Genomic DNA, 194,248 nt, shown 5'->3' on the forward strand with positions numbered 1-194,248 from the left:
GCGTTCGACGGCGGCGCGGGCGCCGGGGAGCGGGGCGATGCGGCCGCCGTCGACGAGTTCCCCGTACGCCTCCTCGAAGGCGGTGTTGGCGCACTGCGCGCGCTCCTCGACACCGAAGAGGTACCGGAAGACGGAGATCTTGGACTCGCCCATGGTGGCTCGTACGTAGGCGAGTTGACGGGCGTGCTCGTCCGATCCGGGTCGTACGCCGAGGCGTTGGGCGGCGGTGGAGAAGGCCTGCTCGACGAGGCCGCCGTCGGCGACGGTGGTGCCGGCCATGTCGAGGACGACGAGGTTGTAGGGGTCGCGCGAGATGTCGGTGTTGTCGGTCGGGGAAGTCATGTGGTTCACCAGCCCAGTTGGTCGGCGGTCGTTTCGGCGATGGCGGGCGAGCACGTCATGCCGCGCCCGCCGGGTCCGGTGACGAGCCAGACCCCGTCGCGCACCTGCTGCCGGTGGACGACGCGTGCGGTGTCGGTGCACTGGGCGTAGACGCCCGCCCAGCGGTGGCGGATACGCGGCAGCGGGCGGCCGAGGAAGGCCTCGACGACCCGGGTGAGGTGCTCGTACGGCTCCTCGACGGTGTCGAAGGCGAAGGGGTGCTCGTACTCGTGGGTGTCGCCGATGGTCAGCCCGCCGTCGCGGCGCTGGACCATGAGGAGCTGCATGCGGTGCTCGGCGGCGACGGGGTCCTGGGCCTGTCCGGCGTTGAGGGCGTCGAGCGCCTCGCCCCGGTAGGCGGGGTAGTAGCGGAAGCTGTCGGCGTCGGCGACGGAGGTGGTGAGGGGCTCACCGAGGGGGTCGGTCTGCATCATCTGGAGGCGGACGCGGCGTACGGGCAGCTCGGGCCCGGCGAGTTCGCGGACGAGCCCGCCGAGCCAGGCGCCGGTGGCGAGGATGACGGCGTCGCCGGTGTGGACGTCGCCGTGGTCGTCGCGCACCGATGCGGTCCCGACGACCTCGCGGACCTCGCGGCCGCCGAGGTAGGTGTACCGTCCGGAGGCCAGCAGCTCCTGCTTCAGGGCGAGTTGGGCGGTGCGGGGCTCGACGGCCGCGTCCCGCTCGCACCACAGGGCGGCGGTGAACGCGCCGCGCAGGGCCGGGTTGACCGCCCGGGCCTCGTCGGCGGTGAGCAGCTTGTAGCCGCGTGCCGCCGCGTCGGGCCGGGCGACGGCCGCCTCGGCGACGGCGACCTCGCGTGCGGTCCGCAGCGGGGTGAGCGAGCCACAGGCCCGGAAGCCGAGCCCGGGCACCCGCTCACCGATGCCTTCCCACAACTCACGGGCGCGCAGGGCGGTTTCCAGCTCCTCGCCACCGGCCCGCCCGCTGATCCATATCTGTCCGAAATTGCGGAGCGATGCCCCGCGCGCCTCGCTCTCGCGCTCGATCTGTACGACCTCGTGGCCGCGGCTGACTGCGTGCCAGGCGTGCATGGTTCCCACCACGCCGGCTCCTACGACGATGACTCTCACGTCGGCCACGCTCCTGGGGGCGGGTGTCCCGGACGCGTCCGGTCGTCGACGGGACGGTGAACGACCCCGCAAGTTTGGACCAGACCCGTTATGTTTTCGTGATCAGAGAAGGGTGCGCGGCGGGCGGTGATCCGGCCCCCTCAGCCCTGCCCCTCCCCCCGCAGATGCGCGGAGAAGGAGAACCGGTCCCCCCGGAACAGCGTCCGCACGCGCTCCAGCGGCCGGCCGTCGGTGTCGCGGGAGAGGCGGTGGATGAGGAGCATCGGCAGGGCGGGCGGGGTCCCGATGAGGAGGGCCTCGCGGGGGGTCGCGAGTACGGTCTCGATCCGCTCGTCGGCGTCGCCGAAGGCGATCCCGAGGGCGTCGCGGAGGTAGGCGTAGAAGGAGGAGTCCGGGTCGAACTCCGTGTCCAGGCCGGGGACGCGGGCGACGCCGACGTACGTGCTCTCCAGGCCGACGCGTTCGTCGTCGGCGAGCAGCACCCGCTCCAGGTGCCAGACCGGCTCGCCCCGCTCGACGCCGACCTCGGCGGCGAGCGCCTCGGGGCAGGGGAAGCGGTCCAGGCCGATGAGGTTGCGCCCGGGCCTCAGCCCCTGGCGGCGGACGCCCTCGGTGTAGCTGGCCAGCGAGAGCGGCTGCTCCAGCTTGGGCCCGGCGACGACGGTGCCGCGCCCCTGCCGGCGCAGCCGCCCCTCCAGGAGGAGTTCGCGCAGGGCCTGGCGGACGGTCTCGCGCGAGACTTCGTGCGACTGGGCGAGTTCCCGCTCGGTGGGCAGGAGTCCGCCCTCGCCCAACTCGTCCAGCAGGACCGCGATGCGGGCCTTGACGGCGTAGTACTTCGGGATACGGCCGTGCTCGGGGATGCCGGAGCGGATCGGTGCGCCAGGGGCCTGGTCGTTCGGGTAGTCCACCGCCCGATGGTGGCAGACGTACGTGAACGCCTCGACGGGAGGACGGATTCGGGCTCGCGGTACGCGGGTCCGGGCACCGGCGGGCGGGGATTCGGGCCCGATCGCTCCCGAACCGGGCCGGCGCCCGCTCCGCCGGCCCTGCGGCTCAGTCCCCCGTGCGGCGGGCCCGGCGGGCGTACCGCAGCAGGGCGGCCCCGGACAGCAGGAGCGCCCCGGCGGCGGCCCCGGTCCAGGCCGTCGACGCCGGTCCGGTGCGGGCGAGTTCGGGGAGCGGGCGGCCGAGTCCGTCGCGGGCCGGCAGCCCGGGGCTCTCCTCGCTGGGGTCGTCCCCGTCCCCCTCCCCCGGGTCCGGGCGGGTCGACGGGTGAGGGCTGGAGGTGCCGTCCGGGGACGGGTCCCGGCCCGTGCCCGGGTCGGTACGTGAGTCCTTACGTGGGCCGTCGGGATCGCCTGGCCGCTCGGTGCGGGTGCCGGGGTCGGTGCGCTCCGGATCGGGTCGCTCGGTCCGGGGGCCGTCCGGCTCGCGGATGCCGCCCGTGGCCCCGTCGACGATCACGAACGGGTAGTCCTCCGACTCCCCCACCCACTCGCCGTCCTCGCGTCCGCCGCCCTTGCCCTTGTCCCGGTGGTGGCGCTGGACGACGGCCGCGTGGGCGGTGACCGGCCCGGGGGCGGTGTCGGAGGTGAAGGCCATCCGGACGCGTACGGAGACGGTCTCCCCGGCGGGGACGGTGACCCCGGGGAACGGGTCGCCGAAGACGCCGATCTGCTCGTCGCGGTCGGTGCTCTCCCAGGTGACCCGGTGCTCCTTCTCGGGGCTGCCGGGTTCGGAGAACTCCAGCTGGATCTGGTCAGAAGTCAGCCTCCGGTCGCGGTCGGCGAGCACGAGGACCGGGTGCAGGGCCTGGCAGGAGGTGTCGGTGGTGTTGGTGAGGTCGAGGAACCAGGTGCCGTATCCGCCGCCGGAGGCGTACCGGTCCGGGGCGTCCTGGATCCGGGTCTCGATGGGGAAGTCCTTGGCCTTCGGGTCACCGCACACGGGCTGTTCGTCGTCCGCGTTCGCGGCGCGTACGGCTGTGCCTGAGGCGCGTCCGTCTGCGGCTGCGGCTAAGGCGGCGGAGACCGCCGGGGCGGGCAGGGCGGTCGCCTGTGGTCCGCCCAGGAGCGTGGCGGGCACCGCGATCCCGGCGGCCAGCCCGAGGGCGGCGAGCGTACGGCCGTCACGTGGCCGTGCGCCGGAGGTGGGGGGCATGGGGTCACCCTTCGCTGCTCGCGGGACGACCGGGGCTCCCTGGAGGGGCGGGCGGGGCACCGGTGATGGCCTCCGACGGAATCACGCGCGCGCGGACTCAGAGAGTCGACATGCCGACTTGATTAATAGGATCACCCGACCGCACTCCCTCTCGGGCTCGCCGGCCGCGGGCCCCTCGGGCTCCCGGGCCAACGAAGCCCGCCCAGCAACGGACAGGCCCAGGAACGGGGACAGGTCCTACCCCCGCTCCCCCACCCGCCCGAACACCGGCGCGAGCACCAGCTGCGCCGCGCCCTCCGCGACCGGCCGGTCGCCACCCCCGGCGACCGTGACGGTCACGCCCGCGCCCGCCCCGCCCCGGGCGGCCCGCTCCTCGATCACGGCCCGGACGCCCCGGACGTACGCGTCCTCGTCGGCGGCCACCGTCCGGCCGCCCAGGACCACCCGGTCGATGTCGAGCAGGCCGACCAGGTTCGCCGCGCCCGTGCCCAGCACCCGGGCCGCCTCGCCCCGGTCGCCGCGCGCCTCGGCGGCCAGGCACAGGGCCTCGATGCAGCCGCGCCCGCCGCAGCCGCACAGGGGGCCGTCCAGCTGGAGGGTCTGGTGCCCGAACTCACCGGCACCCGTCCGCGCCCCCCGGTGCACCTCGCCGCCGAGGACCAGGCCCGCGCCGAGACCCGTACCGAGGTGGAGGTAGGCGAAGTCGCCACCGCCCGCACCGCCCAGGGCGAGGGCGAGAGCGGCGGCATTGGTGTCCTTGTCCAGGACCACCGGCAGCCCGGTCCGCTCGGCGAGCGCGGCGCGCAGCGGGTAGCCGTCCCACTGCGGGAATCCGGTGACCCGGTGGAGCACGCCGTCCCGGTGGTCGAGCGGTCCGGGCACCGCGACGCCCACCCCGAGGACCGGCTTGTGCGGTTCGGCCGCGCTCAGGTCCCGTACGGCGTCGGCCGCGTCCCCGAGGACCTGCTCCGCCGGAGCGCCGAGGTCGAGCGGGGCGGTGGTGACCGCGACCGGCCGGCCCGCGAGGTCGACGAGGACGGCGGTGAGCCCGTCGCGGTCGAGGTGCAGGCCGACGGCGAACTGGGCGTCGGGGACCAGCCGCAGCACCGTGCGCGGCTTGCCGCCGGTGGAGGGGCGCAGGCCCGCGCCGACGGCGAGCCCGTCCTCCCGCAACCGGGCGGTGATCTTGCTGACGGCCTGCGGGGTGAGGCCGGTGCCCTCGGCGAGCTCCAGCCGGCTGATGCCGTCAGCTCCCGCCGCCCGCAGCAGGTCGAGCACCAGCGTCGCGTTGTGGTGGCGCAGGGCAGGCAGGTTGACCCCGGCCTGGGTCCTCGTCCGGCTCCCGTTCACGGCTCACTCCTCTTCACCGCCCCATTGTGCCGGTCGCTTGCACTTTGGCAACAGCGTTGCTTAAGTGGATCGCATGACCCCCAACGCCTCCGGCGCCCCTCTCCGCGTCGCTCTCGTCGGCTACGGCCTGGCCGGCTCCGTCTTCCACGCCCCGCTGGTCTCCGCGACCGACGGCCTGGTCCTCGACACGGTCGTCACGTCGAACGAGGAGCGCCGGGCGGAGGCCCGTGCCGCATATCCGGAGGTCCGGTTCGCCGCATCGCCGGACGAACTGTGGGAGCGCGCGGACGAGCTGGACCTGGTCGTGATCGCCTCCCCGAACAAGACGCACGTCCCGCTGGCGACGGCCGCGCTGAAGGCCGGTCTCCCCGTCGTCGTGGACAAGCCGATCGCCGGGACCGCCGCCGAGGCGCGCGAGCTGGCGGCCCTCGCCGAGGAGCGCGGGCTGCTGCTCTCGGTCTTCCAGAACCGCCGCTGGGACAACGACTTCCGCACCCTGGCCTCGCTGATCGCCGACGGCGAGCTGGGCGAGGTGCAGCGCTTCGAGTCCCGGTTCGAGCGCTGGCGGCCGCAGCTGAAGGGCGGCTGGCGCGAGTCGGGCGACCCGGACGAGATCGGCGGCCTGCTGTACGACCTGGGCAGCCATGTCGTCGATCAGGCGCTGGTGCTGTTCGGAGCAGCGGTGCAGGTGTACGCCGAGTCCGACGTACGGCGTCCCGGCGCGGCGGCGGACGACGACACGTTCATCGCGATCACGCACGAGAACGGGGTCCGCTCCCATCTGTACGTCAGCGCCACCACGGCCCAGCTCGGCCCGCGCTTTCGCGTGCTCGGCTCGGCGGCGGGCTATGTGAAGTACGGCCTGGACCCGCAGGAGGCGGCCCTGCGCGAGGGGCTGCGCCCGGCGGCCGGCGAGCCGTGGGGCGAGGAGGTGGAGGAGCTGTGGGGCCGCATCGGCTCCGGCGAGTCCCCGCTGACCGGCGGCGGCACCCCCGTCCGTACGCTGCCCGGCGACTACCCCGCCTACTACGCCGCCGTCGCCGCGGCCGTCCGTGGCACCGGCGACAACCCGGTCACCGCACTCCAGGCGGCCGCGGCCCTGGACGTCCTGGAGGCCGCCCGCCGCTCGGCGCGCGAGGGCGTCTCGGTCACCCTTCTCCCCCACCACGACGACCCCCGCCACGACGAACCGCACCACGACGCAGAGGAGCGGCGCGCATGACCACCACCTCCCCCACCATCTCCGAGCTGATCGCCCAGGAGCGCCGGCTCACCCTCCCGCACTTCTCCTACGACGACGCGTTCGCGCTGGGCAGCCTGCTGGTCAAACTGGCCCGGGAGCGGCACGCACCGGTCGCGATCGACATCCGGCGCGGGGCGCAGCAGCTGTTTCACGCGGCGCTGCCCGGTTCGAGTGCGGACAACGACGCGTGGATCGACCGCAAGCGCAAGGTGGTCGAGCGGTACGGCGAGAGCTCGTACCTGGTCGGCACCCGGTTCCGCGCGAAGGGCACGACGTTCGAGGAGTCGTCCCGCCTGGACCCGGGCACGTACGCCGCGCACGGCGGTTCGTTCCCGATCGCGGTGGAGGGCGCGGGCGTGATCGGCACGGTCACGGTGTCCGGCCTGCCGCAGGCCGAGGACCACGCGATGGTGGTCGAGGCGCTGGAGCAGTTCGCGGCGACGCCGGGGGCCTGAACCCGCCGTACGCGAAGGGCGGGCCGGGCGGCTGAGCAGCCCGTAAGGGGAGGGGGCGTCGTCACGTACGCGTACAGCGACGACACCCCCTCCCCCTGCTACGCGTCCTTGAGCTCCTGCCGCTGCCGGCCGAGCCCCTCCACCTCCAGCTCCACCACGTCGCCCGCCTTCAGGTACGGCTTGGGCTCGGGCTGCCCCATGGCGACCCCGGCGGGCGTACCGGTGTTGATGATGTCGCCCGGGTAGAGGGTCATGAAGTGGCTGAGGTAGCGGACGACCTCGCCGACCGGGAAGATCTGCTCGGCCGTGGTGCCGTTCTGCTTCAGCTCGCCGTTGACCCAGAGGCGCAGCGGCAGGGCCTGCGGGTCGGCCACCTCGTCGGCGGTGACGAGCCAGGGGCCCAGCGGGTTGAACGTCTCGCAGTTCTTGCCCTTGTCCCAGGTGCCGCCGCGCTCGATCTGGAACTCGCGCTCGGAGACGTCGTGGGCGGTGGCGTACCCGGCGACATGGGCGAGCCCCTCCTCGGCGGAGCCGAGGTAGCGGGCGGTGCGCCCGATGACGACGGCGAGCTCGACCTCCCAGTCGGTCTTGCGGCTGCCGCGCGGTACGAGGACGGTGTCGTCGGGCCCGACGACGGTGTCGGGGGCCTTGAAGAACAGGATCGGCTCGGTCGGGATCTCCGCACCCGTCTCGGCGGCGTGGTCGTGGTAGTTCAGCCCGATGCACACGATCTTGCCGATGCGCCCCAGCGGCGGACCGATCCGCAGCCCTGTCGCGTCCAGGGCGGGCAGCACACCGGGGTTCTCGGCGGCCGCCCGTACGCGGGCGAGCGCGGAGGCGTCGGCGAGCAGATCGCCGTCGATGTCAGGGACGATTCCCGACAGATCACGCAGAGTCCCGTCGCGGTCGAGAAGTGCGGGACGCTCGGCGCCCGCCGTACCGACTCGAAGCAGCTTCAACGGTCCAACTCCTCTTGATCGAGGTGGAGAGCCCGCCGGCGGGTTGCGGCCGCCGAGGGGCTTGGCTGATCGTCCAAGAGATCGGATCACTCCGCAAGACCTCGTTCACACACTGGACCGGCGCATCGGCCGCGCCGATTACGCCGCAGTGGCCATGGCGCCACCGGCGACGGGCATGTCGCGGTAGAGCCAGGCCCGCTCGACCGCGGTCCAGGTGGTCGTGGTGACGACGTAGAGCGCGGCGGCCAGCGGCACGACGGCCACGGTGATCAGGGTGAAGAAGGACAGCAGCGGCATCAGCTTGGTCATCGCGCCCATCCCGGGCACGGGCTGTCCGTCCGGGCCGGCGGCGGGCGTCATCGGGTTGGCGGCCATCTGCCGCTTGGTGCGTCCGTAGTTGAACGTGGCGACGGCGGCGACGATCACGAAGAGCCCCAGGTAGACCAGCCCCTGCCCGCCGAACAGGCCGCCGTGCGCGAGCGCGTCGTGCCAGCGCCCGCCGAGCGGTGCGCCGAGCAGGTCGTGGCTGAGCAGCGCGTTGGGCTCGCCGCCGATCGAACTGCTGGAGAACAGGTGGTAGAGCAGGAAGAACGCGGGCATCTGGAGCAGGCTCGGCAGGCAGCCGGAGAGCGGCGACACCTTCTCGGCCGCGTGCAGCTCCATGATCGCCTTCTGCATCCGCTCGGGATTCTTGCCGTGCTTCTTACGGAGCTCGGCGATCTGCGGCTGGAGCCGGCTGCGGGCCTTCTGGCCGCGCGCGGCGGCCCGGGAGAGCGGGTGGACGGCGAGCCGGACGAGCGCCGTGAACAGGATGATCGCCGCGGCGGTCGACGCGGTCTGGAAGAGCGGCTGCAGCAGATCGGCGAGGGAGCCGACCAGGCTCGCGAAAGCGGACATGAAGGCGGACATGGGTGAGCCCTCCGGGGGTCTCGTCGTGCCGGGAGGTACCTGCGCAGAAGGCGACGAGGTACGGGGTGGTCACTCGGCATGACGACCGGCGCGGGGCGCACCCGTCCCGGGTGCGGCGCACGTACGCGAGGTACGGGCGGGACGTGCGGGGTTGCCCTACGCGGCGGCCGTCAGGAGGGCGTGCCCGGGTGCCCGGGGCCTGGTGCGCCCCCGTGCATCGGGGTCGCGTTGCGGGAGGAACGCGGTGCGCCGCTCCCGGTCCCTGATGGCGGTACGGACCCGGGTGCGGGGCACCGGGGACGCGCAGCGGGCGCTGATGACGGCGCAGGCGAGGAGGGCGGAACCGGCCGCGGCGGTGGCGGCGAGCGCGACGGCGGCGGAGAGGCTGCCGCCCTCGGCGAGGAGGACCTCGGTAAGGAAGAGGAGGACGAGTCCGGCGGGCCGGAGCAGCCGGGCGAAGGCGCGGCGCAGGGCGTTGGCGTCCCGCACGATGTGCACCTCCCGTTCCTGGTTCCGTCCTCGTACCGTTGCTGCGGAGTGCCGCCCATCGGAGTGAACGGCACTCTTTCGTTATACACGATGATCGGGGCGGCCCCAGGGTTTCTCGCCACCGTTCAGCGGGGGCGCATCGCGGTGAGCTGCCCCCAGACGACGAGCCGGTAACGCGAGCTGAACTCGGGGGTGCAGGTGGTGAGGGTGAGGTAGTAGCCGGGCTCGCTGTAGCCGGCGGAGGTGGTGACGTTGCTGCGCGGCACGGGCGCGATGACGCCGCTGTCGGAGGGCGCGGTCCGGGCGAGGCGTTTACCGACGGTGTACGTGTAGACGGCGTCGCGGGTCTCGACGGTGATCCGGTCACCGCTGCGGAGCCGGTCGATGCGGCGGAAGGGTTCGCCGTGGGTGTTGCGGTGCCCGGCGAGCGCGAAGTTCCCGGCCTGCCCGGCCTGCGCGGTACGGGTGTAGTGCCCGACGTACCCCCGGTCGAGCACCCCGCCCTTGCTGGTGCCCTCGGCGACGGGGGCGGTGAGCCCGATCCGGGGGATGCGCAGGACGGCGTACGCCTGGTCCCAGCGGGGGGCGGCACGGGGCCGGGCGGCCGGGGCGGGAGGCGGATCGCCGTCCGCTTCCGGACCGGGGCTCGCGGAGGGCCGGGGACTCTCTTGTCGCTCACCACGGCCACCGCCACCGCTGTCTTCCCGGCTCGGCCGGTCCCACTCCCGCTGGAGGCTCTGGACGGTACGCCCGGCGTCGGCGCGGGCCTCGCGGTTGGTCCACCAGAGCTGGTGGGCGACGAGGAGGAGCAGGACGACACCGAGGGTGACGACGACTTCGGCGGAGACCCAGAGCCCGCGGGCGAGGAGATGCGAACCGCCACCGCCACGGCCTCGCGCCCCGGACAACACCCCGCGCCCTCGCCCGGCTCCCCGCCTCCGCATCGACGCCACCCTCCCGCACCGCAAGCCTCGGGGCGCACGACCGCACACCGTTGAAGACTCGGAGCGCACGGTAGGGGCAAACCTCACAACTCTCCAGACTTCTCCCGCTTCTCCTCCTCCGCCCCCTTCTCCCCGACGTCACCGTCCGGCAGTACCGTGTGGTCCATGCGCCCCGACACGCCTGCCGACCACACCACCGAAGCCGAGCGTCTGCTCCGCACCGCGGCGCAGTACCCCGAGGACCACGAACCGCTGATCCTCCAGGCCGCGGCCCACCTGGAACTCGCGGGCGACCGCGCCCGCGCAAGCACGCTCTACGACGACCTGCTCGCCGCCCCCGAGGCGACCGTCGACAACCCGCACCTGATCAAGGCCCTGAAAGCGGCCAACCTCTGGGAGTACGGTCACGAGGCCGAGGCCCGGGCGATCATCGACGGCATCCGAGCCGCGGGCCCGCTGAACGCCGCGCCGTGGCAGGTGGCCGCGGAGACCCTGGAGGCGCACGACGAGCTGGAGAAGGCGCACGACTTCCTCTCCACCGCCCTGACCCTGCTGCTGGCCCCCGGCGAGGAGGTCCCGTACGCCACGCAGTCCCTGCTGACCGGCCGCCACCGGGTGCGCCGGCTGATGGGCCTGGAGCACGACGCCTGGGACGAGCTGGCGGGCGAGCTGCACACGGCCGCGGTGCCCCTGGACGAACTGCACGACCCGAAGCGCCTGTGGTCGCTGGGGTCATCGGACCCGGTGGAGCTGAAGGCCGAGATCGCCCGCCTGCGCGCGGAGCTGGGCACGTACCGGACGGCGCTGTCCCGCCCGTTCCCGGTGGCGGTACTGCACTGGCCGGAACAGGAGCTCCGCGAACTGCTCACGGCGTACCCGGCGTTGACCGAGGAGTACGTTGACCGCGCGACCCACCTGGACCGCCTGGAGGCGTCCCTGCGCGACCTCCACGCGACGGGCACCCCGAACCTGGGCATCGTGACGGGCACGGTCCCCTCGTACGAGGCGTTCGCCGCCTCGGAGGCCGCGTCCCCGTCCGACCCGGGCCTCCTCCCCCAGTACGCCACCACCCTCGCCGCCCGGGGCCGCGCGATCCCGTGGCCTCCGTCGCGCACGGCTGCCTGCTGGTGCGGGTCGGGGGAGGCTTATGGGGGGTGCCACGGGGGCGAGTGACGTCTCAACACGGCATGAGGCCAGGCCTGCCGGTCTGCCCCCATGCCTCGCTGGTCTCTCCCGGCTGCTCTTCCCCTGCCGACTTCCTCGCCAGCAATTGCCGCGACATTTGGTCAGATTTCACTGGATTCCTTCACATGCTTCGCTCCGATGGCATCCACACCGCAAGCAACTGCCGGAACGACTGACGCTCGCGCCCTGGAACTACACGTGAGCGTCAGGAGTCTGATCAGGTGCACACCTCACATCAATCCTTTCGCGGAAGCGTGTCAGCGTGACCCTTTTCGAACCTCCCGGCCCCGCAGCCGGCGTTTGTGATGACCCGGAACTGATGGTCGCATACCAGCACCTGATCGGGCTCGATCCTGACGGAACCCGATTCGCCAAAGTACTGCGGGACACCATCGATCAACTCCTCAACGGCGAGGCCACTGGGCGCTACGATTGGGCAGACCTCTTTAAAACCGAAAAGACTCACGCCGGAACGCTTGTTGAAATCAACCTGCAACGTGAGTTTGAGTTTGCCGATGGCGTCGAAATGGACTATCGCATAGAAGGAATCGACGTCGACTGCAAGTACTCACAGAGGTTCGGATCATGGATGATTCCCCCCGAAGCGGAGGGCCACCTATGCCTGCTCGTCTGGGCCGACGACTCCCAGAGCAAGTGGAGTGCGGGCTTGTTGCGCATCAAGCGCGAATGGCTCAATGGCGGAACCAATCGGGACATGAAGTTCACGGTCAAGGCGGAACACCGCAACAAGATCACGTGGCTCTGGAAGGAATTTGAACTTCCAGAAAACGTACTACTTCACCTTCCCCCTGCAACACGGGCACGCATTCTGATCCCGGGCAGGAACAAGGGGCAGGCTCGCGTTCGCGAACTGTTCCGTTCCGTACACGGCAAGCGCATCGGCCGAGGAGTGGTACGCACGGCCGCCCAACAGCTCGACTACATGGCGCGTGTACGCGAAGGCAGTAGCGGACGCGCACGCCCAGCCCTACGCCCTGAGGGGATCATCATCTTGGGCGACTACCAGTCCCACCAAGCCGTAGCAAGGGATCTGGGCGGTCCAGTACCAGCGGAAGGAGAGTTCGTCGCGCATCGCGTCGTGCGTGCGCGACAAAAACACGAGGGACTCCCACAAGCCGAGATCAACGGGGAGCGCTGGGTCATCGCACAGCCTGGCGACGACGTGGAAACTGCCCCACAGTTGCCCGAAGCCCAAGAGGGCAGCACGAGAGCAGCCCAGCAACGCCGCCTTCTCCCGCCGAAAGACAGCGGCGCCAGCCTGACCACACCCCGGCAAGAGGAGCTGGGTAGCGACGGACCTTGGGGATGAGTTTCCAGTAGCCAAACGGGCGGAAACTAGGCCTCGACGTTCATCGATATAACATTGAAGAGGATAGCACCCATGAACTCCTACCGCTCGGCATTGACTTCGAAATGATTCCTACCATCACGAGGAACAATGCACGGACGAGTAAGTTCATGCCCAAGGATCAGAAGCAGCAAATCCTCCAGAACGCCGGAATCGCTGGAGAATGATGAGCAACGACACCTGGGAACCGCCCGACGGCTCGTGGGCTTCATCCGCCGCTCGACGCCGAAACATGCAGGCGATCCGAAGCCGCGACACCAAGCCTGAACTGCTGGTGCGGAGAATCCTGCACGCTCAGGGGCTTCGATACCGCGTTGCGGCCAAGCCGTTGCCAGGGCTCCGCCGGACGGCAGACATTGTCTTCCGTCCGGCGAAGTTGGCTGTCTTTATTGACGGCTGTTACTGGCATGGCTGCCCGATGCATTACGTTCCGCCAAAGACCAACTCCGGCTATTGGTCAGAGAAGGTTCTTCGAAATGTCAGCCGCGACAGGGACACTGACCGTCATCTCCAAGCCGCTGGCTGGACGGTGCTGCGCTTCTGGGAGCACGAGTCAGCCGACGACTGCGCGCTCGCGATCGCTGCCGCGGTTAGCCGCCTTCGGAGCAGCCGGGGCTGAGAGCTCAGTCAGCCTGAACAGCAGCTCGCTGCCAGTTTCGCTTCCTTCGGAACGCGGCTGGCGTACCGCGGCAACAACGCCAGCCTCCTTGCCTGCCTTCAGTGCTGCGATGATCTGTTCACCTACAGCCTGGGCAACCGGCGGCGGGAATGCGTTCCCCACCTGCCGGTAGGCAGCCGTCTTCCTGCCCTTGAACTTCCAGCTCGGCGGGAAACCCTGGATAATCGCCGCCTGCTCGACAGTCAGCTTCGGTCCTGCCGCAGAAAATAGGTCGCGCTCGTAGCTTTCCTGCTTCTTCATCTCTTCGGAGTCATTTGCAACTCCGAGTCCGCAAACGCCGAGAGCTGCCCATGCTTTTTTAGCCCGGGTCGGCCCCAGGTCAGCGCCTCCATGTTTCTTGGAACCGCCAACTAGCGTGGGGGCTACACCCTTAGATGCCTTGCCTTGCCATTCCTTCAGCGCTTCCGCAGCGCGCGGATCATCAATCTCGGCAAATCGCTTAGCCATCGTCACTTTCAAGGCTTCCCCCACTGTGCGCACAGGAAGCTTCTTTGGCTTAGTTTGAGCAAAGAAGGGCAGGTAGGGTTCTTTCAGCGCAACCAAGATGGCACGCGGCCGGAGCTGAGGAACACCGTAGTTCTTAGCTTCCAGCACTTCCCAGTAGCACTTTTTGTACCCCATGGACTCAAGGCGCTCCAGCAGGTGCTCACGGTAGTCCTGGAACTTCTCCCTCGGCTCCAGCAGCCCACGGACGTTCTCGATCATCACAGCCTTGGGCTCAAGCTCGTCCACAAGATTGAGCATGGTCGGGAACAGGTCACGCTCATCGTCTGGCCCCAACTGCTTGCCGGCCACCGAGAAGGGCGGGCAGGGCACACCACCCGCCAGGAGATCAAGATCCCCTGGCTCCAGCCCAAGTTCTAGGCGCAGGCCCTTCGGGTCAAGCGTCGTCAGGTCGGCCTGCTTGACCGTGCAGCCTTCCCAGTCGTCATTTCCTTCCACGTTCGCCCGGAGCGTTTCCACGGCATGGGGATCGATCTCGATGAGCGCCAAGTGCCTGAACAGCGCATCGTGGAGCCCCAGCGCCTGCCCACCCGCCCCAGCGCAGATCTCAACTGAGGTGAACGTCCTCTCAGTGCTGGTCATACACCCTCCTTCCTAACGTGCCCGACTGGCACCGGCTCTCGCCAGCCATCACAGAGGGTGACAGACCCCACTGACAACGCGATCGCCTTCAAGTGTGCGTCACGCACCACAACACTCCGACCGCCCCACACGTGACAGCGAACACTCATACGATATGGCCCATGCCGAGAAGCCCTGCATGGACCCAAGACGAGTTGCTGCTTGCCTGCGCTCTCGTAGTCGAGAACGGCTGGAACGAGCTCCGTGAGGGCGACCTCCGAGTTGCGGATCTGTCTGACCTCCTCCGGTCCTTGCCGATCCACGAGGGCGCTGCACGCGCCATCTCGAAGTTCCGGTCCATCGGCAGCGTCAGCCGCAAGACCTCCGACCTGGCTTCTAACCACCCCGCGTACGTCGGCACACCGACGAAGGGGGGACGCCTGGACAGGGAGATGATCAGCGCCTTCATCGCCCGGCCGACAGAGATGCTCCTTGCCGCAGCCGCGCTCCGCCAAGGAATCGGCACAGGGGAGCTTTACTCCATTCCTCAGGATCCGGACGAGTTGGACGAAGAGGGAAATTCGGCGGTCGAAGGCCGCCTTCTCACGCGCTGGGCACTGTATCGCGAACGTAACAGAGGGCTGCGTGCTCGCAAGATCGCTCAAGCGACGAAGCTCGGACAGCCCCTGCAGTGCGAAGTATGCGATTTTGATTTTGGCAGCATCTACGGTGCCCTGGGCACCGGGTACATCGAGGTGCACCATCGTCTGCCTCTCCACGTGTCCGGGCCTCGCGAGACCAGGCTGGACGATCTGGCCTTCCTGTGCGCCAACTGCCACCGGATGTGCCACAGGAGCCGCGCCGGAGAATCGTGGCGCACGCCAAGTGCCCTGCGGGCGGAAATAGTGAAATCTGCACCGTGACCAGCGCCAGGCACACAGGGGCAACCCGTAGGCTCCTCCGACCACACGCCTGGCTGATGAGGACCACGTCATAGCCCGCGCCTCCTCTGGCCCTCAAAGCTCGCCTGCGCTCGGTCCAGGGCTCCGTCCGGATCGCACCCGTGGGCCCGCAGCCAGTGGAGGAGGTCGGCGATCACATCGATGGCCGATTCCTCCGCGTGCGCCACGGTCACCGGTCCCCTCTCAACGCCCATGTCCCGCCCGGACACTCGGAGCAGCCCGAGCAGGGCTTCGGCCCTCGCGACCTGGGGCCCGTCCAGGTGGTCGACCGACGACCGTAACCCGGTGACCAGCTCGCACCAGGTGGCCTTCGAATCGGCCCGGAGGACGACTCCCCAGCGGTCGGCGAGAGCGTCCACGAGAACCAGTCCGCGCCCATGCTCCTCCCCGTCCTCCCGCGTGGTGAGAACCGGGACGCCCCGCGGGTCCGGGTCGCTCACCTCAATACGCAGGCGACCGCCGTTCATGGAGACGGCGAGACGTGCGCACGTGCCCGGCCCCACGTGCTTTATCACGTTCGCCGCCAGCTCCGAAGCACAGAGCTGGGCGTCGGGGGCGATGTCGGCCAGGCCCCAGAGGTCCAGCCGAAACCTGACCGCGTTTCTCAGCCCTGCCAACCCCGCCGGCTCCGCCAGGAAAGGCATCTCCCAGGCCTTGCGCACCACACCGAAACGACAGCCGTCCATGTCGATCACCGCTCCCCGCAGACTCGCCATCACCATGCGTGACGAAACGTAAGAGAAGAGTGTCATTGCAACTCTCATTTTGGAACTCTCATCAAGGACTCTCGGGAGCACGCCCCCGTGCTGCACGCCCCCGGCGCACGCCCACTTGCCCGTACAACGATCAGCCGTGCACGCTCTGAAGCGTCGACGTGAGGAACCACAGCCATGACAGTCGGACCCACCACCCGCAGGCGCCAACTCGGTGCCGACCTGCGTCGCCTGCGTGAGCGCAAGGGCCTCACCCTGGAGGAGGCGGGGGCGCTGGTCGGCATCTCCAAAGCGACCCTGAGCCGCTACGAGCGGAAGGAGGGCGCCGTCAAGTGGCCAGCCGTGGACGCCCTGTGCCGCGAGTACGGCACCACGGACGACGAACGCTCCTCACTCGTCGAGCTGGCCAAGGGCGCACGCATCCAGGGCTGGTGGCGTTCGCTCGCGGATCCCGTCCCCGAGTCCATGAACCTCATGCTGACCCTGGAGGACGAGGTGGTCAGCGAGGACCACTACGCCTGCATGTACGTCCCCGGGCTGCTCCAGACACGCGCCTACGCCGAAGCCGTGCACCGTGCCTCCGAGATGCGGTGCCCGGACCAGGAGATCGACCACATGGTAGACATCCGCATGAAGCGGCAGGAGCTGCTCGAACGACCCGAGCCGCCCCACATCTGGGCGGTCGTCGACGAGGCGGTGATCCGTCGCGTCGTGGGCGGACACGAGACCATGCGGGCACAACTGCACCACCTGCTCGAACAGGCCCGACGCCCCCATGTCACGGTACAGATTCTGCCGTTCGAGACCGGCGCCCACGCGGCTGCCGTGGGCAGCTTCGTCGTCCTGGGCGGACCGGCGCCCGAGCTCGATGTTGTGTACGTGGACATCATCGGAGGCGGCCTCTTCATGGAGAAGCCCCAAGAACTGTCACGCTATAAGTTGGCGTTCAACTATCTGCGTGCGCAGGCTCTGGACATCGAGCGGTCTGCCGCGCTCCTGGATCAAGTGGGCAGGGCGTTGTGATGGTTCACCGTGTCGGTCATTGGTTCAAGTCGTCGTACAGCGGCGGCACCGGAACGGAGTGCGTAGAAGTCGCGGACCTGTTCGCGACCGTGGGAGTACGCGACTCGACGAGACCCAAGGGTCCACGCATAACGGTCGGCCATGCGGCCTGGGCCGGTTTCGTCGCCAGCGTGCGGGGGGAGGAAGTAGCGGCCACCGAAGCGCCGGTTCCGTGAGGCACGGCTGCCTCAGGCGGGGCCGCCGTCACCGTACGTGCGGCTGGTCCTACCTCCGTCGGCTGCCCCTCCCCCAGGCCGAGTTCACGCAAGTGGCCACAGCTCTACGCAACCATCGCCTGGCGGACCCGAGCGATGACGTGTTGGGCCTCAGCACCGAACACGGCTGAATCACATAGGGATTCCCAGACCCGTCGGTACAGGGCGACCGTGTCTGAGCCATCCAGCCAGAGTTCCGCATGCCAGTCCTCCGTGATCACCAATCGCTCACCGACGATCCAGAACGCGTTGGCAGGAGGGAGACGCAGAGCGGCGTTCATCGGCACGATCCCCAGCCGGACGGTGTCCATGCCGACGACTCCCAGCAGGCGGTCCAGCTGCCCGGCCAGAACCTCCGGAGGACACACCCTCGCCCGTAGCGCGCCTTCCCACATGAGGAGGTTGAGACGCCGGCCAGGCTGGTATAGCCATCGCTGGCGGTCCATGCGGGCCCGTACCGCGTCCTCGGTGTCACGGGGTGAGTTCTGGAGCGTCGCGTAGCTCTCGAACACGTGCCGGGCGTAGTCCGGGGTCTGCAGCAGACCGTTGACGGCGAAGGAGTCCCACACGTGCAGTACGCGGGCGGCCGCCGTCACCTCATTCCACGTCTCCTGCACCGGGCGGTGTCCCAACGACAGCTGCCGCCGCCATGACCGGATGTGCGACTCGAAGCCCTTCAGCCGTCCGTGCAGCTCGTCGTACGCTCCGGGGTGCCCGGTGGCGTCGGCCCACGCCCGGAGGTCTTCCGCGGTAGGGGTCTGGCGGCCGTTTTCCAGCTTGCTCACTTTGCTCTGCGCCCAGCCGAGGGTGGAACTCAGGGCGGTACCGGTGAGAGGGCCGTGAGGGCTCTCCGTTCGGAGGGTCCTCAGCCGTCGCCCCAGGTCCTCACGAGCCTTCTGAAAGTCTGTGCTCACCGGTACGTTTCTGTTCCTTCTGCTCTTACTCGCTGCTGCCCAGCTTCGCCGCGAGCTCTTCGTGCGGTACGGCGTGATGCCATGCCGCGTCACGGATGACGGAGTACCGGACGATTTCGGCCGGCTCTGTGATCAACTCGACGTCTTCGAGGCGATCGCCGTCGTCGAATCTCAGCCTTGCGGCAAGTCGGCTGTCGAACAACCAGAAGTCCTCAGACGGCAGTTGGAGACGATCGGCGTCCGCGCGCCATAGGCCCCGAATGTTCTCGCCCAGGCGGCTGTTCCGCTTGGCGTTGTTCAGAAGGTAGAGCTGCCCCGTGGTCGGAGGCTGATCGACGATTCGTACTCGTTCGACGCGCTTGCCCTGCGCGGTCTGGGACCGGATCAGCTCGCAGTACGGATCGCTCTCGCCCCAGTCGACTCTGCCGGTCTCTACGAACTGGCTGTATGTGTCCGAGACTTCGTCGCTGGCATAGCGCCGCCGGGTCTCCAGCCGCCAGGCTGAGTGGCTGAACGTACGAAACAAGCCCTCGAACTCGTCCAGGTCAATGATCCGGGCCTGCCGAGTCGCATCCTTCGGCGTCCAGTCCACCAACAGCTCACGTGGTACGACCACCGCCACCTCACCTTCGGACAGGTGGCGCAGCTGGGCGAGGTCGTCGGCATCGGTCAACGGCTGTCCGTGAACGATGACCTCGCCGCTCTCCGCGTCCTCATGGACCGAGGGGCACCCCGTACCGCCACTCCCCGTGCCGTTGAAACGTAACTGACGTGCCATAACAAGCCGCCTCTCACCTCAATGCGTTTCCGTCCGCTGCTCCAAGGTTGTCCGCTGCTCCGCGTGCATGTCGAGGGATCACCGGGCCGCGCACGAGAATATTCGCGAATAGCGGCCATCGCCGTCGAATTGGTCCCCCGACCATGAACGGCATGACCGAACCGACCATGCACAGCGCCCCTCCCGTGGAGCTTTCGCTACCCACGGAAGCCGAGCTCTCCGATCCCGCCCCCGTGGAGGACTGTGCGGGTTGCGCCGAACTCGCGGCGGTGCGGGGCCGGGCCAGAGCAGGCGGTGACATGACCACGGTGTCCGACTGCAACGTGCTGATGCGACGGCACCCTCAAGGGCACTGAGGCGGATAAGGCACGAACCACCGGCCGCTACCTCCGCACCCCCGCCGCGCCACAGACCCCCGCCCGGCTGTCTCCATGGACGGTCGGCAGCCGGGCGGGCGCAGGAGCACGACGGTGCGGAGACCGAATCTCCGCGACATCAGCACCCGAAGGGACTTTCCCATGAACGGGAACATCTACGCCCTGTCGGCCCCCACGGCCGACGCCTTCTCCGACTTCTGCGGGGGCAACGCCGGCGGCCCCCACGAGACCTGCGTGAGCCTTGCCGCGATCCCCGGTTCGGAGGCCTCCTTCGTCATCCGTGACAGCAAGCCCGAGGGCGCGGGCAAGGAGCTGCGCTTCACCGGGAGCGAGCTCGACGACTTCGCCGCGGGGTGGGTCAGGACCCGGGGTCTGACGCTCTAGTCTGGCTCCCTTCCTGGGCACGAAGCACCATGTAAAGGGCCGGACCGGACATGCTCCGGGCCGGCCCGTCTCCCCTAATGAAGGGCGCAGATGACCTGGTCAGGACACTGGCACGGATACGGTCCGTGGACCGGCAGCAGGGACGCGTACGGCCAGGAGGCCCTACGCCGTCCGGGTGCGGAACGGAACTCCGAACAGACCCGCACGTTCGTCGCCTCCACGCTGCCGCCCCTCATGACCGGGCACTGGCTCCTGCGGCGGGACCAGACCGCGGTGGAGCGCACCTGGACGCGGGCGGTGGGCGCCGTCACGTGGCTGAAGAGCACGTACGAGGCGAATCCTCCCGCCGAGAGGGACGACGGCGGCCGCGCTCACATCGCCCTGGAAGACAAGATCGCGTACGCGATGGACGCTCTTCCCCGAGGCGTCGACGTCTGCTGGGTGCACTACACGAAGTCCCAGAGCCTGATCTCCTTCTCGGTTGTCTGCTGCCTCAACCACCACCATCCCGGGCTTCCTTGCCCCCTTCCGCCCGCCTGGTCCCTGAAGAGCACTCTCAATCCCACCAGAACCGCCACCCCCGAAGCCGCATGAGCTCCTCGTGGTACGTGGACCAGTCCAGGTCCGGGTCCTCGTGGAAAACGTCCGGGCAGACGAGGTAGTGCTCCGCGGCGAGGACACGGGCCTGGTGGGCGTCCGTCGGCGGAGCGGCAACCGAGAGATACAGGCTTCCGTGGCCCACGCCCACGACACGGACGCCGAACCGGTGCTCCCAGGAGCGCAGCACTGCCGACAGCTCCTGGGCGGTCATGTGATGCGCCGCGCCCCGCCAACTGAGGGCAGCGGGCGCATCAGCGCCCCGCGCGACCTGGACGAGGGCGAGGCACCGGGCTCGGCCTTCACGGGCGACAGCAGTCGCCACTTCCTCCGCGCACGCGTCAGCGTCCGCCACGACCGCGGCAGGCGTCGCGAGACCGGGCCACTTCTCGAAAGGCGGCCACGAGTCGTCCGTCCACTCGCTCCGGAAGTACGCGCCGGCATCGGCGTCAGCCCCGTAGCCACCACCCACAGGATCGAGCGAGTCGTCGGGGTATTCGAGCAACAGCGGGTACAGGCCGGTCTCACAACGACGCGCGTACAACCGCTTCCACCGGTAAGCCGCGTCCGTGACCGGGCCGGCGCTCATCCACACCACCGGATGCGGAGGATGACACGGCCCTATCAGCCTGCCTGGCGGCAAGTCGTCCAGCAGCTGTCTGAGAGCTCCGCTCAAAGGCTCGGGCATGACCGGAATCTACTCGGCACCTCAGGACGGCACAGCACCGGAAACGATCTACTCGCCGACCAGGTGCACAGCACCTGGTCGGCGAGTTCGGTTCATTCGCCCGGGGCGCCCACGGTCTCGCCGGCGCCCGCCGCGTCCTCGGCGTCCGCCACGTCCTCGGCGCCCGCCGCGACCTCGGCCTCCTCCGCCTCCCAGCGGAGCAAGTCGCCCGGCTGACACGTGAGTACCTCGCAGAGGGCGGCCAGCGTCGAGAAGCGCACCGCCTTCGCGCGGCCGTTCTTGAGTACCGCCAGGTTGGCGGGGGTGATCCCCACGCGGTCCGCGAGTTCGCCCACGGACATCTTCCGCCGGGCCAGCATCACGTCGATGTCGACGACGATCGGCATCAGATCACCTCGTCCAACTCGGCCTGCATCTCCGCCGCTTCGACGTCGCGGGCGACGGCCTGGGCGAGCAGCATCCGCAGCACGAGGACGATGAGCGCGACACCCAGGATCGCCAGGCCCACCCCGCCCATGATGACGGTGACGCCCGGGTCGTCCCGCTGGCCGGGGGCGTTCAGGGCCGTGACCGCGAACCATACGAGAGCGGCCGCGACGATCGCGCCGATGATGGCGTTCACGTACCGGAAGGCGGCGTGGGAGAACACAGTGCCGCGCCGCACCATCGTCACCAGTCGCCAGACGCAGACCATGGCGACCTGGGCCGTCCCGATGCCCAGGATCGTGATCACGCGCAGCGGGGTCAGCGGGAGCGAACCGTCCTCCGGGTCGTTCCCGCTGATCAGCGCCCACAGCATCAACGCCTGTACGAACACGGTGCCGGTGAGCACCACCACGAGCACGGCGCGCAGCGCCCGCACGGTCAGTTTTCCCATGATCCAGCCCTCTTCCATCGACCCACGATGGGAATCTATCGAATTTCGATAGTCCAGGCAACGGTGGGCCGGAGAGCAGGGGCGGGATCTTCTTCTACTCCGGCGGCCCCGCCTGCCGCCCGCCCGTCCGGAGGAGTCGGTGGATCACGTCGGGGGGAAGTGCCGCGTTCGCCGCCGCGTGGTGGGCCAGCTCCTCGTCGTCGAGGAGTGCCGCCAGCCGGGGCTGCGGAAGATTCGGGTGGCGCGCCGCCGCGGCCCTCACGGCAGGGTCCGGGTCCCGGGTGAGCCGAGCCACGGTTGCCGGCCCGGTTTCGGGGGCGCGGGCGGCCAGGGCCCGGACTTCGGGGTCTTCGTGGTCGGCGAAAGCGGCCAGTCCGTCGGTGGGGAAGTTCGGCCGGGTGGTGAGGTGGCTGCGCTCGGGACCGGTGTACTCGAGGAAACTGCGCAGCAGAAGTGATGCGGGGGCGTCCGGGTGGTTCTGTGCCAGCAGGACGCGTACGCCGAGGTCGTCGTCCGAGGCCAGGCGTGCGACGAGGTCCGGTGGCAGCAGGTGGTCGCAGGCCGCCCGCCGGCGCAGCAGCGGGTGGCGGGAGAGTGCGTCGCGCCGGACGGCACCGGGGTCCCGGGGCGCCTCCGGCGCAGGGAGGTAAACGAAGAAGTGGTCCATGGGGACCTGGTAGTCGATCCGGGCCCGTTCCTCCTCGCTCAGCGCGGGGTGGAGGGACACGGCCAGCCGGACGTCAGGGTCGGGGTCCGACATGAGCGTGCGGCGCTCGGCGGGTCCGAGGTCTGTGCGTTGCGCGATCCGGGCCCGTACCTCCGGGTCCGGATCGGCAGCGAGGAGGACCACCGTGTCGGGAGGGAGCGTGGGGTTGACGGCGATCATCGCCTTGTCCTCCTCGCCCGCGGGCCGCGCGAGGACGCCCTCCACCACAGCCCGGGTGAGGGGGCGGTGGAGCAGTAGGTCGGTACGGGCGTGGCACGGCCGGTCAGGAAGCGTGCTCTCCACCCACGTCGGGTCCTCGCAGCGGACATGCCGCTCAGCCGCTTCCCGGACCCCGGCGTCGGGGTCGGCGAGAAGAGCGGCTCGGGTGTCCGGGGCCAGTGACCTCCACTCGCCGACCCCCCAGTGCCGAACGTTCGCCACGGGATGGGTGGCCATCGACCGACGCAGCCCGGCGGAGATCTGCTGGTAGAAGGGGCCGCCCAGGAGCTCGTCCTCGTAGGTGCTGATCATGTGGACGACAGCCTCGTCGGGCAGCGGCCTGGGCCGGGCCGGGGCGGCAACCCGCGGCCCATCGGCCAAGTGGGCGCGGACGAACCATGCGGGATCATCCACGAGCCGAACTCGCTGGGCCGGATCGGCATGGGGGTTGCGGGCGAAGAAGCTGCGGGTACGGGTGTCAGGGTGCTGGATCACGGCGTCGACGACGGCGTCGGGCAGGGCCCTGTCCCGGCACAGGACCATCCGTGCGGCGGGCGGAGCTTCCGCGAGCAGCCGCAGCAGCACGCTCTCCGGCACGGACGGGTTGAGCGCCAGCCCGGCGAGCCGGCGGGTGGAGAGATCGGCGTCGGCCCAGATCTGCTCAGGCGTAGCCATGCCTGCCACCCCCAAGGTGTCGCCCCGCCCGTCGTGAGGACATGATCCACGACTCTGTCGGCCTGGCACAGCCGCGAGGCCGACCACCCCGGACTGTCCGGCAACTGATCCTTCCGTCCACTCGTCCTACGGGGCAGGCCGAGTGGACGGAAAGACATGGTGGAACGGGCGGGCAGCGGTGCGGTGGCGGCGGAGACGTCGGTGGTGCCTGGTGTGGGGAAGCGGCGGCGGGGGTGGGTGATCGCCGGGGTCGCGGTCGTTCTGGGCGGGGTGCTGGGGTTCCATCGGCTTGTTCCCAACTGGCCCGGGCGGGTGGGGAGTCTGATCGAGTCCTTTCTGCCCTGGGGCGGCGTCCTCGTCGTCGTACTGCTGGTCGTCGCCCTCGTGCGGCGGTCCGCCGTCGCCCTCGTCGCTCTGCTCCTGCCGGTGGGCGTGTGGGTGGACACCTTCGGCGGGCTGCTCCTGCCGAGTGAGGAGGGCGGCGGGCGGGAGCTCGTCGTCGTGCAGCACAACGTCAGCGACGAGAACCGGGATCCCGCCGGAACCGCCCGGGCGCTGGCCGAGTCCGGGGCCGATCTCGTTGCGCTGGAGGAGCTCGTGGATCCACAGCTGGCCGCGTACGAGAAGGCTCTCGCCGCCGACTATCCCCATCACGTCGTCCGGGGCACCGTCGGGCTCTGGTCCAAGCATCCGCTCAGCGGCGAGCAGGTGGTGGACATCAGGCCCCGGAGTATCGAGGAGGGGTGGAGTCGCGGCGTGCGTGCCGTGGTCCGCTCTCCGTACGGGGATGTCGCCGCGTACGTCGCCCATCTGCCCTCCGTCCGGGTGGGGGTGGGCGGGCTGGCCTCTCAGCGGCGGGACGAGAGCGCCGCGTTGCTGGGACGCGCCATCGCGGGTGAGAGCGTCGAGCCGGTGATTCTGCTCGGGGATCTCAACGGTGCCGTGGAAGATCGGGGGTTGAGGCCTCTCACCTCACAACTTGCCTTCGCTGAGAGCGGGTTTGCCTTCAGCTTCCCCGCCGCCTTCCCGTTGGCCCGGATCGATCAGGTCATGGCCCGCTCCGCCACCGTGGGTCACATCCGCACCCTGGCCGCCACCGGCAGCGACCATCTGCCCGTCGTCGCCCGCGTCGCCCTGGAGTAAGTCGCCCTGGAGTGAGTCGCCCCGGGGTGCGGGGCCCGCCCGCAGCGCGTCCGCCTTCCGTACGGCCGCCACGCGCTGCCGCCAGGTCATGTCCTCGGGAAACTCGTACGTGTCCGTGTCGACCATCCAGCTCGCGTACGCCGTCGCCCTGCGGCAGTCCGCGCACTCCGGCTCGTCGCCCAGCGGGCGGAAGACATGCTCCTCCCCCGGGCCCGCGCACGCGATCAGCTCCCTGGTCGGGGGCGGCGGCGGGGGAACCGGCAGCGGGTTCACCGGGATCACCGGGCTTTTCTGGATCAGGCGATGGCGTAGGAAGCCGACCGCCGAGCGCACCCCGCCTTCCGGCGGGTCGGCCAGGAGCGCCTGGCGCAGGTCCCCTTCCGGCAGGCCGCCCTCCAGCCACTTCACGGCCTCCACCGCCAGCACGCGGGCCTCCCGGACGCCCAGCAGCAGGTCGCGGCGCGTGTGGCGCAGGGACAGCAGCAGGCGTTCTGCCTTGGCCAGTTGGCTGGTGGGGTGTGGGGGCGGGGCCGGTGCCGACCCTGTCGCCTGTTCGGGGCTCGGCGCTGCCTCGGCCGGGGCTCCCGCCGTTTCGGGGTCCGGGGCCGCCCCCACCACCTCCGGGTCCGAGTCCGCGCCCAGGTTCGCTACCCGCCCGCGCTCCCGCCCCCGCCCCGCTTCGGCGGGTGGGTGGGGAGTGGTCTTATCACTGTGGTCTTCCTCGGGTTGATAGCCACCGACCGACCGAGGAGTCGGTTCACCGACGGTCGGATACCGCACACCCGGAGAGCGCCCCGCGTCCGGCTCCAGCCTCGCCCAGACCGTCCTGGCCTCCGCGCCTGTCAGCGGTGTGTTCGTGAACAGCTGGGCTGTCTTCCAGAGCCCGTCCTCGCGCTGGGTTCGCCACTCATGGACGTAACCGTGTTCCACCAACTGCTTCTTGGCCTGCTGGTACGGGCGGCCCTTCATGTCCAGCTTTCGCGCCAGTTCGCCGAGCGGGCGGTCCGTGGCGGAGTCGGGGAGGCCCTGGACGTACAGGATGAGGATCTTGGCGTTGCTGTTGATCCGCCGGTCGCGTACGACCGTGTGCGGGGCTTTCGTCCAGCCCGAGGAGGGCGCGATAACATGGCGCAGCATTTCTGGTGGGTCCGATCCACTGGGGGTGTAGGCCCTCGGGTGGTGTTCGCGCACCTCCGGGGGCCGCCCTTTGCGCGCGAGCGCGCACTGAGCGTGATGACCCCGTCACCGTATCTCATCGTTCTGACGCATCACCAGATCGAAGATCCGTTCGCCGAACCACCCCCGCGTCGGCGTCCGTAGCATTCCCCCATGATTGCTCTGGTCGTCACCATCGCCCTGGCCTTCGTCGGGTACGTCGCGGCCTACCTCAACGGGCTGCGGCTCGCCCAGCGCAGCGAGCGGCTCGCGCGGGTGAACCGGCAACTCAGCGACTTCTACGGGCCGTTGTTCGCCATCACCGCCGCCAACAGCCGCGCCTTCGAAGCCTTCGCCCAGCGCAACGTCCGGCCCGACGGACGCTCACCCTTCGAACACGAGGATCCACCCACCGAGGAGGAACTCGCCGAGTGGCGGCTGTGGGTGACGACCGTCTTCCTGCCGAATATCCGCACCATGCGCGACCTCGTGGTCACGCACGCCGATCTGCTGCGCGAATCCGCGATGCCGCCGATCCTGCTCAAGTTGTGCGCCCACGTGTCCGGTTACGAGATCACGGCCGCCCGATGGGCGCAGGGGCGGTTCGACCAGCACCTGTCCGTCGTGCCGTTCCCGAGCCAGGAACTCGCCGACTACGCGCGGGAGGGGTTCACCGCACTCAAGGCGGCGCAGGGCCGGTTGTTGGGGCGGTGGCCTGCGCCCTGAGGCCCTCCACGGCTTGTACACGCTCTCATCACAATTCCGCTTCGCTTCCCGTATGCCTCTGATGTGCACCCGTACGCACTGCGAGCATCGGCTGCTCCACCGCACCTAGTTCGGCCTTGGGGGCAACACATGGAGATGAGGAAGCGGTCACGGCGGTCAATGCGCGGAGCCCTCCGGATGCGCGTATCGGTGGGGGCGGGCGCGCTGGCTCTCATCCTGACGGGCTGCGGGGGTGACGGCGACGCTGCGGACGGCCAGGGCGGGAAGGGCACCGTCGAACGGACGCTGGCGCTCATGGACGACCAGCAGAGCGTGGACGCGGGCGACAGCATGGACGTGGACGTCCTCGACAACGACTCCATCACCCTGGAGAGCAACGACCGGGCGGGGCTGCTCGACGCCTACGACCCCGCCGAACTGACCCTGACCATCGAGGCCGAACCCGGCCACGGTTCCGCGTCGGTGTCCGGGGCCACGGTGACGTACACCGCCAGGGACGGGTACGCCGGCGAGGACGAGCTGACCTACGAGGTCCGCGTGAAGGGCACCGAGGTTCCCGCCGCCACGGCCGTCGTACGGATCACTGTCACCGCGCCCGCATCCTGACCGGGAGACGCGACGCCGTACGGGGCGGGCCGGCCGTCGGGGCCCGTCACGCCGACTTCTCCGGCTCCCGTCGGCCGCCGCGCCGGCGCCGGGCGGTCAGCGCCAGGTGCGTCACCAGGCCCAGGACCAGGCCCCAGCACGCGGAGCCGACGCCGCCGAGGGTGACGCCCGAGGCCGTGGTGAGGAAGGTGGCCACCGCCGCGTCGCGGCCCTGTTCGTCCGCCACCGCCTGGGCGAGGCTCGTGGAGAACGTGGCGAGCAGGGCCACCCCCGCGACCACGGCGATGAGTTCGGGAGGCAGTGCCGTGAACAGCCCCACGAGCGCGGCCCCGCAGACGCCCGCCAGCAGATAGAAGACGCCGCACGCCACACCGGCCACATAGCGGCGTCGCGGGTCGCGGTGAGCCTCTTCGCCGGTGCTGATGGCGGCGGTGATCGCCGCCAGGTTGACGGCGTGGCCGCCCAGCGGCGCGAGCGCCGTGGAGGCGAGCCCGGTGGCCGTGATCAGCACCCGGTCGTCCGGGCGGTAGCCGCAGGCCGCCAGTACGGCGAGGCCGGGGGCGTTCTGCGAGGCCATCGTCACCACGGCGAGCGGCACGGCCAGGCCCACCAGTGCCGAACCGGTGAACTCCGGTGCCGTGAGGACGGGAAGGGTCAGCCCGATGTCCACGGACGAGGCGTCGATGCCCGGGACGACGGCGGTGACGAGCACGGCCGCGAGCAGGGCCCAGGCCACCGCGTATCTCGGTGACCGCTGTTTGACGGCCAGGTACGTGGCGAGCGAGACCAGCACCGCGACCGGCGCGCCGTCCAGCGCCGAGAACAGGCCGACGCCGAAGGAGAACAGCACACCCGCCAGCATGGCCGCCACGATGCCGGGCGGTACGCGGCGCATGACCTTCCCGAAGACGCCCGTCAGGCCGACCAGCGCCATGAGGAGACCGCTGACCAGGAAGGCGCCGACCGCCTCGGGGTACGAGTAGTCCCCGAGGCTGCCGACGAGGACCGCGGCGCCCGGTGTCGAGAACGCGGTGATCACCGGGATCCGGGCCCACCAGCTGAGCACGGCACACGTGACGCCGCTGCCCACGCACGCCGCCCACACCCATGACGCGGTCTGCTCATCGGTGAGGTGACCGGCGGACGCTGCCGCCAGGACCACGAGGAGGGGGCCGGAGCACGAGACCACGACGGTGATCAGGCCCGCGAGGACGGCGGAGAGCGAGGCGTCCGCCAGGAGCCCGCGCCGCTCGGAGGGCCCTCGTGGATCGGAGGGCGCGCGCCGAGCCGAGGACCCGGGCTGCTCGGAGGGCGTGCGCCGTCCGGAAGACCCAGGCTGCCCGGAGGGCGTGCGCTGCCCGGAGGGACCGGGCTCCCCGGAAAGCCCGTGCCGCTCGAAAGGCGTGCGCCCTTCGTCCGTCGGCCCGGGCGCCTCGTCCGCGTCGTTCTCGGCGCCCTGTTCGGCCGTGGCCATCGTGTCCCTTCCCCCTCGCCCGTAACTCCCGCTGCTGCTCCGCTACTCCCCTACTCCGCCCGCTGTGCCACCGAGGCCAGCCGCGTCACCCCCTCGGCGAACTCCTCGTCGCTCAGGGCCTGGAACGGCAGCCGGAGGAACACCGTTCCGGACGGTGGCGCCGAGTCCGTCGGGTAGAACGCCGAGCCGCGGGTGAGGGCGACGCCCTCGGCGGCCGCCGCCGCGAGGAACTTCTCCTCCGTGGTCCCTACCGGAAGGTGCACGCTGATGTAGTAGCCGCCCTCGGGCACGCACAGTGCGGCCTCGCCGAGCGCCTTCCGCACCGCCTCGACCGCCGTGTCGTGCCGCGGCCGCAGCAGTTTCCTGACCTCGTCGATGTTGCGCCGGACCAGACCGCTCGCGAAGGCCCGGGCGGCGACCACCTGGAGCAGGGGGGCCGGCGAGAGGTACGTGCTCTCCGCGAGCGCCGCCAGGGCGCCCGGCGTACCGGGCGGGCCGATCACATAGCCGACGCGCAGTCCCGGGCTGAGGATCTTGCTCAGCGAGCCGATGGTCAGCACCCGGGCGCCCTCGACGGATGCCGCGAGCTCGCCGAGAAGCGTGGGGGCCGTGCCCGCGAAGCGGAGTTCCCGGTACGGAATGTCCTCCAGGATCGTGAAGCCGAACTCGGCCGACAGGCGGACGAGTTCGCGCCGCTTCTCCTCGCTCGTCGTGACCCCGCCGGGGTTCTGGAAGTCCGGGATCAGATAGACGAACGCGGGTACCTCCGTACGCAGGCGCTCCCGCAGGACGTCAAGGTCGAGGCCGTCCCCCCGCAGGGGTATCCCGGAGACCTGCGCCCCGTGCCGCTCGAAGATCTGGACGGCACGGTCGTACGTCGGCGCCTCCGCGAGCACCTTCTTGCGGGGCGCGTCCTTGAGGAGATGCGCGGCGAGCAGGTCGAGGGCCTGGAGGGAGCCGTTGGTGACGAAGATCCGGTCGGGATCGACCGAGTGGAACGCACCGAGCTGGTCCCGGAGTTCGCGGTCTCCGGTGTGGCGGCCGATGGGCGCGTACTGGAAGACGCGGTCCGGTTCGGCGGAGAGGACCGACCCGGTCAGCTCGGCGATGTCGGCGGACGGGATCGCTTCGAGCGGAGGGATCCCCCGCGAGAAGTGGACGGTCGGAGAGGTCACAGCGTCCTTGGGGTTCGGGGAAGTCACAGAGGTCTCCTGAAGAAGGAACCGAGGGGAGGGAACGGGAGCGCGGAGAGCGAGGGCGAGGGAAGCGGGCAGGGCTTCCGGTGGCTCAGGAGGCGCCCAGACGCGTGGCCCGGTGCGCGCTGACGGCGAAGTCGGGGCCGATGTCGGCGACGGAGTCCGCGCCGAGCTGGAGCAGCGTGTCCTCGATCTCGCTCCGGAGGAGGTCGAGGACCGCCTCGACACCCTGCTGTCCGGCCAGGCCGAGGCCCCAGAGGTAGGGGCGGCCGACGCACACCGCGTCCGCGCCGTACGCGAGGGCCTTCACTACGTGGACGCCGGATCGGATGCCGCCGTCCATGAGGACCAGGGCGCGGCCGGCGACCGCGGCCGCCACCTGCTCCAGGGCGACCAGGCTGGGCACCGCGCCGTCGAGCTGGCGGCCGCCGTGGTTGGAGACGATGACACCGTCCGCGCCCAGGGCCACGCAGTGTTCGGCGTCCTCGGCGCGCAGGACGCCCTTGATCACGATCGGCAGCCGGGTACGGGACCGTATCCATTCCAGGTCGTCCCAGGTCAGCGGCAGGCGTTCGATGCGGGCACCGTCCGGAATGTCACCGGTGAGCACGCCCAGCGCGCGCAGGTTGCCGAAGTCGACGTGCCCCGGGGTGCGGAAGCCCGCCCGGCGGGTGCCGATACGGCGGGCCGCGTAGCTGGCGTCGACCGTGACCACGAGCGCGGTCGCGCCGGCGTCCTCCGCCAGGGCGATCGTCGCGTCGACGTCGTCGCGGGAGCGGTAGGCGTAGAGCTGGAACCAGCTGTCGCTGCCGACCGCACCGGTCACGTCGGAGAAGGCGTAGTGGCTGTCGGTGCTGACGATCGACACGGTGCCCGCGGCCTCGGCCGCGCGGGCGGTCGCGATCTCGGCGCCTTCGTGGAGGAGACGCTGGGGGCTGGTCGGGGCGAGGAGGACGGGCAGGGCGAGCCGCTGCCCGAGCACGGTCACGGACGTATCGGGTTTCACGCCCGTGCCGCCGAGGGCCCGGGGGCGCAGCCAGACCTGGTCGAAGGCCTCCGTGTTGGCACGGACCGTGAGCTGTGTGTCGGCGCCGCCCGCCACGTACGCCCAGCAGGCGGCGTCGAGCAGGGACTCCGCCGCCTGCTCGTAATCGGTCAGCGTCAGCAGCCCGGATAATTCCCTGGCCATGGAACCTCTTCCGTCGTCGGATGAATTCCTTGGGTGCCTGTCGCCCCGTCAAGTGAACAGGGCCGTCAGGCGAACTGGTCGAATGCCATCTTGGCCACCATTCCGGTGACCACGAGCACGAGGACGATGCGGACGAATCCGGATCCCCTTTTCATGGCGGTGCGCGACCCGATCATCGCGCCCGCGATGTTCCCCACGGCCATTCCGAGACCGAGGGCCCACAGGACGTTTCCCTGCCAGGCGAAGACCGCGAGGGCCCCGAGGTTGGAGGAGGCGTTGATCACCTTCGCCATGGCCGCGCTTTCCAGGAACTGGGTCGCCAGGAGTGTGGTGAAGGAAATGATGAGGAAGGTGCCGACACCGGGGCCGAAGACCCCGTCGTAGAAACCGATGCCGACACCCGCGATGAGGATCGCCGTATTGCGGCGGCGCGGGGTGACGACGATGTTCCGCTGCTGGACCCCGAAACTGGGCCGGAAGGCCACGAAGAGCGCCACGGTGATGAGCAGGCCCATGATGACGGGCCGGAAGTAGGTCGTGGGAACGCTCGACGCGGACAGCGCGCCGAGCGCGCCGAAGGGGACCGCGAGTCCGGCGGCCGGCAGCAGGACCGAGCGGTCCAGCTTGGTGCGCCGCTGGTACATGTACGCGGCGGTCGCGGTTCCCATGACCGCCGCGATCTTGTTCGTGCCCAGCGCCACCGCCGGCGAATACTGGGGGAAGGCCAACAGGAGTACCGGGATGAGCAGCACCCCGCCACCGCCGACGACCGCATCCACCCAGCCGGCCGCCGTCGCGGCCGCGAGCAGGCCGAACACTTCGTACAGTTCCACTCTTCCTCATTCACGTGACGTGGCCCCGGCTCCCGGGGCCGGGTGCTGCCGCCCGCCGGGTCAGACGACCCCGCGGATCTCCGTCATCGCCGGCAGCACGCGCGGGTGCCGCATCATGCGCTGGGCCCACAGCGGGGCGGATCGCAGGGAGTAGAAGCGGCGCAGCCAGCGGTCCTGGCCGTCGTAGCGGGGGGTGAACGCGGTGCGGCCGTGGACGACGACGTGGTTGTCGAGGACGACGAGGTCGCCCGGCGCGAGCACCAGGTCTCGGCAGACCCGCTCCAGGGCCGTGGCCAGGGAGCGCAGTGCGGCCCGCGCCTGCGGGTGGTCGCCCTGCGTGTTGTGCGAGTTGAAGCGCATGAACGGGCGGTCCGCCGGGCCGAAGATCACCGGATGCGGGCCGGCCGAGGGGCGGGGACCGGTGGTGTTCCGGGTGAAGGAGGTCGGATACAGGCTGTGGAACTGCGGCTTCCGCAGCTCCGCCACCTCGTCGTCGGTCAGCAGCGGCAGCGCGTCGCGCACGGAGGAGACGCGGGTCGCGGCGATCTGGTCGTGGTCCTGGCGCAGGCAGAGCAGACCGAGGTAGTCGGGGCGGAGCGGATGGTGCACGTTCTCGGTGTGGAAGTCGAAGGCGACCGATCCGCTGTTCTCGATCCTGGCCTCCTCGCCGCGTACGGGATGTACGTCGTGGAAGAGCGCGCCGGACTTCTCGTCCTGATAGCCGGTCAGCGAGCCGAGGAGGTCCGCGATGAGCATGAGGGTTCCATTGGTGGGGTGGCCGTCGAGGATATGGGCCTCGTGCGCCTGGGGAGTCTTCGGCAATTCACCGACCGAAACTCCCCGCAGCATGCAGTATCCACTGGATTCCGTGTCCGAACCGAAATCGAGGACCATTTTGCGCATCCCGTCCGGGAGATCCATGAGGAGCCCCGAGACGACGATGGGTACCGAGTCCGACAAGCGCGCGGCGAGCGCGGACAGCTCGCTCACCTTCTCCGCCTCGGACTCGCTTAATCGGTACTGATTCAGAGCCTGGGCAAGCATTCTCATAATCCTTCACCGATTCCCGAATGCAGGGTTGATCATGACGGTGAAAAACGTATCCCGCCCCGATTCTTTCCGTCAACAATCGCTTTCGGACAGTGACATCCCAGGTTAACAGGTCGGGCATTTGCGAGATAACGTAGGAATGGCTTTATCCTGCATGAAACACTCCGAAGTGGCCCACGCGGTAAGGAGTGCGGGCCCGGTCGCTCCTTCCTGTTCACCGGGTTGAGCTGCCTCTACGGCGCAGGATGACGGGGAGATGAACAGCCCAAATCGCCCCGTCAGGCGCTTTCGGCACCCGCTTCCCGGCGCCCACAGGAGGCACGCGGAGCCGGTTTCGCGCCATCCGGATCGCGGGAGGCGGGGATGGTGAATCGTGTGAAGGGGGTCACATGTCGCTGTGCCGCCGCCCACGCCGGGCCGTCTCGCGGTGGCCTCGGCCACCACCCCCGCGGAGGGGACCGTTCTACTGGAAGCTCAGCCGGTGCGGATGGAGCGGATCGGCCGGGCAGGTGTGTACGCGCATCAGGCCTCGGCCGAGGTAGACACCGACCGGGTCGAGCACACGCGGGTCGTTCTCGCTATCCCGGTCCTCGACAGGCAGCCAGCTGCGCGAGGCGCCGTCGCACTCCCACTTGTCCACGGTGAGCAGGGGCGGCATCGCTGTCCCGCACACCTGGCAGTCGACCGGAGCGGGGTCCGTCAGATGCCAGGAGGCGAAGCCTCCGACCTTCCAGCCGGGGGCGATCGACAGGTCGCTCATGTAGTCGATCTCTTCCGGTTCCTCCGCGCGCGCCGCGGCCATCGCGGCCTCGTACTCCTCGTACGTCGCATAGCTCGCCGCCGAGGAGGGACCGTCCTCGTAGTCATCGTCGTCGTCCTCGTCGAGGAGTCCCTCCTCCCATGCGGAGACCTCCTCCTGAAGTCCTTCGTCCAGCAGGCCGAGATACTCGTGCTCCACCACCTGCTCCGGATGCACGACACACGTGGTGGGGACGCACTCCTCACGGCCGGCGACCGGGGGTTCGGGCTGTGGCGCGAGGACGGTGCCGACATCGGCCGAGCGCCGCCACTTCAGTACGACGTCGATCGTGCGGTCGGGCCCATGGGCCTCGAACGGACACCAGAAGACCTGGAGCAGGTCCTGGCCCTCGGGCCCCACCAGGTCCGGGACGTCCCGCGTGGACAACTGCGCGACGGCCAGCATCGGCAGGGCGTCGTCGTCGCGGAGGTCCGGGACGTGGTCGGCCGCCTTCATGGCGTCCAGCCGCCGCTGTTCGTCCTCGGTGAAGTCCCGCCCCCGTGCGCCGTCCTGGATCCGGCGGCGCAACCGCACGTCGGAGAGGAGATGGCCGGTGCCCTTCGGGTGCGCGACGGTGCACACCGGCCACGGTTCGCCGGCCGGCCAGAGCAGCGGTCCCGCCACCGAGCTGTCCCCCGCGCCGGGCACACCGTGCCGGGGGTGCAGCCGGGTGGCCGTGCGCCGGTGAGCTGCCAGGGCGGGGAAGACTCCTTCGACATCGACGGGACGCGGCGGGGTGGTGCGGGTCATGAAGAACCTTCCCCGTGCGAACCGGTGGCGCCTGCTGTACGCCGGTCCGGATACCGGCCACTGCCCGGGATCGCGGCGAGGTAGCCCGCCATCTCCCCGTACACCGCCCCCGAGTTGTCCAGATGGGCGTCATGGCCCGCCCCCGGGATCACGGCGATCCGGGTCGCGGGGTGCCGGTCCCGCATCCGGTCCGCCTCGTCCGGCTTCATCGTGCCGTTCTCGCCGCGCAGCACCAGCACCGGGCAGCGCACCCGGTCCCAGGCGTCCCAGTAGTCGCGGTGCGCGCTCTCCTGGACCGTGGCCACCATGACGTCCCGGTCGACGCGGGGGTGCAGTCCGTCGGGGCCCGGGGCGAGTCCTGCCGCCCAGGCCCGGCCCGCCGGGCCGCCGCCGAAGAACGCCTCGGCCGCCGCCCTGTCCGGGAACGGCACCGGCCAGGAGTCCAGCCAGCGCCCGATCTGCTCCGGCAGCCCCGGGCTCGGACCCGCCGGGCCCGCCTCGATCAGGACCAGCGCACGGCACAGCTCCGGGTGGGCCGCCGCCGTCAGCAGGGCGGTGAGGCCGCCCATCGACTGGCCGACCAGCACCGTGTCCTCACCGGCCAGACCGAACCGGCGCGCCACGGCCCGTACGTCACTCACGTGCGCCGCCCTTGTCACGTCCCCGGGGCGGCGCGTGCTCGCCCCGCTGCCGCGTGCGTCGAAGGCGATCACCCGGTGCGTGGCCGCGAACCGGGCCGCCAGCGCCTCCCACTCGCCGCAGTGCCCGGCCAGCCCGTGCAGCAGGAGCAGGGGCGGGCCGTCTCCGCCGTGGTCGGTGCAGAAGAGGCGTACGGGATCGGCACCGGCACCGGTCGCTCCTCCGTCGTCATCGCCCGGGTCCGTCACCGTCACCGTGGTCGTTCCCCTGGCCGCTTCCATTTCCATCCGGAACCCCCGCCTCCCCGTACCGCCCTCCGGCCGCGTCGCCCCGAACGCTAGCCTCGGGCTCAGTACCGAACCAAAGAAATACCGACGGTTCACAGGACGGCTCACAGGAAAGTGATGGTGGCGGCGATGGCGAAGGTTCCGGCAGCGGCGGTGGCGGCGAGCGGGCTCGTCGGGGGGTACGGCGTCGCCCGGTGGACCAGGAAGCGGCCGCTCGGCGGTGTCGCGCTCGCCGCCGCCGGGTCGCTGGCCGCGTACGAGTGGAACCGGCAGGCCGGGCCGCGTGCCGCCGCCGGGCTGAGCGTCGCCTATGTCGCCGCCTTCGCCGGATCGCACCCGCTCGCCAAGAAGGTCGGCGCCTGGCCCGCCGTGTTCGCCGTCGCGGGCGGCGTGGCCGCCGCCTCCTGGGCCGTCACCCGGCGGGCCGCCCACCGCTGAGCACCGTCGCTGGGGGCGCCCGAGGGAATCCGGCGCCGAAAAGAATCCCGTGCCCACCTGAACGCCCGTCGCCCCGCCCCCGTACTCCCCGGCAACTCCCCCGCGTAGGCCGGGTGCGTACCCGTACGGACTCGACAGGACCGTACGGGTACGCACCCGGAGCGGCGGGACCCAGGCCCCCCGCTCAACCCCCCAGCGCGTGCGACACCGTGTAGATCGCCAGGCCCGCCAGCGCGCCCACCACCGTGCCGTTGATCCGGATGAACTGGAGGTCGCGGCCGATGTGCGCCTCGATCTTCTTCGAGGTCTGGTCCGCGTCCCAGCCCGCGACCGTCTCGCTGATCAGCGAGGTGATCTCCGCCCGGTACGTCGTCACCACGTACACCGCCGCGTCCTCCAGCCAGCCGTCCAGCTTGCCCTGGAGGCGTTCGTCGCTCGCCAGCCTCGCTCCCAGCGACATCAGCGAGGCGCGCGCCCGCAGCCGCAGTTCGCTGCGCTCGTCCTCCGCCGCCGAGAGGATCATCGTGCGGACGGAGGACCAGGCCGAGGCGATGACGTCCTGGACCTCGCTCCGGCCCAGGATCTCCGACTTCAGGCGCTCCACCCGGGCCCGCGTGTCGGCGTCGGTCTGGAGGTCGGCCGCGAAGTCGGTCAGGAACGTGTCGATCGAGCCGCGCGCCGGGTGCTCCGGCATGTCCCGCATCTCCGTGACGAATCGCAGCAGTTCCTTGTAGACCCGCTCCCCCACCCGCTTGTCCACGAACCTCGGCGTCCAGCCGGGGGCCCCGCCCTGCACCGCGTTCATCACCGAATCGCCGTGCTCCACCAGCCAGTCGTGCGCCCGTACGCAGATGAGGTCGACGACCTTGCGGTGGCCGCCGTCCGTGACGACCTTCTCCAGCATCTTGCCGAGTCCCGGGCCGACCTCCACCGCGTCCGCCCGCCGGGTGATCGCCTCGCCGACCACCGCCTGGACGTCGGAATCCCGAAGGACCGTCAGCGCACCGCGCAGCGCCGTCGCCAGCTCGGCGGTGACCCGGTCGGCGTGGGCCGGCTCCGCGAGCCACGTACCGAGCCGCCGGCCGACCCCGAGAGCGTGAATTCGGTCACGAATGACGTCTCCGGAGAGAAAGTTCTCGCCAACGAAGGAACCGAGGGACTGTCCTAGCTGATCCTTCTTGGTGGGGATGATGGCTGTGTGCGGGATGGGCAGGCCGAGCGGGCGCCGGAAGAGCGCCGTGACGGCGAACCAGTCCGCGAGCGCGCCCACCATCCCCGCCTCGGCAGCCGCTGCGACGTAGCCCGGCCAGCCCCCCACACCTGAGTTCTTCGCCCAGGTGGCCAGGACGTAGACGAGCGCGACGAGCAGAAGGAGGCCGGTCGCCGTGAGCTTCATGCGCCGTACGCCGCGCTGCTTCTCCTCGTCGGCGGCGGTGTACGCGAACGAGGCCAGCGGGCCCGCGCCCGCCCCCGGCTCCCGTGCCCGCCCCGGCGGCAGCGCCGATCGCACCGACGCCGGGGCCTTCGACGGCTCCGCCCGTGCCGGGACCTCCGGCGCCCGCGCTCCGTCCTTCTGCACCGCGTCCCCGTCCTGCCCCTGCTCGCCGGATCCGGTCCGTTCCATCCGCTCCACCCGTCCGCGTACGCCTCGCCCCCGTGACGTACGCATTGTCCCTACCTCCCCTACTCCTGGGCCGCATGTGGAGTTCCCGACGGCCTGTCGCATCATGGGACCAGCACGATCATCACAAGGAGAACCACCGCACATGCCAAGGCGCCAGGGGTATGCCCTGCTCATCGCCCTAGTGGCGGGCACCGCCGCGCTCGCCGCCGCCGTCGCCTTCGCAACGACGCTGCTCTCCGGCCCCGGGGCGACGCCGCTGCCGCCCGCCGAGACCCAGGCGGCCGCCCGTAACCCGGTCGCCCCCGCCACCTCGGGCGGCTCCTGGGTCGCCACCTGGACCGCCGCGCCCGTCGGCGCCGAGAAGGGCACGGAGGGCGGGCTCCCCGGGCGCACCGTCCGTAACGTCGTGCACACCAGCATCGGCGGGAACGTCGCCCGGATCACGCTGTCCAACCTCTTCGGCACGACCCCCCTGGTCGTCGACCAGGCCACCGTCAACACCCGGCCGGTGACCTTCAAGGGCGCCGGGACCGTCACCGTCGCCGCGGGCGGACGGGTCGTCAGCGACCCGGTCGTCGTGCCGGTGGCCCCCGACTCCGACCTCCAGGTCAGCTTCCGCACCCCCCGGGGCGGCGGGCCGGTCACCTACCACGGTTACACCCACCAGACCTCGTTCCTGATCGACGAGCGCGGCACCTTCAGCACCAGCAACTGGCGCTATCTGACCGCCGTGGACGTCCGCAGCGAGCAGGCGCTCGGCGCGGTCGTCGCCCTCGGGGACTCCCTGACCGCGGGCAGCGGCTCCAGCACCGACGCCAACGCCCGCTGGCCCGACGTCCTCGCCGACCGGCTGGGCGGCCGGTACGGGGTCGCCAACGCGGGCATCGCGGGCAACCGGGTCGTGGGCATCGGCCGCGGCACCGGCGGCCAGTCGGGCACCGACCGGCTCGACCGGGACGTCCTGGGGGTCGCCGGGGCCCGGACCGTCGTCGTGGCGCTCGGCATCAACGACGTACAGCAGTACCCGCAGGAGACCGACCCCCAGCGCATCGTGGACAGTCTGCGCGCCCTCACCGACCGGGCGCACGCCCGCGGGCTGCGGGTCGTCGGCGCGACGCTGACCCCGTTCGAGGGCTTCGCCACCTGGACGCCCCAGCGCGATGCCGTCCGCCACGCGGTCAACCAGCAGATCCGGTCGGGCACGGTCTTCGACGCGTACGTCGACTTCGACGCGGCGGTACGCGACCCCGCCGCGCCGAACCGGCTCCTCGCCTCGTACGACTCCGGCGACCACCTGCACCTCAACGACGACGGGTACCGCGCGCTCGGCGACCGGGTGGACCTGAAGTCCCTGGACCGGGACCGCGCGCCCCGTTCCGACGCGCTGTGACCCGCTGAGGAGAGGCGAAGGCCTCGGCGCCGTGAACCGCTGGGGTGAGGCGAAGGTCCTCAGCGCCGTGAACCGTCCGGGCGCCGAGGGCCCGGTCAAGATCCGCCGGACACGCCCCAGGGCCCTCAGAGCTTCTTGCGTCCTTCGCCGGAACCGCCGTCGTCCGGGCCCTCCAGCTCGTGGCGGCGGCGCGCCTCCAGCTCCGCCTCCTTCGCCTCCTTCAAGCGGCGGCGCTCCGCCTTCGTCCGCTTGCGGTCCACTCCGACGCCGCCCATCAGGGCGAATCCGGTGATCCGCACCCGCGGGGAGTCGGGGGAGATCTCCCCGTCCTCGTTGGAGCCCTCGCCGAAGCCGCCCATGATGCCGATGCCCCGGACCTCGACGTTCAGCTCCGGCGGCGCGGTCACGTGGATGCCGCCCATGATCGTGAAGCAGCGGATCACGACCTCGCGGTCCTCGAAGTGCGCCTCGCGCAGGTCGATCTCGCCGCCGCCCCACATCGCGAACGCGGTGAACTTCCGGGCCACCGTCCAGCGGCCCTTCCGGTTGAAGCCGCCCCAGAGGGCGAACCCGCCCGTGGAGGTCGCGGGACCGCCGATCCGCGCGGGCCAGTTCGCCGCGGAACCCCCCAGCGGGGCGGGCACGGACGAACCGACCGGAGCGACCGCCGAGCCCGGTGCCGGCAGGTCCTGGACCAGCGGCTCCAACTCCCCGTGCGTACGGGCCTTGTAGGCCCTCTCCAGGCGCTGGTCGAACTCGTCCATATCCAGTCGGCCCTCGGCCACGGCCTCGCGCAGCAGTTCCGCGATCCGCTCGCGCTCGGCATCGGAGGCGCGCATGTCCGGACGTTCACTTGTCATACCGCGCAGCCTATTGAACGCACCCGTTCCCGGCACAGACCCGCAGGCCCATGGCCTGCGCGCGTCGCGCCACAGCAGCCGTCACGGCGTCGACTCGTACATCCTCGCGATCACGGCCTCGATGTCCGGCTCCCGTACCGACAGGTCGACCAGCGGGTAGTCCGCGGCGATCCGCGCCACCAGCGGGGCCGCCGACGCGGCGGCGGGGAACGCCAGCCACTGGCGCGGGCCCTCCACCTTGACCGCACGCAGGGCGGGTTGATCTCCACCGTCCGCCGACTCCAGCCGGATCGGGGGGAGTTCGCTCTCCAGGTCCACCACCAGCATGCGTTCGCTCTCCCCCACCTCGTGGAGGCCCGCCAGCGAACCGTCGTACATCAGACGGCCGTGGTCGATCACCATCACCCGGCCGCACAGCTGCTCGATGTCGGTGAGGTCGTGCGTCGTCAGCAGGACCGTCGTCCCGCGCTCGGCGTTCAACTCCTTGAGGAACTGCCGCACCTTGACCTTGGAGATCACGTCCAGACCGATCGTCGGTTCGTCCAGGTACAGCACCTCCGGGTCGTGCAGCAGCGCCGCCGCGATGTCGCCGCGCATCCGCTGGCCGAGCGAGAGCTGCCGGACGGGGACCTCCAACAGCTTGCCCAGGTCGAGGAGTTCGACGCAGCGTTCCAGGTTCTCCCGGTAACGCCGGTCGGGGATGCGGTACATGCGGTGCATCAGCCGGTACGAGTCGCGCAGCGGCAGGTCCCACCAGAGGGTCGTCCGCTGACCGAAGACGACACCGATGCGCTGCGCCAGGCGCGTACGTTCGCGGGAGGGGTCGATGCCCGCGACGCGCAGCCGGCCGCCGCTCGGGGTGAGGATGCCCGTCAGCATCTTGATCGTGGTCGACTTCCCGGCGCCGTTCGGGCCGATGTAGCCGACCATCTCGCCGCGCGCGACCCGGAAGCTGATCCCGTCCACGGCCCGCACCTCGTGGCGCTCCCGGCGCAGCAGGCCCGCCCGGCGGCGGACCTCGAAGACCTTCTCGACTCCGTCGAGGCTGATGAACCCGTCGTCCGCCATGTCCGTGCTCTCCCGCGTAGTCCCGTGGTTTCTCAACTGCCCGTGCTCCGGTAGGACCGCAGGCCCGCCCGCCACGCCAGGCCCGCGAGGGCGCAGGCACCCGCCGCGACCAGCGGCGGCAGGAACGCCACCCACTGCGGCAGGTCCACCGGGTACTCCCGCCCCAGCACGTACAGCGCGGGCAGCCAGCTCGCGAAGGCCAGCGGCACCACGAACGTCACCCCGCGCACCAGGTCCTTCGCGAAGATGGTGGGCGGGTACTGGAGCAGCGTCGTCCCGCCGTACGTGAAGGAGTTCTGCACCTCCGAGGCGTCCTGCGCGACGAACTGGAACGCCGCTCCCGCGATGAAGACCGCCCCGAAGATCGCCGCCCCGCTGAGGACCGTCATCGGCAGCATCAGCATCTTCAGCGGCGTCCAGGCGATGTCGAGGGTGACGATCGCGTAGCCGAGCACCAGCAGTCCCTGGGTGATCCGGCCCAGCCGGCGCAGCGCGAACCGGTCCGCCGCCACCTGTGCCAGCACCGGCACCGGGCGCACCAGCAGGGTGTCGAACGTTCCGTCCCGTACCCGCCCGCCGACCCGGTCCATCGATCCCAGCAGCAGGTCGCACACCCCGAACGCCGTCGACGACAGGCCGTACAGCAGCGCGATCTCCGGCAGCGCGTAGCCGCCGAGCGCGTCGACGTGCGTGAACATCAGCAGGATCGTCACGAAGTCGAAGGCCGTCACCGCGAGGTTCCCGAACAGGGTCATGGCGAACGAGGCCCGGTACGCCATCGTCGAGCGCACCCACATGGCCATGATCAGCCCGTACGCCCGGACGCCTTCCAGCGGCCGGGGCCGGTCCTCGAAGGCGAAGCCGACCGGCTCGTGTTCCTCGCCGTCGGCCCGTACCGCCACCGACTCAGCCACCCTGCACCACCACTCTCCTGGTCGCCGCGGTCTGCAGCAGCCGGCCCGCGCCGAGCAGCACGACCGCCCACCCGGCCTGGAAGACGTACGCCTGCACCAGCCCCCACCCGGTGTGCTTCCCGAGGAACACATCGGCCGGCACCTGGAGGAGCGAGGACCACGGCAGCGCCCGCGCCACCTCGCCCAGCAGCCCCGGGAACAGGTTCAGCGGCAGCAGCATCCCGGAGAAGAACAGCCCCGCCAGCATCGCCATCTGCATCGCCCCCGCACCGTCGAGCAGCCAGAACGCCGACATCGCGACCAGATAGCGGATCGCGAAGCTGACGACGACCCCCAGGAACACCGACAGCAGGAACGCCGGCCAGGTCCAGAGCGACCCGGGGAACGCCAGGTCGAAGGCGAGCGCCCCCAGGAACATCGGCACCACCCCGCGCCCCAGCAGGTGGAACGCCGCCCGGCCCAGATCCGCCGCCAGCCACCACAGCTGGAGGTCGACGGGCCGGTACAGGTCGACGGCGATGTCCCCCGTACGGATCCGCTCGACCAGCTCGCTCTCGAACCCGCCGCCCATCAGGGCGCTGCTCATCAACAGGGCCTGGCCGAGCCAGACGTACGTCAGCGCCTGGGAGGTGTCGTAGCCGCCGAGCTGCGGACGTACGTCCCACAGGGCGATGTAGGTGTACGCCATGATGAAGCCGAAGACGGTGTTGGTGAACACCCCCGCCGCCGTCGCCGTCCGGTAGGTGGCGTAGCGCCGGAACCCGCCCGCCGCCACCACTGCGTACAGCCGCACGCCGCCCCCTCTCCCCCGCCGCCACCGGCTCCCGGCACCAAAGCGCACGACCCTAGTCCACGCGCGAGGGCCGGGGCGACTGCTTTTCCACGACCGGAGGAGGGAACGAGACAGTAATAAACGCAGATTTCCTGACGAACCGGGCACTATGGGAGAACTGACCACGTCTCAGGAGCCCCCACCGACATGAGCGACGAGCCACAGAGCTGGGCCCCCCGCGACTCCTCGGGCGCGGGGGCCTCCTCCACCGGAAACCAACCACCGACGGCGTCCGGGGAGCAGCCCGGGCGGAAGCCGGGGAAGCCCGGAAAGCCCGGGAAGAAGGCCCGGCCCCGGCGCACCGGCTGGCGGCGCGCCGTCCCCACCTGGCGGATGACCCTCGGCACCCTCCTCGGCCTCGTCGTCCTCCTCGGCGCCGGGATCTTCGCCGCCTACCGGCTCGTCGACATCCCGGCCGCCAACGCCTCGGCCACCGCCCAGTCCAACGTCTACCTCTACAGCGACGGCAGCGTCATCGCCCGGGACGGCGACGTGAACCGGGAGAAGGTCAAGCTCTCCCAGGTCCCCCCGACCGTCCAGCACGCGGTCCTGGCCGCCGAGGACCGGGACTTCTACTCCGACGACCGCGCCGTGGACGTGAAGGCGATGCTCCGGGCCGGCTGGAACACCGTCACCGGCAAGGGCAAACAGGGCGGCTCCACGATCACCCAGCAGTACGTGAAGAACTACTACCTCGGCCAGGAACGCACCGTCCTGCGCAAGGCCAAGGAAGCGATCATCGCGGTCAAGCTCAACCGCGAGGAGACCAAGGACCAGATCTTCGAGGGCTACCTCAACACCAGCTACTTCGGACGCAACGCGTACGGCATCCAGGCCGCCGCCCAGGCGTACTACGGCAAGAACGTCGAGGAGCTCACCACCGCCGAAGGCGCGTACCTCGCCTCCCTGCTGAACGCCCCCAGCGCCTACGACGTCATCGCCCACCCCGGCAACAAGCCCGCGGCCCAGCGCCGCTGGAACTACGTCCTGGGCGGCATGGTCAAGGAACGCTGGCTCACCGCCGCCGAACGGGCGACGACGCGGTTCCCCACCCCCGGCGAGGCCAAACCGTCGAACGGGCTCTCCGGGCAGCGCGGCTACATCGTGCAGGCCGTCGAGGACTACCTGAACCGGCGCGGCATCCTCGACGCGAAGACCCTCGCCACCGGCGGCTACCGCATCACCACCACCCTCGACAAGGCCAAGCAGGACGCCTTCGTCGAAGCCGTCGCCGACAACGTGACGGCCAAGACCAGCGCCGACCGCGCCGCCGACCGCAACGTCCGCGTCGGCGGTGCCTCGATCGTCCCGAAGACCGGGGAGGTCGTCGCCCTGTACGGCGGCATCGACTACACGAAGCAGTACGTCAGCAACGCGACCCGCCGCGACTACCAGGTCGGCTCCGTCTTCAAGCCGTTCGTCCTCACCTCCGCCGTCGTCAACGACTCCACCACCCAGGACGGCCGGCGCATCACGCCCAACACCGTCTACGACGGCACCAACAAGCGCACCGTCGTCGGCGTGCAGGGGTCCACCGACTACGCCCCCGCCAACGAGGACGACGTCGACTACGGCGACATCACCGTACGCATCGCCACCGACAAGTCCGTCAACTCCGTCTACGCCCAGATGGCGCAGGACGTCGGCCCCGCGAAGGTCCGGGACACCGCGATCGCCCTCGGTATCCCCGCCGACACCCCCGACCTCACCGCCGCCCCCTCCATCGCGCTCGGCACCGCCAACGCCAGCGTCCTCGACATGGCCGAGGCGTACGCCACCCTCGCCGACCACGGCCGGCACGGCAGATACGTCCTCGTCGAGAAGGTCACCAAGGACGGCGCGGAGATCGAACTCCCCGAACGCGCCACCGAACAGGCCGTCAGCCGCGAGGCCGCCGACACCACCACCGCCGTCCTGCGCAGCGTCGTGGAGGGCGGCACCGGCACCGCGGCCCAAGCGGTGGGCCGCCCGGCCGTCGGCAAGACCGGCACCGCGGAGGAGGACCGGGCCGCCTGGTTCGCCGGATACACCCCGGACCTCGCGAGCGTCGTCGCCGTGATGGGCCAGAACCCGGACACGGGCGCCCAGACCCCGCTGTACGGAGCGCTCGGCCTGGCCCGCGTCAACGGCGGCGGCGTCCCGGCCGAGACCTGGGCCGCCTATACGGAAGCGGCGCTGCGCTCGTCCCCGGCCCAGGAGTTCGACCTGCGGCCGGCCCCGGGCTCGGACGAGGGGGACGAGCTCCTGATCGACGAGAACGCCGACGGGGGCACGGACCCGTCCTCCTCACCGGACCCCGACGCCAGCCCGGACAGCACATCCGACACCACCCCCGACAGCACTGCCGACGGCAGCGCCCCGCCCGCGACCGGCACGAGCGCCGGCGGGAACACCAGTGGCGACACGACGGGCGGGGCCGACGAGGGTGCGGTGTCCGTTCCGGACGGAAACGGCTAGGGCCTGTCCGGAACGGACAGGCCCTGGGGTCTCAGTGCCCCGAGGTCGCCTTCAGGCCGACCACGGCCACCAGCAGCAGACAGACGAAGAAGATCCGGGCGGCGGTCACCGGCTCGTTCAGCACGACCATGCCCAGGATCGCCGCACCGGCCGCGCCGATCCCGACCCACACGCCGTACGCCGTACCGATCGGCAGCGTCTTCGCCGCATGCGACAGCAGCACCATGCTCGCCACGATCCCGAGACCGGTGAACACACTCGGCCAAAGCCGGGTGAACCCCTCGGTGTACTTCATCCCGATCGACCAGCCCACTTCGAGCAGGCCGGCGACGATCAGCAGAACCCACGCCATGACAGAACCTCCGACGACGAACACACGGACAACTTCACGGGTGCGTCGTCTTTGCCAACCCGGTACGGCGCGTCTCGTCGGGGTGGTTCCACCGTAGCAAAAAACGGGGAAAGGGCCTGGTGACACCGGTCACCAGGCCCTGAACAGCGCGGTTCTACAGATACAGCCCGGTCGAATCCACCGACCCCTCGAACCGGTCGGCGGCCACCGCATGCAGATCGCGCTCCCGCATCAGGACGTACGCCACGCCCCGCACCTCGACCTCGGCCCGGTCCTCGGGGTCGTACAGCACCCGGTCGCCTGGCTCCACCGTCCGCACGTTCTGCCCGACCGCCACGACGACGGCCCAGGCCAGCCGACGGCCCACCGCGGCCGTCGCCGGGATCAGGATGCCGCCGCCGGAACGCCGCTCGCCCTCGGACGCGTCGTTCCGCACGAGCACGCGGTCGTGCAGCATCCGGATGGGCAGCTTGTCGTCGTGCGGGGCGCCGGGGGCGGTGGTGCCGGGGGTGGTGTTCTCGCTCACGCCCGCAACCTACCTGCCGGGGCCCGGACCGTACGCCTCCGGGTTCGGATCACGCGCGGCGGCGCTTCGACACGGTGAGCAGCCCCACCACGCCGACCACCAGCAGCGCCGCCGGGATCACCCGCTCCAGCCGCGGCGAGCCGTCCTCCGCGACGAACCGGGCCTTCACCTCCGACACCGAGCGGTTCACCGCGACGAAGGCACGGCCGGCCGTCCGGTCCACGGTCTGGGCCGCCTTCGCCTTGGCATCGCCGATGATCGTCTTCGGGTGTACGCGCACCCCGATCTCGTCGAGCACCACAGCGAGCTGCTCACGCCTGCTGATGATGTCCGCCTCGATCTGCGCAGGGGTCCTGGCATCCGACACTGCGCCGCCTCCGTGGTCGTCGTCCGTTGAACCTTCGTCTGAAACCTTCGTCGACAGTCTGTCAGCTCGAACCTCCGCACACCCGGCGGCACCCCTATTACCCTCGGTCCCGTCCGACCAGCGCACCACCCGAGGAGAACCACATGAGCGAGCGACTGAAGCCCGGCGACACCGCTCCCGCCTTCACCCTTCCCGACGCCGACGGCAACGAGGTGTCGCTCGCCGACCACAAGGGCCGCAAGGTCATCGTGTACTTCTACCCGGCCGCTCTTACCCCCGGATGCACCAAGCAGGCCTGCGACTTCACGGACAACCTCGACCTCCTGGCGAACGCCGGGTACGACGTCATCGGCGTCTCCCCCGACAAGCCGGAGAAGCTCGCTAAGTTCCGCGACACGGAAAACCTCAAGGTCACCCTGGTGGGCGACCCGGCAAAGGAAACTTTGGCGGCGTACGGGGCCTTCGGCGAGAAGAAGCTCTACGGCAAAGTGGTGACGGGCGTGATCCGTTCCACCGTCGTCGTCGACGAGGACGGCAAGGTCGAGCACGCGTTCTACAACGTGAAGGCGACCGGACACGTGGCGAAGATCATCAGGGACCTGGGCATCTGACGGTCCCCTGGGACACCCCCCGAGACACCCTCCGGGACACCCCCGCCCCTCACACGATCCCGACCCCTCGGTGTGTCGAGATCGTGTGAGGGAGATCGCATCGACCCATGAAGTCGGTTTGCGGCCGTCAACTCTGCGCAGAAGCCTTTCCTGGAACACCCTTCGAGGAAAGGACCCCGGCCATGGCGGCCTCCGACCCCCAGCAGGCGGCCGACCCAGCAGCGGTCAAGCGCCACCCCGCGCTCTTCCGGGCCATCCGGAAGCGCCAGAACCCGCGGCTGCGCCGGACGGACATCACGGTCACGGACGACGCCGCGGTGAAGCGGGCCGTGAAGGCGGCCTCCCTGGGTAACGCCATGGAGTGGTTCGACTTCGGGATCTACTCCTACCTGGCCGTGACCATCGGCCACGTCTTCTTCCCGTCCGGGAACGACACCACCCAGCTGCTCTCCTCCTTCGCGACCTTCGCGGTGGCCTTCCTGGTGCGGCCGCTCGGCGGGATGTTCTTCGGCCCGATGGGAGACAAGGTCGGCCGCAAGAAGGTCCTCGCGCTGACGATGATCCTGATGGCGGTCAGCACCTTCGCCATCGGTCTGATCCCGTCGCACGAGACGATCGGCATCGGGGCGGCCGCCCTGCTGATCTTCTTCCGGATGCTCCAGGGCTTCTCGACGGGCGGTGAGTACGGCGGCGCGTCGACGTTCATCGCGGAGTACGCCCCCGACAAGCGGCGCGGCTTCTTCGGCAGCTTCCTGGAGTTCGGCACCCTGGCCGGTTACGTCGGCGCGGCGGGCCTGGTGACAGCCCTGTACGCGCTCCTCAACGACGCCCAGATGGAGGCCTGGGGGTGGAGGATCCCGTTCCTCGTCGCGGGCCCGCTGGGCCTGGTCGGCCTCTACCTGCGGCTGAAGCTGGACGAGACCCCGGCCTTCCAGAAGCTGGAGGGCGGCACCGCGCACGCGAGCGAGGCGGCGGACGGCATCGAGGCCACGGCCAAGGGCGATCTGGCGAAGATCTTCCGGAACTACTGGCCGACGCTGATCCTCTGCATCTGCCTGGTCGGCGCGTACAACATCACCGACTACATGCTGCTGTCGTACATGCCGACGTACCTCTCCGACGAGCTGGGCTACAGCGAGACGCACGGGCTGCTGATCCTGCTGGCGGTGATGGTGTTCCTGATGCTGATCATCAGCCAGGTCGGCAAGCTCTCCGACCGCTTCGGCCGCAAGCCCCTGCTGATGACCGGAATGCTCGGCTTCCTCTTCCTCTCCCTGCCCGCCTTCCTCCTGATCCGGGTCGACGGCATCCTCCCGATCACGATCGGCATGCTGATGCTCGGCCTCTCGCTGGTCTGCATGCTCGGCACGATGTCGGCCGCCCTCCCGGCCCTGTTCCCGACGAACGTCCGCTACGGCTCCCTCTCGGTCGGCTACAACCTCTCCGCGTCGATCTTCGGCGGCACGACCCCGCTGGTGATCACGGCCCTGATCAGCTGGACCGGCTCCAACCTGATGCCGGCGTACTACGCGATGGCGGCGGCCCTGATCGGCGTGATCGCGGTGGCCTGCATGAAGGAGACCGCCCAGCAGCCCCTGATCGGCTCCCCGCCGTCGGTGGAGACGGACGAGGAGGCGGCGGAGCTGGTCCAGGCGCAGGCGCCCGAGCCGAAGTTCTGACCTGGCCCCGTCCGGCCCCTTGCTCGGAGGAACGGCCCGTACCGCTCACGTCGAGCGGTACGGGCCGTTCGCCTTCCCTGTCAGCTGGTCGCCGGATTTCGGGCGTGACTGTCCGATAAACGGTTCGTTACTCCGTACGAGGCTGCGAACGTCCTCGCGGCCAACGGAGGGGGACATGGGGGACAGCCCATACACGCGTGAGCGGCTGGCGGAGGCGGTGGCCGTATCGACGAACTGGACAGACCTGATGCGCCGCCTGGGGCTGCCGGAGAACGGCGGCAGGCGGCGCACGCTCCAGCAGCGGGTCGCCGAGTTCGGCCTGGACACTTCGCACTTCAAGCAACGCAGCCCGTGGAAGAAGTACCCGGACTCGGCGATCGCGGCAGCTGTGAAGACCTCGGGCTCGCTGCGCGAGGTCGTCACCGCACTCGGTGCTCCACCGGCCAGCGGCACGCTCTCGCACATCGGCCGTCGCATCGCCGCCGCCGGAATCGACGTCAGCCACTTCCCGGGCTTCAACCGCACCCAGGCGGATCTTCCCTTCACCACCGACGAATTACGGGAGGCAGCAGCTTCCGCCGACAGTATCCGTGGCACTGCTCGCGTTCTGGGAATGCCCGACGACGGTCGGTCCCGCTCCGCGCTGGCGAGCCTGCTGCGAAGGCGTGGTGTCGACACCGCGCATTTCCGGAACGCGCGCCTGGCAATACCCGAAGAGGCCCTGAGGCGCGCGGTCCCCCGGTGCACGAGCTACGCGGACGTCATGCGGGCTCTGGGGCTGGAAGTCAACGACACCAACCATCGCCGTGTGCGACGCAAGGCCGTTCAGCTGAAGCTGGACACGAGCCATTTCGCCCGCCGTTCCTGGACGGCAGAGCGAGTACCCCCACCCCGGACGGTCGCGCCGACCACCCTCATCGTCAGACCGCCCGGATCCACCCGCGTCCACCGAGAACGGCTTCACCGCGCACTGCAGGAGGTCGGCGTCGCGTACCGCTGCGTCTCCTGCGGCAACCCGGGCGAATGGCTGGGACAGCCCTTCACGCTCCAGATCGACCACTTCAACGGTGACTGGCTGGACAACCGAGCGGAAAACCTGCGCTATCTGTGCCCGAATTGCCACGCATTGACAGAAACGTGGTGCCGCAAGGGCCGGAGTCCGAAGGCAAGCACCGTATAACCCAAAGGACTGACGCCTCGTCCCTTGTAGACTGCCGAGGACGCGCGAGTGCTGGAATTGGTTAGACAGGCTGGTTTTAGGTACCAGTGTCCTAGTGGCGTGAGGGTTCGAGTCCCTCCTCGCGCACCCTGACAGGCCCGGCCCTTCCCAGGGCCGGGCCGCACTGCGTCAGCCCACCAACTCCCGCACCACCGGCACCAACGCCCGGAACGCCTTCCCCCGGTGGCTGATCGCGTTCTTCTCCGCCGGGGTCAGCTCCGCGCAGGTGCGGGTCTCGCCCTCCGGCTGGAGGATCGGGTCGTAGCCGAAGCCGTTGGTGCCCGACGGGGTGGGGCGGAGGATGCCGTTCAGGCGGCCCTCGACCACGCGTTCCGTGCCGTCGGGGAGGGCCAGGGCTGCGGCGCAGGCGAAGTAGGCGCCGCGGTGCGGGGTGTCGATGTCGCCGAGCTGGGCCAGGAGCAGGTTGAGGTTGGCCTCGTCGTCGCCGTGGGTGCCGGACCAGCGGGCCGAGAAGATGCCGGGGGCGCCGCCGAGGACGTCCACGCAGAGGCCGGAGTCGTCGGCGACGGCCGGGTGGCCTGTGGCCCGGGCCAGGGCGTGGGCCTTGAGGAGCGCGTTCTCGGCGAAGGTGACGCCGGTCTCCTTGACGTCGGGGATGTCGGGGTACGCGTCCGCGCCGACGAGGTCGAGGTCGAGTCCCGCGTCGGCGAGGATGGCGTGGAGTTCGGTGATTTTCCCGGCGTTGCGGGTGGCGAGGATCAGGCGCTTCATGGGGCGATTATCGCCGGGCCGGTGCTGTGGATGCTTCGGCCGGCCCGGTCCCCTCTCCCTCTCCCGCGCGCCTGTGGTCTTACGGGCTGCAGACCTTGCCGATCTCCGTCGCCGCGTCCGTCACCGGAGTGATGTCGGGGGTGGCGTCGCCCGCCTCGATGGACTTGCGGACGTCTGTGACGCCTGTCTGGAGGTCGTCGACGGCCTTGGAGAGGTCGGCGTTGTCCGTGGTGTCGTCGAGCTTCTTCAGCTCGCGGTCGATCTCGTCCAGGGACTCGGAGGCCTGGGTGATGTCCTCGGAGGCGTTGGAGACGGCCTGCTGGAGCTTGCTGACGCTGGTGGCGATGGCGTCGGCGGTGCGGACGCAGTCGAGCGCCTTGTCGAGGCCGGCGCAGCCCACTGCCGTGGTCAGTGTCAGCAGGGTGGCGGCGGTGGCGAGTGCGATACGTCGGTGGCGGCGCGAAGCCATGGTGCGGGTCCCTCCCCGGGGGTCGGTACGTGGACGGACGCACGGTTCGACCCGTGCGCCCGTATCCGTAACGACGCTCTGTGGTGCGTATTTGGTTGCTTCTTTACCCGAGGCGGGCGAGTCGCTACGCGTTCCGCGTGGTTGCGAGTGCGTCACGCTGGAGCGCGGCGAGGTCGACGCAGCCCGCGGTGGCCAGGTCCAGGAGGGAGCCCAGCTCCTTGCGGTCGAAGGGGGCGCCCTCGGCGGTGCCCTGGACCTCGACGAAGCGGCCGTCGCCCGTGCAGACGACGTTCATGTCGGTCTCGGCGCGGACGTCCTCCTCGTAGCAGAGGTCGAGGAGCGGGGTGCCGTCGACGATGCCGACGCTGATGGCGGCGACGGTGTCGGTGAGCGGCTTGCGGCCGGCCTTGACGATCTTCTTGCCCTGGGCCCAGGTGACGGCGTCGGCGAGGGCGACGTACGCCCCGGTGATGGCGGCGGTGCGGGTGCCTCCGTCGGCCTGGAGGACGTCGCAGTCCAGGACGATGGTGTTCTCGCCGAGGGCCTTGTAGTCGATGACGGCGCGCAGGGAGCGGCCGATCAGGCGGCTGATCTCGTGCGTGCGGCCGCCGATCTTGCCGCGTACGGCTTCGCGGTCGCCGCGGGTGTTGGTGGAGCGGGGCAGCATGGAGTATTCGGCGGTGACCCAGCCTTCGCCGCTGCCCTTGCGCCAGCGCGGGACGCCTTCGGTGACGGAGGCGGTGCAGAAGACTTTGGTGTCGCCGAAGGAGATGAGGACGGAGCCTTCGGCGTGCTTGCTCCAGCCGCGTTCGATGGTGACGGGGCGGAGCTGTTCGGGGGTGCGGCCGTCGATGCGAGACATGGGGCCGACTGTATCCGTTGGCGGGGGTGGCTCCGTTCGGGTGCGGTGGACCCGATGAAGGATGCGGTGGGCGTGGCGGTCGCGGTCCGGGTGCGCGGCAGGCCCCGTCCCCTGCGGTGGGGGTACGGGGCCTGCGGGTGCGGGTGCCCGGCGGAGGCGGGGCCGCGTGGTCCGGCGTGGGGTCAGCCGGTCACATCATGTCTTCGATGTCGGCGGCGATGGGGTCCGCGTCGGTGCCGATGACGACCTGGATCGCGGTGCCCATCTTGACGACGCCGTGGGCGCCGGCGGCCTTGAGGGCGGCTTCGTCGACCTTGCTGGGGTCGTGGACCTCGGTGCGGAGGCGGGTGATGCAGCCTTCGATCTCGTCGATGTTGTCGATGCCGCCGAGCCCGGCGACGATCTTCTCAGCCTTGGTGGCCATGTCCTTCTCCCTGTTTCGCGCGCAGACGGCCGCCCGCTGCGGGTCCGTTTCGTCACGGTAACGCACGGTTGGCCCAACTTCGCGGGCGGGTAACCGGACAATCCCGAAAGATGACGATCACCGGTCCCCTGCCTTCTGGGGCTGGGCTCGGGCCGTGACGCAACTGGTCTACACCAGTTTGCAACGACCGCCAAACGCGAAGTGTTCCGGGAGGACGCCCATGAGTGCGAGCGACGCTGCGGCATCGCAGCAGAAATGGTGGAACGGACCGGTCCAGGGCCTCCAGAAGGTCGGGCGCAGCCTGCAGCTCCCGGTGGCCGTCCTCCCCGCCGCCGGTCTCCTCGTCAGCCTCGGCAACCTGTTCAGCTCCTACCTGGACGGCGCGTTCTGGGACAAGACCTCCAAGGTCCTGCTCAACGGCGGCGGCGCGATCCTCGACGGCGAGCTCGGCCTGCCCCTGCTGTTCTGCATCGGCGTCGCCATCGGCTTCGCGAAGAAGGCGGACGGGTCCACCGCGCTGGCGGCGGTCGTCGGCTTCCTCGTCTACCGGGGGGTGCTGACCGCCTTCCCCATCGACGGCACCGTGACCGACGAGCTGCCCGACGGGGAGCCGCAGAACCCGGGCGTGCTCGGCGGCATCCTGATCGGCCTGCTGACCGCCGTCGTCTGGCAGCGCTACCACCGGACCAAGCTGGTCGACTGGCTGGGCTTCTTCAACGGGCGCCGCCTGGTGCCGATCCTGATGGCGTTCCTCTGCGTGATCCTCGGCGTCCTGTTCGGACTGCTGTGGCAGCCGGTGGGCGACGGGCTGACCTGGTTCTCCAAGCAGCTGATCGACCTCGGCTCCTGGGGTGCGGCGATCTTCGGCTTCGCGAACCGGCTGCTGATCCCGATCGGCATGCACCAGTTCCTGAACACGTTCTTCTGGTTCCAGGCGGGCGAGTACACCGGAACGGACGGCCAGACCGTGCAGGGCGACATCTCCCGGTTCTTCGCCGGGGACCCGTCGGCCGGCCAGTTCACCTCGGGCTTCTTCCCGATCATGATGTTCGGCCTGCCCGCCGCCGCCCTGGCTATCACCCACTGCGCGCGGCCCGAGCGCCGCAAGGAGGTCGGGGGCCTGATGGTCTCGGTGGCGCTGACGTCGTTCGTCACGGGCGTGACCGAGCCGATCGAGTTCTCGTTCATGTTCGTCGCGCCGCTGCTGTACGGCGTGCACGCGGTGCTGACGGGCGCCTCGATGGGCATCACCTGGCTGCTGGGGGTGCATGCGGGGTTCAGCTTCTCGGCCGGGTTGATCGACTACGTCGTCAACTGGCATCTGGATACGAAACCCTGGCTGATCATCCCGATCGGCGCGTGCTTCGCCGTGATCTACTACGTGATCTTCCGCTTCGCGATCACCAAGTTCGACCTCAAGACACCGGGGCGTGAACCCGAGGAGATCGAGAAGGAGATCGAGAAGGATCTGACGAAGTAGCAGCACACCGGGGCTTCGGCCCCGGCCCCGCAAGGCCCTCGGACCGCCCGGTCCGGGGGCCTTCGACATGTCACCGAACGTGCCGAGTCTGCTACTGCGAATGAGATGGGAATTGAAGGTTCCTTATCTATCCCTCACCGTGCTAAAACTGGTCTACACCACTGAGTGGTCCAGACCACGGCGCTCTGCCGCAGGGTCTGTCGAGTCGCCGCCTCCCCGCATCAACGACCTGGGCGGCACCGTGTCCCATGGAGGAAGTTGATGACCACGGCTGAGACCGCACCCGCGGCCGAGAAGAAGAAGGGCGCCGGCGCGATGGCCGTCATGCAGCGCATCGGCCGCAGCCTCATGCTGCCGGTCGCCGTGCTGCCGGCCGCCGCACTCCTGGTCCGCCTCGGCAACGGGGACATGCTGGGACGCGACTCGTTCCCGACCGTCGTCACCAAGCTGGCCGGTTACATGGCCGCGGGCGGTGGCGCGATCCTCGACAACATGGCGCTGCTGTTCGCCGTCGGCATCGCGATCGGCTTCGCGAAGAAGTCGGACGGCTCCACCGCGCTGGCCGCCGTCACCGGCTACCTGGTCTTCCAGAAGGTGCTCGCCACCTTCACCGACAGCAACCTGCCGCAGGTCGCCAGCGTCGTCGACGGCAAGATCGTCATGAGCGACGCCCCGGTCAACGCCGGTGTCCTCGGCGGTGTCGTGATGGGCATCATCGTCGCCCTGCTCTACCAGAAGTTTTACCGGACCAAGCTGCCCGACTGGGCGGGCTTCTTCAGCGGCCGCCGCCTCGTCCCGATCCTCTCCGCCTTCGCGGGACTCGTCGTCGGTATCGTCTTCGGTCTGATCTGGCCCGTCCTCGGTGCCGGTCTGCACAACTTCGGTGAGTGGCTGGTCGGCTCCGGCGCGGTCGGCGCGGGCATCTTCGGTGTCGCCAACCGTGCGCTGATCCCGGTCGGCATGCACCACCTGCTGAACTCCTTCCCGTGGTTCCAGGCGGGCGAGTACAACGGCGCCCACGGCGACATCGCCCGCTTCCTCGCCGGTGACCCGGACGCCGGACAGTTCATGACCGGCTTCTTCCCGATCATGATGTTCGCCCTCCCGGCGGCCTGCCTCGCGATCGTCCACTGCGCCCGCCCCGAGCGCCGCAAGGTCGTCGGCGGCATGATGTTCTCCCTCGCCCTGACCTCGTTCGTCACCGGTGTGACCGAGCCGATCGAGTTCACGTTCATGTTCATCGCCCCGGTGCTGTACGCGATCCACGCAGTGCTGACCGGTGTGTCGATGGCTCTGACCTGGGCGCTCGGCATGAAGGACGGCTTCGGCTTCTCGGCCGGTCTGGTCGACTTCCTGCTGAACCTCGGCATCGCGTCGAAGCCCTGGATGCTGGTCCTGGTCGGCCTCTGCTTCGCGGTGATCTACTACGTGGTCTTCCGCTTCGCGATCATCAAGTTCAACCTCCCGACCCCGGGCCGGGAGTCGGACGAGGAGCTCGCCGAGCTCCAGAAGGCCGAGGCGAAGTAGCCTCCGGCACAAACGTCGTACGCCGAAGCCCCCGCCACCCGAGATGTTCTTCGGGGGGCGGGGGCTTCGGTCTGTCTGCCGCTTGGTCGCCTCACACCTGGCGTACGGGAGCGGGCACGTCCAGCCGGTAGATCTGGCGGGAGCCGCCCTCCGGGCCCGGGTCGGTGGGCTCGCCGGGCGCGAAGCCGAGCTTCTCGTAGAAGGCCCGGGCCCCGCTCTCCACCGCCCCCGGGTGGTCGGGCCCGAACGTGACCACCTCGACGGTGCCGGGCCCGCTGACGTACCGGAACATCGCCTCCGCCATCAGCCGTCGGCCCACGCCCGCGCCCCGGCAGTGCGCGGCGGTGACCAGCCAGTGCACGTGGTACGTGGGCGGGTCGGCGCCGAACAGCAGGCCGCCGACCGGGCCGGAGACCCCGGCGGAGGGGGCGGCGGGCTCCGTGGCCTCGGCGATCAGTGCCGCCCCGGTACGGATGTGGGCTTCCACCGCCCGGTGGAAGCCCGGCTCCTCGACCATCGGGCCGAACCAGTGCTCGACCTGGGCGGCCAGGGTCAGGAAGCCGTCGAGGTCGCCGTCCCGGGCGGGTCTGATCGTGATCATCCGGGCAGTCTCGCAGAGCCGCCCGGCCCCGGGAAGCGGCCGCCGATCAGAGCTCGTACACCGCTCCCGGGACCGCCAGCTCCACCGGGCCCGAGTAGGCCGCGCGGGCGTCGGCGGCGTTGCGGTCGGCGTCGGTCCACGGCGGGATGTGGGTGAGGACCAGTCGGCGCGCTCCGGCGCGGGCGGCCGCCTCGCCGGCCTCACGGCCGTTGAGGTGCAGGTCGGGGATGTCCTCCTTGCCGTCGACGAACGACGCCTCGCAGAGGAAGAGGTCCACGTCCCGGGCCAGGTCCTCCAGCGCCTCGCAGGTCCCCGTGTCGCCGGAGTAGGCGAGGGAGGAGCCGCCGTGCTCGATGCGGATGCCGAAGGTGTCGACGGGGTGGCAGAGCTTCTCCGTACGGACCGAGAACGGGCCGATCTCGAAGGAACCCGACTTGAGGGTGTGGAAGTCGAAGACCTCGCCCATCGCGCGGTCGGAGGGGGTGTCGCCGTGGGCGGCGGTCAGCCGCTGCTCGGTGCCCTCGGGGCCGTAGACCGGGAGAGGGCGAGGGCGGTCGCCGCCGTGCGGGTAGTAGCGCACGACGAAGTACGCGCACATGTCGATGCAGTGGTCGGCGTGCAGATGGCTGAGGAAGATCGCGTCGAGGTCGTAGAGACCGACGTGGCGCTGCAGCTCGCCGAGGGCGCCGTTGCCCATGTCGAGGAGCAGCCGGAAGCCGTCGGCCTCTACGAGGTAGCTCGAGCATGCCGAACCCTTGGACGGGAACGAGCCGGAGCAGCCGACGACGGTGAGCTTCATGGAGCGTGAACCTCCGGGGCGCGGGAACGGGGAGGGTTCGTGCGAGTCGGCCGGAGCCGGGGGGCGGTTCCTGCGGGATCGGTTTTGCGGTTCGTCGAGCGTAAGGCGCGAAACTCCACGTCGCTCCTCCGCTGCCCTCCGTTGTGGGGGAACTCACCTGCTCTGTCACCGGTTCGATGGAAGCGCGCCCACGGTCCGGGCCTCGGGGGCGCTCTTCGCCCCGCCGGTACGGTCGGGGGATGAACACGTTCTGGTGGGTGGCGCTGGTCGCCGTGGTTCTGCTCGCGCTCGTCGCCGCGGTGGTGGACGGGCGGGGGCGGTCGGACCGGGGGCCGCGGTCCCGGCGACCGGGTCGGCCTGCGGGGTCGGCCCGGCCGCCGTCCCGGCCTTCGCGGCCGTCTTCGTCGTCGCGGCCTTCGACGTCGGATGCGCGGGTGCCGCGGGCGGGCGAGGTGTGGTGGGCCGATGTGCCGTACGAGGACGGGCCCGGGTCGAAGGACCGGCCGTGTCTGGTGATCTCGGTACGGGGGCGGGGGCGTACGGCGCTGGTCGCGAAGATCACCAGCAAGCATCACGAGGAGCGGCCCGGGGTGATCGCGTTGCCGGCCGGGGCGGTCGGGGACCGGCGGGGGCGGCAGAGCTTTCTGGAGACGGATGAGCTGCGGGAGGTGCGGGTCGACGCGTTCCGGCGGAGGGTGGGGGCGGTGGATCCGGGGGTGTGGGAGCGCGTGCGGAAGCTGGGGGCGAGGTGAGGGGCGGGGCCCTGGTTTCGGGGCTCCGCCCCGGACCCCGCTCCTCAATCGCCGGAGGGGCTGAAATGGTGCCCCGGACCCGCTGGAGGGCAAGCGCTGACGGGCGAAAAGACGTCCTCAAGCGCCGGACGGGCTGGGATTGCCCGGACGGGCCGACATTGCCCCCGGTCCGGGGTGGAGAGTGCGCCCGGACCGGGCTTGAAAGACGTCCTCAAACGCGCTGGACGGGCTGAAACTACGGCCTACGCCCAGAGCTGGCCCTGCAGCGTTTCGATCGCCGCTTCCGTCGTTTCCGCCGTGTAGACGCCCGTCGACAGGTACTTCCAGCCTCCGTCCGCCACCACGAAGACGATGTCCGCGCTCTCCCCCGCCTTGACCGCCTTCTTTCCCACGCCGATCGCCGCGTGGAGCGCGGCGCCCGTGGAGACGCCCGCGAAGATGCCCTCCTGCTGGAGGAGTTCGCGGGTGCGGGTGACCGCGTCGGCGGAGCCGACCGAGAAGCGGGTGGTGAGGACCGAGGCGTCGTACAGCTCGGGGACGAAGCCCTCGTCGAGGTTGCGGAGGCCGTAGACAAGGTCGTCGTAGCGCGGTTCGGCGGCGACGACCTGGATGCCGGGGCGGTTCTCGCGGAGGTAGCGGCCGACGCCCATCAAGGTGCCCGTGGTGCCGAGGCCCGCCACGAAGTGGGTGATGGACGGGAGGTCGGTGAGGATCTCCGGGCCGGTGGTCGCGTAGTGGGCGCCCGCGTTGTCCGGGTTGCCGTACTGGTAGAGCATCACCCAGTCCGGGTGCTCCGCCGACAGTTCCTTCGCGACGCGGACCGCGGTGTTGGAGCCGCCCGCGGCCGGGGAGGAGATGATCTCCGCCCCCCACATGGCGAGCAGATCGCGCCGTTCCTGGGAGGTGTTCTCCGGCATGACGCACACGATGCGGTAGCCCTTGAGCTTGGCCGCCATGGCGAGCGAGATGCCGGTGTTGCCGCTGGTGGGCTCCAGGATGGTGCAGCCGGGGGTGAGCCGGCCGTCCTTCTCGGCCTGTTCGACCATGTGGAGCGCCGGGCGGTCCTTGATCGAGCCCGTGGGGTTGCGGTCCTCCAGCTTGGCCCAGATACGGACGTCCTCGGACGGGGACAGCCGCGGGAGGCGGACGAGGGGCGTGTTCCCCACGGCCGCCAGCGGGGAGTCGTACCGCATCAGCGCATGCCGCCGGCGACGGCCGGAAGGATCGTGACGTTGTCGCCGTCGCTGAGCTTGGTGGAGATGCCGTCGAGGAAGCGGACGTCCTCGTCGTTGAGGTAGACGTTCACGAAGCGGCGCAGCTGCTCACCGTCGACGATGCGCTCACGGATGCCGGTGTGGCGGCTCTCCAGGTCGGCGAAGAGGTCGGCGAGGGTGTCCCCGTTGCCTTCGACGGCCTTCGCGCCGTCGGTGTAGGTGCGGAGGATGGTCGGGATGCGGACCTCGATGGCCATGGCGTGGGCTCCTGTCGAAAGCGGAGAGGTGGCGTGGGGCGCGCGTTTCTGCCCCCGCGCGGGGGGTGGTGCGTGTGGGTGGGCGCGCGGACCGCGGCTCAGGCCGGGCGGCTCACGGGCAGGCTGCGGCTGGGACAGATCGCGCTCGCCAGCCTGCACAGGTCGACGTGCAGCCGCGCGACGAGCAGCGTGCCCGGCGTCTTGTTGCTCACGTCATGGGGAACCATGCGGGCATCGTATCGATTCCCTGTGCGGAAACCCGAGTGTGATCCCACATGATGGATGGTGAGCGTTCGCTATGTGGACAGAGTTCGGCTGCCCTGCCCCTCCGGGAGGTAGACGACCGTGGGTGCGCCGGTCTTCGGGTGGGCGCTGACCTCGGCGGCGACGCCGTACACCTCGCTCAGCAGTTCGGCCGTGAGGACCTCTTCCGGGGTGCCGGAGGCGACGACCCGGCCGTCCTTGAGGACGTAGAGGCGGTCGCAGTAGTAGGCGGCGAGGTTGAGGTCGTGCAGGGCGAGGAGGTTGGTGGTGCCCAGGTCGCGGACCAGGGAGAGGATCTCCAGCTGGTAGCGGATGTCCAGGTGGTTGGTCGGCTCGTCCAGGACGACGAGCGAGGGCTGCTGGACCAGGGCGCGGGCGACCAGGGCCCGCTGGCGTTCGCCGCCGGAGAGGGAGGCGAACGTACGGGGTTCGAGCGCGGCGATCCCGACCCGGTCGAGGGCCCCGGTGACCAGGGCGGTGTCGGCCGCCGTGTCCGCCTCCCAGAACCGCTTGTGCGGGGCGCGGCCCATCGCGACGACCTGGCCGACGGTGAGCTCGAATCCGGCGTGGCCGTCCTGCGGGACGGTGGCGATGCGCTGAGCGCGGGCCTTCACGGGGAGGGTGGCGAGGTCGTCGCCGTCGAGGAGGACCCGGCCGTGGGTGGGGCGCAGGGTGCCGTAGACGCAGCGCAGGAGCGTGGTCTTGCCGCTGCCGTTGGGGCCGACGAGTCCGACGGTCTCGCCGTCGGCGGCGGTGAGGTCGACGGCGTCGACGAGATGGCGGCCCTCGCCGGTCCCGTACGAGAGTGCCTCGGTGCGCAGGGTCGTCACGTGCGGGCTCCTTCGAGCGGTGTGGTCACGCGGGTGCTCCTTCCGGCCTGCGTCGCAGCATCCAGAGGAAGAACGGTCCGCCGGTCAGCGCGGTGAGCACCCCGACCGGGATGTCCTGCGGGGCCGCGAGCGTCCGGGCGGCCAGGTCCGCGAGGACCAGGAACACCGCGCCGCCGAGCGCGACGACCGGGAGGAGGGCGCGGTGTGCGGCGCCGACCGCCATCCGGGCCATGTGCGGGACCATCAGGCCGACGAAGCCGATCGCCCCGCTGTACGCGACGAGCACCCCGGTCATCAGGGAGACGAGGACGAAGACGGCGGCCCGGAAGCGGGCGGTGTCGAGGCCGAGGACGGTCGCACCCTCCTCCCCCACCAGGAGCAGGTCGAGCGGGCGGGCCAGGGTGAGGAGGACGGCGGTGCCCGCGACCAGGGTGACCGCGGGGAGCGCGAGCATGTCCCAGCGGGCCGAGCCGAGGCCGCCGAGGGTCCAGTAGAGGACTTCCTGGAGGTGGTCGGCACGGGCGGAGGTGACGAGGATCAGGCTGGTCAGGGCGGAGAGGACGTAGGAGACGGCGACCCCGGCGAGGACGAGCCGGTTGGTGGTGAGGCCGCCCCCGCCGCGCGCCAGGGTGTAGACGAGCAGCAGCGAGAGCAGGGCGCCGGCGAAGGCGGCGGCGGGGATCGTGACGGTGGTGGCGAGGGACGCGCCGATACCGAGGACGATGACCAGGACCGCGCCGGTGGAGGCCCCTGAGGAGACGCCGAGGAGGAACGGGTCGGCGAGCTGGTTGCGGACGAGGGCCTGGAGGACGGTGCCGATGACGGCGAGTCCGGCGCCGACGACGATGCCGAGCAGGACCCGGGGCAGCCGCACGTCCAGGACGATCGTGCGGAACGGGCTCGCCTCCGCCCGCCCGGTCAGGATGTCGAGCACCTGGCCGGGCGGGATACGGACGGAGCCGAGCGCGAGGGCGGCGAGGACGGCGACGGCCAGGAGCGCGGCGAGGACGCCGAGCACCAGGACGTAACCGAGCGGCCGCCGAGGAGCTGAGGCGCGGCAGGTCACGGGGTGGTGGCCGCCTTGACCGCCTCCGGGTGGAGCTGGGCCGCGAGCTTGTCGACGGCGGCGGGGACGCGGACGCCGAGGACCGCGTCGGACAGCGGCATGACGGCGAAGCGCTTGTTCTTGATGGCGGGGACGTCGGCGAGGGCCGGGTCGTCGAGGAGGCGCTTCTTCTTCTGTTCGACGGTGGTGGCGCCGTAGTCGTAGATCACGATGACGTCGGGCTTGCGGTCGACGACGTTCTCCCAGGAGGCGTCGCCGAAGGGCTTGTCGAGGTCGGCGAAGACGTTGGTGCCGCCGGCCCGCTCGATCAGCTCGTTGCCGATGCCCTCGCCGCCCGCGGTGAAGGCGGTCTTGTCGCCGCTGTCGTAGACGAAGACGGAGACCGGCTTGAGGTCGGCCAGCTTCTTGGCGGTGGCGGCGTTGTCGGCCTTGGCCTGCTCGATCCAGGCCTCGGCGCGGTCGCTGATGCCGAAGGTGCGGCCGACCTCGCGGATCTCCTCGTAGAGGGTGTCCATGGGCTGGTCGCCCTTGGTGCAGCTCTCGGTGTTGAGGCGGGTCTCGATGCCGGACTTCTTGAACGCCTCGCGGCCGCGGCCGTCGCCCGCGGTGAACGCGCTGGCGTAGCCGCCGTAGACGAAGTCGGGGTTGGCGGCGAGGACCTGCTCGTAGGAGGGGTACTCCTTGGCGAGGACGGGGACGGAGGCGTAGTCCTCGGCGTACTTCGGCAGGACCTTGTCGTCGAGGTAGGCAGTGCCGACGAGGGACTTCTTCAGGCCCAGTTCCAGCATGATCTCGGTGACGTGCTGGTTCATGGTGACCACGCGCTTCGGCGGGGCCTTGTACGTGGTGGTGACACCGCAGTTCTTGACGGTGTACGGGAAGCCTTCGCTCGTCGCCGACGCCTTGTCCCCGGTGGCGGCGTCGCCGTCGGAGGAGGCGGAGCAGGCGGTGAGGGCGAGCGGGAGCAGCACGGCGGCGGCTATGAGCGCAGGGGTGCGCCGGAACATGGCGGGGCCTCTCCGGGGGATTTCCGCGTCCCCTGGTCGATGCGAGAAGGCGGCGGGCCAGTTCCTGGCTTCCGGGCCGCCCTCCGGCACGGAGTCGGAGTCCGTACGGGAGGGGGCCCGGTCACAGTGGCGGGACCGTGCCGGATTCGCACCGGCTTCCTGGTTCCTGCCGCCTTGATGGGTTCGGGGTGCAGTGTGCCAGACCCGTCCGGCGGCTCCGCGCGGTACCCGGGGGCTCAGTACGCCTCGACGACCTGCACGTCTTCCTCGGTGATCTCGCCGTCCACGATGCGGTACGAGCGGAACTGGAAGGGGCCCGAGTCGTCGGTGTCGGCGGTGGAGACCAGGACGTAGTGGGCGCCGGGCTCGTTGGCGTACGTGACGTCGGTGCGGGAGGGGTAGGCCTCGGTCGCCGTGTGCGAGTGGTAGACGATCACGGGTTCCTCGTCGCGGTCGTCCATCTCGCGGTAGAGCTTGAGGAGGTCGGCGGAGTCGAACTCGTAGAACGTGGGCGAGCGGGCGGCGTTGAGCATCGGGATGAAGCGCTCGGGGCGGTCCGTCCCGGCCGGGCCCGCGACCACTCCGCACGCCTCGTCGGGGTGGTCGGCGCGGGAGTGGGCGACGATCTGGTCGTAGAGCGTCTGGGTGATGGTCAGCATGGCGCCAGGATAAGACCGACCGGGAATCGGGGGGTGGGAGAAGGAGCGGGGCTGGGTGCGTGCAGCTGCAAGGCGGAGGATTGAGTCAACGCGGAGCGTTGGTGATTGACGACAACGCCGCAGATGCGCGTGCCCAGCCCCGCGACGCCGCCCCCCGATTCCCGGTCGGTCTGCGGCAGGCGGGCCCCCCGCGTACCGGTGGGTGGTACGCGGGGGCCCGCATGGTGGACACGTCGGCCGTTGGGGCGGCCGGGACGGTCCGGGAGGAGGGTGGTCGTGGGGCCCGCCCTCGGGGTCGCCGGGGATCCGGGGGCCGGTGGTGCGGCTCCCGGGTCAGCGGGTCTCGGTGGAGGTCTTCTCCGGGGCCGACGGGTTGCGCGACTGGAGCACCCGGTAGGAGACGAACAGGATGAGCGCCCACAGCGGTGCGCAGTAGAGCGAGATCCGGGCGTCCTTGTCGATCGCCATCATCACGATGACCATGCCGATGAAGCAGAGCGCGAACCAGCTGGTGTACGGGGCGCCCGGGGCCTTGAACGAGGACTGCGGCAGGAGACCGGCGTCGGCCTTGCGGCGGTAGCGGATCTGGCTGATCAGGATCATGATCCAGGCCCACATGCCGGAGATGGTCGCGAAGGAGACGACGTAGTTGAACGCCTCGCCCGGCCACTGGTAGTTGATCCACACGCCGACGAGCATCAGGGCGGCGGAGAACGTGGTGCCCACCAGCGGCAGGCCGTTCTTCGTCAGCTTGGTGAAGGCGCGGGGACCCTGGCCGTTGAGGGCGAGGTCGCGGAGCATGCGGCCGGTGGAGTACATGCCGGAGTTGCAGGAGGAGAGCGCCGCGGTGAGGACGACGAAGTTGACGATGGCGGCGCCGACGCCGAGCCCCATCTCCTCGAAGGCCTTCACGAACGGGGAGACGCCGGGCTTGAAGGTGGACCACGGCACGACCGAGAGGATCATGATCAGTGCGCCGACGTAGAAGACGGCGATGCGCCACGGCACGGTGTTGATGGCCTTGGGCAGCACGGTCTTGGGGTCCTTGGACTCCCCGGCGGTGACGCCGACGAGCTCCACGGCGAGGAAGGCGAACATGACGATCTGGAGCGTCATGAGGGTGCCGGTGATGCCGTTGGGGAAGAATCCGCCGTCGTTCCAGAGGTTGGAGACGGTCGCGGTGTCCCCGGCGTCGGAGAAGCCGATGGTGAGCACGCCCGCGCAGATCAGGATCATGCCGATGATGGCGGTGACCTTGACCATGGAGAACCAGAACTCCAGCTCACCGAAGAGCTTCACGGAGATCAGGTTGGCGGCGTAGAGAATGACGGTGAACACCAGGGCGGACAGCCACTGCGGAATGTTCCACCAGTACGTCATATAGGTGGCTGCGGCGGTGACTTCGGTGATTCCGGTGACGACCCAGAACAGCCAGTAGGTCCAGCCGGTGACGAATCCGAAGAACGGGCTGATGAATTCGCGGGCGTACTCCGAGAAGGAGCCCGAGACGGGGCGGTACATGAGCAGCTCGCCCAGGGCCCGCATGATGAAGAAGATGACCAGACCTGCGATGACGTAGGCCAGGATGAGGCTCGGCCCGGCCCGGTCGATGGCTTTGCCCGCGCCGAGGAAGAGCCCGGTGCCGATGGCTCCGCCGATGGCGATCATCTGAATCTGGCGAGCTCCCAGACCGCGCTGGTATCCCTCACCGCCGGCTCCGGCGTCCCCGGCATTGCCGCCGGGCTGACCCTTGTCGACCTGTCCCTCGTCGACGTGCGCCGATGTCATGGTGGTGCGCCTTTCTCCACGCCGATCCGCGCCGTACAAGGCTGCGGATCAGGTCCTGATCCCCCCGGATATGGATGGAGTGCGACCGGCGTTCGGCCGGTGTGTAGCGCCCCCGGGAAACAGGGGTGGCGTCCCCGGGCGGTCGTGAAGATTTATCACGGCTGTCACAGGACACCGTGGGACATTCTGTGGTGCACACCACAGGCAGAAGGGGACATAAAGCCCCACCCGGAACGAATGACCCGAATGACTTGGCGGGATCGTTACTCGGATCTGAGCGTCCGTTGAGCGAACGACGGGCCCCCGCCACGGCTTGGCGAGGGCCCGTCGTTCTCCGGAGGCTGCCTACGGCATGAGCGTCTCGACCAGGGATTCCTGGAGGGCGCCGAGCCAGAGGTAGGCCATCACCATGGGCTTGCGCGGATCGCTGTCGGGGAGCCGGTAGAGCGAGCCCTCCTCGCCCTGGTCCTCGTCGGAGACCTCCAGCCGGGTGCCGATGGTCAGGCGCAGGTCGTTGAGCGAGCGGAGCCAGCTGAGGCACTCCTCGCCGGTGAGGGTGAGGACGGCTCCGCCGTCCGGGGCGGGCGAGAGCGCGTCCAGGGTGCGGACGACGGCGAGGGCGTCGTCGCGCTTGCCGGTGCGCAGGTCCATCTCCGTGAACCGGCGGAACTCGGCGGACCGCTCGCGCAGCTCCTGCTCCTCCTCCGGCTTTCCGGCCCCGGCGGACCCCTCGGACCCCCCTGGCCCTCCGTAGGCGTCGGGGAAGAGCCGGGCGAGCGCCGGGTCGGTCGGCGGCTTGCTGGGGCCCTCGGCGAAGAGGGCGGCGAGCGGGTCCTCGCCGTCGGCGGGCTGGTCGCCGGGGCCGATCAGCTCCAGCAGCTGGACGGCGAGGGAGCGCAGGATGGAGATCTCGACCTCGTCGAGCGCGACGGCCGCGCCGCCGCCTGGGGTGGCCTCGAAATGGCCGGCCATGGATTCTCCGATGGTGGATCGAACGGGGCGGGTGGCGGGGCGGGTGAAGCCCTAGTTGCGGTCCTGGGTGAGGGTGGCCCACAGCCCGTAACCGTGCATGGCCTGGACGTCGCGTTCCATCTCCTCGCGGCTGCCGCTGGAGACGACGGCGCGGCCCTTCTGGTGCACGTCCAGCATGAGCTTGTGGGCCTTGTCCTTCGGATAGCCGAAGTAGGCCTGGAAGACATAGGTCACATAGCTCATCAGGTTGACCGGGTCGTTGTGGACGAGCGTCACCCACGGGACGTCCGGCTCGGGGACCGCGAAGGTCTCCTCGGCCGAATCGGGACGTTCGATCTCTAGCGGGGTAGCAACGCTCACTTGTCCCATGCTGCCACCCGGGCGGGCCCGGCGCACAAACGGACCCCACATCTCGTCACTTTGACGAATAGGGGGTAGCATCCCAGCCATGAACACAGCGGACCTCGGTCGGCGGGTCGGCGTTCCGTCGACCGCGCTCTTCACCGACCAGTACGAACTGACCATGGTGCAGGCCGCCCTCAAGGCCGGCACCGCCGACCGGCACTCGGTCTTCGAGGCGTTCACCCGCCGGCTCCCCGAGGGGCGGCGGTACGGCGTCGTCGCGGGCACCGGCCGGGTGCTGGACGCGGTGGAGAACTTCCACTTCGACGACGAGATGATCGGCTTCCTGCGCCAGCAGGGCATCGTGGACGAGCCGACCCTCGAATGGCTGGCGGGCTACCGCTTCAGCGGCGACATCTGGGGCTACCCGGAGGGCGAGGTCTACTTCCCCGGCTCCCCGATCCTGCGGGTCGAGGGGTCCTTCGCCGAGTGCGTGCTGCTGGAGACGGTGATCCTCTCCATCCTCAACCACGACTCCGCCATCGCCGCCGCCGCCTCGCGGATGTCGGCCGCCGCCGGGGGCCGCCGGCTGATCGAGATGGGCGCCCGCCGCACCCACGAGCTCTCCGCGGTCGCCTCCGCCCGTGCCGCGTACGTCGGCGGCTTCGACGCCACCTCCGACCTGGCGGCGGGCTTCCGCTGGGCGATCCCGACGGTCGGCACCAGCGCGCACGCCTTCACCCTGCTGCACGACAGCGAGCGCGACGCGTTCCGGGCCCAGGTGGACTCGCTCGGCCGGGGCACGACGCTGCTGGTCGACACGTACGACGTGACCGAGGCGGTCCGGGCGGCCGTGGAGATCGCCGGGCCCGAGCTCGGCGCCGTACGGATCGACTCCGGGGACCTGCTGCTGGTCGCGCACCGGGTGCGGCAGCAGCTGGACGAGCTGGGGGCGACGGGCACGAAGATCGTGGTGACCTCTGACCTGGACGAGTACGCCATCGCCTCGCTGGCCGCCGCGCCGGTGGACGCGTACGGGGTCGGCACCCAGCTCGTCACCGGGAGCGGGCACCCCACCTGCTCGATGGTCTACAAGCTGGTGGCCCGCGCCGGCTCGGCGGAGCCGGACGCCCCGCTGGTGCCGGTGGCCAAGAAGTCGCTCGGCGCGAAGTCGTCGGTCGGCGGCCGCAAGTGGGCCGCGCGCCGGACCGACGAGCACGGCGTCGCCGAGGCCGAGGTGATCGGCACCGGCCCGGTCCCCGCCGAGCTGGCCGACAGGCAGCTGCTGGTGGAGCTGGTACGGGACGGCGAGGTGGTCGCCCGCGAGCCGCTGGACGCGGTCCGGGAGCGGCACGTGGCCGCGCGCGCCGGGCTGCCGATGTCGGCGATCCAGCTGTCGCGGGGCGAGCCGGTGATCCCGACCGAGTACGCCTGAGCCGGTCCGGGTGCGCCCGGGGCCGCCCCGGGCGCACCCGGACCGGGTCGGTCCAAACCGGGGGTTTCGCGGACGGGGCTTGATTGTGACGTTCCAGTGCCTAGGCTCGAACCCCCGGCCCCCGGGGCCGCCGCTCGATCCCCGCCCCGCTCACTCCGCTCCCGCCCCCACCGAAGGACACCCGCCATGCACCGCGCATTGATCGTCGTGGACGTTCAGAACGACTTCTGCGAGGGCGGCAGCCTCGCGGTGGCGGGCGGTGCCGACGTCGCCGCCGCCATCACCGACCTGATCGGTGACGCCCAGCCCGCCTACCGCCATGTGGTCGCCACCCGCGACCACCACATCGACCCGGGCGGCCACTTCTCGCCGAACCCGGACTACGTCGACTCCTGGCCGGTGCACTGCGTCGCCGGTACGGAGGGCGTCGGCTTCCACCCGAACTTCGCGCCCGCCGTCGCCTCCGGTGCCATCGACACGGTGTTCGACAAGGGGGCGTATTCGGCCGCGTACAGCGGGTTCGAGGGCTCCGACGAGAACGGGACCGGCCTCGCCCAGTGGCTGCGCGACCGCGAGGTCACCGAGGTCGACGTGGTCGGCATCGCCACCGACCACTGCGTCCGGGCCACCGCGCTGGACGCGGCCCGTGAGGGCTTCGTCACCCATGTGCTGCTCGACCTGACCGCGGGCGTCTCCGGCGCCACCACGGAACGGGCCCTGGCGGAGCTGCGTACGGCGGGCGTGAAGCTCTCCGGCACGCCCGTCGTCGCGTCGTAGCCCAGCGTCTCAGCCCGGGCCCGCCCGGGCCCTACGCGGCCGGGCGGGCCGGTCCGGCGTACCCGCCGGGACCCAGCAGCGCCCGGATCGGGTGCCACAGCTCCTGGCACGACGAGCCCGGCGCCGACGCCTGACGCCCCAGGCCGCCGGGCAGGGCGACCGGGTCCGCCTGCGGGGCGGCCCGCCACAGCAGGCCGTCCGGATGGTGCAGCACCGCCGTGATCTCGTCCGGTGTCGGCGGCTGGTCGTTGCCGCGCAGATAGACCGCCCGCAGCCCCTGATTGCGCAGCCTGGTCAGGGCGCGCGCCCGGTTCACCGCGTGCACCAGCACCCGTACAGGGGCCCCTGGCCCCGCTCCCGTACCGCTGCCGGGACCTGTGCCGTCGGCCGGTCTGGTGAGGGTCAGGGCGACCACCACCGTGCCGTTCGGCAACCTGCAGAAACCTCCGCCTGCCATGCTCCACGCTCCCCCGTGAGACGTCGTGTCAATAAGGATGTGAACAAGACGCACCTAAACACGATCGGCCGCCGCCCGCTAGAGGGCGACGGCCGATCATGCTTTGACCTGGGGTTTTACTTGATCAGCGGCCCGAGGGGCTGACCAGGACGGTCATCGTCTGTCCATCGCGGGGCTCGTGGACGATGGAGATGCGGGTGTTCGTGTCAGAAACCTTGACACTGCCCGTCGGGTTCTCCTTGTACCAGTAGGTGCCCTTCCGGTCGTCGAAGACCGGGTTGCCCAGGCTGGGCTTGATGTACAGCGGCACGTCCGCGTTGTGGAGCGTGAAGCCCTTGTTCGGGTACCAGCTGAACGGGGCGTCGAACGGCTGGATCTTGTTGCGCAGGAGCGAGCCGTCCTTCCACTTGAGCGGCTTGGCGTGCGCGTCGATCGGCAGGATCAGACCCTGGCCCGGGTGGACGGAGGTGTTGTTGTCCTTCTGGGAGGTGTCCCAGAGCCAGACCAGCAGACCGTTCTGGTACGCGTAGTGCTCGACCCAGTCCGGACGGGTGCCGGAGAAGCCGAAGTTGTACGGGCCGACCTTCAACGTCTCGTCGTAGGAGACGTACTGGCGGTTCTCCGCGATGTAGTACTGCGGGTAGTCCTGGGTGAAGGACTCACCGATCCGCGAGAAGCCCTTGGCGGTCCAGCCGTTGTCGTCGCCCTCGGCGTTGTCCGAGAAGAGCGCCGCACCGTCGGCGGTGATGGTGATGGCGTCGGCCGCGAAGCCCTTGCCGCCCGCGCCGCCGTCCGTCTGGTAGCGGAAGCGGAGGTCGACCTTCTTGCCCGCGTAGGCGTCCAGCGGGAAGGAGAGCTTCTTGTACGCGCCCGAGACGTCGGTCAGGGCCGGCTTGTCACTGGCGTCGCGCGGGATGGCCTTGCCGTCGGCGGTGCCGTCGAGCGCGGTCCAGCTGGTGCCGCCGTTGTCGGACACCTCGGTGTAGAGGTAGTCGTAGTCGGCCTCGATGTCGTACCAGCCCGAAAGGTCCAGCGTGGCCTTGGACTTGCCGGTCAGGTCGACCGAGCGGGTCAGGGTGTTCGACAGGTCGTCGCCCATGTCGCTCCACCACTGCTTCGCGCCCTCGGCGGGCTTGACGACGGTGGTGGTGACGGCCTTCTTCGGCAGCTCGACGACGAGCGCCTGCGGGTTCTTGGTGTTGTACTCCGAGACGCCCAGCTTGTGCAGCGAGGTCTTGCCGGCCTTGGCCTTGTCGTAGTCGAGCCAGCCGAGCTGGAGCTTGTCCCACGAGGTCATGTCGCCGGGCAGGTTGCCGATCTCGCCCTTGCCGGTGCCGAGCCAGGAGCCCGCCGACATGAGGGACCAGAAGCCGACCGAGTTCTCGCCGCCGCCCGAGGTGTCGTACAGGTCCGGCAGACCGAGGTCGTGGGCGTACTCGTGGGCGAAGACGCCCAGGCCGCCGTTCTCGGGCTGGACGGTGTAGTCGCCGACCCAGATGCCCGTGTCGCCGATCTGGGCGCCACCGGCCTTGTTGTCCGCGGGGCCGGTCGCACCGGCGTTGGTGCCGTACGCGTACCAGCGGTGCGCCCAGATGGCGTTGGTGCCCTCGGCGCCGCCGCCGGCCGACTCGTCCTCACCGGCGTGGACCAGCTGGAAGTGGTCGATGTAGCCGTCGGGCTCGTTGAAGTTGCCGTCGCCGTCGAAGTCGTAGCGGTCCCACTCGTCGTACTCGGCGAGGTTCGCCTTGATCTCGGCGTCGGTGCGGCCCTTGGCCTTCTGGTCGGCGACCCAGGCGTTCACACCGTCGCGGACCGCGTCCCACACGTTGGCGCAGTTGGACTGGCCGCAGTAGTTGGAGCCGTAACGGGCCTCGTTGTAGGGGACCTTGACCCAGTCGGAGACCTCGCCCTCGACCGAGTAACGGCCCGAGGAGGTCTTCTCGTAGTAGGTCTTGAGCGAGTGGACGCCCTTGCCCTCGCCGAAGTAGAGCTCCTGGAAGTGCTTCTGGTTGTAGTCGGACTTCCAGGCGGTGCTGTTGTCCTTCTTCGGGTCCGGCTTGGCGATCTTGTTGTGCGCCGGTCCGGGGGTGCCGCCGAACTTCTTGACGGGCGGCTTGGGGCCGTCGCCGTCCGGGTCGAACATCGTGGTGTCGTCGACCTGGTCGCCGAACTCCAGCAGGATGGTGAAGATCTTGTCGGTCTTCTCCCGGCCGAGCTCCACGTACTTCTTGTCGCCGAGCTTGACGACCTTGGAGCCGCTCCGGTTCGCGACCTTCTTGTCCCCGGCCAGCACCTGCTCCAGCGCGGCCTCGCGCTGCTCGGCCTGCTGCTCGCTGAAGGGGCCCTCCAGGTTGTGCTCCACATGCCCCTTGGCCGGCGCCGGGTCACGGCGGTCGACGGTGGAGACACCGGAACCTGATGAGCTGTCATGCGCCTGGGCGGTGGCGAAGGTCGACGCCGTCGCGGCGGTCGCGGCCATGGCCACGACAACGGCGGCGGCGCGAAGCGCCCGTCTCTGATTGGTCACTTGAAGCAGTCCTCCCCGGGCGTCCGCGCTGCGGCCAGGGGGGTATGGAGAGGGCCGCGCGCGTAAACGCGTCACAAGTGACGACATTCGATCGGAGTTATGAGAGAAAAGACAGACCTTGACTTGAACAGACCAAGTGCACTATGCGGAGCGCTCTTCCGGTATACGGACGGTATGAGAAGGGCATGGGAACGGCAAAGGAACGCCGACCGGCCCGGATCCGTCCGGTCGAACGCTCCAACAGGCGCGCTCGGCTGTCCGGTTGGTGAGAGCCGTGACTCCGTGCGCCCCCTGTGCACCGGTACCGTGCGTTAGGTCACGCTTACTACCGGTCCCTCTCGGGCATCCACCGTCGTAGGGTCGTTCGGCGTGCACGACCGCACCGAACGCCGCCCGCCCATCCGACGTCCCGAGGACGGAATCCGTCATGCCGCGTCCGACTGCCGCACAGTTCGCCTACGGTTCGGCCACCGTCGTCGCCACGACGCTCGCCCTGCTGCTGCTGTTCCGCACGGAGTCCGGCGTGGGGGTGGCCGTCGTCGGCGCGACCGCGCTGGCCCTCGGCCTCCTGGTCGCCCTGCGCCTGCCGCACCCCGGCCACCGGACGACGGAAGGGGCCGGGCGGACCGCGACCGACCGGGCCTCCGCCGCCGCCCGGACGCACCACGCCCTGGAAGGCATCGGGGCCCGGGAGCGGGTCCCGGCGGCCCGTTCGTCCGCGCGTCCGTCGGACCGTTCGTCCGCGCGGACCGACGAGCACTCGCTGCGCCGCTAGCCGGCTCGGGCTCGCTAACGGGCCACGACGACGACCGTCTTGGCGGCCTTGTCCTGGAGCCCCTGCCGGTAGGGCTTGTCGGTGAACATCAGCACGATGTTGATCAGCCACCACAGGCACGGGCAGCACAGCAGCGCCGGGGCCCACAGCACGACCGCCCGCATCAGCGCGGCCCCGGTGTCGGGCACCCGCCCGTCGTTGAGCATCGCGACGCGCAGCTTCAGCAGCCGCTTGCCCAGCGTGCGGCCGTCCTTGTGGGTGAAGTAGGTGTCGTAGGCGACGTAGACCACCAGGCCGATGATCGACCAGAGCAGCTGGTGCCCGCTGTACCCGCTGGCGACCGCGTCGCCGAACCCGTCGTCGCCGTCCCCGTTGACGTCGACCGCGCCGCCCCAGGGCAGCGAGATCAGATACAGCGGGATCGAGATGATGAGGAAGTCGATGAGCCGCGCCAGGATCCGCTTCCCCGGCTCGGCGAGCGGCGGCATCCCGGCGAGCGGGTCGGGCGCCCCGAACCCGCGGCCGCTGCCGTACGGATCGTTCGGCGGGGGCGGAGGCGGCGGGGGCGGCGGAGCACTGCCGTACGGCTGACCGTCGGACGGCGGCGGGGGCTCCTGCGGCTTCTTGAGGAACGGATCGTCGTCCTCGGGCGGCTGGCCGGGCGTCGGCTGGTCGTTGCTCATGGGGGCAGTGCATCCCGCACCACAGGGGCCCGCAACGGCTCAGGTGCGTTCGGGGGACGCGGGGCGGCATACGAGTCTAGACCGGCATGTCGCCACCCGCCCGGCCAGCTTTTCCGATAAGCGGGCAGGTGGCTCCGGGTCAGCCGCTCCCACTCAGCCCGCTCAGCCCGCCACGAACGTCCGGGCCGCCTTGTCGTGCCAGCACTGGCGCCACGGGCGGTCGAACAGGCACCACAGGACGTTGACCACACCGAGGACGAGCAGCCCCAGCACGCCGTAGACGAGCCAGCGGCGCAGGGCTGCTCCCAGGGACGGGGTGTCATGGGACTCGATGTCCCGTACGTCGAGCCCGAAGAGCTTCTTGCCCAGCGTCCGGCCCCACTTGGCCGTCGGCAGGGCCTCCAGCAGGAAGCCGAGGAGCAGGAACGCGGCGAGCAGCGCCCCCAGCAGGAGCCCGGTGGTGGAGTCCAGCAGCCAGACGGTGACGGTCTCCCCCGTCTCCTTCGCGGCGGTGATCTTCCGGTCGATGTGGTCGAGCGCCCGCGCCGACAGCGGGACGGCGACCGCCCCGACGACCGCGCCGAGCAGGAGGTTGTCGACAAGCCGGGCGGCGAACCGTTTGCCGAGCCCGGCGGGGCGGGCCGAGGCCTGGTTGCGGGCGAGTTGCTGGAAGGGGTCGTCGACCGGCGGCTTCCACGGCACGACGGGCTGGTCCGCACCGGCCGCCGGTCCCGCAGTCTGCTGGTGCTGGTGGGGCAGCTGTTGTTGCTGCTGCGGTTCGGGCTGGGCCAGTTGGTGGACCTGCTGGGCCCAGGAGGCCGAGCCGCCGCCGGGGCCGGGCGTCAGGGGCGTGTGCAGGGCCGCCGAAGGACCGGGGTCGGGGGACGGCGTGGGTACGGGGGCGGGTGCGGGAGCCGGGGCGGGTGCGGGAGCCGACGGCTGGGGCTGCTGAGCCTGCGGTGCGTGCTGCGCCTGCTGGGACGGGGCCGACGCCTGCTGGGCGTGTGCCTGCTGCGGGCGCGCCGACGCTTGCTGCGCCGGTACCTGGTGGGCCGGTGCCTGCGGAGCCTGGGCCTGCGCCGGGAGGGCCCGGGGTGTCGGAGCCGGGGCGAGGCTGTTCGGGGCCGCGCTCACGTTCTGCGGCCCCTGCGGCGTACCGGCGTTCGACGGCGCCGGACCGGGCGGTACGTCACCGGCCGCCGGGGCGCCGCCCCGTACCGCGTTCGGCCGGGGCCCCACCGCGCGGATCGTGACCGTCCCGTCCACCGGCGGGCGCACCCCGGCCTCCTCGGCGGGCCGGCCGCCGCTCTCCCGCATCCCCGGCAGCGCGCCGCCGGTCGGGTCCTGGGCCACCGGCGCCCTCGGGTCGGCCGACGGCGCAGGGTGGCCGGGGCTCGCGGGCTCCTGCGCAGGTCCGCCCCACTCGACCCGGCGGTCCCGTTCGCCGCCGAACCCGTTCTGGCGTGCGGCGTCCGCCTGCCAGACCGACGCGCCGTCAGCGGGCCCCGCCGCCCGGTCCGCGCCGGGTGCGCCGGAGCCGGGCGAGGCCCCCGCGTCGTCCCGGCCGTCCTCCTCGTCGAAGAAGATCGGCCCGGTCTCCTCCACCGGCGCGGTCTGCACACCGGCCGCCGGGGCGGGGGCGGTTGCGGCCGGACCCGTCTGCCGGGGCGCGGGCCGGCTCGTACCGGGGACCCAGGAAGCGCCGTTCCAGTACCGGACGTAGCCGGGGATGGAGGGGTCGGGGTAGTAGCCCTCGCGGGGGCTTTCGTCACCGGGTGCCGGAGTTGGCGCGCTCATCAGCGGGTCCCGTATCTCTTCGAGGCCTCAGGCCGTCCCCGCCGGGCGGGCGGACGGCCTCAATACAAGGGTCCACATCTATCAGACAGCCGCCCGCCCCCGGGCCGGTCCACCTGTTTGGGCCCTCTTTCGAGACGGGTTCGGGAAGGGTTTCGGGACGGCTTCCGCAACCGCCCGAAGTTTTTCCCGAAGTCGCGTAATAGGTGGCGGGGAGGGCGCTCTCTCCTTGTGCGGGACGGTCACGGGACCGGCCCATGAGCACCGGAAGGTCGTGCATGTCGATGATGAGCATCGTGGAACGTGAGCTGGAGCTGAAGCTGGTCCTGTCCCCCGAGCGGTCCATCCCGGTGCCCGCCCGGCTGACGTACCGCACGAACGACCCGTACGCCGTGCACATCGCCTTCCACATCGGCTCCGAGTCGCCGGTGCACTGGACGTTCGCCCGGGAACTGCTGGTGGAGGGCGTGTTCCGGCCGTGCGGGCACGGGGACGTGCGGATCTGGCCGACGAAGGTCGCGGGCCGCAGCGTCATCTGCGTGGCCCTCACCTCCCCCGACGGCAACGCCCTGCTGGAGGTGCCCTCCGTCGCCGTGGCCGCCTGGGTGGAGCGGACCCTGCGCGTGGTGCCGCCGGGCACCGAGAGCGACCGGCTGGGGATGGACGAGGCGCTGGCGGAGCTGCTGGCCCCGCTGCCGGCCGACGACCTGTGGCTGAGCGACCCGTGGACGGCGGAGGAGTCGCCGTCCCAGGACGGTGAGGCGTGAAAACCCCTGGCGGAAGCGGGGATCAGAAGAGCTTGCCGGGGTTGAGGAGACCGAGCGGGTCGAAGGCCGCCTTGATGGAGCGCTGCAGTTCGACGCCGGTCTCCCCCAGTTCGCGGGCGAGCCACTCCTTCTTGAGGACGCCGACACCGTGTTCGCCGGTGATGGTTCCGCCGAGTTCGAGACCGAGCGCCATGATGGCGTCGAAGGACTCGCGGGCCCGGCGGGACTCGTCGGGGTCCTGGTGGTCGAAGCAGACGACGGGGTGGGTGTTGCCGTCGCCCGCGTGGGCGCAGACGCCGATGGTGAGGTCGTACTCCTCGGCGATGGCCGCCGTACCCGCGAGCATCGCGCCGAGCCGGGAGCGCGGTACGCACACGTCGTCGATCATCGTGGCGGGCTTGACGGTCTCCAGTGCGGTGAGGGACATGCGGCGCGCCTGGAGGAGGAGTTCGGACTCGGCGGGGTTATCGGCGGGGACCACCTCGGTGGCCCCGGCGGCGGTGCACAGCTCGCCGACGGCGGCGAGGTCGGCCAGCGGGTCCGGGGTGTCGAAGGCGCAGAGGAGGAGAGCCTCGGTGGTCTCGGGCAGGCCCATGGAGGCCATCGCGTTGACGGCACGCACGGTCGTACGGTCCATCAGTTCGAGGAGTGACGGGGTGTGACCGCGCTCCATGATCCGGCACACAGCGTCACAGGCGGTGGCCGCCGAGGGGAACTCGGCGGCGAGGACGAGCTGCTGCGGCGGCTGCGGTTTGAGCGCGAGAACGGCCTTGACGACGATCCCGAGGCTGCCCTCGGAGCCGACGAAGAGCCGGGTCAGGTCGTATCCGGCGACGCCCTTGGCGGTGCGGCGGCCGGTGGTCAGGAGCCGCCCGTCGGCGAGGACGACCTCCAGACCCAGGACGTATTCGGCGGTGACCCCGTACTTCACGCAGCACAGGCCGCCGGACGCGGTGCCGATGTTGCCGCCGATGGTGCACGTCTCCCAGCTGGAGGGGTCCGGCGGGTAGTACAGACCGTGTTCGTTCACCGCGCGTGAGAGCACCGCGTTGACGACGCCCGGTTCGACGACGGCGATCCGGTCGACCGGGCTGATCTCCAGGATCCGGTCCATCTTCACCAGGGAGAGCACGATGCAGCCGTCCGAGGCGTTGGCCGCGCCGGACAGGCCGGTACGGGCGCCCTGCGGGACGACGGGGACACGCAGCGCGGTCGCGGTGCGCATGACGTGCTGGACCTGCTCGACCGTGCGCGGGAGCACGACGACGGCCGGGGTGCCGGCCTCGCAGAAGCTCGCCATGTCGTGGGCGTAGGACGCGGTGACGTCCGGATCGGTGATCAGCGCCTCGGGAGGCAGTCCCGCGCGCAGCCGTTCGAGGAGATCGCTCATGATCCAAGCGTGTCACCCGGGGCCAATGGTGTGAACCCGTGGGCGGGGGCCGATCCCAAGGCGCGGTGTGCTCGTATGACTGACGCAGAGTGATGGCCATGGATGTCATGCCGCAGCAGGGCCCGGACTCCGGCCGGCCGCCCGAGCCGTCCCCGCAGGACCCCTACGTGCTGCCCGCCGAAGGCGCCACCGCCGTACCCCCGCCGCCGCCCACGCTGCGGACGACGCTGCGCCGGGCCGCGTTCGGCGCGGTGGCCGCCGGGGTGCTGCTGGCCGGGGCGCTGGTGGCGGTGGACGACGGTGACGGGCGGCCGAAGGAGCCGGGGCCGGTCGAGCGGGCCGAGGCGGCGGCGACCGCGGGCTCCCCGGCCTCGCTCTCGGACCTCACCGCGCTGATCGGGGACCGCCAGCAGTGGGTGGAGTCCCACCCGAAGGACGCCCCGTCCCTGGCGACGCTCGGTACGGCGTACGTGGAGTGGGCGCGGCGCTCGGCGGACACGGCGTACTACGCCCGCGCCGAGCAGGCCCTGAAGCGTTCGCTGGAGGCCCAGCCGGGCGAGCGCGGGAACGGGGCCGCGTGGCTGGGGCTCGCGGCCCTGGCCAACGCCCGGCACGACTTCCTCGCGGCGAAACGGTGGGGCGAGACGGTCAAGGAGCAGCAGCCGAAGGCCTGGAACGTATACCCGGTCCTCATCGACGCCTACACCGGGCTCGGCGACCGGAAGGCGGCGACCGCGGCGACGGAGACGTTCGGCGAGCTGCGCAAGGGCGTTCCCGCGCTGGCCCGGACCGCCGACCTCTACCGGGGCAACGGCTGGCGCGAGGACGCGCTGGCCACCGCCCGGGAGGCGGCGGACCGGGCGACGCAGCCCGCCGAGAAGGCGGAGGCGCTGCACCGGCTCGGCGAGCTGGCGTGGGAGCGGGGCGAGCCGGAGGAGGCGGTGGCGCAGTTCGACGCGGCGCTGCGCACGGATTCCGGTCAGCTCACCTCGGTGGCGGGCCGGGCCCGGGCCCTGGCGGCGCTGGACCGCACCGACGAGGCGCTGGCCGCGTACCAGAGCGCGCTGGAGAAGCTGCCGCGCCCGCAGTACGCGCTGGAGCTGGGCGAGCTGTACGAGTCGCTGGGGCTGGACGGGGACGCCCGCACCCAGTACGCGAAGCTGCGGGAGATGGTGGCCGCGGCGAAGAAGGACGGGGTCGACGAGTCCCTGGTGCTGGCCCGGTTCGAGGCCGACCACGGGGACCCGGAGGCGGCGGTGGAGCTGCTGCGGGCCCAGTGGCGGGGGCAGCACCGCAGTGCGGCGGTGGCGGACGCGCTGGGCTGGGCGCTGCACCGGGCGGGCGAGTCCGAGGAGGGCCTGGAGTACGCGCAGCTGGCCGCCGACACGGGCGTGCGGAACGCCTCGTACGCGTACCACCTCGGCGTGATCCAGCGGGAGCTGGCGGACTACGGTCCGGCGCGCCGGAATCTGGAGCAGGCCGTGCGGACCAACCCGGCCTTCTCGCCGCTCGCCGCGCCGCTGGCCCAGGAGGCGCTGGACGCGCTGGGCGAGCCGCCGCCGGGGGGACCGGGCGAGATCCAGCAGCCTCCGCCGCCGGCCCCCGAGCCCGAGCCGGAGCCGGCGAAGAAGCCGGAGCAGGAGAGGAAGCCCGAGGCCCCGGCCCCGGCGCCGTCCCGTACGGCCGCCGTGAAGTCCCCGTCGCCCACCGCGTCACCCTCCGCTCCGTCCTCCACATCGCCCTCGGTGTCGAAGAGTCCCTGAAGGGGAGGCCGGGAACGGCGAACGCCGCCGCGGTCCGGGGTACTGCCCCGGGCCGCGGCGGCGTTCTGCACCGTCCGCGCGGATCAGAGGTTGCCGCGCTTCTCCTGCTCGCGCTCGATCGCCTCGAACAGGGCCTTGAAGTTGCCCTTGCCGAAGCCCATGGAGCCGTGGCGCTCGATCATCTCGAAGAAGACGGTCGGCCGGTCCTGGACCGGCTTGGTGAAGATCTGCAGCAGGTAGCCGTCCTCGTCGCGGTCGACGAGGATCTTCAGCTCGCGCAGGGTCTCGACCGGAACCCGGGTCTCGCCGGCCCACTCGCCGAGGGTGTCGTAGTACGAGTCGGGGGTGTCCAGGAACTGCACACCGGCGGCGCGCATCGAGCGGACCGTGGAGACGATGTCGTTGGTGGCGAGCGCGATGTGCTGGACGCCCGCGCCGCCGTAGAACTCCAGGTACTCGTCGATCTGCGACTTCTTCTTCGCGATCGCCGGCTCGTTGATCGGGAACTTGACCTTGAGCGTGCCGTCGGCGACGACCTTCGACATGAGGGCGGAGTACTCGGTGGCGATGTCGTCGCCCACGAACTCCTTCATGTTGGTGAAGCCCATGACCTCGTTGTAGAAGCCGACCCACTCGTTCATCCGGCCCAGCTCGACGTTGCCGACGCAGTGGTCGATGGCCTGGAAGGTCCGCTTGGCGGGCGGCTCGACGATCGGCTTGGCCGCGGCGAAGCCGGGGAGGTAGGGGCCGTCGTAGCCGGAGCGCTCCACCAGGGTGTGGCGGGTCTTGCCGTAGGTGGCGATGGCGGCGAGGACGACCGTGCCGTGCTCGTCCTTGACCTCGTGCGGCTCGGTGATGCCGCGCGCGCCGTGCTCGACTGCGTACGCGTACGCGGCCCGGGCGTCCGGGACCTCGATGGCGAGGTCGACGACCCCGTCGCCGTGCGCGGCGACGTGGTCGGAGAGGAAGGTGCCCCACTCGGTGGACGCCTTGATCACGGAGGTGAAGACGAAGCGGGCTGCGCCGTTGGTCAGGACGTAACTCGCGGTCTCGCGGCTGCCGTTCTCCGGTCCGGAGTAGGCCACGAGTTTCATGCCGAAGGCGGTCGAGTAGTAGTGCGCGGCCTGCTTGGCGTTGCCCACGGCGAAGACGACCGCGTCCATTCCCTTGACCGGGAAGCGGTCGGCCTGCGCTGCGGTGTCGGGGCTGGTGTGCAGAGTCTCAGTCATGTTCGAAGGCTCTCCCCGCATCGCAAGGTGCGCAATAGTTCGCGCAATCACTGGTCAATATGTGCAGTGGATCGCCATGATGGCCGGACTATCTGTACAGGCTGACCACCGGAGGCGGGCCCATGGCGATCGATCATCTGGACGGCCGGCTCATCGTGCTGCTCGCGCGTGAGCCGCGCATAGGCGTCCTCGAAGCATCCCGGCGGCTGGGGGTGGCGCGCGGGACCGTGCAGGCGCGGCTGGACCGCCTTCAGTCGAATGGCGTCATCCGGGGGTTCGGCCCCGACGTGGATCCGGCGGCGCTCGGCTATCCGGTCACCGCGTTCGCCACGCTGGAGATCAAACAGGGCCAAGGCGCCGACGTACGGGCGCATTTGGGTGGCGTACCGGAGGTGCTGGAGCTGCACACCACGACGGGGCACGGCGACATGCTGTGCCGGCTCGTCGCCCGTTCCAACGCCGATCTCCAGCGGGTGATCGACCGGGTTGTCGGATTTGATGGCATTGTCCGGGCCTCCACAGCGATCGTCATGGAGAACCCGGTTCCGCTGCGGATCATCCCGCTGGTGGAGCAGGCGGCCGAGGACACCGGCTGAGCCGGAGGGCTCGGCGACACCGACGGAGCCGAGGGAGTGCCGTGTGAGCTTCTGGGAGTATCTGATCACCCGCCACCAGCAGCTCCTCACGGACGCGTTCCAGCACGTCAGCGCGGTCTTCCAGTGCATGGTCATCGCCACCCTGCTGGGTGTGGTGATCGGGGTGGTGAGCTATCGCAGCGGCTGGGGCGGCTCGCTGGCGATCACCTCCACGGCGACGATCCTGACCATCCCCTCCCTCGCCGCGATCGGTCTGCTGATCCCGCTGGTCGGGCTCGGGGTCGCCCCCACCGTGATCACCCTGACGCTGTACGGGCTGCTGCCGATCGTCCGGAACTCCATCGTCGGGCTGCGGGGCGTCGATCCGTCGCTGGTCGACGCGGCGACGGGCATCGGGATGTCGCGCACGGCGCGGCTGCTCCGGGTGGAGCTGCCGCTCGCCTGGCCGCCGATCCTGACCGGGATCCGGGTCTCCACGCAGATGCTGATGGGCATCGCCGCCATCGCCGCGTACGCCTCCGGGCCCGGTCTCGGCAACGAGATCTTCCGGGGCATCGCCTCGCTGGGCAGCGCCAACGCGATCAACCAGGTGCTCGCGGGCACGCTCGGCATCGTCATCCTCGCCCTGCTCTTCGACGCCGCATACGTCCTGCTGGGACGGCTGACCATCCCGAGGGGGATCCGTGCCTGAGACCGAGACCGACACCGCGGCCGTCGCGCGGGAGGAGTCCGCGGCCACGTCCGGGGCCACCATCCAGCTGGAGAACCTCACCAAGAGCTATCCGGGGAATCCGAACCCGGCCGTCGAGAACGTCTCGATGGAGATCAAGGCGGGCGAGACCGTGATCTTCGTGGGCCCGTCCGGCTGCGGGAAGTCCACCACGCTGAAGATGATCAACCGGCTGATCGAGCCGACCTCGGGCCGGATCCGGATCGACGACGAGGACGTCACGGACATCGACCCGGTGAAGCTGCGCCGCAAGATCGGGTACGCCATCCAGTCCTCCGGGCTCTTCCCGCACATGACGGTCGCGGACAACATCGCCCTGGTCCCGAAGATGGTCGGCTGGTCCAAGTCCCGGGTGAAGGACCGGGTCGAGGAGATGCTCGACCTGGTGGGCCTGGACCCGCGCGAGTTCCACGGCCGCTATCCGCGCCAGCTTTCCGGCGGGCAGCAGCAGCGGGTGGGCGTGGCGCGGGCGCTGGCCGCCGACCCTCCCGTCCTGCTGATGGACGAGCCGTTCGGGGCGGTCGACCCGATCACCCGGGACCACCTCCAGGACGAGCTGATCCGGCTCCAGCACGAGCTGCACAAGACGATCGTGTTCGTCACCCACGACTTCGACGAGGCGATCAAGCTGGGCGACCGGATCGCGGTGCTGCGGGAGCGGTCGCACATCGCGCAGTTCGACACCCCCGAGGCGATCCTGACCAACCCGACGGACGACTTCGTCTCGGGTTTCGTCGGGGCGGGCGCGGCCCTGAAGCGCCTCAACCTCACCCGCGTACGGGATGTGGGCATCGCGGACTTCCCGACGGTGACGGTCGAGGACCCGCTCCAGACGATCTTCAACAAGCTCCGCAACGGCCCGCACAACGAACTGCTGATGCTGGACCGCCGGAACCGCCCGTACAAGTGGCTGCGGCGCGGCGATCTGATGCGGGCGCGCGGTTCGCTGGCGCGGGCCGGGCAGCTGGTGCACGACACGGTGACCCGGGACGCGACGCTGCACGACGCGCTGGAGGCGGTGCTCACCGACAGCGGGGGCCGGGTCGCGGTGACCGGGCGGCGCGGCGAGTTCATCGGGGTCGTCGACATGAAGACGCTGATGGACAACGTGCAGGAGCTGCTGGAGGCGGACCGGCTGACCGCGATGGAGCACCAGCACGAGCTGGAGGAGCAGCGCGTCCACCAGACGGAGCAGGAGCTGGAGGGGGGTGGCGGCGGAGTATGAGCCCCAGCCATCAGTCAGGCTCCGGCAAGGGCCCGGCCGCCCCGGCCCGGCCGCCGGGCGAACACGACGTCAAGGGCCACGCGTTCCACGACGAGGAGAGCGACCCCTCCCCCGCCCCGGCCGCGCCGCAGCGCCGGATCACCTGGCGGAAACTGGTACTGCTGCCGGCGGTGCTGGCCGTCATCCTGGTCATCACGTACGTCTGGATCACCAACATCCATCTGGACTCGATCGCGGAGAACTCCCTCTCCGGCGGCAACGTCCAACTGCGCTGGTGGCAGCACGTGCGGCTGACGGCGATCTCGACGTTCTGGGTGCTGATCATCGCGATCCCGCTCGGTATCGCGCTGACCCGGCGGCGGCTGCGGAAGGCGGCCCCGGCGTTCACGGCGCTGGCCAACATCGGGCAGGCGACCCCGGCGATCGGTCTGCTGGCGCTGCTGGTGATCTGGCTGGGCATCGGCCCGCGGACCGCGATCATCGGCATCGTGATCTACGCGGTGCTGCCGGTGCTCTCCAACACGGTGGCGGGCCTGCGGGCGATCGAGCCGAACATGATCGAGGCGGCGCGCGGGATGGGGATGTCCGGGCGGGGCGTCCTGCTGAAGGTGGAGCTGCCGCTCGCGGTGCCGCTGATCCTGGCGGGCGTCCGTACGGCCCTGGTCCTGAACGTGGGCACGGCGACGCTGGCCACGTTCGGCGGGGGCGGCGGGCTCGGCGACCTGATCACCTCGGGGATCCAGACCCAGCGGATGCCGGTGCTGATCATCGGCTCGGTGCTGACGGTGGTGCTGGCGCTGCTGGTGGACTGGCTGGCCTCGCTGGCTGAACTGGCGCTGACGCCGCGCGGGCTGGAGGAGCGGTGAGGAGGAAACTGCTGCTGATGGTCGTGGTGCCGGTGCTGCTGCTGGGCGGCTGCGGGCTGAAGAGCGGTTCGCCGATGGTGGACGAGGTGTCGCCGGGGTCGGTCGGGCAGGGCGAGCCGCTGAAGGGCGCGACGCTGACGGTGACGTCGAAGAACTTCAGCGAGAACATCATCCTGGGCCAGATGACCGGCCTGGTCCTCAAGGCGGCCGGAGCGGAGGTCCTGGACCGGACGAACCTGCCGGGTTCGATCAGCGCGCGCGAGGCCATCATCAACGGCGACGCCGACGTCCAGTGGGACTACACCGGCACGGGCTGGATCACCTTCCTGGGCCACGCGGAGCCGATCGTCGACCCGAAGAAGCAGTACGAGGCGGTACGGGACGAGGACAAGGGCAACGGCGTGATCTGGCTGCCGCCGGCCCCGCTCGACAACACGTACGCGCTGGCGATCAGCAAGAAGAACAACGCGAAGTACCAGCTCAAGACCCTCTCGGACGTGGCCGCCCTCGCGAAGAGGGACCCGGGCGCGGTGACGATCTGCGTGGAGAACGAGTTCGCCTCGCGCGACGACGGACTGCCGGGCATGGAGAAGAAGTACGGGATGAAGATCCCGGCGGGCAACATCCAGAAGATGGACGCCGGGATCATCTACACCCAGGTGTCCGAGTCCACCTCCTGCCTGCTCGGCGAGGTGTACACCACCGACGGCCGGATCAAGGCGATGAACCTGGACCTCCTGGAGGACGACAAGCACTTCTTCCCCAACTACAACGCCTCCCCGGTCGTCCACGAGGCCACCTTCGAGAAGTACCCGGTGATCGCGGAGCTGCTGGACCCGCTGGCCCGGAAGCTGACGACGGAGGTCGCGCAGACGCTGAACGCCAAGGTGGACGTGGACGGCGAGGATCCGCACGAGGTGGCGCAGGAGTGGCTGGTGGAGGAGGGGTTCATCGAGGAGGGGTGAGCCGGGGCGAGTCGCAAAGGATGCGTTGCAAAGGATACGTTGCAAAAAAGTCTTGCAAAGCGTTCTTTGCAACTCTACGGTTGGGGCATGCCGGAGAACGAGAACGCCCCCGGGGGCGAGAAGGCCCCCCGCCCCTACCACCCGGGCGGCGAGGGCCGAAAGCTGCACACGGTCGACGCCCGCACCCTGCGCGCCATCGCCCACCCGCTGCGGATCCGCCTGCTGAACGCGCTGCGCGAGTTCGGCCCGGCGACCGCCTCGAAGCTGGGTGAGCGGCTGGGCGAGTCGAGCGGCGCGACCAGCTACCACCTGCGGCAACTGGCGGATTCCGGCCTGGTCGAGGACGCCCCGGAGCTGGGCAAGGGGCGCGAGCGCTGGTGGCGGGCGATGCACGAGGGGGCGATCTTCGAGAGCGCGGACTTCCTCGCGCACACCGATCCGGAGGTGCGCGGCGCCATCGGCGTGGTCATGCACGAGGTGGCCACCACCCACGCCCAGGAGCTGAACACCTGGCTCGGCACGATGAACGAATGGCCGCAGGAGTGGCGGCAGAGCTCGGACATGAGCGACTTCAAGGTGCGCCTCACCCCCGAGCTGGCACGGGAGCTCTCGGCGAAGCTCCACGCGGTGGTGGAGAGCTACCGCGATGTGGTCCCCGAGGACACCGAGGGCTCGGCCGTCGTCCGCACCCACCTGCACACCTTCCCGCGCCCTTCCGAATGACGGCACCGCACACCGCATCTCGCACCGCCGCCTTCCGTCCGGCGTAACCACCGGCCCGGGGAACCATCGATCCGGGGCATCGATCGACTCGGGGGAGAAAGAACCATGGGGAACCGCATCCCGCTCGCCGCCACGCTCGCGGCCAACTCCATTTCCACCGCAGGCACTTCACTGACGCTGATCGGCGTCCCCTGGTTCGTCCTGGAGACCACCGGGAGCGCGGGCCGGGCCGGGGTGGTCGCCTTCTGCGCCACCCTCCCGATCGTCGTCGCCGCGCTGATCGGCGGACCGGTCATCGACCGGTTCGGCCGCCGCCGGACGGCCATCGTGTCCGACGCCGTGTGCGCGGCCGCCATCGCCGCTATCCCGCTGCTGCACTTCGCCGGCGCCCTCGACTTCTGGATGCTGTGCGCGCTCATGGCGCTCAACGGGTTCTCCCACACCCCGGGCAACACCGCGCGCTACGTCCTCGTCCCGGACCTGGCCGAGCACGCCGGGACCACGCTCCCCCGGGCCGCCAGCCTCTTCGACGCGGTGTCGCGCGGGGCCCGGATGGTCGGCGCGGCCCTCGCCGGGGTCCTCATCGCCTTCGTCGGCGCGGAGACGGTCCTGCTGCTGGACGCGGCGACCTTCGGGCTGTCGGCCCTGCTGATCGCGGCGGGGGTACGGGGCGTGCGTGCGGCCGAACCGCGGAAGGCGGAGGCCCCGGTCTCGCTGCGCGCCTACGGCACCGAACTCCGCGAGGGTTACGCCCACGTGCTCGGCAACCGGCTGCTGCTGGCGGTCGTGGTCATGGTGATGTTCATGAACGGCACCGACCAGGGCTGGAACGCGGTCCTGCTCCCGGTGCACGCCGAGGGCGAGCTGAGCGGCGCGCCGGCCATCGGACTGCTCACCGCGCTGTTCGGCGCCGGCGGCCTGACCGGAGCGCTGCTGTACGGGGCGGTGGGGCACCGGTTCTCGCGCCGGGCGGTGTTCACGGTGTGCGTGATCCTGTGCGGCGCGCCGAGGTTCCTGGTCGCCGCGGTGACCGGGACGACGCTGCCGCTCGCGGTGACGATGCTGCTCGGCGGGATCGCGGGCGGCGTGCTGAACCCGATCCTGACGACGGTGATCTACGAGCGCGTACCGGACCGGCTGCGCAGCCGGGTGTCGGGGGCGCTGACGGCGGGCTGCGAGTTCGCGATGCCGGTGGGCGGGCTGGCGGCCGGGCTGCTGGTGGAGGGCGCGGGGGCGACGGGGGCGCTGCTGGCGATGGGCGGGGTCTACTTCCTGGCGACGCTGAGCCCGCTGGTGTTCCCGTCCTGGCGGACGCTGGACGACGTGCCGGATGCGGAGCCCGTACAGGAGGCACCAAGGCCGGAGCCCGTACCGTCGGCACAGGCACCGGCACCGGCACCGGCACCGGTCAGCAGCTCGGCACCTTCCCGCCCGACTCCAGGGCCTTGAGCGAGCCGACTGCGTCCTTCAGCGTGGAGACGGGCACGATCCGCAGCCCGTCGGGTCGCTCGGCCTCCGCCTGACGGCACTCGGCCTTCGGCACGAGGAAGACGCTCGCCCCGTCGCGGTGGGCGCCCTGGACCTTCATCGACACGCCGCCGACCGCGCCGACCTTGCCGTCCGCGGTGATCGTCCCCGTACCGGCGATGGTGCGGCCGCCGGTGAGATCGCCGCCGGAGCCGTTGCCGTCGAGCTTGTCGATGATGCCGAGGGAGAGGAAGAGCCCGGCGCTCGGGCCGCCGATGTCGCCGAGGTCCACGTCCACCCGCATCGAGCCGGGGTCGCGGTCCAGGTAGTTCAGGGCGGCGTCGACGGCGACGTTCTGCGACTCCCTCATGTCGTCGAGGTTGTGCTTCTCGATCTCCTTCTCGGAGCCGCCGGTGGGGTAGACGGCGTCGCGCGGCATGACCGCCCGGTCGGTCCGGAACCAGCTGTCGAACACCTCACCGATGCGGACGTCCGCCTTCGGCCCGGTGGCGAGGATCGTCGTCATCCGCAGCTGCCCGTCGGTGGTCCGGGTCTCGGCACCGGTGATGGTGATCACCGGCTGCCCGTCGTCCTTGCCGAGCACGTCCGCGGTCACCCCGGGCCGCGCCAGGGTGAACGGCAGCGGCGCGAGGGCCGCCGTACCGAACAGAGCGAGGACGGGGAGTGCGCAGAGGGCGAGGACGCGGGGGCGCGAGAGACGAGAGAGCACGCACCCAATCTAACCGCCGCGCCGGAACGGGAACGCGCCAGGCGTACGCCGCCCCGCGCGCGCTCCGACGCGTACGTATCCACGTACCGGGGGCGTACGGTCACCCCGCCTACCGCAGCGCGTCCGCCACTTCCCGGGCGGCGTCGAGCACGCGGGGCCCGACCCGTTCCGGTACGGCGTCGGCGAGCATGACGACACCGACGCTGCCCTCGACGCCCGAGACCCCGACCAGGGGTGCGGCCGCCCCGCTGGCACCGGCTTCGAGTTCGCCGTGGGTGAGGGTGTAGCCGGGGTGGCCGGCCTCGGTGGCCTGCCGGGCGGACAGGATGGCCCGGCCCGCGGCGCCCCGGTCCAGGGGATGGCGGAAGCCGGCCCGGTAGGCGACGTGGTAGTCGGTCCAGGTGGGCTCGACCACGGCGACCGCGAGGGCGTCGCTGCCGTCGACGAGCGTGAGGTGGGCGGTGGCCCCTATGTCCTCGGCCAGGGAGCGCAGCGCGGGCAGCGCCGCTTCCCGGACGAGCGGGTGCACCTGTCGGCCGAGCCGCAGCACACCGAGGCCGACCCGGGCGCGGCCGCCCAGGTCGCGGCGTACCAGGGCGTGCTGCTCCAGGGTGGCGAGCAGCCGGTAGACGACGGTCCGGTTGACACCGAGCTTGTTGGACAGCTCGGTGACGGTCAGGCCGTGGTCGGTGTCGGCGAGCAGTTTGAGGACGCGCAGTCCTCGGTCGAGCGTCTGGGAGGTCTCCGCTGTCACGACGCCCTCTCCTCTTCGGGGTGAGCGACGACGGCCCTGCTCCGACGGTAGCGACGCCGGTCCCAGCGGCGACGCACGGAGAGGCCGCCGGTCTGGCAAGGCACCGGCTGCGCTCCGCGGCGGCGTTGCCACGGGGCGTTCATATGGCGGGGACAGTAGCGAGCCAGTCCGCTCAGCGGAAGTCCTCGTCCAGAATCCGGTCCCCGGACGCGGGCACCGGAACGGCGCGCGCATAAGGGCCGGTCAGCGGGACGACGTCCGGAAAGCGAACATCTACGCGCGTTCACGTGTCACGACTCCGCGGGGCCGGTGCGTCCACGGATGTGAACCGACGTTAACTCCGTGTGAACGGACACCGGAGAAATTTCCCGGGCACGAGGCCCGGAAACACGGCCGGACCGCCGGGGAGGGCCGGTAACGCCGTCGGCCCGTACGGAGGTTGGGACCTCCGTACGGGCCGACGGGAACAACAGGAACAGCGGGCCGACGGGAACGAACCGCTGCGGGTCACGTCATGCGCGTCGCCCACTCCTGGACCTTCGCGATGCGCGTCTGGATCTGGTGGGCCGTGGCCTCGGCGCTCGGCGGGCCGCCGCAGACGCGGCGCAGTTCGTTGTGGATCACGCCGTGCGGCTTGCCGCTCTGGTGGGTGTAGGCGGAGACCATCGTGTTGAGCTGCTTGCGCAGGCTCAGCAGCTGCTTGTGCGTGACCACGGGCCGGGCCTCGGCGGGCTTCTCCAGGAGGTCGGCCTCCTCGGCCGGCTTCTGGCGGCTGTGCGCGATCTGCCGGCTCTGCCGCTTCTGGAGGAGGAGCTGCACCTGGTCGGGCTCCAGGAGGCCCGGGATGCCGAGGTAGTCCTGCTCCTCCTCACTGCCCGGGTGGGCCTGCATGCCGAACTCGGCGCCGTCGTACAACACCCGGTCGAAGACGGCGTCGGACTCCAGGGCCTCGAAGGGCAGCTGGTCCTCGGTCTCCTCGTCCTCCAGCCTCTCGGCGTCGGCGAGGAGCTTGTCCTCCTCCGAGAAGGGGTTCTCCTCGTCGCTGCCCTTCTTCGGCTTGTCGAGGACGTGGTCGCGCTCGACCTCCATCTCGTTGGCGAAGTCGAGGAGCATCGGGATCGTCGGTACGAAGACGGAGGCCGTCTCGCCGCGCCTGCGGGAGCGCACGAAGCGGCCGACGGCCTGGGCGAAGAAGAGGGGCGTCGAGATGGTGGTCGCGTACACGCCGACGGCGAGCCGTGGCACGTCGACGCCCTCGGACACCATCCGCACCGCCACCATCCAGCGCGACTCGTCCGCGCTGAACTGGTCGATCTTCTTCGACGCGGCCTTCTCGTCGGAGAGGACCACGGTCGCCGACTCCCCGGTGACCTTCTTGAGGATCTTGGCGTACGCGCGGGCGGAGTCCTGGTCGGTCGCGATGACGAGGCCGCCCGCGTCGGGGATGCCCTTGCGGACCTCGGTGAGCCGCTTGTCGGCGGCGGCGAGGACGTTGGGGATCCACTCACCGGTGGGCGCGAGCGCGGTGCGCCAGGCCTGGCCGATGGCGTCCTTGGTCATCGGCTCGCCGAGCCGGGCGGCGATCTCGTCCCCCGCCTTCGTACGCCAGCGCATGTTGCCGCTGTAGCTGAGGAAGATGACCGGGCGGACGACGCCGTCGGCGAGCGCGTTGCCGTAGCCGTAGGTGTAGTCGGCCGAGGACCGGCGGATGCCGTCGTTGCCCTCCTCGTACTGGACGAAGGGGATCGGGTTGGTGTCCGACCGGAACGGCGTACCGGTCAGGGCCAGCCGCCTGGTCGCCGGGTCGAACGCCTCCTGGCAGGCCTCGCCCCAGGACTTGGAGTCACCGGCGTGGTGGATCTCATCGAGGATGACGAGCGTCTTGCGCTGCTCGCAGCGGTTGCGGTGCAGCATCGGGCGGACGCCGACACCGGCGTACGTCACGGCGACCCCGTGGTACTCCTTGCTCAGCGGACCGGCGCTGTAGTCGGGGTCGAGCTTGATCCCTATCCGGGCGGCCGCCTCCGCCCACTGCTTCTTGAGGTGCTCGGTCGGGGCGACGACGGTGACCTGCTGCACGACATGGTGGTGCAGCAGCCACGACGCGAGGGTCAGCGCGAACGTGGTCTTGCCGGCGCCGGGCGTCGCGACGGCGAGAAAGTCGCGCGGCTGCTCCTGGACGTACCTCTCCATGGCGCCTTGCTGCCAGGCTCGCAGCTTGTTGGCGGTGCCCCAGGGGGCACGGCCGGGGAAGGCGGGTGAGAGGTGGTGGGAGGCGGTGGTAGTAGTCACGGTCTCCGGTTCGGGGCTCTCGGGTACGTGGGGCGCTGCCGTCACCGGGCCTGACCTGATCGGCCCGGCCCGCGATACGACAACCGGGCCACCCTACCGGGGGCCCGGTTGAAACCCGGTACGAACGAACCGCGCCGACGGCCGACGAGACCGTGCTCACATCGCGTCGACGAACACGTCCCGCAGCCCTGCGGGGGTCACTTCCCTCGCGCCCCCACGACGACCCGGGTCGCCACCCACACCCCCACCAGCGCCACCCCCGCCATCGGCAGGAACACCGCCGCGAACGCGCCCGGGTGCGAGCCCGCGGACCCCGCCTGCACCGCCCCGTGCGCGGCCGCGCCCACCGCCCCGCCGCCCAGCGCCGCGAAGGCAGCGCCGCCGGAGGCCAGGAGCAGCACGTTGGAGAGGCCGTCGGAGATCTGGAGGGCTGCGGAGTTGGAGCCCGCCTCCTCGGGGGCCGACAGCTTCAGGAGCAGGACACTGGTGGAGGCGATCACCATGCCCATCCCGAAGCAGCCGAAGGCCCAGGCGACGGCGACGATCCAGACGGGGACCCCCTCGATCAGCACGGAGGGCGCGAGGGCGATCGAGGCGGCGACGAGGAGCATGCCGGTCACCATCAGCCGCTCGCGGTGCGCCTCCATACGCGGCCGGGACTGGACGAACGAACCGAGCGCCCAGGTCGCCCCGCCCACGGCCAGCGACAGCCCGGCCATCGTCGGGGAAAGTCCGCGCTGGGTGACCAGCATCAGCGGTACGAAGGACTCGGCGGCGATGAACGACCCGGCGGCGATCCCGCGCAGCAGGACCACCGAGGGCAGCCCGCGCGCGGCCCGTACGGTCCCGGTGGGCAGCAGTCCGCGGACGGCGGGCACGAGCAGGGCGACACCGACGGCGGCGGGCAGGAGCGCGAGCCAGTTCAGCTCCTGCCCCGCGTACTGGAGCAGCCCCGCCCCGGCCGAGATCCCGAGGGCCAGCCGGATGCGGCGGCGGTCGTACGGCTCGGTGGCGGCGGCCGGGTCGGCGGGCCCGGAGGCCGTGCGCCGGATCGCCGGGAGGGCCAGGGCGAGCGGGATCACGATGAGGACGGGGATGCCGACGAAGACCCAGCGCCACCCGAGCTGTTCGGTCACCGTCCCGGAGGCGAGCGGTCCGACGACGGAGGGGATCACCCAGCTCGCGGCGAAGGCGGCCAGGATCGCGGGCCGGATGTGCTCGGGGTAGGCCCGCCCGATGACGACGTACAGCGCGACGATCACCAGCCCGCCGCCGAGCCCCTGGACGGCCCGGCCCGCGATGAAGACCCACATGCTCGTGGCCGCCCCGGAGAGCAGCAGCCCGACGCCGAACGCGGTGATCCCGGTGGCGAGCGGCTGGAGCGGCCCGCGCCGGTCGGCCCACTGCCCGGAGAGGACCATGGCGAAGAGGCTGGTGGTGAAGTACGCGGAGAAGGCGAACGCGTAGAGCGGGATCCCGTTCAGCTCGCGGGCGGCGACCGGCATCGCCGTACCGACCGCCGTCGCCTCGAACGCGATGAGGAACACCACGGACACGATGCCGATGCTCAGCGCCCGGTAGGTGCGCCCGAGGACCCCTTCGACGGCCGCGGCGGGAAGGTCGGACAGCGGGTCCGGGGAGAGGGCGTCGGCCGCGGGCGGCGCGAGGTGTGCGGCATCGGTGCCGTCACGGGGTTCGAGGGCGGTCATGAGGTCAGCGTAAGGGGCATGGGCCGGTTTGAACCCTGTCGATATACGGTCCCGGGCTCGGCCCTTGGTCGTAGGTCCAGAGCCCGGCTGTGAACGGCGTATGGCAGTCGCGTTGCACGGCGGCCGGATTCCTTGAGGCGGGGGACGGGGACCCGTACTGTCGAGGACAGAAGAAGACAGAACAGCGGAACAGCACCCACCCCCGACCGTGTGCCCGAGAGGCTCAGGGGCTCGACTGCAACTCGAGTTACACCGGTTCGAATCCGGTCACGGTCTCCAGAAAGCGGAAGGGGCCGCCCCACGACAGGGGCGGCCCCTTCCGCTTCCGCGTGCACGGCGGCCCGCCCGGTCGGTCAGCCGGTCTTGAGCGCCTTCATGACATCCCGCATGTCATTGATCAGATGCCCCTGGTACGCGAGGGTCTCGGGCTCCTCCGGCGCGTCCGGCATCTCCTCCACGCTTCCGCCTTCGCTCTCGTTGTAGGACAGCGAGGCGGAGAGAGCCAGCGTCACGACGGCACCGCCTTCCACCACGTTCAGACGCAGGGTGTTGTCGCCCATGATCAGCAGATACGCCTGATCCCCGAGGTCCGGCACCCTCTCCACCCGATCCACGGACGTACCGTCCATGTCCGTCACGGTGCTGCTCGCCTCGAACTCGGGCCGGGGATCGGTCTCCTTGTGCAGCTCGGCCGTGAGGGAGGCCTGATAGCCCTTGTACCAGCCCGCCCCTTCCCCGCCGTCCCGCTCCCCCAGTTCCGACTCCGGGAAGTCGACGGTGCATCGGATGCGGTGGAGGGCGGGATGCTCGATTCCGTCCAGTTCGGTGGTCGTCTCGGACTCCGGCTTGCCCAGCGCCCTGGCGAGCTCCTTGAGCTCCATCGCCGCGCAGGAACCGGACTCCACGCGGTAGCCCCGCGCGTCCGGCTTCCCGTCGCCGCCGATCCCGTAACCGAAGACGGCCGCCGCCCACACGGCCGACGCCGTCAGCGCCCCGGCGACACCCCAGAGCGCCCCGTGCCACCGCCGCCGGCCGGAGGGAGCCCCTTGCTCCGCATCGAACCCGCTCACCACGTCCGCGGACGAGCCCGGCTCGTCCTCCCCCACCAACTCCGGCTCGGATATCACGCCGGCACCTCCCCCTGGTCAACGGCCACGGTACCGGCCGGACTTCTCCCCGCGGCCCCGCACGTCACACGGGGTCGAGTGCCGGCCGGGGCTCCAGCCCTCCGTCGTTCTCGCAGCGCAGTTCCTTGGCCAGGGCCAGGGCGAAGGAATGAGCCATGGTCGCGTAGGCGTCCTTCAGCTCCTCCGGGTCCTTGGGCGACCAGCGCTCCACGTCAATGTCGATATGAACCGGCGCGGAGCCGGGCAACCAGAGCCGCGATGGCCGTCAACGGGTCCCTCCTGTGCTGCATCGCCATCAGGAGTCGCTCTCTGCAGGGCGGCCGAGCGGTGGGAGCTCTTGCAAACCCTGGTCCAGATTTTCGGGGAGACCGGCACTGTCCTCGCATTCGAGCTTTTCGGCCAACGCCAAGGACGCGGAGTGAACAACGCGAAGGTTGTCCATCAAGTTGTCTTGAGCGTCGCCCCGGTCATGGGCTTTGCCCAGCCCTCCATAGATCCGTGCCGGGCGGTTCTTCGAGCCGTCGAGCTGCGGGCTGACGCATTCGAAATAGATGCCGGCCGAGCGAACGTTAGCTACCGCCTCCTTACCCAACGAATACCGCTTCGCCCCTTCTGGATTACCTGGGTAATTGACGTCCTGTGGAGCGTATATGTGGAAAGCCAGGGTCGTCTCTTCACCACTGCGACTCCCCTTCGCAGCCATCTCGCAGAGTTCTTCTCTTGGCGACCAGCTACGACCGGAGGCGTACCCCTTCTCGATCTCTTCGACCAGCTCGCCCATGCCACCACCTGCTCGCCGCTCGAAGGACGTCGCGCCCGTCACGGTCTCCACCGTCTTCTCCAGATCACCCGCGAACACCCCATCGCACACCTCCGCCGCGTTTACGTATGGCGACTGGGGCTCCGGGTCCGACGAGCATGCGGTGGCACAGACGGCCAGGAGCAGGCCGGCGATCAGTGTCTTTCCGTTCCGGTTCACACCCATACCTTTCATTGCAGGCCGGGGCGGTCTCAGCCCGTCTCCGGATCCGCACCCTGCTGATTCTCTCGTTCGTTACCGACCCCGTAGCCCAAGAGCATCGATTCCTTCAGATCCTCTCGGAACTTCGAATCTTCCTGGGTCGTGTGAAGAGCGAGGAAATCCTCCATCGGAGCCTCCGCCATCGACTCACCAGAGCGATAGATGCTGTTCCACTCCTCTCTGGTGAGTTGCTCTGCCTTCTCCTTGCTCTTGTCGACCGAGTTGTCCGAGACATCTCCGACGACCTGGCCGATGACCTGCTCCGCGGCGCCGCCGGCCGTGTCGGTCGCCAGGGGGATCAGCACGGCGGCCGCACCCACCGCAGCCGTCGCCGGCAGGAACGCGACGCCGGCGGCGATCCCCACCCCCGCGCCGAACTCCACCCAGCCCGCACGTTTGGCCACCGCCTTCTCGTAGTCCTCGTGCTTCTTCATGTTGTCCGCCTGGACCTGGTCGGCCCTGGACTGGTCGAGCATGCCCTGAACCTCTGCACCGACCCGGACGGTCGTGCGTGCGGCGCCCGTGTCGATGGTTCCGTCGGGGCCCACGTGTGTTTCCAAAGCGCTTCTGGTGTACGCCTGCTCCGCCGCGGAAAGGGTGGCGTAGGCATCAGGGTGCTGGCCTAGGGCACTGAGGAATTGGCGAGCGTTCGAACGGGCCTCGTCACCGTCATCACCGAAGGGTATATGCCCTTCGATATTTTTGGTGGGGGCGAAGACACTATTCGCGTCACCCTTGTCCAGAGCCCAGTTGATGTCATCGATATATCCCGCGCCCATGACGCCCATGCTGTCCGCCAAGCCCTCCTGGTGCTTGAGCAAGCCAGCGTCCGACCCATACTTCTCCATGACCTTCTGCATGATCGCGGCATTGTCGGCGTCCCGCTGTACACGCGCGTCCGGCTCGCCCGCCGGGTAGCCCAGGGTCGCCGCCTCCAGGGCATGGCCCAGCGCGTCCGGCATGTACTGGAGAGTGGGTCCCAGCTTGTCCGGGTCGGTGGAGTTGGAGTCCGGGAACGACTCCCACTTCTCGTTTCCGAAGAAATCGAGGTAGTTGTCGATGGCCTCGCCATCCTGCTTGCCGAGGTCGGCCGTGGCGCCCTGGTTGACCGTGCCGTCCTCGTTGTAGGCCGTCGGGTCATCGGTGAAGAACTTCTTCGCCGCTTCCGGACTGTTCCCCAGCGCCTCCAGCATGGCGGTGGTCGGGTCATAGCCGGACCCGTTCTTCCCCGAGGGGTTGTACGGGTTGTCCAGGAATCCGTTCACCTGCTTGTTGCCGGCGAACCGGTAGGGATCCTGCTGGTGCAACTGCGCCACGTGCTCGGCGATCGGGTTGAGGAACTTCGCGTCATAGTTCCCGTACCGCATGATGCCGCCGAGCAGTTGGTAGCCGTACGGGCCGCCACCGTTGTCGTACTTGGACAACGGGATCTGCTGGGTGCCCATCTTGCGGAGCTCCGGCCCCCACTCCGCGGTGAACGCCTTGTCGTGCGAGGCGGTGGCCAGGTTGAGGCCGAGGTTGCGCTGGAGCGCCTGGACGTCCGCCAGGCGCTCCTTGTCGACCTTGCTGTAGTCGTTCGTGTCCGTGGCAAGCTGACCGAAGAAGGCGAGCGCCTTCTCCGGGCCGAGCTTCTCGTAGAAGTTCTTCGCGAACTCCTCCGATTTGCCGTTGTCGCGCAGCAGCTCGTTCAGCGCCTGGAGTTCCGCGTGCGTGAGGTCGCGGCCCTTGTTTGCCAGGGCGACGGCTCGGGCCGCCTCTTCCTGGTCGAACTTGGTGTACTTCGGAGCGCTGAAGTCCTTGCGGTCGGTGACGTTGGCCTCGAGAGAGTTCTTGAAGGTCACATCGGTGTCGTTGCAGGTTTCGACGATGGCGTCGATCTTCTTCTGCCACGACGCGATGTTCTCCCTCTCCTGCTGGAGGTACTTGCTGAAGTCGGGGTCGTGACGCGCCGCGTTGTTCTCGGAGATCGGGGAACGCGCCGTGACCTTTCCTCTGCCGTCCACCGAGATCCCGGCGGCCGGCCCCTCGTGGTCCCGGATGTTGACGAGGTCGTCCTTGGCCTTCTTGAAGGCCGCGTACCCCTCTTCGAGCAGCGTCTTCACACCCTTGGCCTCGGCTGCGGCGTCCGCGAACTCCTTGACGGTCTTGCCGACGAACGCCTTGGTGACCCCCGCGTTGAGGCCTTCCCAGCTCGCCTTGTTCGCCTTCGCCTTCATTCCGTCCGATGCGTGATCGGCGAGCCTGTCCAGCTTCGTCGCCATTTCCGACCAGTCGTCGGCCGCCGCCTTCAGCTTCCCCAACGGGGCTTCGACGATGTCCTCGTAACTCAGCATGTGCGCGCTCCCCCGAGCCCTACTTCATGTATTCCGACAGCTTGGAGATCGACGTCAGATCTCCACCGATCTTCACGTCGTCCTTGGCGTGCTGCGCCTTGGTGTAATCCAGGTGGTTCGAAATGTGCGCACAGGAATCCAGCAGCGTCTTGAGGTGCTTCTGCCAGAAGTCGTGCACCTTCAGAACCGCCGAGCCGCTCGCGAAGTTGCCGTTGGTGAGCGCGATCGCCGCCGCGAAGGTGGCCGGACGGGCGTGGTCACCGTCCTTCGACAGTCTCGTCCTGAGCTCGTAGGCGTCATTCCCGATAGCTCCGAGATCGTCCCGGTTCACCACCAGGTCCGGCGCACCGCCACCCTCAGCCGGAGCACTGTTGATCTGCATGGCGCTTCGCTGAGCCGCAGCCGAACGCAGTTCGGCCCATTCCTTCTCGAATGTCACGAATTCCCTCAGGTCTCATCCGTGCGGATTGCCTTCGCGGCAACGATACCGTTGAGGGAACAACGCGGACGAGCAAGGTCCACGCCTCTTGCCGGTCATGAATTCAACGAAGAGGCGCTGGGCAGGGAAATGTCCTTTGTCGCCCCCCTCTTACCGATTACCGCACATTTCTGGGCTCACGTACGAGGTCTCGGCCGGGCGCAGGCTCCAGCGGCGACGCCCCCTGCTGAGCGCCGAACGCCGAGCGGGACCGTCGCCGGACCCGCCCGGTGCGTCTCACCCCTTCAGTGCCGTCGCCCGGACAACACCTCAGCCCCTCGGCGCCGTCGCCACCGCCGCCTGCGGCCTGATCGGGAGGCGGTTCACCGGGCGGCCCGTTGCCGAGCGGACCGCTGAGGCCACCGCGGCCGGGGCCGTGACGACCGGGACTGCCGACGCGGGCTTCGCGCCGAAGGGGGCCACCACGTCGCGTTCCTCGACCAGTTTGACGATGCGGATGTCGGGGGCGTCCAGGGCCGTCGGGAGCGCGTAGCCCGTCAGGTCGGGGTGGCGGATCAGGCCCTTCGCGGTGCGGAGGTTCTCCGTGAGGGCCGCGCCGATGCCCTGGGTGATGCCCGCCTCGATGCGGATCACCAGCTGAGCCGGGTTCAGGACGCGGCCGACGTCCTGGGCGACCGCCATCTCGACCACGCGGATCGAGCCGAGTTCGATGTCGACGTCGACCACCGCCCGTACCGCGCAGAACGCGAGGCCGACGAACGCGTCGCCCTGGCCCGCCTCGTCCAGCGGTTCCGTGGGATGGGGGCGGCACTGGGCGGTGGCCCAGAGTTCCTTGCCGTCCATCGCCTCCATGACGGTGGTGGAGAGCACCCCGTCGTACGAGGTGATCTTGCCGTCGGCGATCTGGAGCAGCTCCGTGGACATGCCGAACTTGTGGGCCAGCGGCTGGAGGAGCTGGGTGCGGACCATCTTCGCCGCGCGTTCCACCGCCCCGCCGGAGACCCAGGTGTGGCGGCCGTGCGTCGCCGGGCCCGCGGGGGGTTGGTCGGTGTCCACCGCCGCTACGTGGACCTCTTCGACGCCCAGGGTCTCCTGGACGATCTGGCGGGCGAGGGTGGTGAAGCCCTGGCCCGTTTCGACCGCCGCGCAGATGACGGTGGCCACGCCGTCGTGGACCCGGACCGTGGCCGTCGAGACCTCGTCCGTGCCTTCGGCGCCCAGCATGTGCACCATGCCCAGCCCGTAGCCCACCCCCCGGCGCACCGCCCCCGGCTCCCCCGCGCCCTCGGGGCCGCCCGGCAGCAGCCAGTCGTCCTCCGGGGCGTCCTTGGGGAGGGCGGGGAGCGGGAAGTCGCGTACGGCCTGGAGCAGTTCGGCGACCGGGGCCGGGCACGTCACCGTCTGGCCCGTGGGCAGGATGTCGCCCGTGGAGAGCGTGTTGCGCAGGCGCAGTTCGGCCGGGTCGATGCCCAGCTTCGCGGCCAGCTTGTCCATCTGGCCCTCGTACGCCGCGCAGACCTGCATCGCGCCCTCGCCGCGCACATGGCCCGAGGGCGGGTTGTTCGTCCGGACCGCCCAGCCCTCGATGAAGGCGTGCGGGACGACGTACGGGCCGCAGGCGAACGCCACGGCGGCGGCCAGGGATTCGGAGGAGGCGTCGGCGTACGCGCCCGCGTCCAGGAGGATCTGGGCCTCCACCTTGACCAGCCGGCCCTCCGCGTCCGCGTGGTGGCGGTAGCGCAGGAGGGTGGGGTGGCGGTGGGTGTGGCCGAGGAAGGACTCCTCGCGGCTCGCTGCCAGCTTCACCGGGCAGCCCGTGCGCAGCGCCAGCAGGCCCAGCGGGATCTGGAATCCCGGGTCCTCGCGGTCGCCGGTCGCCCCGGGCACCCCGGTCACGACGACCTTGACCCGGTCCGGCTCCAGGCCGAAGCAGGCCGCGATCAGGTCGCGGTCGGTGTGCGGGTCGGTGGAAGCGGTGTAGATCTCGACGCCGCCGTCGGGCCTCGGCACGGCGAGGCCGGCCTCCGCGCCGATCGGGGCGGGGTCCTGGCGGCCGATGCGGTACAGGCCCTCGACGACGACCTCGCCGGCCGCCTCGGCGTCGCCGTAGCGCAGCGGGATGTGGCGGATCAGGTTGCCGTCGGGGTGCAGGGGCTCCGCCGCGAACGCCTTCTCCGGGTCCGTGACCGGCTCCAGCACCTCGTACCGTACGGCGATGGCGGCGGCGGCCAGCCGAGCCGTGTCCGGGTGGTCCGCGGCGACCGCGGCGATCGCCTCGCCGTGGTGGCGGACCAGGTCGGAGGCGAACACCGGGCGGTCCACCACGTGGCGGCCGTAGTTGCTCTCCCCCGGCACGTCCTCGTGCGTGACGACCGCCCGCACCCCGGGCATCTCCTCGGCGCCCGAGGTGTCGATGGACAGGATCCGCGCGTGCGGGTGCGGGGAGCGCAGCACGGCCGCCCACAGCAGGCCCTCGGCCCAGAGATCGGCGGCGTACGGGAAGGTGCCCTCGGTCTTCGCCCGGGCGTCGGCGGCCGGGAGCGATGAACCGAGGCCCATCCGGGGCTGCTCCAGGTCCTGGTCCGGGCCGCCGCCGGGTCCGCCGCTCAGCGCGTCGATCCTGGGCAGGCTGGTGCTGGTCGCGTTGGCCGCGGTGGCCGCGTCGCTGCTCACGCCGCCTCCTTGTCGATCACGTGGTGCTGCTGGTGATGCGTGTGCCGCTGCTGTACGGCGGGGCCGCGGGCGTGCCTCACAGCGCCTCTCCCTCGTGCGGGTGGGGGCCCTGCTGCACGCCGCCGGCGCCCGGCTCGGCCTGGTGCGGGATGCGCGCCTCGTCCGGGGCCGCCGTGGCCGCCGCCTCGGCGTTCGCCTCGCGGGCCGCGACGACGTCCGCCACCGCGTCGAGCACGCCCCGGTAGCCGGAACAGCGGCAGAGGTTGCCGCAGAGCGCCGCCCGGGTCTCCAGCTCGGTGGGGGCGTGGTTGCCCTCCAGCAGGTCGTGGACGGTCATCGCCATGCCGGGGATGCAGAAGCCGCACTGGACGGCTCCGCAGGCGGACAGGGCGCGCTGGACGTCGGACGGTTCGCCGTCGACCGCCAGGCCCTCGACCGTCCGCACCTCGCTGCCCGCCGCCGTGGCCGCGGGGACCAGGCAGGAGGCGACCAGTCGGCCGTCGACCTGGACGTTGCACGCGCCGCACTCGCCCTGCGAGCAGCCGTCCTTGGCCCCGGCCAGACCGAGGCGCTCGCGGAGCACGTAGAGCAGGGACTCGCCGATCCAGGCGTCGCTGACCGGGCGGTCCACACCGTTCACATGGAGCAGGTAGGACGCGGCGGGGTGCTCGCTCGGCACGTCGGGGAGGGCGGGGGCCTCGTCGGCCGGAGCGGGGAGGTCGGGGGCGGTGGGGGCGGTGGGGGCGGTTGCGGTGGGGGCGGTGTCCGCTACAGCCTCCGTCGCTGCCTCCGCCTCCGCGTTCGGTTCCGCTTCCTCCTCCGGGAGCGCTTCCGCTTCGCCCTCCGCGGACGCGTTGCCTTCGGCTTCCGGCTCGGCTTCGGGTGCCGCCGCCGGTTCCGGTTCCGGGGCCTCCTCCGGCGCCGGTACGGGAGCGGCCTCCGGTTCCGGTGTGGCCCAGGGGGCGGGCGCGCCGCCGGGCAGCGTGGCCGGGCGGGCGCTGTCCGTGTACCACTGCGGAGTGTGCGCCGACGCCAGGAACTCGCCCGATTCGTCCGGGAGATCCCCGTCCGCGACCGGGATGGTCCACTGGCCCGTGTGGCCGGAGTGACCCGTGTGGGCCGAGGCATCGGGCTCCCCCGCCGCCTCCGGGGCCGGCGCCGTCTCCCCCAGGGTCTCGGTGAAGTTCCACTGGGCCGTGGCGTGCGAGGTGTCCTGGTACGGGCCCTGGTAGCCGCTGTCCACGCCGCCCTGCTGGTTCGGGTCCGGCCACTGGATCGCCCCGGTCTCCTGCGCGGCGGCCTCGTACGCGGCGGCGGCCTCCTCGGCGCGCTGCTCGGCCTGCGCCTGCTGGGTCTGCGTCTGGATCACCCAGCTGCCCGTCGCCGCCGGGTCCAGACCGGCGGCCGGGGTCAGCGGAACGATCATCGGCGGGACATACCCGTGGCCGGGCGCGGCCAGCGGGATGTTCGCCAGGTCCTCCGGCGGCAGGTGGACGAACGCGGTGGCGTCGGCCGCGGTGGCGTCGGCGTCGAAGCCGTCGCCCTGCGGGGTCGGCTCCCAGCCGCCGTACCGGGGGTCCGGGCCCTCGGAGTGCCCCTGTCCCTGCTGCCCGTACCGCTGGTGGGGGTTTTCCTCATTGCTCACGACAGTGCCCTCCCCAGCGCGCGTCGGGCGAGCGCGGCGACGGTGCGCCGCAGATGCAGGACGGCCGGGGACAGCGGCGGGGCCTCTGATCCGTCGGCCGGTGGTGCGTGGTCCGGGATGCAGGCGGCGGCGACGTACTCGCCGAAGGCGGCCAGCGCGTCGGGGGCCAGGCCCCGCTCGCCGTCCCAGTCGATCAGCGAGGCGATCCACCGCTCCGCCTCCAGCGGGCGCAGCGGCATCGGGGCGATGGCGCCGACCGCGCAGCGCACGCCCCGGCGGGCCGGGTCCAGGACGATGGCGACCGAGGCGGTGGCGCGGCCGGGGCCGGTGCGCCCGGTGGCCTTCAGGAAGACCTGCGGGGCGTGCAGCAGCGGTACGCGGACGAAGCCGATGAGCTCCGCGGGCTCCAGCAGTTCGCGGCCGGCCAGCAGATGGGAGACGGGGATCTCGCGGCGGGCGCCCTCGGGGCCCGCGATGACGAGCTCGGCCTCCAGCGCGGCCAGCACCGGCAGGGAGTCGCCGGTGGGCGCGGAGGTGACGATGTTGCCGCCGAGCGTTCCGGCGTTACGGATCTGGGGCGGGCCCGCGGCGCGGGCGGAGGCGGCGAGGGCGGGGATGAGGGCGGCGAAGTCCGGGCGTCCCATCCGGGCGTGGGTGAGTCCGGCGCCCAGGAGGGCGTGGCCGTCCTGGTAGTGCCAGCCGCGCAGCTCGCTGATCCGGCCGAGGCCGACCAGTCCCGAGGGGCGCAGCAGCCCCTTGTTGACGGCTGCCATCAGGTCCGTGCCCCCGGCAACCGGAACGGCTGCGGGCATGGCGCCGAGAGCCGCCACGGCCTCGTCCAACGAGGTCGGCAGCGTCACCGACTGCATCGCCTGCGGTGCGTGCGTGGTCAACCCAGCTGCCCCTTCCCGGTGTCCCGGCGCTCTGGCCTGTTCCGCCGTACGGTACGTGTTCACAGCCCGGACGTGGCAACTCTGGCACATCTTCCGATCGGACCGGAGCGAGGGTCCGCGAAGGACGGTTCCGTCCCTGACCTGCGGGATGTTCCGGTTTCGCATGTCTTCGGCGGGGAAGGTGAATTGCCACTCTTCAGCGAGGCTTGTACGACTTATGCCCTTCGTTCCCTCGCGCTGTCCCGCGCCGGCGGGCGGGCCGTCCCGGACGCGCGTCGGCCGCAGCGGTCCCGGAGGACGGCTGCGGCCGACGGAGGCCCTGAGGGGTCACACCACCGGAGGCTCCCCCTCCAGCGGGCGGCCGAGGATGCCGGGGCGCTGCTGGCGGGGGTACGGGCCGCCCGGCGGGCGGTAGTCGACGCCGAGGGCGTCGAGGCGGGCGTAGTGGGCTGCCCGCATCCGGGCGTCGAAGGCGGCGAAGTCCCGGTCGGCCGGGGCGGGCAGGGCGGACCAGGCGACCTCGGCGAAGGCGGCGAGGCGCGGGAAGACCTGGTAGTCGACGCGGGCCCGGTTCTGCATGACCTCGGTCCACACGTTGGCCTGGGTGCCCAGGATGTGACGGGCCGCCTCCTCGCTCAGGCCCGGCGGGACGGGCTCGAAGCGGTAGACGTTCTCCAGGGTCCGTACGTACCCGATGGGCATCGGCTCGTCGGGGCCGCCGTCCTGACGGTGGTCCAGATACACCTGCTGCTCGGGGCACATGACGACGTCGTGCCCGGCCTCGGCGGCCGCGATGCCGCCGCCGTAACCGCGCCAGGAGGAGACTGCGGCCCCTTCGGCGAGGCCGCCCTCCAGGATCTCGTCCCAGCCGATGAGGCGGCGGCCCCGGGCGGTGAGCCAGGCGTCGAAGTGGCGGATGAACCAGGACTGGAGGCCGTCCTCGTCCTTCACGCCGAGTTCGGCGATCCGGGCCTGGGCGAGCGGGGACTCCTTCCACTGGTCCTTGGGGCACTCGTCGCCGCCCATGTGGACGAAGGGCGAGGTCTCGGCGGGGAAGAGCTCCAGCACCTCCTCCAGGACGCCTTCGAAGAAGCGGAGGGTGTCGTCGGTGGGGGCGAGGACGTTCGGGTTGACGCCCCAGGTGTCCCAGACGGAGAGGGCGGTGGTGTCGATGACGTCGGTGTTGCCCAGCTCGGGGTAGGCGCTGATCGCTGCCTGCGAGTGGCCCGGGATGTCGATCTCGGGGACGACCCGGATGTGCCGCTTGGCGGCGTAGGCGACGATCTCGCGGATGTCGTCCTGGGTGTAGAAGCCGCCGTAGGGGGTCTCGTCCCACAGCTCGGAGGCGCGGTGGCCGTATTTGGTGCGCGAGCGCCAGGAGCCGACCTCGGTGAGGCGCGGGTAGCGCTTGATCTCGATGCGCCAGCCCTGGTCGTCGGTGAGGTGGAAGTGGAAGACGTTCAGCTTGTGGGCGGCGAGCAGGTCCAGGTAGCGCAGGACGTCGTCCTTGGGCAGGAAGTGCCGGCAGACGTCGAGCATCATGCCGCGCCAGCCGAAGCGGGGTTCGTCCTCGACGACGACCGGCGGGACCTCCCAGGTGCGGCCGGGGGCGAGGGGGGCGCGGCGGAAGGCGTCCGGGCCGAGGAGCTGACGGAGGGTCTGGGCGCCCCGGAAGACGCCTGCCGCCGTGCCGCCCGTGATGCGTACGGCGTTCGCCTCGACGGCCAGGCGGTAGCCCTCGGGGGCGAGCGCATCGTCGAGCTCCAGCACGATGCCCTGCCCGGTGGAGCCCCGCCCGGAGCCGTCGCCCGCGCTCGTGCCGGTGCCGTCGCCCTCGGGCAGGGGCAGTCCGGTGGGCGGGCCGAGCGTGGCGCGCAGCCAGCGGGCGACTCCTTCGGTGCCCGGTCCGGCGGTCAGCGGGGTCCGGTAGCCGAGCGGGTAGGGCCCGGCGGCGGCCGCGGTCAGGGTGCGGGGGGCCGGGATCAGACCGAGGGCCGCGGTGTCCACGGTGCCCGTGACGACGGAGTTCTCGGGTGTCATGACGTCAGTCCTTTACCGCTCCGCCCAGTCCGGAGACGAGGCGTCGCTGTACGAGTACGAAGAAGACCAGTACGGGGATGGTCATCACCGTCGAGGCTGCCATGATCCCTCCCCAGTCGTTCTCGTCCGGCTTGAAGAAGACCAGCAGCGCCATCGGCAGCGTCGACTGGGAGGTGTCGCTGATGATGAACGACTTCGCGAACAGGAAGTCGTTCCAGGTGGTGATGAAGGAGAAGACGCTGGTGGCGACCAAACCCGGGAAGACCAGTGGGAAGAGGATCTGCCACAGGAACCGCGTACGGCTGGCCCCGTCGATGTAGGCGGCCTCCTCCAGCGCCTCGGGGACGGCCTTGACGAAGCCGCGCAGCATCCAGATGGCGAACGGCAGCGAGAAGGCGAGGTGGGGCAGGATCAGCGAGCCGAGCGTGTTCAGCTGGCCGAAGTCCCGCATCAGGAAGAACAGCGGGATGGTCAGCGCCTCCACCGGCACCATCTGCGCGACCAGGAACATGATCAGCAGGGTGGTGCGGAACTTGAAGCGGAAGCGGGTCACGGCGGTGGCGGCCAGGAAGGCGACCAGCGCGGAGAGGATGACGACGGTGCCCGCCACCAGCAGGCTGTTGAGGAAGTAGCGGCCGAAGTCCTGCTGTTCGAAGACCCGGCGGAACGAGTCGAGCGAGGGGGCCAGCGTCCACGGGCGGGCGTCGGTGGACTGGATCTCCCCGGCCGGTTTGAAGGCGGAGAGCACCATCCAGTACAGCGGGAAGGCGACCGCGACGGCGATGAGCAGGGCCGCGGCCTCGGCCATCAGCCTGCCGGGCCGCTTGACGCGCAGAAGCGTGCGTGCGCTCACAGTTCCTCCCCCTGGCGGCGTACGAGACGCAGATAGACGAGCGTGACGGCGAGCAGGATCACCAGCATCACGACGCCGATCGCCGATCCGAGGCTGTACTGCGAGGACGCGAACGCCTTCTGGTACGCGTACACGTTGAGCACCAGGTTCTGGCCGGCGATGCCGCCGCCGTTGGTCATGACGTAGATCTGGGTGAAGACCTTGAAGTCCCAGATGATCGACTGGATGGTGACGACGATCAGGATGGGCTTGAGCATCGGCGCCATGATGGTGCGCCAGATCCGCCACTGGGACGCGCCGTCCAGCGAGGCGGCCTCCAGCACCTCGGTGGGGATGGCCCGGATGCCCGCGTAGACGGTGACCATCACGAACGGGAACGAGCACCACAGGACTTCGAGCAGGACGAGCGCGAAGGCGCTGTAGCGGCCGTACGTCCAGGAGAAGTCGCCGAGTCCGAGCACCTTGTTGACCGGTCCGAAGTCGGGGTCGAAGAGGAAGACCCAGACGGTGGAGCCGGTGATCGCGGGGGTCGCCCAGGCGCCGAGCGCGGCCATCATCAGCGCGAGCCGGGGCAGGGCGCGGATGCGGGTGAGCAGGACGGCCAGCGCGCAGCCGACGGCCAGGGTGGAGACCACGCAGGCCGCGGCGAAGAGCACGGTGGCGAGGAGGACCTGCCAGAACTGGCTGTCGTTGAAGAGGGTCGTGTAGTTGCCGAAGCCCTGGAAGGTGGTGGGTTCGCCGCCGCTGACCTGGGCCTGGGTGTACTCCAGGAACGAGATCAGGCCGAGCTGGTAGATCGGGTAGACCAGCAGTCCGGCGAGCAGGACGAGGGCGGGCAGCAGGTAGAGCCAGGGGGTCCAGCCGGAGTGCCCCTTGGGGGACACGGACCGGCCGCGCCGGGGCGGGCGGGCGGCCGGGGTGGCGCCGCCCGCCCCGGCCGCGCCCGCGGGCGGGGCCTTGAGCGGTGAGGTGTGCGTGGTCATCGTCAGCCGGCTTCGGTGAAGGCCGCGTCCATCTTCTTCGCCGCGTCGTCCGAGGCCTTCGCCACGTCCTTACGGCCGGAGACGATCTCCTGGAACATCGTCGGCAGGATCAGCGAGGCGTCGATCTGGCCCCAGGCGGGCGAGGCGGGGACGAACTTGGCACCCGAGCCGAGGGTCTCGACGAACGGGGCGACGAAGGGCTCCTTCTTCGCGGCGTTGTCCAGGACGTCGGTGTAGGTGGGCAGGAAGCCCATCGCGTCGAACATCTGGGCCTGGGTCTTCTTGCCGGACAGCGACTTCATCAGGTCGACGGCGAGGGTGCGGTGCGAACTGCTCTTGAGGACACCGAGGTTGTTGCCGCCCGCGAAGGCCGGGGCGATGGAGTTCTCCGCGACGCCGGGCAGCGGGACGACGGCGTACTTGCCCTTGACGGCACCCGCCTCGACGGCCGCGTGGCTGAAGTCGCCGCCGATGGCCATGGCGGCCTTGCCGGAGGCGAAGGCGGTCACGGTGGCGTTGCCGCCCATGGAGGCGCACTTGGCGGCCGGACAGTTGTCGTCGCCGAAGAGGGAGGTGTACGCCTCGATACCCTTGCGGGACTTCTCGCTGTTGATGCCGGAGGTGAACTTCCCGTCGGTCCCGCCCGCGAGTTCGCCGCCGTTGGCCCAGATGAAGGGCATCGCGCCGTAGGTGTACGCGCCGCCGACCGCGAGGCCGTAGAGGTCGGGCTTCGCCTTGCGGATCTTCTTGGCGGTGGAGATCAGTTCGGCCTGGGACTTGGGGGGATCGATGCCGAGGTCCTTGAAGACGTCGGTGCGGTAGTAGAGGGCCCGGACGCCGACGAAGAAGGGCGCGCCGTAGACCTTGCCGTCCACGGTGACGGACTGCTTGGCGATCGGGTCGGTGTCCTTGGTCTCGTCCCAGGCGCCGAACTCCTCGGTGACGTCGGCGAGTCCGCCGTCCTTGACGTATCCGGCGGTGTCGCTGTTGCCGTACTCGATGAGGTCCGGGGCGCTCTTGGGGTCGTTGAAGGCCGCCTTGATGCGCTGCGCCCGGGTGTCGACGGGTATGTACTCGACCTCGACCTTCGCGCCCTTGTGGGTCTTCTCGAAGTCGGCGACGGCCGCGTCGATGACCTTCTCCTTGGGCTTGTTGCCGACCTCCTGGAAGAGCCAGACACGGAGCGTGCCGCTCTTGTCGTCACCCTTCGCACTGGTGTCGGAGGTCTGCGGCGCACAGGCGGTGGCGGTGAGGCCGGCCAGCACAAGCGCCGCGACTGGGGCGGCAATTCGGGCAGAAAGCTTCATCCGGAACCCCTACCGGTCAATCGTTGCACCATGTGCAACGTGCGTTTCGTTCTGCACAACTGGCAGGAGAGTAGATCCGCGTTCCGGAGACGACAAGTGGTCTCGACCACTCTGTGACCAGCGGATGCAGCCCGTGCAACGCGACCGCACCGTCACCTTCCGTGAGCAGGCACGGAGAAGGCCCCCGGGGCGTGCGGTGTCGCACGCCCCGGGGGCCTTTCAGCGGGAGTCGGGGGCCGGACCTACTTCTTGTCCTTGCCGCCGCCCTTGCCCTTGTCCTTGTCGCCGCCGGCGCCCATGGACTCGTAGATCTCCTTGCACATGGGACAGACCGGGTACTTCTTGGGGTCGCGCCCCGGCACCCAGACCTTCCCGCACAGCGCGACCACGGGAGTGCCCTCCAGGGCGCTCGCCATGATCTTGTCCTTCTGGACGTAATGGGCGTAGCGCTCGTGGTCGCCGTCGCCCCTCGACACCTGCGGCGTCGGCTCGACGAGGGTCCCCGTACCTGCCCCGCGATCGGGCTCAAGAGTGCTCATAACCGCCAAGGGTACTGAAAGAGACGGGGTTCAGTTGAGCGAAGGGTCGTCCGGATACGTGGCGATCATCGCGAGCTCGCTGCGCTGGCGGCGGAGCACCGCGCGCCAGAGCTGTTCGGGGCGCGGGGAGGAGACGTCGCCGGGCTCGGACTCGACCACGTACCACGCACCCTCGGCCAGCTCGCCCTCCAGCTGACCGGGGCCCCAGCCCGCGTACCCGGCGAAGATCCGCAGCGAGCCGAGGGCGGGGCCGAGCAGCTCCGGCGGGGTCTCCAGATCGACCAGCCCGATCGCCCCGTGCACCCGCCGCCAGCCGAGCGGGCCCTCGTCACCGGGGATCACCGCCACGCCGAGCGCGGAGTCGAGCGAGACCGGGCCGCCCTGGAAGACGACGTCCGGCTCGCCGGTCAGGGCGGCCCAGGACGCGAGGATGTCGCCGACGCCCACCGGGGTCGGGCGGTTGAGGACCACGCCGAGGGAGCCCTCCTCGTCGTGGTCGAGGAGCAGCACCACCGCGCGGTCGAAATTCGGGTCCGTGAGGGCGGGTGCGGCCACGAGCAGTCGCCCTGTGAGCGAGGACACCTCGGTCATGGCACGAATGATCCCGCATCTTCGCCCTCCACGGGGGGCGAGTGCCCGTGACGCCGCCCTCAGGAGAGCGAGCGCAGCTCAGGGCGCACGGAGGCACGGGGAGCGCACCGTCCGGCGGGGACGCTGTGGGCCATCCGGACGGTAACCCTCCGCAAGATCGGGTGCGCGGAGGGTGTTGTGGCGGATTCATGACGTTCGCACACCCCCCTTCGCCTTACGGAACGGGGGTAGGAGGCCATTACCCTTTTCGTTGGCCCCCTGCCCGACCACTCCGGAACGCGAGATACATGACCGGCACAGACGATGTCCTGCTTGTCCACGGCGGCACCCCGCTGGAGGGCGAGATCCGCGTCCGAGGCGCCAAGAACCTGGTGCCGAAGGCCATGGTCGCCGCGCTGCTCGGCAGCGGGCCCAGCCGCCTCCGCAACGTTCCCGACATCCGTGACGTACGGGTGGTCCGGGGACTCCTCCAGCTGCACGGCGTCACCGTCCGCCCCGGCGACGAGCCGGGCGAACTGATCCTCGACCCCTCGCACGTCGAGTCGGCGAACGTCGCCGACATCGATGCCCACGCGGGTTCGTCGCGCATCCCGATCCTGTTCTGCGGCCCCCTGCTGCACCGCCTCGGCCACGCCTTCATCCCGGGCCTGGGCGGCTGCGACATCGGCGGCCGGCCGATCGACTTCCACTTCGAGGTGCTGCGCCAGTTCGGCGCGACCATCGAGAAGCGGGCCGACGGCCAGTACCTGGAGGCCCCGCAGCGGCTGCGCGGCACCAAGATCCGGCTGCCGTACCCCTCGGTGGGCTCCACCGAGCAGGTGCTGCTCACCGCCGTCCTCGCCGAGGGCGTCACCGAGCTGTCCAACGCGGCCGTCGAGCCGGAGATCGAGGACCTCATCTGCGTACTGCAGAAGATGGGCGCGATCATCTCCATGGACACCGACCGGACCATCCGGATCACCGGTGTCGACAAGCTCGACGGTTACACCCACCGGGCGATCCCGGACCGCCTGGAGGCGGCCTCCTGGGCGTCGGCGGCGCTGGCGACCGAGGGCAACATCTACGTGCGCGGCGCCCAGCAGCGCTCGATGATGACCTTCCTCAACACCTTCCGCAGGGTCGGCGGCGCCTTCGAGATCGACGACGAGGGCATCCGCTTCTGGCACCCGGGCGGCGCGCTCAACGCCATCGCGCTGGAGACGGACGTGCACCCCGGCTTCCAGACCGACTGGCAGCAGCCGCTGGTGGTGGCGCTGACGCAGGCCGCGGGCCTGTCGATCGTCCACGAGACGGTGTACGAGTCGCGGCTCGGCTTCACCTCCGCGCTCAACCAGATGGGCGCGCACATCCAGCTGTACCGCGAGTGCCTGGGCGGTTCGGACTGCCGCTTCGGCCAGCGCAACTTCCTGCACTCGGCGGTCGTCTCGGGACCGACGAAGCTGCAGGGCGCGGACCTGGTCATCCCGGACCTCCGGGGCGGCTTCTCGTACCTGATCGCGGCGCTGGCGGCGCAGGGCACCTCCCGGGTGCACGGCATCGACCTGATCAACCGCGGTTACGAGAACTTCATGGAGAAGCTGGAGAAGCTCGGCGCGAAGGTGGAGCTGCCGGGCGGTTCCCTGGTCTGACCCCGCTCAGTGCTGCCGCACACAGCACTGCGCACCCGGCGCCCCGGTCCCCTCCCTGAGGGGGCCGGGGCGCCGGCTTTTCCCGCTCACGAGGCCCTGGGAATCCCTCCCGAGCGGGCGAACCGGCCCGGGGTCGTGCCCGCGATCCGCTTGAAGTGCCGGGTGAGGTGGGACTGGTCGTGGAAGCCGACCGCGACGGCCGCCTCCCCCGGCGGTACGCCCTCCAGCAGCAGGCGGCGGGCGGCGTCGACCCGGCGGGCCGTCACGTACTGGTGCGGCGCGATGGCGTAGGCCGCGCTGAAGGCCCGTACGAGGTGGGTCGGGTGCGCGTGGACCAGCCGGGCCGCCTCGGCGAGCGTGACGCCCTCCCGCAGCCGCTCGTCCAGCAGCTCACGCAGGTCCCGGGCGACACCCGGACCGGGCCGAGGGGGCTCCGGGGCCGCCACGGGCCGCAGATGGCCGCGCAGCCGCTCCCCGACGAACGCCAGGCGGCTCTCGGCCTCCAGCGCGTCGCCCGGGTCCGCGAGGGCGGTGTGCAGCCGGGCGACACGGGCGCGCAGCAGCGGGTCGGCCAGGTCCGGAGTGTCCACGGCGGGCCCGATGAGGCTCGCGTCGAGCTGGCTCATGTCCAGATAGAGCACCCGTTTGCGGAACCCGTCCGGGGTGGCGGGCGAACCGTTGTGCGGTACCTGCGGCGGCAGCAGGCTGACGGTGCCGTCCGGGGTGCCGTGCTGATGGCGGTCCAGGTCGTAGCGGACGGCCCCGTCGTCGACGATCAGGAGCGTCCAGGCGTCGTGGACGTGCATGGGGTAGGCGTGCTCGGTGAAGCGGGCGTGGAAGACCTCCACGACCCCGGCGACGGACGGTCGCCAGGCCGAGATCTCCTGCGGGCGGCTCACGCGGGTCACGCCAAGAACGTACAAGACGCTCCGGCGGGGCGGCGGCCAGTCTCGACCCATGGGAAACACGCACGAGAACGCGAGCGGCGACGGGACCGCGCCCGTCCGTTTCGACACGAAGATCGCGGTGCTGCTCCGCGACGACCTGGAGACCTGGCAGCGGCTGAACGTGACCGCCTTCCTGGTGAGCGGCCTGGGGACGGCGGCGCCGGAGGTGATCGGCGAGCCGTACGAGGACGCCGACGCGACCGCGTATCTGCCGATGCTGCGGCAGCCGGTGCTGGTCTTCGAGGGGGCGAAGGAGACGCTGACCGCGGCACACACGAAGGCGCTCTCCCGGTCCCTGAAGGTGGCCCTGTTCACCTCGGACCTGTTCGGCACGGGCAACGACCGGGACAACCGCGCGGCGGTACGGGCCGTGGGGCGGGACGCGCTGGATCTGGTGGGTCTGGCCGTGTACGGGCCGCGGAACGCCGTGGACAAGGTCCTGAAGGGCGCGCGGATGCATCCGTGAGGTCCGGGCCCCGAGGCGTACCGGCGGGGCTGTACGGAGCGCATGTGCCCCCGGCATGCGTGAGGGCGGCCCCTCCTGGTCGGGAGGGGCCGCCCTCTTTGCGCCTTTGGGGTTACTTGCCCTTGGCGGCTTCCTTGAGCTTCGAGCCCGCGGAGACCTTCACGCTGTAGCCGGCGGGGATGTTGATCGGGTCGCCGGTCTGCGGGTTCCGAGCGGTGCGAGCGGCACGGTGGGTGCGCTCGAAGGTCAGGAAGCCGGGGATGGTGACCTTCTCGTCGCCCTTGGCGACGATCTCACCGACGGTCTCGGCGAGCGCGGCCAGCACGGCGTCGGCGTCCTTGCGAGTCACCTCGGCGCGGTCGGCCAGGGCGGCCACCAGCTCACTGCGGTTCATGTTGTTACTCCCGTGTTCTTCTTGCCTGTGAGGCGTGAGATCGAAGCCGATGCTGCCAGGGCCCTCTGACAGTCCCCGGACCCGGGTCTGATGTCAGACCCTCTCGCCCGATTACGCATCCTGCCCCCACCAGCGGCGGGAAAGCCAATCCGGAACCCTTCGGGGTCGATGAAAAGCGCCACGGTTTGCTCGTGGTGACGCTCCGTCGACTTGGCCGAGCGGTCCGCAGCGGATGCCGGGCCCCGCAGGGCCCACTGCCCGCCCACCCTAAAGGGGCGTTTGGGGCGCCGCGACCCGCGACGCGCCGTACGGCACGGGCGGGTGCGGCCCGGGGTACTTCGCGCGTACCCCTCGAAAGGACCCCGAAACGGCTGGGTCAGACCGTCGTGGAGGGGTCGGTCGCGGAGGCACCGGCGGCCTTCGCGGCGGCCCGGACGGCTCCGGCGACCGCGCCCGCGACCTTGTCGTTGAAGACCGAGGGGATGATGTAGTTCGCGTTGACCTCGTCCTCGGCGACCACGTCGGCCAGGGCGCCGGCGGCGGCGAGCATCATCTCCGTGTTGACGGTGCGGGACTGAGCGTCCAGCAGGCCGCGGAAGACACCCGGGAAGACCAGCACGTTGTTGATCTGGTTGGGGAAGTCCGAGCGGCCGGTGGCGACGACGGCGGCCGTCTCCCGGGCGATCGCGGGGTCGACCTCGGGGTCCGGGTTCGCGAGCGCGAACACGATCGCGTCGTCCGCCATCGCGGCGACGTCGTCGCCGTTCAGCACGTTCGGGGCGGAGACGCCGATGAAGACGTCGGCGCCGACGACGGCCTCCTTGAGGGTGCCGGTGACGCCCTCGGGGTTGGTGTTGTCGGCGATCCAGCGCAGCGGCGAGTCGGGGTCGGCGGCGACCAGGTCCTCACGTCCGGCGTGCACCACTCCGTGGATGTCGGCGACCACCGCGTGCTTGACGCCCGCCGCGATGAGCAGCTTCAGGATGGCCGTACCGGCCGCGCCCGCGCCGGACATGACGACCCGTACGTCGCCGATGCTCTTGCCCACCACGCGCAGGGCGTTGGTGAGGGCGGCGAGCACGACGATGGCGGTGCCGTGCTGGTCGTCGTGGAAGACGGGGATGTCGAGGGCCTCGCGCAGCCGGGCCTCGATCTCGAAGCAGCGGGGCGCGGAGATGTCCTCCAGGTTGATGCCCGCGAAGCCGGGGGCGATGGCCTTGACGATCTCGACGATGGCGTCGGTGTCCTGGGTGTCCAGGCAGATCGGCCAGGCGTCGATGCCGGCGAAGCGCTTGAAGAGGGCCGCCTTGCCCTCCATGACGGGCAGCGCGGCCTTCGGGCCGATGTTGCCGAGGCCGAGCACCGCGGAGCCGTCCGTCACAACTGCGACGGAGTTGCGCTTGATGGTGAGGCGGCGCGCGTCCTCGGGGTTCTCGGCGATGGCCATGCAGACCCGGGCGACGCCGGGGGTGTAGATCATCGAGAGGTCGTCACGGTTGCGGATGGGGTGCTTGGACGCCATCTCGATCTTGCCGCCGAGGTGCATGAGGAACGTACGGTCGGAGACCTTGCCCAGCACGACGCCCTCGATGTCGCGCAGACCTTCGACGATCTCGTCCGCGTGCGAGGTGGAGGTGGCGGCGATGGTGACGTCGATCCGCAGCTTCTCGTGGCCGGACGCGGTCACGTCGAGGCCGGTGACCGAGCCCCCGGAGGACTCGACGGCCGTGGTGAGCTGGGAGACCGCGGTGCCGCTCGCGGGCACCTCCAGCCGGACCGTCATCGAGTACGAGACGCTGGGCGCCGTTGCCATGGCCGAGTCCTTCGCTTTCCTTAGCTTCATTGCCGCACATCCGGAGGGTGGGTTCCGGATGTGCTTCCCGATCGTCGCACCTACCGGCTGGTAGCCGGTAATGACTGCCGTCTTTCGGAAAGTAGTTTCCACCATACGAGAGATCACCCGTTCGGCGGAACCCCCAACGGGCCGGAAACCCGCCGACGGGACCCCTGCAACGAGAACAGACCCGCGCCACCAGGAGGTGACGCGGGTCTGTCTTTTTCGCTTAGGTGGCACCGACCCGCCATGCTCGCCTCGCGGCAAGTGGTCGCTCGAAGCGACGAAGGTTGGGCCCGGGGGCTTGGATCGAGCCGGTGCCAGTACCACGGTAACAAAGACCCCGGAAAAGTGATTCCCATGCGCCGGGTTGACTCGCGGAACCCTGCCGCGTCAGTCCCTGAGCAGGTCCGGCACCCCGTCCTCGTCCGGCATGTCCCGCTCCCCCGAGACCACCGTGAGCTGCTGCGTCGCCCGGGTGAGCGCCACGTACAGCACCCGCAGTCCGGCCGGGGACTCGTCCGCGATCTCCGCGGGCGAGACGACCACCGTGGCGTCGTACTCCAGCCCCTTGGCCTCCAGGCTGCCCAGCGCCACCACCCGCTCCCCCAGCTCCGCGAGCCACTCGCGGGCCTGGGCGCGCCGGTTCATCGCGACGACCACGCCGACCGTGCCGTCCACCTGCTCCAGCAGCCGCGCGGCCTCCTCGCGGACCGTGGCGGCCAGGTCCCCGTCGCGTACCGGCTCGAAGCGCGGCACCACCCCGGTCGAGCGGACCGCCGCCGGGGACTCCATGCCCGGCATGGCCAGCGCCAGCACCTTGGCGGCCAGCTCCGCGATCTCCGCCGGGTTGCGGTAGTTGACGGTGAGGGTGAAGCGGCGGCGCGGCCGGGAGCCGAGCGCCTCGTCCCGGGCCGCGGCGGCCTCGTCCGGGTCGGACCAGGAGGACTGGGCCGGGTCGCCGACGATCGTCCAGGTGGCGTGCCGGCCGCGGCGGCCGACCATGCGCCACTGCATCGGGGTGAGGTCCTGCGCCTCGTCGACGATGACGTGCGCGTACTCCGTGCGCTCCGCCGCGAGCCGCTCGGCCCGCTCCCACTGGGTCTCCTCGCGCTGCGGCATCAGCTCGTCGAGCCCGGTGAGCTGGTCCAGCGGATCGGCCTCGCGCTTCCGCTTGGGCCGGTTCGGGGTGCCCAGCAGCGCCTGGAGCTCGTCCAGGAGCGCCACGTCGTGGACGGAGAGCGGACCGTTACCCTCCGCGTCCAGGCGCTTGAGGGAGCGGGCCAGGCGGCGCGTCTCGCCCTGGTTGAGGATGCGCCGGGACCAGCGGCCGAGCCGTCGCTCGTCGGCCATCGCGGCCAGCACCCGGCGGGGCGTCAGCTCCGGCCACCAGGCGTCGAGGAACTCCAGGAACGGGGTCTCGGTGGAGACGTCCTCGTCGAACGAGGAGCGTAGCTCCGCGACCAGTTCCGGGTCGGTGTAGCGGCCACGGCCGGAGGACTTGTTCCACAGGGCGTCCAGCAGCAGCTTGCGGGCGCGCGGGCGCAGCAGGTTGACCGGGGCGGTGCCGCCCAGGGCGTTGTGCCGGATCCGCCGCAGTTCCTCGGCCTCCAGCTCGATCCGGGCGCCGAAGGCGACGACGCGCAGCCGGGTGGGGGTGGCCGGGGCGGCCGCCCGCGCGGGCTCCTCCCCGAAGGCGAGCTGGCCGCCCTCGTCCACCGGCCGCGGGACTTCCAGGGCGCCCCGGGCCGCCTTGCGCAGCACATGGAGCATCCGGGAGGAGCCCTTGACCCGGGCGACGGCCGGTTCGTCGTAGGCGGTGGCCCCTTCGAGACCCGCCGCGTCGTCCGAGAGCGAGCCGATCGCGCGGATCGCGACCTGGCCCTCCTCGCCGAGCGAGGGCAGCACCCCTTCGGTGTACGCGACCAGGAGCGGGGTGGGCGAGACGATCAGGATGCCGCCCGCGTACCGCCGCCGGTCCTGGTAGAGCAGATACGCCGCCCGGTGCAGGGCTACCGCCGTCTTGCCGGTGCCGGGGCCGCCGGTGACCTCGGTGACCGAGGCGGCGGGGGCCCGGATGACCAGGTCCTGTTCGGCCTGAATGGAGGAGACGATGTCCCGCATGGTGTGGCTGCGGGCCTGGCCGAGCGCCGCCATCAGCGCGCCGTCCCCGATCACCGGCAGCTTCTCGCCGCCCAGGAACGCCGTCAGCTCCGGGCGCATCAGGTCGTCCTCGACCCCGAGGACCTTGCGGCCCTTGGAGCGGATGACCCGGCGGCGTACGACACGGCCCGGGTCCTTCGGGGTGGAGCGGTAGAACGGGGCGGCGGCCGGGGCCCGCCAGTCGATCACCAGCGGCGCGTAGTCGGAGTCCAGGACCCCGATCCGGCCGATGTGGAGCGTCTCCGCGATATCGGCGGTGGCGTCGTCGCGTACGGAGTCGTCGGCCGGCTCCACGGAGGTGTACGCGCCGTCCGGGCCGCGCTCCCCGTCCTTGCCGAGCAGCAGATCGATCCGCCCGAAGAGGAAGTCCTCGAACTCGCTGTTCAGCCGGTTGAGGTGGATCCCCGCCCGGAACACCTGGGCGTCCCGCTCCGCGAGCGCGCCGGGGGTACCGACCTGGCCGCGCTTGACGGCGTCGTTCATGAGGAATTCCGCCTCGTGGATCTTCTCTTCGAGGCGGTGATAAACACGGTCGAGATGCTCTTGCTCGACACCGATTTCCCGGTCCCGCAGCGATTCGACAGCGGCATCCTGCGCGGCCACCGAGGCCCCCTTCTTAACGGCACTGGGCAGCCGTCAACCCTATAGCGAAGGGGGCCCGCGCGCACCTGCCGACCAGGGAGAGGATCGCGCGTCGCGCGCTAGGGCCTGTCGTCACATTCCCGTCGTCGCCCGAAGGGCGGCCGGGCGGCGCATGGTGCGTGCGATCGCAAGGCGCCGGAATGGTCTCGTAGCGGAGCTACTAGGGTATTTCGGCAACGCCGCGAGCGTGCGTGCCAGGCGTCGCCCGGCAGGCGGGAATGTGACGACAGGCCCTAGGCTCCGATCTCCACCAGCCGCTCCCCGTCGAAGGTCCGCACCTCGAAGCGGGCGATGTCCTCGCGGTCCATCGCCGCCCCGCCGTGCACGTACAGCGGGGCCTTCGCCGCCGGGTTCGTCGCGCCCTCGATGCCGTACCCCCACTGCGGGACGGACCAGGAGGTGACGATCTCCTCCTCACCGGTCTTGGAGACGGCGACCAGCGTGCACTTCTGCGGTCCCTTGACGTTCTTCAGCTCCAGGACCGTGTGGGTGCCCCAGGCCTTCTCCTCCATGCCGACGGTCGCGCCGACCCGGGTGGTGGGGTCGGTCGCCGAGACCTTCTCCGTCATGTGCTCGAAGAAGGAGTCCTCGGCCGGACTGGTGGGGTGCGGCTCGCCCACGGCCACCGATCCGCCGCCGCGGTCGTCGCCCGCCGTGACCGCGAACGCGGCGACCGGGCCGCCGACGATCAGGGCGGCGGCCGCGGCGACCCAGTACCGGCTGCGCCGGGAACGGCGGTGCCGTTTGCGGGCGACCTCGTCCATCAGTCCGCCGAGCAGCCGGGGCGCGGGCTTCTCGGGCACATGCGGTACGGGGCGGGCGCCGGGCACGGCGGACGGGGCCTCGGCGAGCATCGCGAGCATCGGCTCCATCCCCGCGAACTCGTCGAGATGCGCGGCGCACCGGGCGCAGCCCGCGAGATGGGCCTCGAAGTCGCTCGCCTGGGCGTCGTCGAGGATGCCGAGGACGTACGCGGCGGCCGCGTCGTGCTCGGACCCTTCGGAGCCCGTGGGTCCCGGGCCGGGGCCGGGTCCGGCGCCGAAGGGTCCGGGCGGACCGGGCGGGGCGGGGACGCCGGCGCGGTGAGCGGGCCCTGAGGGGTGTGCAGGACCCGCCGCATACGGGGGACTTGAGGGACCGGACGGCGTACGGTGACCGGGAGGCCGGGGCCCGAACGGCTGCCACTGCTGGTCGCTCATGCCGTGATCCCCCTCTCTTCGAGTGCGAGCTTCATCGAACGCAGGGCGTAGAAAACCCGGGACCGCACGGTCCCGCTGGGGACACCGAGCACTTCGGCGGCCTCGTTGACCGTACGCCCCTTGAAGTAGGTCTCGACCAATGCTTCCCGGTGCGCGGGGGTCAAATCTTCGAGCGCGTCCGAGAGCGTCATCAGCCACAGCGCCTTGTCGATCTCGTCCTCCGCGGGAATGACCTCCAGCGGCGACGGATCGACCTCGCGCGGCCGGGCCTGCCGGCTGCGGTGGTTGTCGATGACGATGCGCCGGGCGACCGTCACCAGCCAGGGTCGGACGGAGCCGGTGGCCCGGTTGAGCCGGCCGGCGTTCTTCCAGGCACGGATGAGCGTCTCCTGCACCACGTCCTCGGCCCGCTGGCGGTCGCCCGCGACGAGTCGGAGGACGTACGCGAGCAGCGGCCCGGCGTGTTCGCGGTACAGCGCCCGCATCAGCTCCTCGTCCGGTATCCCGGAAGGGGGCGGGGGCGGCTCACTGCGATGTCGAGCCCTGTGCGGACGGTCATCGGCCACGGCCGCATCCTTGCGCACCCGAACCTCCCGGTCGAGACCTCTGAAACGAGCTCCTGGACCATCGATACGGGGGCGGGTGCCGGTTCATTCAACGCCGGGCGGAATTTCTTTCTCCGGACCGAACGCGCCAGGTTCACCGGGGTCGTTCGTGGCGGTCGTTCCGGAGGTTCTGCGCCGGTGGCGGGCGACCCGTTCGCGGTTGCCGCAGACCTCCCCGGAGCACCAGCGCCGCCGTCCGCCGCGCGAGGTGTCCAGGTAGAGCCGGTGGCAGTCCTCGCCCTGGCAGCGGCGCAGGGCCGCCCGCGCGACCGGGTCGGTGAGCAGGTCCACCGCGTCCCGGGCGACGACGGCGAGGAGACCCGCACAGTCGGGTGCGGCGCTCAGGGCCCGTACCAGGTCGCCGTCCGCCCCGCGCACCGCCCGGGGGCCCGGAGGCGCGCCGGACGCCAGGGAGTTGACCCGCTCCAGCGCGCCGTCGGCCGGGGGCCCGCCGAGCTGGGCGGCCATCAAGCGGGAGACGGCGGAGCGCAGTTCGTGGAAGCGGACCACCCAGGTGTCGTCCAGCGCGTCCAGCTCGGTGCCCGGCGGGACGAGCCGGGCATCGGTCAGCCATTGGGCCAAGTGACCCGTCCCGTCGAGCTGTTCGCAGGTGCCGGGCACTCCGCCCGCACGTTCCGTGGCCACCAGATCGAGGCAGATCCGGCCCGCGTCGAAGCGCCACATCCGCGCCCCCCTGCCCACTGCCATGATCCCGCTCACCGCCCTGGGTCACCCGGTGGAACGACCACCCCCAGAGTGCTCCTGTCGGGGCCCCGCCGGAACCCCCGCCGCCGCCCCCGTACCGTGACGGCCATGGAGCACGAGGGGGAGATACGCATGGACCCGTACGGCGACAGCACCGTGATCGGCCCCGGGGGGCTGCGGCTGCGCCGGTGGCGCGAGGAGGATCTTCCCGCGGTGCTGCGGGCGTACGAGGATCCGGCGATGCGCCGGTGGCTGGCCGTCCAGGTATCCGGTCCGGACGGGGCCGCCGACTGGCTGGAGGCGCAGCGTACGGGGTGGGCGGCGGGCACCCGCTTCGCCTTCGCCGTCACGGAGGGCGGGCGGGAGGACGAACTGCTCGGCAACGTCGTGATGAAGCAGCTGGATCTGGTGAGCGGCCGGGCGGAGATGGGCTATTGGACGACGGCTCCGGCGCGCGGCCGGGGTGTGGCGTCCCGGGCGCTGGCGGCCCTGACCGACTGGGCGTTCGCGACCTTCGCCGAACAGGGCCTGATCCGGCTGGAGTTGCTGCACCAGGTGGACAACGTGGCCTCCTGCCGGGTGGCGGAGAAGTGCGGATTCCCGTTGGCGCGGGTGATCCCGGCGCTGCCGCCCGACTATCCGCTGGACGGCCATGTGCATGCGCGGGAGGCTCCGGCGGCCGTGGCGGTCAGCCGGCCGGCGGGTCGTCGTGGAGAAGCCGCTGGAACAGGTGGTGGTCGCGCCAGCGGGCGTTGATGTGCAGATAGCCGGGTGCGGTGCCGATCCGCTCGAACCCGGCCTTGGCGAGCACCTGTTGGGACGGGGCGTTGTCGGTGACGGTCGCCGCCTCGACGCGGTGCAGGCCCAGCCGGTCGCGGGCCGCGTCGCAGACCGCGCGGACAGCCGCGGTGGCCAGGCCGCGTCCGGCGTGGCCCTCGTCGACCCAGTAGCCGAGGCGGCCGTTGCGGAACGGGCCCCGCTCGACGCCGGAGAGGGTGAAGCCGCCGATCACCCGGTCGTCGGCGTCCGCGAGCACCCAGGGCATGGCCCGCCCGGCGTCCCGGTCGGCCAGCAGGGCGGTGAGCCGGGCGGCCTGGCCCTCGACGGTGTAGAAGGTGTCGGGGCGTACGGGTTCCCAGCGGCGCATGTACGCGCGGTTGCGGGTGAGGGCCGTGGCGAAGGCGGGCGCGTCGGTGAGTTCGGCGGGCCGGAAGGCCACGTCCGGGGCGAGGAGATGGGTGCGGTCGGTCATCCGGTCACGCTAGCCGGGACGGCCGGGCTCCGGCTCGCGGGCCCCGGCTCGCGGGCCCCGGCTCGCGGGCCCCGGCTCCCGTGGAAGGGCCTCTCAGCGCCCGTACTTCGTGTCCGCCGACGGGTCCAGCGCCAGCCGGTAGCCGCGCTTGACGACCGTCTGGATCAGCCGGGGCACGCCCAGCGCCGAGCGCAGCCGGGCCATCGCCGTCTCCACCGCGTGTTCGTCGGAGCCGCTGCCGGGCAGGGCCCGCAGCAGGTCGGCGCGGGCCACCACCCAGCCGGGGCGGCGGGCCAGCGCGTGCAGGAGGGCCATGCCGGCGGGCGGCACCGCGCGCAGTTCGTCGTCGACGAGGACCGCGTGGCCCCGGATCTCGACGCGGTGGCCGGCGACGGGCAGGATGCGGGCGGCGGCCGGGAGGTGGGCGCACATCAGCTGGACGAGGGGGCCGAGCCGGAAGCGTTCCGGCTGGAGGGTGTCGATGCCCCGGGCCTGGAGCGGGAGGGCGGTGACCGGCCCGACGCAGGCGACCAGCACGTCGTCGCGCAGGGCGCCGAGGATCTCCGGGAGCAGCCCGCGGGTCTCCGCCCGGCCCAGGAACGAGGCGGCGGCGGGCGCGCTGGTGAAGGTGATCGCGTCCAGGCCCCGGGCGGCCGTGACGTCGAGCATCCGGTCGAGCGGGGCGAGGTCCTGCGGCGGCATCCAGCGGTAGACGGGGACGACGACGACTTCGGCGCCCGCGGCCGTCAGGGACTCGACGAAACCGGGCAGGGGTTCGCCGTGCAGCTGGAGGGCGACCCGGCGGCCGTCGACGCCCTCGGCGAGGAGCCGGTCGAGGACCTCGGCCATCGATTCGGACCCGGGCGACCAGGTCTCGGTGAGCCCGGCGGCCCGGATGGCGCCCTTGACCTTGGGGCCCCGGGCGAGGAGTTCGACCCCGCGCAGGGTCTGAAGGAGCGCGTCGCCGATGCCCCAGCCGTCGGCCGCCTCGATCCAGCCGCGGAAGCCGATCGCGGTGGTGGCGACCGCCACGTCGGGGGCGTGGCCGATCAGCTCCTTGGTGGCGGCGAGGAGTTCGCTGTCGTCGGCGAGCTGCACGATCCGCAGGGCGGGGGCGTGCAGGACGGCGGCCCCGCGGCGTTTGAGGAGGGTGCCCAGCTCCTCGGCCCGGCGGGCGGCGGTCACCCCGACGGTGAAGCCCGCGAGGGGGCCGTGCGTTGTGTCGTCGTCCTGCATGGCGTGTTCCCCGGCTCCTGTGTTCCCGCTGGTGCGCGATGGTTCCCCGCTGATACGCGATGGTTCCCGCTGGTGACGCGGGGTGCGGAGGCCCGAGACTGCCAACGGTGCGTGACAGGCTCGGTTCCCCCGTATTTCCCGGCCGTTACGTCGCACGACGCCGGACCGCGCCGTTTCTACACCTCCGCGTAACCGAGCTGGGCCCGGGCGGGCACCGGTGCCGCGCGGCGAAGGTATACCGCCCAGGTGAGCGTGATGCACACCCCGTAGAAGGCGAGGAAGGACCAGAAGGCCGCGGTTCCGGCGCCGGAGGCCTGGAAGGACTGGCGGAAGGCGAGGTTGATCGCCAGCCCGCCGAGGGCGCCGACGGCCCCGATGAGACCCATGGCCGCGCCGGAGAGCCGCCGTCCGTGGGCGGCGGCCGCCTCGCCGTCCAGGCCCCGGGCCAGCGCCTTGGTGTGGAAGATGCCGGGGATCATCTTGTACGTCGATCCGTTACCGAGGCCCGTCAGGACGAACAGGGCGGTGAAGCCGGTGAGGAAGACCGGCAGCGAGGCGGTCCCCGAGGCGTGGATGACGACGCCGGTGGCGGCGGCCATCGCGACGAAGGTGGCCAGGGTGATGCGCGCGCCGCCGTACCGGTCGGCGAGGCGGCCCCCGACGGGCCGGATCAGGGAGCCCAGCAGCGGGCCGACGAAGGTGAGCGAGGCGGCCTGGAGCGGGGTCCGGCCGAACTGGGTCTGGAGCACCAGGCCGAAGGCGAAGCTGTAGCCGATGAACGAGCCGAAGGTGCCGATGTAGAGGACCGACATGATCCAGGTGTGCGGGTCGCGGACGGCCTCCAGCGCGGCCCCGGTGTCGTTCTTCACGGGACGCAGGTTGTCCATGTACAGGGCGGCGCAGACGGCGGCCAGGACGATCAGCGGGATGTAGACGCCGAGGACGATCCGGGGGTGCGAGGCCCCCAGGGTGCCGATGACGAGCAGGCCGACGAGCTGGACGACGGGGACGCCGATGTTGCCGCCGCCCGCGTTGAGGCCGAGCGCCCAGCCCTTGTGGCGCAGCGGGAAGAAGGCGTTGATGTTGGTCATCGACGAGGCGAAGTTGCCGCCGCCGATGCCGGTGAGCGCCGCGACCGCGACGAACGTGCCGTACGAGGTCCCGGGCTCCATCACCCAGAACGCGGCCAGGGTCGGGACGAGCAGGCTCACCGCGCTGAAGATCGTCCAGTTGCGGCCGCCGAAGCGGGCGACGGCGAAGGTGTACGGCACCCGCACCAGCGCGCCGACGAGGGTGGCCGTCGAGATGAGGAAGAACTTCCCGGCCGGGTCGATGCCGTACTCCGGTCCCATGAACAGGACCATCACCGACCACAGGGTCCAGATGGAGAATCCGATGTGCTCGGAGAGCACGGAGAACCAGAGGTTGCGGCGGGCGACCCGTTCGCCCTTCTCCCGCCAGAACGTCTCGTCCTCCGGGTCCCAGGTCTCGATCCAACGGCCTGCCATCACGCGCCTCCACAGGGGGTCGGGGTGTTGTTCCCGACGCTAGGGAGCCCGCGTTTCGGCGTGGTGCCGCGAGGTGACCGGTGCGCAACCTTGCTCTCACCGGGCCGTTCCCGGCCCGGTGAGATGCAGGTCTACCTTCTGCCGTCCGGCCAGAGCCGGGGCCGGCGTCCGGCGGCGACGTCCTCCACCCAGCCCACGGCGACGATCATGACTGCGAGCAGCGGCCAGATGAGCAGGGTCATCAGCAGGGTGTACCCGGCCTCGACCGCCGATCCCAGGTGCGCGTCCACGTACGGGATCTCCCGTAGGAGGTCGATCAGCGGGATCGTCGCCAGGATCAGCAGGTTGTGCCAGAGGTAGATCGTCATGGCCCGGTTGTTGGCGAGCGTGACCAGGCGGTCGAAGCGGGCCGGCCGGCCGGGCAGCTCCTGCCAGGACGGGGCGTACTGGAGCAGGATCACGCAGAAGCCGAGCGACCAGGTCGCCTGGGCCAGCGGGATGTCGTTGAGGTCCCAGCCGTCCGCAGTGAGGTGTCCCGAGGCCCACCACAGCCCGAAGCCCATGACGATCGACGCCAGCGAGACGGTGAGGTAGCGCGGGACGTCCTTGAACAGGCCGTCGTGGTGGGCGAAGCCGAGGACCCAGCAGGAGCCGAAGACCGCGAAGTCGCTCAGCGCGTCGCCGGTCTCGCCCGGGATCGTCACCAGGCCGGTGCCCATCACGGCGGTCAGGCCGAGCGGCGCGAGCAGCGTCGCCCAGGGCAGCTTCCGGAACGCCCGGAGCAGCAGGGGCGAGGCGAGGACGAACCAGAGGTAGGCGCGGATGTACCAGAGCGGTCCGGCCGCCTGGACCGCCCAGGTGTCCTCCAGCAGACCGGCCTGGTCACCGCTGGACCGGGGGAAGGGGGGTGCGCCGACCGGGAAGACGTACCAGGCCAGCTTGACGAACCACCACAGGCTGTCCTCCTTCACCGGCTGCCGGCTCAGCGCGAACATCATCGGTACGACGACGAGCGCGAACACCCACAGGGGCGGCAGCAGGCGGCGGATCCGGCCCCGGACGACTGCTGCGGCGGGGCGGGCCAGCGAACGGGCCATCAGCGAGCCGGCCAGGGCGAACATCACGCCCATGGAGGGGAACAGGATGGTCAGCCAGGCCCAGCCGAAGATGTGGTAGATCACCACGCGGACCAGGGCGATCGTCCGGAGCAGGTCGAGATACCGGTCCCGGCCGGGCTTGCCCGTAGCGGCGGGCGGCGCCACCGGGGTTCCGGCGGGCACGGTGGCGGCGCTCATCCGACGGGCCTCCTCTCGGGGACGGATTCGGTGCCGCGCCGCTGGGCGGAGACCCCGCCGGGGGCCTCCACCGCGCCGGTGCGGCGCAGCTTCTGCCAGCGCAGCCGGCCGCCGGTGAGCGCGGTGATCCAGGACTGGAGCAGTACGACGTACATGAGCTGGCGGTAGAGGATCTGCTGGAGCGGCAGCGAGAGCAGGTGGGTCATGCGTTCCTTGTCCAGCCGGAAGGCGTACGCGGCGCAGACGGCCTGGACGACCAGGACGCCGAACCACGCGGCCACCGTCCTGCCGGTCGGGCCGAAGACGAGTCCGTACAGCAGGAACACGTCGATGAGCGGCGCGAGCAGCGGGGCGACGACCATGAACAGGGAGACGAACGGCAGGCCGACCCGCCCGAAGCGGCCCGAGGGCCCCCGTTCGATGACCGCGCGGCGGTGCTTCCAGATCGCCTGCATGGTGCCGTAACTCCACCGGTAGCGCTGCGACCAGAGCTGCTGCACGGACTCCGGGGCCTCGGTCCAGGCGCGGGCGTTCTCGGCGTAGACGACGCGCCAGCCGTCCCGGTGCAGGGCCATGGTGATGTCGGTGTCCTCGGCGAGGGTGTCCTCGCTCATCCCGCCGACCCGCTCCAGGGCCTGGCGGCGGAACGCCCCGACCGCGCCGGGGATGGTGGGCATGCAGCCGAGCACGTCGTACATCCGGCGGTCCAGGTTGAAGCCCATCACGTACTCGATGTGCTGCCAGGCGCCGATGAGGGAGTCGCGGTTGCCGACCTTGGCGTTGCCCGCGACGGCTCCGACCCGGGGGTCGGCGAAGGGCTGGACCAGCTCGCGGACCGTGGCCGGTTCGAAGACGGTGTCGCCGTCCATCATCACGACGATGTCGTAACGGGCTTTCCGGATGCCGTTGTTGAGGGCGGCGGGCTTGCCCGCGTTCTGCTGGCGGACGACCCGTACGCGGGGCAGCCCCATGGCCTCGACGAGGTCGGCGGTGCCGTCGGTGGAGCCGTCGTCGATGACGATGATCTCGATGGGGTGCTCGCCGGCGGTCAGGGAGCGCACGGTCGCCTCGATGCACTCGCGTTCGTTATACGCGGGGACCAGGACGGAGACCGGGCGGCCGAGGGGTTCGCCCCAACGGAAGTCCTGGCGGCGGACCTTGCGGGCGTGCAGGAAGGAGAGCAGCAGCATGAGGCCGAAGCGGGCCAGCACCAGGGTGCCGATGACGGCGAGTCCGACGACCAGGACGCCGGTGATCCGCTCGGACACGGCGACGGCGGAGACGAACACCTTGCCCTTCCACAGGGCGAACCCGGTGACCGGGGTGTGCGCGCTGGGGGCGTCGAGGGCGGTGGTGAGGCGGGTGAAGGTGTAGCCCCGCTCCTTGAGGTCGGGCAGCAGGGTGTCGAGCGCGGCCACGGTCTGCGAGCGGTCGCCGCCGGAGTCGTGCATGAGGATGATCGCGCCCTTGCCGTCCTTCGGCGTGGCCCGCTCGACGATGGCGCGGACCCCGGGGCGCTTCCAGTCCTGGCTGTCGGTGTCGGTGACGACGGTGAGGTAGCCGCGGCTTCCGATGTACTCCGTGACCGGCCAGGACGTGTTGTCCATGGCGTGCGAGAAGGAGGAGTACGGCGGCCGGAAGATCGAGGTGCGGATGCCGGCCGCGCCCGCCAGCGCCAGCTGGTTCTGCGACAGCTCCCAGTCGATGCGCGCGGTGGACTGGTGGGAGAGGTCGGGGTGGTTGAAGGTGTGTAGCCCGAGTTCGTGGCCCTCCTCCACCATCCGCCGGACCAGGTCCGGGTGGCGGGCGGCCATGGTGCCGGTGACGAAGAAGACGCCGTGGGCGTCGTACTCCTTCAGCTTGTCGAGCACCTTCGGCGTCCACACCGGGTCGGGCCCGTCGTCGAAGGTCAGGACGATCCGGCGGTCGGGTATGCGCAGGGTCTTCGCGTCACCGGAACGGGCGTCGATGACGGGGCCGCCGGTGAGGACGTCCTTCGGCACCTCGGTGGAGCGGTCGGCGCCGCGGACCCGGTGGTCGGCGAGGATCTCGCTGTGCACGTATCCGCGCAGCATCAGCATCGCGAGCAGGGCGGCCAGGACCCGGACGGTCGGACCATCCACCCCTCGGCAAGGGCCAACTGGTCAGCGCGACGAAGAGCCGGGCGGCGGCCCGGGTGAAGTGCAGTTCGTCGGCGACGGCGAGGAAGGCGCCCGGGCGGGTGTGCCGGGCGGGCCGGGGTACGGCCACCGGACGGGCGCGCGGACCGGGCGGGGTCGGGACGGCGGGGCGGGCGGCAGGAGCGGTCTCCGGGCGGGCGGCAGGGGATGTCCCATTCGGCGAACAGCGATGCGGCGAGGTCGGTCCACTCCCGCGTCCGCTCGTTGCCGGGTATCCGGCGGGCAGTTGGTCGCCGCCCCGCGCTCCGCGCCGACGAGCGCAGCGCACCGTCGGGGGCGGCCGTCGTCGAATCCGTACCTCCGGCTGCTGGCGACGCCCGGGGCCCGCGCCTTCACGGCGGGCAATCTGATCGCCCGGCTGCCGATGGGGATGCTCAGCGTCAGCGCGGTCATCATGATCGCCGGGTCCCGGGGCTCGTACGCCCTCGCCGGGGCCGTCACCGCGACCGGCCTGGCGGCGACGGCGGTCGTCGCGCCCTTCACCGCCCGGCTGGTGGACCGCTTCGGGCAGGCGCGCGTCGCCGTGCCCGCCACCGCGCTCGCCGTGCTGGGGTCGCTGGCCCTGGTGCTGTGCGTGCACCACGACGCCCCGGCCTGGACGCTGTTCGCCGCATACGCCGCGACCGCGACGACCCCGAACACCGGCGGGATGTCGCGGGCCCGCTGGGCGCATCTGCACCGGGGCGATCCGGCGGCCCTGCACACCGCGAACTCCTTCGAGCAGGCCGCCGACGAGCTGTGCTTCATGCTGGGCCCGGTGCTGGCCGCGACGCTCTGCGGGGCGCTGTTCCCGGAGGCGGGCACGCTGGTGGGGGCGGTGCTCCTGATGACCGGCGTCCTGATCTTCGCGGCCCAGCGCGCCACGGAACCGCCGGTCACCCCGCGTACGAAGACGGTGGCCTCGCCCCTGCGCACGCCGGGGATGCCCGCACTGCTCGCGGTCTTCCTTGCCACGGGGGCGGTGTTCGGAGCCATGGAGGTGGTCTCCATCGCGCATGCCGGGGGCGCGATCCTGGCGCTCCAGGCGGCCGGTTCGTGCGCGGCGGGCCTGCTCTACGGTTCGCTGCGCCCGGCCCGGAACGCCCGTCTCCGGCTGCTGCTGTGCCTGGCCGCGATGACGGCCCTGATGTCCCTGCCGCTGCTGGCCGCCGCCGCGTCGGCCGCCCTGCCGGTTCTGGCGCTCTGCCTGCTGCTGGCGGGGGCGGCGACCGCGCCGACCATGGTCACGGGCATGACGCTGGTCCAGCGGGCCACGCGCCCGGAGCAGTTGAACGAGGGCATGACGCTCGCGGTGACCGCCTTGCTGGGCGGGGTCGCGGCCGGGGCGGCGGCGGGCGGCTGGCTGGTCGAACACGCGGGCACGGCCTCCGGCTACGCGGCCCCGATGTCGGCGGCGGCCCTCGCTCTGGTCGTCGCGGCTGCGGGCGGCGGGTACGGCCGGGAGCGGCGGAAGTGAAAAGGGCGCCTGGCGGCGGGCGTGAAAAAGCCGCTGCCCCGCGAGCGAACTCACGGGGCAGCGGCCTACATGGGAATTGTGGAGATGGCGGGAATCGAACCCGCGTCCAACGGTGCGGAACCAGGGCTTCTCCGAGTGCAGTTCGCTGCGCTTTTCTCGGCCCCGGAGGTCACGCGAACAAGCCTCCGACAGGCCCAGCCACTGTTTGATTTCCTTCTCGGCCCCGTGGCCGGGCCGAGAAGTTTAGATCCCTAGTTGATGCCAGGATCCGGGTCGGGATCACCCCCGGGCTGACACTCCGCAGAGTCTTCGCTAGCTGCTAATTAGGCAGCGAGGGCGAAGGCGGAGGAATCGCGCTTGGAATTGGCGATTATTGTTTGCGACATATGGTTTACGAGATCATTGCCGCTTCCTCGACTCGCTTCCCCTGCTTCGACATCCGCTGTCGAAACCGATCATCCCCATGTGGTGTTTTCAAAACGCGCACCTTCGCTGAGGTGCACGGCCCATCGTACGTGACCAACGCCGGACGATGCCAGCGTATTCCCCCTGCGGGGGTCCTCAGGCGCTGCGCTGCCGCCGGCGGGCCGCCGCGATGGCGCGGTTCGTCTCCCGCGTGTCCTGCTTCTCGCGGAGCGTCTGCCGCTTGTCGTACTCCTTCTTGCCCTTCGCGAGCGCGATCTCGACCTTGACCCGGCCGTCCTTGAAGTACAGCGCGAGCGGCACGATCGTGTGGCCCGTCTCCTGCGACTTCGACTCCAGCTTGTCGATCTCGGCCCGGTGCAGCAGCAGCTTCCGCTTCCGCTTGGCCGCGTGGTTGGTCCAGGTGCCCTGGACGTACTCGGGGACGTGGATGTTGTGGAGCCACGCCTCGTGGTCGTCGATCTGCACGAAGCCGTCGACCAGGGAGGCCCGCCCCATGCGCAGGGACTTGACCTCCGTACCCATGAGGACGAGGCCGCACTCGTAGGTGTCGAGGATCGTGTAGTCGTGCCGCGCCTTCTTGTTCTGCGCGATCATCTTGCGCCCGGTGTCTTTTTCCTTCGCCATAGTGCGGTCATTTTCGCACTACGACCCACCCCCGAGGCCACTCAATACCGTCTCGGCCCGCTGCTGGGCCCTCTCCCCCACCACGAGGTCGGGGGTGATGCCCCTGCCGTCGACGTTGCGGCCGCCCGGGGTGCGGTAGTGGCCGACGGTCAGCTCGGCCACCGAGCCGCCCGGGAGCCTGCTGGGCATCTGCACGGAGCCCTTGCCGAAGGTGGGCGAGCCGACGGTGACCGCGCGGCCCCGGTCCTGGAGGGCGCCGGTCAGCAGCTCGGCGGCGCTCATCGTGCCGCCGTCGACCAGGACGACGACCGGCCGGTCCGTGTCACCGCCCGGATCGGCGTACAAGGCGTGCTGATCCCCGCGTACGTCGTACGTGGCGACCAGGCCGCCGTCCAGGAAGGCGGAGGCGGCGACGACGGCCTCGGCGACGAGTCCGCCGGAGTTGGCGCGCAGATCGAGGAGTATCCCCGCCCCGTCGGGGGCGTCCCGGACCGCGTCCCGGACGTCGGCCCCCGCGCCCTTGGTGAAGGCGGCGACCTTGACCAGGACCGCCGACGAGGGCGCGTCGCCCAGCTGCCGCACGGTGACCGCCTCGGTGGTCAGCCGAGCCCGCTCCAGGGTCTCGGTCCAGCTCCGGCCCTCCCGGACGAGCCCCAGCTCCACCCGGCTGCCCTCGGCCGCTCCCGTCCCGTCGCCGCGCAGTAACGCGACGACCTCCGCGACGGGGCGTTTGCCGATCGCGCGGCCGTCCAGGGTGCGCAGCAGGTCGCCGGCGCGGATGCCGGCCCGGTCGGCGGGGCCGCCGGGCTGGACGCGGGAGACGGTGACGTCGCCGCGGCCGGTGCGCCGGGCGGAGAGCCCGACCCCGGTGTAGGTGCCGTCCAGCGCCTGCTCGAACTCCTCGTACTCCCGCTGGTCGTACACCGCGCCCCAGCGGTCCCCGCTGCGGCTGACGACCTCCTCGGCGGCGTCCTTCACGGACTTCCCGTCGGCCTCGGCCTCGGCGGCGGCGTCCTCGATCTCGTCGCGGTCGACCGGGGCGACGGTGGAGGAGACGGCGCGGGTCTGCGGACCGGGCCCGGGCTCGGGGTCCTGCGGCAGCGAACCGGTCGCGGCGGCGGTGGCGAGAGCGCACCCGAAGACCAAGGTCAGGGCCGCCCCGCGGCGAAGACCGCGGGGCCCGAAGCGTTGAGCGGAGCCCGACATGGCGACGAGTCTAGGACAAACCCCCTGGGGCGCACGGGCGATCGCCTGTGCGCCCCAGGGGGCACATGTCACACCTTCAGGTACTTGCGCAACGCGAAGAGAGCGGCGACGGCGGGCATCAGCAGACCGATCGCGAGCACCAGCGGAAGCTTGGTCAGGACCGCGTCCCAGCCGATGAAGTTGATCAGGTTCAGCTTCTCCTGGAGGGCGAGACCGCCGTCGATCAGGAAGTACCGGCCGCCGAGCAGCATGGCGCAGGCCAGCACACCGCCGATCAGACCGGCGACGGCCGCCTCCATGATGAAGGGGGCCTGGATGTAGAAGCCGGAGGCCCCGACGAGGCGCATGATGCCCGTTTCACGTCTCCGGCTGAACGCGGAGACGCGCACGGTGTTGACGATCAGGATCAGCGCGATGACGAGCATGAGGATCATCACGTAGATCGCGACGACGTTCATGCCGTTCATCAGCTCGAAGAGGTTGTCCAGGATGGACCGTTGGTCCTGGACGGACTGCACCCCGTCCCGCCCGGCGAACGCCGTCGCGACGACCTTGTACTTCTGCGGGTCGTCCAGCTTCACGCGGAACGACTCCTGCATCTGGTCGGGCGTGATGTTGCCCGCCATCGGGGAGTCCCCGAACTGCTCCTGGTAGTGCTTGTACGCCTCGTCGACCGTCTCGAAGTGGACCGTCTCGACGGCGTCCATCTTCTCCAGATCGGCTTTGATCTCCGCCTTCTGCTCCTTGGTGACAGCCCCCTTGGCGCACTTGGGCATGTCCTTGGCGTCGTTCTTGTTGCAGAGGAAGATCGAGACGTTGACCTTGTCGTACCAGTAGTCCTTCATCGTGCTGACCTGCTCGCGCATCAGCAGCGCACCGCCGAACAGGGCGAGCGAGAGGGCGACGGAGACCACGACCGCGAAGGTCATCGTGAGGTTGCGGCGGAGACCGACGCCGATCTCCGACAGGACGAACTGGGCGCGCATGGCGTCCTTTCAGTACTCGATGCTCGAAATGCACGAGGGGCCGGGGCCCCTCGGTCAGTGCTGGTAGCCGTAGACGCCGCGTGCCTGGTCGCGTACGAGACGGCCCTGCTCGAGCTCGATGACGCGCTTGCGCATCTGGTCGACGATGTTCTGGTCGTGGGTCGCCATGATCACGGTGGTGCCGGTCCGGTTGATCCGGTCCAGCAGCTTCATGATGCCCACCGAGGTCTGCGGGTCGAGGTTGCCGGTCGGCTCGTCCGCGATCAGCAGCATGGGGCGGTTGACGAAGGCGCGGGCGATGGCCACACGCTGCTGCTCACCACCGGAGAGCTCACCGGGCATCCGCTCCTCCTTGCCGCCGAGGCCGACGAGGTCGAGCACCTGCGGCACGGCCTTGCGGATCTCGCCGCGCGGCTTGCCGATGACCTCCTGCGCGAAGGCCACGTTCTCCGCGACCGTCTTGTTGGGCAGCAGGCGGAAGTCCTGGAAGACCGTCCCCAGCTGGCGGCGCATCTGCGGCACCTTCCAGTTGGACAGCCGCGCGAGGTCCTTGCCGAGCACATGGACCATGCCCGTGCTGGCCCGCTCCTCGCGCAGGATCAGTCGCATGAAGGTCGACTTGCCGGAGCCGGAGGACCCCACCAGGAAGACGAACTCACCCTTCTCGATGTCCAGCGAGACATCGCGCAGAGCCGGTCGGGTCTGCTTCGGGTAGGTCTTGGAGACGTTGTCGAATCGGATCACGGATGCACCACGGTCGGCCGGGAGTAGGTGAGCGTGACCATACGCGAACCGGGCTCACGCGTGCAGGCGGCGTCCGGCAATGGGTGGTATGTGGCGAATCGCCCCACGGTACGAAACGGGTCGTGCCGGACCTTGTCCGGCGGGCCGCGCCGAAATCGCCGCGAGCTGGCACAGTGGTGGGGGGAACGGTTGCGTTTCCGTGAGCGTTGTGCGGAGAGACAGCAGGCAAGCGGCTCCGCCGCGCGGGAGGAGGAATGCGCATGACCTATGACCGACTGGTGTGCGCGAACTGTGCGGCGCCCGTGAGCGAGGGCCGTTGCCGTGTCTGCCGTGCCGTGCGGCAGCAGATGCTGGAGGAGCAGGGCCAGGGCCCGCTGGCCGGGATGAGCCCGGCGATGCTGATCGCCCTGATGGTGGTGTTGCTGGCGGCGCTCGCGCTGCTGGCGCAGGCGGCCTGATCAGGGCCCGTGCGGCCCTCGGGGCCGCCCCTAACCGCCCCGTCGGGGCTCACAGACGTATGCGTACGGCCGCCTGAGCGGTCCGGGCGCACAGAAGGGCCCGGGAGGCGTCGTACGCCCTCCCGGGCCCTTCGTCATGCCGTGCTGCGCCGCGTACGGGCCTGATCCGCGCCCGCTACGCGCCGGTAGGGTCCGTCACGGTCCGCGGCGGACGTCGCCGCGGACCCGACTGCCGGACCTAGGCGGCCGTGCGACCGCCGCCGACCAGACGCGGCAGGATGCGGAAGCCGATGCCGCCCGCGATCATCGTCGCGGCGCCGATGACCAGGAAGGTCGTCTCGGCCGCACCGGTCTCGGCGAGCTCTTCCTTGCCCTTGCTCTGCTCGACCGGCTTGTTGCCGACACTGTCGGTGTCGGTGTTGTCGGTGCACTCGGCACCGTCGAGGTCGACGGTGCAGCCGGCGTCGTCGCCACCGGTGGTGGAACCTCCGGTCGCGCTGCTGCCGCCCTGGTCGCCGCCACCGGAGGTGCCGGAACCGCCGGTGTTGCCGGAACCGCCGCTGTTACCGGAAGCGCCGTTGTTACCGGAGCCGCCGTTGTTACCGGAACCGCCGTTGTTACCGGAACCGCCCTGGTCGCCACCCTCGACAGCGCCTTCGACGCCGCCCTGGTCGCCACCCTCAACGGCGCCCTCGACGCCGCCCTGGTCGCCACCCTCAACGGCGCCCTCGACGCCGCCCTGGTCGCCACCCTCGACAGCACCCTCGACCGCGCCTTCGACGCCGCCCTGGTCGGCACCCTCGATCGCGCCCTCGACGCCGCCCTGGTCGCCACCCTCGACAGCACCCTCAACGGCGCCCTCGACGCCGCCCTGGTCGCCACCCTCGACAGCACCCTCGACCGCGCCCTCGACGCCGCCCTGGTCGCCACCCTCGACGTCGCCCGGGTCGGCGCCGCCGATCGGGTCGTCGCCGTCGAGCGGGCCCGTCTGGACCTGGACGTCCGCGACGCCGGTGTCGACGCCGATCTCCAGCGCCTGCGCCGCACCGGCCGCAGTCAGCGAGGCACCCGCGGCAATGACCGCACCAGCGGCTATCCGCGCGACGCGCACACGCGTCTTCTTCGTCATCTGTTGCTACCCCCAGTAGCCGATCTCGTCAGTGGAGCAGCCATATGCGGACAGCGGGCCCTGGGGGTATCGCTCCGGCAAGGCCACGTCGTGTCGTGGTCACCCCGCCCCGCCCCCCGGTACACACCCGCCCCAGACATACGCATGCTGCTCTAGCACCCTGGCCAGAGTTAAGGATTACGTCAAGGCCGTTCCGTGCACTAGGCACCGATATGAGGGGTGTTGACGGCTATTCGGAAGCGTGACTGTGACGCATCGGGCACAGATCCTCCCCAACGCAGGAGGGCCCGGACAGACACTGTCCGGGCCCAACCTCCGTACCGCTGAAGCTACTTCTCCCGCTGCTTGCGCCAGCGGATGCCCGCCTCGACGAACCCGTCGATCTCGCCGTTGAAGACCGCTTCGGGGTTGCCCATCTCGAACTCCGTACGCAGGTCCTTGACCATCTGGTACGGGTGGAGGACGTACGAACGCATCTGGTTGCCCCAGGAGTTGCCGCCGTCGCCCTTGAGCGCGTTCATCTTGGCCTGCTCCTCCTGGCGGCGGCGCTCGAGGAGCTTCGCCTGGAGGACGTTCATCGCGGACGCCTTGTTCTGGATCTGCGAGCGCTCGTTCTGGCAGGAGACGACGATGCCGGTGGGCAGGTGGGTCAGACGGACCGCGGAGTCCGTGGTGTTGACGCCCTGTCCGCCGGGGCCCGAGGAGCGGTACACGTCCACGCGCAGCTCGGACTCGTCGATCTCGATGTGGTCGGTCTGCTCGACGACCGGGAGCACCTCGACACCAGCGAAGGACGTCTGGCGGCGGCCCTGGTTGTCGAAGGGCGAGATGCGGACCAGCCGGTGGGTGCCCTGCTCGACGGAGAGCGTGCCGTAGGCGTACGGGACCTGGACGGCGAAAGTGGTCGACTTGATGCCGGCCTCTTCGGCGTACGCGGTCTCGTAGACCTCGGTCTTGTAGTTGTGCTGCTCGGCCCAGCGGAGGTACATGCGCTGGAGCTTCTCCGCGAAGTCGGCGGCGTCGACGCCGCCGGCCTCGGCGCGGATGGTCACCAGGGCCTCGCGCGCGTCGTACTCGCCGGAGAGGAGCGTGCGGACCTCCATCTCGTCCAGCGCCTTCTTCACCGACTCCAGCTCGGCCTCGGCCTCCGCCTGCGCGTCGGCGTCGCCCTCGGCCTCGGCGAGCTCGAAGAGGACTTCGAGGTCGTCGATCCGGCCGCGCAGGGCCTCGGCCTTGCGGACCTCGGCCTGGAGGTGCGAAAGCTTGCTGGTGATCTTCTGGGCCGCGTCGGGGTCGTCCCAGAGGGACGGCGCCGCTGCCTGCTCCTCGAGCGCGGCGATGTCCGCCCTCAGCGCATCCAGGTCCAGGACGGCCTCGATCGACCCCATGGTCGAGGAGAGGGACTTCAGCTCTTCGGAAATATCGACGACTGCCACGGGTCCAGCGTAACGGCTGGGCGGATGAAGCTTGCCCTCACCCGGGAACCGGCCCGGAATCGGACCCGGACAAGGGACTCCCTCACGGGGTCGGGGACTCGCTCACGGGGACGCCGGGGCCGAGTTCTCGCTGTCCTGGGGCGTCCCGCCCCCGTCGCCGCCGCCGGTGGCCAGCCAGCCGCCGACCGCGACGGCCGCGCAGAGCAGCACGGCCGCGGCACCCAGGGTGATGCGGCGCTTGCGGACGGACGCCGCCTTGTTACGGGCGGAGCCGGGGCGGGGCCTGCCCGGGGCGCGGGGGGCGCGGGCCGTGCCGAGGGGGCCGCCCGCCAGCTCGTCCGGGGCCGGGACGCGCATGCTCGTGTGGGTGTCCCGGTTGGAGTCGGGGGCGGAGCCGGGCACCAGCGGGACCGCGCCGCGGCGGCGGGGTTCGTCGGCGGCCGGGGTGTACTGCTGCTCGTCGTAGCCCGGGGCCTGCTCGCTCTCCTCCGGACCCGGCTCGTCCACCTCCAGCGGCGGTATCCCCGCCAGCAGGGGCAGCAGATCGCGCAGCCGTACGGCCAGCTCCGATGCGCGCAGCCGGGAGGCGGGGGCCTTGGCCAGGCACTGGACCAGGAGCTGCCACAGCTCCTCGGGGATGCCGGGGAGCGGGACGACGGTCTCGGTGACGTGGCGGCGCAGGACCGCGCCGGGGTGGCCGCCGCCGAAGGGCGTGAACCCGGCGAGCAGCTCGTACAGCACGGTCGCCAGCGCGTAGATGTCGACGGCGGCGCGCGGCGGGAGGCCCTCGACGATCTCGGGCGCCAGATAGTCCGGTGTGCCGATGATCTTCGTGGCCTTGGTGCGGCGCGGGGTGTCGATCAGCTTGGCGACGCCGAAGTCGGTGAGGAGGGCGGGGTGGGCGCCGCCGGGGCCGAGCGGGCCCTCCATGTCGAGCAGGATGTTCTCCGGCTTGACGTCCCGGTGGACGATCTGGGCCTTGTGCGCGGCGGCCAGCCCGTCGGCGACGTCCGCGATGATCGCCACGGCGGCCTCGGGGGCGAGGCGGCGCTCGCGGTCCAGACGGGTGCGCAGGTCGGTGCCGCGTACGAGGGTCATGACCAGCGCCAGGTCGTTGCCGTCCACGACGAGGTCCCGGACGGCGACCACGTGCGGGTGGTCGAGTCCGAGCAGGGCGGTGCGCTCCTGTACGAAGCGGCCCACGAGCTCCTGGTCGGACGCGAGGTCCTCACGGAGCAGCTTGATGGCGACCGGGCCCTCGGGCCCCTCGCCGAGCCATACCGTGCCGGCGCTGCCGCGCCCCAGGATCTGGTGGGCCGTGTACCGGCTGCCGATATTCCGTGCCAAGACTGCTCCCTCAGCGGCTGGCGGTGGACCCCCGGTCGACAAAGTTACGCGGCGTTCGGGGTGTCACGCGCCCAGGATGGCACCGACCTCGGCTTCTCCGGGCGGAATGGGCCCGGAGAAGTCGACAAAGAGACAGCATTGCGGGTCAGGACCCGGTTGTGAGTCGGGCCGCGGCCGGGCCTTCGGCGTACGGGTCGGACCGCGGCCGGCCCTTCGGCGTACGGGTCAGGCCCCGCCCGAGCCTCCGGCGCTGTCGCCGAGCTTGGAGAACCAGTCGGTGACCGTGCCGATCGCGTCACCGATCGCTTCCCAGTAGCCCTTGCCCTGGGCGACCCAGTCCTGGAGCGGGGTCAGCTCCCAGATCAGCCAGCCGGCGACGACGAGGAGCACCAGGGTGAACAGGCAGCCCTTGAGGCAGCCGAGTCCGGGGATGCGCATCGGGTTGGCGCTGCGCTGCCGCGGCGGACGCGGCTCGCGCGGCGGCCGGGCGGCCGGCTGCTGGGGCTGCTGCGGCTGCGGGGGCGCGTACTGCTGCCGCTGGGGCTGCTGCGGCTGCTGGTAGCGCTGCGGCTGCTGTTGCTGCTGTTGCTGCTGTTGGTACGGGTACTGCTGCTGGAGCGGCTGCTGCCTGCGCTGTGCGGGCTGCTGCCGCTGGGGAGGCTGCTGCGGCGGCTGCTGGCGCTGGGGGCGGCGGCGCAGCGGGTCCTGGCTCGGGTCCAGGTACTGCACCTGGGTCTGCTCGTTGCGGTCGCGGGCCGCCTGGAGCTGCGACTGCCAGGGGTGCGGGCCGTCCGGCTGCGGCGGCCCGTCGGGGCGCTGCGGCACGGGCGGCATGACGGCGGTGGGGTCGGCGTGCCCCTGGTTGCCGCCCTGGCCCTGTCCTCCGGGGCCGGTCTGCGGGAGCACGCTGGTGGCCGCGGCGGGGTCGTAGGAGCCCGCGTTGCTCGGCAGCACCTGCGTGGGGTCGGCCGCGCCCGGGGTGTCCGGGACGGCCGTGGGCGCCGGGTCGGGGGCGAGCAGGGCGCCCACCCCTTCGGCGGCGGCGATCTGGGCGGAGTTCGCGTGGATGCCGACGCCGGAGGCGACCGTACGCAGACCACGGGCCAGGTTCTCGGCGCTGGGCCGCTGGTCCGGGTCCTTGCGCAGGCAGCGCTCGATGACCGTCCACAGCGGGTCGGGCACGGTGGAGGGCCGGCGGGGCTCCTCGCTGAGGTGCCGGTGCAGGACTTCGAGCGCGGTGCCGCCGGCGAACGGCGGCCGGCCGGTGACCAGCTCGTACAGCAGGATGCCCGCGCCGTAGATGTCCACGGCGGAGGTCTGCGGGCGGCCCTCGGCGGACTCCGGCGCCACATAGGCGGGTGTGCCGACGAACTCGTGCGTCCGGGTCAGCCCCGGGGAGTCGGCGAGCCGCGCGATGCCGAAGTCGGTGAGCATCGGAGTCATGCCGCCGTCACGCTCGTCGAGGAGCACGTTGGCGGGCTTGAGGTCGCGGTGGACGACGCCGTCGGCGTGGCTGGCCGCGAGCGCGTCCGCGATCTGCGCGGTGAGCAGGGCGGCGGCGACCGGGGTGAGCGGGCCGTTCTCGCGGAGGTAGCGGTGCAGATCGGGGCCGTCGATCAGGTCCATGACCAGGGCGAGGAGATCACCCTCGACCACGAGGTCCCGGGTGCGCACGATGTTCGGGTGCGTGAGCCGCAGCAGGACCGAGCGCTCCCGCAGGAACCGCATCACCACGTCGGCGTCGTTGGCCAGCTCCTCCTTGAGGACCTTGATGGCCACGGTCTCGCCGGGCTGACCCGCGACGGCCGCCTCGGCGCCCGCGGTCTCCCGCTGCCGGGCTCGCCAGACGGTGCCCGTGGCACCGCGCCCGAGCGGCTCCTCGAGCAGGTACTTGCTGCCTACAGGCCGCACGTCATGCGCTCCCTGCTGATCGTGGTGCTTGCGGACCCCGGGGGGTGTCGTACCGCTGGGCCCGCCCGAATGTTCCGGCCCACTGTAATGCCGCCGAACGGGGCACCGGGGGCTCGCGTTTCGAGGGAAGACGCGAAGACCCGGCGGAAGGTTGCCGCACAGCTGATCACAGGCCGGTCAGGCGTTCGGCGATCCGGTGCGGGTTTCCGCCCGGCGTACGGCAGATAACCCCTGGCAAACCCTCCGAGCGGCGGGATTCGGACGCAAGCAGGCACTTTTGCGCCCACAGCCGACCATTCAAGATCATTTAAAGGTGACCGCCGGGCGTGTTGTCAGTGGCAGGTGCGAGGATGCCTCCAGCACGGATCTGCGGGCTCGGAGTCCCACGGTCCGTGACGACCTGTACGGACGACGTGTCCGTGCCGGGTGGGGGGAATCACAGGGCGTTTCCCCTGCCGGGCACCCCCGCGCAGAAGGGACCGCCGACGGCGATGCAGATCCGGCTGACCGTCCTCGCGCCGCGCAGCGGCCAGACCCCGGCGCGCTCCTGCGACGTGCTCGTGACCGCCCCCGCCGGGACGGCGCTGGCCGCCGTGACCTCCCAGCTGGCCGCCGCCGTGTCGGGGCCCGAGAGCTCCCAGGGCGGCGGGGCGGTCGTGCTCTTCGCCGGGCGGGACCGGCTGGACGGGCACCGCATCGCGCTGGGTGAGCCGCCCCTGGTGGACGGCGCGGTCCTCTCCCTCCAGGTCCCCGGCGACGACGAGGCGACGGACGACGCCGTTCCGGCCCAGCTCCATGTGGTCGCCGGCCCCGACGCGGGCGGCGTCCATCTGCTGCACGGCGGGCAGATCCGGATCGGCCGCTCCGCCGACGCGGACGTCCCGCTCGACGACCCCGACGTCTCCCGGCTGCACTGCGCGGTGACGGTCTCGGACGACGGCCGGGTCTCGGTCGCCGACCTCGGCTCGACGAACGGCACCTCGCTGGACGGCGTCGAGGTGCGCGAGCGCCCGGTCCGCCTCGCCCCCGGCGCGCTGCTGCGGCTCGGCGAATCCACGCTCCGCCTCACCTCGGGCTCCCGTCCGGCGACGCTGCCGACGGCCCCGGACGGCGAGGGGCACCTGCGGGTGACCCGCGCCGAGACGGGGGCCGCCGCCCCGGGGCAGGGCACCGGTGCGCCGTTCGCCGCGCGCACCCCCGACCACGGCGGCCAGGGCCCCGCCCAGGCGTACGGCGCGCCCGCCGCCGCCTCGTCCGCCTCCTCCGGGACGTACGGAGACCTGGATTCGTCCCCGGCCGAAGCCTCCTGGCCGGAGCACGCCGAGGCCGGCCCCGGTGTGTATGAGGGCGGTGGCGCCCACGCCCGCGGCGAGGAGGCCGCGGCGACCGCGGCTCCCCGGCGCGGCATAGGAGCCTGGGCGCGGCGGCTCAAAGGCGGCGCGAAGACCGAGCCGGCGGCGGGCCCGGAGGCCGGGTCCGGGGAGCGTGCTGATGCGTACGGGTCCACCCGCACCCCTGCCGGTCCGGGCGCCCAGGCGGCGTACGGCACCGGTGCGTACGACTCCGGGGCGCAGGGGTCCTCTCCGTATGAATCCGAGGCATACGGCTCCGACGCATACGGAACCGGTACGTACGGCTCCGGGGCACGCGGTTCCGGCGGGTCCGGCGATCTGGCTGGCGGCCCGTCGGGGGCCGGGCATCTCGCCTCACCGGCCTCCCCCGGCTCCCCCTTCTCCGCGCTGCCCTCCGCCCCCGAGGGCACCTGGCCGGACCCCGCGGCCGTGCTGCTGACCGCGCTCGGCCCGGGGCCACGGCTCTGGGAGCGCCACCCGGCCCACCCGGAGGCCCTGGTGGTGCGGCTCGGCACGACCGACCGGGCCGAGGTGCCCGCCGTGCCGGTGACCGTGGGGCTGCGGGAGGCCGGTTCGCTCGGGCTCGCCGGTCCACGCGCCCGGCTGGCGGGTCTGGCCCGGGCGACGGTGGCGCAGCTCGCCGCGCTGCACTCCCCGTTCGACCTGGAGATCGTCCTGATCTCCACGGACCGTTCCCGCACGCTGGAGGAGCGGCGGCGCGAGTGGTCATGGCTGGGGTGGCTGCCGCATCTGCGCCCGACGCACGGGCAGGACTGCCGGCTGCTCCTCGCGTACGACCGTGAGCAGGCGGAGGTCCGGGCGGCCGAGCTGGTGCGCCGGCTCGACGAGGGTCCCCTCGGTCCCGGCTGGCCGCATCTGGACCGGGCCGCCGTGGCCGAGGCCGCCCGCGCCCATACGGGCCCGCACACGGTGGTCGTCCTGGACGGCGACCCGGGTACGGCGTTCCTGCGCGAGACCACGGCACGGCTGGCCGGGGCGGGCGCGGCCGCCGGGATCCATCTGATCTGCCTGGCCGAGACTCCCGCCGCCTCCCCCACCTCGCCGGTGGCCGCGACGTACGAGGCAGCCTGCCGCGGCTCCATCGCCTTCCGGGAGTGCGGGGCCGTCGCGATGCTGAGCGGGGACGTGGCCACGGCGTTGCGCCTGCTGCGTACGGCGGGCGGGCAGGCCGCGGGGCACGGGACGGTGGCCGCGGTGGACGCGGTGTCGGCGGCCTGGGCCGAGCGGTTCGGGCGGGCGCTCGCGCCGCTGCGCGAGGAGGGCTCGGCCGCGCTGGCGGGCCGCCCGACGACCGCGGCCCTGCCGCCGTCCGCCCGGCTGCTGGACGAGCTGGGTCTTGCCCGCGCCACTCCGGCGTCGCTGATGGCTCGCTGGGCGTCCACGGCGGAGGCCCAGCCGGGCGCTTCGGTGCCCCGGGCGGCCGCCGCGCCCCAACCCCGCGCCGACCTGGACAGCCCCAACTCCGGGCGCACCCTCAGCGCGGGACCGCGCGTCGGCCCCCAGCGCACGGCGGCCTCCCCCCACCACGACTCCGGCCGCACGCCGTACCCGGCCGCGGGCGCCCCCGACCCGGACCGCACCCCGTACCCCCCGCTGGAGGCCCGCGACTCGGGCCGCACGCCGTATCCCCCGCTCGACACCCGCGATTCCGGCCGTACGCCCTACCCGCCCCTCGACTCCCGCGACTCCGAACGCACGCCCTACCTGGGCACCCAGCGCTCCGGGTCGGAGTCCGGCGCCGAAACCCGGGAGCGAGGGGACACCACCGCGTCCACGGCCACCCCCGTCCACACCGGCCGCCCCGTCCTCGTGCTCGGGGCCGGACCCCGCGGCCCCCTCAGCGTCGATCTCGCCGACGAGGGCCCGCACCTGCTGATCGAGGGGCCCCCGGGCAGCGGCCGCACCGAGCTGCTCCGGGCCGTCGCCGCCTCGCTCGCCTCCGCGGCCCGGCCCGACCGGCTCGGCATCCTCCTCGTCGACGGCTCCGGCGGCGAACAGGGCGAGCGCGGCGAGGGCCTGCTCCCCTGTACGGAGCTGCCGCATGTCTTCGCCCATCTCGTGGCGTCCGACCCGGTCCGGATGCGGGAGTTCGCGCAGGCCCTAGGCGGCGAGCTGAAGCGGCGCGCCGAGCTGCTCGGCGAGCTGGACTTCGCGACCTGGCACGAGCGGTACGGGCAGCAGCAGGCTCAGCAGGAGGCCGCCCCCCGCATCGTGGGCCAGCGGCCACCGAGCGGTGCCGAGCGCCGGGGCGATCTGGACTCCCCGGCCAGCGGCACCCTGCGGCTGCGCCCGGCCGCCGCCCGGTCCGCGGACCCGGGGCCGTCCCCGCTGCCCCGACTCGTCGTCCTCGCCGACGACTTCGACGCGCTGGTCGCCCCGGCGCTCGGCTCCCCCGGCCGGCCCGCCGCCGGTTCGGTGGTGCGGGCGCTGGAGGCCGTGGCCCGGGACGGCGGACGGCTCGGGGTGCATCTGGTCGCCACCTCCGCGCGCCCCGACCGTACCGAGGACACCGAGCTGGCCCGGGGCGCCCGGCTGCGCATCGTGCTGGACGCGCCGGTGCTGCCGCCGTCCCCGGACGAACCGGCCCCGGGCCGGGGCAGGCTGGGGCACCCGGACGGCCGGGTGACGCCGTTCCAGGGCGGCAGGGTCACCGGCCGCATCCCGCGTACGGCGACGCTCCGGCCGACGGTCGTCCCGCTGGAGTGGGAGCGGATGGGCGATCCGCCGACCCGACGCCCGGTCCGGGAGCTGGGCAACGGGCCGACCGACCTCGCGCTGCTCGCCAGTGCCCTGGAGCGCGCGGCCCGCTCGGTGAACGCCGAACGGCTGCCCGCCCTGGTGCCGTTCACCACCTGACACCGACTCCGGGAGAGCCGCTCCTACCCCTGCCCGGCCCCGCTTCCGACATGCCCTGACATGACGTCACGAGGCCATCACGATCAGCGCTTCGAGGCCACCGGCGGTATTGCGGGGCCCGTGCGCCGGGCGTAGGACTGTGCGCACGGACGACGTGGTCCGGGCATGCGACGTGGCCGGGCGCGCAGAGAAGAAACGGGGCAGGAATGCGCACAACCTTCTCGATACGCAGGACCGCGGTCGTGTTCGCGGCGGTCGGCGCCCTGGCGCTCACCGGATGCGGGGGCGACGGCGACGGCAAGAAGAAGTCGGGCGACGACTCCGGCAAGGGCACGGACAGCGCGTCCACGGTGAAGCTGCCGAAGCTGGACGGGGAGAAGGTCTCCGTCGCCGCGGTCTGGACCGGGCCCGAGCAGGCCAACTTCACCAAGGTGCTGGACGAGTTCGAGAAGCGCACGGGCGCGGACGTCACGTTCGTCCCGGCGCAGGACCCGATCATCAACTTCCTGGGCACCAAGATCGCGGGCAAGCAGCCGCCGGACGTGGCGATGATCCCGCAGGTCGGCGCGATCCAGCAGGCGGCCGCGAAGAAGTGGGCCAAGCCGGTAGGACCCGAGGCGCGGGCCCAGCTCGGCCAGAACTACGCCCAGGTCTGGCAGGACCTCGGCGCGGTCGACGGCACCCAGTACGGGGTGTACTTCAAGGCCGCCAACAAGTCCCTGATCTGGTACAACGCCGCGGCCTTCGACAACGCGGGGGCGAGCGAGCCGAAGACCTGGAAGGACTTCCTGACCACCGCCGAGACGGTGGGCGCCTCCGGCGTCACCCCGGTCTCGGTGGGCGGCGCGGACGGCTGGACGCTGACCGACTGGTTCGAGAACGTCTACCTCTCGCAGGCCGGCCCGGAAAAGTACGACCAGCTGGCGAAGCACGAGATCCCGTGGACCGACCCGTCCGTGAAGGACGCGCTGACCACGCTGGCCGAGTTGTTCGGCAAGCCGGAGCTGATCGCGGGCGGCGCGGACGGGGCGCTCCAGACGGAGTTCCCGGCCTCGGTGACACAGACCTTCACCGGGGGCGACCAGCCCAAGGGCGCGATGGTCTTCGAGGGTGACTTCGTCGCCATCAACATCGCGCAGACCGAGGCGAAGATCGGTACGGACGCCAAGGTGTTCCCGTTCCCGGCGGTCGGCGCGGACTCGCCCGTGGTGACCGGCGGCGACGCGGCGGTGGCGCTGAAGGACAGCAAGGGCGCGCAGGCGCTGCTGACCTGGCTGGCATCGGCGGACGCGGCGAAGATCTGGGCCGAGGCGGGCGGGTTCATCTCCCCGAACAAGGGCCTGGACCTGAAGGCGTACCCGAACGAGGTGCAGCGCACCATGGCGCAGGCGCTGATCGACGCGGGTGACGACGTCCGGTTCGACATGTCCGACCAGGCCCCGCAGTCGTTCGGCGGGACGCCGGGGGCGGGCGAGTGGAAGATCCTCCAGGACTTCCTGAAGAACCCGAAGGACATCGCGGGGACCCAGAAGAAACTGGAGTCCGAAGCGGTCAAGGCGTACAAGAGCTGACGGCGTGACGACAGCGACCGCGGGGGGCGCCGGTGCGGCGCCCCCCGCCGACGACACGAGTCCGAGCCCGTCCCCCGACCCGAAGAAGCCCGCCCGGAGCGTGACCGGCACCCGCAGGGTCGTCGCGGCGGTGTTCCTGCTGCCCGCGCTGGTGCTGCTCGGTGCGCTGGTGCTCTACCCGATCGGGTATTCGGTCTACCGGTCGTTCTTCGACCAGGCCGGTACGGGCTTCGCCGGGTTCGACAACTACACCGCTCTGTTCACCGACGACACGATCCTCACGGCGGTGAAGAACAACGCGATCTGGGTGGTCTTCGCCCCGACGGTCGCCACCGCGCTGGGGCTGATCTTCGCGGTGCTGACCGAACGGATCCGCTGGGGCACCGCGTTCAAGCTGATCGTCTTCATGCCGATGGCGATCTCGATGCTGGCGGCGGGCATCATCTTCCGGCTGGTGTACGACCAGGCTCCCGAGCGCGGGGTCGCCAACGCGGTGGCGGTGAGCGTGCACGACACGTTCAACGAGTCCGCGGGCTACCCGAAGGCCCGCCCGCTGCCCGTCCACCCCCTGGAGAAGGCGGCCGGCGGGACGTTCGTGTCCAAGGAGCCGATCCGGGCGGGCGAGCCGCTGCGGGTGCCGCTGGTCGGTGTGGCCCCGGCGAAGATGCCGGGCGACGCACGGCCGGCCGAGGGTGCGCCTGCGGCCTCCGGGGACAAGATCTCCGGTACCGCGTGGCTCGACTTCACCCGGGGCGGCGGCGGGAAGCCGAACGTCGTCGACCCGAAGGAACTGGGGCTCAAGGGCCTGAAGATCGAGGCGGTGAAGGACGGCAAGGTCGTCGCCACCGCCACCGCGGGAGCGGACGGGGTGTTCACCCTGCCCGCCTCCGCCGACGGGGCCCAACTGCGGCTGCCCGCCGACAACTTCCGCGAGCCGTACAACGGCGTCGACTGGCTCGGCCCGTCCCTCGTGACGCCCGGGATCATCGGCAGCTACGTGTGGATGTGGGCCGGGTTCGCGATGGTCCTGATCGCCGCCGGTCTCGCCGGTCTGCCGCGCGAACTGCTGGAGGCGGCCCGGGTGGACGGGGCCAACGAGTGGCAGGTGTTCCGCCGGATCACGGTGCCGATGCTGGCACCGGTGCTCGCGGTGGTCCTGGTGACGCTGATGATCAACGTACTGAAGGTCTTCGACCTGGTGTTCATCATCGCGCCGGGCTCCTCCCAGGACGACGCGAACGTCCTGGCGCTCCAGTTGTACCGGTCCTCGTTCGGCACGGACGCGGACCTCGGGATCGGCAGCGCCATCGCGGTGCTTCTGCTGCTGCTGGTGATCCCGGTGATGCTGGTCAACATCCGCCGGATCCGGAAGGAGGGACGGCGATGAGCAGCGCACCGGAGAGGAACAGCGCACCGGACGTGAACACCGCCCGCATCGGCCGCCAGAAGGCGGTCACCCGGCAGCCGGGCGGCGCCCCCGAAGCGCCCAAGTCCAGACAGTCTCTCGGAGCCAGGGTCGCCGCCCGGGCGGGCGGCGGGGTGATGCGGGTCTTCCTGGTCCTGGTCGCCCTGTTCTGGCTGATGCCCACGATCGGTCTGCTGCTGTCCTCGCTGCGCGGTCCGCAGGACATCGCGGCGACCGGCTGGTGGAAGATCTTCACCGCCCCGTCCGAGCTGACCTTCGAGAACTACCAGCGGCTGCTGGACAATGCGACGATCACCGGCTCGCTCGGCAGCACCATCATGATCACCGTGCCGTCCACGGTGCTGGTCGTCCTGATCGGGTCGTTCGCCGGATACGCCTTCGCCTGGATGGAGTTCCCCGGCCGGGACTGGCTGTTCCTGCTGGTCGTCGGGTTGCTCGTGGTGCCGGTGCAGGTCGCGCTGATCCCGGTCTCCGAACTGTTCGGCACCATCGGGATCTTCGAGACGACGCTCGGGGTGGTGCTGTTCCACACGGCGTTCGGCCTGCCGTTCGCGATCTTCCTGCTGCGGAACTTCTTCGCGGAGATCCCCCGCGAACTGCTGGAGGCCGCCCGGCTCGACGGGGCGGGCGAGATCCGGCTCTTCACCCGGGTCGTGATGCCGCTGGGCGGCCCGGCGATCGCCTCGCTCGGGATCTTCCAGTTCCTGTGGGTGTGGAACGACATGCTGGTCGCGCTGATCTTCGCGGACTCCGAGTCGCCGCCGATCACCGTGGCGCTCCAGCAGCAGGTACGCCAGTTCGGCAACAACATCGATGTACTCGCGCCCGGCGCGTTCGTGTCGATGGTGATCCCGCTGGCGGTGTTCTTCGCCTTCCAGCGGCAGTTCGCCTCCGGTGTGATGGCGGGCGCGGTCAAGTAGCCCGCACCGCACGGCCGTACGCCCTCGAAGGCGCACCGCCGAAAACGTACGGCTGTACGTCAACACGGAGCGGCCCGGTTCCCCGGAACCGGGCCGCTTCGGCGTCCGGGTCCCCCGATTGCCACGTCCGGCGTAACCCTGTCATTCCATCCGACGTTTGCGCTCTGCCTGGATTTCCGCGAACGATCGACCCATGGATGTGTAGTGCCCCGGTTCTCCGTCATCGTGCCCGCATTCCGGGTCCAGGCGTATCTGCACGCGTGTCTGGATTCCGTGCTGGCCCAGTCCTTCAAGGACTACGAGATCATCGTGATCGACGACTGCTCCCCCGACGCCTGCGGACCGATCGCCGACGAGTACGCCCGCCGGGACCACCGCGTCACCGCACTGCACCTGCCCCGCAACATCGGCCTCGGCCCGGCCCGCAACGCCGGGATGGGCCGGGCGGCCGGCGACTACCTGATCTTCCTCGACGGCGACGACACCCTGTTGCCGGACGCCCTCCAGACCATCGCCGACCGCATCGACACGACCGGCGAGCCCGACGTCCTGATGTACGACTACGCCCGTACGTACTGGACGGGCCGCAGCGTCCGCAACGTCCTGGCCGCCCATCTCGACGAGAGCGGCCCCGAGCGCTTCCGGCTCACCGACCGCCCCGAGCTGCTGCAACTCCTCATGGTCGTCTGGAACAAGGCGTACCGCCGCGCGTTCGTCGAGGCCGAGGGGTTCACCTTCCCGCCCGGCTACTACGAGGACACCCCCTGGACCTACCCGGTCCTGATGGCGGCCGATTCGATCGCGGTCCTCGACGCGGTCTGCGTCTCCTACCGGCAGCGGCGGCGCGGCAACATCCTCTCCACCACCAGCGAGAAGCACTTCGACGTCTTCGACCAGTACGACCGGGTCTTCGCGTTCATCGACTCCCGCCCCGAACTCGCCCTGTGGCGGCCGGTGATGTTCCGCCGCATGCTGGACCACTTCTCGGCGCTGTTCGCCTCCCGGGACCGGCTGCCGCTGCACAGCCGCGCCGCGTTCTTCCGCCGGGCGACCGCCTCCTGCCGCCGCTACCACGCCCCCGGCGCCCCGGCCCCCCGCCGCGCGCTGCTGCGGCACGGCCTGATGCACCTCGGCGCGCGGCGCACCTACCGGGCCCTGTCGGAGGCCCAGCGCCTCGGCGGCCGGCTGCGGAAAGGAGCGGCAGCCCTGCGCCGGGCGGTGCGGGGCGCGGCCCTGCGGGCGCACTACCGCATCCAGGTGCGGCTGCCGCTGCGCACCCGGGACGCGGTGTTCACGACGCGGGGCGGCGGCGGGTACGCGGGCAGCCCGGCGGCGATCGAGGCGAAGGTCCGCGAGCTGGTGCCGGGGCTGCGGACGGCCTGGATCTGCCGCCCCGTCGACGCCCACACCGTGCCGACCGGCACCCGGCATCTGGCGCCCGGCTCCTTCGCCCACCGGACCGCGCTGGCCCGCTCGGCGTATCTGGTGAACGACGGCTCCTTCGACCGGGGGCTGGTCAAGCGGCGGGGCCAGATCCTGCTGCAGACCCACGAGGGCACGCCGCTGCGGACCGTGGGCACCGATCTGCTGGACCGGCCCGCCGCCGCCCGGGGCACGGACTTCGACGAGCTGCTGCGCCAGGTCGACACCTGGGACTTCTCCCTCTCGGCCAACCCGCACTCCACCCTCGTACGGGAGCGGGCCTATCCGTCCGCGTACACGACGCTGGAGTACGGCTCACCGCGCAACGACGTCTACCACCGCACCGGTCCGGCCGATGTGGCGCGGCTGCGCGAGACCCTGGGCATCCCCGAGGGCAGCACGGCCCTGCTGTACGCCCCCGTCCCCCGCGACTACCGGCGGGTCCAGCGGCCCTCCCTCGATCTGGAGCGGCTGGTCCGGGTCCTGGGCCCGCAGTTCGTGATCCTGGCCCGGGCGCCGCGCCCCGCCGGTCCGGGGGGCAGGGGCCGGGCGCCGCATCCCCGGATCATCGACGTGAGCGCCCACCGGTCCGCGGAGACGCTGGCACTCGCCTCGGACGCCCTGCTCACCGACTACGCCTCGCTGATGTTCGACTACGTCAACCTGGACCGCCCGGTGGTGCTGCACCTGGACGACATCGAGGCGTACGAGGCGGCCCGGGGCACGTACTTCGACATCACGGCGTTCCCGCCCGGCGTCGTCGCCCGGAGCCAGGACGAGCTGTTCGACATCTTCGCCACGGACCACTGGCGGGGCTCCCGCTCGGCGCAGCTGCGGACCGCGTTCCGGGCCCGGTTCTGTCCGTACGACGACGGGTACGCCGCCGAGCGGGTGGTGCGGCGGGTCTTCCTCGGGGAGACGGACGGGCTGCCCCGGCCGGTGCCGTTCTCCGCCCGCCGGACGCCCGCGGCCCTGCCGGCGCAGGACGGGGCCGGGGCGGCCGTCGGGGGCTGACCCGGCCCGTACGACCGGGGTCGGCTCGGCGGCGTTTCAGGAACTCCGCTCAGCGCTCCAGGAACGCGAACAGCTCCTCCCAGCGGCGCAGGGTCTCCGGCTCGGAGAACCGCTGGACGCCGGAGCGGGCGCGTGCGCCCATCGCGTCGCGCAGCCGGGGGTTGCCGGTGAGCCGCAGCAGCCGGTCGGCGAGGGCGGCGACGTCCCCGGCGGGGGCGAGGAGCCCGTCCTCGCCGTCCCGGACGATCTCCCGCACCCCGGGCGCGCAGTCGAAGGCGGCGCACGGCACCCCGCCGGCCATCGCCTCCAGCAGCGCCAGCGGGAAGCCCTCGCCCCGGGAGGACTGGACGAAGACGGAGGCGTCCGCGAGGGCCCGCTCCACGTCGTCGGTGCGGCCCATCCACTCCACGGAGCCGTCGAGGCCGAGGCCCGTGCACTGTGCCTTCAGCGCGGCCTCGTCCTCACCCGCCCCGTACACGCGCAGCGTCCAGTCGGGGCGGGCTGGGGCGACCAGGGCCCAGGTGTCCAGCAGCAGGTCGATGCCCTTCTGGTCGCTGAGCCGGCCGATGCTGGCGACGGTCTTCGCGGTGCGCGGGGAGGGCACGAGGGGGAGCCGGGAGAGGGCGTTGGGCAGGAAGCCGACGTTGTTCATGCCGTCCCCGGCCCACCGGTCGGCGTCCTCCTCGGTGAGGACGAGCCAGTGGTCGAGGTCCTTGTAGTGGTTCTTGATCCAGCGGTAGCGGTGGCTCGCGCGGGAGTAGTCGTAGGACTCGTGGCTCATCCCGATGACGCGCAGCCCGGTGGTGTCGGCCTCCCCGACCCACTCCATCGCCCAGACCTGGGTCACGATGACGACCGCGCCGGGCCGGGCGGTGGCGAAGAGCTCCGAGAGCCGCCCGACGGCCTGCTTCTTGGCGGCGACCCGTGCGGCCTCCTTGCGCCGGGTGGGGATGCGGAAGCGGTCGCGGACGCCGTGGGGGGTCCAGGGGGTCGGGGGGTGGGCGGTGTAGAGGGCGGTGACGGGGTGCTCGGGCCGGCGCGGCAGCGTCATCTTGAGGTCGGAGGCGTGGATGCCGACGGTGTGGACCCGGTGGCCCTGCTCCGTGAAGAGGCGGGCGGTCTGGTGCATCCAGGCGGTGACGCCGCCGAGTTCGTCGGTGCTGTTGGAGACGATGAAGATGTCGCGGCTCATCGGCCGGCCCCCCGGTCGTGGTCGGTGGTGTGGCGGACGCCCCGGGAGGCTGCGGGCCCGAAGACGGCGGCGACGGCGGCGCGGGCCGCGTCGCCCTGGTCGTAGGCGCCGAACCGCTCGGCGAAGGACCGGCGTTGACCGGCGTACCGGGTGTCGGACTTCTTCAGTTCCGCGAGGGCGGCGAACAGCTCGTCCTGGGTCGCGGCCACCGGCCCCGGGGCCTGCTCCCGCAGGTCGAAGTAGCTGCCGCGCTCGGACGCGTACGCCTCCAGGTCGGGGGCGAACAGTACGACGGGCCGGTCGAGGAGGGCGAAGTCGAACATGATGGAGGAGTAGTCGGTCACCAACACATCGGTGAGGGCGAGCAGTTCGCTGACGTCGTGGTGGCGGGAGACGTCGACGACGGTGCCGGGCGGGCAGACCGGCAGCCGGGCCGACTCCAGGTAGTGGGCGCGGACGAGCAGGGTGTGGGTGTCACCGAATCGCTCCGCGAACTCCCGTACGTCCAGCAGGAGTCGGCTCCTGCGCTGCTTTCCGGGACCGCCCCGGAACGTCGGGGCGTACAGCACGGTCTTCTTGTGGTCGTCGAGCCCGAGCGCCCCGGCGAGCGGCGGGCGCGGCAGCCTTCCCTCGGTCTCGGCCCGGGTGCGCTCCGCGATCAGGGCGTCGTTGCGCGGATAGCCGGTGCGCAGGAGCCTCTCCTCGGGCAGCCGGTAGGCGCGGGCGAGGGTGGTCACGTCGTGCTCGGAGCGGACGAGGAAGTGGTCGAAGCGGTCGACGGCCTGCTGGAGCCGTTCGCGCTGCGGGGCGTTCTGGAGCCGTACGCGGGTCTCGTCGAAGCCCATCCGTTTGTACGCGGAGCCGTGCCAGGTCTGGAGGTACGTGGTGTGGCCGGGCTTGCGCAGATGCTGTGGGAAGCCCTGGTTGTCGACCCAGTACTCGGCGCGGGCCAGCGCCCACAGGTAGCGCCAGGACCAGCGGCGTACGAGGCGGGCGTCGTCCGGGAATCCGGCCGGGGACGGGTCGTAGGACCAGGTGGCGTGGAGCTTCAGGCCCTGGCGGCGGATCTCCTCGTACAGGGCGCGCGGGCTGTCGCCGTAGCAGGTGCCCATGTGGCTCTCGAAGACGACGGAGCCCCGGCGCACGGGGAGGCGGGTGAGCCAGGTGTTGTAGGCGGGGGCCTTGAACCCGCGGGAGCGGTAGCGGTCGAGGCGCTTGCGCAGGGCGCGGACGAGGAGCTTGGCCTTGCGGGCGGGCCGGAAGCGGGTGGCGTAGCGGATCAGGCGGTGGGCGGTGCGGGCCGGGCGGCGGCGGGCGGTCAGCCGGAGCGCGAAGTGGTCCTTGAGCGTGATGTAGGGCTCCCAGGTGTCCCCGGCGAGCCGCCCGAGCCGGGGCCGCGCGGCGAAGCGGACCGCCCCGGCCACCTGGTCCTGCGGGGCGAACAGGTCGCTGACGCACCGGACCCCGCCGGCCTCCACGATCAGCCGGGCATCCCACGCCGTGTCGCGGACGCCGACGGGGCGCAGGCGGCGCGAGACGTCGGACCGCGCGCGCCAGGTGATCCCGTTCGCGTCGTGCCGGACCACCTCCGCCGGGAACGCGACGGCGCGCGCCCCGCCCCGGGCCCGGAACTCCAGGGTGGCGGTGAGGGGGGCGCCGGGGCCGGGTCCGGTGGGCCCGGGCAGCACGAGACGGCCTTCGAGGAGCAGGCGTCCCCCGTCGGCGGCGGCGCAGCGGGTGAGCCGGTTCATCAGCCGCATCTCGCCGAACCTGCGGTACTGGTGGCCGAGTTCGGTGATGTCGGCGACGGGCTCCTCCGCCTCCCCGCCCCAGCCGACCCGGCCGTCCGCGCCCGTCGTCAGCGGCGCGCACACGGTGGCGGGCCGGCTCAGCGCGTAGGCCGCGGCCAGGATCCCTTCGGCGTCGCCCCGGCCCAGCAGGGTCACGGCGACCCGCTCCAGCGGCGGCAGGTCCGGCGGGACGGGCCCGGTCAAGGTGCGGGCGGCAGCGGCGGCGACCCGGTCGCGGCGGACGGCGGGCAGGGCGGGGAAGGACCGGACCAGCGGCACCAGATGGTCCCGGTGGAACGCCGTCTCCCGCTCCTCGCGCAGCTCGGGCAGCCCGCGCGCGAGGAGGGTGTTGGCGACCCGGCGGTGGGCCTCGACCAGGGCGACGAGGTCGCGGGCCCGGTCGGGGACGGCCCGGCCGGTCACGACGAGCCGGCGGACCAGGGCGATCCGGCCGACCGACGCGGCGGCGAGCGGGCCGAACAGGATCTCGCCGTGCGCCAGGTCCTCCTCGTAGCGCAGCCCGTGCCGTCGGGCGGCCTCGCGGCGCAGACAGAATCCGGTCACCAGGGCGTCTCTGACGACGAGCTGGGGGGCTTCTGTGAAGCGGGAGAGGGTGCGGGAGCGGGCGAACAGCTCGCCCTGCCAGGACGGCTCCCGCTCCTTGCCGCTGTCGTCGGTGATCCGGCTCCAGCGGCCGGCGACGAGGTCGGCGCGGCTGGTCTCGCCCGCCTGCCAGAGGTTGCGGCAGGCGTGCTTCTGGAGCCGTTCGCCGCTGCCGAGGACCAGGACGTACCGGCCGGTCGCCGCGTCGAGGCCCGCGTTGCGCAGGGCCCCGGTGGTGCGGGCGGCCGGGTCGGCGTGGACGAGGCGGACCCGCTCGGGCGCGCGGGCGGCGAGAGCGCGGGCGGCGGTGCGGACGACCGGGCCGGCGGCGGAGGCGAGGACGACGAGGGCCTCGGAGCCGCGCATCGACTGGCCGAGGACGGACTCCACGGAGGCGCGCAGGGCGTCGGCCCCGCCCGGGCCCTCGCCGTCCCCGCCGCCGGTGATCACACAGCTGAAGTCGCTCATGCCCGCTCCCCCTCGACAGCCCCATCGCTCTTGAGCATCCGGTCCACGACCCGGGCGGCGGCGGTCCCGTCGTCGAGGTCGCAGAACGCCTCCCGGAACTGCTCGTACGCCTCCCGGTGCCCGGCCGTGGCCGCCTCCGGGTCGCGCAGGGCGGCCACGATCCCGGCGGATTCGGGGATCAGGGGTCCGGGGGCGCGGTGCTCGAAGTCGAAGCAGAAGCCGCGCAGGGTGTCCCGGTAGTGGGCCAGGTCGTAGGTGTGGAAGAGCATCGGGCGGCCGGTCTGCGCGAAGTCGAACATGATCGAGGAGTAGTCGGTCACCAACACATCGCTGATCAGGAGGAGTTCGGCGACGTCCGGATGGCGGGAGACGTCCCGGACGAAGTCGGTGTCGGGCACGCTGCCGCCGACGAGGTAGTGCCGCCGGACCAGGAGGACATGGTCGTCGCCGAGGGTCTCGCGGGCCTGCTCCAGATCGAGGTGGAGGTCGGGGGCGTACTTCCCGCCCTTCCGGGGCTGGTCCTCGCGCCAGGTCGGGGCGTACAGGACCACGCGCCGCCCCTCGGGGATCGCGAGCCGTTCCCGTACGGCGGCGGCGACCTTGGCCCGGTCGGAGGCGTACAGCAGGTCGTTGCGCGGGTAGCCGCACTCCAGGACCTCGCCGCCGTAGCCGAAGGCGCGGCGCAGGACGGGGGTGGAGAAGCTGTTGGGGGAGACGAGCACGCTCCACTGGGCGGACCGGCGTTCCATGGAGGCCATGTACGCGGCGTCGGCGTGCGGGCTGCCCGCGAGGTCGCGGCCGATGCGCTTGAGGGGGGTGCCGTGCCAGGTCTGGACGACGCACTGGCCCTCCGCCCGCTCGAACCATTCGGGGAGGTGGGTGTTGGTGACGATCCAGCGGCTGCGGGCCAGCGCCTGGTACCACTCGGCGCTGTGCAGGGCCACGGGCCGGACCCCGTCGGGCACGGCCGCCTGCTGGTCGCGGACGACCCACAGGTGCTCGATGTCCTTTTCCCTGGCGGCGAGTTCGCGCTGGACGGCACGGGGCGAGTCGGAGAACTGGCGGCCGTCGTAGCTGGAGTAGAGGACGGCGGGGCGCGTCGCGGCCGGGGCGACGGTACGGACCACGGCGTACCGCTCGCGTCGGACGCGCTGCCCGTACGGCCCTCGGTCGGCGGCCGGCAGGGCACTGCCGGATTCCAGGACGAGCCGGTCATGGTAGCGCCGCTGGAGGGTGAAGTCTCTGTGATTTTGCCTCTGTTGCTGCGGCAGGGTGCTGTGCAGGGGGGTGCTCAGCCGGAGCGGCCGGTACGCCTCCGGGTCCCGCTCCCCCGGCGTGCGCAGGAAGAGGTACCAGCGCCCCTCGCCGAGCGGCAGCGCTCCGCCGGGCCCTTCGACGGTGGCGGGTGCGATGACGGCCCGGAAGCCGTCGCCCTCGCCCCGCTCCGCCTCCACGGCGGCTTCCTCGTGGTGGCCGCTGTGGCGCAGGACGAGTTCGTGGGCGGTGCCCGTGGGCTCGGGGAAGGCCCCTTCGAGAACCAGTTCGCCCGATCCCTCCCAGACGGCGGAGGTGACGACGGGCTGGACGGCCCGGTCGGTGAGGACGAGGTCGCCGGAGGGGTTGGGCGCCGCGTACACCTCGCGTCCGCCGGGCAGGGCGTAGCGCCCGTCCTGGCCGTCGGACGGGGAGGCGACGGTCAACGGCTGTCCCTCTCCGATGAGTTGAACGCCCCAGATGTCGTCCTGCCCTCGGAAGGCGCTGAGCGGGATGTCCGCCGACCGGGACCCGAGCGAGCCGCGCAGGGCGAACTCCCGGGTCTCCTTGGTGCGCCACTCGGTGAGCCGGAGGGCGACAGGACCGGAGTCGCCGAGGACCTTCACCTCCAGGCGGACGGCGTCCTCGACCGCCGACTGCCCGGTGAGGACGGCGGCGACGCGTTCGGTGCGCAGCTCCAGCTTGTTGCCGGACAGGACGGGGACGATCCGGGTCCGCTCGTCGGTGTACGTCACGGCGGGCGGGGCCGGGGTGCCGACGAGCCGCATGGGGCCGCGGCGCGGCCGGCCCGCGCCGACGACGACGGCCTCCAGCTTCCACGTCGTACGGCCGCCGCTTGCTTTCCCAGCGAGCCTGCGCGGGTCGACGGTGGCGGTGAACCCGGCACGTTCGTACCGGTGCAGGGAGCGGCCGGACCGGGCGGTGGCCTCGTCGCCGCCGACAGGGCGCAGCCGCAACGGGATCAGCCGCTTCCCGGACCGCAGCCAGCCCAGGCGCGGGGTTCCGCCGGGGGCGTTGCGCACATAGGCGTACCCGGTCAGGCGCAGCAGCCCGTCCCGCCAGACGGCCTCGGTGAGGTGGGCGTGAACGGGCAGGTCGGCGGGGGTGAGGGCGGTGGCGGCGGGCGGCAGCGGGTCGCGGACGGCGGGGTGGTGAGCACGGGGGCGGAGCAGTCCGCGGACGTGGAAGGTGTCCTGGTCCTTCTTCTCGTCGGCGAGGAGGGTGAGAAGTTCAGGGAGGCGGCGTTCGCGGATGAGCTGCCACTTGACCCGCAGATGCAGGGGCAGCGAGGCGAGGACGCCGGGTTCGACGGTGGAGGCGAACGCGCCGGCGTGCTCAAGAAAGGCTTCGTGGAATTCCGCGTCGCCGTCCGGCAGGGCCTCGATGAACAGCCACAGGTCACCGGAGAGCGCATGGGCGTCGTAGCGGCGCTTGGCCTCGGCCGCCCCTCCGCCTTCGGCCGCCCCTCCTTCGGATGCCCGCTCGGCGAGGAAGTTGCTGACGGTGGTCACGGCGGCGACCCGGTCGCGGATGCCCCGGGGGACGGCCCGCCGGGTGGTGATCGAACCATCGCGGTCGCGCCAGTGGTACACGGGCTCCTCGACGACGTCGACCGAGCGGGCCAGGAAGTGGGCGGGGAGGACGACGGCGATGTCCTCGTACAGCACGCCCGTCGGGAAGGCGAAGGCGTGCTCGTCCCAGAAGGTGCGGCGGAAGACCTTGTTGCAGGCGATGCGGTCGCCGAGCAGGATCCAGTCCCGGGTGACATGGGTGGCCGGGCGGGCCTTCTCCATCGGTTTGCGGAACATCGGGGACTGTTCGAGATCCCCGTTGGCCCGCAGCCGCAGGACGTTCCCCGTGGCGAAGTCGGAGCCGGACCGGTCGAGTTCGGCGAGCATCCGGGCGTACGCGCCGGGCGGGACGACGTCGTCGCTGTCGACGAACGTCAGGAACTCCGCGTCGGGATGGGCTTCCCGAACCCCGGCGTTGCGGGCCGCGCCGAGCCCGGCGTTCTCCTGCCGGAGCAGCCGGAAGCGGGGATCGCGTTCGGTGAACTCCTGCGCAAGCGCCGGGCCGTTGTCCGTGGAGCCGTCGTCGACGAGGACGACCTCCAGGTCCGGCATGGTCTGCTCGGCGAGCGAGGACAGGCAGGCACCGAGGTACTCCTCGACGTTGTAGAGGGGGACGACGACGGTGAGACGGGGTGCCATCGCGGCGCACGATCCTTCCGGGGACTGGGGCTTCGGGGGGCGTGGAGGGGCCCGCCGGGGGCCATGGGGTACAACCCGCGCCGTGGTGACCGGTCACCCGAGGGGGTCCGTTCGGGTGACGGGAGGGGCGGAGTCGGGCGCCCGGGGGCGCGCCGGTGACGCGTTCGAGCCCCGCACCGGGAGGGCACGGGGCTCGGCACGACTGCGAAGGGCCGGGTCAGGGCTTGACGGCGATCCGGCCCTCGTCCATGCGGAGCAGGAGGAGCCGCTCACCGGTCTTCTCCAGGAACTCGTCCACCGCCTGGCGGGATCCCTGCCAGTAGCCGTAGTCGTCGATCAGGAGGACCCCGCCCGGGACCAACCGGTCGTACAGGTGCTCCAGTTCATGCTTCGTGGAGGCGTACCAGTCGGTGTCCAGGCGCAGGATCGAGATCTGCTCCGGGGCCTGCCCGGGGACGGTGTCCTCGACCCGGCCCTGCACGTAGTGCACGCGCTCCTTCGGATAGGGCACGTTCTCGAAGCCCGCCTTGACGTCCTCCAGCGACGCGACCGCCCAGATCGGCCGGTCCTTGCCCTGGGCGTCCAGGAGCTCCTGGGCCGGCCGGCCGTCGCGCCGCAGGTCCTCGGCGGTCGGCGGGGTCATCCCCTCGTACGTGTCGAAGAGGTAGAGATCGCGCTCGGTCTCCCCGACGGACAGCAGGGTCCGGGCGCACGCCTGCATCGAACCGCCGCGCCAGACACCGCACTCGACGATGTCGCCGGGGATGTCGTGCCGGGCGATGTACCGGGTGGCGAGGATGAAGGCGTTGAGCCGCTCCGGCGAGGTCATCGAGTACGGCTTGACCGCGCGGATGATGTCCTTCGCCTCGTCGTCGTAGTCCGCCGGGAAAGCGAGGGCGGGCTTCTTCGCCTGGGGCTTCGGGGCGGGTGCGGGGGCCGCCGCCGGGGCGGGACCGGCGGGGGCGGTGCGGGCGGCGGGCACCGGGACCCGCCTGAGCTGGTATCCGGTGAGCTGCTGAAGGACGCCGTTGACGGCGTTGCGCCAAGCCATGCCCCGGGACAGTACGCGCGGTTTGCGGCTCATGTCACTTTTCGTCAACCTGCCATTGATTCCGGCGCGGTTCCGGGGGCGGGCGCCGGGGCGGGCACGGAGTCCGGCTCGGACGCGGGCTCGGGTACGGGGGCGGTGGCGGGCCTGCCGCACCGGTCGCGGCCGTCGACCGGCCGGGGCAGCGGGACGCCGTCCACGCCGCCGACCCGGTTCGCCCACCACACCGCCGACTCCCGTACGACGAACATCGTCAGCCGGGGGTAGCGCCGCGGCTTGCGGAAGACGCCGACGGAGTCGCCCCAGTAGGCGGCCTTCTTGTCGATGGCCCGGTAGTCGTGCCAGATGCCCTTCTGCGGCGGGAAGTCGGTGTAGGCCTCGACCAGTTCGAGCCGGGAGTGGGCGGCGAGGGCGCGGAATCCGTCGGGGTAGTAGCGCCAGCAGTCCTGCGCGTCGTGGACATGGCCGCGCGAGGGGGCGGTGATGAACGCGTGTCCGCCGGGCTTCAGGATCCGGGCGATCTCCAGCATCGAGGCCCAGAAGAACGGGATGTGCTCGAACGCCTGCCCGGAGAGGACGACATCGGCGCTGCTGGAGCGGGCGGGGATGCGGTACGGCTTCTTCATCACCGCGTCGACGTTGGGGCCGTCCTGGACGTCGACCCCGAAGTAGTCGATGGAGTGCCCGGCGAGGAGCGCCCGGTGGGTACGGGTCTGCTTGCCGGAGATGCGCGACCCCAGGTCGACGACCCGGTAAGCGCCCTTGCCGGAGGCAGGCCCCTCGACGGGCAGGTACTCCTGGATGCAGAGTTCCATCTGCTCGTAGGCGGACCGGTGCATGGACGTCTCCCAACCTGGCGGTGTGCGTGAGCTGTCGGAATCAACGACTGGGCGGGGCAAAGGGGACGGCGAAGAACCGCCGTACGACCCGTTCCGCCGCGTGCCCGTCGTCGTACGGGCAGAACCGCTCCCGGAACGCGGTGCGCAGCGCGGCCGCCGCGGGCGAGCGCCACTCCCCCGCACGGAACACCTCGACCAGCTCGTCGGAGGTGGCGGTGACCGCGCCCGGGGTGTCGCCGGGCCGGCCGGAGAGCAGGTCGAAGTACGTGCCGCGCGTGGTCCGGTAGGTGTCCCAGTCGGGGGCGTGGACGACGATCGGGCGGTCCAGGCAGGCGTAGTCGAAGGCCAGCGAGGAGTAGTCGGTGATCAACGCGTCGGCGGCCAGGCAGAGTTCTTCGACCCGGGGGTGCGCGGTGACGTCCAGGACGCGTCCGGTCGGCGCGCTCCCCAGTCCGGCGGACCGGCCGTAGAAGTAGTGGGCGCGCACCAACACCACGTAATCCGGTCCGAGTTCGCGGGCCAGGTGCTCGGGGTCGAGGTCCGGGACGAAGCCCTCGCGGTAGTCGCGGTGGGTCGGGGCGTAGAGGAGTGCGGTCTGGTCCGCGTGGATGCCGAGTTCGGCGCGGATCTTCGCGATGTCCTCGGCGGTGGCGGTGAAGTAGACGTCGTTACGGGGGTAGCCGAGGTCGAGCCGCTGGTACGGGCCCGGGTAGACGCGGTCCCACACCTCGGTGCTGTGCGGGTTGGCGGAGAGGCTGTAGTCCCACTGGCCCACGTGCGCGGAGATCTTGGCGAAGTCCGCCTTCCGGGCCAGCTCGGGGTAGGCCCGCTGGTCCAGGCCCATCGTCTTGAGCGGGGTGCCGTGGTGGGTCTGGAGGTAGCGCTGACCGGGGCGTTTGGTGAACCCGCCGGGGAAGCTGGAGTTGTTGACCAGGTAGGTGGCGGTGGCCATCGCCCGCCAGTAGGGGCGCGAGCCCTCGATGACGTACGGCACGCCCGGGGGCATCCGGTCGCGGTGCCGGGAGGAGACGGCCCACACACCCCTGATGTGCGGGGCGAGTTCGCGGGCCTTGGCGTGGATGGCGGCCGGGTTGCAGGCGACGCCCCGGTTCCAGTACGCGCCGTAGACGGCGAGGTTCGGGTCGAGCGGGCGGCGGAGGTCGGTGCGGTAGGCGGCCCGCATGACCTGCCTGCGGACGTACCGCTTCACGGAAGCTCGGGAGGGCATGGCAGCCGAGCGTAATCCGGGAGGCGGGGTACGGACGCCCCGCATTCACCCGTTCGGGTCAGCGGCGGTGACCCCGGGACCCGGCCTCTGTTGACCAGGACATGAAGCCACCGCTCCTCAGCGTCGTCATCCCCGTCCACAACGTCGAGGACTACTTGGAGGACTGCCTGCGGTCGGTGGCGGAGCAGACCCTCGACGCGATCGAGGTGGTGATGGTCGACGACGGTTCGACGGACGCGAGCGGCCGGATCGCGGCGGAGTTCGCCGCCCGGGACGAGCGTTTCCGCCTGGTGCGGCAGCCGAACGCGGGCCTGAGCGCCGCCCGCAACACCGGCGTCCGGCACACCACGGCCACCGTGCCCTACCTGGCGTTCGCGGACAGCGACGACGTCGTCGTGCACGACGCGTACGAGCGGATGACGGCCGCGCTGGAGTCGAGCGGTTCCGATCTGGTGACCGGCAACGTGTGGCGGCTGACCGGGCAGGGGCGGCAGCAGGCCTGGCAGTACCGCTGGCTGACGGGCCCCCGGTCGCGTACGCACATCACCCGGGACCCGCGGCTGCTGGCCGACCGGGTGGCGTGGAACAAGGTGTTCCGCCGGTCCTTCTGGGAAGCGCACGCCTTCGCCTTCCCCGAGGGCAGGCTGTACGAGGACACCCCGGTCATGATCCCCGCGCACCATCTCGCGGGCTCGGTCGACGTCCTCGCCGAGCACGTCTACTACTGGCGGGTGCGCGAGGGCTCGATCACCCGGCGGCGTACGGACGTCACGGGCGTACGGGACCGGATCGCCGCGTGCGAGCAGGTCAGCGCGTTCCTGGGCGGCAGGGGCGCGGCGCAGCGGCGGGCGTACGACGCGTCCTGCCTCCGCGACGACTTCGGGTACTTCCTGGACGGCCTGCCGATGGGCGGCGAGGCGTACCGGACGGCGTTCCTGGAGGGCGCGGGGGCCTTCGTCGACCGGGCGGGTCCCCAGGTGCTGGAAGGTCTGCCGGTGGAGCTGCGCATCAAGTGGCAGCTGGTACGGGAGCGACGCCTGGCGGACCTGCTGGCGGTCCTCGCCTTCGAACGGGCCAACGGGCCGGGCACGTTCGCCGTCGAGGGCCTCCCGGGGCGACGGCGAGCGGTGTACCCCGGCGTGCGCGGCGCGAGCGCCCGGCTCGCGCGCACGGACATCCCGGCGGTCGCACGGCTCCTGGAGGCGCGGTGGGGCGCGGACGGGAAGCTGCGGCTGCGCGGCTACGCGTATCTGCGCAACCTCCCCGCCGGGTCGGCGCACCGGCGGCTGACGGTGGGCATGGTCCGGGCGGAGCGGGGACGAGCGGTGCGGCCGGTGCCGGTGCGGTCCGTTCCCGCACCCGAGGCGACGGTGAACTCCGGTCAGGAGCTGCACGGCTACGACCACGCGGGCTTCGAGATGGTCCTCGACCCGGACAGGCTGCCCGCGACGGCGGAGGGCGCCGGCTGGCTGGTGGGCCTGGTGCTCGCCGCCCCCGGGACGGTCCGCCGGGTCGCGGTGCGCGCGCAGGACGCGGGCGCGGACCAGCCGCTGGTGCACGACCTCGGCGACGGGCGGCGGGCGGTGCTGGACTTCCGGGGCGGCCGGCTGCGGCTGACGGTGTCACGCCTGCGGGCCCGGGCCGAGGGCCACCGGACGGTCGCCGCCGGGACGGCGGGGGCCTCGCTGGAGATCGCGGGCCGGCTCCTCGACGGGACGACGAGGGCCACGGCGGTGGTGCTGACCCGCGAGGACAGCGAGGAGTACTCCTGTGAGGTGGCGTACGGGGAGGGCTCCGGGCCGCAGGGTGGCGCACCCCGGCCGGACGCGGGCACCGCCGGGCCCGGCGGTGGCGCACCCCGGCCCGACGGGCTCGCGTTCACCGTGCGGGTGCCGCTCGCCGAACTCGCCGCCGTGCCGCCCGCCGTGCACCGGGCCCCCCGCGAGGTCGAGGCGGCGGACGCGCCACGGTGGCAGGTCCGGCTGCTGCTCGACGACGGCACCCGCGTCCCGCTGCCCGCCGCCCCGGACCTGCCGCCGCCCGCGTACGCGGACGCGGCGGGCGACCTGGTGCTGGACCTGGCGGGGCCGCCGTACGTGGACCGGGTGGACTCCACTCCGGAGGGGGGCCTGCGGATCTCGGGGACGTACGCCCCGTCGGCTCCGGGAGCGGGGGCAGGGACGGCGGACGCGCCCGGCGCGCGTCTCGTCCTGCGCCACGAGACGCTGCACGAGGTGATCCCGGTCGCGGAGGCCGAGGTGATCGACGCGCACGGCACTCCGGGTACCCCGGGCACCCGCCCCGCCCTCCGCTTCTCCGCGCTGATCGCCCCGCAGCTCCCGGAGGGCCGCTGGGAGGTCCGCCTGGACGGCCGCCCCGTCCACGTCCTCGGCTCCGCCGGCGCGCGGCTGCCCTGCGGCGGGGGCGAGGACGCGCTGCGCCTGGAGCGGCGGCACGGCGACCGGCTCTCCGTCGTCGCTCCGCCCGACCTCCCGGCCGCGGGGCAGAGCGCGTACAGCAGGCGGCTCCTGCGCGCCGCGCACCACCCCGGCCCGCGCACGCCCGGCGCGCTCTCCTCCGACCGGCGCACGCCCAGCACGCCCCGCACATCGCGCACGCTCCCGCTCCCCCTCCGCGACACCGTCCTCTACGCGGGCGGCGACTCCCCGCGCGCCGTCCACGCCGAACTCGTGCGCCGGGGCACAGACGCGGAGCATCTGTGGGTCACCGGTACCACCCCCGGCCGCACCACCCACGTCCCGCCCGGCGCGCGGGCGGTCCCCGTGCACAGCGCCGCCTGGTACGAGGCGCTGGCCCGCTCCCGCCGCATCGTCACGGACGAGCAGCTGCCCGTCTGGTTCGAGCGGCGGTCCGGGCAGACGGTCGTCCAGACCTGGCACGGCACCCCGCTCGGCCGGTTCGGCTCCGGTCTGGCGGACTCCCTCTACGCCGACCACCAGCACCTCGCCACCCTGCCGCAGCGGTCGGCCCAGTGGTCGGTACTGATCTCCCCGAGCCGCTTCGCCACCCCGTTGCTGCGCCGGTCGCTGTCGTACGACGGCGAGGTGCTGGAGGCCGGATCGCCCGCCAACGACGTGCTGTGCGCCCCCGACCGGGACAAGGCCGCCGAAGAGATCCGGCGCACGCTCGGCGTACCGGAGGAGCACCGCGTCGTGCTGTACGCCCCGACCTACCGCGACCACCTGGCCCATCCCCCGTCCGCCTCCCCCGATCGCACGGCCCCCGGCCCGTACCGCTGGGATCCGGCGCTCGACCCGCACGCCCTGGCCCGGGCGCTCGGCCCCGGCCACACGGTGCTGGTGCGCCGCCACCCCCGGGTCACCGGCAGCGTCCCGGCCGGGCCCGGCGTGCTCGACGTCTCGCACCACCCGGGGGCGGCGGGGCTGCTCCTGATCGCCGACGTCCTGGTGACGGACTACGCGGGGCTGATGTTCGACTTCGCGCTGACGGGCCGGCCGATGCTCTTCCACACGTACGACCTGGAGCACTACCGCGACACCGTGCGCGGCTTCTGCCTGGACTTCGAGACCCGGGCGCCGGGGCCGCTGCTGGTCACGACGGACGAGGTGGCCCAGGCCCTGCGCGACACGGGCGCGTCGGCGGCCCGCCACGCGGACGCGTACGAGAGCTTCCGCCGCGACTACTGCGACCTGGACGACGGCGGCGCGGCGGCCCGGGTCGCGGACCGGCTGCTGGCGGGCGCGGAGTAGGCCTGGGCCCGTCGCACGGAACACCCCGGAATCCCCCGGACGAGTGGCGGCGGGGAGAACGGGCCCGCCGCACGGAACCCATGAGGTGTGCCCCTCTTCTCCGCTGCCTCCGCCGCGTCCTCCGCCGCCGATCTCCCGCCCGCCGCGACCGCGGGCGACGGGGCCGAGAAGGCCGCCCGGCCGCCCCTGTGGCTGCCATCCCCGTACCTCGTGCTGGGCGGCCTGCTGTGGGCGGTGCTGTCGGCGGCGGCCTGGCAGGCTCCGCTGTGCTGCGAGGCCGGGCTCCAGGCGGCGGTCGTCGAACGGCTGCGGGTGAACCTGCTGCACCCGGCGTTCCCGATGACCGACCTGCCCGCCGTGGCGAGCGCCCACTACTCCCCGTACGCACTGCTCCAGGGTCTCGCCGCCCGCGCCACCGAACTCTCCGGCCCGTCCGTCGTGGCACTGGCCGCGTCGGTGAACCTGCTGCTCCTGCTCACCGGGATCGGCCGGCTGACCCGGCTGCTGACCCCGAACCGCTGGGTCCCGGTGCTCCTCCTCGTACCGCTGGGCCTGATCCACTGGGCGGACCCGGCCCGCTGGAGCGCGCCGACCACGTTCGCGGTCGCGGTCACCCTGCATCTGTGGGCGTGGACCGGCCGCGTGGCCGCCCGGGTGGCCGAGCGCGGTGATCCGGCACCCCGCCGGTCGCCCCGGTGGTTCGAGGCGGCCGGGATCGGGGTGCTGCTCGGGCTCGTCCTGCTGGTCCACCCGCAGACGGCGATCGGCGCGGCGATCGGGTGCCTCGCGCTGATCGCGTTCCGGACGCGGACCCGGATCCGGCCGACCGTGTGGCGGTGGGCGTTCGCCGCGGTGTGCGCGGTGACCTTGGCGGCGCTGTGGCCGTACTACAACGGGCTCACCGCGCAGCGCGCCCCCATCGACAGCCTGACGACAGCGCCTCCGGCGGCCGAGGGCGCGAAAGCGGCCGGTGAGCCGTACGCCTGGGCGACCGCGTACGTGCCCCGGGGCGAGGTGGTCCTGACGGACAGCCGTCCGGCGATGTACGCGCTGGCCGGGCACGGGGCGTACGTGCTGGCCGACGCCCTGCCGGACGCGGGGCTCGCGACCACGGAGCGGCGGGAGAGGAGCCGGGCGGTGGCCGCCTATCTCGACATGTCGACCCCGCAGGAGCGCCGGGACGGGATCACCGCGCGGTACGGGGTGCGATGGCTGCTGCTGACCCGGAACCAGCAGTTGCCGAAGAACGCGACGGTGCTGGCGTTCAGCCCGCGCACGGGCGAGGTGCTGGCACGGGTGGCGGCGGGCTGAGGATTCTCAGCCGGGGTAGCGGAGTGCGGCGACCGCCGAGGCGGCCAGATCGTCCAGGTAGCCCTTGGGGAGCTCGCCCCGGACGACGACGAGCCGCCAGTACAGCGGGCCGACGATCAGATCGAGCGCCCGGTCCGGATCGCTTCCCTCCGGCAGCTCCCCCCGGGCCACCGCCTCCCGGACCACGACAGCGGCGACGCCCTGCTGCTGGTCGAGGAGGGCCGCTTTGATCGCCTCGGAGATCTCCGGATTGCGGGCCGCCTCGACCAGCAGGTCCGGGATGACCTGCGAGGCGACGGGGTGGCGCAGGGCGTACGCGGCCAGTTCCAGGACGGCGCGCACGTCCCCGTACAGCGAACCGGTGGCCGGGGCGGGCATCCCCTGGGCGGCGACGGCCGCGACCAGGTCGAGGACGAGCGCCAGCTTGGACTTCCAGCGGCGGTAGACGGCGGTCTTGCCGACGCCCGCGCGCCGGGCGATGCCCTCGATGGACATCCGGGCGAACCCCACCGCGGCGAGCTCCTCGAAGACGGCGGCGCGGATGGCGTCGGTCACGTCCTCGCGCAGGACGGCGGCGCCTGCGGGGGCGCGGCGGCGGGTTCCCCGTTCGGTGGTCATGGCCCGCAGCATAGTCGGCCGCGACGAAACGGTTGCGTTGCGACGTGCAAGCGTCCTACTCTCAGCGTTACGACGATACGGTCCCGTCCCAACGAGGGCGTCCCTACGGGACCGTACCGTCCCGCCCCCCCATCGCCCCATCGGTGACGAAAGCGGTCGATCGTTGAGCCAGACAGCAGCCCCGCCCCCGGTGACCGCCCCTTCCGAGGGCGCCCCGGCCACCGCCGTTCCCACCTACGCCCCCGGTGAGCTGGCGGCCCTGGCCGCCCGGCACGGCCTGAAGGTCAGCGGCGCCCGGCCGTCGCTGCCCGCGTACGTCCGGCAGCTCTGGGGGCGCCGGCACTTCATCACGGCGTTCGCGACCGCCAAGCTGACGGCCCAGTACAGCCAGGCGAAGCTCGGCCAGATCTGGCAGATCATGACGCCGCTGCTGAACGCCACGGTCTACTACTTCATCTTCGGCGTCCTGATGAACACCAAGCACGGGGTGGAGGACTTCGTCCCGTTCCTGGTCACCGGGGTCTTCATCTGGACGTTCACCAGCAGCTCGATCACCGCGGGCACCCGGGCGATCAGCGGCAACATCGGCCTGGTGCGGGCCCTCCACTTCCCGCGCGCCTCGCTGCCGGTGGCGCTGGCGCTCCAGCAGCTCCAGCAACTGCTGTTCTCGCTCGGCGCGCTGACCCTGATCCTGCTGGCGTTCGGCCAGTACCCGCGTCCGACCTGGCTGCTGGCCGTCCCCGCGCTGGCGCTCCAGGCGCTGTTCAACACCGGCCTGTCGATGGCCATGGCCCGCCTGACGGCGAAGACCCCGGACATCGCCCAGCTGACCCCGTTCGTGCTGCGGACCTGGATGTACTCGTCCGGCGTGATGTGGAGCCTGGACCACCTGCTGGCCGGCGACCGGGTGCCGCGGGCGGTGCTGCTGGTGCTGGAGTACAACCCGGCGGCGCTCTTCATCAACCTCATGCGGTACGCGCTCATCGACAGCTACACGTGGGACCAGCTGCCGCCGCTGGCCTGGGCGGCCGCGGCCGGCTGGGCGCTGCTGTGCGGGGTGGCGGGATTCGTGTACTTCTGGAAGGCCGAGGAGACGTACGGACGTGGCTGACGACAGGAACACCCCCGGGGACCACCGGGTCCCGACGGTCGTCGTCGACGACGTCCACATCACGTACACGGTCAACGGCGCGCGTACGGGCAGGGGCAGCGCGACCTCGGCGCTCAGCCGCCTCACCTCGCGCCGCCGCACCCCCGGCGCACGCCAGGTGCACGCCGTGAAGGGGGTCAGCTTCGCCGCGTACAAGGGCGAGGCGATCGGCCTGATCGGCTCCAACGGCTCGGGCAAGTCGACCCTGCTCAAGGCGGTCGCGGGCCTGCTCCCGCCGACCCGGGGCAAGGTCCACACCCAGGGCCAGCCGTCGCTGCTCGGCGTGAACGCGGCGCTGATGGGCGACCTGACCGGCGAGCGCAACGTGGTGCTGGGCGGGCTGGCGATGGGCATGACCCGCGAGCAGATCCGCGCACGCTACGACGAGATCGTCGACTTCTCCGGCATCAACGAGAAGGGCGACTTCATCACGCTGCCGATGCGGACGTACTCCTCGGGCATGGGCGCGCGGCTGCGCTTCTCCATCGCGGCCGCCAAGAGCCACGACGTCCTCCTGATCGACGAGGCCCTGTCCACGGGCGACGCGAAGTTCCAGCGCCGCAGCAAGGATCGCATCAAGGAACTGCGCGCGGAGGCGGGCACGGTCTTCCTGGTCAGCCACAGCAACAAGTCGATCACCGAGACGTGCGACCGCGCGCTGTGGCTGGAGGCGGGCACGCTGAGAATGGACGGCCCGGCAAAGGAAGTGGTGAAGGCCTACGAGGCCTTCACCAACCGCAAGTAGCCGAACCCACCCGACCACATCCAGCCCGCCCGGCGCTTGAGGGCACCTTTCCCAGCCCGTCCGGCGCTTGAGGGCACCTTTCCCAGCCCGTCCGGCGCTTGAGGACGAAACCCCCACGCCGAGGGGCCGGCACCCACCAGGTACCGGCCCCTCAGACGTACGACAACCAACCCCTACGCGTGCGTACGCAACAATGTCCGCATCGTCCGCATGGCCACCGACAGATTCGCCAGATCGAACGCGTCCGACCCCTGGATCTCCTCCAGCGTCGACCGCGACCGAGCCAGGATCGCCGCGTTCTTCTCCTCCCACGCCCGGAAGCGCTCCTCCGGCGTGGACGACCCGTTCCCCACGCTCAGCACGTCCGACGTGAGCGCCGCGTGCGCCGCGTACAGGTCCTCGCGGATGGAGGCGCGGGCCATCGACTGCCAGCGGTCGGCCCGCGGCAGCTCGATGATCCGGTCCATCAGCTGCGTGATCCGCAGCCGGTCCGCGAGGTCGTAGTAGACCTCGGCGACCTCCAGCGGATCCCGCCCCGTACGGTCGGCGATGGCCACGATGTCCAGCGCCGGGAAGGCGGAGGAGAACCCGGCCACCCGGGCCGCCAGCTCGTCCGGCACGCCCGCGGCCGTCAGCTCGTCGAGGATCGAGTGGTACCAGTCCAGATCCGCACCGCGCACCAGCTTCGGCAGCTCGTCCCAGACCCGCGCGACCCCGTCCCGGAACCCTTCGATGGTCTCGGCGATGGCGACGGGCTGCGGCCGGTTGCCCAGCAGCCAGCGCGAACCGCGCTCGACCAGCCGCCGCGAGTGCAGCCGGATCCGGGTCTGGACGTCGGCGGCGACCTTGTTGTCGAGCGCCTCGACCGCGTCCCACACCTCCGAGAGACCGAAGATCTCGCGGGCGGTGAACTGGGCCCGGACGATCTCCTCGATCGACGCCCCGGTCTCCTCCCGCAGCCGGTGCAGGAAGGTCGAACCGGCTGTGTTGACCGTGTCGTTGACCAGGACCGTCGTGATGATCTCGCGCCGCAGCGCGTGCCCGTCGACCGCCTCGGGGAACCGCTCGCGCAGCGCGCTCGGGAAGTAGGCGTGCACCAGCTTCTGCAGGTGCGGGTCGTCCGGCAGGACGGTGGAGATCAGCTCGTCCGCCGTCGTGATCTTCGTGTAGGCGAGCAGGACCGCCAGCTCGGGCTGGCTGAGGCCCTTCTCGTTGCTGAGCAGCTCCCGGATGTGCCGGTCGGCGGGGAGGAACTCCAGCGCCCGGTCCAGCGCGCCGTCCCGCTCCAGCCGGCGCATGAAGCGCTGCTGGGCGTGGAGCAGCGAGGGCGCCTGTGCGGAGGCGTTGGAGAGGGCGACGTTCTGCGCGTAGTTGTTGCGCAGGACGAGCGCGCCGACCTCGTCGGTCATGTCGGCGAGCAGCTTGTTGCGCTGCTTGACGGTCATGTCGCCGTCCCGGACGAGACCGTTGAGCAGGATCTTGATGTTCACCTCGTGGTCGGAGGTGTCCACACCGGCGCTGTTGTCGATCGCGTCGGTGTTGATCCGGCCGCCGTTGCGGGCGAACTCGATCCGGCCGAGCTGGGTGGCGCCGAGGTTGCCGCCCTCGCCGACGACCTTGGCCCGCAGGTCCTCGCCGTTGACACGGATCGCGTCGTTGGCCTTGTCGCCGACGTCGGCGTTCGACTCGGCGACGGCCTTGATGTAGGTGCCGATGCCGCCGTTCCACACCAGGTCGACAGGCGACTTGAGGATGGTCTGCATCAGGTCGGCGGGCGTCATCTTGCTCACCGACGCGTCGATGCCGAGCGCCTCGCGGATGTGCGCGTTGAGCGGGATCGACTTGGCACTGCGCGGGTGGATGCCGCCGCCCGCCGAGAGCAGGTCGGTGTCGTAGTCGGCCCAGGAGCTGCGCGGCAGATCGAACAGGCGGCGCCGCTCGGCGTACGAGGTGGCGGCGTCCGGGTTCGGGTCGATGAAGATGTGCCGGTGGTCGAAGGCGGCAACGAGGCGGATGTGCTCGGAGAGCAGCATGCCGTTGCCGAAGACGTCACCGGACATGTCGCCGACGCCGACGACGGTGAAGTCCTCGGTCTGGGTGTCGTGGCCCAGCTCCCGGAAGTGCCGCTTGACGGACTCCCAGGCGCCTCGGGCCGTGATGCCCATGCCCTTGTGGTCGTAGCCGGCCGAACCGCCGGAGGCGAACGCGTCGCCGAGCCAGAAGTTGTAGGCGACGGCGACCTCGTTGGCGATGTCGGAGAAGCTCGCGGTGCCCTTGTCGGCGGCGACGACGAGGTAGGTGTCGTCCTCGTCGTGGCGGACGACGTCGGTGGGCGGCACGACCTCGCCTGCGACCATGTTGTCGGTGATGTCGAGCAGCGCGGAGATGAACGTGCGGTAGGCGGCGATGCCTTCGGCGAACCAGGCGTCGCGGTCCACGGACGGGTCCGGGAGCTGCTTGGCGACGAAGCCGCCCTTGGCGCCGACGGGCACGATGACGGTGTTCTTCACCATCTGCGCCTTGACCAGTCCCAGGATCTCCGTACGGAAGTCCTCACGCCGGTCCGACCAGCGCAGACCGCCGCGGGCGACCTTGCCGAAGCGCAGGTGGACGCCCTCCACGCGCGGCGAGTAGACCCAGATCTCGTACGCCGGCCGGGGCGCGGGCAGATCCGGGATGGCCTGCGGGTCGAACTTCATCGACACGTAGGAGTGCGGCGTGCCGTCCTCCGTGTGCTGGAAGAAGTTGGTGCGCAGGGTGGCCTTGATGACGGTGAGGAAGGACCGCAGGATCCGGTCCTCGTCGAGCGAGGCGACCTGGTCCAGGGCCCCGTCCAGCTCCTCCAGGAGCCCGTCGGTCAGCTCGGTGCCGGCGCTCTGCCTGCCGGGCGACATGCGGGCCTCGAAGAGCGAGACGAGCAGCCGGGTGGTGTGGACGTTGTTGCGGAGCGTGGACTCCATGTAGTCCTGGCTGAAGGTCGAACCGGCCTGCCGCAGGTACTTCGCGTAGGCGCGCAGGACCATGGCCTGGCGCCAGTTCAGCCCGGCGCCGAGGACCAGCGCGTTGAAGCCGTCGTTCTCCGCCTCGCCCTTCCAGACGGCGGCGAAGGCCTCCTGGAAGCGGGCGCGGGCGTCGTCGGCGAGGTAGCCGCCGTTGCCGTTGACCAGGGGCATCCGCAGCCCGAAGTCGTAGATCCAGGCGTGGGTGCGGTCTGCGCAGCGCAGCTCGTACGGCCGCTCGTCGACGACCTCGACACCGAGCTGCTGGAGCGCCGGGAGGACGGCGGAGAGGGAGACCTGCTCGCCGGTCCGGTAGATCTTGAAGCGGCGCTCACCGGGGCCCGCGCCGACGGGCTCGTACAGGCTGAGGGCGAAGTCCTTCTCACCCTCCCGGAGAGTTTCGAGGTGGACCAGGTCGGAGACGGCCGCGCGCGGCGAGTGGTCGGCCTTGTAGCCCTCGGGGAACGAGTGGCCGTACTGGCGCTGGAGTTCGGCGCCGCGCTCCTCGCCCAGCTCGGCGGTGAGCGCCTCCTGGAAGCCGTCGGCCCAGGAGCGGGCGGCCTCGACGAGGCGGGCCTCGATGCGGTCGGCGTCGGCGTCGGTGAGGTGCGGCAGCTCGGTGCCGGCGGGGACCCGGATGACGAAGTGCAGCCGGGAGAGGATCGACTCGGTGTTCCAGGCGGTGAAGTCGACGCTGTTCCCGCCGAGCTCCTCCTTGAGGATGTCGATCAGCCGCAGGCGCACGGCGGTGGTGTAGCGGTCGCGCGGCAGGTAGACGATCGCGGAGTAGTAGCGTCCGTACTCGTCCTGGCGCAGGTAGAGCCGCAGCCGGCGGCGCTCCTGGAGGTAGAGGACGGAGGTCGCGATGGCGCGGAGCTGGTCGACGGGCGTCTGGAACAGCTCGTCGCGCGGGTAGGTCTCCAGGATCTGGAGCAGGTCGCGCCCGTCGTGGCTGTTGTACGAGAATCCGGCGCCCTCGACGACCTCGGCGACCTTGCGGCGGATGACGGGCACCCGGCGCACGGACTCGGTGTAGGCGGCGGAGGAGAACAGGCCGAGGAAGCGCCGCTCGCCGACGACGTTGCCCTTGGCGTCGAACTTCTTCACGCCGACGTAGTCGAGGTAGCTGGGGCGGTGCACGGTGGCCCGGCTGTTGGCCTTCGTCAGGACGAGGAGCTTGTGCTCGCGGGCCTTGGCGCGGACGTCGGCGGGCAGCCGGTCGAAGGACGGGCTGACCGGGTGGGCCTCGTCCTCGCTGTGCTGCGGGTCGGAGCGCAGGATGCCGAGCCCGGTGCCGGGGACGGCGGCGAGCGCGTCGCTGTCCTTCAGCTCGTACTCGCGGTAGCCGAGGAAGGTGAAGTGGTCGGCGGCCAGCCAGCGCAGCAGCTCGCGGGCCTCCTCGACCTCCTCGTCGGCGAGGTCGTCGAGGGGCTCACCCGGCAGGTCGTCGGCGATCCGGAGGGCGGCGTCGCGCATCTTCCCCCAGTCCTCGACGGTCTCCCGTACGTCGGACAGGACGCGCAGCAGGTCGGCGGTGATCTGCTGGAGGTCGGCGCGGTCGGTCTCGCGGTCGATCTCGACGTGGATCCACGACTCGACGAGCGCGTCGTGCGGCAGCTCGCTCTGCTCGCTCTTGGACTTCTTCCGTCCCTCGGCCTTCGGGGTGCCGGGGCCGCCGGAGAGGACCTCGATGAGCTTGCCGGTGACATCGCGGCGGACGGTGACCTGCGGGTGGATCACGAGGTGGATGCCGCGGTCCTGCCGGGACAGCTCGTTGGTGACGGAGTCCACGAGGAAGGGCATGTCGTCGGTGACGACTTCGACGACGGAGTGGCTGCAGGCCCAGCCGTTCTCCTCGACGGTCGGGGTGTGCACCCGGACGTTCGCGGTGCCCTGGGGGCGGTTCTCGGCCAGCCGGTAGTGCGAGGCGGCCGCGCCGAAGACGTCGACCGGGTCACGGCCGCTGAGGTCTTCCGGAGCCGTATGCAGGTAGTAGCGCTGGAGGTAGGCGAGCACCGTGTCCTGACCGGCGGAGGCGTCGGCCCCGGCGGCGGAGACCCGCGCCCGGGGGGCACCTCCCGGGCCACCGACACCACCGCCCGGACCGTTGTCAGCTACCTTGGCGGCCCCTGCGAGCAGCTCGGCCTTGGCTTCGTCCAGCTTGGTCTGCATGTCCTCTGGCTCCTGTCGCGCGCCGTTGCGTGACGTAGGTGAGAAAAGCGACGTACCGCCACGACGCGGGGTTTCCGGTCTGGGTCGACGCTATGCCGCTTCGAGAGTTCCCCGGGACCACATGGGCCATTTTTGACGGCCGGTCCGGAGTCGGGAGATCGCGGATCGCCCGGGTGCTGTGGCACTCCGGGCGGCGGCCGGGGGCTTCGCTGCCCCCGAGGCGTATCGCGCTGATCACCGCACCAGGCTATCTCTCCCGCACCCCACCGCGTCATGAGCTGCTTGTGTACAAAAGAACCCCCCGAACTTTGACACTCTGGACAGTGCGCCGCGCCGCCTTGGCGAACCTCCGGAACCGGGGCAATCTGTGGATAACGCCTGAATCAGGCCCCGGCGGACCCGCGAGCCGTCCCGACCCGACCTGCCGGGGCCGATCGCCCCCGAGGAGTCCGCCATGCCGCAGAAGATCCTCATCGTCACCGGCGACGCCGCCGAGTCGCTCGAAGTGCTCTACCCGTACCAGCGGCTGCTGGAGGAGGGGTACGAGGTCGACATCGCGGCCCCCGAGCGCAAGACGCTGCGCTTCGTGGTCCATGACTTCGAGCCCGGCTTCGACACGTACACGGAGAAGCCCGGCTACACCTGGCCCGCCGACCTGTCCTTCTCCGAGGTCGACCCCGGGGCCTACATCGCCCTGGTGATCCCCGGCGGCCGGGCCCCCGAGTACCTCCGCAACAACGCCGAGCTGCGGAAGATCGTCGGCGCCTTCTTCTCCGCGGACCGCCCGGTGGCCCAGATCTGCCACGGCCCCCTGATCACCGCCGCCACCGGCAACCTCAGCGGCCGCGCGGTCACGGCGTACCCGGCCCTGGAACCGGACATGCAGAGCGCGGGCGCGACGTTCCAGGACACGGAGGCGGTGGTGGACGGCCCCCTGGTCTCGTCGCGGGCCTGGCCGGACCACGCGGCATGGATGAGGGAGTTCCTGAGGGTGCTCCGCTCAAGCCGGCCGGACACCCCTTCCAGCCCGCCGGGCACCCCTTCAAGCCCGTCCGGCACCGCTTAAAGCCCGTCCGGCGATGGAGGACATCTTTCCCACCGGGAAGCGCCGCACCTTCAAGCCCGCCCGAGCACACCATCCAGCCCGTCCGGCGCTTGAGGACATCTTTGGGCTCAGCCACACCCCGGCCCGCGCAGGGGCACATTCCCAGCCCGCCCGGGCAACTCCCCAGCCCGCCCGGCGCTTGAGGGCATCGTTTCCAGCCCGTCCGGCGCTTGAGGACCGGGGCCCGGGGCAGCGCCCCGAAGACCCGCACCACCGCACCCCGCACCACCCCCCGAAAAACCCTTACGCGGCAAACGTCTCCGCCAACGCCACCGCCTCCCCCAGACTGTCCACCACCGGCACCCCCGCCCCCTCCAGACTGCTCCGGCTGTGCGACCCCCCGGTGTACAGCACCGCCCGCGCCCCCACATGCGCCGCCGCCACCGCATCGTCCAGCGCGTCCCCGATGACCACCACGTTCTCGGGCGAGAACCCGTCCACGCCGCCCGCCCCGGCCAGCGCGGCGAAGTGCCGCTCCATGTGCAGCGCCTTGCTCCCGCCGGACGGCCCCGTACGCCCCTCGACGCGGACGAACCGCGGCTCGATCCCGTACCCCCGCACCACCGGCACCAGCTGCTCATGCCCGTACATGCTCAGGAGCGACTGACTGCGCCCGGCCCGCTGCCACGCGTGCAGCAGCTCCTCCGCCCCGGCGGTGAGCCCACAGGCCGCCCGCTGCTCCGTGTAGTACCGGTGGAAGACGCCGTCCATCCGCTCCCATTCGGCCTCCGTGGGCAGCCGGCCCAGGAACCGCTCGTAGAACCGGGGTATGGGGATGGTGTACATCTCCCGGTACTGCTCCAGCGTGATCGGTGCCAGCTCGACCTCCGCGAACGCGGCGTTCGTCGCCTGGATGACCGCATGCGTGTCGTCGAGCAGCGTGCCGTTCCAGTCCCAGACCAGATGTGTGCGTGTCGTCCCGGAAGTCATACAGAGAAAAATACCCGCCGGGTCCGACAGCCCCGCCGGCTCAGCGCGAGCCCGGCGCCCGGCTCAGCGGATGAGCTGCGGAATCTCCTGGACGCCGAACCAGAGCAGCTCGTGGTCCTCGGCCCCGTCCACCGTGAACTGCGCGTCGTCGTCCCCGAGGTCCGCCGCCCCCAGGGCCGCCGCCGCGGCGGTCACGTCCTTCTCCGCGTCGTCTGCGTCCACGTGCACCGCCGCCGCCTTGGCCAGCGGCAGCGCGGCGGCGATCTGCACCTCGCCGAGCGACGCCGCGCTCAGCCCGTTGTCCGGGTCGGCGACGGCGGACCCGTCCGGTACGTCGACGGCGACGACGACCCGGCGGCGCACCTCGTCCGGGTTCCCGGCGATCATTCGGAGCGAGGCGGCGGCGGCCCGGTTGAGCGCCGCGTACTCCAGTTCCTCGATGTCGTCGGAGACGTACCACTCCCGCAGCCCGGGGGTGACCGCGTAGGCGGTCAGCGGTCCGGGCCCGACCTCGCCCGCACCGTGCGCCGCTGCGAGACCGGAAAGGGTCAGGGGGACGTACACGCGCATGGCAGGTCGCTTTCGTAGGGGGAAACGTCCTCAGGATACGTGGGAGCGTCCCCTTTCGGGTTTCGGCAACCGGGGGCCTCCGTCCACGGCCGACGCCCCGTCACCCCCACCGTCGCCCTTGCCCGGCAAGGGCCGAGCCACGGATAGGTGAAACGGCCCGCGCCGGATCGGCGCCAGGAGGGCCCTTGCGTCGCTGACGACCGCCCCCGTAGAAGATCCCCAACAAAGTTACCGCCCGGTAGAAGCCCGGGCCCGGTCAACGGGGGCGATGGATCATGAGCACGGACAGGACGAGGCCCGCAGGACGACGCGACCAGAGCGGCCCTCGATCGGCACCAAGCGGTCCTCGATCGGCGTCGAACGGCCCGCGGTCGACCCCGGGCGGCCCCCGGTCGGTGCCGCCGCAGCGGTCCCGCAGGCTCCAGCCCCACCGGCCGCTGCGCCCGCACCAGTGGTTCGCCGAGCGTCTGCTCGCGGTCCTCAGCGGCCAGCGCCCGGTGCACTGGATGCTCGGCCACACCATCGGCGAGGCCTACGACCAGCTCGCCGAACTGGCCCCCAGCACCCCGCTGAGGGCCACCCACGGCAGCCGCCCGGTCCTCCGCCACTGCCGCGGCGCGCAGCCCGCCACCGGGGTGGTCGAGGCGTTCGCCAGCATCGCCGCGGGCGACCGGGTGCGGGCGATGGCGTTCCGGCTGGAGCAGGGCGCCGACCAGCGCTGGCGCTGCGCCGCCGTGGAGCTGGGCGGCGAACGCCTCACGGCCGGCGCCCCGGGCTGCCGGTGACCCGGCAGACGCGGCAGGGGCCGGACACCGCGTGGTGTCCGGCCCCTGCCGGGGTACTGACCCTGCTGCTACTTCTTGCGACGGCGACCGCCGCCACCGCTCTTCTGCGCCTTGCGGCGCTCGGCACGCGTCAGGCCGTCGGCCGACCGCGTGGCGCCGGAGGCATCGTCGTTGGCGAAGTCGCCCTCGACGACACCGCCCTCGCCGTCCACCGTGGGAGCGGAGAAGTGGAGCCGGTCCGGCCGCTGCGGGGCCTCCAGGCCCTTGGCGCGGATCTGCGGGGCAGCGGCGGCACCCTCCTTCTCCAGGGAGGGACGCTCGGCGCCGTCCTGCACCGGAACCTCCTCGACCTGCTGCTCGACCTGGACCTCCAGGTTGAACAGGTAGCCGACGGACTCCTCCTTGATGCCCTCCATCATGGCGTTGAACATGTCGAAGCCCTCGCGCTGGTACTCGACCAGCGGGTCCTTCTGCGCCATGGCCCGCAGGCCGATGCCCTCCTGGAGGTAGTCCATCTCGTAGAGGTGCTCGCGCCACTTGCGGTCGAGCACCGAGAGGACGACGCGGCGCTCCAGCTCACGCATGATGTCGGAGCCGAGGGTGCTCTCGCGCTCCTCGTACTGCTCGTGGATGTCGTTCTTGACCGACTCGGCGATGAACTCGGCGGTGACGCCCGCCAGGTCCCCGGCCGCCTCCTCCAGCTCCTCGACGGTGACCTTCACCGGGTAGAGCTGCTTGAAGGCACCCCACAGCCGGTCCAGGTCCCACTCCTCGGCGAAGCCCTCGGCGGTCTCCTGCCGGATGTAGTCGTCGATCGTGTCGTCCATGAAGTGCCGGATCTGCTCCTGCAGGTCCTCGCCCTCCAGAACGCGGCGGCGCTCGCCGTAGATGACCTCGCGCTGCCGGTTGAGCACCTCGTCGTACTTCAGGACGTTCTTACGCGTCTCGAAGTTCTGCTGCTCGACCTGCGACTGGGCGGAGGCGATGGCACGGGTGACCATCTTGTTCTCGATCGGGACGTCGTCCGGGACGTTCGCCATCGACATGACGCGCTCGACCATCTGGGCCTTGAACAGGCGCATCAGGTCGTCGCCCAGCGACAGGTAGAAACGGGACTCGCCCGGGTCGCCCTGACGGCCGGAACGACCGCGCAGCTGGTTGTCGATACGGCGCGACTCGTGGCGCTCGGTGCCCAGCACGTAGAGCCCGCCGAGGTCCTTGACCTCTTCGAACTCCGCCTTCACGGCCTGCTCGGCCGCCTCCAGCGCGGCGGGCAGCGCGGCCGCCCACTCCTCGACGTTCTCCACCGGGTCGAGGCCGCGCTGGCGCAGCTCCGCCTCGGCGAGGTCGTCCGGGTTGCCGCCGAGCTTGATGTCGGTGCCTCGTCCGGCCATGTTCGTCGCGACGGTGACGGCGCCCTTGCGGCCCGCCTGAGCGACGATCGTCGCCTCCCGGTCGTGCTGCTTGGCGTTGAGGACCTCGTGCTGGACGCCGCGCTTGGAGAGCTGCTGCGAGAGGTACTCCGACTTCTCGACCGAGGTGGTGCCGACCAGGATCGGCTGGCCCTTCTCGTGCTTCTCCGCGATGTCGTCGACCACCGCGGCGAACTTCGCGACCTCGGTGCGGTAGATCAGGTCCGACTGGTCGGCGCGGACCATCGGCCGGTTCGTCGGGATCGGCACCACGCCGAGCTTGTAGATCTGGTGGAACTCGGCGGCCTCGGTCATCGCCGTACCGGTCATGCCGGAGAGCTTGTCGTAGAGGCGGAAGAAGTTCTGCAGGGTGATCGTGGCGAGGGTCTGGTTCTCGTCCTTGATGTCCACCCCTTCCTTAGCCTCGATCGCCTGGTGCATGCCCTCGTTGTAGCGGCGGCCGGCGAGGATACGGCCGGTGTGCTCGTCGACGATCATGACTTCGCCGTCGATGACGACGTAGTCCTTGTCCTTCTTGAACAGTTCCTTCGCCTTGATGGCGTTGTTCAGATAACCGACGAGCGGGGTGTTCACCGACTCGTAGAGGTTGTCGATGCCGAGCCAGTCCTCGACCTTGGCGACGCCGGACTCGTGGATGGCCACGGTCCGCTTCTTCTCGTCGACCTCGTAGTCGCCGGTCTCCTCGATGCCCTTGAGCTGGTTGCCCGCCTCGCCCTTGGTGAGGCGCGTGACCAGCTTGGCGAAGTCGCCGTACCACTTGGTGGCCTGATCGGCCGGGCCGGAGATGATCAGCGGCGTACGGGCCTCGTCGACGAGGATCGAGTCGACCTCGTCGACCACGGCGAAGTTGTGGCCGCGCTGGACGAGCTCGTCCTTGGACCACGCCATGTTGTCGCGGAGGTAGTCGAAGCCGAACTCGTTGTTCGTGCCGTACGTGATGTCGCAGGCGTACTGCTCACGGCGCTGGGCCGGCGTCATGTTGGCGACGATGCAGCCGACGGACAGACCCAGGAACTTGTGGACCCGGCCCATCAGCTCGGAGTCACGCTCGGCGAGATAGTCGTTCACCGTGATCAGGTGCACGCCCTTGCCGGAGAGCGCGTTCAGATACGTGGGCAGGGTGCCGACGAGGGTCTTGCCCTCACCGGTCTTCATCTCGGCCACATAGCCGAGGTGCAGGGCGGCTCCACCCATCATCTGTACGTCGTAGTGGCGCTGTCCGAGGACGCGCTTCGCGGCCTCACGGACCGTGGCGAACGCTTCGGGAAGCAGGTCGTCCAGGCTCTCGCCGTCCGCGTACCGTTCCTTGTACTCGTCGGTGAGCGCCCGCAGCTCGGCGTCGGAGAGGTTGACGAAGTCCTCTTCGATGGAGCTGACCTGGTCCGCGATGCGGTGCAGTTTGCGCAGGATCTTGCCTTCGCCTGCACGCATGAGCTTGTTGAAGACGGACACTGAGGCTGGTCTCCTTGCCGGTCGGGCCTGGCACTGGGTCGTGTAATGGACTCTGGCGCGGGCACGGCAGGTGGGCCCCACCGCAACGGCCATCGTAAGCGAGGACACCACCGCGTCGGGAGGGCTGCCGTCGCGTGGACCTCACCGCACCCTTATAAGACAACGGTCCAGAGGCACGGAAGGTGCCGGGAAGCCCGAAAGTGCTCGCATCACGGCGGCCTGCTCACGAGAATCGGCCCATGGAGCCGATCACCCTCACCACGGAACGCCTGGTCCTGCGGCCTTTCGGCCCGCAGGACACCCACCGGGTGCACGCCGCCTGCCAGGACCCGGACATCCAGCGCTGGACGGTGATCCCCTCCCCGTACCGCCTCACCGACGCGGAACTGTTCACCACGACGCTCGCCCCGGCGGGCTGGCAGGACGACTCCGCCTACGGCTTCGCCCTGACCCTGCGGGGGAACGGGACGCTCGTCGGGGCGCTCGGCATCGACCGCCGCAGCCGTCCGGGGACGTACGAGGTGGGCTACTGGTCCACCAGGGAGCACCGCGGCAACGGCTACGCCACCGAGGCGGTGCTCGGCTCCGCCCGCTGGGCCTTCGTCTCGCTCGGGGCGGACCGGCTGGAGTGGCGGGCCGAGATCGGCAATCTCGCCTCGCGGGCCGTCGCCCTGCGGGCGGGGTTCCGGCTGGAGGGCGAACAGCGGTCCGGGCTGCTCAACAAGGGCGTGCGGCGTGACGCCTGGACGGCGGCCCTGCTCCCGTCCGACCTCGGGCTCGCGGGCAGCCACCCGTACGTCCCCGGGCGGCACGCGCCCCGGCCCGACGGAGCCCAGGATTCCGTACGCCGGCCCGCCTGACCCCCGTGATCCCAGGGGCGGATTCCGGGGCCGGACTGTCAGTGGCGCCGTCTAGGGTTCGACGTATGACGCCTGTGCCTCCTCCCGCAGTCGAACTCTCCGCCGACCAGGCCCGCCGCATAGCCCTGCGCGCCCAGGGCTTCCTGGGGGCCCCGGACCGCCGGGCAGGGGTGCCGGGGGTGCTGCGCCACCTCGGCGCGGTCCAGCTGGACACGATCTCGGTGCTGGCCCGCTCGCACGAGCTGATCCCCTACGCCCGGCTCGGCTCGGTGGGCCGCCGGACGGTGGAGGACGCCTACTGGTCGGGCGGCCGCACTTTCGAGTACTGGTCGCACGCCGCGTGCATCCTGCCCGTCGAGGAGTGGCCGCACTTCGCGTTCCGCCGCCGCGCCTACCGCTCCCGCCCGCACTGGCACCACGATCTGCCCGACGGCGTGTACGACACCGTGATCAAGCAGCTGCGCGACGAGGGCCCGCTGACGGCCACCGAACTGGGCGGCGCGAAGAACGGCGGCGAGTGGTGGGACTGGTCGGCGTCCAAGGTCGCCGTCGAGCGGGCCCTGATGTACGGCGAGGTGGTGTGCACCGAGCGGCGCGGCTGGAAGCGGATCTACGACCTGGCCGAGCGGGCCATTCCGGATGCCCTGCTGCACGACGAGCTGAGCGACGCCGAGTGCCGGCGGCGGCTGGTGGCGCTGGCGGGCAGGTCCCTGGGCGTCGGCACCCGTAGCGACATCGCGGACTACCACCGGCTGAAGGGCGAGGAGTTCGACGCCGTGGTGGCGGACTCGGGGCTGGTCCCGGTCGTGGTGGAGGGCTGGACGAAGCCCGCCTGGGCGGACCCGGAGGCCCTCGCCAAGGAGCCGCGCGGCCGCCACCGTACGACGCTGCTGTCGCCGTTCGACTCCCTGATCTGGGAGCGGGCGCGCACGGAGCGGATCTTCGACTTCACGCATCGGCTGGAGGCCTACGTGCCCAAGCAGAAGCGGATCCACGGCTATTTCGCGATGCCGTTGCTGGCGGGCGGGAAGCTCCAGGGCCGGGTCGACCCGGCGCGCGAGGGCACCACGCTGGTCGCCAAGCAGGCGTCGTTGGCCAGCCCGAAGGCGGTGATCCCGATGGCCGAGGCGCTGGTGGAGGCGGCGGCCTGGGTGGGCTGCACGGACATCCGGGTCGACCGGGTGGACGCGCCGGAGTTGCGCGAGCCGCTCCGGACGGAGATCGGCCACGCGTTCCGGCGCGCCTTTCGCTGACCGGCTACCGGATCTCCAGGATCTTCTCGCGCATGGCATAGACCACGGCTTCCATCCGGGAGTGCAGCTGCAGTTTCTCCAGGATATTGCGGACGTGGTTCTTCACCGTGTTCTCGGAAATGAACAACTCCTTGGCGATATCACGGTTGTTCATGCCGGTCGCCACGAGCTTCAGCACCTCCAGCTCACGCTCGGTGAGCCGGGGCGCCGGCACGAGCCGACGCTCGTCGGTGCGCTGGATCATCGATTTGAACTCGGTGAGCAGCTTGGAGGCCATGGAGGGACTGATCTGGGACTGGCCGTCGGCGACCGCGCGAATGGCCGTGGCGACCTCGTCGGTGGAGATCTCCTTGAGGAGATAGCCGGTCGCACCCGCCTTGATCGCCTCGTAGAGGTCGGCCTCCTCGTCGCTGATCGTCAGCATGATGATCTTCGCGCTGGGGGCCACCTCCTTGATGGCGGTGCAGGCCTCGATGCCGCCGCGCTTGGGCATCCGGACATCCATCAGAACGATGTCGGGCAGCAGGTCGGCGGCCTTGTCGACCGCCTCGGAGCCGTCCCCGGCCTCGCCGATGACCTGGATGTCCTCCTCCTGCGCGAGGACGATCTCCAGACCCCTGCGGAAGAGCGCGTGGTCATCGACCACGAGGACCCTGATGGGCTCCTTGCGTGAAGCGCCGTCCGCGTCCGCGCCGCTGTACGCACCGGTGTCGTCGTCGGAGTCGTTCGCATCACGCACGGGCCCGAAGGTGTCCGCCATCGTTCCTCCCCCTGAAGGCCACGGCCTGAAGTGTCGGTCGTTCGCCAACGGCACCTCACGGAACACCGATTGGCTCGGTCCGCCATGATTCCATGCCCCGGCCCCGGCAGGGTGGTCCTGTGCCAATGTGCGGGTGCCCCCAGTGGCGTGAAAACGCCCTGGGGGCACCCGCGCGATGTGGCCTCAGCCGGCGAGTGCACCGCCCGCGCCGCCTGCCTCGTCCGCGGCGAGCGGGTCGGTCCTCAAGTGGATGACGCCGTAGTCGTAGGCGTGTCGCCGGTAGACGACGCTGGGCTCCTTCGTCTCGGAGTCGACGAACAAGTAGAAGTCGTGGCCGACCAGTTCCATCTCGTAGAGCGCCTGGTCGAGCGACATGGGTGCGGCGGTGTGGGTCTTCTCGCGCATCACGAGCGGCCCTTCGCCCTGTACTTCGAGCGAGCCGATCTTCGTGGTGGGGACGGGCGCCGGCGACTGGTCGCCGACCAGCTCACCGTCCTCGTCGAACGAAGCGACGCCGGGGACGACGTCCCCGACCTCGGCAGCCGACAGACGGCCGTTGCCACGGCGGCTGTAGCGCTTGTCGTGCTGCTTGCGCAGCCGGGCCTCCAGCTTTCCGGTGGCCAGATCAAGCGCTGCGTAGGCGTCGCCCGCCGCCGCTTCCGCCCGGATGACCGGTCCACGCGAGTGGAGTGTGATCTCCACCCGGTCGGAGCGGTCGGCCTGACGGGGATTCGGCTCCTTGGACACCTCGACGTCGACGCTGATCACCTTGCCGTCGAACTTCTGGATCTTGTCCAGCTTCAGCTTCTCGGCCACGTGCTTGCGGAACCGCTCGGGCACCTCGGTCTTGCGGCCCTTGACGACGATGTCCACGCAGAACTCCGTTCCCGGATCGCCCCGCTCGATGGCGGAGCATCTCCCTTTCGCACCAGGCCCCGGAGATCCCCAGGGCCTCGGACTCGGTGGCTTTCGCCTCCTCCTCCCCCGCCGGAAGGATCGCAATCCCACCGACTTTGCGTGCCTCTCTTACCGGTGAGTTACCTGCCCGAAACCTGATGGTGCATTCATCGAAGTCCGGCCTTCACCGTTCCTCACAACCGAACATAGCCTGCGCACCCAGGTCTCGGCACCCGCTACTGGCGCGTACCTCCATTCAGGGGGTATTGGCCTCTCATTACCTGCAACGATGCAGATTCTCGGTCAGTTCCGGTTTATTTCGAAGGCGGAGGGAGAAGCTGCGACGACCGCCGCCCGGCACCCTCCGTGCACGGAGAGCTCCCGATCGCCGCCACGCCCCTCGCCGACGGCCCGCGCCGCCTCCGCCAGCGTCGATCCCGTCGTCAACAGATCGTCGACCAGGATCACCCGGTCGTGACGGAGGAGACCGCGCCGGAGGAGTCGCTCCCCCGCTGCCGTGAGCTCCAGTGCGCCGGCCAGGTTCGCCCGCCGCTGCCGCGCCCCGAGCCCCGCCTGGTCGGCGACCGCACGCCGCTGCCGGAGCAGCGGAAGCACCCGGGCCGGCAGACCCGCGCGCCGCAGCTCGCGCGCGGCCGTGACGGCGATCCTGCGCACCGGATCATGGCCACGAGCGGCGGTCGCGGATCGCGCGGAGGGCACGGGGACCAGAAGCAGAGGCGCCACAGCCCTTGGAGACCCTGCGGGGTCCGCCGCAGCGCCCAGCCGCCCCGTCCCGGCCCGTACACAACCCGCCAGAGCCCGTCCGAGCGCACCTGCCAGCCCGAGTGCCCCGCGTTCCTTGTGGGCCAGCAGAACCGCACGTACGGCGTTCTCGTACGGCGCGGCCGCATATACCTCCGGAAGCCCCGGCGGTGTGGGCGAAGGGCGGACCCGGCGGGCGGACCCGCCGAGCAGCGCGGCCCCGCAGGCCGCGCACAGCTCGGTGCGCGGTCTGCCGCAGCCGGCACAGACCACCGGCAGAAGCAGACCGGACAGCTCCTGCCACACGTTCCGCATGACCCCACTGTGCCGCGCCCACCGGGACCGGACCACCCCTGTGGAAAACCCCGGGAACCCGGCCGGAGCGCCGACGCTCGCCCCGGAATCCCGGGCGGGGACCCACCGGCTCCCGGATCAGCCGGGGTAGACCAACGCCTTGCCCTTCTTGAGGACCGTCTGCCAGTTGTCCCCCGGCGAGAGCTTCACTATGCCGTCGTCGACGGTCTCCGCCATCAGCGGAAGCTGTTCGTCGTCCGCCGCGGCAACCGACTGGACCTGGTTCACCCCGGGGAGCGCCCCCGAGGCCGACGTGGACCCGTCAGCCTGCACGTAACGCACCTGCTGGACGCCGCCCTCCTCCTTGCCGACCACCACCAGACGGCTGCGTCCCGACCAGGAGATGGCCGAAACGTCCGCGAGCTGCGGTGCAGCCTGGCGCAGGTCCTCGACCGAGATCTCGGGCGCCACGGAGGACCCCCGGCGCTCGACCCGGCCGATGTTCAGCGTCGTACGGCCGTCCTTCGTCAGCAGCAGAGCGATCCGCACGCCATCCGCGGACATCCTGAGCTCCTCGATCCGGGCGCCGTCGAGCCCGGGCACCCGGACCTCCTGCGGCTCGCCCGTGCCCCCGGCCAGCCGCAGCAGCCTGGGTCCCGCCGGATCACGGTCGGCGACCCACAGGTCGCCGCGGCCGTCCCAGCTCGGCGGCGACAGCCGGTCCTCGGCCTTCTTCGCCCCGCTGGTGACGAGGGGCTCGGCCAGTTCGCCCTCCGTCTCCAGGGAGGACACGTAGAGGTGCTGCCCGGAGGAGGAGACCGCGGCGGCCCGTTCCTCGTCCCGGGCCACCCCGACGGATCCCATCGGGACGGTGCCCGCTCCCAGCGGACCGGTCACGGGCTCGGGTGTCCCGGTGTCGCCGGTGGCGCCGAACACCCGCTCCACCTGGCCCTTGTCGTTGATGAAGTACTGACTGTCGTCGCCTTCGGAGCCACGGTCGGCGGAAAACTCCGGCGCGTCGTCGGCGTCCAGCGCGCAGAGCCTGCCCTCGCCGCCCTCCAGCTCCACCCGCTCGACCCGGGCCGAGGTCAGGTCCCGGAGCGTGAACAGCACCTGGGCGGCCATCATCCGGCAGGCGCTCCGGCCCGCCGTGTCGGCCTTCTGGTTGAGCGGCACCTTCAGGACGTTCTGATCGTCCGGCGCGAGCGCGGTGACGCCCTTGCGCAGGGCGGTCCCCGTCGGGAACCGGGAATCGACGACGGGCCGCAGCCAGTTCGTCGGCCCGGCCAGCAGCGTCCTGACGGTCTGCGTCACGGTGTCCATGCGCGTGACGGGATCCGTACGGTTGCGTACGTAGACGGGGTCGGCGACGAGCGTCGACCGGCCGTTCGTGGCCCCGGTGGCGTAGTAGTACTTGTTCACGGAGCGGTAGAGCCGCTTGAAGTCGGACTGCCCGAGGACCAGGCCGTCCGGCACGACGTCGATGCGCCACTCCTTCTTCCCCTCCGCCACCTGTTCCAGCACCAGGTGCAGGGTCTGGGCGTAGTCGGTGGGCGCGAGCGGCTGGTAGGAGCTCTGGGCGTCGACCGTCGCGACCTTCTCGCCGGTCAGCGTGTAGGTCGTCTCGCGGTCCCGGGTGGCCCGGTTGTCCTCGTCGTGGAGGAGGGGGCCGCTGCGGTTGGGGGCCTGGGCCAGCACCGTGGTGGTCCCGCCCGGCTGCCAGGTGCGCCGGGCGTCCGCGCTCAGGTATTTCCGGGTGGTCGCGAACGCGGGGTCGTCACTGGTCATCGACTCCAGGAAGCCGTCGACGATCTCGCTGGGCGGCGCGCCTTCCCGGGGCGCCACCGCGTACACCTGCACCTGGGAGTCGCCGGGCTGCGAGGCGTCGACCGCCTTGACGTCCCCGGTCACCGGCATCGAGCCGCAGCCGGCCAGCACGACGACGCCGCAGCCGAGCAGGGCGGACATCCGCACCGCCCGTCCACGGCCGCCCTGACGGCGGTCAGTACCCACGAGTGGTGTCCTCCTGGTCGGAATCCTGTACGCCGTTGCCCACGCCACCAGGACGTTCCGGGGCCTGGCGTGCCACGACACGTGCACCGTTACCGGGCAGCGCGGCGGGGTGCACTGACGAGGGCGCGCCGTTACGGACGGGCACGGGCAGCGGGGAACGCCCGCCCGCGCCGGGCTGGGGCGGAACGGACATCAGACGGTGGTCGCCCGACGTCCCCGGCCCGGCCTCGTCGCGCTCCCGGTTCTCCCGGTTGCGCCGCGAGTCCTCGGGCTCCAGCGGTATCGGCGAACCGCGCAGGGGCTCGTCCGCCGTACGCGGCAGGGTCAGCCGGAACTGGGAGCCGCCGCCGGGCTCGCCCCAGGCCTGGAGCCAGCCGCCGTGCAGCCGGGCGTCCTCGACCGCGATGGAGAGGCCGAGGCCGGTCCCGCCGGTCGTCCGGGCGCGCGCCGGGTCGGCACGCCAGAACCGGTTGAAGACGCGGGTCGCCTCGCCGGGCTTGAGCCCGACCCCGTAGTCCCGGACGGCCACGGCGACCGCGCCCTGTGCGACGCCCATCCGCACCACGACGTCCCGGCCCTCGCCGTGCTCGACGGCGTTGACGACGAGGTTGCGCAGGACGCGTTCGACGCGGCGGGCATCGGCCTCGGCGATCACGGGCTGGTCGTCGCCGACGACGAGGATCCGGGTGCCCTTGCGCTCGGCGAGCGGCTCGGCGCCGCCGATCACCCGGTGCACCACGGTCCGCAGGTCTATCGGCTCGGCCTCCAGGGCCGCGGCGCCCGCGTCGAAGCGGCTGATCTCCAGCAGATCGGCGAGCAGCGACTCGAACCGGTCGAGCTGGTCGCCCAGCAGCTCGGCGGAGCGTGCGGTGACGGGGTCGAAGTCGGCGCGGGCCTCGTGGATGACATCGGCGGCCATCCGCACGGTCGTGAGGGGGGTCCGCAGCTCGTGCGAGACGTCGGAGACGAAACGCCGCTGCATCCGGGAGAGCTCCTCCAGCTGCTGGATCTTCAGCTGGAGGTTCTGGGCCATCTTGTTGAAGGCCTCACCGAGCCGGGCGATGTCGTCCTCGCCGGTGACCTTCATCCGTTCCTGGAGCTTGCCCGCGGAGAGCCGCTCGGCGATGCCGGCCGCCATCCGCACCGGGGTGACGACCTGCCGCACCACGAACCAGGCGATGGCCCCGAGCAGCACGACGACGAACAGTCCGGCGGTCGCCAGGGTCGTCTTGACCAGGGTCAGGGACTTCTCCTCCTGCGTGAGCGGGAAGAGGTAGTACAGCTCGTAGGGCTGCTGATCGATGTCGTAGAGCCGCTTGCCGACGACGAGCCCCGGTTGCGACGCGTTGCCGTACGAGTACCGGATCAGGGAGTACGTCTGGTAGGCGCCCTGCCCCTGGCTCACGTTCTGCCGCAGGCGCTCGGGCACGCTGGACGCCTCGACGCTGCCGGAACCGCGCGCGGCACGGCTGCCCGCCCCTTCGGTCACGGAGTCGGCGCTGAGCGCCACCACGTTGAAGGCGTTCTTGCCGCCGCTGGCGAGCTGGTCGACGAGCTCGGTGCGCCAGGAGGTGCTGCCGGTCATGCCGTCGGCACCCTCGCTCCCCTGGCCGCCGGGTGCAAGGGGAGCGTTCGCCTTCTCCTGGGCCGCGGCGAAACCGCCGGCGGCCTGGGTCTGGGCGGCCTTGCCCTTGGCGTCGAGCAGGCCGTTACGCACCTGGCCGATGACGACGAAGCCGAGCAGCAGCACGACCCCGATCGACATCAGGAGAGTGCCCGCGACGACGCGGAGCTGCAGGTTGCGCCGCCACAACCGGACGGCGGGCAGCAACGGACGGCGCACCCACCGCATCAGCAACCGCGGTACGGGCCCGCCGGGCGTCCGGTCCTCGAACAACCGGCCGCCCTGCAGGAAACGGCTCATACGTGACGCCTTCCGACCCGAGTCGGCAGCCCGCTCCGTACGGACTCCCGGCTCACCGGGCCCCGGAGCAGCGCTGCCTCGGGCCATCTCAGCTCGGTCCGGCCTTGTAGCCGACGCCTCGGACCGTCACCACGATCTCCGGCCGTTCCGGGTCCTTCTCGACCTTGGAACGCAGACGCTGGACATGAACATTCACCAGGCGGGTATCGGCCGCGTGGCGGTAACCCCACACCTGCTCCAGCAGGACCTCACGGGTGAAGACCTGCCACGGCTTGCGGGCGAGCGCGACCAGCAGGTCGAACTCCAGCGGAGTCAGGGCGATCGACTGCCCCTCCCGCTTCACGGAGTGGCCGGCCACGTCGATGACCAGGTCACCGATGGTCAGCTGCTCCGGCGCGGGCTCTTCGGACCGCCGCAGACGTGCCCTGATCCGGGCCACCAACTCCTTAGGTTTGAACGGCTTGACGATGTAGTCGTCGGCCCCGGACTCCAGGCCGACCACGACATCGACGGTGTCGCTCTTGGCAGTGAGCATGACGATCGGCACACCGGACTCGGCCCTGATCAGCCTGCACACCTCGATGCCGTCCCTACCGGGCAGCATGAGGTCGAGCAGCACCAGGTCCGGCTTGGCCTCACGAAATGCGGCCAGTGCCTTGTCGCCGTCCGCTACGAACGACGGCTCGAAACCTTCTCCACGCAGCACAATCCCGAGCATCTCGGCCAGTGCGGTGTCGTCGTCGACGACAAGGACGCGTCCCTTCATAATCGACATCATCCCATTAGCTAATCGTTACCTGCGATGACCTGGCACACAGCTCGGCCAGTCCGACCCCCGTGACCGGGGAAATTGCCCCCTCCTCGGTGACGATCGCCGTGATCAGTTCCGGCGGCGTGACGTCGAAGGCCGGGTTGTACGCCGGGGCCCCGAGGGGTGCGACGACGATCCCACCTCCGCCGTCGGCCGACAGATCCTGCGGCGATGTGAGCTCCGTCACTTCTTTCCCGGAACGCTGCTCGACGACGATCGATGTGCCGTCCGGCGTCTCCAGATCGACGGTCGTCGTCGGGGCCACCACGATGAAGGGCACGTGGTGGTACTTCGCGAGCACGGCCAGCGGGTAGCTCCCCACCTTGTTGGCCACCGAGCCGTCCGCGGCGATGCGGTCGGCGCCTATGAGCACCGCGTCGACCTCCCCCGCCGCGAACAGGGACCCCGCCGCGTTGTCCGTGAGCAGGCTGTACGCCAGCCCGTTCCGCGCCGCCTCGTACGCGGTCAGCCGCGCCCCCTGGAGCAGCGGCCGCGTCTCGTCCACCCACAGCCGTCGCAGCCGCCCCTGCCGGTGCACCCGCAACGCCACCGCGAACGCCGTCCCCTCACCCCCCGAGACCAGCGCCCCGGTATTGCAGTGGGTCAGCAGCTGGTACGCCCGGCCCGGCAGCAGCTCCTCCAGCAGCGCCTCGCCGTACTCGGCCATACGCCCGCTGGCCTGGGCATCCTCCCGGTGCAGCGCCCGCGCCTCCGCCAGCGCCGCCGCAGCGGCCGCCGCATCACCCTCCCCCTTCCCGGAGGCCGCCCAGTAGGCCGCCGCCACCCGCCGCACCCCGTAACCGAGGTTCACCGCGGTGGGCCGCGCCCCCTCCAGCAGTCCCGCCGCCTCCGCAACGTCGAAGCCCCTCGCCGCCGCGAGCGCCACCCCGTACCCCCCGGCGATCCCGAGCAACGGAGCCCCGCGCACCGCCAGCGTCTGGATCGCCCGCACCAGCGCGGGCACATCGGTGCACACCAGCTCGACCTCCTCGGCGGGCAGCCGCGTCTGGTCGAGAAGCACCAGCACGGGACCTTCCGGAAGCTCGTCCCAGCGAAGTACGGAAAGCGCGGAAGGCTCGAAGCCCACCGATGATTGCGCGTCCTGATCAGCCATCTGTCCAGTCTGCCCGGTGACCCACCCGCATATGAAGGTACGAACGAGAAGGAGCGGCCGGTCCGCCCCGGACCTGCGCGTGGCACGATGGCTGCCAACCTGCCGCCCCGATGAGCGGTCAGGACGGTGAAGGAGCGAGAATGAACGACTCTCCGGGCTGGGCGTCGCCCGGATCTGCCCCCTCCGACGGCAAGGAGAAGGCGATCCCCCGCCCCTCCGACCCGCAGGACGGAAGCGGCCCGACGGGACAGTGGTCCCCCGAGCAGCCGCCCCCCGGGCAGTGGTCCCCACCGAGCAACCCCGGCGGCGGCCCCGGAACCCGGCCGCCCGCACCCGGCTGGGGCGGCGGCCCGCAGCGGCAGGGCTGGGCAGGACCGCCCCCGGCCGCGAAGCCCGGCGTCATCCCGCTGCGCCCGCTGAGCCTCGGCGAGATCCTCGACGGCTCGGTGTCCGCCCTGCGCGCCCACTGGCGTACCGCACTCGGCTTCAGCCTCACGGTGTCGGTGGTCACCCAGATCGCCGCCATCCTCATGCAGCGCTACCTGCTGCCGGAACCGACCTCCATCGACCCGAACGCCACCGGCACCGAGGCCCTGCGCCAGACCGCCGACTCGGCCCGATCGACACTGCTCTCCCTGGCCCCGGTCTCCCTCCTCTCGATGATCGCCACGCTCTTCACGGCGTCGGTCGTCACCGTGATCATCAGCCGCTCCGTGCTGGGCCGGTCCACCACGCTCGCCGACTCCTGGGCCGAAGCCCGCCCCCGCGTCCTCCCCCTGCTCGGGCTGACCGTGCTGGTCGCCGTGATCATGGCCTCGATCATGGCCGTGGGCATCGGCCCCGGCCTGTTGCTCGGCTCCGAGGCCGGAGCGGCCCTCGCCTTCCTCGGCTTCGCCGCCGCCTGCGTCGTGATGCTCTGGCTGAACGTCAGCTTCGCCCTCGCCGCCCCCGCACTGATGCTGGAACGACAGACCATCGTGGCCGCGCTGCGCAGGTCGGCGAAGCTGGTCCGGGGCGCGTGGTGGCGCACCTTCGGGATCCTCGCCCTGACCTATCTGCTGACCTTCCTGCTGACGTTCCTCGTCTCCATCCCGTTCGGCATCATCGCGGTGATCGCCGACGGAACCGAGGTCAGCGACCTCTTCGGCGGTACCGCCCCCTCGGTCGGCTGGCCCTTCCTGATCGTCACCGGTATCGGCGAAGTGATCGTCTCGACGTTGATCTACCCCTTCGTCGCCGGTGTGATGGCCCTCCTCTACGTGGACCAGCGCATCCGCCGCGAAGCACTGGACCTCGACCTCGCACGGGCGGCCGGCCTACCCGGCTACAGCGACAACACACCCAGGAGCTGATGCGGTGTCGGGGGCGGGGGGCATCACCAGAACACGGCAGGACATCGCAGCGGGCGACATACCCGTGGACACGCCACGTCTCCCCGCACGGGAGGCGGCCGAGAGCGAACTGTCCAAGCCGATGTACCACGAGAACGATCCGAACTTCCTCCAGCGCGCCCTGAACCAGTTCTGGGACTGGGTCGCCGGAGTGTTCGACGCCGCCGCGGGGGCCGCCCCCGGCGGCCCGGCCGGACTCGCCGTCCTGGTCGTCATCGTCATCGGCCTCGCCGCCGCCCTCTGGTGGCGGCTCGGCACCCCGCAACGCTCCGCCCGGAACACGGACGCGCTGTTCGACAGCACAGGCCCCCGCAGCGCGGCCCAGCACCGCGCCACCGCAGAAGCACACGCCGCGGCCCTGCGCTGGACCGAAGCCGTCCAGGAACGCATGCGCGCCATCGTCCGGTCCCTGGAGGAGCGTGCCCTGCTCGACCCCCGCCCCGGCCGCACCGCGGACGAAGCCGCAGCCGAAGCGGGCCGCACCCTCCCCGAGCACACGGCCCGGCTGCGCGCCGCCGCCCGGAGCTTCGACGACGTGACATACGGCGGCCGCACAGCGGACCGGTCGGCATACCTGTCCCTGCGCACCCTCGACCTCGAACTCGACGAGGCGAAGCCGCTGCTGCCCGGAACCTCCCGAGGAGCCACCGGATGACCGCGGCGACCACCGCTTCGCCCACCTCGACCGCGCCCTCCCCCGGCCAGGTCTGGACCCGCGCCCGAGGCATCCTGGCCGTCGTCCTCATCCTCGTCGTCGCCGGCATCACGTTCGCCGCCGTACGCTCCGGCACGAACCACGGTCAGCTCGACCCCCGCTCCGCGGACCCCAAGGGCAGCCGTGCCGTCGCCGAACTCCTCAAGGCCCGCGGCATATCCGTCACCGTCGCCACCACTCTCGACGAGGCCACCGCCGCGACAGGACCCGACACCACCCTCCTGGTCACCGGCCCCAACCTCCTGACCCGGTCGCAACAGCTCCGGCTGGACGAAGCGGCTTCCGCCTCCGCGGGACGCACTCTGCTGGTCGCTCCGGGACCGGGAGCCACGCACCGGCTCGCCCCCGGAGTCCGCGCCGAGTCGCACCAGGCCGTCAGTGCTCTCGCCCCGGCGTGCGAGCTCCCCGCCGCCCAGCGGGCCGGAACAGCGGACATGGGCGGAACCCGCTACACGACGCAGGACCCCACCGCCGTGGCCTGCTACCCGAGCGCAGGCCTCCCCAGTCTGGTCGTCCTCCCGACCGGAGCGGGCGGCGACACCGTCGTCCTCGGCTCCCCCGACATCCTCCACAACGAACGTCTCGACAAGCAGGGCAACGCCTCGCTCGCCCTGCAACTCCTCGGTTCCCGTCCCCATCTCGTCTGGTACCTCCCCTCTCTCACCGATCCATCCGCAACAACCGATGACGGCGCCCCCGGCGACGGGAACGAAGAACAGTCGGAGGGCGGAGCGAGGGACGACGCTTCCGACGAAAGCAGCTTCCTCGACCTCGTCCCCTCCGGCTGGCTGTGGGGAACACTTCAACTCGCTCTCGCCGCCGTCCTCGCCGCCGTGTGGCGGGCCCGCCGGCTGGGTCCCCTGGTGACAGAACGACTGCCGGTGGCCATCCGCGCATCCGAATCCGCCGAAGGCCGCTCCCTCCTCTACCGCAAGGCCAACGCCCGCGACCGGGCCGCCGATGCCCTCCGAACCGCCAGCCGCACACGCCTCGCTCCGCTCGCCGGGGTGCCCGCCCGTGACGCGCACACCCCCGATGTCCTCCTCCCCGCCGTGTCCGCACGCGCCACCGCCCCGGACCGCGACCTCAGCACTCTGCTCTTCGGTACGGCTCCCTCCACCGACGCCGCCCTGGTCCTCCTCGCAGATCAACTCGACGCCCTCGAAAGAGAGGTACGCACTTCATGAGCGCCCCGACCCCCGAGCCGGCCGATCCCACGGCGCCCGCGGCAGCCCCCGTGCTGCCCGCGGAAACGGTGCCGTCCGACAGCGCCCGCGCCTCCTTGGAGGCTCTGCGCTCCGAGATCGCCAAGGCCGTGGTCGGGCAGGACCCTGCCGTCACCGGACTCGTCGTCGCGCTGCTCTGCCGAGGTCACGTACTCCTCGAAGGCGTGCCCGGAGTGGCCAAGACCCTGCTGGTCCGTGCACTCGCCGCTTCCCTCGAACTCGACACCAAGCGCGTCCAGTTCACCCCCGACCTGATGCCCAGCGATGTCACGGGTTCACTGGTCTACGACGCACGCACCGCCGAGTTCTCCTTCCAGCCCGGCCCGGTCTTCACCAACCTGCTGATCGCCGACGAGATCAACCGCACCCCTCCCAAGACCCAGTCGTCTCTGCTCGAGGCGATGGAGGAACGTCAGGTCACCGTCGACGGAACGCCGCGTCCGCTGCCCGACCCATTCCTTGTCGCAGCGACCCAGAACCCCGTCGAGTACGAAGGCACCTACCCCCTCCCCGAAGCCCAACTGGACCGGTTCCTGCTCAAACTGACGGTTCCGCTGCCCTCGCGACAGGACGAGATCGACGTACTCACCCGTCACGCCGACGGCTTCAACCCCCGCGACCTGAAGGCCGCCGGCATAAAGCCCGTCGCCGGCCCCGCCGATCTGGAAGCAGCACGCGAAGCCGTCGCGAAGACGACCGTCTCCCCCGAGATCGCCGGCTATGTCGTGGACATCTGCCGTGCCACGCGTGATTCCCCCTCGCTCGCCCTCGGTGTCTCCCCCCGAGGTACCACCGCACTGTTGTCGACCGCCCGCGCCTGGGCCTGGCTGACCGGCCGGGACTACGTCATCCCGGACGATGTCAAAGCCCTGGCGCTCCCCACGCTCCGCCATCGCATCCAACTGCGGCCAGAGGCCGAAATGGAAGGAGTCACTCCCGACTCCGTCATCGCCTCAGTGCTCGCCCACGTCCCCGTACCCCGATGAGGCGGTGACCATGGCCCTCACCGGACGTACCGCGCTGCTGGCCGCCCTGGGGTCACTCCCCGTAGGCATCCTCGCTCCCAGCTGGACCGGGATGCTGGCGGTCAACGCACCGCTCTCACTGGCAATTCTGTGCGACTACGCCCTGGCCGCGCCAGTGCGCACGCTTCGATTCACCCGATCTGGGGATACAACTGTTCGACTCGGTGACGCGGCCGAAGTCCAACTGACGGTGACCAACTCCTCACGTCGGCGTCTGCGCGCCCAGCTGCGGGACGCCTGGCCCCCCAGCAGCTGGGCCTCGGGCACCGAACGCCGCGCTTCCCGTCACACGCTGACGGTCCCCGCCGGGGAACAGCGGCGCCTGGTCACCGTTCTGCGCCCCACGCGTCGCGGCGACCGGCAGGCGGAACGCATCACGGTCCGCTCGTACGGCCCGCTCGGCCTCGCCGCACGCCAAGGGCAGCACCGAGCCCCTTGGACCGTGCGGGTCCTGCCTCCGTTCACCAGCCGCAAGCATCTGCCCTCCCGGCTTGCCCGGCTCCGGGAACTGGACGGTCGCACCAGCGTGCTGACACGCGGTGAAGGCACGGAGTTCGACAGCCTGCGGGCTTATGTACCCGGGGACGACACCCGCTCCATCGACTGGCGCGCCACCGCACGCCAGTCGGCCGTAGCGGTCCGGACCTGGCGCCCCGAGCGTGACCGGCACATCCTGATCGTCCTCGACACCGGACGAACGTCGGCGGGGCGAGTCGGTGATGTTCCCCGCCTGGACGCCTCGATGGACGCCACGCTCCTTCTCACCGCGCTCGCCACGCGGGCCGGCGACCGAGTCAGCCTCCTCGCTTACGACCGTCAGGTCCGAGCCCGCGTCCAGGGCCGAACGGCCTCGGGAAATGTCCTGGCCACCGTCATCAACACGCTGGCGACGCTGGAACCCGAGCTCATCGAGACGGACGCCCGTGGCCTGAGCAACGCCGCACTCACCGACGCCCCGCGCGGTTCGCTGATCGTTCTCCTCACGACGCTGGAGGCCGCCCCCATCGAGGAGGGGCTTCTCCCGGTGCTGCCTCAGCTCACCCAGCGCCACACCGTTCTCGTGGCCGCGGTCTCCGACCCTCGGATCGAGGAAATGGCCAACGCACGGGGAACAGTGGACTCGGTGTACGACGCGGCAGCCGCCGGCCAGGCCCAGGCGGACCGTCGCCGCACAGCGGACAGGCTTCGGCGCCATGGCGTCGTCGTCGTGGACGCCACCCCGGACAATCTCGCTCCCGCACTGGCCGATATGTATTTGGCACTGAAGGCCGCAGGGCGCCTTTGAGGGACCTGCGGGCCGGTCCAGAGAGGGGTGGGCGGGCCACGCTGGTGCTCCGGGTCCGGCTCTGGAACGCAGAAAAGCCCCGCACCAGAAGGTGCGGGGCTTTCCCACAAAGATTGTTCGGCGGCGTCC

168 protein-coding genes, 2 tRNA genes, 1 other RNA gene and 2 riboswitches (1 of these 173 only partly in view) are annotated in these 194,248 nt (G+C 71.2%); of the genes, 60 read left to right on the forward strand and 111 right to left on the reverse strand.

The window, feature by feature from the left end; all coding sequences use genetic code 11:
• The 5 genes from IE134_RS19510 to IE134_RS19530 form a co-directional block, all read right to left on the reverse strand.
• Positions 1 to 342, reverse strand: partial view of a phosphonatase-like hydrolase gene (locus IE134_RS19510; protein WP_189431202.1) — the start only. 417 nt of this gene lie to the left of the window's left edge; 342 of the gene's 759 nt are visible here — the first part of the coding sequence; the start codon lies at positions 340 to 342; its stop codon lies off the left edge, out of view.
• A gap of 5 nt (positions 343 to 347) precedes the next feature.
• Positions 348 to 1,472, reverse strand: a complete 1,125-nt coding sequence (locus IE134_RS19515; protein ID WP_098894290.1) for a TIGR03364 family FAD-dependent oxidoreductase — start codon at positions 1,470 to 1,472, stop codon at positions 348 to 350.
• A 140-nt stretch (positions 1,473 to 1,612) separates the two neighbouring features.
• A complete protein-coding gene (locus IE134_RS19520; RefSeq protein WP_098894279.1) occupies positions 1,613 to 2,383 on the reverse strand; it encodes a GntR family transcriptional regulator in 771 nt (256 codons plus the stop codon).
• Positions 2,384 to 2,528: 145 nt separating this feature from the next.
• Positions 2,529 to 3,635 (reverse strand): chromosomal replication initiator protein DnaA, encoded by a 1,107-nt coding sequence (locus IE134_RS19525; RefSeq protein ID WP_126931485.1) that lies wholly within the window; start codon positions 3,633 to 3,635, stop codon positions 2,529 to 2,531.
• A gap of 237 nt (positions 3,636 to 3,872) precedes the next feature.
• On the reverse strand, positions 3,873 to 4,985 hold the full coding sequence (locus IE134_RS19530; RefSeq protein WP_030708642.1) for an ROK family transcriptional regulator: 1,113 nt from the start codon (positions 4,983 to 4,985) through the stop codon (positions 3,873 to 3,875).
• A 73-nt stretch (positions 4,986 to 5,058) separates the two neighbouring features.
• Here IE134_RS19530 and IE134_RS19535 point away from each other — a divergent pair, with 73 nt between their 5' ends.
• Positions 5,059 to 6,207 carry a Gfo/Idh/MocA family oxidoreductase gene (locus IE134_RS19535; RefSeq protein ID WP_030708644.1) on the forward strand — a complete coding sequence of 383 codons (1,149 nt, stop codon included), beginning with the start codon at positions 5,059 to 5,061 and terminating at the stop codon, positions 6,205 to 6,207.
• Positions 6,204 to 6,683 (forward strand): heme-degrading domain-containing protein, encoded by a 480-nt coding sequence (locus IE134_RS19540; RefSeq protein WP_189431204.1) that lies wholly within the window; start codon positions 6,204 to 6,206, stop codon positions 6,681 to 6,683. Before IE134_RS19535 ends, IE134_RS19540 begins: the two co-directional genes overlap by 4 nt.
• 98 nt (positions 6,684 to 6,781) lie before the next feature.
• Here IE134_RS19540 and IE134_RS19545 read toward each other — a convergent pair whose 3' ends face one another.
• The 4 genes from IE134_RS19545 to IE134_RS19560 form a co-directional block, all read right to left on the reverse strand.
• Complete coding sequence (locus IE134_RS19545; RefSeq protein ID WP_189431205.1) at positions 6,782 to 7,642, reverse strand: fumarylacetoacetate hydrolase family protein; 861 nt, start codon at positions 7,640 to 7,642, stop codon at positions 6,782 to 6,784.
• A 138-nt stretch (positions 7,643 to 7,780) separates the two neighbouring features.
• Entirely contained in the window at positions 7,781 to 8,551 is a 771-nt protein-coding gene (locus IE134_RS19550; protein ID WP_030708650.1) for a YidC/Oxa1 family membrane protein insertase, read from the reverse strand.
• Between the two features lie 156 nt (positions 8,552 to 8,707).
• The gene (locus IE134_RS19555; protein WP_063835909.1) at positions 8,708 to 9,040 is read right to left on the reverse strand and encodes a DUF6412 domain-containing protein; all 333 of its coding nucleotides are present in this window, start codon (positions 9,038 to 9,040) and stop codon (positions 8,708 to 8,710) included.
• Positions 9,041 to 9,165: 125 nt separating this feature from the next.
• Positions 9,166 to 9,984: a class E sortase gene (locus IE134_RS19560; RefSeq protein WP_373296812.1), complete on the reverse strand. Its 819-nt coding sequence runs from the start codon at positions 9,982 to 9,984 to the stop codon at positions 9,166 to 9,168.
• Positions 9,985 to 10,149: 165 nt separating this feature from the next.
• Here IE134_RS19560 and IE134_RS19565 point away from each other — a divergent pair, with 165 nt between their 5' ends.
• The 3 genes from IE134_RS19565 (at position 10,150) to IE134_RS19575 (ending at position 13,157) form a co-directional block, all read left to right on the forward strand.
• Positions 10,150 to 11,157 carry an SEC-C domain-containing protein gene (locus tag IE134_RS19565; RefSeq protein WP_098016803.1) on the forward strand — a complete coding sequence of 336 codons (1,008 nt, stop codon included), beginning with the start codon at positions 10,150 to 10,152 and terminating at the stop codon, positions 11,155 to 11,157.
• Between the two features lie 274 nt (positions 11,158 to 11,431).
• On the forward strand, positions 11,432 to 12,499 hold the full coding sequence (locus tag IE134_RS19570; RefSeq protein ID WP_098016804.1) for a NaeI family type II restriction endonuclease: 1,068 nt from the start codon (positions 11,432 to 11,434) through the stop codon (positions 12,497 to 12,499).
• Positions 12,500 to 12,704: 205 nt separating this feature from the next.
• Complete coding sequence (locus IE134_RS19575) at positions 12,705 to 13,157, forward strand: very short patch repair endonuclease (RefSeq protein WP_089117821.1); 453 nt, start codon at positions 12,705 to 12,707, stop codon at positions 13,155 to 13,157.
• Here IE134_RS19575 and IE134_RS19580 read toward each other — a convergent pair.
• Entirely contained in the window at positions 13,092 to 14,303 is a 1,212-nt protein-coding gene (locus IE134_RS19580; protein ID WP_098016805.1) for a DNA cytosine methyltransferase, read from the reverse strand. The two genes, IE134_RS19575 and IE134_RS19580, sit on opposite strands and share 66 nt — an antisense overlap.
• 161 nt (positions 14,304 to 14,464) lie before the next feature.
• Here IE134_RS19580 and IE134_RS19585 point away from each other — a divergent pair, with 161 nt between their 5' ends.
• Positions 14,465 to 15,205 (forward strand): HNH endonuclease, encoded by a 741-nt coding sequence (locus tag IE134_RS19585; RefSeq protein ID WP_098016806.1) that lies wholly within the window; start codon positions 14,465 to 14,467, stop codon positions 15,203 to 15,205.
• 68 nt (positions 15,206 to 15,273) lie between these two features.
• Here the strand turns inward: IE134_RS19585 and IE134_RS19590 are convergent, their stop codons facing one another.
• Complete coding sequence (locus IE134_RS19590) at positions 15,274 to 15,996, reverse strand: ATP-binding protein (RefSeq protein WP_229823658.1); 723 nt, start codon at positions 15,994 to 15,996, stop codon at positions 15,274 to 15,276.
• A gap of 138 nt (positions 15,997 to 16,134) precedes the next feature.
• On the opposite strand from IE134_RS19590, the gene IE134_RS19595 reads away from it, so the two are divergent.
• Positions 16,135 to 16,980, forward strand: a complete 846-nt coding sequence (locus IE134_RS19595) for a helix-turn-helix domain-containing protein (RefSeq protein WP_189431207.1) — start codon at positions 16,135 to 16,137, stop codon at positions 16,978 to 16,980.
• Positions 16,980 to 17,195, forward strand: coding sequence for a DUF397 domain-containing protein (locus IE134_RS19600; RefSeq protein WP_098016808.1), 216 nt, complete (start codon positions 16,980 to 16,982; stop codon positions 17,193 to 17,195). Before IE134_RS19595 ends, IE134_RS19600 begins: the two co-directional genes overlap by 1 nt.
• Positions 17,196 to 17,299: 104 nt before the next feature.
• Here the strand turns inward: IE134_RS19600 and IE134_RS19605 are convergent, their stop codons facing one another.
• Both IE134_RS19605 and IE134_RS19610 read right to left on the reverse strand, forming a co-directional pair.
• Positions 17,300 to 18,148, reverse strand: a complete 849-nt coding sequence (locus IE134_RS19605) for a helix-turn-helix domain-containing protein (protein WP_098016809.1) — start codon at positions 18,146 to 18,148, stop codon at positions 17,300 to 17,302.
• Between the two features lie 25 nt (positions 18,149 to 18,173).
• Positions 18,174 to 18,926 carry a DUF6879 family protein gene (locus tag IE134_RS19610; RefSeq protein WP_189431209.1) on the reverse strand — a complete coding sequence of 251 codons (753 nt, stop codon included), beginning with the start codon at positions 18,924 to 18,926 and terminating at the stop codon, positions 18,174 to 18,176.
• A 152-nt stretch (positions 18,927 to 19,078) separates the two neighbouring features.
• On the opposite strand from IE134_RS19610, the gene IE134_RS19615 reads away from it, so the two are divergent.
• From IE134_RS19615 to IE134_RS19625, 3 genes are all read left to right on the forward strand, one after another.
• On the forward strand, positions 19,079 to 19,282 hold the full coding sequence (locus IE134_RS19615) for a hypothetical protein (protein WP_098016811.1): 204 nt from the start codon (positions 19,079 to 19,081) through the stop codon (positions 19,280 to 19,282).
• A gap of 162 nt (positions 19,283 to 19,444) precedes the next feature.
• The gene (locus tag IE134_RS19620; RefSeq protein WP_098016812.1) at positions 19,445 to 19,687 is read left to right on the forward strand and encodes a DUF397 domain-containing protein; all 243 of its coding nucleotides are present in this window, start codon (positions 19,445 to 19,447) and stop codon (positions 19,685 to 19,687) included.
• Positions 19,688 to 19,777: 90 nt separating this feature from the next.
• Positions 19,778 to 20,281, forward strand: coding sequence for a hypothetical protein (locus IE134_RS19625; protein WP_098016813.1), 504 nt, complete (start codon positions 19,778 to 19,780; stop codon positions 20,279 to 20,281).
• Here IE134_RS19625 and IE134_RS19630 read toward each other — a convergent pair.
• The 4 genes from IE134_RS19630 to IE134_RS19645 form a co-directional block, all read right to left on the reverse strand.
• Positions 20,244 to 20,972, reverse strand: coding sequence for a DUF4253 domain-containing protein (locus tag IE134_RS19630; RefSeq protein WP_098016814.1), 729 nt, complete (start codon positions 20,970 to 20,972; stop codon positions 20,244 to 20,246). The genes IE134_RS19625 and IE134_RS19630 overlap by 38 nt on opposite strands.
• A gap of 92 nt (positions 20,973 to 21,064) precedes the next feature.
• Positions 21,065 to 21,358, reverse strand: coding sequence for a helix-turn-helix domain-containing protein (locus IE134_RS19635; RefSeq protein ID WP_189431212.1), 294 nt, complete (start codon positions 21,356 to 21,358; stop codon positions 21,065 to 21,067).
• The gene (locus IE134_RS19640) at positions 21,358 to 21,849 is read right to left on the reverse strand and encodes a DUF2975 domain-containing protein (RefSeq protein WP_189431215.1); all 492 of its coding nucleotides are present in this window, start codon (positions 21,847 to 21,849) and stop codon (positions 21,358 to 21,360) included. Before IE134_RS19640 ends, IE134_RS19635 begins: the two co-directional genes overlap by 1 nt.
• 94 nt (positions 21,850 to 21,943) lie before the next feature.
• The gene (locus tag IE134_RS19645; protein ID WP_189431217.1) at positions 21,944 to 23,449 is read right to left on the reverse strand and encodes a hypothetical protein; all 1,506 of its coding nucleotides are present in this window, start codon (positions 23,447 to 23,449) and stop codon (positions 21,944 to 21,946) included.
• Positions 23,450 to 23,605: 156 nt separating this feature from the next.
• On the opposite strand from IE134_RS19645, the gene IE134_RS19650 reads away from it, so the two are divergent.
• The 3 genes from IE134_RS19650 (at position 23,606) to IE134_RS19665 (ending at position 27,079) form a co-directional block, all read left to right on the forward strand.
• The gene (locus tag IE134_RS19650; RefSeq protein ID WP_229823659.1) at positions 23,606 to 24,592 is read left to right on the forward strand and encodes an endonuclease/exonuclease/phosphatase family protein; all 987 of its coding nucleotides are present in this window, start codon (positions 23,606 to 23,608) and stop codon (positions 24,590 to 24,592) included.
• Between the two features lie 1,329 nt (positions 24,593 to 25,921).
• A complete protein-coding gene (locus IE134_RS19660; protein WP_189431218.1) occupies positions 25,922 to 26,473 on the forward strand; it encodes a hypothetical protein in 552 nt (183 codons plus the stop codon).
• Between the two features lie 177 nt (positions 26,474 to 26,650).
• Positions 26,651 to 27,079 carry an Ig-like domain-containing protein gene (locus IE134_RS19665; RefSeq protein ID WP_229823662.1) on the forward strand — a complete coding sequence of 143 codons (429 nt, stop codon included), beginning with the start codon at positions 26,651 to 26,653 and terminating at the stop codon, positions 27,077 to 27,079.
• Between the two features lie 46 nt (positions 27,080 to 27,125).
• Here IE134_RS19665 and IE134_RS19670 read toward each other — a convergent pair whose 3' ends face one another.
• From IE134_RS19670 to IE134_RS19700, 7 genes are all read right to left on the reverse strand, one after another.
• Positions 27,126 to 28,553, reverse strand: a complete 1,428-nt coding sequence (locus tag IE134_RS19670; RefSeq protein WP_189431221.1) for a benzoate/H(+) symporter BenE family transporter — start codon at positions 28,551 to 28,553, stop codon at positions 27,126 to 27,128.
• A 50-nt stretch (positions 28,554 to 28,603) separates the two neighbouring features.
• Positions 28,604 to 29,755 carry an aminotransferase-like domain-containing protein gene (locus tag IE134_RS19675; protein WP_050513567.1) on the reverse strand — a complete coding sequence of 384 codons (1,152 nt, stop codon included), beginning with the start codon at positions 29,753 to 29,755 and terminating at the stop codon, positions 28,604 to 28,606.
• 85 nt (positions 29,756 to 29,840) lie between these two features.
• Positions 29,841 to 30,938 carry an alpha-hydroxy acid oxidase gene (locus IE134_RS19680; protein WP_030708696.1) on the reverse strand — a complete coding sequence of 366 codons (1,098 nt, stop codon included), beginning with the start codon at positions 30,936 to 30,938 and terminating at the stop codon, positions 29,841 to 29,843.
• 65 nt (positions 30,939 to 31,003) lie between these two features.
• Positions 31,004 to 31,771 (reverse strand): sulfite exporter TauE/SafE family protein, encoded by a 768-nt coding sequence (locus IE134_RS19685; protein WP_189431223.1) that lies wholly within the window; start codon positions 31,769 to 31,771, stop codon positions 31,004 to 31,006.
• A 60-nt stretch (positions 31,772 to 31,831) separates the two neighbouring features.
• Positions 31,832 to 32,815 carry a TauD/TfdA family dioxygenase gene (locus tag IE134_RS19690; RefSeq protein ID WP_229823663.1) on the reverse strand — a complete coding sequence of 328 codons (984 nt, stop codon included), beginning with the start codon at positions 32,813 to 32,815 and terminating at the stop codon, positions 31,832 to 31,834.
• A 469-nt stretch (positions 32,816 to 33,284) separates the two neighbouring features.
• Complete coding sequence (locus tag IE134_RS19695; RefSeq protein ID WP_098894269.1) at positions 33,285 to 34,370, reverse strand: hypothetical protein; 1,086 nt, start codon at positions 34,368 to 34,370, stop codon at positions 33,285 to 33,287.
• Complete coding sequence (locus tag IE134_RS19700; protein WP_229823665.1) at positions 34,367 to 35,296, reverse strand: alpha/beta fold hydrolase; 930 nt, start codon at positions 35,294 to 35,296, stop codon at positions 34,367 to 34,369. Before IE134_RS19700 ends, IE134_RS19695 begins: the two co-directional genes overlap by 4 nt.
• Positions 35,297 to 35,425: 129 nt before the next feature.
• On the opposite strand from IE134_RS19700, the gene IE134_RS19705 reads away from it, so the two are divergent.
• Positions 35,426 to 35,734 carry a hypothetical protein gene (locus tag IE134_RS19705; RefSeq protein WP_098894288.1) on the forward strand — a complete coding sequence of 103 codons (309 nt, stop codon included), beginning with the start codon at positions 35,426 to 35,428 and terminating at the stop codon, positions 35,732 to 35,734.
• A gap of 184 nt (positions 35,735 to 35,918) precedes the next feature.
• On the opposite strand, the gene IE134_RS19710 is transcribed toward IE134_RS19705, so the two are convergent.
• A complete protein-coding gene (locus tag IE134_RS19710; protein ID WP_229823667.1) occupies positions 35,919 to 37,358 on the reverse strand; it encodes a DUF445 domain-containing protein in 1,440 nt (479 codons plus the stop codon).
• A gap of 142 nt (positions 37,359 to 37,500) precedes the next feature.
• Between IE134_RS19710 and IE134_RS19715 the strand changes: the two genes are divergently transcribed.
• Complete coding sequence (locus IE134_RS19715) at positions 37,501 to 38,748, forward strand: SGNH/GDSL hydrolase family protein (protein ID WP_189431229.1); 1,248 nt, start codon at positions 37,501 to 37,503, stop codon at positions 38,746 to 38,748.
• A 125-nt stretch (positions 38,749 to 38,873) separates the two neighbouring features.
• On the opposite strand, the gene IE134_RS19720 is transcribed toward IE134_RS19715, so the two are convergent.
• The 4 genes from IE134_RS19720 to IE134_RS19735 all read right to left on the reverse strand — a co-directional run bounded on the left by IE134_RS19720 (position 38,874) and on the right by IE134_RS19735 (position 42,383).
• A complete protein-coding gene (locus IE134_RS19720; protein WP_030708712.1) occupies positions 38,874 to 39,587 on the reverse strand; it encodes a DUF1707 SHOCT-like domain-containing protein in 714 nt (237 codons plus the stop codon).
• Between the two features lie 102 nt (positions 39,588 to 39,689).
• Entirely contained in the window at positions 39,690 to 40,676 is a 987-nt protein-coding gene (locus tag IE134_RS19725) for an ABC transporter ATP-binding protein (protein WP_030708714.1), read from the reverse strand.
• A gap of 32 nt (positions 40,677 to 40,708) precedes the next feature.
• Entirely contained in the window at positions 40,709 to 41,590 is an 882-nt protein-coding gene (locus IE134_RS19730; RefSeq protein ID WP_097880193.1) for an ABC transporter permease, read from the reverse strand.
• Positions 41,583 to 42,383: an ABC transporter permease gene (locus IE134_RS19735; protein ID WP_030708718.1), complete on the reverse strand. Its 801-nt coding sequence runs from the start codon at positions 42,381 to 42,383 to the stop codon at positions 41,583 to 41,585. The genes IE134_RS19730 and IE134_RS19735 overlap by 8 nt, the downstream gene beginning before the upstream one ends.
• A gap of 186 nt (positions 42,384 to 42,569) precedes the next feature.
• On the opposite strand from IE134_RS19735, the gene IE134_RS19740 reads away from it, so the two are divergent.
• On the forward strand, positions 42,570 to 44,879 hold the full coding sequence (locus IE134_RS19740; protein WP_189431231.1) for a transglycosylase domain-containing protein: 2,310 nt from the start codon (positions 42,570 to 42,572) through the stop codon (positions 44,877 to 44,879).
• Positions 44,880 to 44,910: 31 nt separating this feature from the next.
• On the opposite strand, the gene IE134_RS19745 is transcribed toward IE134_RS19740, so the two are convergent.
• The 3 genes from IE134_RS19745 to IE134_RS19755 all read right to left on the reverse strand — a co-directional run bounded on the left by IE134_RS19745 (position 44,911) and on the right by IE134_RS19755 (position 46,124).
• The gene (locus tag IE134_RS19745; protein WP_018512395.1) at positions 44,911 to 45,231 is read right to left on the reverse strand and encodes a DMT family transporter; all 321 of its coding nucleotides are present in this window, start codon (positions 45,229 to 45,231) and stop codon (positions 44,911 to 44,913) included.
• Between the two features lie 39 nt (positions 45,232 to 45,270).
• A riboswitch (guanidine-III (ykkC-III) riboswitch) is annotated at positions 45,271 to 45,329 on the reverse strand.
• Positions 45,330 to 45,385: 56 nt separating this feature from the next.
• On the reverse strand, positions 45,386 to 45,688 hold the full coding sequence (locus IE134_RS19750) for a GroES family chaperonin (RefSeq protein ID WP_042498713.1): 303 nt from the start codon (positions 45,686 to 45,688) through the stop codon (positions 45,386 to 45,388).
• A gap of 118 nt (positions 45,689 to 45,806) precedes the next feature.
• Positions 45,807 to 46,124, reverse strand: coding sequence for a DUF3618 domain-containing protein (locus IE134_RS19755; protein ID WP_189431233.1), 318 nt, complete (start codon positions 46,122 to 46,124; stop codon positions 45,807 to 45,809).
• A gap of 143 nt (positions 46,125 to 46,267) precedes the next feature.
• On the opposite strand from IE134_RS19755, the gene bcp reads away from it, so the two are divergent.
• The 4 genes from bcp to IE134_RS19775 all read left to right on the forward strand — a co-directional run bounded on the left by bcp (position 46,268) and on the right by IE134_RS19775 (position 49,720).
• A complete protein-coding gene (gene bcp, locus IE134_RS19760) occupies positions 46,268 to 46,735 on the forward strand; it encodes a thioredoxin-dependent thiol peroxidase (protein WP_006124862.1) in 468 nt (155 codons plus the stop codon).
• Positions 46,736 to 46,917: 182 nt separating this feature from the next.
• Positions 46,918 to 48,414 (forward strand): glycine betaine/L-proline transporter ProP, encoded by a 1,497-nt coding sequence (gene proP / locus IE134_RS19765; protein WP_030708722.1) that lies wholly within the window; start codon positions 46,918 to 46,920, stop codon positions 48,412 to 48,414.
• A gap of 175 nt (positions 48,415 to 48,589) precedes the next feature.
• Complete coding sequence (locus IE134_RS19770) at positions 48,590 to 49,594, forward strand: HNH endonuclease signature motif containing protein (protein ID WP_189431235.1); 1,005 nt, start codon at positions 48,590 to 48,592, stop codon at positions 49,592 to 49,594.
• Between the two features lie 42 nt (positions 49,595 to 49,636).
• Positions 49,637 to 49,720, forward strand: a tRNA-Leu gene (locus IE134_RS19775).
• Between the two features lie 42 nt (positions 49,721 to 49,762).
• On the opposite strand, the gene rdgB is transcribed toward IE134_RS19775, so the two are convergent.
• The 4 genes from rdgB to IE134_RS19795 form a co-directional block, all read right to left on the reverse strand.
• Positions 49,763 to 50,365 (reverse strand): RdgB/HAM1 family non-canonical purine NTP pyrophosphatase, encoded by a 603-nt coding sequence (gene rdgB / locus IE134_RS19780; protein ID WP_032785277.1) that lies wholly within the window; start codon positions 50,363 to 50,365, stop codon positions 49,763 to 49,765.
• 79 nt (positions 50,366 to 50,444) lie between these two features.
• On the reverse strand, positions 50,445 to 50,834 hold the full coding sequence (locus IE134_RS19785) for a hypothetical protein (RefSeq protein ID WP_030708725.1): 390 nt from the start codon (positions 50,832 to 50,834) through the stop codon (positions 50,445 to 50,447).
• Positions 50,835 to 50,958: 124 nt separating this feature from the next.
• Positions 50,959 to 51,696 (reverse strand): ribonuclease PH, encoded by a 738-nt coding sequence (gene rph / locus IE134_RS19790; RefSeq protein ID WP_006124866.1) that lies wholly within the window; start codon positions 51,694 to 51,696, stop codon positions 50,959 to 50,961.
• A gap of 190 nt (positions 51,697 to 51,886) precedes the next feature.
• On the reverse strand, positions 51,887 to 52,120 hold the full coding sequence (locus IE134_RS19795) for a PTS sugar transporter subunit IIB (RefSeq protein ID WP_010062050.1): 234 nt from the start codon (positions 52,118 to 52,120) through the stop codon (positions 51,887 to 51,889).
• Between the two features lie 220 nt (positions 52,121 to 52,340).
• Between IE134_RS19795 and IE134_RS19800 the strand changes: the two genes are divergently transcribed.
• Positions 52,341 to 53,600: a PTS transporter subunit EIIC gene (locus IE134_RS19800; protein ID WP_030708727.1), complete on the forward strand. Its 1,260-nt coding sequence runs from the start codon at positions 52,341 to 52,343 to the stop codon at positions 53,598 to 53,600.
• 261 nt (positions 53,601 to 53,861) lie between these two features.
• Complete coding sequence (locus IE134_RS19805; protein ID WP_030708728.1) at positions 53,862 to 55,127, forward strand: PTS transporter subunit EIIC; 1,266 nt, start codon at positions 53,862 to 53,864, stop codon at positions 55,125 to 55,127.
• Between the two features lie 91 nt (positions 55,128 to 55,218).
• Here IE134_RS19805 and IE134_RS19810 read toward each other — a convergent pair whose 3' ends face one another.
• Both IE134_RS19810 and IE134_RS19820 read right to left on the reverse strand, forming a co-directional pair.
• Complete coding sequence (locus IE134_RS19810; protein ID WP_098894265.1) at positions 55,219 to 55,728, reverse strand: GNAT family N-acetyltransferase; 510 nt, start codon at positions 55,726 to 55,728, stop codon at positions 55,219 to 55,221.
• Between the two features lie 46 nt (positions 55,729 to 55,774).
• The gene (locus tag IE134_RS19820) at positions 55,775 to 56,527 is read right to left on the reverse strand and encodes an MBL fold metallo-hydrolase (protein ID WP_030708730.1); all 753 of its coding nucleotides are present in this window, start codon (positions 56,525 to 56,527) and stop codon (positions 55,775 to 55,777) included.
• 239 nt (positions 56,528 to 56,766) lie between these two features.
• Here IE134_RS19820 and IE134_RS19825 point away from each other — a divergent pair, with 239 nt between their 5' ends.
• The gene (locus IE134_RS19825) at positions 56,767 to 57,279 is read left to right on the forward strand and encodes a type II toxin-antitoxin system PemK/MazF family toxin (protein ID WP_189431237.1); all 513 of its coding nucleotides are present in this window, start codon (positions 56,767 to 56,769) and stop codon (positions 57,277 to 57,279) included.
• Between the two features lie 242 nt (positions 57,280 to 57,521).
• On the opposite strand, the gene IE134_RS19830 is transcribed toward IE134_RS19825, so the two are convergent.
• The 10 genes from IE134_RS19830 to clpS all read right to left on the reverse strand — a co-directional run bounded on the left by IE134_RS19830 (position 57,522) and on the right by clpS (position 65,705).
• Positions 57,522 to 58,472 (reverse strand): PLP-dependent cysteine synthase family protein, encoded by a 951-nt coding sequence (locus IE134_RS19830; RefSeq protein WP_030708732.1) that lies wholly within the window; start codon positions 58,470 to 58,472, stop codon positions 57,522 to 57,524.
• A complete protein-coding gene (locus IE134_RS19835) occupies positions 58,472 to 58,750 on the reverse strand; it encodes a MoaD/ThiS family protein (protein WP_006124874.1) in 279 nt (92 codons plus the stop codon). Before IE134_RS19835 ends, IE134_RS19830 begins: the two co-directional genes overlap by 1 nt.
• Positions 58,751 to 58,848: 98 nt before the next feature.
• Positions 58,849 to 58,977 carry a putative leader peptide gene (locus IE134_RS34460; protein WP_255382959.1) on the reverse strand — a complete coding sequence of 43 codons (129 nt, stop codon included), beginning with the start codon at positions 58,975 to 58,977 and terminating at the stop codon, positions 58,849 to 58,851.
• A 69-nt stretch (positions 58,978 to 59,046) separates the two neighbouring features.
• Entirely contained in the window at positions 59,047 to 59,844 is a 798-nt protein-coding gene (locus IE134_RS19840) for an ABC transporter ATP-binding protein (protein WP_030708734.1), read from the reverse strand.
• Between the two features lie 25 nt (positions 59,845 to 59,869).
• Positions 59,870 to 60,910 (reverse strand): FecCD family ABC transporter permease, encoded by a 1,041-nt coding sequence (locus IE134_RS19845; protein ID WP_030708735.1) that lies wholly within the window; start codon positions 60,908 to 60,910, stop codon positions 59,870 to 59,872.
• A complete protein-coding gene (locus IE134_RS19850) occupies positions 60,907 to 61,917 on the reverse strand; it encodes an ABC transporter substrate-binding protein (protein WP_030708737.1) in 1,011 nt (336 codons plus the stop codon). Before IE134_RS19850 ends, IE134_RS19845 begins: the two co-directional genes overlap by 4 nt.
• 53 nt (positions 61,918 to 61,970) lie before the next feature.
• Positions 61,971 to 62,124, reverse strand: a riboswitch (cobalamin riboswitch).
• Positions 62,125 to 62,153: 29 nt separating this feature from the next.
• Positions 62,154 to 62,576: a M67 family metallopeptidase gene (locus IE134_RS19855; RefSeq protein ID WP_030708739.1), complete on the reverse strand. Its 423-nt coding sequence runs from the start codon at positions 62,574 to 62,576 to the stop codon at positions 62,154 to 62,156.
• Positions 62,577 to 62,909: 333 nt separating this feature from the next.
• Positions 62,910 to 64,364, reverse strand: coding sequence for an amino acid permease (locus tag IE134_RS19860; RefSeq protein ID WP_030708741.1), 1,455 nt, complete (start codon positions 64,362 to 64,364; stop codon positions 62,910 to 62,912).
• 345 nt (positions 64,365 to 64,709) lie between these two features.
• Positions 64,710 to 65,336 carry a DUF2017 domain-containing protein gene (locus tag IE134_RS19865; protein ID WP_030708743.1) on the reverse strand — a complete coding sequence of 209 codons (627 nt, stop codon included), beginning with the start codon at positions 65,334 to 65,336 and terminating at the stop codon, positions 64,710 to 64,712.
• A gap of 51 nt (positions 65,337 to 65,387) precedes the next feature.
• Positions 65,388 to 65,705, reverse strand: a complete 318-nt coding sequence (gene clpS, locus IE134_RS19870) for an ATP-dependent Clp protease adapter ClpS (RefSeq protein WP_010062069.1) — start codon at positions 65,703 to 65,705, stop codon at positions 65,388 to 65,390.
• Positions 65,706 to 65,784: 79 nt separating this feature from the next.
• Between clpS and IE134_RS19875 the strand changes: the two genes are divergently transcribed.
• On the forward strand, positions 65,785 to 67,113 hold the full coding sequence (locus tag IE134_RS19875) for a nicotinate phosphoribosyltransferase (RefSeq protein WP_097944912.1): 1,329 nt from the start codon (positions 65,785 to 65,787) through the stop codon (positions 67,111 to 67,113).
• A 186-nt stretch (positions 67,114 to 67,299) separates the two neighbouring features.
• Positions 67,300 to 67,890, forward strand: a complete 591-nt coding sequence (locus IE134_RS19880; protein ID WP_010062072.1) for an isochorismatase family protein — start codon at positions 67,300 to 67,302, stop codon at positions 67,888 to 67,890.
• Between the two features lie 31 nt (positions 67,891 to 67,921).
• On the opposite strand, the gene IE134_RS19885 is transcribed toward IE134_RS19880, so the two are convergent.
• Together IE134_RS19885 and IE134_RS19890 are read right to left on the reverse strand one after the other, a co-directional pair.
• Positions 67,922 to 68,347, reverse strand: a complete 426-nt coding sequence (locus tag IE134_RS19885) for a hypothetical protein (RefSeq protein ID WP_030708748.1) — start codon at positions 68,345 to 68,347, stop codon at positions 67,922 to 67,924.
• 124 nt (positions 68,348 to 68,471) lie between these two features.
• Positions 68,472 to 70,874: an immune inhibitor A domain-containing protein gene (locus IE134_RS19890; RefSeq protein WP_030708750.1), complete on the reverse strand. Its 2,403-nt coding sequence runs from the start codon at positions 70,872 to 70,874 to the stop codon at positions 68,472 to 68,474.
• Positions 70,875 to 71,301: 427 nt separating this feature from the next.
• On the opposite strand from IE134_RS19890, the gene IE134_RS19895 reads away from it, so the two are divergent.
• The gene (locus tag IE134_RS19895; protein ID WP_098016827.1) at positions 71,302 to 71,649 is read left to right on the forward strand and encodes a hypothetical protein; all 348 of its coding nucleotides are present in this window, start codon (positions 71,302 to 71,304) and stop codon (positions 71,647 to 71,649) included.
• A gap of 14 nt (positions 71,650 to 71,663) precedes the next feature.
• Here IE134_RS19895 and IE134_RS19900 read toward each other — a convergent pair whose 3' ends face one another.
• A complete protein-coding gene (locus IE134_RS19900) occupies positions 71,664 to 72,332 on the reverse strand; it encodes an RDD family protein (protein ID WP_030708753.1) in 669 nt (222 codons plus the stop codon).
• A 162-nt stretch (positions 72,333 to 72,494) separates the two neighbouring features.
• Positions 72,495 to 74,129, reverse strand: coding sequence for an RDD family protein (locus IE134_RS19905; RefSeq protein ID WP_189431239.1), 1,635 nt, complete (start codon positions 74,127 to 74,129; stop codon positions 72,495 to 72,497).
• A 281-nt stretch (positions 74,130 to 74,410) separates the two neighbouring features.
• Between IE134_RS19905 and IE134_RS19910 the strand changes: the two genes are divergently transcribed.
• Positions 74,411 to 74,893 (forward strand): SsgA family sporulation/cell division regulator, encoded by a 483-nt coding sequence (locus IE134_RS19910; RefSeq protein WP_030708758.1) that lies wholly within the window; start codon positions 74,411 to 74,413, stop codon positions 74,891 to 74,893.
• Positions 74,894 to 74,915: 22 nt separating this feature from the next.
• Here the strand turns inward: IE134_RS19910 and IE134_RS19915 are convergent, their stop codons facing one another.
• Positions 74,916 to 76,283: an FAD-binding oxidoreductase gene (locus tag IE134_RS19915; protein WP_030708760.1), complete on the reverse strand. Its 1,368-nt coding sequence runs from the start codon at positions 76,281 to 76,283 to the stop codon at positions 74,916 to 74,918.
• Between the two features lie 92 nt (positions 76,284 to 76,375).
• Here IE134_RS19915 and IE134_RS19920 point away from each other — a divergent pair, with 92 nt between their 5' ends.
• Positions 76,376 to 78,046, forward strand: a complete 1,671-nt coding sequence (locus tag IE134_RS19920) for a tetratricopeptide repeat protein (RefSeq protein ID WP_229823669.1) — start codon at positions 76,376 to 76,378, stop codon at positions 78,044 to 78,046.
• A gap of 83 nt (positions 78,047 to 78,129) precedes the next feature.
• On the opposite strand, the gene hppD is transcribed toward IE134_RS19920, so the two are convergent.
• Positions 78,130 to 79,275 (reverse strand): 4-hydroxyphenylpyruvate dioxygenase, encoded by a 1,146-nt coding sequence (gene hppD, locus IE134_RS19925; protein ID WP_010062083.1) that lies wholly within the window; start codon positions 79,273 to 79,275, stop codon positions 78,130 to 78,132.
• 122 nt (positions 79,276 to 79,397) lie between these two features.
• Here hppD and IE134_RS19930 point away from each other — a divergent pair, with 122 nt between their 5' ends.
• The 7 genes from IE134_RS19930 to IE134_RS19960 all read left to right on the forward strand — a co-directional run bounded on the left by IE134_RS19930 (position 79,398) and on the right by IE134_RS19960 (position 85,829).
• A complete protein-coding gene (locus IE134_RS19930; protein WP_010070916.1) occupies positions 79,398 to 79,871 on the forward strand; it encodes an Lrp/AsnC family transcriptional regulator in 474 nt (157 codons plus the stop codon).
• 43 nt (positions 79,872 to 79,914) lie between these two features.
• Positions 79,915 to 80,562 (forward strand): ABC transporter permease, encoded by a 648-nt coding sequence (locus tag IE134_RS19935; RefSeq protein ID WP_010062086.1) that lies wholly within the window; start codon positions 79,915 to 79,917, stop codon positions 80,560 to 80,562.
• Positions 80,555 to 81,826, forward strand: a complete 1,272-nt coding sequence (locus IE134_RS19940) for a betaine/proline/choline family ABC transporter ATP-binding protein (protein ID WP_030708764.1) — start codon at positions 80,555 to 80,557, stop codon at positions 81,824 to 81,826. The genes IE134_RS19935 and IE134_RS19940 overlap by 8 nt, the downstream gene beginning before the upstream one ends.
• A complete protein-coding gene (locus IE134_RS19945; protein ID WP_010062088.1) occupies positions 81,823 to 82,692 on the forward strand; it encodes an ABC transporter permease in 870 nt (289 codons plus the stop codon). Before IE134_RS19940 ends, IE134_RS19945 begins: the two co-directional genes overlap by 4 nt.
• 17 nt (positions 82,693 to 82,709) lie before the next feature.
• Positions 82,710 to 83,657: a glycine betaine ABC transporter substrate-binding protein gene (locus IE134_RS19950; RefSeq protein WP_098016829.1), complete on the forward strand. Its 948-nt coding sequence runs from the start codon at positions 82,710 to 82,712 to the stop codon at positions 83,655 to 83,657.
• An 87-nt stretch (positions 83,658 to 83,744) separates the two neighbouring features.
• Positions 83,745 to 84,380 (forward strand): ArsR/SmtB family transcription factor, encoded by a 636-nt coding sequence (locus tag IE134_RS19955; protein WP_030708768.1) that lies wholly within the window; start codon positions 83,745 to 83,747, stop codon positions 84,378 to 84,380.
• 105 nt (positions 84,381 to 84,485) lie between these two features.
• The gene (locus IE134_RS19960) at positions 84,486 to 85,829 is read left to right on the forward strand and encodes an MFS transporter (protein WP_189431243.1); all 1,344 of its coding nucleotides are present in this window, start codon (positions 84,486 to 84,488) and stop codon (positions 85,827 to 85,829) included.
• Here IE134_RS19960 and IE134_RS19965 read toward each other — a convergent pair.
• The 4 genes from IE134_RS19965 to IE134_RS19980 all read right to left on the reverse strand — a co-directional run bounded on the left by IE134_RS19965 (position 85,789) and on the right by IE134_RS19980 (position 91,332).
• Positions 85,789 to 86,577, reverse strand: a complete 789-nt coding sequence (locus IE134_RS19965) for a S16 family serine protease (protein ID WP_030708772.1) — start codon at positions 86,575 to 86,577, stop codon at positions 85,789 to 85,791. The genes IE134_RS19960 and IE134_RS19965 overlap by 41 nt on opposite strands.
• Positions 86,578 to 86,686: 109 nt before the next feature.
• On the reverse strand, positions 86,687 to 87,331 hold the full coding sequence (locus IE134_RS19970; RefSeq protein ID WP_006124906.1) for an IclR family transcriptional regulator: 645 nt from the start codon (positions 87,329 to 87,331) through the stop codon (positions 86,687 to 86,689).
• Between the two features lie 507 nt (positions 87,332 to 87,838).
• Positions 87,839 to 89,623, reverse strand: coding sequence for a DEAD/DEAH box helicase (locus IE134_RS19975; protein ID WP_030708774.1), 1,785 nt, complete (start codon positions 89,621 to 89,623; stop codon positions 87,839 to 87,841).
• Between the two features lie 197 nt (positions 89,624 to 89,820).
• Positions 89,821 to 91,332 (reverse strand): MFS transporter, encoded by a 1,512-nt coding sequence (locus IE134_RS19980; RefSeq protein ID WP_098016831.1) that lies wholly within the window; start codon positions 91,330 to 91,332, stop codon positions 89,821 to 89,823.
• Between the two features lie 204 nt (positions 91,333 to 91,536).
• Between IE134_RS19980 and IE134_RS19985 the strand changes: the two genes are divergently transcribed.
• Positions 91,537 to 91,611: transfer RNA gene (locus tag IE134_RS19985), tRNA-Cys, on the forward strand.
• 74 nt (positions 91,612 to 91,685) lie between these two features.
• Here IE134_RS19985 and IE134_RS19990 read toward each other — a convergent pair.
• The 14 genes from IE134_RS19990 to IE134_RS20055 form a co-directional block, all read right to left on the reverse strand.
• A complete protein-coding gene (locus tag IE134_RS19990; RefSeq protein WP_030708778.1) occupies positions 91,686 to 92,459 on the reverse strand; it encodes a hypothetical protein in 774 nt (257 codons plus the stop codon).
• 64 nt (positions 92,460 to 92,523) lie between these two features.
• Positions 92,524 to 92,670 (reverse strand): hypothetical protein, encoded by a 147-nt coding sequence (locus IE134_RS19995; protein WP_229823671.1) that lies wholly within the window; start codon positions 92,668 to 92,670, stop codon positions 92,524 to 92,526.
• A gap of 84 nt (positions 92,671 to 92,754) precedes the next feature.
• A complete protein-coding gene (locus IE134_RS20000) occupies positions 92,755 to 93,438 on the reverse strand; it encodes a hypothetical protein (protein WP_143660280.1) in 684 nt (227 codons plus the stop codon).
• A gap of 32 nt (positions 93,439 to 93,470) precedes the next feature.
• A complete protein-coding gene (locus IE134_RS20005; RefSeq protein ID WP_189431245.1) occupies positions 93,471 to 95,813 on the reverse strand; it encodes a hypothetical protein in 2,343 nt (780 codons plus the stop codon).
• 19 nt (positions 95,814 to 95,832) lie between these two features.
• Positions 95,833 to 96,252 carry a hypothetical protein gene (locus IE134_RS20010; protein ID WP_030708790.1) on the reverse strand — a complete coding sequence of 140 codons (420 nt, stop codon included), beginning with the start codon at positions 96,250 to 96,252 and terminating at the stop codon, positions 95,833 to 95,835.
• 309 nt (positions 96,253 to 96,561) lie between these two features.
• Complete coding sequence (locus IE134_RS20015; RefSeq protein WP_189431247.1) at positions 96,562 to 98,925, reverse strand: xanthine dehydrogenase family protein molybdopterin-binding subunit; 2,364 nt, start codon at positions 98,923 to 98,925, stop codon at positions 96,562 to 96,564.
• Positions 98,926 to 99,001: 76 nt separating this feature from the next.
• The gene (locus tag IE134_RS20020; protein ID WP_189431249.1) at positions 99,002 to 100,570 is read right to left on the reverse strand and encodes a (2Fe-2S)-binding protein; all 1,569 of its coding nucleotides are present in this window, start codon (positions 100,568 to 100,570) and stop codon (positions 99,002 to 99,004) included.
• Positions 100,567 to 101,463 (reverse strand): FAD binding domain-containing protein, encoded by an 897-nt coding sequence (locus IE134_RS20025; protein ID WP_179255662.1) that lies wholly within the window; start codon positions 101,461 to 101,463, stop codon positions 100,567 to 100,569. The genes IE134_RS20020 and IE134_RS20025 overlap by 4 nt, the downstream gene beginning before the upstream one ends.
• 327 nt (positions 101,464 to 101,790) lie before the next feature.
• Positions 101,791 to 103,503, reverse strand: coding sequence for a beta-N-acetylhexosaminidase (locus IE134_RS20030; RefSeq protein WP_189431250.1), 1,713 nt, complete (start codon positions 103,501 to 103,503; stop codon positions 101,791 to 101,793).
• Between the two features lie 4 nt (positions 103,504 to 103,507).
• On the reverse strand, positions 103,508 to 104,356 hold the full coding sequence (locus tag IE134_RS20035) for a carbohydrate ABC transporter permease (RefSeq protein WP_010062110.1): 849 nt from the start codon (positions 104,354 to 104,356) through the stop codon (positions 103,508 to 103,510).
• On the reverse strand, positions 104,353 to 105,339 hold the full coding sequence (locus IE134_RS20040; RefSeq protein ID WP_030708800.1) for a carbohydrate ABC transporter permease: 987 nt from the start codon (positions 105,337 to 105,339) through the stop codon (positions 104,353 to 104,355). The genes IE134_RS20035 and IE134_RS20040 overlap by 4 nt, the downstream gene beginning before the upstream one ends.
• 2 nt (positions 105,340 to 105,341) lie before the next feature.
• Positions 105,342 to 106,646 (reverse strand): extracellular solute-binding protein, encoded by a 1,305-nt coding sequence (locus tag IE134_RS20045; protein WP_189431253.1) that lies wholly within the window; start codon positions 106,644 to 106,646, stop codon positions 105,342 to 105,344.
• A 242-nt stretch (positions 106,647 to 106,888) separates the two neighbouring features.
• Entirely contained in the window at positions 106,889 to 107,185 is a 297-nt protein-coding gene (locus tag IE134_RS20050; protein ID WP_006124925.1) for a DUF3039 domain-containing protein, read from the reverse strand.
• A gap of 30 nt (positions 107,186 to 107,215) precedes the next feature.
• Complete coding sequence (locus tag IE134_RS20055; protein WP_006124926.1) at positions 107,216 to 107,776, reverse strand: YqgE/AlgH family protein; 561 nt, start codon at positions 107,774 to 107,776, stop codon at positions 107,216 to 107,218.
• A gap of 287 nt (positions 107,777 to 108,063) precedes the next feature.
• On the opposite strand from IE134_RS20055, the gene murA reads away from it, so the two are divergent.
• Positions 108,064 to 109,404 carry a UDP-N-acetylglucosamine 1-carboxyvinyltransferase gene (gene murA / locus IE134_RS20060; RefSeq protein WP_007450559.1) on the forward strand — a complete coding sequence of 447 codons (1,341 nt, stop codon included), beginning with the start codon at positions 108,064 to 108,066 and terminating at the stop codon, positions 109,402 to 109,404.
• A gap of 86 nt (positions 109,405 to 109,490) precedes the next feature.
• Here murA and IE134_RS20065 read toward each other — a convergent pair whose 3' ends face one another.
• On the reverse strand, positions 109,491 to 110,363 hold the full coding sequence (locus IE134_RS20065; RefSeq protein ID WP_050513569.1) for a helix-turn-helix transcriptional regulator: 873 nt from the start codon (positions 110,361 to 110,363) through the stop codon (positions 109,491 to 109,493).
• On the opposite strand from IE134_RS20065, the gene IE134_RS20070 reads away from it, so the two are divergent.
• Positions 110,362 to 110,817, forward strand: a complete 456-nt coding sequence (locus IE134_RS20070; protein ID WP_030708807.1) for a DUF2000 domain-containing protein — start codon at positions 110,362 to 110,364, stop codon at positions 110,815 to 110,817. The genes IE134_RS20065 and IE134_RS20070 overlap by 2 nt on opposite strands.
• A gap of 112 nt (positions 110,818 to 110,929) precedes the next feature.
• Here IE134_RS20070 and IE134_RS20075 read toward each other — a convergent pair whose 3' ends face one another.
• From IE134_RS20075 to IE134_RS20100, 6 genes are all read right to left on the reverse strand, one after another.
• Positions 110,930 to 111,211 carry an HU family DNA-binding protein gene (locus IE134_RS20075; protein WP_003968811.1) on the reverse strand — a complete coding sequence of 94 codons (282 nt, stop codon included), beginning with the start codon at positions 111,209 to 111,211 and terminating at the stop codon, positions 110,930 to 110,932.
• Positions 111,212 to 111,587: 376 nt separating this feature from the next.
• The gene (locus IE134_RS20080) at positions 111,588 to 113,024 is read right to left on the reverse strand and encodes an NAD-dependent malic enzyme (protein ID WP_030708809.1); all 1,437 of its coding nucleotides are present in this window, start codon (positions 113,022 to 113,024) and stop codon (positions 111,588 to 111,590) included.
• 414 nt (positions 113,025 to 113,438) lie between these two features.
• Complete coding sequence (locus IE134_RS20085; RefSeq protein WP_030708810.1) at positions 113,439 to 115,811, reverse strand: HelD family protein; 2,373 nt, start codon at positions 115,809 to 115,811, stop codon at positions 113,439 to 113,441.
• A gap of 272 nt (positions 115,812 to 116,083) precedes the next feature.
• Positions 116,084 to 117,049, reverse strand: coding sequence for an anti-sigma factor family protein (locus IE134_RS20090; RefSeq protein ID WP_126931507.1), 966 nt, complete (start codon positions 117,047 to 117,049; stop codon positions 116,084 to 116,086).
• Entirely contained in the window at positions 117,046 to 117,633 is a 588-nt protein-coding gene (locus IE134_RS20095) for a sigma-70 family RNA polymerase sigma factor (RefSeq protein WP_024263532.1), read from the reverse strand. Before IE134_RS20095 ends, IE134_RS20090 begins: the two co-directional genes overlap by 4 nt.
• A 66-nt stretch (positions 117,634 to 117,699) precedes the next feature.
• Positions 117,700 to 118,362 (reverse strand): CGNR zinc finger domain-containing protein, encoded by a 663-nt coding sequence (locus tag IE134_RS20100; protein WP_030708812.1) that lies wholly within the window; start codon positions 118,360 to 118,362, stop codon positions 117,700 to 117,702.
• Between the two features lie 105 nt (positions 118,363 to 118,467).
• Between IE134_RS20100 and IE134_RS20105 the strand changes: the two genes are divergently transcribed.
• The gene (locus IE134_RS20105; RefSeq protein ID WP_107047119.1) at positions 118,468 to 119,115 is read left to right on the forward strand and encodes a GNAT family N-acetyltransferase; all 648 of its coding nucleotides are present in this window, start codon (positions 118,468 to 118,470) and stop codon (positions 119,113 to 119,115) included.
• Here IE134_RS20105 and IE134_RS20110 read toward each other — a convergent pair.
• The 5 genes from IE134_RS20110 to IE134_RS20130 form a co-directional block, all read right to left on the reverse strand.
• The gene (locus tag IE134_RS20110; protein WP_030708816.1) at positions 119,048 to 119,611 is read right to left on the reverse strand and encodes a GNAT family N-acetyltransferase; all 564 of its coding nucleotides are present in this window, start codon (positions 119,609 to 119,611) and stop codon (positions 119,048 to 119,050) included. The genes IE134_RS20105 and IE134_RS20110 overlap by 68 nt on opposite strands.
• Before the next feature lie 93 nt (positions 119,612 to 119,704).
• Positions 119,705 to 120,847, reverse strand: a complete 1,143-nt coding sequence (locus IE134_RS20115; protein WP_189431255.1) for a uroporphyrinogen-III synthase — start codon at positions 120,845 to 120,847, stop codon at positions 119,705 to 119,707.
• A gap of 176 nt (positions 120,848 to 121,023) precedes the next feature.
• A complete protein-coding gene (locus IE134_RS20120; RefSeq protein WP_189431257.1) occupies positions 121,024 to 122,355 on the reverse strand; it encodes a nitrate/nitrite transporter in 1,332 nt (443 codons plus the stop codon).
• 131 nt (positions 122,356 to 122,486) lie between these two features.
• On the reverse strand, positions 122,487 to 123,650 hold the full coding sequence (locus IE134_RS20125; RefSeq protein WP_189431259.1) for an acyltransferase family protein: 1,164 nt from the start codon (positions 123,648 to 123,650) through the stop codon (positions 122,487 to 122,489).
• A complete protein-coding gene (locus IE134_RS20130) occupies positions 123,647 to 125,731 on the reverse strand; it encodes a bifunctional polysaccharide deacetylase/glycosyltransferase family 2 protein (protein WP_189431286.1) in 2,085 nt (694 codons plus the stop codon). Before IE134_RS20130 ends, IE134_RS20125 begins: the two co-directional genes overlap by 4 nt.
• Positions 125,732 to 125,999: 268 nt before the next feature.
• On the opposite strand from IE134_RS20130, the gene IE134_RS20135 reads away from it, so the two are divergent.
• The gene (locus IE134_RS20135; RefSeq protein WP_229823672.1) at positions 126,000 to 127,286 is read left to right on the forward strand and encodes an MFS transporter; all 1,287 of its coding nucleotides are present in this window, start codon (positions 126,000 to 126,002) and stop codon (positions 127,284 to 127,286) included.
• 76 nt (positions 127,287 to 127,362) lie between these two features.
• Here the strand turns inward: IE134_RS20135 and ssrA are convergent.
• The 5 genes from ssrA to ftsE form a co-directional block, all read right to left on the reverse strand.
• Positions 127,363 to 127,749: a transfer-messenger RNA gene (gene ssrA / locus IE134_RS20140) on the reverse strand.
• 98 nt (positions 127,750 to 127,847) lie between these two features.
• Positions 127,848 to 128,336, reverse strand: a complete 489-nt coding sequence (gene smpB / locus IE134_RS20145; protein WP_003968790.1) for an SsrA-binding protein SmpB — start codon at positions 128,334 to 128,336, stop codon at positions 127,848 to 127,850.
• Positions 128,337 to 128,354: 18 nt separating this feature from the next.
• Positions 128,355 to 129,542, reverse strand: a complete 1,188-nt coding sequence (locus IE134_RS20150) for a S41 family peptidase (RefSeq protein ID WP_050513570.1) — start codon at positions 129,540 to 129,542, stop codon at positions 128,355 to 128,357.
• A gap of 68 nt (positions 129,543 to 129,610) precedes the next feature.
• Entirely contained in the window at positions 129,611 to 130,528 is a 918-nt protein-coding gene (gene ftsX / locus IE134_RS20155; protein WP_010062141.1) for a permease-like cell division protein FtsX, read from the reverse strand.
• Positions 130,529 to 130,582: 54 nt separating this feature from the next.
• On the reverse strand, positions 130,583 to 131,272 hold the full coding sequence (ftsE, locus tag IE134_RS20160; RefSeq protein WP_003968787.1) for a cell division ATP-binding protein FtsE: 690 nt from the start codon (positions 131,270 to 131,272) through the stop codon (positions 130,583 to 130,585).
• 260 nt (positions 131,273 to 131,532) lie between these two features.
• Here ftsE and IE134_RS20165 point away from each other — a divergent pair, with 260 nt between their 5' ends.
• Positions 131,533 to 131,730: a hypothetical protein gene (locus IE134_RS20165; protein ID WP_030591905.1), complete on the forward strand. Its 198-nt coding sequence runs from the start codon at positions 131,533 to 131,535 to the stop codon at positions 131,728 to 131,730.
• Positions 131,731 to 131,968: 238 nt separating this feature from the next.
• On the opposite strand, the gene IE134_RS20170 is transcribed toward IE134_RS20165, so the two are convergent.
• The 4 genes from IE134_RS20170 to IE134_RS20185 form a co-directional block, all read right to left on the reverse strand.
• Positions 131,969 to 132,859, reverse strand: a complete 891-nt coding sequence (locus IE134_RS20170; RefSeq protein WP_189431261.1) for an LPXTG cell wall anchor domain-containing protein — start codon at positions 132,857 to 132,859, stop codon at positions 131,969 to 131,971.
• 329 nt (positions 132,860 to 133,188) lie between these two features.
• Positions 133,189 to 134,295: a peptide chain release factor 2 gene (gene prfB / locus IE134_RS20175; RefSeq protein WP_030708835.1), complete on the reverse strand. Its 1,107-nt coding sequence runs from the start codon at positions 134,293 to 134,295 to the stop codon at positions 133,189 to 133,191.
• 102 nt (positions 134,296 to 134,397) lie between these two features.
• A complete protein-coding gene (locus IE134_RS20180; RefSeq protein WP_030708837.1) occupies positions 134,398 to 135,642 on the reverse strand; it encodes a serine/threonine-protein kinase in 1,245 nt (414 codons plus the stop codon).
• 225 nt (positions 135,643 to 135,867) lie between these two features.
• Positions 135,868 to 137,553 carry a serine/threonine-protein kinase gene (locus IE134_RS20185; protein WP_098894782.1) on the reverse strand — a complete coding sequence of 562 codons (1,686 nt, stop codon included), beginning with the start codon at positions 137,551 to 137,553 and terminating at the stop codon, positions 135,868 to 135,870.
• 491 nt (positions 137,554 to 138,044) lie between these two features.
• Between IE134_RS20185 and IE134_RS20190 the strand changes: the two genes are divergently transcribed.
• The 5 genes from IE134_RS20190 (at position 138,045) to IE134_RS20210 (ending at position 148,135) form a co-directional block, all read left to right on the forward strand.
• Positions 138,045 to 141,782, forward strand: coding sequence for an FHA domain-containing protein (locus IE134_RS20190; RefSeq protein WP_189431263.1), 3,738 nt, complete (start codon positions 138,045 to 138,047; stop codon positions 141,780 to 141,782).
• Between the two features lie 206 nt (positions 141,783 to 141,988).
• Positions 141,989 to 143,353: an ABC transporter substrate-binding protein gene (locus tag IE134_RS20195; RefSeq protein WP_030708843.1), complete on the forward strand. Its 1,365-nt coding sequence runs from the start codon at positions 141,989 to 141,991 to the stop codon at positions 143,351 to 143,353.
• 100 nt (positions 143,354 to 143,453) lie between these two features.
• Positions 143,454 to 144,740: a carbohydrate ABC transporter permease gene (locus IE134_RS20200; protein WP_030708845.1), complete on the forward strand. Its 1,287-nt coding sequence runs from the start codon at positions 143,454 to 143,456 to the stop codon at positions 144,738 to 144,740.
• Positions 144,737 to 145,699, forward strand: coding sequence for a carbohydrate ABC transporter permease (locus IE134_RS20205; RefSeq protein ID WP_189431265.1), 963 nt, complete (start codon positions 144,737 to 144,739; stop codon positions 145,697 to 145,699). The genes IE134_RS20200 and IE134_RS20205 overlap by 4 nt, the downstream gene beginning before the upstream one ends.
• Before the next feature lie 204 nt (positions 145,700 to 145,903).
• Complete coding sequence (locus tag IE134_RS20210) at positions 145,904 to 148,135, forward strand: bifunctional glycosyltransferase/CDP-glycerol:glycerophosphate glycerophosphotransferase (protein ID WP_030708852.1); 2,232 nt, start codon at positions 145,904 to 145,906, stop codon at positions 148,133 to 148,135.
• 49 nt (positions 148,136 to 148,184) lie between these two features.
• On the opposite strand, the gene IE134_RS20215 is transcribed toward IE134_RS20210, so the two are convergent.
• From IE134_RS20215 to IE134_RS20240, 6 genes are all read right to left on the reverse strand, one after another.
• Positions 148,185 to 149,327: a glycosyltransferase gene (locus IE134_RS20215; protein ID WP_098894785.1), complete on the reverse strand. Its 1,143-nt coding sequence runs from the start codon at positions 149,325 to 149,327 to the stop codon at positions 148,185 to 148,187.
• Complete coding sequence (locus tag IE134_RS20220; RefSeq protein ID WP_098018130.1) at positions 149,324 to 152,188, reverse strand: bifunctional glycosyltransferase/CDP-glycerol:glycerophosphate glycerophosphotransferase; 2,865 nt, start codon at positions 152,186 to 152,188, stop codon at positions 149,324 to 149,326. Before IE134_RS20220 ends, IE134_RS20215 begins: the two co-directional genes overlap by 4 nt.
• Complete coding sequence (locus IE134_RS20225) at positions 152,185 to 155,673, reverse strand: bifunctional glycosyltransferase/CDP-glycerol:glycerophosphate glycerophosphotransferase (RefSeq protein ID WP_098894786.1); 3,489 nt, start codon at positions 155,671 to 155,673, stop codon at positions 152,185 to 152,187. Before IE134_RS20225 ends, IE134_RS20220 begins: the two co-directional genes overlap by 4 nt.
• Before the next feature lie 217 nt (positions 155,674 to 155,890).
• Positions 155,891 to 156,757 (reverse strand): TylF/MycF/NovP-related O-methyltransferase, encoded by an 867-nt coding sequence (locus IE134_RS20230; RefSeq protein WP_179888074.1) that lies wholly within the window; start codon positions 156,755 to 156,757, stop codon positions 155,891 to 155,893.
• Positions 156,758 to 156,768: 11 nt separating this feature from the next.
• Positions 156,769 to 157,560 (reverse strand): methyltransferase domain-containing protein, encoded by a 792-nt coding sequence (locus tag IE134_RS20235; protein ID WP_189431267.1) that lies wholly within the window; start codon positions 157,558 to 157,560, stop codon positions 156,769 to 156,771.
• A gap of 40 nt (positions 157,561 to 157,600) precedes the next feature.
• Complete coding sequence (locus IE134_RS20240; RefSeq protein WP_189431269.1) at positions 157,601 to 158,788, reverse strand: CDP-glycerol glycerophosphotransferase family protein; 1,188 nt, start codon at positions 158,786 to 158,788, stop codon at positions 157,601 to 157,603.
• A 101-nt stretch (positions 158,789 to 158,889) separates the two neighbouring features.
• Here IE134_RS20240 and IE134_RS20245 point away from each other — a divergent pair, with 101 nt between their 5' ends.
• Positions 158,890 to 162,519: a bifunctional glycosyltransferase/CDP-glycerol:glycerophosphate glycerophosphotransferase gene (locus IE134_RS20245; protein WP_189431271.1), complete on the forward strand. Its 3,630-nt coding sequence runs from the start codon at positions 158,890 to 158,892 to the stop codon at positions 162,517 to 162,519.
• Positions 162,520 to 162,606: 87 nt separating this feature from the next.
• A complete protein-coding gene (locus IE134_RS20250) occupies positions 162,607 to 163,830 on the forward strand; it encodes a hypothetical protein (protein WP_030708868.1) in 1,224 nt (407 codons plus the stop codon).
• A 6-nt stretch (positions 163,831 to 163,836) separates the two neighbouring features.
• Here IE134_RS20250 and IE134_RS20255 read toward each other — a convergent pair whose 3' ends face one another.
• A complete protein-coding gene (locus IE134_RS20255; RefSeq protein ID WP_010062165.1) occupies positions 163,837 to 164,460 on the reverse strand; it encodes a TetR/AcrR family transcriptional regulator in 624 nt (207 codons plus the stop codon).
• Between the two features lie 151 nt (positions 164,461 to 164,611).
• Here IE134_RS20255 and IE134_RS20260 point away from each other — a divergent pair, with 151 nt between their 5' ends.
• Both IE134_RS20260 and IE134_RS20265 read left to right on the forward strand, forming a co-directional pair.
• Entirely contained in the window at positions 164,612 to 165,559 is a 948-nt protein-coding gene (locus IE134_RS20260) for an ABC transporter permease (protein ID WP_050513571.1), read from the forward strand.
• Entirely contained in the window at positions 165,552 to 166,343 is a 792-nt protein-coding gene (locus IE134_RS20265) for an ABC transporter ATP-binding protein (protein ID WP_030708872.1), read from the forward strand. The genes IE134_RS20260 and IE134_RS20265 overlap by 8 nt, the downstream gene beginning before the upstream one ends.
• A gap of 173 nt (positions 166,344 to 166,516) precedes the next feature.
• On the opposite strand, the gene IE134_RS20270 is transcribed toward IE134_RS20265, so the two are convergent.
• Positions 166,517 to 171,514, reverse strand: a complete 4,998-nt coding sequence (locus IE134_RS20270) for an NAD-glutamate dehydrogenase (RefSeq protein WP_097885259.1) — start codon at positions 171,512 to 171,514, stop codon at positions 166,517 to 166,519.
• A 454-nt stretch (positions 171,515 to 171,968) separates the two neighbouring features.
• On the opposite strand from IE134_RS20270, the gene IE134_RS20275 reads away from it, so the two are divergent.
• The gene (locus IE134_RS20275; RefSeq protein ID WP_097885260.1) at positions 171,969 to 172,580 is read left to right on the forward strand and encodes a DJ-1/PfpI family protein; all 612 of its coding nucleotides are present in this window, start codon (positions 171,969 to 171,971) and stop codon (positions 172,578 to 172,580) included.
• A gap of 282 nt (positions 172,581 to 172,862) precedes the next feature.
• On the opposite strand, the gene IE134_RS20280 is transcribed toward IE134_RS20275, so the two are convergent.
• Entirely contained in the window at positions 172,863 to 173,549 is a 687-nt protein-coding gene (locus tag IE134_RS20280) for an HAD family hydrolase (RefSeq protein WP_030708877.1), read from the reverse strand.
• Positions 173,550 to 173,612: 63 nt separating this feature from the next.
• Positions 173,613 to 174,119, reverse strand: a complete 507-nt coding sequence (locus tag IE134_RS20285) for a DUF6912 family protein (protein ID WP_189431273.1) — start codon at positions 174,117 to 174,119, stop codon at positions 173,613 to 173,615.
• A gap of 275 nt (positions 174,120 to 174,394) precedes the next feature.
• Between IE134_RS20285 and IE134_RS20290 the strand changes: the two genes are divergently transcribed.
• A complete protein-coding gene (locus IE134_RS20290) occupies positions 174,395 to 174,904 on the forward strand; it encodes an Rv3235 family protein (protein ID WP_030708881.1) in 510 nt (169 codons plus the stop codon).
• Between the two features lie 68 nt (positions 174,905 to 174,972).
• On the opposite strand, the gene secA is transcribed toward IE134_RS20290, so the two are convergent.
• Positions 174,973 to 177,789 (reverse strand): preprotein translocase subunit SecA, encoded by a 2,817-nt coding sequence (gene secA, locus IE134_RS20295; protein ID WP_098018106.1) that lies wholly within the window; start codon positions 177,787 to 177,789, stop codon positions 174,973 to 174,975.
• Positions 177,790 to 178,028: 239 nt separating this feature from the next.
• On the opposite strand from secA, the gene IE134_RS20300 reads away from it, so the two are divergent.
• Together IE134_RS20300 and IE134_RS20305 are read left to right on the forward strand one after the other, a co-directional pair.
• Complete coding sequence (locus IE134_RS20300; protein WP_030708885.1) at positions 178,029 to 178,649, forward strand: GNAT family N-acetyltransferase; 621 nt, start codon at positions 178,029 to 178,031, stop codon at positions 178,647 to 178,649.
• 65 nt (positions 178,650 to 178,714) lie between these two features.
• Positions 178,715 to 179,902 (forward strand): winged helix-turn-helix domain-containing protein, encoded by a 1,188-nt coding sequence (locus IE134_RS20305; protein ID WP_098018103.1) that lies wholly within the window; start codon positions 178,715 to 178,717, stop codon positions 179,900 to 179,902.
• Between the two features lie 4 nt (positions 179,903 to 179,906).
• Here the strand turns inward: IE134_RS20305 and IE134_RS20310 are convergent, their stop codons facing one another.
• The 7 genes from IE134_RS20310 to mtnA all read right to left on the reverse strand — a co-directional run bounded on the left by IE134_RS20310 (position 179,907) and on the right by mtnA (position 188,477).
• Positions 179,907 to 180,662, reverse strand: a complete 756-nt coding sequence (locus IE134_RS20310; RefSeq protein WP_030708887.1) for a response regulator — start codon at positions 180,660 to 180,662, stop codon at positions 179,907 to 179,909.
• A gap of 183 nt (positions 180,663 to 180,845) precedes the next feature.
• The gene (gene hpf / locus IE134_RS20315) at positions 180,846 to 181,535 is read right to left on the reverse strand and encodes a ribosome hibernation-promoting factor, HPF/YfiA family (protein ID WP_030708888.1); all 690 of its coding nucleotides are present in this window, start codon (positions 181,533 to 181,535) and stop codon (positions 180,846 to 180,848) included.
• A gap of 327 nt (positions 181,536 to 181,862) precedes the next feature.
• Positions 181,863 to 182,636, reverse strand: a complete 774-nt coding sequence (locus tag IE134_RS20320) for a ComF family protein (protein ID WP_098018098.1) — start codon at positions 182,634 to 182,636, stop codon at positions 181,863 to 181,865.
• A gap of 117 nt (positions 182,637 to 182,753) precedes the next feature.
• Positions 182,754 to 184,589, reverse strand: a complete 1,836-nt coding sequence (locus IE134_RS20325) for an LpqB family beta-propeller domain-containing protein (protein ID WP_494518059.1) — start codon at positions 184,587 to 184,589, stop codon at positions 182,754 to 182,756.
• 28 nt (positions 184,590 to 184,617) lie between these two features.
• Complete coding sequence (gene mtrB / locus IE134_RS20330) at positions 184,618 to 186,639, reverse strand: MtrAB system histidine kinase MtrB (RefSeq protein WP_097885265.1); 2,022 nt, start codon at positions 186,637 to 186,639, stop codon at positions 184,618 to 184,620.
• Between the two features lies 1 nt (position 186,640).
• Positions 186,641 to 187,330, reverse strand: coding sequence for a two-component system response regulator MtrA (gene mtrA / locus IE134_RS20335; protein WP_007448372.1), 690 nt, complete (start codon positions 187,328 to 187,330; stop codon positions 186,641 to 186,643).
• A 4-nt stretch (positions 187,331 to 187,334) separates the two neighbouring features.
• Positions 187,335 to 188,477: an S-methyl-5-thioribose-1-phosphate isomerase gene (mtnA, locus tag IE134_RS20340; RefSeq protein WP_030708895.1), complete on the reverse strand. Its 1,143-nt coding sequence runs from the start codon at positions 188,475 to 188,477 to the stop codon at positions 187,335 to 187,337.
• A 140-nt stretch (positions 188,478 to 188,617) separates the two neighbouring features.
• Between mtnA and IE134_RS20345 the strand changes: the two genes are divergently transcribed.
• From IE134_RS20345 to IE134_RS20365, 5 genes are read left to right on the forward strand one after another with little or no spacing between them, the layout of a single operon-like run.
• Positions 188,618 to 189,829, forward strand: coding sequence for a DUF7847 domain-containing protein (locus tag IE134_RS20345; protein ID WP_030708897.1), 1,212 nt, complete (start codon positions 188,618 to 188,620; stop codon positions 189,827 to 189,829).
• Positions 189,830 to 189,833: 4 nt separating this feature from the next.
• Positions 189,834 to 190,523: a DUF4129 domain-containing protein gene (locus IE134_RS20350; RefSeq protein ID WP_189431275.1), complete on the forward strand. Its 690-nt coding sequence runs from the start codon at positions 189,834 to 189,836 to the stop codon at positions 190,521 to 190,523.
• A complete protein-coding gene (locus IE134_RS20355; protein ID WP_189431277.1) occupies positions 190,520 to 191,770 on the forward strand; it encodes a DUF4350 domain-containing protein in 1,251 nt (416 codons plus the stop codon). Before IE134_RS20350 ends, IE134_RS20355 begins: the two co-directional genes overlap by 4 nt.
• Complete coding sequence (locus IE134_RS20360) at positions 191,767 to 192,795, forward strand: AAA family ATPase (protein WP_189431278.1); 1,029 nt, start codon at positions 191,767 to 191,769, stop codon at positions 192,793 to 192,795. The genes IE134_RS20355 and IE134_RS20360 overlap by 4 nt, the downstream gene beginning before the upstream one ends.
• A 10-nt stretch (positions 192,796 to 192,805) precedes the next feature.
• Positions 192,806 to 194,119 (forward strand): DUF58 domain-containing protein, encoded by a 1,314-nt coding sequence (locus IE134_RS20365; protein ID WP_189431281.1) that lies wholly within the window; start codon positions 192,806 to 192,808, stop codon positions 194,117 to 194,119.
• The last annotated feature ends 129 nt before the right edge of the window (positions 194,120 to 194,248 follow it).

This window comes from Streptomyces rubiginosohelvolus (genome assembly GCF_014649875.1).
Classification (GTDB): domain Bacteria; phylum Actinomycetota; class Actinomycetes; order Streptomycetales; family Streptomycetaceae; genus Streptomyces; species Streptomyces rubiginosohelvolus.

Excerpts from the sequence above, each read along its gene's own strand:
- IE134_RS20310 (WP_030708887.1), bottom strand. The coding sequence starts at position 180,662 with ATGGCGGACACCTTCGGGCCCGTGCGTGATGCGAACGACTCCGACGAC.
- IE134_RS19880 (WP_010062072.1), top strand. The coding sequence starts at position 67,300 with ATGCACCGCGCATTGATCGTCGTGGACGTTCAGAACGACTTCTGCGAG.
- IE134_RS20290 (WP_030708881.1), top strand. The coding sequence starts at position 174,395 with ATGAGCACGGACAGGACGAGGCCCGCAGGACGACGCGACCAGAGCGGC.
- IE134_RS20225 (WP_098894786.1), bottom strand. The coding sequence starts at position 155,673 with ATGGCACCCCGTCTCACCGTCGTCGTCCCCCTCTACAACGTCGAGGAG.
- IE134_RS20300 (WP_030708885.1), top strand. The coding sequence starts at position 178,029 with ATGGAGCCGATCACCCTCACCACGGAACGCCTGGTCCTGCGGCCTTTC.
- IE134_RS19720 (WP_030708712.1), bottom strand. The coding sequence starts at position 39,587 with ATGCGCGCCTCCGATGCCGAGCGCGAGCGGATCGCGGAACTGCTGCGC.
- bcp (WP_006124862.1), top strand. The coding sequence starts at position 46,268 with ATGAGCGAGCGACTGAAGCCCGGCGACACCGCTCCCGCCTTCACCCTT.
- IE134_RS19945 (WP_010062088.1), top strand. The coding sequence starts at position 81,823 with ATGAGCCCCAGCCATCAGTCAGGCTCCGGCAAGGGCCCGGCCGCCCCG.
- IE134_RS19980 (WP_098016831.1), bottom strand. The coding sequence starts at position 91,332 with ATGACCGCCCTCGAACCCCGTGACGGCACCGATGCCGCACACCTCGCG.
- IE134_RS19885 (WP_030708748.1), bottom strand. The coding sequence starts at position 68,347 with ATGGCAGGCGGAGGTTTCTGCAGGTTGCCGAACGGCACGGTGGTGGTC.
- IE134_RS20090 (WP_126931507.1), bottom strand. The coding sequence starts at position 117,049 with ATGAGCGACCAGCAGTGGCAGCCGTTCGGGCCCCGGCCTCCCGGTCAC.
- IE134_RS19645 (WP_189431217.1), bottom strand. The coding sequence starts at position 23,449 with ATGGCTACGCCTGAGCAGATCTGGGCCGACGCCGATCTCTCCACCCGC.
- IE134_RS20170 (WP_189431261.1), bottom strand. The coding sequence starts at position 132,859 with ATGACGAAGAAGACGCGTGTGCGCGTCGCGCGGATAGCCGCTGGTGCG.
- IE134_RS19650 (WP_229823659.1), top strand. The coding sequence starts at position 23,606 with ATGGTGGAACGGGCGGGCAGCGGTGCGGTGGCGGCGGAGACGTCGGTG.
- IE134_RS19615 (WP_098016811.1), top strand. The coding sequence starts at position 19,079 with ATGACCGAACCGACCATGCACAGCGCCCCTCCCGTGGAGCTTTCGCTA.
- IE134_RS20305 (WP_098018103.1), top strand. The coding sequence starts at position 178,715 with ATGACGCCTGTGCCTCCTCCCGCAGTCGAACTCTCCGCCGACCAGGCC.
- IE134_RS19770 (WP_189431235.1), top strand. The coding sequence starts at position 48,590 with ATGGGGGACAGCCCATACACGCGTGAGCGGCTGGCGGAGGCGGTGGCC.
- IE134_RS20270 (WP_097885259.1), bottom strand. The coding sequence starts at position 171,514 with ATGCAGACCAAGCTGGACGAAGCCAAGGCCGAGCTGCTCGCAGGGGCC.
- IE134_RS20360 (WP_189431278.1), top strand. The coding sequence starts at position 191,767 with ATGAGCGCCCCGACCCCCGAGCCGGCCGATCCCACGGCGCCCGCGGCA.
- IE134_RS19745 (WP_018512395.1), bottom strand. The coding sequence starts at position 45,231 with ATGGCGTGGGTTCTGCTGATCGTCGCCGGCCTGCTCGAAGTGGGCTGG.
- IE134_RS19680 (WP_030708696.1), bottom strand. The coding sequence starts at position 30,938 with ATGGCCAGGGAATTATCCGGGCTGCTGACGCTGACCGATTACGAGCAG.
- IE134_RS19660 (WP_189431218.1), top strand. The coding sequence starts at position 25,922 with ATGATTGCTCTGGTCGTCACCATCGCCCTGGCCTTCGTCGGGTACGTC.
- IE134_RS19725 (WP_030708714.1), bottom strand. The coding sequence starts at position 40,676 with ATGGCGGACGACGGGTTCATCAGCCTCGACGGAGTCGAGAAGGTCTTC.
- IE134_RS19820 (WP_030708730.1), bottom strand. The coding sequence starts at position 56,527 with ATGAAGCTCACCGTCGTCGGCTGCTCCGGCTCGTTCCCGTCCAAGGGT.
- clpS (WP_010062069.1), bottom strand. The coding sequence starts at position 65,705 with ATGGGACAAGTGAGCGTTGCTACCCCGCTAGAGATCGAACGTCCCGAT.
- IE134_RS20135 (WP_229823672.1), top strand. The coding sequence starts at position 126,000 with ATGCGGCGAGGTCGGTCCACTCCCGCGTCCGCTCGTTGCCGGGTATCC.
- IE134_RS20080 (WP_030708809.1), bottom strand. The coding sequence starts at position 113,024 with ATGGCAACGGCGCCCAGCGTCTCGTACTCGATGACGGTCCGGCTGGAG.
- smpB (WP_003968790.1), bottom strand. The coding sequence starts at position 128,336 with ATGGCGAAGGAAAAAGACACCGGGCGCAAGATGATCGCGCAGAACAAG.
- IE134_RS19830 (WP_030708732.1), bottom strand. The coding sequence starts at position 58,472 with ATGCGGTACGACTCCCCGCTGGCGGCCGTGGGGAACACGCCCCTCGTC.
- IE134_RS19560 (WP_373296812.1), bottom strand. The coding sequence starts at position 9,984 with ATGCGGAGGCGGGGAGCCGGGCGAGGGCGCGGGGTGTTGTCCGGGGCG.
- IE134_RS20190 (WP_189431263.1), top strand. The coding sequence starts at position 138,045 with ATGCAGATCCGGCTGACCGTCCTCGCGCCGCGCAGCGGCCAGACCCCG.
- IE134_RS19855 (WP_030708739.1), bottom strand. The coding sequence starts at position 62,576 with ATGCTGACCATCACCCAGACGCTCTACGACCAGATCGTCGCCCACTCC.
- IE134_RS20240 (WP_189431269.1), bottom strand. The coding sequence starts at position 158,788 with ATGCCCTCCCGAGCTTCCGTGAAGCGGTACGTCCGCAGGCAGGTCATG.
- IE134_RS19690 (WP_229823663.1), bottom strand. The coding sequence starts at position 32,815 with ATGCTTGCCCAGGCTCTGAATCAGTACCGATTAAGCGAGTCCGAGGCG.
- IE134_RS20070 (WP_030708807.1), top strand. The coding sequence starts at position 110,362 with ATGGGAAACACGCACGAGAACGCGAGCGGCGACGGGACCGCGCCCGTC.
- IE134_RS19875 (WP_097944912.1), top strand. The coding sequence starts at position 65,785 with ATGAACACAGCGGACCTCGGTCGGCGGGTCGGCGTTCCGTCGACCGCG.
- IE134_RS19825 (WP_189431237.1), top strand. The coding sequence starts at position 56,767 with ATGAACACGTTCTGGTGGGTGGCGCTGGTCGCCGTGGTTCTGCTCGCG.
- IE134_RS20075 (WP_003968811.1), bottom strand. The coding sequence starts at position 111,211 with ATGAACCGCAGTGAGCTGGTGGCCGCCCTGGCCGACCGCGCCGAGGTG.
- IE134_RS20130 (WP_189431286.1), bottom strand. The coding sequence starts at position 125,731 with ATGCTGATGCTGCGCGGATACGTGCACAGCGAGATCCTCGCCGACCAC.
- IE134_RS19930 (WP_010070916.1), top strand. The coding sequence starts at position 79,398 with ATGGCGATCGATCATCTGGACGGCCGGCTCATCGTGCTGCTCGCGCGT.
- IE134_RS19795 (WP_010062050.1), bottom strand. The coding sequence starts at position 52,120 with ATGGCCACCAAGGCTGAGAAGATCGTCGCCGGGCTCGGCGGCATCGAC.
- IE134_RS19565 (WP_098016803.1), top strand. The coding sequence starts at position 10,150 with ATGCGCCCCGACACGCCTGCCGACCACACCACCGAAGCCGAGCGTCTG.
- IE134_RS19850 (WP_030708737.1), bottom strand. The coding sequence starts at position 61,917 with ATGTTCCGGCGCACCCCTGCGCTCATAGCCGCCGCCGTGCTGCTCCCG.
- IE134_RS19920 (WP_229823669.1), top strand. The coding sequence starts at position 76,376 with ATGGCCATGGATGTCATGCCGCAGCAGGGCCCGGACTCCGGCCGGCCG.
- IE134_RS20110 (WP_030708816.1), bottom strand. The coding sequence starts at position 119,611 with ATGACCGACCGCACCCATCTCCTCGCCCCGGACGTGGCCTTCCGGCCC.
- IE134_RS19670 (WP_189431221.1), bottom strand. The coding sequence starts at position 28,553 with ATGGCCACGGCCGAACAGGGCGCCGAGAACGACGCGGACGAGGCGCCC.
- IE134_RS19550 (WP_030708650.1), bottom strand. The coding sequence starts at position 8,551 with ATGTCCGCCTTCATGTCCGCTTTCGCGAGCCTGGTCGGCTCCCTCGCC.
- mtrB (WP_097885265.1), bottom strand. The coding sequence starts at position 186,639 with ATGGCCCGAGGCAGCGCTGCTCCGGGGCCCGGTGAGCCGGGAGTCCGT.
- IE134_RS19800 (WP_030708727.1), top strand. The coding sequence starts at position 52,341 with ATGAGTGCGAGCGACGCTGCGGCATCGCAGCAGAAATGGTGGAACGGA.
- IE134_RS20105 (WP_107047119.1), top strand. The coding sequence starts at position 118,468 with ATGGAGCACGAGGGGGAGATACGCATGGACCCGTACGGCGACAGCACC.
- IE134_RS20125 (WP_189431259.1), bottom strand. The coding sequence starts at position 123,650 with ATGAGCGCCGCCACCGTGCCCGCCGGAACCCCGGTGGCGCCGCCCGCC.
- IE134_RS19950 (WP_098016829.1), top strand. The coding sequence starts at position 82,710 with ATGGTCGTGGTGCCGGTGCTGCTGCTGGGCGGCTGCGGGCTGAAGAGC.
- IE134_RS20275 (WP_097885260.1), top strand. The coding sequence starts at position 171,969 with ATGCCGCAGAAGATCCTCATCGTCACCGGCGACGCCGCCGAGTCGCTC.
- proP (WP_030708722.1), top strand. The coding sequence starts at position 46,918 with ATGGCGGCCTCCGACCCCCAGCAGGCGGCCGACCCAGCAGCGGTCAAG.
- IE134_RS19955 (WP_030708768.1), top strand. The coding sequence starts at position 83,745 with ATGCCGGAGAACGAGAACGCCCCCGGGGGCGAGAAGGCCCCCCGCCCC.
- IE134_RS20215 (WP_098894785.1), bottom strand. The coding sequence starts at position 149,327 with ATGAGCCGCGACATCTTCATCGTCTCCAACAGCACCGACGAACTCGGC.
- hppD (WP_010062083.1), bottom strand. The coding sequence starts at position 79,275 with ATGACTGAGACTCTGCACACCAGCCCCGACACCGCAGCGCAGGCCGAC.
- IE134_RS19810 (WP_098894265.1), bottom strand. The coding sequence starts at position 55,728 with ATGATCACGATCAGACCCGCCCGGGACGGCGACCTCGACGGCTTCCTG.
- IE134_RS19865 (WP_030708743.1), bottom strand. The coding sequence starts at position 65,336 with ATGGCCGGCCATTTCGAGGCCACCCCAGGCGGCGGCGCGGCCGTCGCG.
- IE134_RS20255 (WP_010062165.1), bottom strand. The coding sequence starts at position 164,460 with ATGCTGCGGGCCATGACCACCGAACGGGGAACCCGCCGCCGCGCCCCC.
- IE134_RS20280 (WP_030708877.1), bottom strand. The coding sequence starts at position 173,549 with ATGACTTCCGGGACGACACGCACACATCTGGTCTGGGACTGGAACGGC.
- IE134_RS19590 (WP_229823658.1), bottom strand. The coding sequence starts at position 15,996 with ATGACACTCTTCTCTTACGTTTCGTCACGCATGGTGATGGCGAGTCTG.
- IE134_RS19580 (WP_098016805.1), bottom strand. The coding sequence starts at position 14,303 with ATGACCAGCACTGAGAGGACGTTCACCTCAGTTGAGATCTGCGCTGGG.
- IE134_RS19710 (WP_229823667.1), bottom strand. The coding sequence starts at position 37,358 with ATGGAACGGACCGGATCCGGCGAGCAGGGGCAGGACGGGGACGCGGTG.
- ftsX (WP_010062141.1), bottom strand. The coding sequence starts at position 130,528 with ATGCGCGCCCAGTTCGTCCTGTCGGAGATCGGCGTCGGTCTCCGCCGC.
- IE134_RS20205 (WP_189431265.1), top strand. The coding sequence starts at position 144,737 with ATGAGCAGCGCACCGGAGAGGAACAGCGCACCGGACGTGAACACCGCC.
- IE134_RS19630 (WP_098016814.1), bottom strand. The coding sequence starts at position 20,972 with ATGCCCGAGCCTTTGAGCGGAGCTCTCAGACAGCTGCTGGACGACTTG.
- IE134_RS19785 (WP_030708725.1), bottom strand. The coding sequence starts at position 50,834 with ATGGCTTCGCGCCGCCACCGACGTATCGCACTCGCCACCGCCGCCACC.
- IE134_RS20320 (WP_098018098.1), bottom strand. The coding sequence starts at position 182,636 with ATGCGGAACGTGTGGCAGGAGCTGTCCGGTCTGCTTCTGCCGGTGGTC.
- IE134_RS19805 (WP_030708728.1), top strand. The coding sequence starts at position 53,862 with ATGACCACGGCTGAGACCGCACCCGCGGCCGAGAAGAAGAAGGGCGCC.
- IE134_RS19715 (WP_189431229.1), top strand. The coding sequence starts at position 37,501 with ATGCCAAGGCGCCAGGGGTATGCCCTGCTCATCGCCCTAGTGGCGGGC.
- IE134_RS19705 (WP_098894288.1), top strand. The coding sequence starts at position 35,426 with ATGGCGAAGGTTCCGGCAGCGGCGGTGGCGGCGAGCGGGCTCGTCGGG.
- IE134_RS20065 (WP_050513569.1), bottom strand. The coding sequence starts at position 110,363 with ATGGGTCGAGACTGGCCGCCGCCCCGCCGGAGCGTCTTGTACGTTCTT.
- IE134_RS20220 (WP_098018130.1), bottom strand. The coding sequence starts at position 152,188 with ATGAGCGACTTCAGCTGTGTGATCACCGGCGGCGGGGACGGCGAGGGC.
- IE134_RS19960 (WP_189431243.1), top strand. The coding sequence starts at position 84,486 with ATGGGGAACCGCATCCCGCTCGCCGCCACGCTCGCGGCCAACTCCATT.
- IE134_RS19585 (WP_098016806.1), top strand. The coding sequence starts at position 14,465 with ATGCCGAGAAGCCCTGCATGGACCCAAGACGAGTTGCTGCTTGCCTGC.
- IE134_RS19700 (WP_229823665.1), bottom strand. The coding sequence starts at position 35,296 with ATGGAAATGGAAGCGGCCAGGGGAACGACCACGGTGACGGTGACGGAC.
- IE134_RS20150 (WP_050513570.1), bottom strand. The coding sequence starts at position 129,542 with ATGTCGGGCTCCGCTCAACGCTTCGGGCCCCGCGGTCTTCGCCGCGGG.
- IE134_RS20355 (WP_189431277.1), top strand. The coding sequence starts at position 190,520 with ATGACCGCGGCGACCACCGCTTCGCCCACCTCGACCGCGCCCTCCCCC.
- IE134_RS20245 (WP_189431271.1), top strand. The coding sequence starts at position 158,890 with ATGAAGCCACCGCTCCTCAGCGTCGTCATCCCCGTCCACAACGTCGAG.
- IE134_RS19900 (WP_030708753.1), bottom strand. The coding sequence starts at position 72,332 with ATGAGCAACGACCAGCCGACGCCCGGCCAGCCGCCCGAGGACGACGAT.
- IE134_RS20050 (WP_006124925.1), bottom strand. The coding sequence starts at position 107,185 with ATGAGCACTCTTGAGCCCGATCGCGGGGCAGGTACGGGGACCCTCGTC.
- IE134_RS19575 (WP_089117821.1), top strand. The coding sequence starts at position 12,705 with ATGAGCAACGACACCTGGGAACCGCCCGACGGCTCGTGGGCTTCATCC.
- IE134_RS19600 (WP_098016808.1), top strand. The coding sequence starts at position 16,980 with ATGGTTCACCGTGTCGGTCATTGGTTCAAGTCGTCGTACAGCGGCGGC.
- IE134_RS19740 (WP_189431231.1), top strand. The coding sequence starts at position 42,570 with ATGAGCGACGAGCCACAGAGCTGGGCCCCCCGCGACTCCTCGGGCGCG.
- IE134_RS20365 (WP_189431281.1), top strand. The coding sequence starts at position 192,806 with ATGGCCCTCACCGGACGTACCGCGCTGCTGGCCGCCCTGGGGTCACTC.
- IE134_RS20230 (WP_179888074.1), bottom strand. The coding sequence starts at position 156,757 with ATGAGCCGCAAACCGCGCGTACTGTCCCGGGGCATGGCTTGGCGCAAC.
- IE134_RS20235 (WP_189431267.1), bottom strand. The coding sequence starts at position 157,560 with ATGCACCGGTCCGCCTACGAGCAGATGGAACTCTGCATCCAGGAGTAC.
- IE134_RS19535 (WP_030708644.1), top strand. The coding sequence starts at position 5,059 with ATGACCCCCAACGCCTCCGGCGCCCCTCTCCGCGTCGCTCTCGTCGGC.
- IE134_RS19620 (WP_098016812.1), top strand. The coding sequence starts at position 19,445 with ATGAACGGGAACATCTACGCCCTGTCGGCCCCCACGGCCGACGCCTTC.
- murA (WP_007450559.1), top strand. The coding sequence starts at position 108,064 with ATGACCGGCACAGACGATGTCCTGCTTGTCCACGGCGGCACCCCGCTG.
- IE134_RS20055 (WP_006124926.1), bottom strand. The coding sequence starts at position 107,776 with ATGACCGAGGTGTCCTCGCTCACAGGGCGACTGCTCGTGGCCGCACCC.
- IE134_RS19540 (WP_189431204.1), top strand. The coding sequence starts at position 6,204 with ATGACCACCACCTCCCCCACCATCTCCGAGCTGATCGCCCAGGAGCGC.
- IE134_RS19835 (WP_006124874.1), bottom strand. The coding sequence starts at position 58,750 with ATGGCCATCGAGGTCCGCATCCCGACCATCCTCCGCACCTACACCGAC.
- IE134_RS19640 (WP_189431215.1), bottom strand. The coding sequence starts at position 21,849 with ATGGGAAAACTGACCGTGCGGGCGCTGCGCGCCGTGCTCGTGGTGGTG.
- IE134_RS20100 (WP_030708812.1), bottom strand. The coding sequence starts at position 118,362 with ATGGCAGTGGGCAGGGGGGCGCGGATGTGGCGCTTCGACGCGGGCCGG.
- IE134_RS20005 (WP_189431245.1), bottom strand. The coding sequence starts at position 95,813 with ATGCTGAGTTACGAGGACATCGTCGAAGCCCCGTTGGGGAAGCTGAAG.
- IE134_RS20030 (WP_189431250.1), bottom strand. The coding sequence starts at position 103,503 with ATGACACCCGAGAACTCCGTCGTCACGGGCACCGTGGACACCGCGGCC.
- mtnA (WP_030708895.1), bottom strand. The coding sequence starts at position 188,477 with ATGGCTGATCAGGACGCGCAATCATCGGTGGGCTTCGAGCCTTCCGCG.
- IE134_RS19525 (WP_126931485.1), bottom strand. The coding sequence starts at position 3,635 with ATGCCCCCCACCTCCGGCGCACGGCCACGTGACGGCCGTACGCTCGCC.
- IE134_RS19665 (WP_229823662.1), top strand. The coding sequence starts at position 26,651 with ATGCGCGTATCGGTGGGGGCGGGCGCGCTGGCTCTCATCCTGACGGGC.
- IE134_RS19895 (WP_098016827.1), top strand. The coding sequence starts at position 71,302 with ATGCCGCGTCCGACTGCCGCACAGTTCGCCTACGGTTCGGCCACCGTC.
- IE134_RS19610 (WP_189431209.1), bottom strand. The coding sequence starts at position 18,926 with ATGGCACGTCAGTTACGTTTCAACGGCACGGGGAGTGGCGGTACGGGG.
- IE134_RS20195 (WP_030708843.1), top strand. The coding sequence starts at position 141,989 with ATGCGCACAACCTTCTCGATACGCAGGACCGCGGTCGTGTTCGCGGCG.
- IE134_RS34460 (WP_255382959.1), bottom strand. The coding sequence starts at position 58,977 with ATGGTTCCCCATGACGTGAGCAACAAGACGCCGGGCACGCTGCTCGTC.
- IE134_RS20120 (WP_189431257.1), bottom strand. The coding sequence starts at position 122,355 with ATGGCAGGCCGTTGGATCGAGACCTGGGACCCGGAGGACGAGACGTTC.
- IE134_RS20040 (WP_030708800.1), bottom strand. The coding sequence starts at position 105,339 with ATGACCACGCACACCTCACCGCTCAAGGCCCCGCCCGCGGGCGCGGCC.
- IE134_RS20115 (WP_189431255.1), bottom strand. The coding sequence starts at position 120,847 with ATGCAGGACGACGACACAACGCACGGCCCCCTCGCGGGCTTCACCGTC.
- rdgB (WP_032785277.1), bottom strand. The coding sequence starts at position 50,365 with ATGAAGCGCCTGATCCTCGCCACCCGCAACGCCGGGAAAATCACCGAA.
- IE134_RS20285 (WP_189431273.1), bottom strand. The coding sequence starts at position 174,119 with ATGCGCGTGTACGTCCCCCTGACCCTTTCCGGTCTCGCAGCGGCGCAC.
- IE134_RS19750 (WP_042498713.1), bottom strand. The coding sequence starts at position 45,688 with ATGCTGCACGACCGCGTGCTCGTGCGGAACGACGCGTCCGAGGGCGAG.
- IE134_RS20045 (WP_189431253.1), bottom strand. The coding sequence starts at position 106,646 with ATGAAGCTTTCTGCCCGAATTGCCGCCCCAGTCGCGGCGCTTGTGCTG.
- IE134_RS19910 (WP_030708758.1), top strand. The coding sequence starts at position 74,411 with ATGATGAGCATCGTGGAACGTGAGCTGGAGCTGAAGCTGGTCCTGTCC.
- IE134_RS19695 (WP_098894269.1), bottom strand. The coding sequence starts at position 34,370 with ATGACCCGCACCACCCCGCCGCGTCCCGTCGATGTCGAAGGAGTCTTC.
- IE134_RS19595 (WP_189431207.1), top strand. The coding sequence starts at position 16,135 with ATGACAGTCGGACCCACCACCCGCAGGCGCCAACTCGGTGCCGACCTG.
- IE134_RS19635 (WP_189431212.1), bottom strand. The coding sequence starts at position 21,358 with ATGCCGATCGTCGTCGACATCGACGTGATGCTGGCCCGGCGGAAGATG.
- IE134_RS19915 (WP_030708760.1), bottom strand. The coding sequence starts at position 76,283 with ATGAGCGATCTCCTCGAACGGCTGCGCGCGGGACTGCCTCCCGAGGCG.
- IE134_RS20165 (WP_030591905.1), top strand. The coding sequence starts at position 131,533 with ATGACCTATGACCGACTGGTGTGCGCGAACTGTGCGGCGCCCGTGAGC.
- rph (WP_006124866.1), bottom strand. The coding sequence starts at position 51,696 with ATGTCTCGCATCGACGGCCGCACCCCCGAACAGCTCCGCCCCGTCACC.
- IE134_RS20345 (WP_030708897.1), top strand. The coding sequence starts at position 188,618 with ATGAACGACTCTCCGGGCTGGGCGTCGCCCGGATCTGCCCCCTCCGAC.
- IE134_RS19625 (WP_098016813.1), top strand. The coding sequence starts at position 19,778 with ATGACCTGGTCAGGACACTGGCACGGATACGGTCCGTGGACCGGCAGC.
- IE134_RS19905 (WP_189431239.1), bottom strand. The coding sequence starts at position 74,129 with ATGAGCGCGCCAACTCCGGCACCCGGTGACGAAAGCCCCCGCGAGGGC.
- mtrA (WP_007448372.1), bottom strand. The coding sequence starts at position 187,330 with ATGATGTCGATTATGAAGGGACGCGTCCTTGTCGTCGACGACGACACC.
- IE134_RS19860 (WP_030708741.1), bottom strand. The coding sequence starts at position 64,364 with ATGACATCGGCGCACGTCGACGAGGGACAGGTCGACAAGGGTCAGCCC.